Here is a 230,686-nt window from a genome sequence, read left to right on the forward strand (position 1 = left end):
CGGATCCACGCTCGTGTGCATCAGCTCGAACGGCGCCGTCGCACCTGCGCACGCCCAGCCGCCACGTTTTTCCGCGATCGCAGCCTGTGCATCGTCATCAAGCACGACAGGTTGCAGCCAGCCCTTGCTCACCAGCAAATGCTCGAGCGAAACGTTGCGCGCATCGACAGATACGGTGATACCGGTGTCAGGACTGCTGCCAACCGGCTGACCAACGAGCGGTGCGGCCCACGATTCGAACGCTTTCAGTCCGCAGTAGAAAACGGGTTTGCCATCGAAGTTCGCGACCGAGCGCGCGCCGGCCTGCGTCAGCACGACGCTCGTCGGGCTGATGACATTCCCGATGGTCGCCGCGCGGCTGCCGGTCGAAAGCGCCGCCAGCGAGAGAATCAAAACAAGGCGCCTAGTCACCGCGGTACGGCTCCATGTAGATGTCGCGATTGACCTTGATCATGAAGCGGCGCTCGCCCGGACCCGTCGTGATCGTGGGCGGGATGTTCTTGTAGCGATCAAGAACCGACTGCGATGTCTGCGCGGCAACCTGTCCGGCCGTAGTTCCAACCTGCGTGACGCCGAGCGGGCCAGTGGTGGTCGACGAAGTGCCGCCCTTGTCGAATGCACCCAGAAGGATCGCCGTGAGGAACGACGTGCCGAAGATCTTCAGGAAGTGGCTGTTGACGTCGCCCGAGAAGCCGGCAGATCCATCGGCATCCGCGCCCTGCCCGCCATAGAGCGGCACATGCTTGCCGTTGGGCAGCCGCATTTCGGTTGCCGCAACGAGAATGGTCTGCTGGCCCGGCTGGATATCCGAACTGTAGGGCGCGGTGATCATCGTGCCCTTCGGAATCATCAGGCAATCGCCGCGGAGGCTGTCGTAGACATCTTTTTCCACCATCAACGCAGCGGTGCCGGGACGATCCGAATTGAGCCCTTCGATGGAGAGCACGGGAATATGATGCGGAGGAGACAGCACGCAACCATGCGCCTGTCCAACGAAACCGCCCCGAGAAAAATCCTCGCCGTTGCCTGATTGCCCTGCTGCGGTCTTGATGAACGCCGTATCGCGATCCTGCGTCGTTGGAGTGGTGCCATGCCCCGCCTGCGGGCCAATGCCCGCTGCCGCCAGTGCTGCCGCGACCTTTGCACCGGCTGAACCGGCGGCCGACTGCTGTGCGGATGCCTGTTGCGCGGCAATCTGCTGCGGCGTGAGGATGCCCGGTGGTAGGGTTGTCTGCACGGGCCCGTTATCCTTGACTTTGACACCGGGACGGAAAATCGCCGACGCGTAAATCGCATCGTTGTCCGCCTGTGTCTTGAGTTCCCGAGTGCGCTGGTCCGCGACGAAGTTGTCCGCCGTCAGACCTGGCGCGAGGCTCGGCGCCGCGGCCGATGCAGCACGCGGCAATGCGGCAGCTCGCGCCTCGGACGCCGCAATCCGTCGTGCGGCCGATTGCTGGTCCTCAATGATCTTGTCGACGTCCTGGGTGCTGGTCGACTTGTCGACCACTTCCGCCTGTTTGGCCTTCTTTGCAAGTTTCGCTTCGTCGTCGGCTTTCGCGCTCTCCTTGACCTGATAGTAAAAGCCTAGTGCCGCAATGACGACAGCCGCGACTGCACCCGCGCTGATCAGCGCGTTGCGCGGCGACTTCCCTTTCACGATCTGCGCCTGCGCGCCCGTCGGCTGTCCGTTTAGCCCTGTCATGTGCGCGTCCTTTCAGAAGCCGAAGACGCCGGGGCGACCCCGCCTGATCGTGACCTGGTCATCGGCAGCGCGCAGGACAATCTCGTCGGCCATTTCCTGCACGACGATGTATTGGCCCCGACGGATGAAGTTGGGGCTGACGCTATCGCCGTGGTCCTTGACGATCGGCACTGCGAAAGGCGCGTTCGCAGGCAGGCGCAACCACACCGACTTACCGTCATCGAACACGGTCTCCGGCCGGAACGGCGCGGAACCGGATACCTTGTAGTCGAAGTTCAGCTTGTCGGGCGACACACCGAGCGGGCCAGAGTCATTCGCATTAGCTCCGCCCTGCCCCGCGTCCGTCGTGTCGGCGTTGCCCTCCTCGCGTGCGCGGACCTTGGCCATCAGCGAACGGGGATAGTTAAACCGCACGGTCTGATAGAAAAGGCCGCCCATCGGTGACGAGACGAGTGTCATGTCGTACTCGCGCTGGTTCGTCGTGAGGTGCAGCGTATTGACGAGGCCCGGCTTGACCGGCTTGATAAAGACGTGGTTCGACCCGTCGGTATCCACGATCCACTGGACCGAATCGCCAAGCGCGGGCTCTGCCGCCAGCACCTCACCGCGCGCCAGCTCGATCGTTGTCGTCTTGAGTGGCGCAGTCATGATGCGGTAGATCTGGTCCCGGCTATAGGGGAACACCGCCATGCGGGCGTCGCCTGGCATGGTGATCGGATCGGTACCGGCGTTATAGGGATTCACCGGGCTCATCGGATCGCTCATCGCATTGGCGATATCGAAGGATGCGGACGACACAGGGCTGCCCTTCCTTGCAGCGAACACTGGCGAGCAAACCACCGTGACGCAGGCAAAGGCCGTGACCCACGAGGCGAGCGTGCGGGAGTCGATCATCATTGAGTCTTCTGGATGGAGAACAACGGATAGAAGATGCCGAAGGGATTGAGGCCCAACGCGTCTTCTGACGTGGGCGGAATGATCTGATAGCGGAACGTCAGGGCGTACTTCTGCACGGCCGGCTTGTCGGTCGGGGATTGCGTGGTGCTTGTCGTGAACTCCACCACCGCAGTCGAGTCTTCAAGCATCGCGACATTGGTCACGCGTATTTCACGCACCAGCTTAGGGTTGAGTGTGATCTGCCGGAACGGTGCATCGATCTTGAGCCAGTCGCCGAACTGGTTCCGTGCATTGCCGACCATCATGGCCTTCACGCCGTTGATGTTGCGGGCCATGCGCGAAGTCTGGATGTCATCGGTGAGCACCGGCTCGATCGTGAACCATCGCTCGACGGTCTCACGAAGTGAGGTGCGGATAGCCTGATCATCCGGCTTGTATGCCGTCAGTTGCGCGACGACAGCATGGCCGTTCGCGTCCCCTGACACACCATAGGCCTTGACGACGGACGGTGCCGGGTTACGCGTGTAGATCGCACCACCAGCAATGAACACGAGGATGAAGCAGAAGGTCTTCCAGTGGTTCGCTTCAACGCGCAGACGCGAGCCGTTGTCGAAGATGATCTTCTCGGGGTCGTCTTCGGAGTACCCGCCTGGGGCGGTAGACAGTGCGATCTGCTTTTTGCTGCGGAAAAGGGGCATAACGGTCGATCCATTTGGGCCGACTCCATTGAATCAGCCCGCATGGGAACCAGGTCATGCAAAAGAGATGCGATTTACGGAGGCTTTTGAGGAACGGTTGCGTGCCGAAACGCAGCCACCACAACCCGTCAGCCGGCTAACACCCTTATCCCGGAAAGGTGCGGAAAAACGATAGCTTTTGGGGAAGCGAATGCGAGTGGATAAGGATAGGATTTCGGCTTGTTACATGATTTACATGAAATCGGTAGGTCACGTCATTGATTTAAAAAGAAAAAGTAGACTTTTTGGCGTCAGCCGGCTGACGGCGTGCTCGGGAACATCGTGCCCAGTTCTTCAACTCACGAGATGTGATCGCCCCATTCATGTTTGAGCTTCCCTTGACATTCAAACGTACGAGTTAGCCTAGCTTCAACTCATTTTGAAAAAGCCTGTATGAAACCAGATTCACTTACGCCGCATCAGCAAGAGGCTTTTGCTCAATACAGCGAGTTGCGCCAGCGGAACACGTCGATCATCACGTTAGGGCGGCTATGCAGCTCTTTTTTGAATCGGCAAATCTGGCAATCTCAATCTGAAATGGCCGCGGCCTTGGGCATTTCAAAACCGCACGTTACTCGGTTGCTGCACGCAGCAAGAGTTCCAGACGAGGTTATCCATACTTTTGGCGACGCACATCGCATTTCGTTTGAAACCGTGCGGACACTCGCGAAGATAGAAAACCAGATCGGGCGGCTGCTTTTGATAGCTCGCGCAGGGGGCTTTGGCACCCGGCGGGACCTAAAGGTGCACGAGATACTCGCGGCCTTCGCTACGGGCTTTGTGGCGCCGACCCGCGAACAAGTCGTGAGACTCGCGCGCCATAAGGAGGAAGATTACATCAGGCTGTACTCGGCGCAATTGAGCCGCATGTCCTCGGATCTTCCGCGTCTTGAAAAGGCGATCAACGCTATTTTGGAGGGAGTCTTGCAACTGATCTGAGAGGCCGCCGGTCGAGAACCGCGCGTCTGTTAAGTCTCAGCGTTTTCGTAACCAAGTCGGAATGCGTCACCTTTCGGTGACGCTTGCTGATCTTGCTTACTTGCCGGCCGCGCTGCGATGCTCTTGGAAAAAGCCATGTGCCCAACTTTCCGCAAATTTCGACACAGGAAAGACGCCTGCTGAAATTCACAATGTTCGCTGCGCAACATACGGCAAGCCAGCATCAAACTCGAACTAGCGAGACTTGCCCGACCTCGACCTGTTGAATACGTAGCCCGCGAATCCGTCTTTCAGGTCGGGGTACTTCTGGATCGTGGCCTCGGCCAAGTCGGTCATAGGATCAATGCCCAACCGGCGTAGCGTGAGCTTGCCAGCCGGTGTCCCTTTGTAGGTCCGTCGCCAGTCCTCCCGCTGCTTGGATGTAGCGGCTTCATATGCTTCCCAGCCGCGCCGGATTTCGTCGACCATGCGGTCCTGCGCGTGCACGTTCTGGGCGGCTATCTGCAAGGCCATCCTACTCTGGACCTGCTCCTTCGCTTCCAATTCTCGTTGCTCTGTCAGGGCAAGGTCTTTCTGAATCTCGACCATCTGGCGCTCAGCGTCGGAGACGATCCACTGTTCCTTCAGTGCCTTCATAAAGAATCCGGCTGGGCTCTTCGACACCTTGCCCAGTTTCAAACTGAAACGCGTCCGCTCAATCGCCTGTTCCAATCGTTCATCGTTGTATGTGTCGCGCGATGCCGCAATCTGATTGAGTTGAGCGCTGGACAGCCCGAACTCCTGCTTCAACGTTTGATAGATCGCTTGCGCCTGCTCGTGGGTATGAAGGATGCGCTCAGCCATCTCTTTGCGCTCGATGCGAAACTTCAAGCGGCCGATTTTCCGGGACCCCTGCTCATTGCGCGTCTCATACGAGAGTCTCAGGTCAGAGACCTCGTTGATCTGGTCAATGGCAGGTACTAGCCAGTCTCGTTTGAAATACTTGAACTCGTTTGCCTTGGCACCCATTGCACCTTGCCACAAACGCAATTCATCGAGCGTAAGCCAATCCGTTTCTCCTTCATCCGCGTAGGGAAGCAAGTGGTCGTACATGACACGTGCGTAGCTCAGAGTAAAGAGAGACGTAATGCGCAGGCTAAGCCAATGCGACTTGCCCGGGCCACGTATGATGCCTACGAGATCGGTGGGTACTCGAAACTGGAAGCGGCCGCCTGAGTACGAGATACGTCCGATCAGTTGCACTGAGCCAAAGGGCTTTTCGCCGTCGGCGTCAGGCGCGGTGGTCGCTTGAATCAATGCCCGTTGGGCTTCGGTGATGACCTGCTCGAGATGTGTGTTGTTGCGACTCGAGTAACGCATGAGCCACTTGAAGTAGTCCAGCTCAACGTCATACAGATCTCGTACCTGTTCGTCCTGAGCGACGATGAAATACGCCGCATCGATCAGACGTCGAGCTGCAACCCCCAGATCGATAATTCGGATGAGAACGTTCTTTCTCGCGAAGCCAATGTCGGACCGCGCTGTGTCGACCGGTAAGTCCTGACCAGTTGCATCGTCAAACAGAGCTAAGGCCAGTTGCCGCGATGTGGCTACCTGCCCTGCTGTTGTCATACAGCCCCCAAGCTCGTGGTCAAAGATATCTGGAGCGGTACGGTACCGGTGGGAAGGTGCCACGTCAACACAGATCACCTCACCTTGCGCAGTGATCTTCACAGAACACCTCACCTTTGCAGAGGCGCTCTGCACAATTTGCCTCACCATCAGCGCCAAAACCCCTCACCTTGCGGATCAATTTGCTTCACCTTCCAGTGGTAAACGCCTCACCTTCGCGCTCAATTAACAGCACCTTTGGCACAATTCTCCTCACTTTGCGAGCCTAACTAATTGTTTTTTATAGGGTTGTGCGCTTATGTTAGTTGTCTGTAGGTTTTGTTTTTTGATAAACACTAACCACCGGAGCCTCAGCCGACAGAACGGTCAAGCTCCAACCGATTCGTCCGCGGCCAACGGCGTGGAAGTCTTTCTCTGCGCGGCAGCGCGGACGTGTTCGGCGGCACGACGGTTTTTTGCCAAAAGATCATCAGATGGAGACCGATCGGAGGTGAGGCAAATTGTGTGTCGCCCATAAACCGGGGCCAATACCGCCGCTTTGCGCGCGCTAAGGTGAGGTGTTCTGTGTTAGCGATGGTGCCTGCGCAGCAGCGTGCGCCCGCGTTCTGGTTGGTCGTCTCGATTATTAGCGGGTGGCTTTCCTTTCATTATGTGAGGCAAGTCATTGAATCTAAAGGGAATGGTTTCATTCTTCGGTTGAGCTAGCTTTCGCCCTCAGATTTCAATGGCAATTCTCCGCCGGGATGAGTATTCTACGGTTCGACGCGTTAGCCACCAGAAACCGTATAAACAGATGGTGAGCGTGAAGAAATCATCTCACCGTCGATAAAACATAGGAACTGCAAAATGAATCTGAGCGAATTGCCCGGAATTGACCGGCGCGTAAAGCTCTCCAACTTGGGGGAGTTTGCCGAGCGTCTGTCGGTGATGGCGAATGAGCTGCGCGACCAAATTCTGGCGCCCAGGCCTCGTAAGAATCCTCCGGTCTTCACGATCGGGGAATTGTCGGAGCTATGTGGTATCGACCGTCAGAAGATAAATTACCTGGCGACCAAGGAAGGTGGCGAACTTCCGGCGGGTATGGCTCATGGTACCGGAAGGGCGCGCATTTTCTCTCTGAAAGACGTACGCACGTGGGTACAGCAGGTATCCGACATTTATCAGACTCCGCTCGTCACTGGCACTCGAGAGCATCGCGGGCGCGTATTGATCACTGCGAACTTTAAGGGCGGCTCTTGTAAGACCACAACAACAATGTGCATCGCGCAAGGTTTGAGCTTGCGTGGTCGCAAAGTACTAGTCATTGACCTCGATCCGCAAGCATCTCTGTCGGAGTTGTGCGGTCTGTATGCCGAAAAAGATGTGACATGGGAGGACACAGTCCTCCCGTTCATCTATGACGCGAACATGGAGGGCGGACTTGCGTCGAAGGTTCAAAGCACATATTGGGATGGCTTAGATGTCATCCCTGCGCACAACTACCTGCACGACGCGGAATTTCATCTTCCGACAGCACAACAGACTAACCCTGGCTTCGAGTTCTGGTCTGTGCTTCGCAAGGGAGTCGAACCACTTCGAGCCCAGTACGACTATATCATTCTGGATACGGCACCGTCCCTGTCCTACATGACCCTTAATGGTCTCATGGCAGCTGATTCGATGGTTATGCCGTTAGTCCCAGAAAGCTTGGACTTCATCTCCTCGGTATCTTTCTGGTCACTGTTCGCCGAGGTCGCGCACGGGTTTGTAGAGCACGAGGTCGACAAAACGTACGACTTCATCTCCGTCCTGCTGTCACGTGTGGACTATGGGACGACGTCGTCGGCGCCGGTTGTTCGCTCCTGGTCGCAGCGTGCATACGGCGATTGGCTTCATACAACCGAGGTTCCGGCCAGTTCTGTCATGAGCAACGGTGCGTTGGCCTTTTCGACAGTCTTTGACCTTTCGCGTTCCGATGCTGTCGCGAAGACTCTAGCTCGGGTCAAGCAACCGTTGCTCGATTACTGCAAATGGATCGATGATCAATATGTCGCGCAATGGAGGGCTGGACAATGAGCAACCTGCGTGAACGCATGATGAGCAAGACTGCTGAAGTTCGAGCCGCGAAGGACATCCAGCTGGACCAGCATCAAGAGAAGCCCACTAGCCCTCGAACCGCGCCGGGGATGGCCGGCGCATTGGCCCAGGCACAACAGCGAATCGTCGAACTTGAGAAAGCAGGTACTGCGTCGGACGTGAACGTTTCGGAGATCGTTCCAAACCCGTGGCAGCCGCGGAAAGTCTTCAACGAAGCGAAGTTGACACAACTTGCGGAATCAATTCGCGAAGCGGGGTTGGTCCAACCGATCATCGTTCGCCGCGCTGCGCACGGTCACCAGATCGTTGCGGGCGAAAGACGTTGGCGAGCTCACAAGATGATCGATAAGGAGACGATCAAGGCCGTGATCATCGACCTTTCTGATGAGGAGATGGCGATGTTGGCCTTGGTGGAAAACATCGTGCGCGACGACTTGTCGGATTACGAGATCGCTCGCTCTATCCGCAGCACCGAGAAAGAATTTCCCAACAGAAAGCGTATGGCAGAGGCATTGGGTTTCTCTCGTTCAGAGCTGTATCGTTTTCTGGCGTTTGCTGACCTTCCGGACTTTGTGATCAAAGATCTGGATATACAGCCTAGGCTATTGGGCGCGACCGCAGCGGAGGGCTTGGTGTCAATTCTGCGCGACAAGAACCCGAGGGCGGTCGATGTCGCTAGAGAGATGTGGGCAAGGGTGGTCGCAGGGGACCTCGATCAATTGAAGCTCGCTAGGGTGATCAAGCAGGCTATCCAGAGCGGCGACGACGGAGCGCGCAGCGTCAGTGATCGTAGTATCGAGAAGATCTTTGCCGGGAAAAGTCAGGCAGGGTCAATAACGAAAGATGCTGTAGGCCTCACGGTGAAAATCAGAGCAGGCATGCTCACGTCAGAGAAAGAGAAGCAGATACGTAGGCTCATATCAGAACTATTTTCCGCTAGCAGCGGTAGCGCCGATTGAGGCGAACGGTAAAGGTGCCCACGAGGCACCTTTTTTATTTTGATCGCCATGCTATTGCGGACTCGGTCGTGTCCCAAGTTGGGACACGATTCCCGTGGGGCGCGAAGCCGGCACGGTTATGTCATCATGTGAGGACGTAAATTCGTACGGGTTGATCGAAACCTGTTGCAGATCGATAGACTTGCGTCTCAGTGCAAGAGCAGAATCCACGGGCCAAATGAGGACGCGCTTTCCGATGGTGTCACGCTTTAATCCTTGAGTCCGTGTCCCAAGTTGGGACACTCCAAGCGGACGCGTCTGCCTGATTTTCAACCACCAGAGGCGGACGCTCCTCGAGTCCCGGCTTACAACCAGCCCTGCGCTGCGAACGTGCTGAAGGGGAGAGATGCAAATCGTGATAGTTCGAACCAAACGATCATCGGTTGGGCGATTGGTATCTCGAACAGTTGCAGAGGCGCTCTCTCGCCACGGGAGATGACGAAAACCATCGTGGTCGCCAACGATAAGGCGCCTTGAACTCAAGCTCCCGAAACCAGATCCGGACGCTCGCATCCGCTGAACACGGATACGTCGACCACAGCATCAATTAGTGCTGGACTGCGCGAACGCACTGGTTCACTGATCGCGTCAAGCGTGGGTGACTGTCGTTCTAAGGCGCGATCTACATACTTTGACTGACCCGTCACCGAGTGCAGGCAACCGTGATGCTCAACGCAGGGAGCACCGCACCGCGCAAAAAAGAAGGCACTGCCCTCCTTGGAGATGCAACGCGAGTCAGTCGACGAGCCGATGCTGGAAATGGATCCGCGGCACAGCGTTCCTCGTATTTCCGGATACTGCTCGACTGCAAGCAGGGGCTGACAGTTTGTCTGGCATCAAGCGCGCAATCGTCCTTCTTGGATATTTGCGAGCTCTTCGGTCGGAGAAACTTTGGACTTTGCCTGTACACAACTTGACCCGTAGGCGGTGATTGTGCGCCGTCACCACAAGAAATCGTGGGCAACGCGATAGGGCGAAACGTTTCTCAGAGAGACCTAAATCACGGACGTCTCCTCCGACACACTACGCGTCCCAGGCGCGACGCGCATCGAGGCCCTGACCTCGAGGGAGCGGACGCGTCGACCCATCGGCCTCGAACCATTTTGGATCCCCCCTGTGAAATCCGACGCGCTGCACAACTCGAAGCGGCGAGCCAAAAAACCTTTTCACCCGGTTGCTTGTGCTAGGGGAGACGGACAGCCCACATCAGGCAGCTGAGTCGAAGAGCAAAAGGGCGCCTTAGGTTGGTTGCCGCCCTATCAATTCTCCTAAACCGCCAAGGACCACGACGCAGATACGAACCGCCAACTTAAGCGCGGGAAGGTCTGTCTCCTTGCAAGATGTGCTTCTCAGATGTCTCACGAGCCGACACTGGCTTGGTGGCGGAGCGGCCGTGACTGAAATGCGAACCGGAATCACGTGGGGAAAACACGCCGCTTTCATGCGGGGCCACGAGTGGTGCGCTGCCTCCACGATCTCTGATTGAATGCGTAACGTTCGGTCTGTGTCGACACGTCGCGCGAGCCGGAGTGCCTCGACATCGCACGACGGCGTCCAACACCGCGAAACCACGGCCGCTTTGAGAACGCCGTTCCAGGCACACATATTCGGCGCTCAGCTGGGCAGCCGTTGGCTCTGGCGCCCCGGAACTCGACCGACGCGCCCCCGATGCGGAGACGCGTTTCCGGTATATATAAAGCCTGGAGCTCAGGGTTTGGTCCGTGACTAATCGATAGCCGGTATGGAGCTAGTTGCAGGATATTTCTTCGTACACCTAAGTTATCGTCCCCCTTCCAACCTGAGCCGTAGCTGGATATTCGAAACCTTAGCGTCGAAATTATTACTTGCAGTCTCCGTGAAACATAGTCGAACAATATTCACTTGCGTGAAAGCCCCGTCCGTCGGCGCTTCGCTGCAGTTCCCGGAAATTGTTTCACGGCGCACCATACGAGAGCCAGAAAAAATGGCGAGTGGGCGAGGGTTGGACAGGAAGTCATGTGTGACTGAGGTCTGTTTGTAGTGAATATTACGTAATCTGTAACGCTGCATGAGGCTCCTGGCCGACGGCTTTCCGGACGTTCCGCGGCGCGCCCCGACGCGGTAGACGTGGGATGCTTTCGGCGCTCGCGGCTGCGCAATACGATCTAAATTTGCGCAACTAACCGTCAAGCGCGCACGTTACCTTGAGAGTAGGCGGCACCGCGAGGCAGTCTGCAAAGGCGCAAGCCGCGGCGTCGAACGTGCCGAGCAGCCCGATTTCCGTCAGCATTCTGACGGGTAGCAAATTACATGAGGCAACGACCACGGTCGGGTAACAAATATCCTGAGTCAATGCGTCCAAATGAACTATACGACGGTCGGGGTGGATATCGCGAAGAACGTCTTCCAGCTTCACTGGGTGGACGCCGGCACGGCTGAGATCGTGAACAGACAGCTGAAACGGGCTGCATTCCTCGAGCATATTGCGAATCGCGAACCATGTCTGATCGGCATGGAAGCCTGCGGCGGCTCCCAGCACTGGGCGCGACGATTGATGGAGATGGGTCATCAGGTCAAGCTAATGCCGGCGAAGCTCGTCAAGGCATTCAATATCGGCAACAAGAACGATCCCGCTGACGCTCGCGCGATCTGGATGGCCACGCAGATGCCGACCAAACCCGTCGCCCTGAAGACCGAGACTCAGCAGGCCGTACTGGCGCTTCACCGGTTGCGGCAACAGAAGGTCAAGTTTCGCACCATGCAGATGAACACTCTGCGAGGATTGCTCGCGGAATGCGGCGAGGTGATGGCGAAGAGCCGCGCTGCGCTGGACAAGGCGATTCCGGGTGTGCTGGCGAGGTTGTCCGAGAGACTGCCGGCGATGCTGATCGACTCACTGCGCGAGCTATGAACGATCTCGACCGGCTCGACAGGCAGATCGCCGACATCGAACGGCGTCTGCAGACATGGATGAAAGAAGACAGGGCGTGCAAGGCAATCGCCGCGATCCCTGGCGTGGGGCTGCTGACGGCAACGGCGACTGTTGCCACGATGGGCGACGCGAAAGCGTTCAGGTCTGGGCGGGAATTCGCCGCCTGGCTTGGCCTGGTCCCCAAACAGATTGGCACCGGCGGCAAAATTCAGTTGCTGGGCATCAGTAGGCGTGGCGACACATACGTGCGCACGCTGCTGATCCACGGCGCACGCAGCGTGCTCTTCCATGGGAAGCATGGCGGAACGTGGGCCGAACAACTGCAGAAGCGGCGACCGCCAAACGTGGCCGCAGTAGCACCGACGAACAAGCATCTGACAACAAGGGCGGCTTGATCGGTTTGACAGAAAAAGTAAAGCTTGCAGGAACGATGTCGAAAGGTTGCGTTGGCAATCGAGCGTGATGACAAGACAGGTCGGACCGTGACTCGCAGAACCTGAAAGATAATTCGAGCGTCCAGCTCGTGCGACAAATGAGGTGCGAGTCAGCGGATTTCATCGGGGCCCGCAGCGTATGAGGCTGTAAGAGGCCGCATATAAAGCTGCAACCTATCCTGTCGAATCAACACGCAAGAAAATCTGGCGCATCGGGGGCGACCATAGATTCATATAATTCATCTTGGCCGGTAGTGAGGAGTCGGAGGCGGCGTAGCCGCCGGAGCAGGCGTGAAGGGGAATGCCGGCTGCACAGACCTGGCGGAAAAAATGAAGCGCTAGAAAGTTGGGGCGTCCATTCCCTTCAGTTGCGGACAACGGCACACAAACGCCAAGGCCTCACATGTAACGGGGCGCCCTACACGCAAACGTAAGCGAATTTTGAACCGGGCGTCGAAGAGGCCGAGGGTGCAGGTGACGTCGACCGGGACGCTGTGTGCCGGAGATTGCCAGCGTCCGCCAAGATGGGGTAGGGTGCCGGGTTTCACGCATTGGACGGGAGCGGGCATGAACCAACATGGACAGGATAAGGCGGCTGCGGCTGGTACCGGCTGTACCAGGACCGCCGCGTTTGGCCGGGTGAACGCGGTGCAGCGGATCCCCATTGGGCTGCGCTCCGACGGCGGATCTCGACAGTTGGGCGGATTCGACGCTTTGTGGGCAGGGCGCCGCGCTGCCAGTGCAGGCGGCTGTCTGTCAAGCGAACAGGAGCTCTACATCTCCGCAAATGCATCATGACGAAATCCGTGATCGCAGCCGGCGACTACGCCGGGCTACATGATGGTGTGGTCGGCGTGGTCGAGTCCGCGCGGAAGGCGGCCGCCCGCAATGTCAATGCGGTGATGACTGCGGCCTATTGGGAAATTGGGCGGCGCATCGTAGGCAGTGAGCAGGGCGGGCAGGCGCGCGCCGGCTATGGGCAGGCGCTGATCGCACACCTCGCCGAGGACCTGACGCGCCGCTTTGGTCGCGGGTTCGGTCGCGCCAATCTGGCGAGCATGCGCGCCTTCTATCTCGCCTGGCCTGAGGAAGAGATTTTCCAGACACTGTCTGGAAAATCGGCGGCTACAGGAACCGTCCAGACACCGTCTGTAAAATCCCCTTCGGCTCACGGAGCCCTCGCAACGGGCGCAACGACGCCCGACTACCTGTCTCTGGCCAGCCGCTTCACACTACCGTGGTCTGCCTATGTGCGGCTGCTCTCCGTGAAGACGGCGGGCGCCCGAACCTTTTACGAGACGGAAGCGTTACGACAAGGGTGGTCGGTGCGCCAGCTCGACCGTCAGATCGGTAGTCAGCTTTATGAACGACTGGCTCTCTCCCGCAACAAGGCGGTACTTCTCAGCAAGGCCGGCGATGCGCAGCCGGGTGATGCGGTGACACCCGAGCAGGCGATCCGCGATCCGTTTGTCCTCGAGTTCCTCGATCTGCGGGACGAGTACTCGGAGTCGGATCTTGAGGCTGCCCTGATTCAGCATCTCGCGGATTTTCTGCTGGAACTCGGCGACGACTTTGCGTTTCTCGGCCGTCAGCGTCGCTTGCGGATCGACGATACATGGTTCCGCGTCGATCTGCTGTTTTTCCACCGGCGGTTGAAGTGTCTCGTGATCATCGATCTGAAGGTCGGCCGCTTCAGCTACGCGGACGCCGGGCAGATGCACCTCTATCTGAACTATGCGCGCGAACACTCGATGAAGCCCGGCGAGAATCCACCGGTTGGCCTCATTCTGTGCGCAGAAAAGGGCTCCGCTGAGGCGCACTACGCGCTCGACAACCTGCCAAACAAGATCCTTGCGGCGGAGTATCAAACGGTCTTGCCCGATGAGGCGACGATTGCGAGAGAGCTTGAACGGACCAGGGAAGAGCTGGAACGACGGACCCCGGGTGCGTAAGTTCGGTTTTTGCAGTCGGAGTTAACGTCTTGACATGCGACGGGCGGACAGCGTATCGGCAGTTTGACGTGTCCCTTGGCTTCGCACCTCCACTTAGCGGCGCCAGATCCGTTGAGTGGAGATCAAACGATGCAACAACTAGATCCGATGAATTGATCCGATCACGTAGAACGTATTAAATCTGTCTCAGTTGCGTGAATAAATTTGTCAACTCGCGTCGGCGCTCGAAGTCGCAACTAACCGTCAGTCCGCGTAACCACTTCCACCGCTTCGCCGCAAACCGTCCTGCAAACAGGAGCGCAGTTTGCCACCCGGCGGACGTCAACGAACTGCGACGATCATCCGTTCGGCACGCCGCGGGTTTCGCTGCCTAGTCGTAGAAGCACTCGGCGAAATGTCGGCCTCGAGATGCCACGCCGCGCACAGACGAGACCTGCGTTGCAGGTCTCGCTATACATCAGCATCCAACGCAATCGAGTCGACGAAATCTCTCGGTCCATCGCTTCATTTTAGTTGAAACGATCTCTGTGAATCACACATCTAATCGATAGCCGGTAAGCGTGGCATCAGCACCGTCTTGCTTTAGGATGACGACTTTCAAGCCGAGAGCAGCGAGCGCTGCAAGGGTTAGATTTGAAATCCGACCGCTTTCGAGGCTGACACCCTTGATGCGTCGCAAATCGTCGCGGTGAGTTTGGGCAACGGGGGCGAGCTGGGGGGTGGTGCCGCGAGCCTTTCACCCAAATGCTTCGCAATCGCCTATACCTGCTTGTAGCCTTTCTGGTGCTGCTTAGTCGAGCAATAGCGATTGCCCGTGAAGAATGGCGGATCCTTGCCCCAGTCGAGGAGGTAGACACTGGCCGACTTACAACAGGACTGCCTGCTGCAAAAGTTCCAGAGCCTTCATTTCGTCCAGTCGACCCGTGCGTGCCTTGCCTGCCAGAGTCTTGATCAATGCTTCCGCGATTGGCGCGATACCGTAGAGATTGTCCAGGCTGGTGACGGAGGCGGGGAGCGACGCGAGCTTCTGTTGCGGTAGTGCGGTCAGCGGATGCGTCTCAACGGTTGCCGACGTGAACGCCAGCAGCTTGCCATCACTTCCTTCAGAAGAGCGACCGGGGCCCTCGGCGGGGGCACCGCTTAAGTGATCTTGTTGGTTGACGACGATCGCCTCTTTCTCTCGTGCGACATCCGCTGGAGCAGGTGAGGAGCTTTCCGGCTCGATCGGGACGCCCGCCCGCGTGCGCCGCGTGTGCGCCTTCGCAGTTGCGGACTTGCCAGATGCATCATCCTTCGTTGCGGCCGAGATCGGCTCGTGTTGTTCCACGGCACGACCGCGCGAAGCAGGGGTCAGCAAACGCGACACCGACTCGGGAATCTCAGCTTCAGAGCGCGGCGTGTCCAGCCAGCCAGTTGGCAAACCAAGTCGCTCCGTGAAACGGCTTGCTTCGACATCGTCCATGCGTTTCTTGCCATACAGTCGATGGGCCATGTTGGAACCGGTCATCTCCATGACTACACCGAGTCTTGCCTTGGACCCGTTACGACTCGTGAGGACGTGAAGGTTCTGCCGCCGAACGTTTTCGACCGTGGCGCTGTCGTCTAACGCCAGCGGTTGCTGCCGGGTCGTTTCGGAAGAGGTCCTGGATTTCGAAGGTGAAGCTTTTTTTCGTGGCGTATGAGCGTCAGTTTGTCTGGCCAACTGGCTTCGACTCTTTTTGGCGGCCCCCGACGACCCGCCCGTTGCTTTCTTTGGCATTTCCGTTTCCTCGGACAGGTTATCTTCAAGAAATGGTTGATGGCCGCCGTTCGCGGCGGAAGCCGGTATGAGCGTTTCAGACTCAACCTCTGGCTCGCTGTCTGTTTTGACAAAGTCGAGCGGTGACTTGAGGCGGGCGATGGTTTCGGGCGCGAGGACAGGATGGGGCTGGTCAAAAAAACCATGCGGCAGCCCAAGCGTAGTTTCCATATGAAAAGCGGTCTCGGGCGTGAATCCTTCGCCCTTCATCAGTTCAGCCACCCTCGTCATGTTCGATTCGAGTCCTAACGCGATATTCTCTGCACCCACCGCATCGACGAGAAACTGAAACGATCGTGTTTTGAAAATCGACGCAGTCTGGGCGGAGTCTCGAGGAGGTGCCTTCACGTACGGTTGTCCCTGCCGGTTGGGCGGAGATTTTTTCGCGTGGCGAGGTTGGCGTTGGCCGCTGTCCCGAGGTCCCGCATATCGTCCGCGGGGTTGACTCATAAAATAGGGCTCCGTGCGATCATTAAGGTTCCGACTCGGGAATTATAGACGAGGGGCAATGCCGGCATCCGATGCGTCAGCCTCTCCATGGAGCGGAAATAGACGCACGCGACGCACGATTGATCAAGAGTAGCTGCTGGCGTTGTCCGATTTTCCAAGTTCAACCCCAACGTTGCGAACGGCGGCATACGGTGAACGAGGTTTAACGCGTACAGTCGGCCACGAGTTGCCCTGCAGTGCTCCGAGGAACCCCCGTTGGATTTGGCTGCATTGTTCCAAAACCTGACGGACGAGCTACGCACACAATTCGGCCTTATGGAAAGCTTCGCATAAGGCCGATTATGCAAAGTCGTTGATTATGGAAAGTAGCCGAGCCGATTGCCGACGAGGCCCGGCAAACAAGGGGCCGGCAGCAGGCGGTTCAGCCGGGAACTCGACATAATTTCAGCGTTGATCTGGAGTAACGGTTCCACTTCAGGGGACCGTTATGAAGCCAACCAGTTTGCACGAAGCCAGGGCCCGGTCTTGTAGACCACTTCCGGCTCACATTACTGACGAATTGCGCCGCTACGATGCGTATCTGCACGATGCGCGGGGACTGGCAGCCACAACACGGAGTAATCAACTCTGCATAGTCGGTTTGTTCTTGCGACAGAATTTCGAGCGGCGCGCAGTCGATCCGAGAAAGCTGCGCCCTGACGATATTCGTCGGTTCCTTTCGTCACAGTCAGGGGCCGGAGGCTCAGCCTCCTATGCTTCTCAACTGGCTTGTACCTTACGCAGTTATTTGCGTTACCGGGCGACGTGCGGCGACCAGGTCTGCAAGCTCAGCGCCGTCATCCTGAATCCCGTCCATTGGAAGCTCGCATCGCTGCCACGCGCGCTCGCGCCAGAGGAAGTTGAGTACCTCCTGGGCGCGGTTGCAGGCGCTCGCCGCTGGCCGAAGCGTGGCTATGCGATTGTCCGTCTGGCGCTGGACATGGGGCTGCGTTCTGCCGAAATCGCGCAACTCATGATCAGCGACATCGACTGGCGCGCAGGCACAGCGACGTTGAGGGGCACAAAGTCGCTGCGGCAGGACGTACTACCGCTGCCGATGGAAACCGGGCAGGCACTCGCTGACTATCTGCAACATGAGCGTCCGATGAGCGGCCATCCGGCGATCTTCGTCCGGCAGGTGGCGCAGCGAGACCAGCCGATTACGCCCAGGGCGATCCAGAAGATGATCAAACGGGCCTGCTGTCGCATCGGCTTGCCACACCACAGTGCTCACGCGCTTCGACATACCCTGGCATGCCGCCTGGTTGAGAACGGCAGTTCGCTCAAGGAAGTAGCCGACCTGCTGCGCCACCGTTCGCTCAATACCACCCTGATCTACGCCAAGCTCGACACGCCGAAGCTGGCGGCTGTTGCCCTGCCGTGGCCCGGGAGCCAATCATGAGCGCACGGGTCAGCTTGCAGAAGAGGATCGACAACTACCTTGCCGAACGGCACCGTTTGGGTTTCGAGTTGCGCTCGCGGAGCACGCTATTAGCCAGCTTCGCCCGTTATGTCGCGAGCCTGAATCATCGTGGAGCGCTGACGACAGAGCTCATGGCGGATTGGGCGCGACAGGATAAATGGCACCATGACACCCCTGCTACCTGGGCTGCACGTTTAGCGATTGTTCGCCACTTCGCCCGCTACCTGAGGCAGTTCGAGCCTGACACTGAGATTCCGGAGGAACCGGTCTTCGGCCCTGAGCGGGCACGCGTCGCCCCGCACATCTTCCATGAAGAGGAAGTCATTGCATTGCTGGCTGCGGCCCGTCGGCTCGGGCCAAAGGGGAGTCTGCGCCCAGCGACGTATGAGACCCTGTTTGGCCTGATGGCCTCAACAGGGTTGCGAATCTCGGAGGCCATCCACCTACGCGATGCCGATGTCGATCTGAAGCGCGGGATGCTGACTGTGCGGCAGACCAAGTTCGCCAAGTCACGACAGTTGCCCATTCATACGAGCACGGTTGCCGCGTTAGCGCGGTACCGGCGGCAGCGCGAACGGCAGGTTGCCACGAACCCCAGCATGTCGTTCCTGGTCAGCAGCCGTGGTCAGCGGTTGGGACAACCTCTTGGTGAACGACAGGCTCAACGTGTCTTCAACGCGCTGCGTGACAGCCTCGGCTGGGTGAATCGTGGTGCCCACGCAGCGCCCCGGCTTCATGATCTGCGACATACCTTTGCGGTGCGTCGCATGATGCTCTGGCATGCCGAGGGCACCGACATCGAGCAGATGATGCTGGCGCTATCAACCTATCTGGGCCATGCGGAAATCTTCTACACGTACTGGTATCTGACGGCAGTTCCGGAACTGATGGCCGTCGCCGGCGCCAGGTTCGAGCGTTTCGCCGATGTCGCGGGAGACGGCAATGAATAGGCGATCCAAGGCACCGCCTTCGTTTGCAGCGCTCGTGCAAGCGTGGTTCGCCGAATACCTCACCCAGCAGCGAGCGCTTAGTGCACATACCATAGCCGCCTATCGCGACAGCTTCGTCCTCTTCCTTGAGTTCGCCGAGGCGCGCCTGGTCAAGTCGCCAGCCACGATGACACTGGCGGATATGACGCCGGAACTGATCATGGGCTTCCTCGATCATCTGGAACGCCAGCGGCACAATTGCGTGCGCAGTCGCAATGCGCGACTTGCGGCGCTTCGCTCGTTCCTGAAGTTCGCAGCGCATCGCGATGTAGCGTCATTGCACGTGATCGAATGCGCCTTGGGCGTTCCAGTCAAGCGCTTCGAGCGCCCAACGCTTAGCTATCTGTCGCGCGAAGAGATGCTGGCTGTGATCGGTAAGCCGGATGATTCCTGGCTAAGCCAACGCGATCATGCGCTGTTCCTGCTGATGTACAACACCGGAGCGCGTGTCTCGGAGATCATCGGGGTAAAAGTTGGCGACGTGGTCCTGGACGAGGGTTCTGCCTGCGTCCATTTGCGTGGCAAAGGACGAAAGCAGCGCAGCGTCCCGTTGTGGCGGTCAACTGCGAAGACGATACGGGCATGGCTGAAGGTAAATCCTGAATTCCAACCCACATCGCCGCTGTTTCCGAACCGGAATGGCCATGCAATGACGAGAGCCAATGTTGCATTGAGGCTAACACTGGCTACCGGGAACGCAGCCGGAACCTGCCCCAGCCTTGCAAAGCGACATGTATCGCCTCATACCGTCCGTCACGCCACCGCCATGCATTTACTTCAGGCAGGTGTCGACATCAGCGTCATTGCACTATGGCTCGGACATGAGAGCCCCATCACGACGCACCACTATGTCGAAGCCGATCTCAACATGAAGGAACGTGCTCTGGCCAGGCTTCACGAACCGCAGACCGGAATTCAGCGCTATCGGGCACCGGACTCGCTGATCAACTTCCTGAAGGCACTGTAATTATGAAGGCTGGAATTCGAACTGGCCGCTGCCCATCGGCTCTCTGGGGGGCGCCGGCCAGCTACTTTCCATAATCAACGACTTGGCATAATCGGCCAAAGCCGACATTGGGACGGGCCGCGTTGTGCGTCAGCAATGTGGCGGATTGCTGACGGTGGCGGCATCGAACAACCCGACGGCAGCTTCCTGCATCAGCGAACTCACACTCCCGACCCATTGCTGACGGTCGGTTCGTCCCGGTTCCAACGACAGGTATCAGATTGGAAGGGACATACCGGGCCTTCGTCTATGGACTCGTCATCGGCCTCTACTGACGTTCAGGTATCGCCGTTCATGAGACGGCTTCAAGCACCTCGCGGCCGTTGACGGTGTTGTTGTTCACCTTGCCCTCCTGATCACCGCGCGAACACTGACGCCCGCAGGGCGTTGGATTCCGTTCAGTATAGGTGGCGCCAATGCGGGTACGAAGAGAGGTAACAACGTTTGTCGGACGTGGTTCATAGCTAAGCGACGCCCGAAAGCACTCGATTTCCGGACTGCTGACGTGTCGAGAGATGCACCGGCATAGCACTCGGTACCATGGTAAAGGCAGTGACCTCCTTTATCGTGTCTGGATCGACAGCCATCCGGACGGAGAAGTTTGCAATCAGCATTGACAGCACCAGTCGCATTTCCACGGAGGCCAGGTGCCGCCCCGGACACACTCGTGGGCCAGCTCCGAATTGCAGGTAGGCGCGGGGCTCATGCGTCTCACGCCGGTGACCCGGTTCGTGCAGCCAGCGATCGGGGTCGAACTGCTCAGGATGCGAAAAATTACGTTCGTCGAGCGTGGCGGGTCGATTCAAGAAAAACATCTTGGTGCCTGCCGGCAGCATGATATCGGAGAGGCAGACGTCCTCCAGCGGCTCAAACGAGTTCACAGCAGCGACAGGACGTAGCCTGCCGGTTTCAGTGCAAACCGCCTCAAACAAATCCAGCTCCTTCAACGAGCTGTATTCCGGGCAAACGCGTGCCGAGCCAAGTACGCCGCGCGCGGTTTCGAAGAGGCGCTGCTGCAAATCGGGATCGGCCGCAATGTATAGAAGCGTCCATGCGACAGAGTTGGCGGTCGTGTCTTCGCCTGCAAGCAGCAGCGTGAGAACATTTGCCGCGACCTGATCGTCGGTTACGCCAGAACCGGGCGCATCGCGCAAGGCCAGCATCGCTTCGAGCAAATGGCGTGGCGAGTCTGAAGGATCATCCCGCATTCGTTCGCGTGCGCGCCGCATCATATCGCGGACGTACCGGTGTACTTCGAGCAGTGCGCTATCGAGTCTGCGGTCTCGAGGCAGCCTCACATATCGCCAATATGGGAATGGCGCGTTGATGCGGTTCATCAACATTGGGAATATCAGAGCGAGGTGCTCTTGAATTACGCCGCGATTCATTTCAAGCGTCCTGGGGTCCTCACCGAAAGCAAGGGAGCTCGTGACATCCACGGTGTAGCGCTTAAGATCTTCCGTCATCTCGACGATAGTCCCTTGCGCCGCTGCGCGTTGCCACCGGAGGTAAAGCCGCTCAGTGATGGCTTTCAGGCTCGGATAAAAAGCCTTGACATGCGGGATCGACAGCGCCTGCATGATGAGTCTGCGTTGAGGTTCCCACGCGGCACCCTCAGCGGAAAAAAGCCCATTACAGCCAATTTCCGCCAGCACCGACTCCATTGACGCATACCGGCGATATCGGTGAGGACGTTCGCGCATGATGGTCTGGCACAACTCCGGGTCTGTCCAGACCGTCACAGGCATTCGGCAGATCTGGAATCTGAAAGGCGACCCGAGCTCTTCCGCCCAATGTTCCAGGACGAGGTGGAGCTTCGTGGGTGACAACTGATGCAGGTTGCCGAGAAAGGGTAGGCCCTTCGGGCACGGAAGATCTGCAACCTGCCTGTAGTGTGTGCGACAGCTGGACGTTGCGCTCATGAGCCAGCCCCTTGTTTCGTGCGTCACTTGCCGAGGGAATCGGAACTCGACGCTGACCATCACTCAAAAAGCATAGTTCATTGCGCGCGTGCAATTCGGCACGAATCTCGAGCGTAAAAATACATGCAGCGTCACAACGTAGTATTCGCTTCAGTCGCGCGGGGAAGAGCAATGGATCCACGTTCACGGATTTCGGGATATGTACGCGGGAATAGCAGCAACACCCTGATGAACCATTCGACGCTCTCGTCGCGTCGGATCGAATACGGGTGCAGAATTTCACCGTCTTCGCGCAAACGGTCGAAGCGAAGCACACCACGGTTCGGATAGCGGGGCTCTTCTTCGGTGCGCTCCTCACTCATTCGAAAGAAGTCTTCGCTGCTGAAGTTGAGATGTGCGGACTATTCCGCTTTTGACAGCCGGTCTTTCAGGAAATCCAACTCCGTCAGATGAGACCAAAACCACTGAGATACGAGGAGACGCAGCCTCGACTTTCGTTGAATTTCAAGAGGCATTTTGCGAACTCATCCCCGCGGACGGTCAAATTCCGCCGGGTATGGTCACTTCAAATTCCCCCACCTGACGACCGTCGATTGAGCTGACGGGAGAAGTGTTGCAGGACGTCTATCTTCGTCTCCTTCGAACAAGAAGGAGTTCAGGGAGTGAACGTCTTGAAGCCGCACCTGCAAAGCACCGTATTCACATTACTCGAGCGTAACAAGAGCCAGCGCCAGATCCAGCGGCTCACGGGCATCGACCGCAAGACGATCCGTCGCTATCAGGCGATCTTCGAGTCCGAGAAGTCCGCTTCGGCAAACTCCTCCATGGTGACCATCGGCTCCGAAACGGTCGTCACGCAAACTCCTCCACCGCCGCGACCACCGGCTAGCGACGATTCCGGCAAGACCACAGCGTTCAATTTCTCGCGCTCGGCAAGCGAACTGCATCGCGAATGGATCGAGCAGCAGGTCCGCCTGAGGCGCAACGCGCAGGCGATCTATCAGGACGTGGCCGATCAGTTCCACTCACAACGACGTCCACACCTTCATCCGGCACTGACGTCACAGGGAGCGCCGCCGGCGGCATGATGTGAACTGAGGCAGTCTGAGCAGAGGTCGTTTAAGACACTATGACTTTCCGTGAGGTAGAGGCTGGCCCGCCGTGAGGAATCAAACGCGGGTTAGCATCGCTGCCAGAGCCGCACGGTGTGGACGGTGCCACACCCGGCGATTTCCCGCACGGAGGCCAGCATGGAACACGATAGCAGGCTGTACGTAGGACTCGACGTTCACAAGGATTCGATCACTGTCGCCTATGCGTTCGGCACGGGCGAGGTCGAACTGCTCGGCAAGACCGGTACGACGAAGACGGATATCGATCGCCTGTGCAAGCGTCTTCAATCGAAAGCGCGACACGTACGCGTTGTTTACGAGGCAGGACCATGTGGCTACGGCCTTTACCGGAAACTGGTCCAGAAAGGATTCGACTGCATGGTGTGCGCGCCGTCATTGATTCCCAGAAAGCCCGGCGAGCGCGTCAAGACGGATCGGCGCGATGCGGTCAAGCTTGTGCGGTCCCTACGGGCCGGTGACCTGTCAGCTGTGTACGTGCCGACCGTCGAGGACGAGGCATTTCGCGACCTCGCCCGCGCATGGATGACGGCCAAAGACGATTTGAGGCAGGCGCGGCAGCGGCTCAAGTCGTTCCTGCTCGCGCACGATGTACGCTATGCCGGTCATGCCGACTGGGGACCAGCTCACCGACGCTGGGTGAGCCAGTATGCGTTCGGTAGCGAATGGCAACAATTCGCGTTCGAGGAACTTCGGCGTACGATCGAAGATCGGCTCGCGCAATGCCAGCGTGTTGAAGCCGCCTTGCGTGAGGCAGTGACAAACTGGCGGTTCTATCCGGCCGTCCTGGGTCTGCAGGCCATGCGCGGTGTGCAGTTCACCACGGCCGTTGGAATGCTTGCCGAACTCGGCGATCTGTCACGCTTTGAGCATCCGCGTCAATTGATGGCATGGCTCGGCGTCGTCCCGTCAGAACACTCATCGGGTGACAAGCGACGGCAGGCAAGCATCACCAAGACCGGCAATAGCTACGCCAGAAAGTTGCTCGTGGAGGCGGCCTGGAGCTATCGGCATCCGGCACGTGTAAGCGCCGACATTCAGTGTCGGCATGAAGGCATTCCCAAGGCCATCATCGATCGCGCCTGGGACGCGCAGGTTCGACTATGTCGCCGATACCGGAGGCTGGCCGCGCGTGGCAAGAATGCCAATACGACGGTCGTGGCCGTCGCCCGTGAACTGTCAGGTTTCATCTGGGACATCGGGCGCCTGGCGATGTCGCTCGCGTTGCCTTATCGCAGAGAGGCAACCTGATTACGAAGCACCACGTCGCTCACCCCATAGATCCACGAGTTTCCTGAAGGCGGCGTAGCCCGGCTACTCGAGTAACCCGCGGCACAACCCCGCAACGGATATCACCCGACTTGCGGCTTAAGAATGCGGCAGGCTCATGAGACGGTCCATGTAATGCGGTAACCAACCCGCGGATATCAGGATGATCCACCGTCGAGATTTACTGCTACGCCGCCCTCAGGGAATTCATTTGCGCATGAGAACACTACAAACCACACATTCCGATTGACACGGAAAGTCATATCGGTTGTTCGATGCCTGCCATCGTTCGCAGGAATGTGAGTGCGCCACCGCGCATTGCTGGCAGGCATCGAACAACCCTAAACGCCTGATGCCCGACAAGTGCGGGCCGCGAATGAAGCAGAGAACTTACCGTTTGCCGGCCCTTATCCACATTGCCGGCGAGAGGCCCTCATTTTTCAATTGCGTTCCAGCTCGAATGGCTTGCTTCGAATCCAGTCGTCGGCTATCCATAGATTTGTCACTCATCGTTTGAACGTTAATCGGTTTGGGGAGGTGTCTTATGAAGACGCTGTTCACTGCCATTGTCCTTGTCCTGTGTGCCGTGTTTGTGCCCGCTGAGGCACAGCAACAGGCACCAAAGCTGCCGCGAGTGGGCTTTCTCTCGCCCCTGGGCCCCTCCTCGATCGCCCTTGGCGAATTCCGACAAGGCCTTGCCGACCTGGGGTACATCGATGGCAAGAACATCATCATCGAGCCGCGCTTCGCGGAAGGCCAGTATGACCGACTGCCGGCACTCGCTGCCGACCTGGTCAGCCTCAAGGTGAACGTCATCGCCTCTGCTGGGCGCCGTGACGGCTCGCGCTGCCCGCAAAGCGACCACCACGATCCCGACCGTGTTCGCGATAGTGGTCGATCCGGTAGGTGACGATGTGGTCAAAAGTATGCAGCGGCCAGGCGAAAACATCACTGGCGTGACGAGCTTTGATCCACAGCAACCCAGGAAGCAGCTCGAGCTCCTCAAGGAAGTTGTCCCGAGTCTCAGGCGTGTCGCTATCCTGGCCGACCACGGTCTTTCTGAGCCGTGGTTAACGGCACACGAGGAGCAGGCCCGAGCACTGGGCCTCCAGCCTCAACGACTCCTCATTGCAGAACCGAATCCCGATCTCGAGGGAGTCTTCGCCGCTATCCGGCAGGCGCATGCCGACGCCGTGCTGATGTTGCAGGAGCCGGTGGTGGTGGCGCATTCGAAGGAGATCGCCGAGTTGGCGGCGAAGGACCGGCTTCCCACCATGTTTCCGCAGAGTCTAGGCGGCTCGGGAGCGCTCATCGCCTATGGCACAAGTGTTGGCGATGCACTTCGGCGAGAGGCGATGTACGTGGACAAGATCCTGAAGGGGGCGAAGCCTGGCGAGCTGCCCGTGGAGACGGTCACGCGCTACGAACTGATTCTGAACCTGAAGACAGCTCGGGATATCGGCGCCACAATCCCAGCAGAGTTGATCAAACGGGCGGACAAGATGATCCAGTAGGTTGGCATCTGTTGCGAAGCCATCGGACGCGTGAGCGGCAACGCGGCGGCAAGCAGCAAGCACTTTCGTGACGCATCGTCAACGGTGCAGACTGTAAGCATTTCGTCATTGACGTCCGCGACCCTGTGAGCGTCTGCAATGGGTGGCGCTTTACGCCGGTCGCATATCGGCATCGAGCGGCGGTAGATCGAGAGGTCCGCATCGGGCTGGGTTCGGCCAGATGCTGCCGGTCGCCCGACCACGAGCCTGTCATTGGATTGCTGGGCTTACTCTGGAACCTGCCGGATGCCAGTGGAGCGATCGCGAAATGCATGGCGGCCCTAGCACGTAGATTGGCCGCCGCAATGTTTCAGGGTTAACTACCTTTGTGCGAGTCGGCCTGCTCCCTAGCCGAAGGAACGCTTCACGTACCAGCGCAGGTTGTCCCAGCCCTGCGGATCATTGGGAGTGTGATACGTGACGGCAGAAAGGCGTATGGTCGCGCATTCTGTGAGCATCCCCATGGCTACTGTATACGAGCCCTTCAAACTGTCCGATTTCGAGGTGCAGCGCGCGCAGATCAAGCCGCTCATCAGCTCGCTTCGGTTCGCCAATACGCTCATTGATATGGTCTTCTATGACGTCACTGCTTTTCATCGCGCGATGAAACTCGACGGTTTGGACGTGACCATCCACGGCCCCTGTGACTTCTGCGCGCAGTTTGCTCGAGCGCTTCAAGAGGTCGACCTGAGCGCGTTAGCAAACCCAGAGGGTGCCATTGTTATCGTTGACGCCAGCACGACTCCTCACATCCAGTGCTTCTTCGATGTCTCCGAGTTCCTCCGCGCCAAAGACGGCGTGAGCCGTATTGACTCAATCTCGGTAAGTGGCGTGGGAAGCTCCGCCCTCGGATCGGCGGCCTTGGCGTGGAATGTTTCCCGCGCAATGGGAAAGCCCGTGGCAGGCATTGTTCCCGGCTACGGATTAGCTGACGTCGTCCAGCAGGCACTGGGTGGTTTCCTCGCGTTCGGAATTTTTACGTACTGGATGAAGCAGCCTCTTCAGAACACACTGGCGGTGTTGTTGCCGGGAGCCGCATCTGTAGGAAGGAGTCTGGTCGCGACCGTGCCGGGAGCGAAAACGGCCCCAACCGAGGCTCCAGTGTTCCAGCATGGCAGCGGCTCTTCTGACGTACTTCACTCCGTTCTGAAACACACCGACCACATCAGGACGCTGGTTGGACACAGTAAAGGAGCGCTCGTCATCGAGAACGCTATCGCGGACCTGGAGGAGGAAAAGCTGAGCCGTCTCAGGGTTCTGACCTTTGCATGCAGCATCGCTGAGCAGCCAGCTGTCGGCGAATATGAGCAATTTCTTGGCACCATCGACGCGCTGGGGCTGCTGGGCTCCGTCGGCAACCGCCCGGAGCACGCGGTCCCGACGTGACATAGTACGAATACCGAAATGCCCTTTACGATGCACGTCGCAACGCTGGCGCAGCCTTAAGGACTCCCTTTTTGCTGCCGTCCGTTGTCGCACACTTTGTGGGCGGCCTAGGAATTCCACGGTTTGAAAAGCCCGCGTGGGAGTCAGGTAGCGAGTGCAATAGCGGCAAGCCGTGTCGAGCCCTAGCGCTCGCCGCGGGCTCACCCTGATGGTTGGCTGTCAGCATGAGCTCCATGCGATCTTCTAAGGATTCTCCACAGACACCATGGGCCAGGCCCGGTGTGCGGGCCCACAGCGGTTGGCGGTAAGTTAGCATCCGGTGCAGCGAGCGGCTGTTGTACCCCTGTGAGCAGCCGTAGACCTAGTGTTCTGAGTTAAAAATTCATTGAATGATGCCAATCACGTACTAAAGTGTTTTGTGTAGCACTTGATACGCGGAGGCAACGATGAGTGGACGGCCCAAAGGGGAGCTCGTGCTGAGCGATTCGGAGCGCGAAGACCTGCAAGCGCTGACGATGCGACGCAAGACCGCGCAGGCCCTGGCATTGCGGGCGCGCATCGTGTTGGCCTGTGCCGATGGCATGGACAACAAGACAGTTGCGGCGAAACAGCGGGTCACTCAGCAAACGGTTTCGAAGTGGCGGGCGCGGTTCGTGATTCATCGTGTAGACGGCCTGCTCGATGCGGCACGGCCTGGGGCACCGAGGACGATTGATGACGCGCGCGTCGATGCAGTCATCGCGAAGACGCTCGAGTCCGTGCCTGTCGGAGCGACTCACTGGAGCACGCGCACGATGGCTCGCGAAGTGAAATTGTCGCAGACGGCGGTCACACGAATCTGGCGTGCTTTTGGCTTGCAACCGCATCGGCATGAAACGTTCAAGCTCTCCAGCGATCCGATGTTCGTCGACAAGGTGCGAGATATCGTCGGACTTTACCTGGACCCGCCGCTCAAGGCCATGGTGCTGTGCGTGGACGAGAAGAGCCAGATTCAGGCGCTCGATCGCACGCAACCCATGTTGCCGTTGGCACCCGGCATCTCTGAGCGACGTACCCACGATTACATGCGGCACGGTACGACCACCCTGTTCGCGGCGCTGGATATCGCTACTGGTGAAGTAATCGGCGATGTACATCGGCGCCATCGCAGCAGCGAATTTGTGCGCTTTCTGCGCACCATCGAAGCCAGCGTGCCGTCTTACCTGGACGTGCATCTGGTAATGGACAACTATGGCACGCACAAAACGCCCTCGATCAAAGCCTGGTTCGTTCGTCATCCTCGCTTCCACGTTCACTTCACACCCACCTCGGCGTCGTGGCTTAACCAGGTCGAACGATGGTTTGCCGCGCTCACTGAAAAATACCTTCGACGCGGTACGCATCGGTCGACACGTCAACTCGAAGACGCGATCCGTCATTACCTGGATGTCCATAACGCGAACCCCAAACCGTTTGTCTGGAGCAAGTCGGCCGATGAAATCCTGGCCAGTCTCGAACGGTTTTGTGTGCGTGTCCGCAAGGCTGCGGCAGGAGCATCATGAATATCGATACCGACGCAATTGACGAAGTTTCCCTGGCGCTTCTCTACCTGACCCTGCATGACCGATACCGTGCATGGAAGGGCTTCGACTGGGACGTGCTGAACCGACTCCATGAACGAGGCTTCATCGAAGACCCTGTCAACAAGACGAAGTCAGTGATCTTTACGGAAGAAGGACTGCGCGAGTCCGAGCGACTTTTTAATCAGCACTTTGTCATTCCGGAAAGAACAGGGAATTGATTCAACGAACTTCTAACTCACGACACTAGCGCCTAGCTAGTCGACAGAGCCGGGGTGGCCCTATGCCCTTGCGCTAGAGGCCGCGCCCGCGGCGATCGCCGCGCTCGGTCATGGGGCGCTAGCCGGCCAGGAACGGCCATTCGAACTGGTAGCCGAAAGCGGTCAGTCGCCGTTACACTCGGAAAGGAAACAGCCGACCGAGGTGCTATCCCCTAGTTCGAGCGCCACCTGCGCTATCGACCCTGCGAGATCTTCAGCCCGGACCTCTACAATTGCCGGGCGCATACGATCGTTGCGCTGCGGGCGACTGTCACGCCACGGAGGGAGCAATGCTCAAAGGTCGCTGTTTTTGCGGAGAAGTCCGTTATGAAGTGTTGGATACACCCTTCAACTCAACAGTTTGTCACTGCGCAGACTGTCGCCGCGCATCTGCGGCCCCGTTCGTCGCCTGGTTTAGCATCAAGCGATCCGAGTTTCGGTTCGTCCATGGCGAACCAAGGAGCTTCGCAAGCAGTAAAGCGGTTTTGCGAACTTTCTGCCCGGACTGTGGCACGCAATTGACCTATCAACACGACGATTTCCCCGACGAGATTGACATTACGACATGCAGTCTCGACGTGCCGGACCTGGTTCCTCCCGAGCATCACACTTGGACATCGAGCAAGTTACCGTGGGTTCATGTATCTGACGCCCTGCCGAAACACGAGGGCAGCTACTCCAAGGGCTGAATTCAAATGGCAGGGCTGCACCTTTGTGATGGTTACCGAAACGAGTTGCGCGCGGCCTGGGCCGCCACCTAGTGGTTGGCTCATGCTCAGACACACAAGGCTCGCAGGAAGACGGTTCTTCGTGGCTCTTATCCTCGAACGTTGACCGGCCGCTTTCGGCAATGGGTAACGTCAGCTCTGGGTCGCTATGCAAAGCTTTACATAGCGACCCCTATGTATAGATCTCAACTATGTATAGTTTGCTGGCTTCGAATTCGCGTAATGTAGGCGCAGCGCGGCTGGTGGCAGGCCGGTCAGCGATCTTCTAGACATAGTTTTGGTATCGGAGTCCAGTGGTGGTTCCACTTCAGGAGACCGTCATGGGAAACGTCCGACTGCCTCAACACAGCTTCACCAACTGGCTCGACGTGGGGCCCTTGGCGCCTCATGTCGATGCGTTCGTGCAATATCGGGCGGACCGTGGTTACGCCAAGAACAGTTTTGCCACTTACGTGCGCAGCATCGATCATTTTGCGCAATGGATTCATCGCCGTCGTGTGGATGTTTGTCGCATCGACGAATCAGTGCTCGCCGAGTTTCTGAACGAGCACCTTCCGTCCTGCCGTTGCGACGGTGTCGTTCAACGCCATCGACCCAGTCTGAGCGCTGCACTAGGGCATCTGCTGGTAGTGCTACGCGCTCGAGGAGTGATCACCCCACCGGTCGTGAGCAAAGCGCCGGTAAGCGAAGAACTACGCCAGTACGACGAGTACATGGATCATGTTCGTGGCCTCGCTCCGAAGACCCGGGAGTCGGCACTACGCATCGTAGGTCGGTTCCTGACCTCGCGGTTCGGCGACTACGTCATCGACATCCCGATGGTCAGGCCTGAGCACGTGCGCCGCTTCTTCGCCCAAGAGGCAAAGCTCTACAGCAAGCCGGCGAGTGCCGGCGCAGTGGTGGCCGCGCTGCGCGGCTACTTCCGCTACCGCGCGTCACTCGGCGATCTTGTACATGGGCTCATCGGCGCGCTCTCGTATCCTGCCAACTGGCAATTGGCTTCGCTGCCCAGGACCCTGACGACCGAAGAAGTCGAGCGGCTGATCGGGTCTCTCGGCCAAGCCGGCCGCTGCCCGATGCGGCGTACCGCCATCGTACGATGTGCCCTTGATCTTGGGCTTCGCAGCGGTGAAGTTGCGCGGCTCGGCCTTGATGACATCGACTGGCGCGCCGGTACGATCACACTCCGGCACACCAAGGGGCGTCGGGAAGACGTACTGCCGCTGCCATCGACCACCGGCGCAGCGATTGCCGCGTACCTGAAGGATGAACGTCCCAAGACCCGCAATCGCGCTGTCTTCGTACGTCACGTCGCCCCACGCGGCGAGCCCGCAGGCCCCGATCTCGTGCGCAAGACGATTCGCCAGGCCTACGCTCGCGCTGGGCTGCCATACACAGGCTCACACCTGCTTCGCCACACCATGGCAAACCGACTGCTGGCAAGCGGCTCCTCCCTCAAGGAGGTGGCCGACGTGCTGCGCCATCGGTCCCTGAACACGACACTCATCTACGCCAAGCTCGACAGCCGTAAATTGGTCGAGGTGGCGCTGCCGTGGCCGGGGAGCCCATCATGAGCGCCGTCCTCTCTCTGCACGCGTACGTTGAGCGCTACCTTACTGAGCGCCGCGGCCTCGGGTTTGGTCTACGCAGCCCGGCTTATGCCTTACGCAGCTTCGCACGGCACGTTCAGTCCATCGGTCACCGCGGACCGTTGACTGTGGAGGTCATGGCCGATTGGGCGCGACGCGACAGCCACGGCAGCAGCGACCCGCACACGTGGGCGAGACGACTCAAACAGTTGCGCTCGTTCATGCGCTGGCTGCAACAGTTCGAGCCGCGTACCGAGGTTCCCGACGATGCGATCTTCGGTCGCCTGCCGGAGCGACAGGCACCGCATATCTATAGCGAGAGCGAGATCGTTGATCTGCTGGCTGCCGCTCGACAGCTTGGGCCGGCCCCGGGCTTGCGCGGAATCATCTTCGAGACACTGTTCGGACTGGTCGCCAGCACGGGGCTGCGAATCTCAGAAGCGCTGGCGCTGCGCATCGAGGATGTCGACCTCACGCGCGGCATGCTCACCATCCACCAGACCAAGTTCGGCAAGTCGCGTCAGGTACCTATGCACCCCACCACGATCGAAACCCTGCGTCGCTATCGGTTGACGCGTGAGCTGTCTGGCGAGTCCGTGCAGGAGGACGCACCGTTCTTCGTCGGCACGCGCGGTCAACGCCGGGGACTGCCGCTGGGCGAGCGCCAGGTACATCGCGTCTTCAAAGGGCTACGCGAGAACCTGAACTGGCGCAACCGCGGGACCCATCACGCCCCGCGTATCCACGATCTGCGGCACAGCTTCGTCGTGCACCGCATCATGCGATGGCACACGCAGGGTGTTGATATCGATCAGGCGATGCTGTCGCTGTCGACCTACGTCGGGCACGCCATGGTGACCAACACGTATTGGTACCTCTCGGCGGTTCCGGAGTTGATGGGTTTGGCTGCAGAGCGATTCGAGTCGTTCATGCCCCAGGTGGAGGTGCCCGATGCGTAATGCCGTCGCACCCAAGCCGCCTTCATTCGCTTCGCTCGTGCAGCAGTTCTTTACCGAATACCTGGTCACACAGCGCGCGCTCAGCTCGCGCCCGGTAGCGTGTTACCGCGACGCCCTGGTGCTGTTTCTGGACTTCGCCGGGCGCAAGCTGGGCAAGGAGCCGACCGCGATGCAACTCGTGGACATCCAGCCCGATCTGATCCTGGCATTCCTGGATCATCTGGAGCGCGAGCGGAACAACTCGGTTCGCAGCCGCAATCTGCGGCTGACCGGGCTGCGCGCATTCCTGAAGTTTGCCGGCCGACGCGATGTCGCCTCGCTACATGTTGTAGAGCGAGCCTTGGCGGTGCCGATGAAGCGCTTCGAACGCCCGATGCTGGGTTTCCTCACTCGCGAAGAGATGGTGGCAGTCCTGGGGCAACCCGGACCGACCTGGTCCTCGCAGCGCGACCATCTACTCATGGCGATGCTCTACAACACCGGCGCTCGTGTGTCCGAGATTATCGGCGTGCGCGTGAGCGATGTCGTACTCGACGGAGCGGCTTGCGTGCACCTGCAGGGCAAGGGTCGCAAACAACGATCGGTACCGCTGTGGAAGACGACTGTGCAGGAAATCCGCGCATGGCTGCGCCTCAACCCACAACTGCGAACTGAAGCAGCCTTGCTTCCTAATCGCGACGGGCGCGCGATGACTCGCTGTAATGTTGGGCAACGCTTGGATCTTGCCGTCGCCCGCGCCGCGACCAGCCTGCTGAGCCTTGCCAACAAGCAGGTTTCACCGCATACGTTGCGTCACACCACGGCGATGCACCTGCTGCAATCGGGCGTGCCCTTCAACGTGATCGCACTCTGGCTCGGACATGAGAGCACCAATACCACTCACCGCTACGTTGAGGCAGACCTCGCCATCAAGGAGAAGGCACTCGCTCGGCTGGAAGCTCCCGCGACCAAGATGCGGCGATTTCGTGCGCCGGATTCGCTCATCCGCTTCTTACAGACGCTATAACTATGTAAAGATCCGTCGGCCCCTCAAGCCCTGCGGAACAGGGGCCGATGCCCGCCTTCGAGCCAACCTATACATAGTTGAGATCTATACATAGGGGTCGCTATGCAAAGCTTTACATAGCGACCCTTTATAGATAGTCCGTCCCGCTTTCATCGATACTGGTGGGACTGGCAGCGAGCTGCCAGTGCAGGCGGAACATGCACCCGTGGACTACGAATAAGTCGACCCAAACGCTGGACGATTGCCGAGTTAGCTTCGAGTCCACGGGTGCGCTTGCGCTCGATAACGAATACTCAGGGTTCGCCGTCGCACCGGCTCACTATATTGCCTTCGCTGAACGCAAGCATGCATGTCCCTACCGGGTAATCTATCACTTGCTGAGGTTCACATGGCACCGCTATCGAACCAGCAATTCAAGGCTTTCGTCGGCATCGACTGGGCCGATACCAAACATGACATCTGCCTGCAGCAGGCTGGCGACGACAGGCGCGAGTTCGACTGCATCCCTCACCAGGTTACACGCATTGATGAATGGGCAAAGGCGTTATATCAGCGCTTTGGTGGTCCCGTCGCGATCGCGCTTGAGCTGGCCAGAGGGCCGATCGTCTCTGTGTTGCAGAAACATGCGTTCGTCACACTGTTCCCGATCAACCCCGCAATGCTCGCGAAGTACCGCGAGGCGTTCAAGCCGAGCCGGGCCAAGGACGATCCTACTGATGCCGAACTGGCACTCGACCTGCTGCTGCGCCATCCGGAGCGGTTTGCCCCGCTCCGGCCGCAGAGCGCCGGCATGCGTTCCTTGCTGAGCCTGATCGAGCAGCGTCGTGAACTGGTTGGCGACAAGACCCGATTCACTAACCGGCTAACCAGCGCACTCAAGCAGTATTACCCTCAAGCCCTGGAATGGTTCGAGGACATCGACACGGTGCTGTTTTGTGATTTCCTGACCCGCTGGCCAATTCTGCCAGCAGTCAGGCGCGCGAACAGAAAGACCCTTGAAACGTTCTTCCATGCGCACAACTGTCGCCGGGCCAGACTGATCGAGGGACGTCTGGAATCGATCCGTTGCGCTGTGTCGCTGACTGACGATCCCGGTATCGTTGCACCTCACCGGTTGCTCGCGCTGACGTTGGTGGCGCAACTGCGCACAGCGCTCGCTGCGATCGACGTGTTCGATAAGGAAATCGCGGCAGTCGCACGAACGCTGCCCGACTTCGACCTGTTTGACAGCTTGCCCGGCGCAGGTCCGCATCTGACGCCTCGTCTGCTGGCTGCATTCGGCGAGCAACGTGACCGCTTCAGGGGCGCTGATGAACTGCAGAAGTACTCCGGCATCGCGCCGGTCACCGAACGCAGCGGCAAGAAGTGCTGGGTGCACTGGCGCTGGCAGTGCCCGACATTCCTGCGCCAGACCTTCGTTGAATGGGCGGGCCAGACCATCAACAAATCGTTCTGGGCGGGCGCCTATTATCGGCAACAGCGTGCGAAGGGCAGTTCGTATCAGGCCGCCGTCAGGGCGTTGGCGTTCAAGTGGATACGGATCCTCTATCGCTGCTGGCAGACCGGAACACGGTACGACGAGAGCGTCTACCTCAACGCCCTCAGGAAGCGTGGTTCGTCACTCCTCCAGCACCTCGGGCTTCCGGGGTAACCCTTTCCGGTCGACGGTTACGCAGCTCGTTCCGGGTCCCGGTGGCTTCGATTTGACGTGATGTCGCGAGTTGTCCACGGCCGGCCAGCGGGTCGCGTGCTACGACCATGACGCTGGCCGGCGGTGGGCAACTCGCCCGGCCAGCAACGTGCAGGTCAAACCGGGAGGGCTTCGGAAGAACAGGCTCCCGTTCAAAAACACTTGACGGACCACCTCAGGGCGTGACTCGGCCATTCAACGTCACGCGGACTCGACGTCCGATTACGAGCCAGATCTGCCGCTCGAACGGCACCGCAACCGCGCTGGCGAATGTCGGCTCGAGCCGCGTCCGGACGTATCACCCATTCTGCCGCAATCACCGTGGCTCTCGAATATCGATCAAGCCTATTCATCTATTGTGACCGCACTGAAGCGTCTTTTACCGTTTGCTCGAAGCAAGCTGCTGGTTCCGCTCAGTGAGAAACTGGATCAGACCGTCCACGCCGCTTTGCTTGATCTTGTCGCTGAACTGCTGCCGATAGGTTTGGATCAGCCAAACGCCGAGGACGTTCAGATCATATAGACGCCACCCTTCCGGGGTCTTGTACAAACGGTAGTCAATCTCCCCCGGCTGTCCGTTCCTGTCCGCAACTGTGCGCACCACCACATCCTCATCGGTCGGCGCGAAGTGGGAAGGCGGATAGTCGATCCGTTGATCCGCACGGAGCTGACCCACGGCACCTGAATACGTGTAAATCAGAAGCATCTTGAACTGCTTGACCACCTCTTGCTGCTGCGCAGGCGTCGCCGTTCTCCAGTAACGCCCCATCGCGAGCGAGGTCGTGCGTCGAAAATCGGTGTAAGGAAGAATGTCCCGGTTCACGATATCCATGATGCGGGGGATATCGTTCGGCTGGATCGCCCGGTCCCGTACCTCGTCGAGTATCTGCTGCGTCGCAGTCTTGATCAGCGCTCGCGGGTCTGACTGGTCGACTTCCGCATACGCCACGCCGAGCAAGAAAAACGCCGCGCAAAGAGGCAACAGAAAAAGATTCTTCATATGCGCAAACCTTGTCTGATCCTTCACTGCACGCAATACATGGGTGCTCTGCCTACGTCCAGTCATGTCGCGCCGGGTCAATTTCGTGCCGCGAGCCGATCGAACGCCGCGCAGAATTATCTCCGTGCTCCCGCCCGACAGATGCGGTAGAAAGATCAGGTAACCGCTGCGGAACTCATGAGTGCTGCAATCCGCCGATTGTTCACGACCTTCGTCAGACACCCTCGACGAGTACTGCGCGATAGCGCGCCGCCTTGAAACGGTGCTGTGCAACCTCCTGATAGGCCGGGCTGTCATACCATGCACGCGCGGCCGCCGTGGTCGGAAACTCCACGATTACGACACCCTCCGGCGAGTCACCTTCAAGCACCTGCTGAGGTCCGTAGGCAGCCAGAATCTTGATTGGGTGACCTTTAAGGGTCTCGCCGACCGCACTTAGGTAAGTGCCGAGCTCGCTCTGATCCTGCGTGCTTTCTCGCGTGAAGACAATATAGGTTGCCATGGCATGTGCTCCTGCAGTGGGAATGGTGCAAGAGATGATGACACGAGAGTTCCGAAGCGGCCCCATTTTTTTTGGGGACAACCATAACGATCGGCCAGTCCGTGCCCCGGTGCCACGTCTTTCGATGGAGCCGCGCTGTTGGTCGAATGCGGTTAGACGGTTGATCAGCGTCGCCGGCAGACCCAGAAAGCGGGCGGTCGCGAACTCTGGCTGAGCGGCCGTCCCTAGCCGAGGCCGATCTTATGATGAACAGATTCGCGCTGCATGCGCGAGTGATTGGCCGCCCAGGCCACTGATGCCTACATCCGGCATGACGCAGCCAGCGTTCGATTCTGGATGACCGAAGAGCAGGCGTACGCGCTCGCCGGTCAGGCCGGGCTCGCTTTCATTAAAGATGCGTTCGCAAGTTGGCGCAATTCAAGGCTATTCCCGAGATGACAAGACGATGCCGGACCGTCTTGCCAGACGATGCCTGCAACGGACTCGCGAACCACGCCGGGCGGGCACGAAACTTCCTGACAGAACGATGGCCCCAAAGAAACGACGTGCAAAATGGCAGCCTGCTGCTCTCTATCTCGCACGAGTGCCCGGCCGAGGTCAGGAAGACGTGGAAGGAGGTCGATATGCGATTCATTGCGGTTGCGACAGACTACGACAACACTTTGGCGGAAGGCGGGCGCGTTGCGCGCGAGACGTGGGATGCGATAGAGCGCCTGCATGCTTCGGGTCGCCACGTCATTCTCGTGACCGGCCGGCACCTTGACGACCTGCGCAGAGTTTGCGACCGGCTCGATCAGTTTTCGCGCGTCGTCGCGGAAAACGGCGGCGTGCTGTTCGATCCAGCCACCGAGGAGCAACGTCTGCTTGGCCCGCCGCCGGTGCCGGCCTTTGTAGATGCGATGCGCCGGCGCGGCGTGAACCATCTTGGCGTCGGCGCCGTCATAGTCGATACGGTAAAGCCGCATGAAGTAGAGGCGCTGGAGGCAATCCGCGAGCTCGGCCTTGACCTTCACATCGTGTTCAATGGCGATGCGGTAATGATCTTGCCACCAGGTATGACGAAGGCATCGGGGCTTGCCGCGGCACTCGACGAGCTGGGGTTCTCCCCGCGTAACGTCGTCGCTATCGGCGATGCCGAGAACGATCACCCGCTCCTCGAATATGGCGAGGTCGCGGTGGCCGTCGCGAACGCACTGCCGGCGCTAAAGGCAAAAGCCGATTTCGTCACGCTGGGTGAGCACGGGCGGGGCGTCATAGAACTGGTGGGCCACATCCTGGCCGACGACCTGGCTGGACTGCCGCGGCTGGGCGCCAAGCGCGCCATCCTGCTCGGACGCGAGGCGGGGCGCGAGCCGGAAGTCGAAGTGAGGCTCGCCCCTTATGGCACCGTGTGTCTGCTCGCCGGCACCTCGGGCGGCGGAAAGTCGACGGTCGCGACCAGCTTGCTCGAGCGCATCGCGGAAGCAGGCTATCAGTTCTGCGTCATCGATCCCGAAGGCGACTATGGAAGTTTCGACAACGTACAGGTGCGCGGCGACGCTGATCATCTGCCCTCGACCGACGAGGTGCTTCAGGTGTTGCGCCGTCCTGACCAGAGCGTGATCGTCAATCTCATGCGTGTCGCGCTCGATGAGCGCGCGCGGTTTTGCGCGTCCTTGCTCGCGCGTCTTCAGGAGATGCGCGTCGAAACCGGCCGTCCGCACTGGCTGATGTTCGACGAGGCTCATCATCTGTTTCCAGCCTCCGCCGATGTCGCCGACTTGGCCCTGCCCAGGCGACTCGAAACGGCGCTAGCGATCACGGTTCATCCACACCACGTATCTCCGGCCCTCCTCTCGCAGGTCGATACGCTGCTCGTGGTGGGTGCGGCGCCGCAGGAGACTGTCCAGAGCTTCGCACAGGCCGCGGGCCGTCCCGCGCCGGATGCGCACGACGTCTCCCTTCGTGGTGGAGAAGCGCTGTTTTGCCGGTTCGATTCCGACGCTGGCACGCCGCGGGTCGTTACGATCGAGCCGGGGCATCTTGAACACCGACGTCACGTCCGGAGGTACGCGGAGGGTCTACTGATCCCCGAGCGGAGCTTTTACTTCCGCGGCCCGGAGAACCGTCTGAACCTGCGCGCGCACAATCTGGTGCTGTTCCTCGAAATTGGCGATGGCGTGGATGCGGAAACGTGGCTCTTTCATCTGCGCCGCGGCGACTATTCGCGCTGGTTCGAGGACGTCATCGGCGACCGAGGCCTCGCCGACGAAACCCGCGCCATCGAGTCGAATTGCGCTGACGACACTGACGCCGGTACGGCGCGTGCAAAAGTCCGCGCAGCGGTAGAGCGCCGGTACACACAGCCGGACAACCCTTGCCTCCCAGTTTCGGCTGCGTAGCGGCGCTTCCAGAACTGCGGGTCCATGGCAGCGTTTCGGCAACACGACGGGCGCTGGCGTGACCCGGGCATCGACGTAGGCATTCACACTGTGCGAACAACTTCATGCGATGAGAATTCCGGCGCATCTCCTTTTCTCGCCATAGGATGTCTGCTCGTTTGACAACATGAGCCTCCGGGCGAATCGGCACTTCAATTACATGTCCTTCGTCGCGACGGCTCGACCGGCCGCCCCCAGAATCGGCCGTTCCAATGACGGTCCGCGCCTTGGTATGAATAGCCGCTCCTGGCCGGAAGTACGCATTGACCCAACCTGCAGGAAAATTGCCGATGACGACTCCAATGCCCCCTCTGGAGAGAGTTCGCTGAACTGGCGCAATCGGCCAACTCCTGCCGTTCGCCGGTGCGCTCAAACGGTCATTCGAATGTCGGCTCGACTCACATAGCAGACCATTGGCCGCCAATTACCTCGTCGCTTCATCGACGCAGGGTGCTTCGGCCTGCGAGCGAAATAACCACTCAAGCATGTTCGTGGTTGCGAACGGGCCCTCTTGCCAGGTTCGCATGGTTGACGTTTTCTTCGCTCCATAAGAAGCCGCACGCAAGGCACCGCGGTATACATGAGCCTTGTTCCCACCGTCACCAAGGTGTTGCTTAAATGCCGCTTCCACCCCTGACCAATAGATCGTGCTCGCAGGTTCTTCCGGATACGCAGGCTGGTGCGGGGACGTCGGCCGATTCGGGCCCATCGACCAGCCGCCCCCGGGTAGTCGCGACGTATGGTGCAATCCGGGGAGTGTTGTCGAATCTGCCATCTGTCGGTTCGTCCCCCCCGACCGGGGAGGCGTCCACACGCAGGGCCATGCCGACTGCCTTGCCAGGCCGGCCTTTGGGGCTGACTGACTTACCCCCCGAACTGCTTGGCAAAATCGCCAAAGAGGGCGGTCCCGAGGTACGCAAACTGCTCGGGCAAACAAGTCCTCTGTTGAACGCCCTGGCGAACGCTGAGGTTACGTCACTCCGCGGCAAAAACATCGGGGTCTTGCAAACGATTGAAGAAGGGAAATATCCCCTGCTGAAAACACTTGATCTGTCGCCGAGGTCGCTGAAGATTGGCGACAAGGGCGCGCTGAAGCTAGCCGACGCGCTGCGCCATCCGAACTGCAAGCAGCTCACCTCGCTTGACCTGGGAAATAACCTGATTCGCGACGAGGGCGCGCGGAAGCTGGCCGCCGCGCTGCGCCATCCGAACTGCAAGCAGCTCACCTCGCTTAACCTTGGATTGAACAAGATTGGCGACGCGGGCGCGGGGGCGCTGGCCGACGCGCTGTGCCATCCGAACTGCAAGCTCACCTCGCTTGACCTGAGTTTGAACAGGATTGGCCACGAGGGCGCGCAGGAGCTGGCCGCCGCGCTGCGCCTTCCGAACTGCAAGCTCACCTCGCTTGACCTGGGATTGAACAAGATTGGCGACGAGGGCGCGCAGGAGCTGGCCGCCGCGCTGCGCCATCCGGACTGCACGCTCACCTCGCTAGACCTGAGAGGGAACGGGATTGGCGTCGAGGGCGCGCGGGCGCTGGCCGACGCGCTGCGCCATCCGGACTGCAAGCTCACCTCGCTAGACCTGAGCGCGAACAACATTGGCGCCGAGGCCGCGCAGGAGCTGGCCGCCGCGCTGCGCGATCCAAACTGCAAGCTCACCTCGCTTGACCTGAGTGGGAACAAGTTTGGCGCCGCGGGCGTGCAGGCGCTGGCCGACGCGCTGCGCGATCCAAACTGCAAGCTCACCTCGCTTGACCTGAGTGGGAACAAGTTTGGCGCCGCGGGCGTGCAGGCGCTGGCCGACGCGCTGCGTCATCCGGACTGCAAGCTCACCTCGCTTCACCTGAGTTCGAACGGGATTGACGACGAGGACGCGCAGGCGCTGGCCGCCGCGCTGCGCGATCCGGACTGCAAGCTCACCTCGCTTGACGTCGGCGACAACGATATTCGCGAAGCGGGCGCGCGGGCGCTGGCCGCCGCGTTGAGCGATCCGGACTGCAAGCTCACCTCGCTTGACCTGAGATGGAACGGGATTGGCGAGGCCGAAGCGGAGTTGCGTACGTTGGCGCATACGTTGGGCCGAGCCTTTCTTGTCGATTGATGAGGAGCGACGCTATGCGGCTTGCGACCCGGATAGCCGCCTGATTGCGGCGCAACCCGAGAAGAGTCGGGGAGAAGCAGCATTGCTCCGCCTGCAGGCCTGTCAGGCGCGTCTGGATAAGCTACAGGCACCCATCGTCAGGCCACTGCCGCCCCTCACTTTGCCCAGCTCAGCGAGGGCCTTGATGCTGCATGGAATGCGCCGGGCGTTACCATGCGCACGCGCCAGCAACTCGTGAGGGCCCTGGTTGTCAGCTGAGCAAACCATACCGGCAGTTGACTTGTTGATGGACTAACGACCGCAAAGGCCGTGCAATTGCCGACCGACAACGAAGGCACGAATGACCGTTGCACCTGGAAGCCGCCATTTGCCTCTCGCGAGCACCAACGGCCGGAGAGGGGCGACTTGCGACGATCATCCGCTGCGGGCCGGCAAGCGATTCTCAATTCAGCTATCGGACCGGGTCCGGCCAACTCCTGCCGTTCGCCGGTGCGCTCAAACGGTCATTCGAATGTCGGCTCGACTCACATAGCAGACCATTGGCCGCCAATTACCTCGTCGCTTCATCGACGCAGGGTGCTTCGGCCTGCGAGCGAAATAACCACTCAAGCATGTTCGTGGTTGCGAACGGGCCCTCTTGCCAGGTTCGCATGGTTGACGTTTTCTTCGCTCCATAAGAAGCCGCACGCAAGGCACTGCGGTATACATGAGCCTTGTTCCCACCGTCACCAAGGTGTTGCTTAAATGCCGCTTCCACCCCTGACCAATAGATCGTGCTCGCAGGTTCTTCCGGATACGCAGGCTGGTGCGGGGACGTCGGCCGATTCGGGCCCATCGACCAGCCGCCCCCGGGTAGTCGCGACGTATGGTGCAATCCGGGGAGTGTTGTCGAATCTGCCATCTGTCGGTTCGTCCCCCCCGACCGGGGAGGCGTCCACACGCAGGGCCATGCCGACTGCCTTGCCAGGACGCAAACAGAGCGCGCTAACAAGTCGTGTGGAGGAATTGCCTCAAAATCAAGAGATCGATCCACCAGCAGGAAAAACGCGCACTTCGGCAGATTCGCTACTGAGAATGCAAACTTTATCTAAGCTCACTGGAACACGCAGCACTTCTCGCAGGCCTCCGTTGCCCACGATCACTTCGGACGGAATCCATTGCACAAACGCATCAGGGCAAAATACTGCGTTGGACCCGGAGGAGCTGCGACGCTGTGAAAGCGCCATAGCCGATCTGAAAAATCACAAGAAGAATGTCGAGGATGCGACGGCGAATGGATACCAGCCTGACGAATCGGATGGTGATATGAAATGCCTTCCACTGCTCGTGGAAGCGCAGAACGCCCTCAACCCTGGTCTAAAATTACTTTATTTCGATTCGCCAGATCATTTGGCCGAACATGTCGACGGCCGCACAGAGGACGTTTTTCATCAGCGCGCAGTAATACGCGCTCATTTTCCCCGGGAAACTGTCCACCATTTCGTGGTCGACATCTACAAAGAAAATGGGAAGGTATCCCTAATCGCCGTCGATACCGTTGAACTTGCTTTGTTTACTCTCGTGCATTGTCGTTTCATATCCAAATCGAATCACACGAACAAGAGTTCGCTTTTTGTAACGGAATCGCAAAACAGCCCTTCAGACTGCACGATTTTTAGTCTGTCTCACGGAAAAAAAATGGCTGATCACGCGAATCGCTTCGTCGATTGGCACCGCCTCCAGCTATCCGGACGACCCATCGCGGAAGGCGCGACGAAAAAGGACAAGTTGGGATTGGACGTATTTGAGCATGGATGCGAGATATTGCCTCTGTCATTCAGCAAGCACATGCAATCCCGCAAGAGGCTGAAGGAAATCACCGCAAAGCGAAGCGACGCAAATCGGCCGGTCAACAAGCTCGGGAAGACGCTAAAGGAGCGATTCGAATCGAATGTCGTTACTCGCAAGGACCGCTCCTTCAAAGAACGCACCTACAGCGGATCCATAGAAGCCAAGCGACTACTTTTCATTAAACAAGCTATCGACTATTTCGAATCCCGAATAGCGGCGGGGGTATTGCGGACTTCGCGGAAGATCGGCGACAACAGCGCGCGGGAGCTGGCCGCTGCGCTGCGCAATCCGAACTGCGAGTTCACCTTGCTTGACGCGTCTAAACGTCCGTCTGAGCGATGACGCCACGAAGCTGCCGCTGGCGCAGGACGAATGTTTTCGAACGGCGACTTCCGGTGATGGGTGCTGGACGCGTACAGTTGGCCATGAAAAGCCGTTCGGCCCAAACTGCCCAACGGCTGTTAATGGCAGCAGTACGGCCTTATGGAAAGCTTCGCATAAGGCCGAATACCTGTACGGGAGTGGCCGTACCGAGCGACCGTTTGAATCCGCCCCGTGTACCGGACGCTCGCGCGGCACGCCGTCACCTGATCGGTCAAAGCGCTCTGTCTCAAACGTCCCCGGGGAGACAGGGAAAGGTGCGCCTCACCCGTTACGGCCCTCGCACGATGCTCGACCTTGTCAGTCGGGGACTCTGCGGAATACGATCGACAACTGCTCTGCAATAGAATTGTAATCAAGCCCGCTGATCCGGTCGGCTTCGTAATCGAAAAAGGCATCATCCTGGATTGGCGTGAGCCGCGTCGCGAAGAGCGCCCCAGTCTTGTCGACGAAGGGCCCCCTCAACACCCTGCAACCGGGACACGAATGTCCTTGCCCGTTGCTGTTGTTCTTCGGTACCTACGGTTTGGCCGAGGCTTTGCCACATGGCAGGCAAATCGTCGAGTCCTCGCTGTAGCCCTCGACGGTGCAGGTTTGCGGTGCGGGCGATCTCTTCTGGCGTCCGTGTATCCGTCTGAGATATCCGCCTCGCCACGGCCGGCGCGCGAGGGCCGCCGCTTGCTGCGGCCCGCACGGCTGCGGCGCCGCTGAGTGCGTAATCCGGGATCTCGTCGCGGCTCACGCCTGCTCCGAGGAGCATCGGACCATGGGTGAGCACCGCCCGCAGCGCCTCGTCGCCGCCGCGCGCCATATAGGCGACTGCACCGTGAGTGAAGCCTGACTGAATGAGCGCCGCCCGCAGCACGGGCTCGGCACCGCCGCTTGCGTAATTCGTGATGTCGTCGCGGCTCACGCCTGGGTCGAGGAGCGCCGGGGCATGGGCGATCTCCGGGATGGCCTCCAAGCGGCATCTGCTGCGCGCTTCACTGTATCGCAAACAGCTTGTAGCGCGGTTTGTTGCCTGGCGCGGATTCACCGGGCTCGCCCAAAATCCGTCTATCAGTTTCTGATCAGTGAGCAGTTATGCTAACGAGTTTCCCGATTTCGATAACTTGACAATGCCATCCTGACTGCTTTAACGGATACAACCGGCCGCGAGAGACAACAAGTGCTCGAAACGCCAGAACCACGACCTGTGATCGTCGCCGGCCGATGTACTCATGCTGACCGATAGGCGACCGCCTGCTGTCACAAGACCAACAACAGGAACCGCTTCTACGTTCAGCAAGAGGTAGGCCGCGCTGACACGGAAACCAGACGCTGAAGTGGCGAAAGGGAGGCGTCCCAGATTCGAAAGTACAGCCTGGTAGCCGAGCTCACGGGGAAGCGAGGCCCATAACTCCCTCGCATCATTGTCGTTCTTGATGTTCGACACTATCGAACGCATCGCCGTGACAGCGTTGTGCAAGTGTTCCACCGTGCGCGACCGATCTAACTGCAGTCGGACGGCTCGCGCAATCTCCCAGAAACTGTTGGGCTCGGCTGCGACGACCGAAGTGACACCCGACGTGATGTATAAGCCCAAGTCGTCTTCAATTGAAGGCAAATGGTCACGTGCATTGATGGGTGAGAGACAGCTTCGCAATGGGCCCTCCATTGCAATGAGCGCGGCGGCCATCACGGCGCTGTGAAGAGTGGTTTGTTCGTGGTGGCAGCGCAAAACCAGTTCATCGACGGCGTCGGGCGGGAATGAAAACATTGTGATCGCGGGCAGTTGCGAAGACATGTGAGCCGATGTCGTCGATACATCATGAAGCCGCGGAGCATCGAACGGTTGACCGATCAATCGATCGAGACTCGCGCGGACCGGCAGCGCTGGGCGAAAGGCGTGCTCCACCGATTCCAGAATATCCCTCGCAAGATAGGCAGCGGACAGTCCGTCGCCAATGGCGTGGTGAACCGCCAGCATCATATGCGACACCGATTCGTTTTGAAGGAGGCGTACCCGTAGCAATGGTCCGCGCTCCGCGTTGAAAGGAGTGGCGAGCTCGAGTGCCGCTGTATCGAGCCATGCTCCCTCCCCGATCTGGTGATCCACCTGAAACGGGATAGGCTCGTCGGTTGAGACGAATCGGGGCGGCATTCCCGAGTCACTGATGATACTGACTCGCAATAATGGATGTCTCTGCTGAGCCGCGGTCAGGGCGGCGCGGAGAGAGGCCTCGCTTAAAGGCAGACCGTCGACCTGCAGCACCAGAAGAAAATGTTTCGGAAAGGTGCGATCGGTAGCCCACAGGAACCGTTCGAAGGCGCCCAGTTCACGCATCAGGAAATGGGGCGATGCACCCTGTTCCATGGAGTTTTGTTCGGAGTTTGACATATCGGATAGATGGAAGGTAGCGAATTCCGTAATTGCTGAACCTCAACCTGCATTGAGACTGTGTGTCGAGCGTGAATCAACCTTTCGCCGCAAGAGGTAGTGCAAGCGTGGTCAATACGCTGCGGCCATAGAAAGCAACCAGTAGCGCCTAAGTTCGATTCCGTCGTCGCTGGGCGTGAAGTCCAGCTTGTCCGGTGCAACGATGGTGACCGCGCGCAAAATCGCATCGTTGGCCGCTGCAGACCCGATGGTTTCGCGCTCAGGACGCCGCCCTATGCGCGGATAAAGACGTCGAAGCCACCAGATCACGATACCTCCCCTGTGAGCGGGGCCTCGTCGAGGGGAACCTTCAGATAGCGCCGACCGTTGGATTCGCGCTCCGGGAGACGGCCCCCTCGAAGATTCACTTGCATTGCTGGGAATAGCAAGGCAGGCAATTTCAGCGTCCGGTCTCTTGCCGTGCGCATCGTGACGAAGTCGCACTCGCTGATGCCATCGCGCACGTGAATGTTGTGCAGCCGCTGTTCGCCAATGGTTGTACAAACGCGCACGTCCCGCCCTGCAGGCGGATAGTCATGACAGACGAATACGCGGGTCGTCTCAGGAAGTGCGAGCAACCGCCGGATCGACGCATACAGCGAACGTGCGTCGCCGCCCGGAAAATCGCAACGTGCCGTGCCCAGGTCGGGCATGAACAGCGTATCGCCAACAAAGAGCGCATCACCTATCAGATACGCGGAATCGACGGGCGTGTGCCCCGGCGTCGGTATGGCCCGCGCTCGCAGTGCGCCAATTGCGAACACTTCATTGGGTACGAACAGATGGTCGAAGCCGTGGCTGCCGCTGAGATCAAATGTCGTCGAGAACATCGAACGGACGTCGGCGATATTGCCACCGATCGCGATCTCGCCACCTGCCTGGCGCTTGAGTTCCGCAGCGCCCGACAGGTGGTCTGCATGCGCATGCGTTTCGAGAATCCAGGCGACGCTCAATTGCTGCTCGCCGATAAACGCGACAATGCGATCGAGCGAAGCCGTCGATGTGCGTCCCGATGCGGCATCGTAGTCGAGCACGGGGTCGATCACCGCGCAAGACGAACCCGCGCCCGCGTAAACGATATGACTGACGGTGCCCGTCACCGCGTCATGAAAGGATTGAACCTGGGGAAACATTGAACACTCCTGAAACGTAATGCACTAGATGCACGTGGCGCGCACGAGAAAGAATGCGCGTTGCGCAGTGGGCGTTGCCGCCGATGGCGTGTGATCGACATAGCGTCCGATCTGCACGTGGTCGAAAACCGGCTTCGAAGCAGGCTTCGCGAAAAGTGGTGGGCTCGTAGACGCGAAAGTGGTGCTGGTTGAACGGCATCGTTAGCGACGTTTCGGGCGTCATCGCGGCGATGACCAACTGGCCGTCGTCACGCCGCATGCGGCGGAGTTCGCGCGGGTTCACCTGCAAATCCGGCCAGAAATAGACGCTGTTGATCGTGATGGCCTCGTCGAACGACGCGTTTGCGTAGGGAATGCTGGCGACGTCTGCCGTCGTAAGCGCGACGCGTCCGCGCGCAAGAGGCGCGGGCGTTGCGTTCGCGGGCTGCGGCTGTCATCGTCGGCGAAATGTCGATGCCAACGAGGGTGAGCCGCGGCGCACGCGCCAGCACCGATTCAATGTCACGTTGTCCGGCGCCATGGAGTGGACAGACGGCAACCGCTTGCCGTCGAACGCGAGCGCGGCATAGGGGTCGTCTTCGATTACGATCAGCCCCATGCTGTGCGCATTCTTCGCGACGTTCTTGCACCGCTGGAACGACAGATGCGCGTCTGTGGGGTTCTGGAAGTTGGGCTGCAAATACAGCAGTGCCACGCGTTCGGGTTCGATGCATTCGAGCGCCTTCGACACGATGCCGTATTCGTCCGTCTGCACGTTTACGAATTCGGGTTCGTAAAGCGACAGCGACTGCAATGCGCCGAGATAGGTCGGACATTCGACCAGCACCGCAGCTTGCGGATCGACGAGAACCTTGCCGACCAGATCGAGCGCCTGCTGGGAACCGTTCGCGATCAGCACATTGGATGGCGAGACCATATGCTGGGCAGTGGAGTGCTCGCGCGCGATCCATCCGCGCAACCGTGCGTAGCCGTCTATGGTGCTGCACTGGAATAGATCGGCGTCGGGCGCGTGCACCGCGCGTGTCGTCGCATCGCGCAGCGCGGCGAGTGGAAAAGCAGTGTGTGACGGAATGCCGCCCGCAAACGAAATCATTTGCGGCCGTTCGGTTAGCTTGAGAATTTCTCGAGTCGCCGAACCGTTCAGCACGCGCGCGCGTTGCGAAGTGCGGCGCTCGACATGGGATAACGAATTTGCCACCTGATCGCTCCTTGGACGAGCGTCATCGTACGCATCGGTGGCAAGACGAAAAAGACGGCTCAGGGCGTAAAACTGTTTCCGCACGGAAACGATGTGAAAGCCGCAGTGTCGCTCTGCGCGTTGTATGGAGCGCGCGGGGCACCACATGGTACCCAGTCGTCGAGATATGCCGGCAGTCCTTCGGCGAGGAAGTCGACGGTTGCGCCCATCGCCTGGGTCATGCCGCGATGCGACGGGAACACGAGCCTGAGCGTGCCGCGTGGGATGTGCCAGTCGGGCAGTACGCGCACAAGTAGCGCGTAGGAGTTCGGTCTTGCACATCGGCGACGGCAGCGCGGACGACGCCGAGGCCTGCCATCGCCGCGAGCCTTGCAAGCGGCGCGTCATTGCAGCGTAGACGCGCATGATACGACACGGTCGCGGTGCGGCCATCTGACGCGTGGAGCAGCCAGGTGCTGCCGCTATCGCGGCGCGCCAATTGCATCACGGCCACGCCGTCCAGTTCATACGTTCGGCGGGAGGTCCATGCGCGAAGAAAGTGAGACTCGCAACCAGCACGACGCGCGTCTGCGCGACAGGCCGCGCGATCAGCGGCGAGCTTTGCAGCGGCTCCGTGTGACTGCGCAATGCTATGTCGTAGCCTTCTTCGACGAGATCGACATACCGGTTGGAGGTCAAGAGATCGATGTCGATGTTGGGATGCTGGGCGAGAAACGACGGCAACAGAGCATCAAGCGCCATGCGGACAATGCCCGTTGCACATGTCAAGCGCACGCGGGCGACAGGTTCCGTCAAGCGCGCCTGTCAGCCTGTTCAGCTGGCGGCAGTCCGCTGGATGCCAACGTCTTTCATCAGCCCCTTCCTGATCACATGCATCACTTCGATGCCCGACAGAATGACGCGGTCGCAACGAAAATCCTTGAAGCCCATCATCGGTTTGACGATCCGCTTGCTGGCGCGATGGTTTTGGTCGACCATGTTGTTCAGGTATTTGACCCGGCGGACTTTGATGGGTGTTTCCCGTTCGGCGTTGATGGCTTGCGGGGCGACCAGATTGGCTCCGCTCTTATCCACAGTGATGGTCTCCGGCTCGCCGTTCTGACTGATGACCTTCTCGAAATAGCGACGCGAAGTTGCCTTGTCACGATGGGCCCGACGCTCAATTTTGGTCCGCCGAATTTTGCCTCAGCCTTTATTACGACAGAGCCCCGTAAACGCCGTCTTCGACTATTGATCAGTCAATGCCTGGAGCACGTGATATCGCCCTCCGGGCAATTGAGCTGCTTCGCGAGATGTTTCGTCTGTGCCTCGGTAAGTGCAGTGAGACACATCGAATAAGCCATGAAACCAGCGCTGCCGCCTTGGGCGTTCTTCGTGTCGAACGCGCACTGCGCATCGCGCCAGGCAAGCCAGGCGCGTTGCGCGCGTAACAGGTTAGCCATCGCTGGTTCGCTCATATGGCCCATCAAGGCTTGATACACCTTGTTCAGTTCACGGTCGGCTTCCTTGAAACTGCGGTCAGCACAGGCATTCATGTTCGCCTGGTCGCCTGCCTGCGCACAGTTGCCGGCGCCTGCGTGCGCGTATCGAGACGTGCCGAGCAGCGCAAACGTGAGAATTGCAATCGCGTAACGCACAAGCATTCCTTTCTGATCAGTTTGGGTTTGTTGCATGAGCCGACCATGCTCATCATCGCCGCAATCGCAGACATTGACGGATGCGGCCGACGAAGCCGTCGATCAATTCCCGACGTTACCGACGCGAATTCGCATGGCTCTGTCCACAAGCGTACGGGTGTGTTCACTATGCGGCGCGCAAGATTTCGCTTTATCACGCATGAATTCGCAGTCGGTCTCTGACGCGCAATTTTTTCCTGGAAACATTGTTGCAAATCCAGTTGGGCGGTTACAACAGCAACCATTCATTTACTTGGGAAAAGGCTAGATGCAACTTTTCAGGAAGCGCATACGGGCGCATAGCCGGCGGTAGAACGCACCGAGCGCCGAGTCGCCGCGCGACAGGCTCATCGCTGCCATTTTCGGTGCCTGCCTTGCATGGTTGGCGAAGGGTCGGGTGCTTGACGCTGGCAAAGCGGCTCAGGTCCGGGCCGATCCCGGCGGGGATGGTCATCACAGTTGCCACGGACAGGCCGTTGATGCGCGTGAGGTCCACGCCCGCCCAGCGCGCGAGCGCGGCACGCGCGTCGAACCGCGGGGTCTTCTTTTGGCGCTTCTTGTCCGGACCAGCCAGTTCGACGTCGTGACGCTCGAGCGGGACCAGCAGCGCCTCTGTCTTCGCGTCGCACTCGAGGATGCGCTGGGCGACGCTGTCGAACATCGCCAGCGCCAGCGCCTGCGCGAGGACGAGCAGGTGTTCCTCGCGCAGTTGCCGGTCAGCGCCCGGATGACTTCTTCGGTACTGGCTTTGACGAGACTGTGGGCGAAACCTGTCGTCGAACGATGGGGATTGTGCTGCAACCCGTCCATGCACTCAGCGCACCCAGCCCTCGGTCTTCATGATGGCGGCACCACGGTCGCTGTTCAGGAAGTCAAGGAATTGTTTTGCCTCGGGGTCCGCGTCAGACGCAAGGACAACATTGACGTCGCGCCAGATCGTACGTTCCTTGGCCAACACGACGTAGTCAGCCTTTTCTGAATGCGTGATCGGCCAGTCTGGCCAGGTGATCCATGCATCCGCGTCCTTGTCGACGAACATCCTGAAGCTCGGACCGCTTCCTTTTCCGAAGCCGACAATGTTCTTGCGGAACCGCTTCACATCGTCGAGGCGTCCTGTGCGACCGGCAACATCCTCCCAAACTCCTGTGCCGGACGTATTGGCAACGCCTGCACCCTCGGTGACCACAATCCGCATGCCATCTTTAAGCAGGTCCTCGAACCTGTGAATCCCCTTGGGATTACCTTTCTTGACTGCGACGATCGCCGGGCGGATGTAAATCGGCGTCACGTCGTCCCAGGAAAAATTGTTGTAGGTCTCCAACAGCGCGGTCATATCCTCCTCCGCAGTGCCCCACAAGATGTCGGCGTCCGCTTGAGCCTTCTTCGACCAGGTTGGCTCGGGGCCACCCGTCACTTCAACCTTGATGCCCGTTTCAGTGGTGAACGCCGCCGCAACCTTCCTGAATGCAGTGTCCGGCCCGCCAGCACCGTAAAGCCGGACAACACCGTCATGGGCATTGTGCTTTATCGACGGATCGAGATCCTCGTGTGCAGAGAGAGGAATCGCGAGGACGGCCGGAATTAGCGCGGCCAGCAGGAATCTCGTGAGTTTCCTAAGCATGATGTCTCCATTTCGAAAGGTGTCAGCGACGGTTGGTCCACGTTCTATGCCGACACCACTGCAAACACCAACACGCGGCGTTATATTTCAAATTGTTTTGGGAACGGCAACTCTCAAAACCATAGAAACAAGGCACGAACGGACGTCGGCGTGCGCCGTACCCGCCGCGCACAGACACGCCAGCGCGGCCGCAACGCATTCTCTCAATAGACAAAAAGGGTCGGTTTCAAGGTGCCGGAGCGAAGCACGGGACTGGCGACTGGCCTATGCGTGAATAGAAGCGTCGGCCGGCAAAGCCAACCCGAGCGATGCATCGCAATTCTCGAGCCGCGCGAAAAGGTTTCGAACCGCGCCAAACGTTTCCCCTCGGAAACGGTGTTGCGCCAATGAACGTTTGTTGCACATAGGTGAAACTTCACGAAAGAAATGAAGGAGGCGTGGATGAACACCGCAGGGCATTCGGCTCCGTACACTGGTTGAGAAATGGCTTCTGCTGTGTTCCGGAACGCAGCTTCGGGTGGTTCGGTTTGGTCGCACGCGAGGCTCGCGATATGTCCGGATTGAGGCGCTACGTGCGGAACGGCTCCTCGTATTCTTTTTCTTCCAGCACGACGACGGCGCGTGGCGAGTGTTTCTGCCTGACCATCGCCTGTCACGCTGACGGAGACGACAACGCATGAAATTGCATGACAACGCGCCGGGCAACGCCCGCGCGATCCTTGACCGGTGTCCCGAAGGACGTCGAACCACCGGTGCGCGGACGCAAGCGAGCGTCCCGCCGCTTGCAGCGGCGAATCGTCGCCGGGCGTGACAACCTCCGGCGTCATGACATGAACGGGAACCGCTGGCGGGCACGAAGACGCGCCATGAGGGAGTGGTCCGCATGACCCATCAACGCCCTCATCCCTAACTGTCAGCCTCCCGGAACCGGTGGCAGGACGCGCATGACACCGGGACGAAGCAAAAGACATCCTTTGCGAGGCGTTCATTGCCGTCGCCTTGATCATCCGGGCGCAACCCTGGCTCGGCGAAGCACGCGCGCAGCAAAGGTTGAGCAGATGGTGTGCGCGCTCGTGACCGAGCATCTGCCAGCTGGAACCACGATGGCGGAGTGCTGGACGTGATCGGAAATCGCGCGTACTTTGCTGGGTCCCGCATAAGGGTTCGAACTTTGCCTTGGCCCGAAAGTGCACAGACTTCCGCGAAGTGTGGCTGTCCCAGGCCAATATCTTCGGTTCGATGTAGAGAAGCTTGGAAGAGACTGTCTTGCTGCAGTTCAGCACGCTCGTCTCAGCAATGAGATGCTACGACATCAGCGAAGGCTTGCGCTGGATGGCAAGACCGATATTTTGACGTTTGATACTTTAGCCGTGCCTGAGCCGTGTGCGATATAAATTGCTTTACGGTTCTTCGGGAAGGGAGCAGCGGTAACGCAGCTCTCTTACCCGCTCACACCTGCCACAACTGAACTCCCGTCCGATAATCGCGTTTACTCTCCGGCGCCTCGCGCCGTGGTTGCGTTCGTTCACAGCATTCAGACGCATTTCAGAAGCGAGGCACATCTTGGCTAGTCGCCAATTAGCCTTTCCAGCAGGCTCTCCCAACCTCGATGCGGTCGATCACCATCGAAACCCGCAATCAGCTGAGCGAAAGTGCGAACCCGTGCACGGAAAAACGCTCGGACTGGCCGAAACTGCATTTTTCGCAATGCAGTTCACCATTGGTTACAGCCGTGGGAAGCGTCGCTTTGCTACCTTGACCGCTCCACCGTTCGTGAACGTGCTGGGCAACCGAAATCCGCGTTGCTCAGTCCCATGTCCGGCATTGATGGCACTAAGCGGTCTGTACGAGGAAAGGGAATTGGAAAATACGACGAACGAATACCAGGCGGCGCATATTGGGGAAATCGGTATGGTAATCGATGAACAAGGTCAGCATCCTGCAAACGCGATGGCAGCTGGCTCTGTGCGCAGCATGGAAAGACGCCATCGGGATGCGAAGACTTTCGTGCTGGTCCACGGTGCCTGGCATGGAGCGTGGTGTTGGAGTCGGGTCGCTTCAAGACTGCGTGCGCGCGGTCATACGGTGCTCGTGCCGACATTGACCGGGCTCGGAGAGCATGTTCATCATTTGAGTGGCTCTATTAATTTAAGCACTCATATTCAGGACGTCGTGAGCTTGATCGACGTCGAGAGTCTCGACAACGTTGTTCTTTGCGGTCATTCCTATGGCGGCATGGTCATTACCGGGGTTGCCGACCAGCGACCCGCCGCGGTGGGCGCGCTCGTTTATTTGGATGCTTTCGTCCCCGAGAACGGGCAATCTGTCTTTGATCATACTCGCGCCGATTTTGTCGCGACGCAACTCGGTCGGGCTGCGGATAACGATGGTTTTTCCATTCCGCCGCCGCCTGCCGCCATCTTTGGCGTCAAACAGGAGGATCAGCCCTGGGTCAATGCGAAATGCTCGCCCCAGCCTCTCGCGACGTTTTGCGAAAGGATCAGGCTGACAGGCATGTCGTCGAAGATCGCCAGGAAGACCTATATTCTGGCAACCGGTTGGCACGATTCTCCTTTTACCGGATTCTATGAAGCGCTCGCGGTAGATCCGTCGTGGAACACGATAGATGTAGACGCGGGGCACGATGTGATGATCGACGTACCGGACAGACTGGCGGAGCTTCTCGAGTACAAGTGTTGACGCAGTCCTGCTCCGCAAGCTGAGCGGGGTTCGTGCGCGCATGGACAATAGGGCGCTTGGGGATACCCCGCTTTCGCGGACAGTTCTGCAATTGAATCTAGGCCGGTGGCAGATCTCCATTTGAGATGATGCTGCGGGTTGTCCACGGCGGGGCGGCGGGTCGCCTGTCCCGACCGTGACGCTGCCCGACGGTGGCCAACCCGCAGGTGGACAACGTCGCTGTTTTTGCAGCGTGCAGCTATTCGTAGGCGAGGGGCGAGCGATACTTCAGGCTGCTATGGAGGCGGGCGGTGTTGTATCAGCCCTCGACGAATGAGCAGATCTCATGCCGCGCCTACTCATGCGTATCGAAATGAGTGCGTGCCAGCAGCCCACACTCCAGGGTTGCGAAGAATCACTCGCGCATGGCGTTGGAGTTCGCAGACAACTGCGGCAAGGCTCAACGATGAGCCTGGACGGTGTCTACGACTGCCGGGCCAATCGCAAGTGCATCTTCAACCGGAACATGCATCCCGATATTCCAGAGAACCCGCGTGGATGTAAAACGGTCAAGCGCGGTCGCTGCGCATCGCGCTGTGGTTGCGCTCGTTTGCTGCGTTCCGACACAGTCGCTAAACGAAACGCATCTTCGTATCGCACGTCTGGTCACCACCATTCATCGTTTCTCGCAGGCTCTCCTACCTCGATGCGGTCGATCACCATCGAAGATCAGTCGCATCAGAACCCTTAGTTTGGCCCGTTCGTCGTCCGGTATTGAATCCCGGATATGGCTAACTACGCGATCGTTCTCGGCAAACTCGGCCCCGAACAGATTTGCTCTGGACAACTCCTCCACCAAGGCGTTCATCTGCGCCTCGCTGAGTCCCATTGCAGTCCGCGTCACCTCAGAATCGAAGCGGGGGCCTCGCAGCGCAACGATGCGCACAAGGGTCAATGCATCGGGAGAAAGCTGGCCGAGTTTTTGGTCGAGTCTCCTGCGTTGCGCATGAGCAATCTTCTGAGCAGCCATTATGCCGGCACCCGTAAGCATGATGACGTTTCGCAACCATTGCATGGAGCCGGGCCGGCCTGCACCCGTCGTATCCAACCCCTGAATCACCGTAAAGTCGTGTACGCCCTGTGCGTGGAGATGATCGACAAACTGATTCAATTGCTCGGCGGTTGGCTGATAATGTCCGCTCATCCGATTGACCAGTTTCACCTCGCCATGCTCAACCTGAATCTCTCCTGCCGCTGCAACCGGCTTGCCTGCCAGGAAGCTCGAATGGTGAAATTGGCCAGGCTTATGGTTGCAGGACACGTAGACCTCTCCGTCGTAGCTCATGACGAAGATGGCGCGCCCGGCATTGCCGTGTGCGGTGCGCGCACGCTGCGTATCGACCTGCTGGCCGGCAACGTTATACAACCGGCCGTCCTTGATCGTAACTCTCAGAGACGCGCGTTCTTCCGCGTTCAAGTAAGCAACCGGGGAGCCGAAAACGGCACCTGTCTCCTCACCCTGGTAATAGGCCATCAGCGGCGCTATATCCCGATACCTGGCATCCGTTGGGGCAGGGTCGGACGGAACCCGTCCCGGCAACAGAATCCGCGTCACGTCCGCAATGGAGGCGAACATCGCGCTGGCCGTGTCGCCATCAGGTGGGAGCTTGCCGACTGGATTCGCGACGGCCTGCGGCAAACACTGGGGAAACAGCGTTTGCTCAAGGTGAACATGTCGCGGCGTGGTAAATACTGTTCCTTCTGGCGGCGAGTCCGCGCTGATCTCGCCGTTCGCTACAAACGGCTGCGCCAACCCTCGAGTTGCCAAAGCGGATAGCGCGGTGAAGGCGAGCACCGTTTTGGAATTGGGTAAAGCTTCTCCGTTGCGCGGTTGCCGAGACACCGATGAAGACGGACGGCCAGGTCGCGCCAAAAGGAGTCCGGACGGGGGCGACGGCTGAGCCTTGGATTTCGAGTCGGGCGTCCCCTTCTTCAGATCGGCCGCGTCCGGCTCAGGTTCAACGATCCAATCCTTTGCGGTCCCGATCCACTCCGTCACAAACCGCATAGCCGGTACCTCATAAATGGTTGTTAGCGCGAACTCGCTTCTCAAAGACATGAGCGTAGCTGTGCGTTTGCCGCTCAGGTGTAGCCGGTGGTATTTGCGGTGACAAAGCGAGCAGGACCGGGATGCTCGCTTCGCGCCACCTATCGCTTAGCGTCCAGCCTTTGTTCGGCGGAGCCGCAACTTTTCGCAGCAACGAATGGGTCGACAGAGCGACTTAAGAAGCACCGAACCAGTGGGTGCGATCCTCACGCCAACTTGACATCCGTCAGCTATTTCGGTTGGTGCGCGCCGGACAGCGTATGGCACTGGTCACACCGGCATTCTCACGTTGTTGGCGTGTTGACGGAAATGCGGCGACAATCCGGGGCATGACACGAGCCACCCTGCAACACAACCCACCTGCCACCGACGCCATTTCTTATGCCGGCTACCGGTTCGCGCCCGACGTGATCAGCTATGCGGCGTGGTCGTACTACCGTTTTCCGTAGAGCCTTCGCGTGGTCGAGGAGTTGCTGGCTGCGCGCGGCATTGAACTCACGTACGCCCCGTAACGGGCAATCCCATGCTGGATCGCTTCTCCGCATAACATAGCGATCCTAATGTTAAACATTTTCGCTTGCGCGCACTCCAGCAGCGTGACACTACCATTTTGGTCAATTGGCGCACGGGATTGCTGTGCCGTCACGCGGTGTGAGCAACGGGCACGACTGCTCGCCTGCTGCGGACGCGTCGAGCTGATGGATCAGCTGGCGCAGGCGCGGATACAGCTCGGAGCGCCAGACGCCTCCGGAAAAAAGCCCATAGTGACCGCAGCCGCGGATCGTCAACTGATGCCTGCGCGGGCCATCGAGCCCCGTGCAAAGATCATGCGCGGCATGGGTCTGGCCCGGCCCGCAAATATCGTCCCGTTCCCCTTCCACGGTGATCAGGGCGGTATCGCGGATGGCCTGGGGACGTACGGGCTCACCGTCCACCTGCCAGGTGCCGCGCGCGAGACGGAACTCCTGAAAGACTACCCGAACCGTCTCAAGATAATAGTGGGCCGCCATATCGAGCACCGCGTTGTATTCGTCGTAAAAGCGGCGATGTGCTTCCGCTGCCTCGGCGTCACCGGAAGACACGTCGAAGTAGTAGTTCAGGTGCGAAGCCATGTGACGCTCCGGATTCATCGCCACGAACGCCGCGTGTTGCAGAAAGCCCGGATACACCTTGCGGCCGGCACCAGGGTAACGGCCCGGCACCGTGTCTATCAGCTCTCGCTCAAACCACCCGAGCGACTTGCTGACCGCCAGGTGGTTGACGGCCGTAGGGCTGCGGCGGGCATCGACTGGACCGCCCATCAAGGTCATGCTATGAGGCGTCGCCTCGCCACTCGCCGCCATCAGCGACACGGCAGCCAGCACCGGCACGGTCGACTGACAGATCGACACAATGTGAATGTCCGGTCCCAGGAGGGAAAGGAACTCGCGCAGGTACGCGACATAGTCGTCGAGACCGAACGGTCCCTCGGTGAGCGGTACAGCGCGGGCGTCGCACCAGTCTGTGACATAGACGTCGAAGTCCGGCAGCATCGTGCGCACCGTTTCGCGCAGTAGCGTCGCGTGGTGGCCGGACAGCGGCGCGACGACCAGCACGACCGGGTGCATGGGGTGGACGGCGCGCTCGAAGTGCAGCAGCCGGCAGAAGGGCTTGTCCAGCACGACCGTTTCGCTCACCGCGACCGACTGGCCACCGATCGTGGTCTGTGTCAGGCCGAATACCGGCTTCGTATAAGGTTGGCAGAGCCGCACCAGTAGGTCGCAGCCTGCCGCGAATTGGCGAGCAGGTAGCGCGGACGGAAAATCCGACGGCGCAAAGAGGCTTGCGGTGGCACGAAGCCATGGAAGGAAGGGTGCCCAGGCCGCGCCGTGCAGCTCACGTAGTTGGTAAGGCATCAACATTTCACAGCTCCTCGGCCAGTCATACGTTCATCGGATAACTGCACATTAGGCGTGCGACCGATATAGTGAAAATACATGTTTAGCATCGATACAATGCTTATTTGATATGGCAAGGGGGCAATGAATTTCACTCATTTGGCCGCTTTTTCTCTCGGGGTAAGCCCGGGAGCCGAACCCTGGCAGGCCACCCGCCGCCTGGTAATTTCACGGGGCGGCGCGCGGTTCGAAGCCGTACGCAAGAAGCGCCCTGCGAGTTTCTGGTCTACGTGGAAGACATGGCGGCGCCAGGCACGAGACCCTCCGCGCCTGGCGCCGCTTTACATGCGTATCCGCGCTAGCGGTACGCACGCATTCAGATGCGCCCGTGGAACACGGCGGCGGTAGCGGCTTGCGCGTTAAAGAGGAAAAAATTTACGATTGCGAGGGACGCGGCGAAAACAAACGACTTCTTCATTAGAAACTCCTTAGGTTTAAAAGTCGGTGTGAAGGATAAGGCCGACTGAGACGTATTAAACCCGGATCGATATACATCTTGCCAGTCAAAGGTTGTAACCCGGGTTGCCCGTTTGTAACCCAAGTCGTGGCGCGGTAAATGACTGTGATCGCTTCGTTTTCCTGCATCATGATGCGCGCTTCAATCTTGCGTCAATCGGCGATCGTGAGTGCGACGTAAGCCAGACGCGCAAGATCCAAACAGGTGAGACGATAGCGGTCGGATTGATGATAAGGCGCGGCTTTGTTCGGAAGGTAGAAATCCGATTGCTGCGGACGCAACTATCCATTTTTGACGCAAGCCGTCCTGCCGAACAAATTCCACAAGTTCACGAGATTGGCGATGATCACGCGTTCGTGTTCCTGTGATTCAATCTTGCGCGTCGGTAGACGCGCGCCGAGGCTCTGGTGCAAATAGACAATCTGAACGATATTTTTGCTATAGAAAGGAGACCTCATCAAGAAGACAGGACGGCCTCCCAGACTGCGGGCGCAGCGGTATCTTTGAGGCCGAGCTTCGCGAGGCTGAACTGGCCCTTGCGAATACCATGGACCAACTCAATACCTGAGAGAGTGATCGCTGCGTTCCTGAAACGTTTGAAGCCGAGCATGACTTTCGTCCGGGACTTGATGTTGCGGTGATCCTGCTGGACCAGATTGTTGAGATATTTCGAGGATCGGACCGTCGTGTCCTCAGGCAGCAAGCCATCGACCTTCATCTCGCGCACGGCGCGGTGCGAGGCGGCATAGCCATCAAGCGTGATGGTTTTCGGTGGCTGGCCCTGATGTTTGAGTGCCTTCCTGAAAAAGGCTTTTGCCGCCTTCACGTCGCGCCTGGCGCTGAGCATGAAGTCTACTGGCTGACCCGCCCGATCCACCGCTCGATAAAGATAGACCCACTTGCCGCGCAGCTTGAGGTAAGTCTCGTCGACACGCCACGACTGGCCGGTGAGCCTGCCAAAGCGGTTCCACCGTTTGACGAACTCCGGCGTAAATATTTGCACCAGAGCCCTCGAACGGAGGGAGGCCGGCTATATGATTATTAGAGCCTTTCTTCATGCCCCATTATATTCGTCGACCCCGGCGCCAACTTATCAATGCCGACGTGACATGTGGCTTCGTTTTGCGACCTGTGATTTCGCACTCCGCCTCGCAAGCGTAATTTTGTATCGAGAAGATATCGTTGCACTTCTAGCCGAATGGTTACACCTGTAACCATCCACCTGTTGCGGGACGAGTGAAATGCAATCCCTCCGGAGTCGCGCTTGCCACGCGCGACATGCGCCTGTTCTACAAAAATCGTCATTTTCGAATCCTAATTCTCTGGGGGAGATGATACCGGACGCATTGCGTGTCATGGCGGCAGCGCTGCTTCTCGCCTTCGCAAACAGCGCCGTTGCGCAGTCGAACGTGACACTGTTCGGCTATCTCGACGAGGCTGTTCAAATGCTGACGCGTGCGGACGGCCATCATGCCAGTGTGAGCCTGACCAACTATGGCCAGGTGATGTCACAGTTCGGCATCCGTGGGGCGGAGGATCTTGGAAACGGCTACCAGGCCCTATTCCTGATCAATCCGTTTCTCCTCAACGGCGGCCAGATCGCGCAGACGTTCGTGGGAATTTCGAGCCCGTACGGTACCGTCACGCTCGGTGAGCAAAAGAGCATTCTGTTCGAACAGGCACTCTGGTTCGACCCGCTTCTCGCCGGTGCCTATAGCGCGCAATCGGCCGACGTCGTGCCGCGATACGGTTTCCTGATTTCGAATTCGATCAAGTACAAGTCCGTGCCATGGAATGGGTTGACTGTCAACGCATTGCTCGGCCTCGGGGACCGTCCGGATGGCTTCAGTGCAGGCCGCACGGTCGAAGCCGCCGCTGAATATGACTTCAGACAATTCGGGATAACGTTGGCCTATCAGAAGGTCAACGCCGACCCGCAGCAGGAGGGGCCGACGATGGCAGGCAGAACGGGGACGAAACTGCTAGGCGCCGGCCGATATGCCTTCTCTCGCGTGACCGCATACGGAGGCCTTGAACACAGTTCGGGCGACATGGAGCCTCGCCGCACTATGGTGTGGACCGGCGTGCGGGTCGACGTGACGCCGGCGCTCAATCTTCAGGCAGCAGTCTATCGCGCCAACATTGCCGATGACGGTGGGCACCCGACCCTTTGGGTGGTGGGCACATCGTACTCGCTGTCGCGCCGCACGAGCCTGTACGCCACGCTAGGACATGTCGTCAATGCCGCGAACGCCGCGCAGACGGTCTATGCGTTCGATCCCGAAGACGTCTGCGGCAAAACGCAGACCGGCTTGATGCTGGGCATGCTTCACGCGTTCTGACACTTGCTTCAGAGGGCTCTGGTGCAAATAGCGCGGGGGCGAATCGGTTAAGGTGTCGGGCTGAACGAAGTTGAGAGTCGACGATGAGCAAGCTGAAGAGCCTGGATGAACTGTTCGCAGGCCGTCACTTTGACCGCGATGTGATCATTCTGTGTGTTCGCTGGTACCTGCGCTACAAGCTTAGCCTGCGCGATCTGGTCGAAATGATGGCGCAACGGGGTCTGTCGCTGGCGCACACGACGATCCTGCGCTGGGTGCGGCGCTTTACGCCGGAGTTCGTCAAACGGTGGAACCGCTTTGGCAGGCTCACCGGCCAGTCGTGGCGTGTCGACGAGACTTACCTCAAGCTGCGCGGCAAGTGGGTCTATCTTTATTGAGCGGTGGATCGGGCGGGTCAGCCAGTAGACTTCATGCTCAGCGCCAGGCGCGACGTGAAGGCGGCAAAAGCCTTTTTCAGGAAGGCACTCAAACATCAGGGCCAGCCACCGAAAACCATCACGCTTGATGGCTATGCCGCCTCGCACCGCGCCGTGCGCGAGATGAAGGTCGATGGCTTGCTGCCTGAGGACACGACGGTCCGATCCTCGAAATATCTCAACAATCTGGTCGAGCAGGATCACCGCAACATCAAGTCCCGGACGAAAGTCATGCTCGGCTTCAAACGTTTCAGGAACGCAGCGATCACTCTCTCAGGTATTGAGTTGGTCCATGGTATTCGCAAGGGCCAGTTCAGCCTCGCGAAGCTCGGCCTCAAAGATACCGCTGCGCCCGCAGTCTGGGAGGCCGTCCTGTCTTCTTGATGAGGTCTCCTTTCTATAGCAAAAATGTCGTTCAGATTGTCTATTTGCACCAGAGCCCTGGTGACCAGGATACTCGGTGGTGCGGACGCGGTGATGGCTGGCGCCGCGACGCAGCACCAGCCATCACCGCAAAACAATCAATAGCGACAATGACGCGGGAGTAACATCATCCCGTGAGGCAACACGTCCGGTCGAAATCATTGTCGCCCCCCAAACGTCACAGACAGGGCGCTCGACCGGACACGATTCACTCTGGAAAGTGCGTATATGCCGTTGGTGGTCGGAGGTATTCCTCTTTGGGCAAGTCGGGCAGGTTTATATCCTCGTGAAATGCAGTATTGAACGGATCGGCCGTGGTCTTCGCGACATAAATGACCCGCGGTCGCGCAATGCCAATAGCCCCAACCATCACTTTCTTCGTCTTGCGCCTCTCTTTTGCTGCGACGGCCGCTTTAGTTACAGATTCCGGCGTCGAACTTGGCGCCTTCGGCACCTGCTCTGCGGGACGCACTCGTGACGGGGGCGGCGACAAGGTGGCCAGTGGTGTGTCTGCCTGCGATGGTCTGCGCCGGTTGTGAGCGGTGCTCGCCGGCTTTTCTTCGGGAACTTGTTCGTAGCGATGAGAAGAAAACTTCGTTACAGAATTTAGTGGGTTCATGGTGATTCCTTCGAGGACTCAGTTTCTTGGAATGCAGGAGTGTAAGCGCAGGAGAAGTGATCGACCTGTAACGGGCTGTTTCGTTAGTGAGAAAAGAACTCGCGGCCGCGTCCACCTTCGCGCAATGACGCATTGGTTCGGGGGCTTGCCCCATATGTGGGGCGCTGTCAACTTGGCGGTGGTGAGACGGCGCAGTGCCAAAGAGGTAGATTGCTCAGAAAGCGGTCGACGGATTTTGGCTGAGCTCGGTGGATGCATGCCACGCAGCGAATCGGGCGGCGAGTTGTTTGCGATAAAGAGAGGCGCGCAGCAGATGTCGTTTGAGAGCAAAGTGCTGCCGAATCAGACCGAAGCTCGACAGAAAAGCTTGCGTTCGCTTCGGGTCGCGGAACCCGCGCATGCGTCGTTCACCTTCACGGGTAGGTGGATGACTATTCTCAGCCCGGTTATTCACCCGCGCAGCAGCCTTGACGAACACGTGTTTGACGCCGGCCAACTCGGGGATCTCAGCCTTCGCGGCCGGATAGCTTCGTAATTGATCTGTGACGATCTTGCGCGGCACAGGGCATGACCGAAGCACGTGCTTGAAGAAGCGTTTCGCAGCGGTTTTGTCCCGCCGCTTCTGCAACAGAATGCGAGTTGGGAGTGTCAGATTTTTTGTGTGCAAGGCGGATAAAGGCCTGCGCATGACAAGCCGATCGGATCATTCTACAAGTGACTTCTGGTGAAGCGATCCTCGTAGAGGATCGCGAACTGGTTCATCGCCGCTTTCCAGTCGTGCGCGGCGCGGCTCCACTCTGCGGTGATATTGTTTAATGCCAGCCACAGGAGTTTGGTGGCGGCATCGTCGCTTGGGAAGTGACCTCGCGTCTTTATGATCTTGCGTAGCTGGGCATTCACGCCTTCAATGGCATTTGTAACCGGCATGATATGAACCGGTGCCCCGCGTCCCCGCCGCGAAGTTTCAGGCGTATGGTACGACCATCCGGGACAGGGGCACCGGGGAGCACTTCGGGTGGGCAGGCCGTTGGTACACGATGAGCCGCGAGCTCGTGTTTGTAGTTGGCCGCCCCTGCGACCCGCCCGGTTGCGCTGTGAGCGCGAATCCGTAGTTGTCGTGCTGTCCCACCGGCTCCCTATGTTTTCCATGGGAGAACGGCTATGCGCATTGTTGGTCTGGATGTGTCGCGATCGGTTGCCGAGATCGCGTATCTGGAAGATGGCGTACTTGTCAATTTCATCCGTCGTGTAGATCACCTTGCATACTGCCGGCGGAAACGCGAAGAACGGAGGTGGCAGGTGCGTTGTGTTGCAGGGCGGCTCGTGTCATGCCCGAGTCCGGCAACATGCCAACAACGTGACAATGCCCCTAGCACCATATGATTACCAATTCCAGCCAAACTGCTGGCATTCAGATTCCTTTGTCTGGACTCGGGCAGCGTTTGAACCCATATCGTTCGAACACCGCGAATGCTTCGGGCGAACGGATAAAGTCCAGCCATCGGCGCGCAGCCTCCTCGTGAGGCGCGTGCTTCGCTATCGCACCTGCATAGGTCTCGCGCGAGTTGTCCTCCGCCGGAATGTCCACGTGCTCGATAGGATGCCCGATCTGCTCCTGGAACCGGGCCTCGGATTGCCAGGTAACACCGCCCTGCGCCTTGCCCCGCATCATCCAGAGCGGAGTCTGGCGGTGATGGATGTGCGTCAGCAAGGTCGTGCCGTCGGCCACCTTCTCGCCGTATACCCTGTTTGCCAGCGCTTCGCCGCCCGCATGTTCGAGCGACATCTTGATCTGTCGCGCTATGCCTTCGAACTTGGGATTCGGCATTGCCAGCCGGATGCCGGGCTTGCCGAGGTCCGCGAGTCCCGTGATTTGTGCGGGATTGCCTTTGGGTACCATGATCGTCAGCGTGTTCTCCACATAAGGCACTGCCGGAGCCTGCAGAAGTCCGGCATCGATCTGTTTTTGCACGGCATTCATGCTCGCGAGATAGACGTCGGCCGGCACAGCCCAGGTCATGTTGCCAACCGTGACTGTGCCGCCGTTTTCCATCTGCTCTACGAGCAGGCCCGGAGGTATCGTTTCCCAGTACACGTGACCCTTGTACTCCGGGTAGCGCTCCTCGAACGCATGGACCAGCGGCGCCATCGCAAAGAAGTAATTGCCGCCGACGTAGAGGGAGAGCAGGGGGGCGATCGGGCTGCCATGAAAGTCTGCAAGATTGTCGGCATCGGGCTCGGTGAACTGTAGGCCGCGCGCTTGAATGTCACTGTTTGCACCGCGCTGCCACGGTGGAGACACGCTCGTGTCGGTGAGCGGATCGGCGGCAACGTCGGTTTGTGAATGCGCAGGCGGGACGGCGAGACACTGCGCGATACATACAAGCGAGGCAAAGGCGACCTGTCGGAGTCTACGGCTCATTGTTTCAGTTTCCAGCGAACGTTTGCGAGAGAAAGCGCGGACCCCGAGCGGCCCGGCAGCCATCGTTACAGCGGCAGCAGCGCGTAGCCCTGTTGTTGCAGTACCGTTGCGGTCGTCAATCCGGACAAGGCCAACGTCAAATGTTGGTCGATCCAATTTTCGTCGAAGTCGTGCTCGGCCACGGCCTGGGCGCAGACAGCCACGTCGATGCCCGCCTGCCTGAGTTTGACAATCAGTGGGAGATTCGGATTGGGGACGCCGAATTTCTCACGGTAGTGCGCGTCGTCGAGCGCCAGCGGCGTGGCAGCGCCGGACACGATGGCGATGAACTGCAGGTTTTGAAGCGACACGCCACTTGCGACGTAAAGGTTCACGGTTCGCGCCACGCGGTCGAGGCTGTCATTCACTTCGGTCGGTTTCGACGGCGCGCGCGTCACCGCGAAGACGACCTTGTGGCTCCGCGATGCATCCGGCTTGTAAGCAGCGCGCGTGGCAAAGTGCATCTTGCCGTATCCGGCGATCGCGGGCGTTGTCCAGAAGTCGGGCATTTGTGACGGTGTTTGCGCAAAAGTCGCACTGCAGATGATGGCGAGGGCGCTTGCAGAAATGAGTATATTGAGTCTAGGCATTTCTTATTACCTTTTCACAGTGAGGTAAGGTAGACGAGCGGCCGAACGTGTTGAGTCTTTCGACCCGCCGCGGCGTCACGTCTCCAGACAGCCGCTTCACAAGTCAGAAACAATTGTTACTGCTTGTGACCGAGTGAGGATACGGCAATCAAAAAGTCCGGTGATGACGCTTGAACCCGTTTCTTCGCACCTTGTGCTATTGCTTCGCACTGTTATCCTGTATCGGGGTATTGACGCGGTAACACTAAAATGCCGGGCCGAGGAAAACGCGTTGCCTCACGATGAAGAAGACGGCGTTGTTCAGAATCGGCTGAATTTGGGTGACACGGATGAGCGACATCGCTCCGTCTGATTTCGTCTGGATTAGTTGGCAATGCGATATAAATGGAGGTCGTTGCCCTCTATGCGTCAGGTCCGCTGCGGCTAAAGAGGGACGGGTCCACGCAGCGTGAGCCAGTGCGGATGGTCCTGGGCGGGCACTGTCACGTTTAACAACGTGACAGTGCCACAGCGCGACTGATATGCACGAGCGACACCTCGCTCATTCGGCTGTCTTCGCCCCTCACCGCCAGGATCAGTTCGACTTCGAAGGTCGTCTCCGTTGTTCATCACGGAGCGACTATCGGTCAACTCACGCCTCCGCCTGGTGCTGCAGAGTCCAGGCCCACCAGATCGAACGCTCTCAAAGCCGATCGGGCAGCACTTCAACGGGCAAGTCACGAATGCGCATTTGTGTAATGAGGCGCGAAGCGGAAACAGCGGGTTACAGGCAGCCCAATGCCTTTACAAAGAGCCCGCTTGACTTACAAACATCCGCTCGAAATGTGGTGGATGCTCGGGTTTAATAGCATCGGCAGACAGATGAATAACCCGTTTGGAGAGCAAAGATGTTGAAAAAATCGTTGGTCGCATCTGCGGTACTTGCATTTTGCAGCGCATCCGCTTTTGCGGGTCACATGGGTGGTGGTATGGCTCATATGAGCGGCGGCATGGGTCACATGGGCAGCGACATGAGCCATATGACCGAGTCGAACTCAACTCAGCACGCCATGACGGCGAATCCGGGCGCGATGCATGGTATTCGCGGTCTGGTGACGACCGCACCCGTGGCCGCGCAACCGGGCACAGTTGCGGCTAATCCGGCTGCGATGCACGGTTTGCGCGGCGGCACGGTCGTAAATCTGCCGAACGGGGGCATCACGGTGCAGCAGACGCCGACGATGACGGCGCCGAGCCCGACCACGCCTGCAGTGGCGCAAACCGGGCTGACGCCGCCGAACCCGAACGCGACGCATGGTCTGCGCGGCGGCACAGTGGTGAATCTGCCGGGCGGGGGCATCACGGTTCAGCAAATGCCGACGCAGGCGCCGACTACGCAGCCTTCGATGACAACGCCGGCAATGATGGTGCCGCCGACTACACAGCCGCCGGTCCAGGCGCAACGCTCGCCGGTGCATCTTTCGTAAGGGTGATGCCGGATCCGATCGGGCAGGACCGTACCGGTCCGGCGCATGGGCGGTGATCGACTCTTGCGGTCACCGCCGGCTTCGAGAGTGAACCGGTCCTAGGGACCGTTGCTACTGTTGTGCGCTCCGCACTCGACCATGCGCAGTCCGGCCGAAAAGGCCTTATCGCGATCAGAACCTTCTTGGTTACGGACTGACGCGTGCTAGAAATGTGACTTTTATGAGATCGTGGAGTACCTATGTCAGGCGCTGGTTCGGGTGGGGTGCAGGGTTCGCGCGAACGCACCCTCACAAGATTCACGGATGATCAACAGGGCGGGCGCACACAGTCTGCCGGCTCTGCTGCCTCCTCGCACCGATCATCCTCCCCCAAACCCACAGGACCACTGCGGGAGCTGCAAGGAGGTCCTCCGCTTCCGCCCAAGCCCACGGAGTACCTGCAATCACGCGCTCAATCGAAGAGAAAAGAAGTGCTCCGCGATTTGGGACGGCTCTTCGATCAATTCGTGGCTGGCGAAATCACCGGAGAGCAGTTCGTCAAGCGCGCATGGGAGGTGGCCCCCCAGCGAATTCCGCTGGCGAGCGTCGTTCCAGCAGCGCTGGAAGTCGGTCACGATGGGAACCCTATGCCTCGTGTCGGCAACAGGACCATCGGCGTACGCGTATCGCGCGATCCGTCGCCCTCACATGATGGGGGGGGATCTGCAATCACGCAGTCGCACTCAGCCGAACGGGCCAGCGACGAGCGCTCTGGCCCACTGCATAATCAGATACAGGAGACTTTGAGGGCGTTGTCCGCCACACCAGGCAGGCCACTGAGAGTGATGACAGTTTCCTCCATGATCGGAGAACAGCAGTCTTTGCAGCAACGGCTAAACAAGATCCATAGGGGCGCTCACGCTCCGCTTTCAACGCCTGCCGCAAGTGACGCCCATATAGCATCACATGAACGTCCGCTGGCTGGGTATCTGGCGGGCCGTGCCCGCCTGAATCGTATACCTGACCCGGAAGCGCTTGCCCCGCTGAGGGAGGCACAAAGAACATTGACGAAAGCGCGGACCGCGTTTCCGATGGGTCGGGGAAACGTCATTCCCGACCTGTTGGCCAGTCAGCTCGAATCTTACGTCACGCTGACCGCCGGTCGACGGCTCGCCGTGCAAATTGCCGCAGCACTCTCGCGACCGGACGACGAGTCACTGGCGATCTATCGGTTAGGTATCCGTGACCACCTCATGGAAGACATCATTGCGGGCGTTGAGCAGAAAACAGGCCATCCTCTTGACGCAGCTCGCAGATACGAGCTGACAGGGAAAACAGCAGTCATCGCAATGGCAAAGTACGGAGGGGCGGGTAATTGCGGAGAAATGGCACTGATTGCCGCCAGCATGCATGCAAATACCACTGACGATGGCAGCCGGGTTTATGAAGTTAATGGTTCTCCAACGGTCGATCACGGATGGGCGGAAGAGCGAAAAGCCGATGGGAGCGAAAGACCCGACGACATCATTATTGATCCGTGGCTCGAGGGTCCCGTTACCTACCGTGAAGATGCCAGTATTGCGGCAAGCGCGAATTGGCTTGGTGCGACACCCTATCACTCGGAGAGCATCCCGAGTGGTGCCGACGAGCTTGCGACAGCGCTTCAGAATAATCCCGAGTTCAGGCGCATTTTTGACTTGCAGCTGAAAAAGGCGCGCGAGGACGTGGTTGGGTTCAGCACACTAGATTTCGGCGCATTTGCATATTCGCCGACATCGTCGGTGAGTGAAAGGATGGCGCGCGACGTACGTGCAGCAAAGGAAAACGATGCCGGCCATCAAGCCTTCACGAGAGGAGTACGCAACGGAAAGGCAAACGACGCTAACCAGGCTGCCTTGCTGATGGAAATCGCGACCGCGGGCGTCAATAGGGCCTTCGGGCTTAATGTGAGAGATGCGACGGACGAGGTAAACAATACGAACGTTCTCGCGGAAATGAACAAATTGAACATGTAAGGGCACAACACGAGAGCGTTCGATTTGGTGGGGTCCGGGCTCTGCAGGCGCCAGGCGGGGGCGTGAGTTGACCGATAATCGCTCCGTGGTGAACGACGGAGACGTCCGTGGAATTCGAATTGATCCTGGTGGTGAGAGGCGAAGACGGCGCAACGAGCGAGGTGTTGCTCGCCCATATCAGTCGCGTTGGAGACGCGGAAGTGGCGATGCTTGGACTGAGGCTGTCCGAAGGACATCAGGTCGTCGCACGGCTTCAGCACGAGATCGTCACGCGCTCGAGGGAGGCCGGCTTAATGAATTCCAGAACCCAATTTCTTACCCCATGGAGAAGCCGTGAAATCTACAATTTCCCCCTCGAACCGTGTCGACACGGCTCTGGTGCAAATAGGCGGTTTGGACGAGATTTTTGCTATAGAAAGGATACCTCATCAAGCAGACAGGACGGCCTCCCAGACTGCGGGCGCAGCGGTATCTTTGAGGCCGGGCTTCGCGAGGCTGAACTGGCCCTTGCGGATACGATGGACCAACTCAACACCTGAGAGAGTAATCGCTGCGTTCCTGAAACGTTTGAAGCCGAGCATGACTTTCGTCCGGGACTTGATGTTGCGGTGGTCCTGCTCGACCAGATTGTTGAGATATTTCGAGGATCGGACCTTCGTGTCCTCAGGCAGCAAGCCATCGGCCTTCATCTCGCGCACGGCGCGGTGCGAGGCTGGCTAAGCTTGTAGCGCAGGTACCAGCGAACACACAGTATGATCACTTCGCGGTCAAAGTGACGGCCTGCGAACAGTTCGTCCAGGCCATTCAGCTTGCTCATCGGCGACTCTCAATTTCGTTCAGCCCGACACCTTAGCCGATTTACCCCCGCGCTATTTGCACCAGAGCCCGCGCGTACAGACGTACAGAAAAGGTTGCTCCCGTCATATTTTGCCCGGTCCATCCGCGCTGCCCACTCATCGTCCGTCATTTTCGCGGGATTGAATATTTCGAATTTTTCCATGAGCGCACGGGCAGCGCGGGGATGGTTGCATTGGATTGCCAGATCAAGGGCATCGCGTTGATACCGGTTCTGCTTTGTCAAAACGGCCGGAGAACAGGTTTTGAGTTTGGGCACGTCGTTCTCCCTTGCCGCGATGTGGCCCACGTCCTCCTGCCCGTCCTCTTCAAGCATCTTCCTTTGGGAAGGCGGGTATGCGCGAGTCAGATCTCCCAGCCGCTCTGCTTCAAGTCTGATCGACTGGCTTCCTTCGTACATTGCCTGCGCCACGTGGCCCAGTATGGCGTACCGTGGATCGGACATGTTCGACACATTAATTTCGTTGAAAGGCCGTGTCCCTCCCTTTTCGTTTGCGCCTGACTTGGCGCCTCGTTCCAGCAGCACCTTCACGACATGGACCATGAAGCCATAGTTGCTGCGGGCGCAGGCGGCGCGAAGCGCGGTGCGGCCGCGGGCGTCTTTAGCCATGACATCGACCCCTTCTCAATCAGAAATTCGGCGACTTTGGCGGCGTTAAAGCGTTCTTCGCCGAGAAGATAAGATTTTTCGAAGAGGCTGTGAAGCGGCGTGCAGCCTTTATCGTCCTTCGCACTGACGAGATCCGAATTCATTTCGCACAGCCACTTGACCACGTCCGGATGGAAATTTCGATGCATCGCGGTCCTGCGGTTCTTTGACTGCTCATCCCCGGAAAGAGCGAACAAATCTTTCAGTACCTGGGCGACTTTCAGATTCCCATCCCGGCAGGCAGAACGGAATTCAGAAGCCGCCTTGGCTCTGTCATCGATGACAAGTGCGAGCCGCTTCGCGTCTTCGACGTCCGCGCCGTTTGCGACAAGTTCGGCAAGAACGTGCACATGTCCGGACTTGGCGGCCCACTCGATCGGGGATATTCCGTCGATGACGCAGTCTACCTTTGCGTTGCCCACCCGGAGCAAGATTCGCAGGTTGTGTAGATCACCAAGTTTGACTGCGTCAACAAGTTGATTGTTATGCCCGAAGTAGCAGTGAACGCTGACGGCTTTTTCCCTTTCGCCGGCGCCGGTGCTGTCGGCAGGTTGTTGATCGCTTCGCATTGGCGCGCGTCGGCCGGGTCTTTGCGGCGATCATGCGAACACACGAATTGCGTGACAAGGCGTGGCATCGAGCGGCCACGCTCCAGTTGCGCATCTATCTCATGCGACGTATCGGGAGACGTATGCCTATCCCTGTCGGGACGATGAGTTCGCAATCGGCTCCGGCGACAACCGAAGCGGATCGAGCGAACACCGCTTCATCGGAGTCGCCGTCGCGGCCTGTGCTGCCAATCGAGACCCGCACGCCGAAATTGCCCCTGTGGGCGCAAGCGTTGCGACCCGTTGAGAAGGTGCTTCGCCAAGGTCAAAAGCTTATCGGATCCCCGAAGGGCGAGCGGGTTATGCTCTCCTCTTTGGTTGCTGAAACGACGACCTATGGCCGCCCATTCGACCTGAAGGTCTATACGCCTCACCAGCCATCGGCACACCTGGGTTCTGTCCCCCCGCAAACTCCGCCTGTATCAGCCGATTCGATTGCTCCGCCACAACCGCTACCTGCGAAGGTGGTGAAGGAATTTTTCGACCATCGGCTTCCCGCCGAAGCTCACCCGGCGATCAAGGCGATGAGGGACGAAGCAAGCTTCGGCGCCTGGTTGTCCGGTCATTTCGCAGTTGGCCGGGCGACCAGCCTTGGCGGGGAGAACCCTGCGGCCATTGAGTTGGAGACCCTTGCGCAAAACCTGAAGAAGTTGAGGGCCCGGAGTCCGTGCGAAGCGCCGTTTGAAAAGCCGATGCTGATGGGGCATTTGCTTGCGACGGTGAGCGGTCGCGATGTCGCACTCGCCAACAAAATATTCAAGCGCCTGGAGCGGGGATTGAACCTTCCCGCGATGATTGATCGCCACCCTTACGCGTTGAGCGATCCGCTCGACCAGAGCGTGTGGCATCTGGCCCAATTGCTTGCGGAAACCGGCGTCGGCTTCCAGTTACTGCGCAAGGTTGGCGGATGCACTGGCGAGAACGTCTGGAACACGAAAGCCAAATCTCGAGCCGCACGTACGCTGCTGCAAGCGGTCAGGCATTTGCATCGGGCCGCGGCGGGCGACATCACGCCGCATAGCTTTTTCAGGAACTGCGTGACCGCGAAGGACGGCCCGGACGATGACCTTGCGACGAAAGCAGTGCGCGCGGCCCATTTGGTCCTGACATCGAGCAGGTCTGAACTGCCCCCGGCCGATCGCGGTGCGCTATACGCATGGCGGCAGGGCTTCCGCACAGAAGAAGGCAACTTCGCCCGCTTCAAGCAGGGTTTGAGCAAGCTGGTCTGTGAGCATATCCCGCGAGCGGAACAGCCGCGCACCTACGCCGAGATGCTGACGGGCAGGAACAAGTCTCCGCTTCGCCCGCTCAAGCACGGTGTGCAGGGCGTGAACCGGCCGCAGTGGTCGAAGGTGATACCAGAGGTCAACAAGCGGCTGGATACGGTGCTGGAATGCATTGGCAGCCGCCTTGTGCAACCGGAGCTAATCCTCGAAGCCGACGACCCGATCGACATGGCACTTCGCGTAGCGACGCTTGTGTACTGGAAGACCGTGCCGCAAGAGGGGCGCGAAGGCCATGTGATTGACATGGACGCGTTGGTTAAGATCGCGCACCAGGCGCGCCGGCTCATCGCTGCGATTCCGGAACCACGAATGCCCGCCGCGAGGAAAAATTACTACGACCTCAAGCAGCAGATCAATGCGCTGCCAAACGATTTCGCTTCGCTCAGAAAAGTCGCACCGTTCAACATGCTGTATCGCCAACGACTGTCGATAACGGCGTTTGCAGGATGGGACGAGCATCACGAGTTGCAAGACGACCTCGCGTTCAGGACAGCGGTCGCGGAGTCGATCAAACTGCTCGATTCCCACGACATCCGGCCGCGCGACATGAGTCCGGAGTCATTGCGGCGCATGCTGCTTGAGCTGACCGATCATGCTCAGCCGGGCGGAAAGCTGGCGGTTGGCGAGGGCATTCGCGGCGGCGCCAATACCGGCGCGGTTAGGCCAAACGTCAGCCGGTTGCTGGGTCTCGCCTTTCCGCTTGTGCCACGGGTCATCTTCCGGCGCCAATGGGGAAAGCAGGTGCTCATGCAGATCAACCGCTCGGGGCACGGCGGCGATATATATTTCGGCACGGAAAGGATGAAACGCAAGGGCCTTGGCGGCGGAGTTTTTGCCGGCTTGGATTTCGCAATTTTTCGCGTGGGCGGGACGCTCACGATCATGCCTCTCGACAAGACGGATATGTTCCAAAAGTTCATCGCATTCCGCATCCCGCGGCGTCACAAGGAGGGCTCGTTCGCGTGGGACGACGATCAACGCAAGGCCAGCCAGAAGAAAGTCATCAACTTTCTGTTCGATGAGGCGGCACGCGTGAAGGAAGAAGGCATAAATGCGGAGGAAACATGGAATAAGTGGGTCAAGGCTTTCGATGAGGACGACAATGTTGTTGTCGATTTTGTCGATATCGAACACGGCAACCATGCGAGAGCCGCCGCCTTCGAAGTCGGCGCTACTGCAAAGGTGCCAACGGGCGAAGGGGTTACACCACGAATCGGTCTCGCTGTTGGAATCGGGGGTACCCAGGGCGACGTGTGGCGTCACGACAGGCGCAATGAACGAGGCCCATTCAGTGTCGATATGCATCGAGCAGGCGAATACACGCGGGTAACCGCACGCGCGGGCATCACAAGCAGCGTGAGCGTACCGATCGACAACGGCGAAGTGAACCTCGCCATCAGCCCGGGCGACATCGTCGGATACAGCAAGGATCTCAATGAATCGGGCTCTCTTGTCCGTGTGCGGCTTGTTCACGAGGACGGGCGGCTCAGGCATCGTACATGTTTCGCAGACACCGAATTTCGCCAAGCTTCTGACTTCATCAAGGCCCTCGAAGTCCACGCGAATGAATGGGTACAAGTATTCGAGCGGCGCTTTGCCGACGAGCCGGACGAGCTCAGGCGAAAGGGCATGGCTCGCCGTGAGCTGAACCGGATTTTTGGTGAAATTCGCGGAAACGAGCGAAAGAACCAAGGTTTCTTCTTTCGGAGACGACTGCGAAGGCATGCGGCGCAGGCCATCGACGCCAACACGACGCTTGCGTCCGTACTGCGGGCAGCAGGCGCGTCGCAGGACGAATTGGATCGGATCGAAGCACGGTCCGCCGAGATCGTTGCGAATTCGCGCTCCTGGATGGTGATGGAACTCAAGGTGTTCGAGCAGGTGTCGCGTCTGCGTGGCTCCGGCTGGGTTTCCGGACTGGTTCATGGAACAGCGCACACCACTGCGGAGGGTGAACATGAGCTGCTTGCGCAGACAGTCTCGGCCGAGGCGCTGGAAGACCTGGATGACCGGTTGCCGAAGTAGTCTAGATGAAACGTATTGTTGTCCGGCGCTCCGGAGTTGGCTTCGGAAGCACGTTGAATCAGGCGGGGAGCTTGCTTTACCGTCATCCGGCCCGGCGGCCAACGTTCGGATTACGCATTGTTGGTTGAGGTGAACCGGCAGTGCGCTTCGCCTCGCTTCGCGGAGCCGTTTCAGCGTCTGGCCAGCGCCGTGATCCGAGCGGGCGACGAAGCAACAGCCCACCCTTTGCCACCCATGCAACACGTAATAGAGGTCTAGCTAACGTACTCGCCGACATACGGCAGGAGCGTGTCGCTCAATTCATCAGCATCGAAAGTCCGGCTCAAACCGAAGCGTAACATCGCGCTTGAGTGGTTTTCGGGCGCCGAACTACTGTGAACGCTCCAGCCTTGCCGCAAAAGCGCGTGGCCCGTTTTTCGCACCCGTCGGTGTCGGATTGCAAGACGCTCGAAGTCGCTCGCGATGCGGACGCTGCAAACCGCTATGTTCTCGTAGTGGGCCGCGACAACTTCAGGCTGCCCAAAGACATCTGCTGAAAGCAGTTGAACGCGGGGGTCGAAAACACTCCTGCCAATCCTCTTCGCATGCGTCACCGATGCCTCCAGCGAGCTGCAGCACCCAAGGGAAATTAACCCTGCACTTCCTGCCTGGTTACGCACCGGATCTGAATCCCGACGAGCTGGTCTGGAGCCATGCCAAGCGTACCGGCGTTGCCAGACGTCCTTTGATGAAGGGCGAAAAACTCGCCCAACGCATTCGCAAACAGCTCGCCGATATCGGCAATAGGCCCTCTCTGGTGCGATCGTTCTTTCAACATCCATCTGTCCGCTATGTTACTGACTTATGAGTAAACCGGCCCACCGCTTGCGCGTTGCGCGCCCCTTTTCTGACGTGGCGGTGGCGGACGCGCACCGTTATTGCCATGCAGAAGGGGCCGCACAGTGGCGGGCCCTTCGTTAGAGACAGGGGAGAGCCGATGCAGCGGGGTATCGTCCGGACCCGCGCTGTCATTCAACCATCACCAGCTGCTTCCGCTCGTCGGGCCATTCCGGTGACGCAGACGTGATTCCCCACGCCGCAAGCAGAGCGTCGAATGACGGCGCGCTGGCGACCGATTTGCTGAGGTGCAGTGGCTGGCCGGTCAATCGATACTGCGGACGCTCGCCAGGGCCTGCTCCTGGATGTGCGACGCGCTCGAATACGCCTCGCCTGACGCCGTAGTGGATGGCATTCGACGCGTCGGGTGCATTCAAGACGCCGTCAAGGACCATACGCGCAACCGTCGCGGGCTGGTGTTCGCGCAGATATTCGATCAGTCGTTGAGCATTGCGGTTGACTTTCATATGATAAGAATTCCTCCGCATTGCCGCGGGAAGTTTCAAGCGCGGTGCCTCAATGCACGCATACCGCTTTCCTGATGTGCGACCGAATCGGCTTACCCGAGTCGGTGTCGCCGGACGGGGCGTGTGCCATTTTCAGCCAGCAAACGCGGGGACTTCCCGGCGGCGTTCATCGGCTAGTCCTTGAACCGCGTTCGTGTCGATTCGACCATCCCATACGGCACTCGTCGAGCCCACCGTTTCGGCCGCACGGAGTCTGGGCAATTTGCGTGATCAACATCGGGCACCTTCAGACGATTCAGGGCGGTGCAAGCCCTGCCAATCAAAGACGGACGGCGTACGTCGGGGGCATCGGGTTGCGCGCGAATATGTTTGGCGGCAACAGACGCAGGCATGCCAACAGACTGCGACTGAGGGGGGCACGGCGGGGATAGGTGAAAAGGTGGCCCGTTGCAATGCCAGATTCTAGAGCGCGCGTGATTGCAGTGGAAGGTGCCGACTGGCGCAACACCGTTTCCCCCCAGAAACTGTGGCGCCCGTTCTGAAAGAGCTCCCGCCGCGCCGCCAAAGCCTTGCGGGCACGCTCACTGGCTCAGATATCCTGGCAGCTCGTCAGCAAGGAAATCGACGGTGGTTCGCAGTGCCTGTGTCATACCGCGTTGCGAAGGAAAGACCAGGCTGAGCGTCTCGCGCGGGATATGCCAGTCAGGCAGCACGCGTATCAATCGTCCCTGCGCGATGTCGTCACAGCAGAGCGGCTGTGGCAACAGGGCGACCCCCTGGCCCGCGATTGCTGACTTGCGGGCGAGCCTCGCACTGTTACTGTACAACTTCGGATGGAACGTTACCGCCGCGGTGCGTCCGTCCGATGCGTGCACGCGCCACACGCTGGCTAAATCAGCGCGCTTGAGTTGCAAGCCGGCCACGCCGTCCAGTTCCTGCGGCGTGCTCGGTTCGCCGTCGGCGAAGAACGCCGGACTCGCCACGAGGATGCAGTGAGTCTGTGCGACCTGACGCGCGATCAGCGAACAATTTTGCAACGGCGCGGTATGGCTGCGAAGCGCCAGGTCGAACCCTTCGTCGACAAGATCAACATAGCGGCTCGCTGTCAGCAGAACGATGTCGATCTTCGGATACCGGGCAAGAAAGCGAGGCATCAGTTCCTCGAGTGCCATGCTCACCATTTCACCCGAGCACGTTATTCGCACGCGTCCAACCGGTTCGCTGAGACGCGCCTGCGCCGCCATCTGTGCGCCGCGTACCTCGTTCATCACGCGCAGGCAGTGCTGATGGATGTCCTCGCCAGCTTCGGTCAGCGAGAATGTCCGGGTGGTCCGGTTGGCAAGCCGCAAGCCGAGCGTTTGCTCCAGCGCCCTCATGCGCTTGCTCAATGTGCCCTTCGGCACGCCGGTCACTTCAGCCGCCGCGGAAAAGCTGCGCTTTTCGACTACGACCGAAAAGTAATAAAGGTCATTAAGGTCGAGCATGACGATTGCTTCCGATCAGAATGAATGTGTGCACGAGAACGGGACCTTTGTCCTGATCGTGATTCCGGTCAGCGATTGCGGGCTGGCCTGTTGTCGCTACTGCATGGCGTCTGAGGTTGTCGCCGGGGCCTGTCCGGCCCGGTCGGTCCAACCGTATTGCCCGAAAATCGCCCGACCTTGCGGTCCTTCGAGGAATTGCACGAACTGCCGGACCGTGTCGCGGGCCTCTCCGCGCTGAGTCAGCACCACGCCGCAATCGCGATACAACCGGTACTGCGGCTCGATCTGCACGATGTCCGCTACACCCGGATGCGCAATGGCCCATATGTTGTAGACGATCCACGCGTCGATGGCCGGATCGCTGTTCCACCGTTTCAGCGCTTCCGCGGTATTCGGTGTGAACGCGGCGATGTTCCGGCGTAACGCCTTCACTTGCCGGATATCGCCGTCGCGGCCAACAAGGTCTTCCCACAGTCCGTTTTGACCGGAGCCATCGACCACCATCACGCGCGCTTCACTACTGAGCAAATCGGTGATGCCTCGGATATGGCGCGGATTGCCCGGCCGCACAAGGATCACGGCGGGACGCAGGTAGAGCGGCTCGGCGCTCTTTGCAACGAGCTGGTCGCCGAACTTCGCGATGAAGCCCGACATCATGTCCTCTGAGCCGGAATACAACAGGTCAGCATCGCCGTGCGCCGCCTCGGCCCATTGCGGTGTTGGGCCCGCAGTCACGTCGACTTCCACGCCGGTTTGCTTCGCGAACGCTGCAGCGGCCGCCTTCATCGCTGGTGCGGGGCCGCCGGGGCCGTATACATGGAGCGGTTCTGCTGCATGAGACGGCTGGCTGACGAGCGTGAGGCCCCTTGATCGGGTCAGCGATTCGGGCTTGTCGGCCGTTTGTGTCACCGAATGGTGACTCGGGACGGTGACGGTCCCGTCGTCAGTTGCCTGGGCGTACATGATTCTTCCGAACAGAGTGAGTGCAAGTCCGAGCATCAGAAAAAGGCGTTTCATGGCGTTGTCTCCTTCATATGGTTTGTACGGGGGTCCTGAATGCGTTACTGTCCCGCCGCGAACAGGCTGCCGACAGCGTGGGCTTCTTCCATCAGCTCCTGCGCGGAAAGGTCGATGCGCTCGCGGGCGAAGTCGTCAATCGCAAGACCGGTCACGCGTTCGAACGTGCCGTTGCGGCAGATCACAGGAACACCGAACATCAAGCCATCGGGAATGCCGTACGAACCATCCGATGGGATGCTCATCGACACCCACCTGCCGTCGCTTCCGCTCACCCAGTCGCGCATCTGGTCAATCGCTGCGTTGGCGGCAGAGGCCGCCGATGACGCGCCGCGTGCTTCGATGATCGTCGTGCCGCGTCGCGCGACTTCGGGGATGAACACGTCGCGGTTCCAGCGTTCGTCGGCAAGCAGCGCGCGAGCGGACTCCTGACCGATGCGCGCGAAGCGGTAGTCCGGATACATCGTCGGCGAATGGTTGCCCCACACGACCATGCGGCTGACCGAATCGACTGGCACGCCGCATCGCGCGGCCAGCTTCGAGACAGCACGATTGTGGTCGAGCCGGATCATGGCGGTGATCGCATCGGCGGCCAGATCGGGTGCAAAGCGACGCGTAATCCACGCATTGGTGTTCGCCGGATTGCCGACCACCAGCACCTTGACGTCGCGGCTCGCGACTTCGTTCAGCGCGTGTCCTTGCGAGCGAAAGATCGCTGCGTTGGTTGCGAGCAGGTCGCTCCGTTCCATACCCTTGCTGCGTGGTCGCGAACCGACGAGCAGCGCATAGTCAGCGTCGCGGAATGCAACGTGTGGGTCGTCGCTGATTTGAATCGATTGCAGCAGTGGGAACGCGCAGTCTTCAAGTTCCATCACGACCCCACGCAGCGCGTCGAGTGCCTGCGGAAGTTCGAGCAACTGCAGGATCACCGGCTGGTCGTTGCCGAGCAGGTCGCCACGCGCGATCCGGAACAGCAGCGAGTAGGCGATCTGCCCGGCAGCGCCTGTCACTGCAACACGCTTGGCTGGGTTAGACATGATCTTCTCCTGATGGGTGAGGCATGCGAGTTGAGCGATGTGCACGCGCATCGCGTGCGGTACGTAACCGTCGGTCAGGTGAAATGCATCGGCCGGTCGAGAATTGATAGTCAGTGGCTGGCTGCCAGGCAGGGTGCGTGAAACATATGACCTCGCACGAGTCCCCGCAGAGTCTTCGACAGCACGAGGGTCCACAGTCCGATGAGCAGCGCGGCGAGCATCGTACCGGTCGCGGCGAACACACCGAACCCGGTTACGCGATACAGACTCAGCGTCGCAACCGCATAGACGCCGAGCGGAAACGTGAAGGCCCACCAGCCGAGATTGAACGGCAGGCCTTCGCGGCGATAGCGCAACGTGAAGAGAATCGCCGCGGCGAGCCACCAGAGGCCCACGCCCCAGAGCAGCAACGAGCCGATGACGCCCAGGTCCCGCGCAAGCAGCGCAACGCTGGCAAGCGAGGTACCCGCGAAGGCGCCCGGAGCTGCCTGACCGAGCGTGAGGAGACCCAGTGCGCCGGTGCCGATTGGGCCCAGGGTCAGCCAGCTGGAGGGGCCGAGGTCGCGATGCGGCAGCTTGTGAATGACAAGGCGGAAGAACACGATCGTGAGCACCGAGAAGGCGAGCGGCACCGAGATGGCCCACAACACGTAGCCCGCGCCGATCACGACACGCGCGGTTTCGGCGGCGAGGTGGGGGGCAAGCGTCGCAGCACTCGAAGCCGCGACTTCGGGAGCAACGATCGGCAACAACAGCACCGCTGTCAGGCGCTCGAACGCATGGATTTGTTCAGTGAATATCAGATACGGCACACCGATTGCGACGACCACCGCCAGCACCGCGTCGAAGCACCACAAGACGTAGGCGAGCGTGTATGCGCCCGCGCCGAAACGCTGACCGGCGAACAGCACAATGCCGTTGATGATCGGGGCGAGGCCCATGGGCAACGCGCCGAGAAACATCGACTGAAGCGGATGATGCAGTAGCGGCTTGATGGTCTCTGGGAAGCAAATCCAGCGGGCCGCGAACATCGCCGCGAATATGGCGTAGAGAACGATGTCCACGCCCCACAGCGATGCGCTGATCGCCCGTTGACCACTGAAATGCACCGGCAGCGCGGCGAGCACGAGGAACACGATCCCGTTGCCCATTGTCATCGCGAACCAGTTCGGCGTGAACTGGCGAATCTTGTCGGAAAAGCTTTGCGTGAGGGCAGATGGTGCGCGCACGTGGGTTGTCGCGGTCATGATCGTCTCCACAGGAGCCATTGCATGACTGGACTTTAGGCGTGCGACTGATATATTAGAAATACATATTTCGCATCGATGCGATGCTAATCCGATATGGAAGGCCCGCAATGAATTTCACCCATCTGGCGGCTTTTTTCTCGGTGGTGGAAACCGGCAGCGTCACCGCTGCGTCGGAACGCCTGCATGTCAGCCAGCCTGCGCTTACGCGAGAGATCCGCGAACTGGAGGAGCGTTTCGGGGTGCCGCTCTTCGACCGCCTGCCGCGCGGGATGCAGCCGACCGAAGCGGGTCGCCTGCTGGCGGACTTCGCTGCCCAGATCTTCTCGCTGGCGGAGGCCGCCGAGACGGCGATCGGCGAGTTTGCCGGGCTGACTCGCGGACACCTTGGGATCGCCGCGAGCCGCACGATCGCGGTGTATCTGCTGCCACCGGTACTGGATGAATTTCGACGTCTTTACCCCGGTATCAGCATTGACCTCGCGGTATCGAACACTGAGCATGTGGAAGAGGCCGTGCTGGCCCATGAACGTCAGATCGGACTCGTCGAAGGTCCATACGATGCCGCCGTGTTCGATGCCGTCGTGATCGGACACGACGAACTAATTGCCGTGGCAAGTCCGGTTCACCCGCTTAATCGCAAGCGCAAACTCCGTGCCGACGCGCTTGGCAGGGCGGAACTGGTCATGCGCGAACCTGGCTCCGGCACGCGCAGCGTGGTCGAGCAGGCCTATGCGCAGCATGGGTTCGAGTTGTCGCCGAAGCTTTCAGTTGGCAGTCCGGAGGCCATCAAGCGCCTGCTGCGCCATGGCAGGGCGGTGGCTTGGGTCTCGCGTCACGCTGTCGCCGAAGAGTTGGCGTCCGGCACGCTGGTGCAGTTGCCGGTTGTCGATCTGAAAATCGGGCGCGAGCTGAGCATGATCTGGCGTAAGGCACGCGGCTTGAGTCCAAGTGCGCGCGCGTTTCATACGCTCATTGGCCAGATGCTCGAATCGACGCCGGCGTAACTCGCGTAGTTCAACCGTTTAAACGCATCGGGGGCGGTTTTGCCATCGATAGTCGGGCGCTACGCGGGTTTCTCGAGGAAGCGCGGGAACCTGATGTGTCACACGTCGCCTTCAATTCGCGCGTGACGCCGCGAAACTATCGGCAAATTCTCGATGAGTTAAATCGGGATGTGTTGTCGTGCTTTTCCCGCCATGTAGCCCACGACTCGCAAGACGCTCCTGTCCTTGCGATCGGATCAAAATTCGCACTTATGAGGGAGTTCGACAGATTCAAGGTCATCCGGGACGTCGCCGACCGCAAGCTCAAGCCGTGGCATGCAGCGGAACAACTCTGACTGACGAGGCGCCAGATCCGCCGCCTGGTCGGTCGGTTGCGCGACCATGGGTCGGAAGGTCTTCGGTCGCGTTGGCGCTCGAAGCCCAACAACAACCGGTTGGACGCGGCGAGGGCCGATCGGGCGCTTTCGACCATCCGCGAGCGCTACGCCGGTTTCGGACCGACGCTGCTTTCGGCAAATGGCCGGTCTGTAGCATTGCGCGGGCGAATCGACGTCTTTGGACGAGCGTCGGGAAAGGGCGAAGGCGTCGGCGACTTTCGTTTCACGGATGGACTTCATTTGGGCAAAGCCGCATGCAAAAAAGAATCCCGTACCTTAACGCTGCGGTGCCGGCTGACAGGGTGCTCCAGAGGCATTTCATCGTGACTGACAGACTGGGACATTTTGCGCCGTCTTGCGTACTCACAGAGATATCCCTCGTCGGCGCGATGCTCGTGGTTCTTGACCGCGATCTCATGTTCCAGCGCGTTAGGCCCGCAGTGACGGGTGTCTCGCCGTTGTAATTAGCGCCGTCCGCCCCTTGACGTGCCAACCTGCGGATTCTGGCCGCCAAGGCGCGGAAACGCCGGTTCATCGCTCGGCATGCGCAGCTTCTTACGTACATCGGGACCCAATGCCGCGGCGCCATTGAGCGCTTTGCGGGTCTTTCGCAACGGGGGTTGCGCAGCCACCTGCACGACCAGGCCAAGCAACGATGTTGCCGTTTCATTCGCAATTGCGCGCGCCTTCCTCGCCTGGTACCTGGCCTTGCGGCTAGGGGATGCCTGCTGGTATTCGTAGTCGTAATAGGCCTTGGTGCCCTTCAAATTCACCGACACCTGCGTACTGCGCGCCCCCGGCGCGCCGCCGGGCGGCAGGAACGTTATCGCGATCTTGTCCGGGACGCCCTTGGTCTGCGCAAGTTGCTGCACCAGTCGTTCCAGTGCATGAGCGACCCACGGGTTCTGCTCATCCAGAACAGCCGCGGCTGCGGGCAGCGCGATCGGCAGCTCGATCGGATCGCCCTCGCGCTCGAGCACCTCCAGGATCCATTGCATCCACGTTTTCTGGAGTGTCGTGCGATTGGCGGCCGTATAGTGAGCCGTGAACGGCGCGCTGGTCTGCGAAAGGGGGATGAAATCCTTCTCGTCCGCGAACTCTGTCTTGAAGTGGATGCCTTGTGCGGCTAGCGCCGCTTTCTCGCTGTTGATTATCATGCCCGCAGTTGTTGCGACAAGGTTGGCGAGGATGCCCACGGCAGCCGAGCCGCCGTTCGTGTAGGTGTAGCGCTGCTGCTCGCCGATGGTCAATATCTTGGCCCTCTTCGTCGCATCCACCTGTTGCCGGCTGTCGCCGCAGAACAGATCACGAACGTACGTGTTCTGCACGGCGCCTAGCGCCTGACTTGCCAGGCCCATCGTCGCGTCCGGATCGCCGCTCTTGCCATCGATCACCTGCTGCATGCGGTTCAGCGCCAGCTCAAGGTTGAACAGTTCCAGCAGCTGCGCCTTGAGCTTCGTCTCCTGGTCCATGCCTTGAGGGCCCTGCAGATTCACTTCCTCCCGTCCGGCCCGTCGCAGGGATCGTCTCAGCGCTGCAGTCTTTTTGTGATGCCGCATCATCTCACCGTGCGCCTCGGCGACCTTGCCTGCCAGCAGACGCCGCGCGCTGTCGAAGCGCATTCGCAACGGCGTCTTCCATGCTTCGGCGACCGCCTTAGGGTTGAAATGCGCCTTATGGTCGGACTCGAACTTCGCCTTCAGTACCTCCAGCGACTGTTTCACTTCATCGCGTCGGGACGGATCGGCAGCGGCGACCTCCTGAGCGCGCTTTTCGGCCGCTACATAGTCCCTATAGTCCTCCCAGTTCTTGCGAGGCTCAAACTCCGACACGTCCCTCAACACCTCGGCGTCCTTCTGTGCGATCTTCTGCAACTCCGCCAGCAACTCCCTCCTGGCTTTCGCCTCGGCCCCAACCCGGTCCTGGCCGCAGTACCACCGGGCCTTCTTTTTTTGTTCGCGATAGCTCTTGTAGGCTTGCGCGCGTTCCTTCTGGATGGCTCTCCGATGGCCGTCCAGCACGTCGTCGGACCTGATGAGCGCCACGATGGCCCGTTTCGCCTTCGCTTCGCCATCCTTGCTGGGACCGTTGCTCAACTGATAGCCGAAGTACAGTGCGAGGCTCAGGGCAGCGGCTCCCGCGCTTACGCCAGCCGTGACGGGCGCCGCCACCAGGCCAGGCGTCAGGATCGCCAGCACGGTGGCCGGCAGGCTGACTGCGTTGCCGACATAGCCGCCAATCAGGGAGCGCTGGTTACCGTACCATTCGACCTTGGCGCTTTCAGAGGCGGTCTTGTAGCGCGACTTCAGTTCCGCCAGGTAGCAGAACTTCGCGTGCGCGATATCCAGCCGCTCGTGGGCCTTCTGCACCTCTGCCTGGTCATGCCGGCTGTAGGCCGCTTCCAGGTCGGCTAGCGCCGCCTCGATTTGCCTGAGGTTCTTCTCCGCGCCCCGCAGATCGCGGACGAGCCGGAACGAGGCCTGCAGCAGGCTGTCCCCCTCCTTGGCGCTCTTCGGCGCGTCCGCACGGCCGTCCACCATCACCTCTTCGGATCCGGAGTTTCGAAAGCGCCGCTTGGCCGAGTCGAGGATGGTTCTGGTGGCGAACAGTTGCAACACCCACCGCACGCCGGAGAGGACTGTCTTGGTGGTGGGGTCCGGGGCCATGGTCTGGGCTATGCCGATGGCGCTGGTGGTCGAGGATGCGAGCACGGCATGCTGGCGATGGAGGCCCCCCAGGCCCGCCTTCTTGAAGCTTTCCAGCACTTTGTCCGGATCCTCACCCACTGCAGTCAGGAAGGTCCGGACTTGGGCCTCGAGGTAATCCTCGTCCCGGGCGCCTGATGGCAACAGCCGCTGGTGCGCAGGAATATCCCCGGGGTGCTTGCGCTCGTATTCCAGCGCTGCAATATGCGCCAGGTCGGGGATCGAAACGTTGGTGGGGGCCTTCGCAGTCTGGCTTGCGACCCATTCATTGCAGATTTGTGCCGCAACTCCGCTTGCCCATTCGCCCTTGAACTGCTTCGCGGGTACGCCGGGCACTTTCCCCGTGTTGCCCAGCTGTCCGAAGCGGCTATAGAGCTCCTCCCACTCGTCCTCACGACCTTCCGGATTGGCTGTGACCCGTCTCTGGGAGGTGTGCGGAGGTGGAGGTGGAACGTCGCCCGAATCGCGTGGCGCATTGTCTGCGGCCGATACCGAAGCGTCTGCGGCCGATACCGAAGAGGGGGCTGAACCTCGAGGTGGAGCATCGTCCGGAAGGCTTGAGGTATTGGCTGTGGCCGGTGTTTCGGAGGGGAGAGGAGCGCGTAGGATCCTTCTGAGCGGGTTCTTGGGCGGTGTCTGCCACTGTGTTTCGCATTTCGATTCACTCCCGGCAGCTTTCGGCGGCGTTAGCGCACGGCGGGTTGCCGCGTCTCCTGCCGGCACGACGACGCTTGGGCGCTTATTACGCGCTTCCTTCTCAGGTAGATGCGACGTGGAGGGTCTTCGCGAGCTTTTTTTAGGCTTCGGCGGCGCCGTAAGCCCTGGCGATCCGGCGTGCGGCAGGGTGGGGGCGTGACTAGTATTGCTAGTTTGCCGCGTGTGGTTTCCCGACGCCGCAGGTCGAGCTCCGGTCATGGCATGTTCCTGTGGCCATAAAAAGCCAGGGTAGGGGCAGGGCCATGATATCGACCCGAACCGGACAAGGCCGCGCCAGATGCGAAGCCGCGTGCGCCGGCACGACGTGGCGCACCGCTTGCGGCCCTAGGTCATCGCAAACTCGATGCGCGGCCTCGCGCCGGCCGGCCGCCGTGATGCGTCGCCGGGTGCGACGTCGAAATCGACCTCGTAAAGACGCACCACCGATGTGGTGGTCCGATATTCGGCGAACACGGCCGACAGCGGATCGTCCTCATGCAGCGCCGCCAGCGCATACAGCCAGCGTCCGCCGCACAACGCGTTGTAGACCTGGCGCAGCAGCGCGCGGCCCAGCGCTGGCGCGCCGTCCTCGACCGCGATGAAGGCGAGGTACACATACGGTAGCGCCTGTCCCGGCGCCGGCAGTCGCGGCAGCCGCCGCAGGCGGGCGAACAGGTTGTAGCCGGGGCGGATCCAGGCGGTCGAGGGCGCATAGCGCTCGACATGCGCCTGGCGCAGGCTCGACTGGTCCCACGCTGCCATGGTCGCGCACACGCGCCCCTGCCGCAGCGCTACGAAGAAGTCTTGCGCTTGCAGACTGTCGCAGCGGCCGCCAGGCGAAAAGTCGTCGACGCTGAGAACGGGCGCCCACAGGTAGCCGGCACGTTGCTGGTTCAGGAAGCGGACGAGCTCGGGCAGTTCGTCGGCTCGGGCACGGCGCAGTTCAACCCCAGACACCGTCAACTGCGGCCGGCGTTTCGTCAGGTGCAGGGCCGGCGCGACGAGGCGTCCGCGAGGCAGATGAACCGGCAAGCCTGCCCGGCCACTCACGAGGCTATTCAGGGCAGCGGCGTTGTCGTCGTAGATCAGTACGTAGCACGACAGCGGATCGGCCTCGTGCAGCGTGCGCAGGAACCGGTAGGTCCGTGACAGCAGGGTTCCGTTCCGATAGGCCGGATGGATGCGCAGATCAGCGAGGTAGGCGGTGCGCTCGGGCCGCCCGTTGACGAAGCTGGTCGAGACGCAGCGGCTTCCCATCACCACGATGCGCCCGTCGGCCCTATCGCGGCCGACGATCACTTGCACCGGATCCCCTTGCAGCCGGCAAGCGCCGAAGTAAGACGGCTCGCGCCGCAGGCTGATGGCGGCGGCGCCTTCGATCCAGTCGCCGGCGAGACGCTCGCGCAATTGCGCATCGTCGCCGGGGCCGGCTAGCGAGAACTCGAAACGACTCATGAGGGCACTGTCAGTGAGAGGGTGCGGCGAAGCGCAGTCAGGTGGCCCGGCTGGAAACACGGGCCGGCATGACGATGTCCCACCAGCGCAGCGCCATGCGCGCCAGCGACGGCAGACCGCCGATGGCGAAGCTGCAGGCGTCGGCCAGCAGCTTCCAGCGGCTCGCACCCGCGGCGACGTCGCAGCGGCAAAGGGCTCGCGTGCATTGCAGCACGTCGAAGGCAAGGTAGCCGGTGGCCAGCACCAGCGCGAGGACTAGCCGCGCGCGGCCGATGCCGTACTGCGCGGCGGCCTCCATTGCGATGTGGCTGTGATCCAGTTCTTCTCGCGCATGCCAGCGCCATGTCAGGCTTTGCAACGAGGCGTCGTCGACCATCAGATAGGGCCGCTCGAGGATCTCGCGCGACAGCACGGTGGTCAGGTGCTCGAACGCGGCGACCAGCGCCATCTTCGACGGCAGGCTCCAGCCTGCCAGTTGGTCGGCAGCGCGGGCGGCCCGCAGCGCCGCGGCGCTCGCCGCCGGCGTCCGGGCGATCAACGCCGCGTTGTAACGGTCATGGGCTCGCTGGTGCGCGCGTTCCTCGCGGATGAAACGACCGAGTTCCGCCCGCAAGCGGGCGTCGGGCACATCGCCTGGCTGGGCAAGCCACTGTTCGAGCGTCGCGACAAAGAACGTCTCGCCGGCCGGCAGCAGCAGCGACAGGGCGTCGAAAAGCCGGCTGCGCAGAAGGGTCCGGTTCCAGGGCGTGGGGCCGCGGTGAGTCGTCGAAGCGTGGAGGGTCATGGACGAGCCGTGGTGCGGGAGTGCGTGTCAGCGTGTTCGGTCCGTGGCGACGCCGCATCGCCAGGACACCATAGGCGAGGCCCGGCGGCCAGCCAGTCGCGGACGAACGTCCCATAGGAAATGGGCGACGCAGTGGGATCGTCGCGCAGGCGGGCCGGTGCTTCGAACCACCGCAAGCTGGGATACCGGTGGTGCACTCGGTGCAGCGAGCGGTGCAGATTCAGCCAGCCCAGTCCGAATGGCAACACGACGTCGTGCGTCACGGCGCCAGGATCTCGCCTGCACGACGACGGCAGTACCGCGACGCCGTGGTGCTCGGCCTGGGTCAGCAGGAAGTCGAACCACGAATGCAGTGCAAGCGGTATTGCGTATGCCCACAGCACGGCCTGCGGCGCACGCCACGCGCATAGGCCGAGCAGCGACGCGATCGCGAGCATGCCGCCCAGCGCTGCGCGGCGTGCAGGGCGCCGGACCGCCGGCACCAACGACCATGCCGTCCGGTTGATATGGAAGGCGACCCAGGGCACCTCCACCGGCGCCAGCAGCCAAACCCAGCGTGTGCGCCAGCTCAGCGCGTAGAGCCTGCCTTCCGGATCGGCCTCGGTGCAGGTGAACCGATGGTGCTGAAAATGAAAATACCGGTAGGCCACGAAGTTCACCCCGAACAGCGCGGCGCAGACGGTGCCCACCAGGTCGTTCGCGCGTCGCCTGGTCAGGAAGCTTCCGTGCACGCACAGGTGCTTGGCTTCCTGGCAGCCGGCCAGTAGCAGCGCTTGCGGCAAAGCCAGCAGCGCGCGCAGCCACTCATGTGCGGTGCACGCGATCAGCGCCGTGTTGGCTGCCACGCCCAGCAGGAAGAGGCCGCTCGGCAAGTCGACAAGCAGGCTGGCGCGCCAGGGCGTGCGGCCGTTGATCTGTGGCGCTGGATTCATAGCAGCTGGGTCAGTGGCTGGGTGATGCGTCGTACCGACGTGAGCGAGAGTGCTTGCCATACCGGCGACAGAGCCGACAGCGGGATCGCGCCGCGCAGCACCACACCATGATCGAGCGATCGCTCATGAGGGAAGTAGCCTGGCTTGACGCAAACGATTTCCTTGAAGCCACGCGAATGGTAATACCTCAGTTGCGGATCGGCGGGCAGGCGCGCGCGCCGGCGGGACACGTAGTCTTCGACGCGGCCTTGCGGATGGTGCCGCCGCCAGTCTCGCAGCCCCGGCACCGGCGAGCCGAGGTAGATGTGGCGCCAGCCGCCCTTGAGCGCATGCGGCCAGAAAAATTTCAGCAGGGCATCGACGCCGAGCGGATCGCGGCTGCTCAGGCTGATGCCGAACAAAGAGGAACTGTTGCGCGGGCTCGGCAGCAAGGTGCAGTCTTTCCAGGTGAGGACGCGTTGGCAGAAGTCATCGGGCACCGGTTTGAGGAACAGCGACGCGAGCATGCGGCCGGTGCGTGTGCAGAATGCGCCGACCGCCAGTTCGGGATGGGCGTCGATGCGCGCGCGCAGGTCGGCTTGCGAGGCGGCCTGGTCGTCGTACCATTTCTCGCGTTCGAGATCCAGCAGGGCGGGCATGTCGCGCAACGTGAGGAAGCGAGCCTGCGCGCGCGCCTCGGTTGCCGGGTGCAGGGTGAGGGCTGTCAGGAAATGAAGGCTGGGGTCCATGGCGTCGCGGTCGCGATCAGGCTGAAGGCCAGGATCGCCGGCCGTTGCCCAAAGGTGACGTATTTCGCCAAAAACATATGTCACGACCGTGACAGGCGTTGCGGTGTGGCGCGCCGGGCCCTTTCGCCACAAAGCAGTGCGATCGTGGTTGGCCAGGAGGGAGGATTGCGGTGACCCTGAACCGGCTGAGGCCGTTCGGGGAAGCGGTCGACAACGTTGACGGAATGCTTGGCGCCGGCCTGCGAGAGCGTTACGCCCAAACGACAATTCATCTGCGCAGAGGACCATTGTGCTGCGACAGAGCAGCGCCAGCGCGAGCATCACCTGGTCCGGTCACATCTTGATTGCCGGCAAACAAAGGCGCTGTCATTCAACCTGCACCACCTGCTTGCGCTCGTCGGGCCATTGGGGCGACACACTCGTGATCTCCCGCACCGCAAGCAGTGCGTCGAATGACGGCGCCCTGGTGACCGATCTGTTGATGCGCAGCGGCTGCCCGATCAGCTGATATTGCGGTCTCTCGCCTCGGCTTGCGCCGGGGTGCGTGACGCTTCGAACACGCCGCGCCCGACGCCATCGTGGACGGCATTCGATGCGTCGCGCGAATTCATCCCGCCGTCGAGGACCATGCGCGCAACGGTCGTGGGCTGGTGTTCGTGCAGATACTCGATGGTTCGTTGAGCATTGCGACTGACTTTCATAGGTACAGGTCCTTCGCGTCGGTGCGGGAGATTCAATTCGGTAAAGATCCAACAGCCGTGGATCTGCCGGATGGCACAACGTCCCGTCGAATCGCTTCGATGCTATTGGCCCCAGCGCATGGCCGAATCACGTGGCATTCGCGGCGCTGCCGCGAGTCCAGAGCGACCGACCTCACGCCGACCGCCCGAGCCCGCGAATCGCACGTTAAGATCCGCGGCGCTGCACGCTGCGCCGATCAGGAACGGTCGGACCCTTCCCGGCGCAAAGCGTTCAATCGTGCTGGCATCCTTGCCGGTCGTGACGAACACGACCCGGCGCGCCTGCATGTCGGCGACCAGCGTCAGATACTCATGACCGCGCCGGTAGTCGACGCGCTCCAAATTCGATGTGCTCGGAAATGCGAAGAAGTTCGGCTTGACGCGAAGTCGAAAAGCACGAGAATCGGATTCAACCAGGTCATGTGCCCCGTTCAGTTACATCTGCAGCCTTTCGGCAGGAATCCGTTGCGCTGCATTGAGGGCGATCGAATGAAATGCCGTCACTTACGATCCGGCGAGCACGATCGACAGAATGACGACAATGAATGCCACTCCGTTCATGCGCCGTTGCTTGCTAAGCGCCATACTCGTGAGCGCGAAGATCTCCACTAGCAGAACGCGAATAACAGAATCCGTCGCAGCGCATCGGCTGAATGCAGACGGAGCGACTCCGCGGTTGCCAGATACTGGGGGAAATGCAGCGCCAGTGCTACAAGTAGGCTTAAAAAGCGCAGTTTGAGCGCGACGACAGTCGCAATCGAAAGTTTTCCAGCAATACGGCGAGCACCGCCGACAGGAATCCGAGCCAACTTTTGTACCGTCGGATTGGACGCGCGAATCGGCGCTAGCGGTCGAACGTGTTTTCTGGAGAGCGCCGCAGATCCGTGAGGGGTATACATAGCCGTTAAGAGAGCGAAATAACAAAGACGGTTGATAGGAAAACCGGCTTCCCGGTCATGTTCGCCCGGCAAGCGTGTGAAGTCATCACGCGGCGGCTTGCATTACGAGCGTGGCGGCACCCCGAGAAGCTCGCAGATTCGAATGCAACCAATGGCTGTGCATCATTGCGATGATCTGCGCGGCGCTTCTTTGGTTCCGACGCGTTTGTGGCTCGTTTCAGGACGCTGTGAAAGCAAAATGGACAAATGGATTGTCGGTGATAAGGCATCTATTCAGGGGGATGGCGTCAACTCTGTCCCTCCTCAGAAGCGACGATCCCGGTACGGTCCTGCGCACCCCATGCCCTTGCTCCGCTCAGGAAGTAGATCCAACCAAGTGTCGCGCCGACGTGCCGCAGCAATTGGAACGTGAAAGGCTCAACCACCGCCGTGGCCACCGCCATCCACAAACTGGACGTCGCCCGATCGCCCGTCCAGCGCCGATAGAGATGCAGCGACCAGAGATGGAACGCAAAGTCGATGACGATCTTCGCCCCGATCACGCTGAAAATCGGCACCACGATGCTGCCGTGCCGATCGGCGATGAAGGCGAGCAGCAGCGCGAACGCCGTCAGTCCGTAGATCGGCTGCACCGTATCGAAGGCTTTGACGGGCAGCATCAGCAGGCCGAGCGTGCCGAAGCGGCGATTGCCGATCATGTCGCGATTCCAGTATTGCGTCTGCAGGAAACCGGCGAACCAGCGCCGTCGCTGACGCATGAAGCTGCCGAGCGTACCCGGTGCATCGGTCAGCGCATGCGCATTGCCTAACACCTGCACTTGCCAATCGATGCCGTTATCGGCGGCATAGCGATGCAGCCGGTGAATCAATTCGTAGTCCTCGGTCAGACATTGCGGGTCGAAACCGCCCACCATAAGCAGCGCATTGCGTCGAAAGCAGGCGAATGCGCCCGACACCAGCAGCAGGCTATTGACGCGCATCCACGCAAAACGCGCGATGAAATTGCGGATGTACTCGTAGGTCTGGAACCATTGCAGCAGACGCCCGCTCAGCGTTTTCGCGCACATCGGCACGAGGATGCCGGCGGCGGCGACCAGCTTCGGGTTATCGGCGAAGGCACTGCGCATCGCGAGACTGGCGTCCTTCGCGAGCCGGGTGTCGGCATCGACAGTCATGACGATGTCGGTTGTCATCCTGACGATGGCGGCGTTCAATGCACGCGCTTTGCCGCCGTGCGGAACGCGTAGCCAGTACAGGTTCGGATGCAGTGAACTCGCCGCACTCAACTCGCCCCCGCTCGGCAAAACCAGGCCGAAGCGTTCGGCAAGGAGTGCGGCGGTGCCGTCTGTCGAACCGTCGTCGGCGATCACGATTTGCGCCGGACCATCGATTTGCGCAAGCAAGCCGGCGAGCGTGATTGGCAGGACTGACGCCTCGTTATGCGACGCCACGATCACGCCCAGACTCGGCATCTTGCTTCTGCCTCGCACCCGCTCAGGCTTCCTGGCGGGAGTCAGGAGAGGCAGCGATTTGACGGTCACGAAGGCGAGCAGCAAGGTGTCGTAGACGATATACGCAATGCCCGTGGACCACGCCACCACGCCGTCCAGGAAGAACGCACGAGCGAACAGCACCAACCATAGAGCGATGATGCCGCAATGAACCAGCATAGCAGGCAGCTGCGTCGCTCGTGGCGCGGAGCGCGGCGAGGCGAGGGAGAACGCCTGTTCGAGTGAAGTCTTCAAGGGATGTCTCGATGGGTTTGTGGTTGAGTGGCGGGAGGCGCCTCAGGGCGACGTAAGCTGAAGCACTGGCCTGAGATTGGTCCATTCATGCTTCAGCGCGCAGAAGACAAGCGCTGCGAGCAACGAGTTGAGCGCGCTGCATGCCAGCGCATCTCGCGAGCCCAGCTGTTCGTGCAGGAAGGCCTTGAATGGCGAATCGAGCTTCATCACGAAGCCGATGCGTGGCCACGCACCGGGCGAAAAAGCGTCAACCGCTGGGAGCGCCGGCAAGCCGTTGGCGTTGATCAGCCACCGCGATCGGCGTGTGCGGGAAGATCACGGTGCAGGCGTCAATCGAAGGTATGTCGGTAGTGGACAGCGTTGATAGGCCGCCGCGTGCGGAACTGTTCATGCCTGTGGTTCTGAAAAAGCAAATGACAGGTGCGAAATCCGAAATAGCGTGTCAGGCAGTATGCCCTTGGTCAATCGCGCGCTTGCACGCTGAAGCCATCGAATCGCCACCCGGGTAGTAAGCGCGAGCCTGTTTGCCAGCGTATCTGTTCAATGAACCGTTTTCCTGTGCCGATACGAAGCAGCGATGAGGCAGGCGAAGCATCGTTTCCGCGGCCGGGACACACTTTCGGCGATGACCATGCGATCTTGCTACAGATACGATGCAATCAAACCTCAACAAAGTTCACTCCACGCCTCATTTCATTGCGGCGCATCCGACGCGTTGCTAAAGTGGTCCACGTTTCCTCCATGTCGCTCGTTGTGGATTTAGCCCGCCATCCGGACGGGCTTTTTTTGTCTGTTGTTTCGAGACACAACAAGCCGGGACGGCCCGTGCCGCTCGTGGTTCGCCGGGGGCGCTCTAGCTAACGTAGTCGCCGACGTATGGCAGGAGCACATCGCTCAATTCATCCGCATCGAACTCCCGGCTCAAGCCGATGCACGACATCTCGCTTGCGCGGTCGTCGGATACCGGATTGCTGCGACGGCTCCAGCCGCGCTGCAGTGGGGCGCGACCCGTTGCTCGCACCTGCCGATTGCCGATGGCGAGCCGCTCGAAGTTGCTCGCGATGCGGACACTGCAAACTGTCCTGTTCTCGTAGTGGGCCGCGAGAGCTTGCTGCCGCCCGCCGACCTCTGCCGCGAACAGTTGCACGCGCGGATCGAAAACGCTTCGACCGAGCCTCTTCGCGTGCGTCACTGACGCTTCGAGCGAGTTGGCGGCGCGGACTTGCAGCACGCCATGGCGGTTCGTGCGAATGGCGAGAAACGCGAGTTCGATTTCGAAGGATCGTGAGACCAGACTCCAGTCGAGAAAAAGCTTGCTTCGACCATGATGCTCGGCGGTCCGTATGATTTCGAGGACGAACTCTTCGATCAACCGGTCTTGTTTCTCTGTCTGAAAGAGACGGTCTGGAGCACATGCCCGGAGCATGGCATATAGCTGCGCGAGGCCAATCAGTTCGAGCGGCCGAGCGTGGGCCGTGTCCGGAAGCATGCGGCCTGAGCGGGCTGGAACGTCGCAACACCCGATCATGCGATCCTGTTTTCCGCGCGTGAGCAGGTTTGCAATAGGGTGCCTCAGATACGGAGTGCGGTCGGACAGATAGCGCAATAGTGAAGACATGGCGTTGCTCTCGGCTAGTGGTCTGGATCACGGATTTGAGAAGCCGATGTTAGAAGTGCCTCGCCTGCTTGCGTGTAACGCAATAGTTGGGACGGTGACAAAGTGATACCGTCTGCTTGCTGCCTTCCCGTCGCTTCGGGTGGTCGTACAAGAGTTCGCATCTGCCAACAGACGTTCCGCGAAGGTGCTGTCGGAAATGACGCCAGCGCGCTGTGTCGACCGCGTTGGAAGTTCACACCGCGGGACGGCGAAGCAGATGAGGTGCGTTCGTCCAGGCGATCGGTCAGGAGGCGTCGAATCAGTGTTCTTCGACAGGAATGTCCACGCCTGCCATGCCGCTTGGCCCCTTGGCCAACTCCCTCGAAGACGATACCCAATCGGTGACGACCGATCCGCCATCGTCATACTCCTCGAGAAGCAAATTCTCTTTCGCGTCTTCGAAGCACTCACGAGCCTCAAGGGGCTTTCCCATCACCGCATAGGCGCATGCCCGGGTGAAAATGACAACGCCAATCGCACTGAACATGCCCGAGCTCCGACAGAGATGTTCTGGCTGGTCGAGCAGTTCCAATCCGCGCCATGGATCGCCTTCACAGACCGCGGCGCTCCCGAGATTGAAGAGTGCGGCGGCCTCGTCGTCATCGCTCTGGACATCCCGGGCCAATTGCAGCGCAAGCTCGTAGCGCGCCACCGCGGAGTTCAACTTGCCTTGCGCTTCATCGAGCATGCCGAGGCGAAGCAGGGCTTGTCCCAAACCTTGCTTGTCATCCATAGCTTCACACATGTCTCGTGCCTGTTCCAGCAACTGACGCGCGCGCTCAGGCTGATCGTTATCCGAATACAAGACCGCCAGGTTATGCAGCGTAACCGCGAGTCCTTCCAGATCTCCGGCTTGCCAACGCAGTTCAAGCGGGCGCCGATTCAGCAGCAGTAGGGTAGGCGTAAGGATTCGTGCGGAAATGCGTATGATCGCCCGGTGAGCCTTTGCAGGAGCGGGTTCAGAACCTGATCCCGTAATCTACCGGGGCGGGTTCACGGTCCCTCAACTCGAACAGCCCAAAACGATTGAGGTGGTGAGTCCGGTAGGGGCTGAATGCCGCGAGCAGTTCCGGCGTTAGCTGTATCCCCTCGCTTTCCAGTTCCTTCAATGCAAGCGTGATCGTGTGGCAATTATGGAAGATCACGAGGTTCGCGATCAGATGGTTGTACTTGATGATCTTCAGTTGATCGTCGCGTACGTTCTCCGCGATGATGTCGGAGCCGAAATATGCCCACTGCGCAAACTTGTTGAAGCCTTCGCATTTGTTCTGGGCCGCCTGAGTGACACGACGCAGGTCTTCTTCGCTGATGTACTCGAGCAGAAATATCGTACGGACCACCCGGCCCAGTTCCCGGAATGCAAAGTAGAGCTTGTTTTTCCGGCTCGCCGTACCGAGCTTGCGCAGGATGGTCGACGGCGAAATTCGCCCGGCGCGAATCGACTGCGCGACCTGCAGCATATCCGGCAGGTGGCAGGCGATCAGATCCCAATCGACCGTCTCTTTCGTGAACAGACTGTCGATGTGCTGATACGCTTCACCGGGCAAGGGGCGAAACCACTTCAGATCTTTCCAGTTGCGGATGCGTGGCATCAGTTTGATGCCGAGCAGAAAGGCCAGCCCATAAACTGTCGCGCTCTGCGCCTGCGTGTCGCCATGCAGGATATCAGGCTGGATGTCGGAGTCGTTTCTTGTCAGGCCGTCGAGAATATGGATTGCCTCCCACACTCCGCAGGGCCGACCGGCTCGCACCGAAAGTTCTCACGCTCGTTGCTGCCGGTCACTCGTATCGCGAGATTGGACGACAGCTTGCCATCAGCAAGAATACCGTGCTCGACATCGTCAAACGTGCACGCACCGGCGAATGTATTTCCAGTGGAACGCGGCGATAGCGCTCCCGGATGGGACGAACTGAAGCAAGGAGCGCCACATGTTTGGAGTCGCGTTGTTCAAAACCTTGTCCTCTTCATTCGATACGTGGTAGCAATGCTGCTGCGAAAACGCGCAGTGCTTATACGACATGTCCATCTGGAGACCATGCCAATTCATGGAAACCAAGTCAAGCGACTCAGTTTATTTCGCGACTACTGCGAACACGCTCAATTCGCCTTTACAGTCTGCACCTCGCAGTGGTCTTGTATCCACTCGGCCACAGGAAATGCGGCCTCCTCGGTAACTTTTTGTTCCCACATTGACGGTTGGCAAAGCACCTCCAAGTCAAGACCCTCAATGGTGGGTCTCGCCAACAAGGCGCCAATGAATTTGTCATTACCGCGTTCGACAATACCCCACACCAATACGGTACCGGCCGCACATTGCATCTGAAGTAAGAAGGCCTCCCGGTGCGCGCCATCGCGAGATTTGTCCGCCATCCAGCTCACATACTCAGCGAGACGCGCGTCCTGCAGCAATTCCTCAACAAGTTGACGAGCTTGCCCGGGGTTCAGCGGCAGAATCCTGAAGCGCTCCGTTTCGAATGCAGGAACCTTTGATTGAAGGTGTTCTGGTAGCACGGTGCCATCTTCGGAAATTGGATGTGATTGCATGGATGGGCCTCTATATTCCGACTGGTTACAAGGTTCCGGGGAGATTCCAGCAGGTTTTGGTACGGCAAATCGATGATGATGCATGAAACGCGGGACATTCCAAAATGCGCGGCGCGAATCGATGCATCTCAAATGCGAATTTTCCATGTGGCATTCGGCCAACACGGGCACGGCGCGTTGCAACAGCGAACAGAAAGCATGCGTTATGAGTACCGTAGTCAGCGGCGGCGGCTTTCACGACCATCATTCTCACATGCGCCTACATGGCTTTCGTTACACGACCGGTTTGCAGCAGAGGAAACCAAACACGCTTCGTGTCCTTATCGTATATCCCGATGCCATGCACGATATCGCGATCTTCGGAACCGCAAGACATCACCGAAGTACCAAGACTGATAGATGCGTGTGAGAAACGATCTCCCACACTAGGCAACGCTCCCAACGCGCCCACACGCATCATTACGCCTTTATCGTCCAATTCCTTAGCGTACTTTGTCGGGCTCTGATGTGATGGATGACTCCCGCCGACCCCAAGTCGCCGCGCAAGATGAATCTTCTGAACAAAGCCCAAGAACATGAGGATACCGTGCGCACAATCATCGAGCATTTCGCCCCTTTGTGGACATGGCATTCGAAAGTTTGCCAAAATTGAGCTTTCTTTGGGAGAAGCAAAAAAATGAGCGGCGTGTGCAAAACATCAGTCAGACCAGCGAATACCGTTAGCAATTGCGGTGGCATTTATGTGGCGCCGTACGAGGTCGAAATGCGGCCTCTGAGGGGTCAAGCAAGGCGCCTGCCAATTCGAACCGCCGACGTCGGCCCTCGCATACTGAGCTGGCAGCACTGAATACCTTGGCCGACCAGGAGCTCGGATTCAAGCCCGTCACAGTGACAATCCCGAGTGACGTCCCCTTAAATGCCCCTCGGCGACGTATCGAACTGAAGCAGCAGAGCACCAGCCGTTATGTCGATCGGGATGGCCGGAGTTACATGACCGCGCAGACTTCGCAAGGTAAAATCATCACCCCACTTCCCCGGATGCTCGGCGGGGGGGGGGGGGGACGGCGGCGATGTCCTATGTCAAGCTCAAGAGAGCGCTGGATCTCATGCCTGACTATGATAACGATCGCAAGGCTGTGGCCGCCGAGGTTTGCGTCGCGTACAACACACTTGCGCTTTTCATTGACGCTTACGGACAACTGACCGCCGCCGGAGAACATATGTTTGATAAGGAACAAGCCCGGCGGGAAGGCGCACCTGGCCCGTCGATCACGCGAAACCAGTTGGACTTCTTTCAGTCGTTCGGCATCTGATGACGGCTAGAAGGAGTCTGAATAAAGAGCTGTGAACGGCTGTGAGAAACCGACCCTAAACGGCGGCGTCGATCAGAGATGCGGAATGGTCATGCTCTGCTGAGCGGTTTGGGAATGGTTTGCGCGAAGAGCGGGAGGCGCTACTGGGTGCGTCGGAAGAAGCCCGTAGGGCGAGTGCAGACGCACCCGACGCGGCTCGTTTCAGGAAGTGGTGACGCTCAAGTCGAGATGCGGTAGAAGAAGGCTTACCGCCGAAGAAACAGGCCCGAGAAGGTCATGCGCCGCTTCAAGTCGGCGCGACATCTGCAACGATTCGCTTCGGTCCACGATCAGGTGGCCAACCTGTTCATGCATTGCCGTTACAACATGAACGCGCAGGCGAGACGGCAGGCACGTAATCGGGCGTTTGAGGCGTGGGAAACCATGATGGCAAATCCAATGCTGGATCGTCATGCTGCATAATTTGGGAATACCTATGTTTGTGATTTCGCTCGCAGAACCTTCGACAACGTGACAGTACCCTCTTGCCTTTATAGGGTTTGTTCCGGATCGGTGCAGAAGCTTTGCGCTGAATTCTCGTCCGTGTCGATGATTGGCATATTGTTCAAATGGGCCTGACGGCGCGTTCCTGGATGCTTTCCCCGGCGATCGCGGCAGCACAGCCGCATCACGTGATGCAGTAGCACTGTCGGCCGCACCTGGTTAGGCCATCTGGTGCGTGAGATACCACACACCTTTGAGCCCGGTACGGTAGCGGACGTGCTGAATTTTCGCCGTCAAACAGGCGAAATCCTCTCCTGAAAAGCGAATGGGGCGTCGAGTGCGCCTCCCGCCGGATTCAGCACCTGGTCACGCGACAACCCGTGACGTGAATCGCCTGCCTGTCGATTGGCGCCGGACAGCTGATTGCGTGTACTGGCGGACGCGCATCAGGCAACTGCATTACTGATCAACGGTTTCGTTTTCAAGCATGTAAGTTCGTTCTTGGTAGCGACTGTGCTGGTAGAGAAAACTATTATCAAAAGTTTGCCGACGAGGTGGATCATGGACGGGGTGGTGCGTAGAACGGGAGACTTGTCTTTGCCTGAACCTGATGATCAGGTTCAAACCCCACCTGAGACGTCGGGTAACGGTCCTTCCAACGCCCGGGACGCGGGCAATGTCCACATCGACGGACTGAAGTCGATTGGGTCTTTGCCCAAAACCAGGCAGCAGGCCGTTGATACCGATATGCCAGCTTCAAGCAAATCGGAGTCTGACGCACAGGTCGGCGGACCTGTTCACGGGGAGAACGCGGCAGCAGTTGGGCACGTGGCCGTGCCGATTGAACTAAGTCCGAGCTCGAGCGGACTCCCCGCTGATCTCAAACAGGAAATTCGAGGCGTAGCACAACAATTGGCAGTTGAGGCAGTAGTCGTTATGGAGCCCGGCGACCCGCAGGCACCGGTGCCAGGCGTCTGGCGAAATTTGCAGGCGATCGCATCGATGCGTTCAAGCGTCAGCAGCATGCAACTCGCGGAGATCGAAGGTGATCTGCGTGCGGCAATCAGCGCGTCTGCGCATCCGCCTGCGGATACCACCTTGCTGCGTGATGTTGTGTCCGAGATTACCCACCCTGACGGGCTCAGCCTGAGTGGCTTCATGGCCGACAGGGTGTACGCCGGGCTGTGCCTGCCCAATCTCCAGATGGTGGAAAGCGGCGAGGAGGAACCCAACTCCCGCACGTTTAACAGCATTCTGCCGAACCTCGCGGAGAGTGCGTACGACTACAATCCTTTGGGCCGCACCTTGGTGTGGGAAGGAGCCTGCGCCCTCGTTGCCGGTCCACGGCAGGCGGACCGGCGAGAGAGGCTCCGCAAAGTGGTGTTTGAATTGCCGAATATACCGAACGAGGGAGAACCGAAACTGGAAAACCCTTGGGACTTCATCATGGCGATAGACGAGCTAAGGGTGGATGAGGACGTTGATCTGGACGCGCTGAGGGGGAAGTCCCAGTAACGACACGCCACATCCGTGGCGATGACGTTCAAGATGAGATGCGTCCCGATGCGCGTATGCGCGGCCGGTGAGTTGTATTCGCTGGTCTCGCGCTACGTGTTCTCGTTCGTCCCACGTCACCAGGCTGCCATGCCCATGCTTGCACTCGCGGCGTCCCTCGGCAGCGCCAACCTGCGACAGGCGGAACGCGCGATCGTACGCATTTCCGCACGAATCCTTACGCCTACCCCAGTAGGGACGGCCCGCAACAACCCTGGCGATCCCCACAAGTCTGCTCTTCCACCGCCGCGTTCTGGCCGCTGAAGTCGATCAAACGGCGGCGTCGGAGGCGTCGAAGCGGTCAGTTCCGACTCCAGCGGCGGTAGCGGCCCAGACGACGATACGGGAACGGCGGCGAGCACGTCCGCTGCGCGCCGCCGTTAGGCGCGAACCATACGGCGCTTAAAGAAGCGCTGGTTCAACGCACTGCGCGGCCGGAGACTGCTTGCGGCGCGCGCGTTCGCGCTTGGATCAGCAGCTTGACCAGACGCTTTGCATCGGCGATATAAGTGACGTCGTGCTTCGCGTGAAGCTTCGCCAGCACGCCTTCGTAAACGAGATCGATGTCGCGCGCGAGCAGGTCGGGGCGATTCACCTGAAGCTGCTTGACCAGAGCGCGTGTGAAATCGAGCGACGCGAGCTTGTACTCGATCGCCGCCTGGTGAATCGGATGGTTTTCCTCGCCGAATTCGCCGCACGATTGCAAAAAGATGCAGCGGTGAAACAGGCCCACCTCGACCGCCTGTTTCAATTGATCGAAGCGCGCGAGCAATTTTTGTTCGGGGGTGCGGCGCTCCTCGTTCAGCATAGCGTCCCACATCGCGCGTGCCTGCGTGGTGACCTGCCGCAGCGTGTAGACGATCAGTTCGTCCTTCGAGCGGAAATGCTTGTACAGAACTGTCTTCGATATATCGGCCTCGGCGAGTACCGTATCCACGCCAGTCGCGTGAAAGCCATCGCGGTTGAACAGGCGAAGGGCGGTCTCGACCAGATGGTTCTTCTTGCGAGATTCGCGTTCCATAGCTGCTCTCGGTATAAAACAGCGGTCGATTTTATCACTCGTCGAGTGACGCTTCGCCGTCCACGCGAATCGTTCGCATGACATCGCTCGTGAGCGGCGCGACTGGTGAGACAGGCGAAGCAGCGTGTGGCTGGAGCATGGGGCTTCAGTGGCGGGGTACGAGAGAGGTGATCATGAGCGTTAATGTGGGCGCATCGCTGCCCGGTAGCCATGTCAACAAGACGGGTAGTGGCGGCGAAACACCGAATCCGACCGGTACAGGCCCAGAGCGGCCGCAATCGACGATACGTGCACGTGTTGACGGGTTGCCCCAAATCGGTGTCGGTCCGCAAAGAAAGCCAATCGGTGAAAGTCCCGGCAGAGTCGAAGACGATCCGCGGTTCTTCCAGTGATGTTCCCCGATCGCAGGCCAACGGGTTACCGGAGAACGTGCGCGGGCGTTCTCGCAGCATCCCCTCAAGCCAGGCCGCGTTTGTCGGTCCCGATAATGGTGCTCGGTGCAAACGACACGTCATTCTCGCGCACGGTCACTGCGTTGGTCGTCGACGTGATGGACAGGCCAGGCAACGGAAGGGTGACTGTCCGGCCGTCCGTCGTAGCCTCGTAGCTGAAGATGCAGAACGGTATCCACGATTGCGGATCGGCGAAAAGTTTCTCGCGTTGCGCGTCGATTTCGCGCAACTCGTTCATGGCGGCCGAGGCGCTCCTGGCGCCGCGTTTCTGTTTGGCGGCGATCCTGGCGCGGAGAAACGCCGCGCGAGCCGCATAGGTATCGAGACGCTTGGCCGCTGCGGGATGCATTGTCCAGCGCTCGCCAAAGTTCTGGTTCGGACGCAGGCTCGACTTCACTTCCTTCAGATGGGCGTTGACCGATTGGGCTGAACCACGCGCGTGCACCCAGGCGTCCCAGTTATCGTGGACCATCTGTTCGTGGGTTTCGAAGCTGCTGTGGATCATGTCGCGATATGTCTTGTCCGGCATGACGCGCCCGTTTTCTCCGATCGTCTCGCGCACACTTACCATTTGCTCGTTGCGATACACCTCTGTAGAGCGCGACCAGATCGGTATGCTCCCCGGGCTGAGGCTCACTTTGTCGTTGAGCTGGATCGAGCTTGGCGACACGCCGAACGCCTCTCCGAGCCCCACGCTGATCGATGTGCCGTCGGTCGCGCTATTGACCTGGCGCGTGCCGCCCGTGTTTCGGACACGTGCGCGGTCGTGCGGCTTCCATGTGACGGTTGTCGACACGCCCGGGCCGGCGGACCATTTGTTCACCCGGAGTTTCGCGCCGGCTGCTAGCGTCGCGCTCACTTGGGGCGACACGTTGCGCTCGTCGACCCAGCCGATCGACAAGCCTGGCTCGTCGAAGAATGTCTGCGCGAGGCCAGCCCATAGACGTTCCGGCTTGACCGCGCGGTCAACGCGGCTTTGCTCGGCGTGATTCAGAATGAAATCGTTGACTCTTCGCAACTGATCACGCCATTTTCCGTCGTCTTTGCCGTCGGGACCGACTTGCTTGAGCGCGCGAACACGCACACCCGTGAAGAGTGTCGTGTCGACGCTGGCTTGCGCGCTCCCTTCCGCGCCGGCATAGACGCTAAGCGCGGGGGTCAGGGGCAAGCTAGCCGATCCGAACACGCCCACGCCCGCTGCCAGCTTCACCTTTTGCGCGGAACCGAACTTCAGCACGCCGCCGGTGCTCGGATCGCCCTCGATCGAGAAGGTGGCGATTCTGCCTCCCATCAAGGTGACTATCGGGCGAACCGAGCCCCACAGGAAATTCAGGTACAGATTCGAAGTGTCGATACCGGACATCCCGCCGTCGTTGAAGGCGACCTCGCTGCCGAGTATCAGGTCGTCGATCACCTCGTGGATGCCCGCCTTCAACCCGTCGAATGTGCGGGCTGCGGTGATCGGGCGGCCCGCGCGTATGTGTTTCGCGGTGTTGAGGTTCGTCTGGTATGCGGCGTGTTGGGCATCTTGCGCATCGACAGCCGGGCCAAACAGCTTCAAGTCAGTGTCCAGCTTCTCCAGCATTTCAAGGTCGAACGGATCACGATTGGCTACGGCGTCATGTGTGAGCTTCAAACGCGCGGCGACGCTCAAAGCAGGGGGATTCGGCGCCGCGAGGCGCTCGTCGACGATATGAAGGGCACGATCGCGCACTTCAGCAACCGCGTTGTCGTCGCATTCAAGTGCGCGGGGGCGATTGCCGTGCGACGCGGCTTGCCAGCACTCGAGCCGCGCGAGGGGCACGGCCAGGCGCGTCAGATGTGAAGCGTCCGCGGTGTGCCGGATGTCGTTGCGCAGCCGCTCGATCGCGATGTTCATCGCCGCGCCTACGGCCTCGTCGAAGTGGTTCCGTTCCAGCGGGCCCCACTGCAGGTGCGCGCCACCCATGCCGAAGCGGAAGACCGCGTCGTACGGCGTCTTGTTCTTGCCGATGACGGTCGGCGCCGCCATGTACCGGGCGGATTCCCGCCGCTGCGCCCGTTCCAGCCACCTGCCGATCTTGTGAAGCCGTGCCTGTACTTTCGCAAGTTCGCTGCCCGGCGCGCTCGACTGATAGCCCTGGAACCACGAGAAATACGCGGTCTGCTCGTCGACCGTCAGTGCCGCGGCATGCCGCGAGGGCTGATGAAACAGCGTCTGCGCCGCGTGCAACGCATCCACTGCGAGTGTGCATTCCGGGTCGAGGCGAAGCTCGTCGAGTTTTTTCTTCAACACGGAAGGCGTGACGGTGAAGTCGACCTGCGCGGTCTCGACCAGATAATCGCGCGCCTCGATGTAAATCCGCAGCGCGTCACAGCGGCGCTGCGTGGCGCGCTCAAGTTGCGCTGCGTCAGCGGAAACTGGAGCGAGACGAATCGGCGCGCGCCGTGCAGCGAGCGACTTCAGCACGTCGCGGCCAATGCCCGAGCGGCTCAATAGCTGCACGGCATGCCATGCAGCGATATTGCCAGGCTGCGCCGCTGGCCTCGCGTGTCCCGCGCGAGGAGGCGCGCAATCGGGGAGCGTGGCCACCGCCTCGCGAGCCGCATTGGCATCGGCGTGACAGGCCGCATGCAGCGCTTGCGCCAGCACGACGACCTGCTCTAAAGGCTGCGACCCGGATTGCCTGCCGACAATCCGCTTGAGCCCATTGAGCATGTCCTGGGCCACCACACGACGCTGCGCGGGCGAGGTGGCCGCGTCGCCGAACAGATCGGCGAGCCACGCGCTGCATCCTTCCTCATCGATCTGCGCGCGTTCCAGAGCGTGGAGCGTACTTTCCGCTCCGCCCTTCTGGGGGCGACGGAGCGGCCCGTGCGACGGCACGCTGTGACATTCACGCTGGGCGGCGAGCGCGTGCGCCGCAGATTCGAGATGACGTACATGCTGCGGACCTTTCGTGCGCTGCTCTGTTTCGCCTGGGTCCGGCCGCACCTTGAACGGTTTCTCGGGGTCATCGACATCGACGTACGGCATGCCTTTCGGCCCGACCCTGAACTTCGACCAGCCGAGCACCGTGATAGTCCTTGCGGCGTAAGGCAGCTTGCGGCGCGCTGTCTTGGCCGCGTGCTTCACCGCCGTGCCCGTACGCCCGACCTTCTCCACAAGTTCCTGCAAGGCGGCTGGCACGTGCACCTCGTGCACCTGCGGTGTCTGCAGGTCTGATTGGCCCGCGCCCGGATCTTCTGGAGTCGGACGGTTGAAAAACCGCCCGAGCCCGGTTGCTTTAAATGTCATGATCGCTGGCCGGTGGAGTCCCGGGACTTCCGGGTCGGAAAGGGAGATGAAACATTCTCGGCCAGCATGACGTTTTTCACGTGCGAAACGCGAAGCCCGCAGCGCGAAAGCGAATGCGCAAGGGAAGTCAGCTGCAAATCCACATGTATTGCCCGGTCGCGATGCCATCGAACATCCCGTCGGTCGATTCGAGGATGTTCTTTTGCCAGTAGCGGCCATGTTCAGCGTAGTGAGCGAGCAGATCGGCGAGCCACTCGCCATTGACATCGTCATCAAACGGAATGCGCACGATCAGGACGATGCCGCCGTTATCCGCGTCGAATCCAAGCTGCGCCGGGTCTTGCGCGTATCCGCCTCTTCGAAGCAGTGGTGCCGGAATTTCAGCTGAACGCGTGACATTCGACAGGGGAGCGAGATTTCGTTCGCATCGCAATGTGACACTTCGCATCCGTTCATATGGCGGCGGGGCAACCAGATTACAGTCTGACCATCACGATGCCGATCACTCTTGCCGGGGCGTCTTACTAACCTTTACCTTGCGAGTAGCGACAGATGCAGATTCAACTTCCCTCCGCGACTTACGATTCCAAAGCATCGAATGCGACGGCTGACGTATCGGATACACCGATAAAACCGGGTAGCACCGGAAATACCGTTTGGGGCTTTCTTAGTACCTTGCCGAACAGACTCACAACGAAGCACAGGGCTAGCAAAGTCCTGCGTAGGGCGGTCAAACGTTCGAATGCCAACGGTTTGGATGTCACCGAGGAGCTTAGAGCCACACTTATGCTAGGCCCCGCAGACGTCAATGAGATATCTGCCGGAGGGCACACAGCGCTCGACCATGCGAATGCCATCCAAAATAAAGTCATGCGGGAAAGGACGGTTAATACTCTCAAAGATTTTGGGGCGCTGACAGCCGAGCAGCTTGAACGCAATAGGCGTCTAAGGGACGCGGTCCGGGCGGGAAACGTAGAAGAGGCGCGCGCACTGGTGGGTCAAGGCGCCGACCCCTGTTCAACGGTCAAAGCTCAGTCCTCTCTGTCGATCGCCATCGCCAGTGGCCGACTGGATCTGGTCGAGGCGCTGCTCCCTAGCGATCGACCGGACGGAATTAAGCACATTAAATCCGCGCGCGCCAGAATGTCGGAGCAAGAGAAGGCGGCATTCGGACATGATTTCCGCGCGCTGTGCCGAGCCGGAAAGCTGACTGAAGCGCGAGAACTGCACGAACTCGGGTTGGTCGACGTGCATGCGAAATCGAAAAACGGGCGAACGGCATTGCACGACACTACCAATACCGAGGTTATCCGTTGGTTGTTGGGCAATGGCGCGGACGTAAACGCGTGTGACAATGATGACCGGACACCGATTCAATCGGCCATTTATTCGACAATACATTTTCCTTATAAAGAATCGAAAGACGTGCTGGAAGCGGTCAAGCTCCTTATTAGTGGAGACAATTTGAGAAAGCACGACAAAAATGGCTATCTACCGATTCACTACGCGGCGCAGGGCTACGACGCTCACGCGGGTGAGCTGATGCAGCTTCTACTCGATCATGATCCGAATCTGTGGAAGGTCCAGGCAAACAACAATAAACACCAGGCACCGCTGCAAAAGATCAAACGTGATCGCATGAACAGTGGCAGGTTTGACGTAATGGCCCGTCTCTTGCAGGCGCGAGCCCGCGATCAGTCTGTTAAGCGGTGGCTCCGGCTGCGGACACCGGCTTTTCTCGTGAAAGAGGGCAATATCAAACACATGTTGCCATCCGATAGAGCAAGAATCGAAAAAGAGGGAGGCGGTCGCATCCATCTCTGCGCATATGCCAATGATGTTAACGGTCTCGAAAGAGAGAGGCGACTCAATTGTGATTTTAAGGTTCGCACCTTGCCAGGCAAAGAAGGCAAAGAAGGCAAAGACGTGCTCGACTATGCCATTGAGAGTGATTCGGCCGAAGCGTTCGGATGGTTGATGTCCCACGTCTATACAAACATGTCTGATCAGGAGTGGGCGCGACGCATGCAAGCTGCGACAAAGGTGAAGAACATCGACGACCAGAGAAAGATCTTAGATGTCTTCAGCCTTATGCAATGGTGGCACGTCCGCCACAAAAAGAGCATTTGGTCGGGCATCGTCGCGCCAGCCGAAAACGAGCGACGACCAGGCCGGCGGTCGAGCGCCGCTTGAGCGCCAGGTTAGCTTGGGTTCGAGGTTCAACTACTTCGGAAAGTCGTCATCGAAGCAATATCAGTTTGCCAAGCAATTGTCCGCGCAAGACCGGACGCACCTTTGCTCCGGCCACGAGCAGATCGTCAAGGAGGGGGGCGCAGAACTGGGCATCAGCGCGAACGACGCCGGCCGTGGGCAAACGCGTCGCTCCGTGGAACTGCGGCCGCCCTTTCTGTTTCAAGCGCCCCGACACTCCCCAAGTGCAGGGGCGCTCCCGGGTCCAGGGGGCGGCACTGCAGCGCTTGCGCGCAACGTCTGCCGCGTAATTCGCTCCTGTTCCACGTGTGCTGCAAGCCACGCCTGCCCTGCCACTTCCGCCCTGCGAACTTCAACCATCACGCCAGACAGTGTCGATAAAAGTCCTCGCCGGCTTCGGTGCGAGAAATGCCGGGTCGCTCGCGAACGGCCGCCCTTTCTGTTTCAAAGCGCCCCGACACTCCCCAAGTGCAGGGGCGCTCCCGGGTCCACCCGGCATTTCTCGCTCACCGAAGCCGGCGGCCGCCCTTTCTGTTTCAAAGCGCCCCGACACTCCCCAAGTGCAGGGGCGCTCCCGGGTCCAGGGGGCGGCACTGTCAGCGCTTGCGCGCAACGTCTGCAGGGCGCGTAATTCGCTCCTGTTCCACGTGTGCTGCAAGCCACGCCTGCCCTGCCACTTCCGCCCTGCGAACTTCAACCATCACGCGCAGACAGTGTCGATAAAAGTCCTCGCCGGCTTCGGTGAGCGAGAAATGCCGGGTCGTCCGGTTCGCGAACTGCAAGCCGAACTTCTGCTCCAGCGCGCGCACGCGCTTGCTCAAAGTGCCTTTGGAAACGCCGATCACCGCAGCCGCCGCGGAAAAGCTGCGCTGTTCGACCAGGACCGAGAAGTAGTACAGATCGTTGAGATTGGTCATGACGATTGCTATTCATTAGAACAGGAACGTGTCTACATGGGTACTACTCTACAGTTTGATTTTTTATTTGATGGCTCCTCGTAGAACGCCATAATAGAGAGCACCGCGAATGAGAAAAAGCTAGTCGAATGCGCAATTCTGTTTCCGGGCAGAAACGACAGCGAAAAACCGCGAGGGTATGGCGCACACGCTGCGCTGTCTGGTGCAGGGCTGCGCTCGATTTGTGCGGCCCACACTCCACGGCAAGGGACGTGGTTCAAACGCCGGTTCACGCGATGTTGACTTATACCGTTACGAGGTGCGTCGTATCGTTTGCGTGAACATGCCGCGGTGCTTTCCGACCTTTTTGGAAGGCGGGCATGTCACCGGATCCGGCGTCTATAACCGTGGAATCCCTTGATTACTTGACGCACCCTCTCCTCAGTAACTCCAACCCTCCCGGCGATGCTTTTCATCGGTTCCCTTTGCCCGTGCAGCGCAAGGATTTCCTTGCGTTCTCTATCGTCGGGTGGCCCGATCTCTCTATTCACCTTCTTCACAGTAAATCCAAGCTTCCGGGCGATGTCTTTCCTCGTTTCCCCTTGCCTGTGCAGCTTGCGGATTTCCGTCCTTTCTTCCAGGAGGACTGGCTTGATCACTCTAGACACCATAGCAGGGGACACTCCAAGCTTTTGGCAGATGGGTTGCCTCTCGTACCCTTGCTTGTGCAGACTGATGATTTCGTCGCGTCCCCATGTGGTCAACCGACCCTGCGGGTTCAACATGCCGTCTTTCGGAGCCGGTATCCTGGATCGCCGAATCACGGACCTGACATTCGCCGGCGCGGTCGAGACCGTGCCGGCGATCTCCGTGTTTGGGATCCCATTTCTGTGCAGCTGGATAATTTCGTCGACTGGGGTGGGTGAGGTGTGTGGAGTGCGGCGTGGTAAGCCTCCTTCCCGCCCGGGCGCTACTGGCGTGGACACCGAAGCATGCGATGCGTGCGCACCGGACGCGTTATCCACCGATTTGCGAGTCGAAATCGTAGGGGCGAACGCAAGCGTATTGAGAGGATCCACCGCAGCAGAATCGGGGCGTGAACGACCAGCATTCCACGGCGTCGATCCACATAGTGGAGAGGGCAGTTCGGGAGGTACTTGCCCGAGTTCTCCGGATGTTGATGGTGCGCCAGAGGAAGACTCAGTGGTGGAGGGTACCTCTGTGGTGCCGGGGAATTGAGCCGGAGACGCGCTCCCGTTGATAGGCTTGAACATGGAAACGGGCACTCCCGTAGATGGAAAGCGGCATTTAACCTGACCGATTTTCGCCCCCCCGATCGAAAAGCGAATGCATGCATTACGGCCCGAACTGACAGAACTCGCGGGCGTTGGGGCCATCGGTCCGCGAAAGCTCATCGACACGTTTCGCTTATGCGCTGCTGACTGCCAGGTTGACGGGTTCGAACGGGTCGCGTCCCGAACAGAAGCACTGCGTTAAAACTCCATGAGGCCCGCCTCTGGCATTCGTTCTTGTTTCTGTCGATTTCTTCGCTTCGCGCCATGGCGGCGCGAAGCCTGTTGAGTATGATCAAGCGATTCCTGGCATGCGCCGGCGCGAATGCGGTGCTGACCATGTCGACGGACCACTGATCCATTGAATGTTTCCGCGTCGATGCGGCGAGGGCGGCACCCTGGGTGCCTTGTAGGAGGGCAAGGCTGATTGGCAAGCGTTCGAGATCTTCACAGGCTCTGGCCGAGCAGCGTGCGTTCCGTCCGGCTGGCAACCGGGCTTGTTCTGTTCGTCTATGTCGGGACACACCTGCTCAACCATGCACTCGGCAATATCTCGCTCGCGGGTCTGGAGCGCGGCCTGCTGATTCAAAAATTCATCTGGCAAGGGTGGCCCGGAACGGGCGCATTGTATGTCGCCTTGACTGCGCATTTTCTGCTGGGTCTCTGGTCGCTCTACGAACGACGGACGTCACACTGGACTCCGGGTGAGGTCGCACAACTCATGCTGGGCCTATGCATACCGCCGCTACTGGCGAATCACGTGGTCGACACGCGTATCGCCTTTGTCGAGCTCGGCCAGAACAAGGGTTATGCCCAGGTGCTGTATTCGCTCGGCGTCACGTCGCCGTTCTTTGGCTGGATGCAAGTGTTGCTGCTGGTCGTGGCATGGTCGCACGGATGTTGTGGCATCGGCTTCTGGGTAAGGATAAAACGCTGGTTTGGCCGATGGCGCAGCGCATTGCTTTGCGTGGCGGTTCTGTTGCCGGTGCTCGCGTTGCTCGGTTATATGCAGGGGCGCCGCGAAGTCATTGCGCTGGCGCAGGATGCTGGCTGGCGTGCGGTCGCGCTTCGAGCCGCAGTGGCCGACACGTCGATGCAAAACCATTGGTTCGCTGATCTGCGCAACGACTTTCTCCTGTTCGATGGCGGCGCGTTACTGCTGGTCCTCACGGCGAAGTTGAGCCGGGCGTTGCGAGAGCGCAGCGCTGGGCGCTTCCGCATTGCGTATCCGGACGGGCGCAAAGCATACGCGCCGGCGGGTTTCTCGGTGCTGGAGGCTAGCCGCCTCGTGCGGATCCCTTATGCAAGCATGTGCGGCGGCCGTGCACGTTGCACGCTGTGCCGCGTGCGGGTGGTCAGCGACGTTCCGCTGCCTCCGCCGGACCGGTCCGAGCAACGTGTTCTGGAGCGTCTGGGCGCTGACTCGCGTTCGGTGCGCCTCGCCTGCCAATTGCGTCCCACTCACGACCTTGCCGTCTGGCCGCTGGTGCAGCCAAAGGCGGCAAGCGCTTTTATCGGGCGCAGGCAGTTGAGCTTAATGCCTTACGAGCGGTTTGGCGCCTTCATGTTCATCGACATGCGCGAGTCCACGCGGCTGGCGGCGATACGATTGCCGTTCGACAGTATTTTCATCGTCAGCCGCTTCATCGCGGCCGTTTGCTCCGCAGTCGTGCAGGCAGGGGGGCAGCCTAACCAGTTTCTCGGCGATGCGGTGCTGGCGTATTTTGGTCTGGATACCGATCCGCTCGACGCTTGCAGGCAAGCGCTTGCGGCGCTGCCGCTCGTCGCCCGCAACATCGACGCGCTTAACACCGTGCTCGAGCAGCAATTGGACAAACCGATTCGCTTCGGCATCGGATTGCATTGCGGCCGCGCCGTATTCGGCGAAATCAGTTTTCGCGAGCATGGGACGTTCACCGCGCTCGGTGACCCGCTGAACGTCGCCTCCAGACTCCAGCAACTGACACGGGAGCACGATTGCGAGGCGCTCGTCTCGGACGAGGTATTCCGCCGCGCGGGCATCTCCACCGACGGCATCCCCAGCCTCGAGGCCCGTCTGGGGGGGCGCGATGCACCGGTGCCGGTTCGGGTGCTGCGCAATGCACGACAAGACTCATGCACACTTTGAAACATGACGGACGGGTGGCGGGCAATGCCGCTTCCCCGCCGAGAACCGCGACAGACAGTGTCCGGTTGCGCACGACGCTTTCCGGATATCTCGGTCCGCTGGACGACAGCACGTTCGACGATATTGCGGCACATTGCGAATGGATCGCTTATGACGGCGGGACGGTGCTGTTTTCGCAAGGCAGTCCGGGCGATGCCGCCTATCTGCTTATGTCAGGGCGGCTGCGTATGCTCAGAATCGAAGCCGACGGCGAACAAAGACGGATCGGCGATATCACGACGGGCGAGATCGTCGGTGAAATGGCCGTGCTGTCCGGCGAATTGCGTAGCGCAACCGTCGTCGCCGCGCGCGACAGCATTGTCGTGCGTATCGGCGCCTCCAGTCTGCGCCAGCTCTTCACCGCGTACCCACAGTTGCTGCTTCAGCTTGCAAAGCTGACGGTCAGACGAGCAAGCCGCCCCAGCGCGAACCATCGCCGCGACGACTACATCGTCAATATTACGGTCGTGCCTCTTAGCGGTCAGGTCGAGCATCGCGAGTTTTGCCGTAGCCTCGCGCGGGCGTTGCGTCCGTACGGCAGCGCGCTGGTGCTGGACCAGGATGAAACGGACCGTCTGGTCGGTGAACCGGGTATCGCCTGTAGTCCAAAGCACGGTGGTGCGCGTCACCGGAGATTGACCGGTTGGCTGAACCACCAGGAAAGTCAGCATGCGTTCGTGATCTACGTGGCGAATCCCGGCGCGGATCCCTGGACCGAGCGATGCCTGCGGCAGGGCGATCGCATCGTGCTGCTGGCCGACCCGCGTGCCGATCCGGCGCCGGCGCGCTTCGAGAAGTCGCTGGTCGCGCAGACCTCGAGCCGGTTCCTCGCGGATACGGTGCTCGCGCTGTGGCACGAGGAGGGAACATCGCATCCGGCCGGAACGGCCAGGTGGCTCGATGCGCGTCCGTGGGTGCGCGAATCGTTCAACCTGAAGCGAGGCACGCCCGCGCATCTGGAGCGCCTCGCGCGCATTCTCACCGGGAACGCGATAGGGCTCGTGCTCGGTAGCGGCGGGGCGCGCGGACTCGCGCACGTCGGCGTGTACCGGGCGCTGGTGGAAGCGGGCATACCGATCGACCGTGTGGGGGGCACGAGCATCGGCGCGCTGGTGGCAGCGTGCATCGCGTTCGACCGGAGCGCCGACGAAGTCACTTCAATCACGCGTGCTTCCATTGGCCGTAAGCCCACGGCGTTCAGCGATCTGAGCCCGTGGCCGATGTCATCGCTCTATCGCGGCAAGCGGCTTGAACGATTGCTCGAAGAGCACATCGGCAATGCCGGAATCGAAGACCTCTGGACCAGCTTCTTTTGCGTGTCGAGCGACATTTGGGCTGAACGCGAAATCGTGCATACGCGAGGTCTATTGAAAAATGCGGTGCGTGCCAGCGCATCGCTTCCCGGCGTGTTTCCGCCGGTGCGGATCGGCGACGGACTACATGTGGACGGAGCGTTCATGAACGCGTTGCCCATCGATGTCATGGCGAACTTCGGTATGAAACACGTCCTTGCCGTCAATCTCGACTCGCCTGGTCTCGGCAAACCGGAAGAGGATCGGGCACCAGACAGGAGGCGGCTTACGCTCGACCGGTTGTTCCGGCGCAAGAAGTCCCGTTACCGCGTTCCGGGCTTGATCACCAGCATCATTCACAGCTCGCTGCTCGCCAGTACGGCCAAGGCCGAACTGAGCCGGCGCGACGCAGACCTGATTTTCAACCCGGATGTGCGAAAGTTCAATCTGATGGCCTGGTCGCAGTTCGACAAGCTCGTGGCGCTCGGCTATGAGCATGCGCGGCGAGTGCTGGCCGACGGTGCGTGGCCGCAATTCCTGGTTGCCAGGATGGGCGAGTGCGCCGAGCAGGTGGAATCACCGGTTCTGTCTGAATAGCGCACCTGGCAAGGTATGGGACACTGCTTCGAGCGAAGCAAAGAGTCTCGTGTGAAGCGCGCTGCCCCGCCAAACCGGTCGAACATAAGCCTTTCCAGAAAGTGCTGCGAGCACCGCCGGCAAGCAGTGTCCTCGCGGATTGCCGGTGAGAAAGAGTTCATTTTTCGCGTTGTTTCGCGCCTTGGCATGCGGGTTCGGGGTGGCTTGTATGAGAAATCTGGCCGAGCCTCATGATCTGGCCGGATCGCTTATCCAGAGCTTCGCGTGTAACCCGTCTAACAACGATTTCCCTTTGCTCAAGGTTCGCCCACATCCTCGTGCCGGGCTGTCAGGTACTGGTCGATAACACAAACACCAACACGATAGCTTGTGCCTGGAACGTCGAGAGCCGACAAAACCCGTTCATCGAGAAGCGACGTTTCGTCGGACGTGACACTCGTTCGCCTGGGAATACCTGCACGCTCCATTCAGTAGATACAGTGAAAGACTTGGTCAGGCTTGTTACCTGCACAGCAAGCATAGAGCGCTCCTCTATCCGGCCACCCGAATTTTCAAGCATATAACCTTAAATAACGCGAGAAACGTAATGGTTTTAAGAACCGGCACAAGCACTTCAACATATCCCAACGCGAGCGCCTCCCCTGAGGTTCCCGTTGAACGTGAGCACATCGCGCCTACAAAAACCGATCACCCAAGTTTAGGATTGCCTGCGTTGACCCAACGATGGAGCAAATCCACGTCCCGGCGGCAAAAAACAAGCACCGTCCCGCCGGGCAACTCAATCGCATTGAACAACCTGCCGGCGAACGTTGCTCCAGCTGTGGAGACCAATGCTCCCAGCGTGACGGGTACTGATACGACGGAGAAACAGCCTGCCATCACAATACCGAAAGGCTACAAAGGCGAGGTGACCCGGAGCAACGACGGGCTGGTCTCGTCGAGTCCCGTCATCCGGAAGCTTCTCGCCTTCGCCGCCAAATCTGGGTGCGACCTCAAGGCAATCGATTTAAATACCGGTCGGAGCCTCGGCCTGGAGCCCCCATCGCAAATCATCGAGGGCCACAAGGCATTCCGCGAGGCCTGCACGGTCAAGACCCTCCATTACAAGAACGGTCAGTCTACGGAAGCCGACGTCAATCTTTCGCTCACTGTCCTGATGCGGGTTCTGAAAGAGGGAAAAAGCGCGTTCGCGGATGGCGCAACAATACCGGGACGCGACGGGCAACTGCAGCATCCCTACGACTTTCTGCGAGACCTCGGTACATCGGTCGTCTCGGACAATGAGCCTCTTAAAGACGCTATTGAAAACGCACTGAAGACGGACCCGGACGCGTCCGCGAAACTGGCGGCGACCTGGCTCTACAAGATCGAGACAAAGAAGGAATTCAACAAGGACGGCGTCTACGCGTGGTTCGCCAGCCTGGGCGCTGGCGCCGGGTTCGGCACCGCTCTCGAGAAAGTTGTTCTTGACTTGCCCAAACAGAAAATATTCGGCAAAGACTTTGATCCAATGGCGTTACCGTCTGCCACGCGCGCAGGACTCGCATTCTGGGATGCGCTTCCCGCTGTCTTCGTCGAAACGCTCGATGCCACGATCGTCAAGAAATTCCTCGATAAGATCGATGGAGGGTCGTGGAAGCCGACAATGGAGGATCTTAAGGAGGGCCTCCAGTCGGGCGTCATCGCCGGGTTTGCTGCCATGCCGTTTAACACAGTTGAATATTTCAAAACGGGGAGTCCAGTCGCTGACCAGTTCATCAAGCTGTTCGCCAACCAGCTTGCCATATTCGGCGCCGGTTCGATCATTCCTATGAACCTGAAGAAGAACGGAGACCAGATGGACGCGGCGATCGTCGAAAGTATTGGCTCCGAGTTCATGGCCCGCGTTCCGGCAGGGCAGGATCCGAGGAAATTCATCCAGGATATGAGAACGGAAACGATGAAGGTCTCACCTGGTTCCTCGGTCTCGCAGAAGGCTCTGGCGGTCACCTGCCTGCTTGGTCTCATTCCCTTTCTGGCGGAGAATCTCGCACATGCGCCGAAGGAGGTGCTGGACATCCTGCAGAGGACGATTTTCAATCCCGTAGAGGCCACCGCCATCAACTCCTCCATCCTGCTGGCACAGTACTTCGGACTTGGTGACCTGATTACCACGGACGGGAAAAAGAACGAGCAACTTTTTGAACTGGTCCTGGACAAGCAGAAGCAGGACGGCGAAAAAGCGAAGATCACCACACACGATCTTCGCGCCATTAGCGAGCCACCAGGGGAGCTTCTCGCGCGAGTGGGAAGACTGTTCCAATCGGGCTTCGCCGCGGCTGCTGCGTTTCCGGAGCTGTTTTACGAGAAGGGCAGGAAGACTGACTACGCTTCCGCGACTCGCGGTGATCAGATGGTCTGACGGACGCCGGCAGGCATCGGCATATTCGACGGAAGGCAACCCGCGACGAAGCGGCCTCCCGGCCTTGGGTCTGCTCATTTCGCCGCGTGCGCCGACGGCGTGCAGCGATAGTTCCGCTGCACGCCAGTTTCCCCCGCAACTTCTCCTCGAATCTGGCGAGGCCGAAGACGATCGTCTACGCCGGCGCGGGATGGCGGCTGCGCCTGGCGGAAGCCCTATCGCGTTGCTCGCGCTTTTCATTTTCCTCCAGCGCCGCGTCTTCCAGATCGAGTATCTGTGGGTTGCTCAGGTAAGCGAACACGTCTCGCTCGCTGGTTGCCGCCTGTGCCGACGAGCGCGGCAGCGCGTTGAGCAAAAACCCCCAGTTGCTGTTTATCTCGACCAGTTCAGCGACCTTGACGTCGGCCGCCATCCATGATTTCGGGTTGCGCAGCACGCGCGCTTTGTACGCTTCAAGCGACTTCAACTCGCCTTGCGGGTCGCCCGTCGCAAGCAGGAATGCCCGCTGTTGCGCGATGCCGTCGAGACGGCGCGCCGCCGACTGCCGCAGCCGATAGCGCAAGAGGAAATAGTGTTGCTCACGCTCGAATTTTTGAATGCTGCGCAGGTCGCGCTCCAACTTCGCGCGCGCGAGCCGGGTCCGCTCAGCGGGATCCGGCTCGTCCATGAACTGTCGCTCCCACGCGGCGATCCACGCGTCCAGTTCCTGTTCGACGCCTTTGATCAAATCCTTGGCGCTACCGAATTCGTGGTCGCGTGCGGACGCACGAAAATTAATGCCGTCCTCGTCATACACTTCGCGCACGCGCCACCCGCCGCGAGCCTCGGTTTCGAGCGTAAAGGAAACGAGATTCTGGGCCTGCGACGACAGACCCAGGGTGTGGTTGACCTGGCCACCGCCTGTTGCTGCGAGCGAGCCGTGGAGGGAGAAGCCATTCGAGCGGAGGTCGCGTTCGGTCGCCACCGTCCGCGCCGCGAACCCGGTTGGATTGTCGCGCCGTCGATACGTGCGATGCCTGTATTCGCCCGCGACATTCGGACCTATACGGATCGGACCCAGTGACGCGCTCACCGTTGCACCGGCATGCACGCTCGGTCCATACTGGGCGATCTTCGTGCGCGTGTAGCCGACGGTGACATCGCGCTGATTGCTGAATGTCCGGGCAAAGCGGTTCCACAGGTCGTTTGCCACCTCTTCACGGCTTGGGAGTGGCGCCGGTCGCTTGGCCAGCGACTCTGCCTCGTCGAACAGGAAGTCGATGACGTTATGCATCGACTCGACATACTGCTTGTCGTCGAATTTCGGCGGGCCGTCGTTCGGCAGATAGTTGCGTGCGACACGGTATCGAACATTTCTATCGACAGGCGCGCGTTGCGCAATCGGTCCAACTCCGGATGCTTCACTGACTGGTTGCCTGTTCCCGGCAAGCTACTGGCGAACCGCTCCAAGTTATGCAGCGTCACTTCGACGTCGACAGGGTCGGCCTTGTAGGCCTCGGACCGAGAACAGTCGCGTCGTGCGCCGTCGAGGATGCCGCTGGCGTGTTTGCAGATCTTGCGAATATCGGCATCGAGAAGCTTGTATTTTTCGCGCCGGTCCTTGGGGATCCCGCGCCAGAAATTCAGAATCGCGTAGGACATCAGTGCAACTTGCGGGTCGCCCGCATCGAGGATTCGGTAATGATTGTCCAACTCGGGTCCGATGCATTTTTTCAGGATGTCGTCGAGATGCCCGTTGACGCCGTCGTAGATGGCGTTGACGGGGCGGTGGTGGGTGCCGAACGAACGCAGTGTCCGCAGGTTCATCGGCTGCCTGTTCTGGTTCTTGACGGCGTCGCCGAGCGAGCGAGGGCACTCCGCGCGCCGCACGTACTCGCTCACGAACTTGTAGATTCGCTCCTTCGTCAGCGCCAGATCGCTGCCGGGGCCGTCCTCGCGATAACCCTGGCGCCACGCGTAGATATCGCCGACCTGATCGCCGGCCGGGGCGGGGCGATCCGGTGCAAGCATCGCGAGCGTCGCGTGCAGGACTCTGGCAGCGAGCGAAGCCGAAGCGGGATCAGGGCGAACTTGCGATCCGGAGGATTGCGGCGCGAAGGCTAACTCATTCCGTTCGAGATGAGAGATGGCCTGGAGGGCGAAGCGCAACGTTTCAATCTGCTCGCTATGGCGGTCCATTCCGATCAGCAGCGCGAACGCTTCGAACTGCTTTGGCGTTTGCGCGGCAAGCTTCGCCATGTTCCATGCCTGATGATTCAACTGGTCGCGCAGCGTCCCGGCCGTATGGGTTCGCTCCGCGGATCTCGCCTTCGCGGTCAGCATCGAGCCCAGATCGAACTTGCTGGTACGCATATGTTCGACGAGCGCGGCCACATTGGAAATATCAGAACCCGCCACCTCCTGCAGTTGTTGCGCCCACCCCATCCGGAAAGAACGCGCGTGCGAAAAGCACCGACCACAGCATGACGCCGCCGCAATGGACCAGCACGCCAGGCAAGCGCGTGGCCCGCGGCATGATGCGCGGCGATGCCAGCGCGAATGCCTGTTCGAGCGAAGTTCTCAAGGGATGCTCCGATGGGTTCGTGGTTGAGCGGTGGCGTCTTTCCATGCGGGGTCGTGCAGCCAGCCGCAGAGCGGCAGTACGACAGTCGCGATGATCAGCAACGCGATCAGCCAGTGCCGAACGATCGCGGTGCGCGTGTATCTCGAAGGCGTAGTGTCGACGGGTAGCGCGGATAGGCCGACGGCTGTGGAGGTTGTCACGGATGCAACGCCTCGTGGGAAGGCTAGCGAACGTACTTGCTGACGTACGTCAGGAGGGCCTCACTCAGTTCATCCGGATCAAACTCCCGGGCCAGACCGAAACGTGAGCTCTCGCTTGCGACGCTGTCGGGTTCCGGGTGGTTGTGCACACGCCAGCCGTGCTGCATCAGCGCGCGGCCGGTTTGTCGCACTCGTCGGTTTCCGAGGGCAAGCCGCTCGAAGTCGCTGGCGATGCGGACGCTGCAAACCGCCCTGTTCTCGTAGTGGACCGCGACAACTTGCGGCTGCCCGAAGACGTTCGCTGAAAACAGATGGACTCGGGGGTCGAAAACGCTGCGGCCAATCCTCTTGGCGTGCGTCACGGACGCCTCCAGCGAGTTGGCGGAGCGGACCTGCAGCACGCCATGATGGGTTGCGCGAATGGCGACGTGCGCGGTTTCATCTTTGAAGCGTTGCGAAACCAGGCTCCAGTCGGGAAACAGCTTGCTCTTGCCAAGATGCTCGCCGGTCCGCAGGATTTCGCGCACGAAGTCTTCGATCAATTTATCTTGTTTGTCGGTCTGAGAGTCGCGGCCACGAGCCCATGCCCGCGGTATTGCATCTAGCTGATCGAGCCCGATCAGTTCGATCTGCCGACCGTGGCCGTCGTCAGGATGCGTGCGGACTCCGCCGCCCGTACTGTTGCGAAATCCGATCCTCCGGTCTCGATTCCCGCGCATCTGCGGGTCCTCAATGGCGGCCGTCAAAAACGGGGTACGGCTGAACAGGAAAAGCATTATCGAATACATGGCGTCACTCCCGGCTGGCGGTCTCGATCGAAATCTATCGAGTGGATGTTAAAAGTGCTTTGCCTGCGCTCGTGTAACGGAACAGTAGGGACGGTGACAAGGTGAAACCATCGGCTTGCTAACTTGCCGTTGGTTCGGATCGGCGTGCATGACTTCGCGTGATGAAGTCGGAGTTTGTCGATGGATGAGACGGATATTCCGAGTGGGCGTCTGGTGACTTCTCGAAACGAGTCTAAGATTTGGCTGCGCCGCTCGACGGGGGCTTTCATTCACTAACGTTTGCATAACGCACTGTCCATCGGCAAGCGCTTCGTGAAATTCATGGAGCGTGATATTGTCCGACAGCGAAACGCAGGCTCCCACTTTCCAGCCCATTTTGCTCGTGTCGTAGCTGAGGCGCGCAGAGCAGGCGTCAGCTTCCGCCGACGTCCCTTCGTGGGTTGAGACTTTCTTTCGCAACCGCCGGTGCACAGTTAATCCCCCTCGGTAACATACTGAATCGTGTCTTTCAGTGAGAGGAATCCATGGGTGCCTGCATATCAAAAGTAAAATCCACTGTCCCATCCGCTGGCACTGGTGCGCCCGGACCAACCGTTTCCGTGCCGTCGTCAACCAGGTCAACCAGGTCGAGCGGGGAGCCAAGGAGTATTCCTGGACTGTCAACTCGAAATGAGTCCGCCGCACGCCGGTCGCAAGACGGGAGGCCGGAGTCCTACCACTTCCCGGCGTTCGAGAACACGCTCATTCAGATCCAAAAGCTTCCAGTGCCCGATCAGCTTGGCCAGCTGAAGACACTAACAGATCAAATCAAAGAGTTGCCTGCCGAAGAACGGCTGGTGGCGTTCAACGCCATTGTCGATCGCGTTCGTAATAACATTGTCGATGGACTTCAAGAAATGACCGATGTGTCCACGATCATAGATCACGGCGAATTGCTGGAAAAAATGGCCGGCACAATAGTCCCCAAACTACCGGTTCGTGCGCGGCTGCCAGCATACAATCTCCTCATGACTTTCCAGAAGGAAATTCGAGAGTGCTTGAATGCTGAACCTGGACTGCCAACTCAAAATGAGTCCGCCGCACGCCGGTCGCGAGACGGGAGGCCGGAGTCCTACCACTTCCCGGCGTTCAAGGCCACGCTCAATCAGATCCAAGAGCTTCCACTGCCCGATCAGCTTGGCCAGCTGAAGACACTAATAAATGGAATCGAAACATTGCCTGCCAAAGAACGACTGGTGGCGTTCAACGCCATTGTCGATCGCGTTCGTAATAACATTGTGGATGGACTTCAAGTAATGACCGATGTGTCCACGATCAGAGGTCACGCCGAATTGCTGAACAAAATGGCCGGAATGATAGACACCAAACTACCGATTCTTGCGCAGAGGCCAGCATGCAATCTCCTCATGACTTCCCAGGCGAAAATTATAGAGCGCTTGAAAAGCCGAATCGGCACACCGTGAAGCTCGCAATCCAGGCGAGGTTCATATAGCTTAAAAAAACGTCGAATGCGGTATAACGCCTTGATCTCGGCGTGCGCGAAAGGCGGACGAGGCGATCAAGGTCTTCGACGCCATGCGCGCCAACCATGCCACTCCCCCGGCATTTGCCGGCGAGGTATCAGCGGTGGGAATGTGCCGGCACGTTGATCGCCCGGGTTTTGCATCGTGACGGGAACCATTCGCCGGGACTGGTGCCCTCAAGCACTGGGCGTTTCAGGCTTCGCGCAAAGCCTTGCGTGCCATCCACAGGTTGCCCAGAGCAAACAGTGTCGTGATCCGGGCCGTGTTTTTCATCAAACCCCGATACCGCGTCTTCGTGTGGCCAAACTGCCGCTTGAGGATCCGGAATGGATGTTCGACCTTGGCACGGATGCCGGCCTTCAGGCGTTCGATCTGATCGTACATCGCGTCCAGACGATCGCTCAGGTCCAGTTGTCTGCGCCTGCCTGGTCTCATCGCGACATGCCAGCGCACTGCGTCAGCCTCGCAACGTTTTTCGATACCCTGATATCCGGCTTCAGGGCACACATCCGTTTCCTGCCCGTGCAACAACGCTTCGGCTGCGTTGATGTCGTGAACGTTGGCCGCTGTACCGATGACGGCGTGAACCAGGCCGGACTCAGCGTCGACCGCCGATCCTGCCTTGAGCAACAAGCCTTTCGTGCGCGGGCTCTCATTGACCAGCGCCAGCATTTGCGCCCCGTCCAGCCCCGCAAAGTCGCGATACAGCGGCACGTCATAAAGCGCCTCTTGCATCGCCGGCTGAAGTTATCGAAGCGTTGCGAGCATACGTTCGAACACCTCGAATGGCGAATGAAATGCATGGCTGGCACGCGCTCGCGTGCTGCGAGCCGAATGCGTGTTGCATTCAGATTGGTGCTTCGCATACCGCTTCATCAGTGCGCGTGCATGAACACGCTGACAGCGTATCTCCATCAGAATGTCTGCCCGTTGACACATACGTAAGCGGGTATTGCTGCCGTGTATGGCAGTCCATCAAGCACGTCTGTCTCAACGCCAGACATGGCCGGCGAGTTCCATCATCGATACCGATTGTCGCGAACGGTGGGCAAGGCTCACAACGGGCTACTCCGCAGGCTCTTGCTTTGAGCGGGCGGTCGGAGCACCGGCACTAACCAAATAGCGAGATATCATGCCATCCATAAAAGGTATAACCCGCGAGGCAACACGATACGACGTAAAGGCACAAACGCTGGATAAACACACGCGTCCCACGGTCACGATTACGACTCGCCCTGGTTCGGACCAGTGGAGTGGGCTGCCGCCCCTGAATCAGGGCGAGCGAAAGATCCTTTTTCCACATAGGCTCGTGCGGACCGATCCGGACGAACAGAAGTACGGACCTCAAACTTGGGCCGTCTTCATCCCCGCAGTACAAGAAGCGCAGCTAAGGGGCGCACGCAATCAGGCGTACGCTCAAGGACCAGGCCGGGGCGAGCCGCAGTCGACGCTTTCGCTGGACATGGTCGACATGATCGACCTGTATGCGAAGGGCATGAAGAACTTCGTCAATACGCTCGCCACGGCCGGTTACTTCAACAATGCGCCGGACCACATCCAGAAACCGGTGCTGTCGGCGGATCAGCTCAAACAGATCGACGAGGCCATCGCCCGTCGGGCGAAGAACACTGCGGAAGGCGATGCGGTCGTTGCGCACGAAACGGCAACCGATCGCGAGGACACGCGCACGCATCTGATTGAACTTGCCCACTTGAAGAATGTACGTCAACACGTATACGAGCAGTGGGGCGAGGCGGTGCGCCAGTTGTCAAACCATCTCGAGACCGGTCATCTCGACTTCGCAGGGTCCGCTGCACAGCGGACTGCATTTTTCGAGAAACATTTCGGCTTGACGCCTGACATGGCGCCGGAAATGTGCGCTCGCCTGCAGGAGATCGCAGGCCACTACCGCGACGCGTTGACGCCCGCCAAGCAGAATTGCAGCGGCCACATCGTGCTTGCCGACGGCACAAGGTGCCGCTCGCTGGACAACGGTTCATATTGCATCGAAAGAACCAAAGGCGCTGAACAATATCGCCTGTTGCTGAATGCCCGAGACGATGAAGGCGCGGCGGATGGCTATCAGCTTCACCTGTCGAGACGCGAAGGCGGCGAGACGGAAGTGTCCGTTCCGCTAGGCGATGATCCGTGGGAAACGCTCAAGACCACGGGTTTTCACGAGGAAGCGCTACGGACGCTCTTCCAGGAGTCCGACCGGCTGACCTCGACGCCCTTCAAGGAGATCTCGGCGCGCAAAAGCGCTGAGGACATGTTGAGCGACAAGGTTCTTGACACCATGAACCAGACCGTACGCGACGAAGTCGAGGAAGCGTTTGCCGACACGATCGCGTTCCATGGCACCGGCTACTCGTTTAACAAGGGGCTGGCCAACCCCAATTACGTCAGCGACTGGCGCAACACCGTGATGCGCGAGGTCCTGACGCTGGCAATGGATGACATGCGCTTCGCGGTTCAGGGCTCATGCGGCTTCGCACAGGACCTGTTGTGGGTGGCCGACGGCACGATCGTTCAATACGAGTCGCTGTCGGGCCTCGATTACGCGAGCAGTCCGCACGGCGGCGAGATTTATGACGTGCTGGACAAGGTCACGCTGCAGGCTGTCAATCCGTTCACGATGACGGCCGGTATGTTCGAGCAGCCGACCGGACTCGCTGAGATGAAGGGCAAGCCGGTCTATGACACGCGCCTGAGCGAAGCGGAGGCTGACACCAGGATCTACGAGTTGCAGCCGCGGCAGCAGTTGACCAGCTGGCGCCCGCGTGACTACCAGCCGCTGACAGTGCCGATCCGCGGCCGGTTGTGGCGTCCGGGCGGCGAGGGTTCGACGGCCGATGCTGCGTCGCTGATGCTGCGTGACGACGATGACGCTCCGATCATCGCGTCGAAGGACCTTCAGGTCACCCGGATGCTCGGCGTCAACGGAACGGAGATCTCGCTGGAGAACGGTGCCGCACTGACGGAGGTGAGCGAAATCACCTTGCAAAGGCGGCTGCCGCCAGGCGAGTCGCTGATCGACGACGAAGGACACGTGGTTATCCCGGGTAACGACAAGGAAGGCATCCTGCTCGAAACCATTACGCTGCGGCGCAGGGATCCGTTGCCATCGGATGAGAGCAAGGCCTTTGAAATCGCGTCGATCAACCGTCAGATGCGGGTGCCCGTCATCCGCGACGGGCGCCCCGTGCTCGACGACAACAATATCGCCTTGTGCACGTACGAGAACGTTGTGTCGAACGACCATCCATCGGCGAGCTCGCTGGTCGACCGAATTTACACGCGGATCAATTGTGTGCATTCGCAACACGGCCTGATGACCGCCGAGACCGGTGCGCGTCTGGGCCGCAATGTGGAGGTGGCCGCCACGTCGTATCCTCACGACGGCGTCAGCCGGGAGTTTCCTGGCGGGGAGATCCCGGCGGTCACCCGCTCCGCGCAGGACGCGGTGCGCGTGAATGTTCCGGAAGGGGAGATTGAAAGGAACGTCATCGAGTCGCTGGAAATCCGGGGCAACCCGCTTGTACACGCGCAACAACCCCATAACGACGGTCTTTCCGCAAAGGAGCTTCCGGACACGCACCTGAGCCCGATCATCCACGTGCCGGCGGGGAGTTCGCGGACGGGGGTGAACCGTCAGGGCCATCAGCACGTGATCGGAGCAGGTATCACGAGCGAACAGCGTCGCAGGATGCTTGAGCAGCTGAAATCGCTTGTCAACCCGAATCGCCAGTGGCTGAAACCGCAAGCCAACAGCGACGCGAACGACAGGAGCGACGCCAGCAACGGTGCCAATACCTGAGCGTGAAGCCGGCTTCGGCTGACCTGGCCAGCCGAACTGGAGCCGGAAACGAGCGCTCCATATGGGCGCGTGTCTCGCACGGTCAAGCCCGGAACGTCCCTCGAGATACGACGGCTAAAGGCGATAACCGACGTTATGCAACCGCAACTACGCCAGAAGGTTGGGACCAGATTGCTGGGATTCTGGAGGGCACTGCTGGTGTACCGCAGCGGCCACGGCGAGATCGGCGCTGAAACCCAGATGCTGTCGATGGACTCCCGGCGCCGCACGCCTTCTTCTCTAACCTCACTTCGCTCAACCGTCGTTCACCTCGGATCGGGCGAGGCTTGACGACGGGTCTCACGCTACGATCGCCACACGTCCTTCGCGTGTACCCGAGCCAGTGATGTCCGCTGTCCGGCTTCGCATGCGGCGTAGCGTAGCTGTTCAACATGCCGGGTCATCATCCACCGTCGACCGAACCGTCGGCGCGTTCGGATGCGCTCAACACGGAAACTGCGGACTTAAGCACCATGACAGTGCTTCATGCAATGTCGGCAGGTCAGAAATGCCTGGCCATTCTATGCGGCGCGTTGGTCAGCTTTTGCCTTGGGCTTGCCGGCAGCGGAGGTTCAATTCTGGCTGTGCCGCTGACGCTGTACGTCGTCGGCATAGCCGATCCGCATGTCGCGATCGGCACGAGCGCGTGCGCGGTGTTGGCGAATGCTTTTCTGAACATCATCTCGCACGCGCGCGCCGGTCATGTCCGCTGGGGGATGGCAACGGTGTTCACCGCGGGCGGCGTGCTTGGAGCTCTCGTCGGGTCCACGCTCGGCAAGCATCTTGCCGGGCAGCATCTGCTGGCACTATTCGCTTTGCTCGTGGCATTTGTCGCGGTGCGCATGCTGGTGGTCACGCCACCCGGGGAGCGGACGGGCACGGCCTCGTCGTCGCGCTATCCGCGCTTGCTGGGTGCAGGCCTTGGGACCGGCAGCCTCGCCGGATTCTTCGGGATCGGCGGTGGCTTTCTGATCGTGCCCAGTCTGCTTTTCTTCGGGCATCTTACGATGGTCGAGGCCATTGGCACCTCGCTCTTTGCGGTCGGCTCTTTCGCGCTGACCACAGCGATCAACTACGCCTCGTCGGACTGCATCAACTGGTTTGTCGCCGCGGCGTTCGTATTGGGCGGACTTGCAGGAGGCAGGCTCGGCGCGTCGCTGGCGAAGCGCCTGGCGATGAAATGCGGCGCGCTCAACCGGCTCTTCGCCGGGATGCTCGTGGTGGTTGCGCTATACATATTGATCAGGTCGTGGCAAACCGTCTGACCCACCAGGCTGCGGTGCAATCCAACGTGATGCGCGAAGCGTCATGGTCCGTCAACCCCACCAGATGGTCCGGTCATACCAGCCCTCTTTCTTGAGAATGCCAGATGACTGGTTGACGGAGCGGTCTTGTGTGGAACGACAATCTTTAGCGGCCGCCGATGCAGTCGCTGAAGGACTCGAGTGCCAGCCGCTGGCCTGCATGCCGAATGCAAGGACGGCGCCGGACATGGTCAGGATCGCAAGACCCGCCACAAGCAAAGAGAGTGTACGCATCATTATGTTCCGCAAAAATTGAGTTCACAGACGGCAGTGTAATGAGCCGCCCCTTTTACAGGTGCAAGAAATCGACTAACCACGTAACGGGTGGTAAGCGCAACGGGCAGGATCCCCTGTGCGCCCTCTGCACGGCAGGCAAAAGCGAATCCTCAATGTGGACTCCCCAATCTCGAATCGCGCAAGCCTGAAGCGCGTATCCCGAAGCAGGATAGCGAAGCGTTTACAGTCATTTACCATGCGACGACGGGCGTTACAAACGTCCGGCCAGGGTTACAACCTGTGACTGGAAACAGGCATGGCGACCCGGGTTTAATACGTCTCAGCCGGTTCTATCCACCACCCGGGCTTTTAAACCTAACGGAGAGTTTTATGAAGCGTTCCTTTGTTTTCGCCGCGTGTGTCGCAATCGCCAATTTTTTTTCTCTTTAACGCGCAGATTGCTTGCGCAGCAGGGCACTACTTTAGCCGTTGAGTGAATGCTTGCGCGGGTACGCGTACAGCGGTTCTTGGCACGGACAGTCTCGTTCCTGGCGTCATCCTCTCTTTCACGTAGACAGTAACCAGAATGGTTAAGACGATTACTCGATTTATCGGTTTGGCCGCAACTGTTGCGGCCATCGGCGTTCCCACTTTTGCACACGCTGCGTTCCCGGGCGACCATCCGGCCTACCTGCACGCGACGTCCGACCTGCAGGCTGCCCGCTGGCTCATCCAGCATCGCTACAGGGAAGGCGGCGTCAGCGGCCATGACGTGCAGGCGGTTCGTCAGATCGACGCGGCAATTTACGACATCCAGCAGGCCGCATTCAATGACGGCAAGAACCCCGACCGTCATGTGCCGGTTGACAGGCGGCCGGATGGAGGGGGGAAGTTGCATGCTGCGAGAGACATGTTGTATCGCGCGCGGCACGATGTCACACGTGACGAAGACAATCCAGACGCACAGAATGCGAAACACTGGGGCCTCGCGCACATCGACGCGGCTATCCGCGAAGTCGATGCAGCCCTGGATGAGGGATCGGGCCAGTAGCATTGACTGGTAGTCCCCGTACTTGAACGCGGCGGCCAAGAAAGCACGCTCGCGAGAAGATGGTGGGGGAGAAGCAAACATCGTTCGATATTCGTGACCTGACGCGCTGCACACGATCGTGAGCTTTGGCGATGCGCCGGCAGGTAGTGGCTGCGCATAACGATCGACGACTGCGTGAATGCGAGGCGCGTGCTTGTGGCAAGGGATAAGATCTTGATCTGACAGCGGGACAGGGTGGCAACATCGCGTCTCGTGCAACCACATACGAGTATCGTCCCTCTTGAGAGACGACTAGATGAAGGGAGTAGATTGATGCGGAATTCTGCGTCGTTTTCCAGGGTGCCTCTGCGCACCAATCTCGATTCTCATTTAACGGACGAACGTGACCAGGAGACGAAACCTGCCCAAAAAGTCCCGAAGAAAGACAACACGTTGTTTGATGGACTCGTGAGTGTTGTGAAAAGGCCCAAAGTAATTACTAGCGCGCTTTGGATGCTTCAGAAAAAGGGTGCACTCACGCCACAAGCCGTGAACCAGGGTCATCAGCTATGCGTTTAACGGCGAACTGAGAAATCCGGAGACTTCTCCGAAATTGCCGGTCGAACCTGCAGCAGTACGGACGGCGCGCGATCAAGGCGGCGAGGCATCGAGGTCCGCTTCGTCACCGGAAAGTTCGTCGCCGCCTTCGCCGCCGCCTCGGTCGCCAATGCGACCACCCGCGCAATCTTCAGGGACTGGAGCATCACCGACGCAAACGTTCGAGGGGCCAAAAAGAAGTCCGCTTCAGAACCCGAGTTAGTCCAATCCACAGGGGTTGCCAGTAGGTCTTGTTCAATGCATCGGACGCTCGTTGACTCCCTGCATCGCGCACGTATTCGCTTCGATCAGGAGCTTCATGATGCGCTTTGCGTCGGCGATACAGGTGACGTCGTGCTTCGCGTGAGGTTTTGCCAGCACGCCCTCGCAAACGAGATCGATGTCGTGCGCGAGCTGGTCGTGGCGGCTCACCTGAAGCTGCATGACCATCGCGCGTGTGGAAGCGATCGACGCAACTTTGCACTCGAGCGCCGCCAGGTGAATCGGATGACTTTCGTCGCCGAACTCGCCGCAAGACTGCAAAAAAATCCAACGGTGAAACGTGCCGCCCGCGACAGCCCGTTTCAATTGTTCGAATCGCGCGAGCAGTTTTTGTTCGGGCGTGCGGCGACCTTCGTGCAGCGCAGCGTCCCACGCGGCACGTGCCTGCGCGGTCACCTGCCGCAGCGTGTAGACGATCAGATCGTCTTTTCGAGCGGAAATGCTTGTACAGCACTGTCTTCGAAATATTGGCTTCGGCCAGGACGGTATCCACGCCAGTCGCGTGAAAGCCGTCGCGGTTGAACAGGCGAAGCGCAGCTTCCACCAGATGCTGCTTCTTGCGGGATTCGCGTTCCATGGGCGGTCCTCCGCATGACGCAGCGGCCGATTTTCTCATCCCGTCTGAAGAAACGGTTTCGGACGGGACGGGGCGCCGTGCATGCGAAGCGGTACGCGCACGCGCGAATCGTGTGGTCGAAAGTGCATATTTGGACACACAATGTACGGGCACTTACATGTCTACGGTGCTCGCCTTTGCTACCATTGGTTGAACTAACGTTTTTCTAACTGACTCGACCGGATATGACAAATACCATCTCATCAAAACCCTTAACGCGAGAATCCTCTCTGTTGCGTGGACCGTCGCCCACGGTGGAGGACGCTCCGCGTGGTCGGTCACGCACGCGGAGTAACAGTCACCTCCCTAGCGATCGGCGTCTCTCGTTGTTGCGACCCCGAGGCGGAGCTGAGGGAGCACAGCCGCGCTCGCTGAGCGAGCCGGGGCGGGGGCGGTTGAAGGTCCGTCTTTCTCCTGGCAGTGCAGGGGGCGAACAGCTTACTCGTTCCGCTAGCGCGCCACCTCGGCAGACGCTGCCTCGATCGTCGTCCAAGGCTGAAGATAGGGAACCGCGAGGCCCCGGACGTAGAGGGCCTGCCACCGACCCGACGTCGCTCCAGGAGCCGCAACCTAGGGCGGTAATGCCTCCCGGGTACGAAATGCATGAACTTCCCAAGTACACACGAGAAGCACCTTATCTGCCCGGAGGAGAAGAGCCTCCTCCGTACGAAATCGAAAAAACCGCGGCTGACGTGGACCGCTTGAACTTTGCTGGGGGCTTGGCTCATCTAGAGGTCGCGCGGAGCAATATGGCACTAATGCTAATCCAAGCGTTTGCGAAACAGATGGAGAAGATTGGCGAAGGGTTCAAAGCTCTGACAAGTTGAACGCCTCAAGGCCACCCATTGAGCTGTACCCCAAAAGTTGGACACCAATCCAACCTTTTGGGGCTTTTTTATGATGAAGTACAACGAGCCGTTCAAGCTGAAAGTCGTATCGCAGTAGTTGTCTGGTCAGTTCGCTGTGCAAAGCAGAAAATGTCAAACTGAGTGCGCCGGGAGACCGGCAAGGAGTAGGAGGTGCAAAGACGATGCCGATCCGGCTGATGGTCGGTCTGCTGTATCTCAAGCACGCGTTCAACGAAAGTGACGACTCGGTGTGTGAGCGCTGGGCGCAAGACGTTTGCTTCCAGTTTTTCTGCGGCGAGGAGTACTTTCAGCCGCGTCTGCCATGCGATCCAATCAACCTGGTGCGGTTTCGGCAGGCGCTGGGAGAAGCCGGCGTCGAAGAACTGCTGGCGACGACGATTGCCGCCGCTGTGCAAATGAAGGCGGTTAAGCCGGCCGAATTTGAGCGCGTGATTGTCGACACGACAGTGCAGCAAAAGGCGATCGCGTACCCGACCGATAGCCGACTGCTCGAGGTGGCGCGCGCCAGGCTTGTACAATTGGCTCAACGCGCCGGCCTGGCACTGAAGCAGACGTACGAACGCGAGGGCAAAAGCCTGCGTCGTCGCGGCCGTACGCCGCGCCTTTGTTGTCGTTGGTCAAGGAAACTGAATTTTGCAGGCCCGACTAGCTACGCGAATGTTGTTTGACGAAGATTCCCAATGAAAATCAAATCTGATGATCCCTACTCGGCGACGCACCTCGCCGCCGTGCACAGTTCTACAGGGAGCGGCGAGGTAGCATCGCCGTCAAATTCAGCGAAGAATGCTCAACGCCCGCCAGACGATAGGTGGAACGGCGCGCTAAGGAGCTTTACCGGGGCGAACCGCAATAGCTCTGCCGCTTCCAGACATTTGCGTCCGAGCCCACCGGCAACGCTTGGGCCGAAAGCCGATCTTCCGCCGGAAGCGAGCTTCAGCCTGGATAAGCGGCACCTTCCCGCGTTGCCTGAGTTGCGAGGCGCGCCTGCGTCGGTGATCGATCTCGATCTTTCGGGGCACCCTCTGAAAGAATTTCCAGTGGAACAGTTGCTGGCCATGACAAAATTGCAGAATTTGAAGCTGTCTATGAATGCCGAAACGGGAACGCCCACCAGAAAATCGCTGAAAGCCCTGACCGAGGAGGGCCTGAGTCCCGTTTGGGTGCGCCAAGGCAATAGCTCGGCGCAAGTCGTGAATGTGCATGCCTCCGCCAAGACCGTGCTCTATACGACCGACCTTGATCCGTGTCTGGCCGTGATGATCGTGCAGGGTGATAAAGCGATGCTCATGCATGTCGATAGTTTTAGCGGCCGTGGATCAGGTCGCACATCTGTCAGAGATGTCCTGTTGAGGCATATCACACCCAACGGGACCGACACTAGCATCATGCTGGTCGGCGCCAACGCCCAAGGGGCTGCTGCCAATGTCCGCGGTGTTTTGTCGACATTGAAAAGCATGGGTTTGGAAAAGAACATTACTATGGCAAGTTTGGGAAACGGGCATAGTTCTGCGTCCCTTCATGTCGGAGGAGCGCGCGGATACGTAGCCTTTGGCTAATGGCTGTCGCCACTTGCGACAAACTTGGGCGGCGGCAATTATCTTGTCCGGCTGGGCATCACAGTTGACACGCTACAATAGCTCCTGCAAAGCCTGCAAAAGCCCATCCGTGTCGCTCGGATGCTCTAGAGGACGGTCGCCGACACTCGATCATCATCGGCAAACGCGAACGGCGGGTACGGCCGATAAAGGAGCGTTCGTCGTTACCAATCGAATGGCCGGTTGCAGAGGCGGTCTCGGTCCGATTGGCATTCAAGATTTTTGGCGCCTACTTCACAGATTTCTCGTCCTGGCTGAAGGAGTTGGTCGTCTGGGTGGCGCTGATGAAAGGAAACGGCAGGTCGGCCCTTAAGACCCATGGGCCGCGGACCCTGAGCAGGCGCTTCCTCTCGCTCGCCGCAGGAGAATTGGCCGTCATGCACGGTTCTGGCATGACGAGCCTCGATAACTGTCGGGTGTACTTGCGCAGCAGCGGCTTGAGCAGGATGGCGTGGTGGTACTTCGCGTTGTCCAGCACGACGACGATGCGCTTGCCACGACGTCGATGGCGTAGCAGCTGGCGCAGAAAGGACACAAACGTTTCTGCGTTGAAGACAGGGCGTGCCCGCCAGACGAATCGGCCGGTGCTCAAACTGACCGCGCCTAAGCACGCCACCGACTTGCGCGTCGGCGCGTGCATCAACACCGGATCGCGAACCTCCGGGGCCACCCACATTCGGCAGCGCGATCCATGCTGCTGGAAATTTAGATCCGACGTCGTGGGCGTGGCGGGACTGCTTCGCTTCGTATCCGGTTGACCGCGCGTCGAATCGTTGAGTCTCGCCGGTCCCACGGAAACGCTATCTGCCATCGTCAATAGCCGGCCGATTTGAGCGAGTTCCGGATCCGAAAAGAAAAAGTTTGATTGGCTAGGGAAGCTATCTATATCAAATCGAATCGGATTGACATCCAGTCCACCCATCAGGAGAGGACGCATAACGCGTGTCCTAGCTTCGGATCCAGACGAATTGTCCGGTCCCGATGCCTTCGAACATTTCATCGGTCGACTCGAGGATATTCTTGCGCCAGTAGCGTCCATGTTCAGCGTAATGGGACAGAAGATCACCAAGCCATTCTCCTGTGACGTCGTCCCCGAACGGAATGCGCACGATCAGCACGATGCCGCCGGTATCCGAGTCGAGTCCGAGTTGCGCCTGATCCTGCGCATAGACGAGCAAATTCGCTTCGAGCAACAGCCGAAATATCACAAGCGTGCGCCCGGCCGTCACAGTGCCGTAGTGAAAGTTCATGTACATCGCGTCGACGTCGTTCTCGACATGGTCGAGCATCACGTCGAAGCCCTCCACTTCGATCATCCGTCGATCGATTACGGCGTTCGGATCGGGCAGCCCCACGACTTCGCAAAGCTCGGTCACGAGGCCGGTAAAGCGTTCCCAGGTCACTTGAGTTGTCAGTCCCGATATTTGAATACTGGTGGCGACCACGAGCGGCAAGAGGCCGCTCGCAAGGCGCTGCGCGAAACATGCCTGCGACTCAGGCGGGGTTCGCGATGTCCTTCACTACTTTTCCAGCGTTCTTCATTGATTCCGCCACGGCTTGCTGGAACTGCATCAACATCTCCGATTGGCCGATCTTCTCCGATGCCGCGCCGGCCAGAGAGTTCAGAGCGAGGGTCTCAGCGGTTGTCCCTCCTATCTGAGCGGTTGCCCCACCAAAATTAGCCGCGCTGCCCAATGTGGAAAGACCACTCATACTTGCCATCACGTTCTCCCAAACAGATTTACAAAGGAATGCACCATTACAGGTGCGGAAAGTACTGTACACCGAAGAAATGGCGCAGCAATGCGATGCCTTTCGTTACGCCTATGCAACAGGAACGTCTTCCGAAAAGCGAAGAACGATCCGTGCGGCGGCGGAGAGACCTTCATCAAGTTTCGCGAGCTGAGCACGCGCCATCTCGTCAGTTGACCGCAACCTCGTTTCGCCGCAGCTGCTCGCGGCGGCACGCAGCGCATTGCAGATGCGGCTCACGCGTGGTGCGGAGTCAGAGGCCTCAATCCAATTGGAGAGACCCTTAAGCTCCTCCAACAAAGTGTCATTCATCGATTCATACATGGAAAACTCCTTCAGGTTGGCCGCCGAGCATCACGGGTTTTGATCAGCGGTATCTTCGACATTGAAATGCTTGACGCCATCTGGCGTTTGCAGGTACTTGAAAGTGCCGTCCGCCATCATGGTGGTGAAGGGGACGCTTGTTTCGCCTGGCGGCTTTTCGGTCGCTTGGACGTTGATTCCCTTCACGTTAGGATCCAGGTCGGCGCGCACGCGGGCAATCGCGTCGTTCAGCCCGCTCAGGCTTTGTACTTCGCCATATACGGTGAACGCGCCATGTCCCGAATAGCGGACCTGGGCGCCAGGTACCGCCAGCGTTTCCTCAATGTTGCTGGCAATCGAAGACGCGACGTCGTAGTGGCCCTGAACGACGCGGGCGTCGAACTTGTTCAGCACCGCGCGCACGCCTGTGTCTTCGGCCGGCGACGCGACCATGCCGACCACCATGACGGTCGACCCACGCGGCTCCGCCGTCAGGCCCTTGACGCCTGCGGTCTCTAGCGAGCCATCGACACGCCGCGTCACGGCCGCGATATCCGATGCTTCAGAGGCTTGCGTGTTTCTCACCATCGAAAGGCCGCTCATCGCGGCGAACAGAAGCGCAAGGACAACGCCGGTCAGCGTAAATGCGGTGACCTTCCGGCGGCCAATGCTAATCTCCACATTGCTCAGCGCCACGACTCGTTTCATGTTGACGATGCTCTCGTCCTGTTTCACGAGGAGCTTGTTCATCAGATCGAGATCGCTCGGCCAGGTGCCGCTTTCCGGTCCTAAGCACAGGACGACGTCCTCGAAGCGCTGCGGGGCGAAATCGACGAGCGGCACGAATGCCGCTTCAGCATCGCCGCTTGTTGGTCGTTGTGCAGACGCGCTGCCGTCGACGGCAATCGTGATGGTCAGCGCAGGATATTGCCAGTCGCTGATCTGCACGTCGGCATCGTCGTCGGAGCCGACGCGGTGGTCGCCCGCGCCAAGCGGGATCGTTGCACCGGCATGAATGCCTGTGAGGATGCGAAGGAGTTTCATGTGTCCCGATTCTCTTTGCTGTCTTACGTCGGATCGATAAAATCAATTCGGTTGGCTCACTTGCGTCAGGCCGCAGGAGCAGCGGCCGATTCGACGGTCGATGCGGCCACCTTCGCGACGGCCGCTGCTCGCAGCCGGTACCAATCCGGTGCGGGGCGCGTCGCGTTATGCACGATCAACGCCATCAACAGGTTCAACTCGCGGTCCGCTTGCGTCGGCACAGCGTCAGGCTGCTTTGCGCGCTTCGAATCGGCTTCGAGCAACACGCGCTTCACTTCGTCGAATTCCAGTTCTTCGAAAAACATCCGGTGCGTCGCCCGCATATAGCCACTCACGAGCCCGGCAACGACGGGCCGCACAGGCGCCTGCGACTTGCCGGTCGCCAGGTCGCGCGCGGCCAGCAGACCCTGCGCCAGTTGCGCGAGCTCCGTGCCGTGAGGGCGGGGAACATCCGGGCAGCTCGCCGCGGGCACAGCACCTGCCACGATCTCGGGGATTCCTGCATCCGCCAAAGCGCGATCGGGTGTGGGACCGCGCTTGCGATGGGACAAGCGAGCGTCGGGCACGCGCGGGGGCGGTGTCTCGCCGGGGTACTGGTCGTCGCGCTGTTCCTCGCCGCCCTGATGACCGCCTCCTCCTCCTCCTCCTCCTCCTCCCTGGTCGGTAATCGCCACGCCGCCGCGGGCGATTATCTCGGCCTGCGTGGCGAACGCGCGCTTGCGCTTGGCATCCGCCTCATGCTCTTTGCGGGCCTTGGTGATCTCTCCGTGCGACTTCACGTCCTTCAGTTCGGGGCGCTTGGTCCGCTTGCGATGGCCGCCATTCGTATGTTGAGCCGCGAGCCGGTTTTGTCGCTGCTTGCTCTCGCGCAGGTGATTCGCCCGAAGATGCTTCAACTTCTGTTGCTGCGCACGCAGGTGGTCTTCGAGCTGCTGCTCGGCCGCAATGCTCACCGATTTATCGTTCGAGGTCCGGACGCTCATCGTGCAAACGCCGCAGTCATGACGGCCTCCGCGAAGTTTTCGACTTGCGCGCCGCCCCAGCGCGCGAGGACGACGACAGTGATCGTCACGGCCACGAGCTTCACGCCATAGGTGATGCTCGAATCCTGCATCGACGTGATTGCCTGCACGAACGATACGAGCAGACCGACGCCCGCCGCGACCAGTACGATCGGCAGCGACACGTACAGGCAGGTCAGCAGACCCTGTGACGTCAGACGAATGATGGTGTCGAGATCCATGCCGGGCTCACTTGTAGGTCAATACGAGGCCATGGATCAGATGCGACCAGCCATCCATCACGACGAACAGCATCAGCTTGAACGGTATCGACACGTTGGTCGGCGAGACCTGGTTCAGGCCCATCGCCATCAGCACGTTCGCGATGATCAGATCCACCGCGACGAACGCGATGTACAGAAGAAAGCCGATCTTGAAAGCATCCGTCAGCTCGGTCAGCGTGAAGGCGGGAGCGAGGACCATCAGGTCATCCTGCTTGAGTTCTTGCGCCTGTTGTTTCGGCCATATCGAGGAAGCGGAACGCAGGAAAAATTGAACCTCGCTCGGCCCCGTATGCTTCTTCAGGAATTGGCGGAACGGCTCGCGTGCGGCATCGAAACCGGAGACCACATTTTGCGTAGGCGACGAGCCCAGCGCCGGCTTGAAGTTGCCCATTGCCGCGATGCCGATGGGCGCCATGACATAGGCCGAGATGATGATCGCGATGCCGTTGAGCACCATGTTCGGCGGCACTTGCTGTACGCCGAGCGCGTTACGCACGAGGCCTAGCACGACCACGACCTTGGTGTACGACGTGACGACCATCGCGAAGAAGGGAATGACGGAGATCGCCAGGACGACCAGCAACAATCCGTTGAGCTCAGGAATCTGCAGCATGGTCTTGCGCCAGTTCAGTGATGCGAACGCCGAGGTGTTCGCCGATTGCGACGAGCTGACCGAAACCGAGAGTCTGGCCATAAGCGGTCAGGCGAATGCGGGCGTCAGCGACAGGGACCGGCAGGTCAAGCACGTAGCCGGTGCGCAGCGCGTTCAATTGCGCGATGGACAGGGGCAGCGTGTCGATCTCGAATTGCACGGGTATTTCGAGACGGTCGGCCGCAACTTGCGCATCGCGCTCGGCGGTAGGGTGGGCGGCGAGGCCGCCGTATGTGTCATCGGTCATCTGCAAAGCTTCCTTGAATTCAAACTTGTCGCGCGAGAGCTTTCCCCGCGCGATCAGGAGTCCCACGTCAGGGGAGCCCCATTGGTGCACGGCGTCCACCTGGCCATCGGTGGCGAGCAGTGCGTATGCGCCAGACGGCGTCGCGCCGAGCACGGCATCGCCCGGACGCAGCGAACGCAACTGCTCGACGGACAGCCGTTTCGTTCCGAGCACGAGATGGCCTGGCAACTTCAGGCTCGCGAGCTCCCGATATGGAACGCCGCGTTGGGCGTCGATCCGCTGAGCGAGCGTTTGCACGAGCGGCGCGTCGAGTTGTGCCACAGCAAAGCGAAAGCGAAGACCATCGCCGTTTATGGCGACGTGCACCGCGCGTTCGCTCCCAGCCGGCAGAAGGCCGATCGAGCGCACGGTGAAGTCCGGCAGGCCAAGCACGCGCAGCGCGGCAAGGCAAGGCGCGAAGAGATGCGTCGCCACTTGCGCGGCGAACATGTTGCTGCCTGAGATCACCGGGGCGAGTGCCGGATGCTCGTCCAGGTCGATCTCGATGCGCGCGCTGCCGGCCACGCTGCCGAGCACGACGAAGGCGGGTGTGCCGAACGATTCCGCCTCGGCGAGTGCATCGACCCGCACCGCCTGAGCGGCCGCGTCGAGCCAGCGCTCGAGCCGCGCGTCGGCGAGCACGCGCCACAACGTGGCGCAGAGCGGCGCGACTGCGGGCAACGAGGCCGCAAGCGACGTGACGGTGGATGGTGCGTACTTCATCGTGGTTTAGACCCGGCTGGCATCTCGACTGGCGCGGCGATGCAAAAATGATGCGATTCAGGCAATTTCGATTTCCCGTTCGGGGCCGAGCAGCGCTGCGAGTCGTTCTCGCAATGCATTGCTATGCAGGGAGATTAATTGCATCGAATGCCGGTTTGACGTATCGAAGCGAAGCCATAGCCGATAGGGCGAAAGTGACAAATGTAAGACTGTGTCAGGAACTGTATCTGGCGCGAGCGGTATGCTCGCTTCCCACACGCCGGCCGACTGTACGGAGGGTTCACCGCAGAATTTGGCAATGCGCCACGCGAGCTTTCCGGCGAAGCCGTGCTCGCCGTCCCACTGTGTTCCATCGATGCGTAGCGTGTCGGCAAGCCGGGGCAGATGGGCGAGCAGCGCTCGCTGCTCGGCCGGGAACTCGCTCCCCGCCTCCTGGTTCATGCCGTCGTCGGCATCGTCGCCGCCGGACTGGTGCCTGGCGCCGGAGTCGATGCCGAGAAGTGCGGACCGGTATGCGGCAAGCGCTACCGACTCTTCGTCGATTAGTCCGTTGTCCGTGCTCGAGGATGTGCGTTCCCGAGTGGGGCGGCCCCGTTTCATCAGAGCCGCATAGGCGCCTGTCGCCGATCGCGATGGCGACCTGGGCGAGGATGGATGCTCGTGTGCCGGCCCCGGCACCACACGCACGCTGCGATGGCTGTAACTGCCCATCTGGAATCCTTATAGAACGAGCTTGCCAACGGGCTTCAACTGCACATGGTTGCCCAGTTCCTGAAACGAATAGACCTGCAGCCATCCGAGACGCGCTTCGATCATCCGCCGGAAGTAGCGCCTGATGTCCATCGACGTGACAACGGCGATGTCGGGACGCACGCCGCCGCAAATCGCCTCGAGCCGCGTGACGAATGCATTGATTTGCTCGGGCGGCAAGGCGAGGAAGTTGCCGGTCGGGGTCTGCTTGATGGATTGCCGGATCAGTTGCTCAACCTGCAGATCGAGCATGATCGCGGACAGTTGCGGCACGCCGCCGGTTGCCCGATGAGCGATCAGGCGGCCCAGGTCGCCGCGCACGTACTCGGTCAGCAAAAGCAAGTCCTTCTCCTTTGGCCCCCAGATCACGAGGCTTTCGAAGATGTTGCGGATGTTGCGGATCGAGATCTGTTCTTCGAGAAGCCGTCTCAGCACGTCGGCGATTTTCTGCGTCGGCAGTGCCTTCTTCACTTCGTCGACGAGACCGGGGTAGTCGATCGCGCATTGATCGAGCACGTAGGTGGTTTCCTGAATGCCGACGAACACGTGCGCATTTTGTCTGAGCGTGTTCGCCACGTGGCGCGACAGCACCTGCTCGGCGTTGAGCGCGACGACCCCGGAGGCGGGCAGCATCGCGTTGTCGATCCACCGGCTCGACGCCATCCCGCCGACGTCAACGAGCGTATCGCACTGCGCCTGCAGCGCGTCGCCGGCTTCGAGCACGACGCTCCTCTGTGTGGGCAACTCGCTGCCGGCGGTCGGCACGTCGTGCAACAGGATCTCGTATGAGGAGCCATCCAGTGCGTCATGACGCCATAGCGTGATGCCGGGAAACGGTAGCCCGAGCTCTTCCTGAATGCGGCGGCGCTCGGGGCCGAATGCCCGATCGAGGTTTTCGGCACACAGGTACGCCGCGAGTTCTTGCGATACGCGCACGCCGAGCGGACATGCGAACTGCGGCGCTTTCGGCAGAATTGCCGGAGTGTCCACCTTCGCACCCGCTCGCTGCAGTGACGTGGCACCGCCTTGCAGTTCGCGCTCGGCGGCCTGCTTGCGCTTCTGAAGGCGGTAGCCGATGAAGCCGAGAATGCCCGAGAGCAGCAGGAACAGCGGCGCTGGAAATCCCGGTACCGCGGCAAAGCCGAGCAGCAGCAACGCCGCCACGAAGAGCGCGCGAGAGTTGCCGCCGAGCTGGTTGCCGATTTCCTCGCCGAGCGACTTGCCACCATTGTCGTGCTCGTCGGACACGCGCGTGATCATCACGCCCGCTGCGACGGAGATCAGCAGCGAAGCGATCTGGGAAACCATTGCATCGCCGATTGACAGAATGGAAAAGCGGTTGGCGGCCTCGCCCGCGCTCATGCCGTGATACGCCACACCGACCGCGATGCCCGCAACGATGTTGACCATCGTGATGACGAGGCCTGCAATCGCGTCGCCTTTGACAAATTTCATTGCGCCGTCCATACCGCCGTGCAGCTGGCTTTCGAGCGCAAGCAGAGCGCGCTTTTTGCGCGCCTCTTCACCGGACAGGAGGTTCGCACGCAGGTCCGCGTCGATACTCATCTGCTTGCCGGGCATCGCATCGAGTGTGAAGCGCGCGCCTACTTCGGCTACCCGTTCGGAACCCTTGGCAATCACAATGAACTGCACGGTTGTGATGATCAGGAAGACGACAAGACCGACCACGAGATTGCCGCCCACCACCAGCTCGCCGAAGCTCTCGATGATGTGCCCTGCATCGGCGTGCAGCAGGATCGATTTTGTCGAGGCTATGTTCAGCGATAGGCGAAAAAGCGTCGTGAATAGCAGCATCGACGGAAATGCGGACAGCTGCAATATGCTCGCCACGTACATCGTCACCATCAGCAGCGTGACGCTGAGCGCGATGTTGATCGCGAGCAGCCCGTCGATCAGTAGCGTGGGCAGTGGAAGAATCATCAGCGAAATGATCGCCACTACGAGCGCCGCGATCGCAGCTTCGCCGCCGACCGGCAGCTTGAGAGACTTGAACATGCGAGTCCTTGATTGGCCTGTAATCACCGGATTAGGCACTAGAGCAGAACGCCTGGCGCCCCGCCCGCCGGTGGCGCACCGTCCGGATCGGAAAGACTTGCGACCCAGCGCAGGATCGCAGCAACCGTCTCAAACAGCTCTTCGGGAATGCCGTTATTGAGCTGGACTTTGTAGAGCGCACGCGCAACAGGCGGGTTGCCGACGATCGGGACATTGGCGTCGCGCGCGAACGCGCGAATTTCCGCGGCGCGCTGGTCGACGCCTTTGGCGACCACGCGCGGAATGCCGAATTCCGCGGGGTCGTAGCGCAAGGCCACCGCATAATGCGTCGGATTGACGACGACGACGTTGGCCGAGTCGACGGCCTGGCGGGTCGGGGCCGAGTTCGCCAGTTCGCGCGCAAGCGCCTTGCGCTTGCTCTTGATTTCCGGGTCGCCTTCGGACTCCTTGTTCTCGCGCTTGATGTCTTCCTTCGACATCCGGTTTCTCCGGATGAGCAGCCACTGCTGCAGTTTCAGATCGGCCGCGCCGATCAGCAGATAGACGAGAGCCGCGACGCCGACCACTCGCAGCACGGATTGCCAGCTAAGCACGATGAGCGTGTTCACAGACTGAAAGGCTGCACCGGCGATCAACGGCATCAGCATCAGCACCGCCTCGTAAAGCACCGCGCCAAGCAGCACTGCCTTGACCAGCATCTTGACAAGTTCGAGCAGCGACTTCAGCGAGAAAATGCGTCGAATGCCCGAGGCCGGGCTGACTGCTGAGAGCTTCGGCGCGACCGGCTTCATGCTGATCATCAAGCCGACCTGGGGGGCGAGCGCCAAAACTGCGCCAAGCAAAGCGACCAGCGCGAACGGGAAAAGCAGAAAGACGGCGCTGGCTGCGAGATCGAGCCATACGCGCGTGATGCCGGCTAGCGAATGGTCGCCGGAGACGGCATCGAGTGAAATCTGAACGAGCTGCTTGAGCTTGCCGGACAGGAAGTCAGCGCCGGTCACTGCGAGCAGCAACACCAGCATCAGACTTACTGCGCCGGTGAGGTCCTTGCTCTGCGCAGTTTGCCCTTCTTCGCGGGCTTCGCGCAGTTTTTTCTCTGTGGGCTGTTCGGTTTTTTCGGTCGACATCTGTCAGGCGCGAAGCGTGCATGGGAAGCAGGTCAGAAGCGGCGAGCGGGGGCTTGGGCCCCCGCCGACTCGAATGCCGCACCTGCGACGTGCAGGTCCGACGCATGTCGATCACATAAACATGAGCATCATGGGGAGCGCCTGCATCAGGCCGTTGAGCGCTTGATTCGCGGCGTCTGAACTGCCTGAGCCGTCCTGCTGATTGTTGGCCCCAGACGCGGGATCGGTGTTGCCGACAACATTCGGGTTGTTGGTCGGCGAAGAGGAGGAGGAGTAGGGATTCACGAAACTCATAGCTGTTCCTTAAATGAAGTGACGACGATATGCCGTCGTTAAACAACAAGACTGACCGGAGCTCCAACGTTACGCGAGACACGAACGGAACGGAGGCTGGTGTGCGAACACGCGTCGAGAAGCGCGAAGCGGATGAGAAATCTTGAGGATTGGGAATGACGTGCGGCTGCGCAGGCGATGAATGTAAGCGAAAAGTTACAGATGGGCAAAAAGTTACAGGCCGACGCTTCGCGCGGCTCGCCTTCCCTTCGCGCGATTCGGGGAATGGCCTTGCGTCGTCGGCTATCGTTTTGTGGCGGTCGTGAGAGTGTTTTCTTTCTTGGAGGATAGGACAGTGTCTAGTTTGGCATTGAATAACAGCGCGCCGATGTTGCTACAGACCGGCATGGTGGGAACAAGGCTTCCCCCGATGAGTGGCGATCAGACAGGTGACTCCGGTTTTAGTGGGATGAACGATCTGGGAGTCAATTCACAGAATATTTTGGCTGGAGTCGCGCACAGTGTCAGCGGTCTCACGCAGGATCCATGCGGCGTCGACCGCTCGATGGCGGCGGTCTCGCATTACCGCGGCGGCGACATGGGTGCAGGCGGTGCGGGCGGTGCGGGCGGTGCGGGCGGTGCGAGTGGTGCGAGTGGTGCGAGTGGTGCGAGTGGTGCGAGTGACGGGTCGGGAGCGGCTGGTGCAGGCGGCACGTATGGAGCCTTCGGCGATTGCGGCATGAACGATTGGGCGTCATTCGGTGACGACACCTTCAAAGCGCAATTAGCGGACCTTGAAAACTCGTTCGCACAGACCGAACAGGAAACGAACGCCGCGATGGAAGACTTCGGTGGAATGAGCCAGGCGGATCAAAATGGCCAGCCCGGAGCCTCGGGAGTGACGTCCTCTCAGGATGGCAATGGGAACTCGACTAACGCGAAGGGCAGTGATGGCCCGAGCAGTTCGTCTAGCTCCAACTCGACGACCGACTCGCAAGACTCCGTAGATAAACTCCAGGCGGAAGACCCGGACAATCCGGACCTTCAGAAATTGTCTGATGACACCAAGACGCTCCAGGATGCGCAGCGTTACCTCAAGAATCCATATAACGGCGTGGGCTCCAACGATTATCAAAGCGTCCAGAACGCAAAGGACGCCATTACGAAGGACAGGCAACAGATTGCGGAGGACGGCCAGGATGAGAACGCAGCGTTGAACGGCAATCCCGACAGTATCAATGCTGAGAAAGACCCGGACAACGCATCGCCGAAGCAGCGATTCGATGACTGGATGAATGCGCATCCCGACGACGACCAGCAAAAGGTTGCGCAGATGGTGGGTTATGACATTCCGAAGGACGACGATCCAGTGGAAACCCCGATGATCTTTTGATGTATTCCAAGGCGTGATAGACGTCCTGCCACGCGTGACTATTTTGGAAATTGAATGAACTATCTCGACTATCCCAAGGCCCTTATCCCCGCGCTGATTGAAGTAGTCAGCATCGGCTGTCAGCGCAACTACGACCAGGACGCGGAAGCGGTGCTCAACGCGCTGCGGGTACTGCGCCCCGATTTTCCCGAGCTCGAAACATTCGAAGCCTGGCTGCAGATCCGCCGCGGCCGCTGGGCGGAAGCGATTCACGTGCTGCGCAGCCTCGACATGGCTTCGGCAAAGTGGAGTTATGGCAAGGCGCTGCTCGCGTATTGCTTGTACATGACGGGCGACTCGGGCTGGCGCGTGGCCGCACATGAAGTGCTCGAACTGAACAACAATGCCGAGGCCGTAGGCCTCGCGCGCGCGATGTTGGGTCTCGCCGGGTCGAATGCGGCAGCCGAGCCTGCCGACTCCGCGGCATCGACTGCCGGCATCGAGCAGACGAGTGCTCAATACTTGCGCGCTTGACCCTCTTTACTCAACTCATTCGGGAAATACGCAATGGATCCGACCATCGCGATGGCGCAGGTATTCGGCGCGTCACAATTGAGCGGCGCGGACCCTGCAACGAGCGGCATACACAACATCGTGGGGCCGAGCGCCGAGCAGATCGACAAGTTCCAGGGCCTGATGGGTTCGCAACAGGACGGTAGCCACGCCATCGTCGAATCGCACGGCGCCGGCGCATCGAACGCAGGAAACATCTTAAGCAGCGCAATCGAATCGCAGGATGCTTCGATGCAGCAGATGATGTCCGACATGAACCAGTTCGAGCAGGCAGCGCCTACGATGTCGGTGCAGAGCATGATGGCCGAATCGGGTCATATGTCGATGGAGATCGCTCTCACCGAGGCGAACATGCAAGCAAAGCAAGGCGTCGTCGAATCGAGCAAAAGTTCGCTCCAAACCTTGATGAAGAACCAATGATGAATCGTGCTGCCTTTCGCCTTGGGCGCGTCGCCGTGCTGGTCGCTTCGGTGCTCTTTCTCGCCGCGTGCCACAAGGAGCTCTATAACGGCCTGACTCAGCAGGACGCCAACGAAATGGTGGCGGCCTTGCTCGAACAAGGCATCGATGCCGAGAAGACGTCGCCTGATGGCGGCAAGACCTGGACGCTGGATGTCGACGACGGCAAGCTTGTACAGGCCATGGACGTGTTGCGTGCGCATGGCCTGCCTTCGGCGAAGTTCACCAATCTCGGCGAGATGTTCAAGAAGGATGGCCTTGTGTCGACGCCGACGGAGGAGCGTGTGCGCTTTATCTACGGGATCGAGCAGGAGCTGTCGAACACGCTCTCGCAGATTGACGGCGTGGTCGAGGCGCAGGTGCACATCGTGCTGCCGAATAACGATCCTCTTGCGACGACGGTCAAGCCATCGAGCGCGTCGGTGTTCGTGAAATACCGGCGCGATACAAACGTCGATACGCTGACGCCGGCGATCAAGAACCTCGTCGTGCATAGCGTGGAAGGACTCACGTATGACCAGGTCAGCGTGACGTCGGTGGCGGCCAACCCCACGCGGGTTGTCAACGTCCGACGCTCGGACTCCCCGCTCTGGCGGCTCATCTGCTTTGGTGGCATGTCTGTGGTGCTGCTGGGGGGCATCTGGGTTCTGCTCTTCGTCAGGCGCGCGTCGTTTGGTGACCCGAAGGCCGGCTTGGCAAGCCGGCTCCTCCATCGCGCCGTTGAGCAATTGAACCGTCGCAAGCGCGCACGAAAGTCAGGGCCGACAGGCTCAACTGGTTGATCGCAGGCGGCAATGATGTGGCAACGGCCCGATGCGACACGGCTCGCTGAACTCCTCACGCGCTATCAACAAAGCGTCGATACGCTCATCGAGTGGGCGCATCCGTCGTGGACCGAGGAGTTCACGCGGATGTGTCCGGTGCGCGACGGCTATCCGCCGCAGTTCGTGCGTGCGGTATCGAGGCAGCTTTGGGGCGGGGCTGCATGTGCGCCGCTGCTCGAAGCATTCAACACGGCTGCGCATGGCATCGCCGTATTGCCCGCCGCGGATCTGACACGCGTGATGCGCGCACGCGCGCTGATGTTCTATCGGACCGCGGTGCGACGCTGCGTGGACAAGCCGCGCCGGCAGATGCTGCGTCAATGGACGAGTGCGGCGGCGCTGGCACAGCTGTCGGCGATCAAGGGCGATACGCCGTTCGACGTTCGCGACGATCCGATCGCGCGCAGCGAGCTTGCTGTGGGGTGGGACGGCTTCTGTCTCATGCGTGCGACGGGCATGTGGGACGACCCCGCGCTGATCCGGCTGATGCGCTTCGCGTTTCCGCGCGATGGGATCGAGCCTGTCTGGCTTGCCGGTGTGGCGAACGCGGTCAATGAGCGCGAGCACAGCGCGCTTATCGCCACTCGACTTACCGATTTCTTTCCGGATCTTTCATGGTTATTTGGTTAGGCAATACAGACGGACCCGCAAGCAGAATCGGCGTAGACGGCGACATAGTGCGCCTTGAAGAGTTCGGCCACGCGGTCGAACTGCACGAGGCCTACGCCCAGCTCGAAAGGGATCGGCATCAGGTGCTGCAGCTTGCAGAGGAACAGGCGGCGGCTATCGTCGACGAGGCCGAGCACGAGGCCGGGAGAGTTCGCGATGAGGCACAACGACTCTATGACGATGCCGTGCAACGCGGCTTTGCCGACGGCCAGCAGGGCGCGGTCGAGGAGTGGCACAAGCGCAACCTCGATGCGATGTCGGAAGCGCGCGCCGTGCAGGCGCGCATGCGCGAGCGCCTCGCGGAGCTGGTCACGTCGGCGGTTGAGCAGATCGTGCTCGCCGAGCGGCCGCAAGCGCTGTTCGAACGCGCGTTGACGACGCTCGACAAAATCTCGGAAGGCGCATCGTATCTGCGCATCTCGGTCAGCACCGACGACTATGAAGACGCGGTGCGCACTTTCGCTTCACTGGCGGACGCGGGGCCCCGCCGGCTTGCGATCGAGGTGACGCCGGACAAGCGGCTTGGGCCCGGTGCGTGCATCTGCGAGTCGGACTACGGCGTGGTCGATGCGAGTCTCGAGACGCAATTGCAAGCGATCCGCTCGGCGGTCGGGCGCGCGCTCAAGCACTCGCTCGCGAACGAGGGGGCCGGCGCCCGGCCTGCATTCGATGAGCATGCAATGGGCGAGCTCGCCGATGACGATGACACGGTGGGTACAGACAATGAAGACTACGATCGATCGGGTATCCGAAACGTCGGAGAAGACGACACTGCCGGTGTCGATAAATATGACGACGATGGCGCGGACGAATTTGACGCCGGGGATTACGAGGACGACGACGCAGAGGCCGATTACGACAGTATGGACTATGACGCCCACGAGGAAGAGGTGCGCAGATGAGCGTCGAAGACCGATCGGAATGGATGTCCGAGCTCAATCCATTCTCCGCGCTCACGGATCAGATCGAGCGCGAGTTGCAAGCGCGCCCGCGATACCTGCAGACCGGCAAGGTGATGGAGGTGGTGGGCACGTTGCTGAAGGTGTCGGGTCTCGACGCGAATCTCGGCGACTTATGTGAACTGCAGGATCGATACGGCACGCTGCTGCAGCGCGCCGAGGTGGTCGGTTTCTCGCGAAATGTGGCCATCCTGTCGCCGTTCGGTAGCTTGACGGGCGTCTCGCGGTCGACCCGTGTCGTTGGACTGGGGCGTCCATTGTCCGTCAAGGTGGGGGCGGGGTTGCTGGGGCGCGTGATCGACAGCCTTGGCGAGCCGATCGACGGGCGCGGGCCGCTCGACTACGACGACCTTCGGCCCATCATCGCAGCGCCGCCGGACCCGATGACGCGCCGCGTGATCGATGAACCTTTGTCGACGGGCGTGCGCATCGTCGACGGCCTCATGACGCTCGGCGAAGGGCAGCGCATGGGCATCTTCGCGCCGGCGGGCGTCGGCAAATCGACCCTGATGGGGATGTTTGCCCGCGGCGCGCAATGCGACGTGAACGTAATCGCGCTGATCGGAGAACGAGGTCGCGAGGTTCGCGAATTCGTCGAGATCATTCTCGGCGAGGCCGGAATGGCGAAGTCGGTCGTGGTGTGTGCGACGTCGGACCGCTCGTCGATTGAGCGCGCGAAAGCCGCCTATGCCGCCACCGCGATTGCCGAGTATTTTCGCGACCGGGGATTGCGCGTGCTGCTGATGATGGATTCGCTGACGCGCTTTGCGCGCGCCCAGCGCGAGATCGGCTTGGCTGCCGGCGAACCGCCGACGCGGCGAGGATTTCCGCCGTCGATCTTTGCCGAGCTGCCGCGTCTGCTCGAACGAGCGGGCACATCGGCGAGCGGCTCCATTACGGCTCTCTACACGGTGCTCGCCGAAGATGAATCGGGCGGCGACCCGATCGCCGAGGAAGTGCGTGGGATTCTAGACGGCCACATGATTCTCTCGCGCGCTATTGCCGCGAAGAACCAGTATCCGGCAATCGACGTGCTCGGCAGTCTCTCGCGCGTGATGACGCAGATCGTCGGGCGCGAGCATCAGGATGCAGCGGGGCGCGTGCGCGAGTTGCTCGCCAAGTACCGGGATGTCGAGACCTTGCTGCAAGTCGGCGACTATCAGCAGGGCCAGGACGCCATTGCCGACAAAGCGATCGAGAAGATCGACTCGATCCGTGCGTTTCTTGGCCAGCGTACCGACGACTTGAGGCCTTTCGACGAAATCGTCGATGGTCTGTTCGATCTGGCCGCATGACGAACGATCCGCGCTACAAGACGTTTTTGCTGTTACAGCAGCGGCGCCGGCGCCTCGCACAGAGGCTCGAAAAAGCGCTTGTCGCGGCGCGTGCCGAACTGCGGCGTGCGCAAGACGAGCTGTGCCAGAGGCAGGCCGCACGGATTGAACACGAGCGAAAAGTCGACGCACATGATCGCCGGCTTGTTGAGACGCTCGATGCGCCGGGCGGATTTTCGCCGACTGAGCTGATGTCGCTGCGGGATTTCCGGAATGTGCTCATGACGCAAGCACAGGCGTTGGAGGTGGACGTATCGGCAGCCGAACGTGCGGTGGGAGAACGCGAGCAAGCGCTTGCTGAATCTCAACGGAACATCGCGAGAAACAACGCGCAGCTCGATGCTCTCGACACCAGCCTGAAGGATCTCGCGACCGCGCACGAGCTGGCCGTCGAAGACCAGCAGGACGAGGAAGCCGAAGAGGCTCATGGCGCGCGGTTGCGTGGACGATAGCCGCTAGAGGGCGACATCAAAGGAACTGGAAAATGAACGCATCAATGCAACTGCTGCCCTTCGACTTGTTGCAGTTGGGGCACACATGGGAACAATTCGTCACCACGTTGCTGATTTGCAGCTTGCGCATGCTGATCGCCTTCATGGTGCTGCCCGCCATGAGCGATGAAGTGCTGACGGGGGCAAATCGGGCGGCAGTGGCGTCAATATTCGGCGCGTTTGTCGCGTGGGGACAGCCTCCTGACCTTGCCGAGCACTTGCGCGCGGGCGGGCTCGCGCTTTATGCAATTAAGGAAGGCATGCTCGGGCTCGTGCTTGGCTTCGCCGCTTCGCCGGTGTTCTGGATCGCGCAGAGTGTCGGCGCGTATGTCGACGATCTCGCTGGTTATAACAACGTGCAGGTATCGAATCCGCTGCGAGGGGAGCAGAGCACGCCGGTGTCGAACCTGCTGGGGCAATTGGTGGTTGCGGTGTTCTGGACACTTGGCGGCATGACGTTTCTACTAGGCGCCATCTTCGAGTCGTACAAGATCTGGCCTATCGCCGACACGCTGCCGTCGATGTCGAACTTCGCCGAGAGTTTCGTAATCCAGCAAACCGACACGCTCATGCAGATGACGACCAAGCTCGCCATGCCGATGCTGCTCGTCCTCGTGCTGATCGATTTGAGCCTGGGCTTGATTGCGAAGGCGGCGGACAAGCTCGAACCGTCGACGCTGAGTCAGCCGATCAAGGGCGCGGTCACGCTGCTGCTGCTGGCGCTCTTCGTGTCGATTTTCATCGATCAGGTGAAGGAACAGGTTTCGTTGCGTGCATTGTCGATGGAGTTGCACGCGATATGGGCTGTGCATTAGAGGAGCTATGCCCGAATTTTAACTATTTGGGAAATCAAATGAAGTTGCGCATCACATGAAACGTCGAAATCTTCTTCTTGGAGCAGGTGTTCTGGTCGCCGGAACGGCCGCATTGCAGTCAGCCGGAGCGCGGTTGCGTCGTTGCTGCGTCAAACGGGACGGCATTGGGAAACGCTCGAAGAGGTGCTGATTCACAATGCTGCGCCCGGCGGGCAGCGCGACTTCGCGGATTCGAAGGAGGGAAAGGAGATATCACTGGTGAAGCATTAAAGGAAAGGTCGTCGGCGGCGTGATGACATCGTTCGACGACTGCTGTCAAGGTGCCGTAACAGGCGAGGACGGCCCAAGCAGCCTTGTCGTTCACTTTGCAACAGCGCCGGGTTCGGTTCGACCCAGCGCGGTTGCTCTCAGCGCTTACGCGCGCGGGAGATTCGACGATGCGAATTCCCAATTCAGCAATTTGTCCATGACCGCAGCGACGTAGGCCGGGCGGCGGTTTTGATATTGCAGGTAGTAGGCGTGTTCCCAAACGTCGACCGTCAATAGCGGCTGCATGCCGTGCACGAACGGCAAATCGGCGTTGCCGGTCTTGACTACCTTCAGGTGGCCGCGATAGACCACAAGCCAGCCCCAGCCGCTGCCAAACTGCGAGACCGCCGTGGTCGCCAGTTCGTTCTTCAGATTGTTGAGAGAGCCGAAATCACGCTCGATCATGGCCTTCAGCTCACCCTGAGGCGCTGTCGACGCCGGCGTCATGCTGTTCCAGTAGAAAGTGTGATTCCACGCTTGGGCTGCATTGTTGAAAAGCGGCTCCCGATCGGACCGGCCAGCGCTCGCCACGACGAGCTCCTCGAGCGACATATCCGCGAAGGGCGTGTTCGCAACCAGCTTTGCGATGTTGTCGAAATACGCCTTGTGATGCTTGCCGTAGTGAAGGCCGATCGTTTTCGCGGAGAGAATCGGCTCGAGCGCGCTTTCTGCGTATGGCAAGGGCGGTAGTGTGAGCGGAGACCTCGGAAGGAAATCGGGAACACGCGTGGTAGCTTGCGTTGCGGCAAATGCGCTGCTGGCCGGAAGGGCGGCGGCCGCTAGACCAGCTGCGCCGAGAGCCCCGAGTTGCATGAAGCCGCGGCGGCTGCTTCGAATATCGTCGAGTTCGTTAAACATCGTTGCTTAGAAGATAAAAGGAGAAGGATTAGGGGGAGCTTGCGAGGCCGATAAGCAGACGCTGCTCACGAGAGACATTCGAAATGTCATTCTGCCAGCGACGATTCTCGTCTTTACGAATGTGGTGAGGATTATTGAGTAATTGGATTAGCACTTCGCGTTCAAACGCACATGTGCGAGGGCAACACAAGTCGTGAACACGCATTCCGGCAAGCGAATGCGAAGCGGCTACAGCTCGTTACAGGCGGGGGAACTGCTTTACAAAGAGCCTCGTTGATTTACAAACATCTACTCGAAAGATCTGTTGCGCTCTAGTTTAATACGTTCATCCATCGATACCCAGATGGCTAACCCCTCGGAGAACGTAGATGTTCAAATTCAAACAAAGCTTGATCGTTTCGGCAGTTCTTGCATTTACCAGCATGTCGGCTTTTGCAGGTCACATGGGCGGCGGCATGCAGCATATGAGTGGCATGCAGCACATGAGCGGTATGAGCAGCGTGGGCCATTCGGAGTCCATGTCCGGCAAGTCCGCCTCGACTGAAATGAGCGTCACCCGTATGGAGCAGACTCGCGTTGAGTCGAACTCGATGTCGGATCGCGCGCACATGAAAACGACTTCCAACCGGCAGGCACAGCCCTCGTCCACCATGAGCCAGACGGGCTCCACTCAAGCTGGTCTGACGCCGCCGAACCCCAATGCAACGCATGGTTTGCGTCCTGGCTCGGTGGTGCCGATCCTGAACGGCGGCACGACGACGCAGCCGGCGACGACGGGTATGACCGGCGGCATGGCTACGCAAACGGCGACGACGGGTCTGACTCCGCCGAACCCGAATGCTACGCATGGTCTTCGCCCGGGTTCGGTGGTGCCGATCCTGAACGGTGGCAAGACGACGACGCCGACAACTACGACGACACCTCCGAAGACGCAGCCCGCATCGCCGCAACCTGTGCAGGCGCAGCGCTCGCCGGTGCATCTTTCGTAAGAAGGGTGTCATCCTGGATTAGGTCGATGCCGAATGACTAAGACGCGTGAGCGGTGACCGGTTGCAGCGGTCACCGCTCATTGCCAGGGTGAGCGGCGGACACTCGCTGTGTCGAGGGATAAGATGAAGAAGAGAGTCATAATTGACGCAGCGGTTGCACTGCTAGGCGGATCGGCCTTCGCCGCTTCCGAACAGAATCATGCCGCAGCGTTGGCGTTGCAGGACGGTCGGGCGGTGAGTCTGCGCGAGGCTGTGATGTCGGCACACCATTTTGCGACCGAGAGTCATGCGTATGCGCATGGGGCGCCGGGACCTTCGACTGCGGAGGTCGCCACGCTTTCAGGTGCGTCAACGCGGCAGAGCGAGGCCGCCTCGATCGGTCAATGAGCGCGGGCCCGACTTGATTGTCAGTTGTTCGGGGCATAAAACTCCCGTGGGTTAAGGCCCGTAAACGAGACGCTTCGGCGAGCCGCGAGCGAATGACGGCCCCGCGCCGGTCTTGACAACACCCTCCTTTGGTTCAGGATTCGTAGAGTGCCTGCAGTGCTCCATGCCTGAACGTTCATGGGTTCATCGAACGCTTGAGCGTATTCTCTTCGCCCCCATTTTCCGTTATTGCACCACGGTAGTTGTCCTGGCGCGCGAACTCACTGAAGACGCACCCATACACGATGGCGAAGCACTGGATCGCGAAGCGAATCCGCCAGTCTGGCCGAATCATCACAGGATGTATTTCTTTCGTCAGTGATGCGAAGTTGTGATTGAAAAAACGAAGTTCGTATAGGAACTCGGGAACTTCAATGGCTACCCATGTGGCATGTCATGAAGCCTGACTGCGGCGATCATAATTGTTATCCACTGGACTGGGCCATGTCGAATGGCCCGCTTTGCAAGTACAGCCGGTTACGAATGTCTCACTTGGTGACTTCGCAAGTTGAGCCACCGGTTCGTCCGCCCCGTTTGCCCGGACCTGTCTTTCGATAATGTTGATGTCACGTGCTGTCCGACGACAGACGGCACGGAATGTTAACTATTTTTTGGGAGTAAGAGATGAGCGTTCCATCGATCAAGTCGGGTGCTGCTGCGGACTTCACTACCATGCAGAAATCGCATGAAGAGGCTTCGGGTAAGAAAGAAAAGCCGTTCGATAATGAACTCGACGAGATGTTGGCCAAGATGAACCTGTCGAACGCGACGTCCGGCGGACAGGGCGGCGGTGGCGCGGCGAGCACTTCGGGGATGCCCGGCGGAGGGGGCACTTCGGAAATGCCCGACGGAGGGGGCATTCCGTCGCTCACAAGCGGCGACGATGACAATGACGATCCGCTTCCGGACTCGTCTTCGGGCCAGTCGGGAACGCAGCAGCAGCCCGACGCCGCCGGCGGGATGCCCCATGGGCATGGACACCACCACGCGCACGGTAGCGAGCCCGCTAAGGAAGGGGCACGCGCCTGACCTGCCGATGTGAAGCTCGATCCCGCATTTAAGGCTAAGCTCAACGATCTGACGCACGAGTACCGTTTCGGCAAAGCCTCGCGCTGACGGCGCGTCACTTGAACCCGATGCCGTCACGATGCGCGGCAGGGCGGTCGCGCACCGTGTCAACCTCAGCAATCGGGTTGAATAGGCGCGTGACCGTCTTGCCCGCCCATCTCGAAGTAGGTCCGGCCGGGAGGGTGTAGCTCGACAATGCGAAATGCTCCGGCGGGGCTGAAGATGATGGCGTGGGCGAGCAGCGTGATTCGAGCAGACCCGTCGGCATGTCGAACCGTCGACGCATCGGATAGCTCCGGCACAGTCCAGTCGTCCAGACCGGCTCTTGCCATTGCCTTGATGATCTCTTCCCGCGCCTCTTGCGGATCCGACGGTGTGGGGCGGATTTTCGCCAGCTCTCTGCGCAAGCGGCCCAATCGCTTCGTGGTTTCGGGTCTTCTCGTCAGCCTTCGGACTGCGGTGTCGGTGTGCCGGCGTGCCGCCGAAGCCGGCTTCAGTCCCGCCGGAGGCGGCGCGCAACGGTTCGTATCGGAACCCGTAGCTGTCGTTTCGTCGGGTTTTGCCGTGGCGACATGGCAGCTTCGATTAACGGGGAATTGCAATGTGACCATGTCTGAATTGAGATTCAAGTGTCCACATCAAAAAAATATTCCCACACGCGAAAGGCGCGAACCTGCGCAACGGGCGAACTTACGTGCCCCGAACCTGCTTCAGCCAGTCGGCAAGATCGTGAAGCTCCTTTGTGAAACTGCGGAATAAACGAACCGGTTCCGGATCGCGTTCGGGTCCCACTGCGACCACGTGAAACGGTGCGCCGATGTCAATCGGCGCGGCATGCGGGTGGACGACGGAATTTTTTGCGCCGGATGTTCCATAAGAGCTAGAAAGCCCTTCCGAACGGTAACCAGGTACGGCAGCAGCTACCCGGTTTGTCCGCAGGTTTATTTGCCGTGTGTGCGCGGAGGTCGTTGGGGTTGTTTGACACGGATAGACTCGGGATCGACTAAAGACTTGTGCGCGACCGCCACAAAGTGGCCACCTTTATCCCAGATGACTACTTCCCTTCCGCCTGGAACGCCGAGCTGGTCTATGTGGGTGTTTCCCTTCACTCTCGATATGACATAAAAGCGAAGCTTCGGCTTGACGCCCGGCCGGCTGTTGATTAACTCGACAACCCTCTTGGCCGCGCCGCTCATCGACGTGAATTGTTCGTTCGGCTTGGTTAGCTTTTCGTCTACCAGAATCTTTCTGATTTCGTTGACTTGCTGATTCAATTTATTTGATTCTCCATAGTTCTCGAATGCAAGCATTGCAGCTGATATGACGAAGCAATTGTTCTTCTGATCGCCGCTTTCCCCGCTGTTTGGAACCTCGATCATTGCATGCTTACACAAGAGGTTCTTTATCTCCTCGTTATACTTTCCGGTAAGCAGCTGCGTCACTTGTCTCTCATGCGATAACCAGTCGCCATTGTTGGCCTGCTGGGAGGATGGATGACGCGTTTTCGGTCGCGGCTTGTCGTCGGATTTCTGTGACGAAGGGTTTTGAGACTCCGTTAGCAGCCGATGCGTTGTCTCCCTTTCAAAGGAAACCAAGGAATTTGCAACGGCTGTCTCGAGCGCATCATCGTCAGCCTCACGGATGGCCTGATCGGGCACGGCGTCATTTCTCATCATACGTTCGTAGTAAGAAAACTGCGTTGGCGTCGTGAAATCCTTCATGCGCTTGTAGTCACCTGCCGGCAATGGCGTCATGGAACCCGCAGGGAGGTGACCCCGCACACGTGGTTCCCGACCCGTCACCGGCGGTTGCGGGGGTGGAGGGTCACGATATATTACGTTCGGAACTGGCCTTTTTCCCTTGGAGCCTGGCAAAGGCCGTGTCGGAAGTGCAGGCGGCGCGCAATCCCCTTCAGAGCCGGATCCCGTACGAGCCTTTTTTTCGGGCTGCTTTTTGTTTTGGGGCGGCTCTTTGATTGGAGAGTGGCTTGAGTAGCTCAAATCAAAGAGCCCTTCAAGGTACTTAGGAAATATCATGATGCCCTTATGATCCGTTAGCCTAGCCCTCTTGGCTGTTTTGAAAATGCAGCGGGTACGGAATCTGTCGGCGCGATCAAATGTGAAGTGCAACACCTTGCTCGTGTAAGGTGCCAATGAAAAAAGCACTTGCCAACCACTGCAGCCAGCTTATCGGCCGTCTGCGCCACGGCCACAGCAAGCGTATGTCGCGCAAGCGGGGCACTGACCGGCGCGGCCGGATCCCGTGGCAACGCGGCACCTGTGAGAACACCAGCGGGCTGCTGCGTCAGTACTTGCCAAAAGGCACCGACCTCTCTGTCTACGCGCAGGACAACCTCGATGCCATCGCCGACAGCCTCAAAAGCCGGCCTCGTGCCACGCATGCATTTCATTCGCCATTCGAGTTGTTCGAACGTATGCTCGCAACCGCTTCGATAACTTCAGTTTCCGTTCATTAACCCGCGGTTACGCTTCACCTTTGAAACCGCCTTCTTTAAACATGCCGTGTATTTCCTGCATGGACTCGAAGTCGAGCATACGCTAAGCATCGCTCCGGTCGACATAAAACCGCGAAGCAACAATCAAACATGCGAATTGTGCGCTCTGCCTGCCTGAACAAGCAACGTAGCCGGTGGTCGGGTTGACACGCTCATCCGGCTGCCTCGCCGGTCTGCGGTTGAAGCTTGTGTCAAGGGCCACGCTCGCGACGGTAATGGCAGGAATGGCCAGCAGGTATCTCTTGTTCATGATCATCGCTATGCGCATTACAAAGACGCGTCGAATATGACAGTGACTTGAGACTTAAGCATGGGATCAGTCCGCAGCCGAAGATGGCAACTGTAGGGCGAACGTGTAGTGCCGTTCTGATCGGTCTGATGCCATTCCGGTAAACCTGCGTTACCAATCTCGCAAAGCAGTTGCACCTCCATGTCTGACGAGCCTCTACACTTCGCGCAGTATTCACTGTCATGCACTAAACGTGCGAGGAGAAGCGAATTGAACAAGAGAATCATTGGTGTGGCACTAGGTCTGGCGGTCCTCGCTGCTTCGGCTGCGGCATCGGCGCATGTCGATGTCACCGTCGGGGTTGGCATCCCCGCTTATGTGGCGCCGGCCCCTGTCGCCTATGCCCCACCGCCCGTAACCGTGGCCTACGGAGGCTACGACGGCCGACGCGCACGCGAATGGCGTGAACACGAATGGCGTCGCCACGAATGGCGCGAGCATGCGTGGCATGAGCACGAGTGGCGCGAGCATCACGGCTGGGGCGGCTAATCGATCTCCGTCTCGGGGGCTGCGCAGTGTCAAGCCGCGCACATGCAGTAGAGGCCACGGCGACGGTCCTCGGTACTTCGCGGCCGCCGCCAACATGCTTTCACCGTCGCTCCATTTGTCCTCAAATTGTGCCGAAAGCCGCTCAGCTCAACATCGTCCGCTGGAATGCGGCTCGATCCGCTTCGTTACTAATCGACTGCGCAAGATGCTCGTAATACGTCCTCAAATCAGTCGCAGCGACGGCCTTGCGTTTGGCGACGACATGCGCGATCGGTCCGAGATAGTGGGCCAATTGCATTGCCGCTGCCTGAACTTGTTCCTGTAAGACGGCGGTGCCCCCAGACCCTGTATTGTGTTCCACATCCCTCGTCGCGTCGCGCATTCCCAGTTCATTGGGATCGAGACAGTATGCAGTCTCTCTGAGCGCTTTCGCGAGCGCGGTTCTGAACTGTTCGCGGCCCGCACTGGACGGAATGCTGGAAACCAACAGTGCCTCAAGCTCGAGTAAATCCGTCACCTGTGCCGAGTGCCGTGCAACCAGCAGCCGCGCTACCGGCCCCACCTGAACAGCAAGTAGCGCTTCGACGACCGCAAGCACAGTCGGAGGCAGAGTGACAGGCTCGGACTCTATGGGCGCAGAGATGTCACTGACGCCGTCGAATGAGCTCTCATCGTGAGCATCCACCGATGCGGGCTCAGGTACATCCTCGTCGTCGTTCGAATGGCGCACCTCGATGCCATGCGCCCCAACTTCCCCCTCTACTTCTAACTCGCACGGATGTGGTAACGCATCGCTCGCCGGTTGCGCGTCTTCGCCCAGCCTCGCACCAGTATCTGAGACGCGCTCGTCAACGACCACCGAGCCAAGCGTTGGCGCACCGTCCTTGCCATCGGATGAGTTCATTGGCCCCTCATCTGCCACGCCAGCCTCGTTCTGCCGTCCACCGTCAATCGCATCGGTGCGAATGCATGGTTGCGAGCCGGTGAATCGCGGGGCATCTCCAACGACCTCGAAAGAGGAGAGCCGCAAGCCGCCGGCGTCCGTGGATAGCGCATCCGTCACGGTCCCGACGTCGTCGTTCGTGGTACCAATCAAAATCAAACCTTCCGAGTCATCTTCACCACTTGTGTCGTGGCCAAATCCGATCGCATCCGTCGACCAGATCTTCACGCCGCGACTTTGATACCTGAGCGCCATGGCGCTATTCGCAGGCAATGCTGAATCCGTGGATGCAGGCGGGACAGCCTCAAGCGTCCAGATTCTTACACCACGTGATCGATGCCTCATCAGTCGCTCGTTCATGTTTGTCTCCTCGATTCCCACGCCGATTCAATGGGAATCGATCATCTTGAACGCTTCAACGAGGCTCGTTTTCATCCGGCCGAACGACACGGCGAGCGAAGCAATCTCGTCGCTGCCACGGACGACGATATCCGGTCCGTCGAGCTTGCCCAGACTGATCTCGTCTGCAGCTCGCGACAGCGCGCGCACGCGGCGCGTGACGAGCAGATGAATCATGAGGTTCAGCGCCAGCAGCGAGCATCCGAATACCGCGGCAAGCGACAGCATCAACGCTCGCAGCAACTCGTGCGCACGTGCCAGAGGCACCGCCATCGGCACCGACACGAAGTCCGCGCCGATCACTTCGTGCAAATGCCAGTTAAACCCGTTGTTCGGGCCATACTTGTCGATCAGCGTCTTGGGTGCCCTGGATGGTGTGCTATGACATTCCATGCAGGCAACATCGTCGATTCGGTTCGGGTGCGCAATATAGAGGTTAGGACCATTTGGAGCGTCTCGCACTCCGACCAATTCGCTCAGCTCCGGCTTATCGTGCAGCCGATGAATCACCTCAGCCTCCCAGCCTGTTGGGCGATCACGCGGATTGGTCGGGTCCAGCATGGTCGAGCGGTATGAGTAGTACGGGAAATCCTTTTGCAGAGTCATCAACATCTCGACGGCAGAGTACGCGGGCACGGACTGCGGCACGAAGCTGTAAATCAGTTGCGTTTGCAATAAAGGTGTCGTCTGCGTCGCGGCGTAGTTCTGCGCAGCACTTGCTGAGGCCATTAATACGCGCGCATTTTGCGAAGTTTCCTCAAGGGCCGTATGTTGCAACATGTCACGCGCGAGCCAACCGGTAGCCAATGAACCGACCGTGAAGATCGCGATAAACGCGAGATTTAACCTGGCGCGCAACGACAGTTTCACGAGTTCTCCCATGAGGTTCGCCTCGAAGTCGATCGAGGCATTGATTTGCGCGGCGGGTAAAGCACAGGCCACCACTCAGGCAAGGTGAGCAAATTTCGTCCGATCGACGAGTGAAAAGGCTCTCTCTGCGCGAGCCCGCGAAAGCGGAACACAAAGGTGCGCCGTATCGGCAAACTGCTGGTTAGCCAATCCGCCAGATCCGCATAAGTGACCTGCTGCGCTTGAGACTGCACCGGTGTCAGCGCTGACGCGCGTAGCGGGAGCGGCGCCAGCGGATCGCGGAATGGCGTTGGCAACTGGTCGACGAATCCAGAAGCGGGGCGAGCCTGTTGTTCAGGCTGCTGGCCGACGATGCGTTGCAGGTAGAGATCCCCGCCCAATGCCATCGGCGCGGCAGGGGCTTCCGGAACGGACACGACGACGTTCCCGGTCTCAACGAACAACTCGGTCTCCGTGCTCGTTGCATGGATCACCGTTGACCCCCGCTGGATCGTGGTGTGCAAGGCCGGAGTATCGATCCCCAGAGCTTCCGCAGTGTCGGCGCCCTTGTAGGCGACCTTGAGCCATCCGGACAACAACGATAGCGATTCGTGCGCAGGCTGGTTGGCGGTGCGCGGCCGGGGAGTGATGGCAATATGCGTTTGCGGCCCCAGTGCCGCGAGCATCCCGCTATCGTCTGCGAGCCGAGCGGCGCCTGGATGTGCATCCGTAGCAAGCAAGTCACCGGGCAGCAAGACAACGGGTGCGTCGACTACGAACATCGATGTGCCGCGAATCAGCGTCACTGGTGCTTCAGGCGCAAGCGTCAAATGGCCGGCCTCGGTGCAGGCTGCCGCTGTCGCGCACACGCATAGGGTCATAGCCGCCAGCAGGAACTGGGCAGCACCCGGCTGCGCGCATTGCGACTGGTTCATTGCTACGGCCTCCCAATGCGAACGAAATCAAATGTGCAACGGTAGCAGTTAACCAGCCCTTTCCACTCCCGAACCTTCGGAATTCGATACGCTTATTCGCGCACCAGTTTGAAAAGCTGGTCATTTGGCGCAAAGCGAAACCGTGCCGATTTCTGCGAATGGCGACGTGCTTAGATCGGTTGGCTGTTCCATTGCTCACCGAACCCCTGTATCTCGAACTGGAGTCGCTACTGATCGGCTGGACGGTCCGGGAATGCTTCGCGCGACGCCCTGGATGCCATCGAACGCAAGTCTTGCGTGTGTCGGCGCAGTACCAATTGGCGTGGTGGACGCGATGCCTTCGGCTTTCCGCTTATTTAATCGCCGTGCCGATCACGATCGAGATGAATGAGGATCAGAATCGTCGAATTCATCTATCGTTCTGTAACTGAACGCATTTCACGCAAATCCGAATGTTTGAAAAACTGTTATCGCGGTACTTTTCGGGGTATTCCGGATCTTCTGATCGGCCCGAGTTCGCGGCTGTTCGGTCTCCCCAGGGCGGATCGAAGGATCGGTTCACCAACTCAGATCAATCTGGACGCCTACCCGTGTACTTGCACGGGACACTTGGTGAGTTGGACAGGATGCTCCCTCGAATCCCACCCAAGTCCCTGTCGCGCCGACGCCCCTTGCCTGCGTCCAATCCTTTTGACGGCCAGCGTTCTTCCAAACCAAACGGTTGGGCATCCTGGGAGTCAAGCAACGTTCAGGGCAGTCGCGCGGGCGAGACCCCTATGACGGCTGGTATGCATGGCCGCCTCAAAGGCAGTATCAGGTGTCTTTTTAGCAAGCAAGTGTTGGGCGATGTCGATGGCTTCATCGAATTCCTTGGCAAGGCTTCAACTGCGGATTTGGAAAGGAGCCTTGTTGACGGAGAAGGTCGCATGCGCAAGTTCAATTTAGGTATGAAGGGCCTGAGTCCACACGCGTTCGATGAGTTTGAGGGGACCTTGCCGGACGCCGTGCGCTGTGCTTCGGAGAAGATCGAAAAGAAAAAAAAACTGCTTACAGAGAAGCTCAACGTGCTCGCGTGTCGGCAATTGCGCCCGCCGCCGGGAGTGCCGTTCTTCAATGATGCGGAACTCAAAGCTATCAATGGCGAACTGTACGAGATCAGAAAAAATGCGGGGCTTATCAAGCAATGGTTCGACTCCGTCAAGAAGCGCTAGGGTCGGGCCATCGTCCGGACGTGTTATCCCGACGGCGATCGCTTCACTCGTAGCGGGGCGAAGGAGATCCGGTCTACCCTCCCGTCAGGGCAGCCGGACGTAAACGCTCCAGATCGCCCGTGCCGCTCGCCCGCCAATTTCCCGTGCGCGGCAATTTTCAAAGCGCCTCTGAATCATCTGCTAACAAGCTCGGGCCTGCTTCGTGCGCGATTGTTGAGAATGTCCAACGCCTGTTCCCCTAACATCAATTCGACTAACCGATTGATGAAGCGGCTGAACGTCGCGAGAGGAGTTGGGCATCATGTACTCACTGATCTACTTTACCGTTGTCTCAACATTGGCCGAGTGCGACGTGCCCGCTTCGTATTCGGAAAAAATCTTCAACGGCAAGCTTGCCGAGGCGTCGTTGTGCGCAGGGCGCGCAGCCGATGTCGGTGATTCGGCGCATGCGCCGACTTATGAGGACTTTCAGCGATATGCGGATCTTCAGTCGGTGCTGGGTTGTTACGAGGACGCTGAAGAGTTCTATCGAAAGGCGCACAAGACGATCCGCCAGGAGAAGTCCCGACTGCGAGTCATGTCGACTCGCAACGCGGCGTGGCAGGCCTTCTTTCAGACGCGCTTGAGCACCGCGCAGGTGTGCTTCCGGCGCGTACGCGAGGAGCCCGATGCAAGCCCGGCCACGAGGATCGAAGCGACGCTGGGTGAGACCTTTGTCATGCACGAACTCGGCTACCCGTCGCTGGCCAACGAATTGCTCGCGGAACTTGCCGATGCCGCCATGGCACACCCTGATGCACGCTGGATCACCGTGATTCATGCGGTTGCCAGGGATATAGCCGCGCAGAGCCAGTTGCGTTCGTCCGAGGCGCTGAGCGACCACGTCTATTGGCAGTCAGCCCTGCACGATCATGCCTTGCGCGACGGACGCGACGTTTTGGCCGAACTCGCGGCAGCGGCGGCGAGCCGGCAAGCGCCGTCGATCCCCGTCATCGCGATGCGCTCGGCCTATCTTGAGCATCTACGCTCGCTCGCGGGGGGGCGTGTCAGCGCCATGAGCGACATAAAGACGCATATCGGTTGGAGCCAGGCCAACGGCCTGCATGAATATCAGCGCGCGGTGCGATTGGAGGTCTCACTGTCGGCGGTGGTCGCGCAAGCCGCGCATGCCGCAGAAGCCACCCTCGAACCGTTGCGTGAGGCGCTGCGTGGCGCTGGCTCACGGCGCTGGCAACTCGAATACCTGTATTGCATGGCGAAGGCGTGCCGGCTGCAAGGCCGCAACGACGAGTCGCTCGACTACTTCGGACGCTATGCGTTGCGCGCGATGCAGACGCTGCGCGCGGAAACTCCGGGCATCGCACCTGTCGGCATGCCGCAAGGCAACCCCCACGCGCCGAGCGACGATGTGAGCGCGCGCTTGCCCGCTCGCTATCGGAGGGCCTATCGCTATCTGATGGATCACCTCGACCAGCGCGATCTGTCGGTGCGTGAGGTCGCCGCCGTGATCGGTGTGACCGAGCGCGCGTTGCAGGCCGCGTTCAAGACTCACCTGGGCGTATCACCGACGGAGGTGATACGCAAGCGCCGCATGGAGCGCATTCGCGGCGAATTACTGGCTGACCATGGCGGCCATACCAGCGTGATCGAAGCCGCCTCCAAGTGGGGTGTGACAAACCGCTCGACGCTGGTCAACGGCTATCGGCGGCAGTTTCATGAAGCACCGTCGGACACGCTTTTGCGCTGATACAACTCGGCACCGACACCGTTGTTTTCACTCAACCAACCTTTGACGGACAAGGGAAGCAATCCATGCATCAATCCAGCGTAATACACCGCCAATCGAACAAAAAGCGCCTTGCGACGAAGGCGACTCTGGTTTCGGCACTCGTGCTGAGCGCTTTCCTCGCGGCTTGCGGCGGCGGCAGCGGCAACAAGACGACCACCACGCAAACCACGCCGCCGCCTCCAGCGATCAACAAGGCGCTGTGGGTGGCCAACGGCACGAACGTGCTCGAATATATTCCGTCGCAGCTGACACCGGGCACGAGCGCGGCCGTTCCGCACCTGATCAACAACAGCGGTGTGTTCGGCGCGCCGCAGGGTGTCGCGTTCGATGCGGCCGGCGATCTGTGGGTGATCGACGGCGGCACCGTGGCAGCGGGCGGCACGGTCGCCCCGGGGCTGCACAAGTTCACGCCAACGCAACTTGCCGCGCTGGGCCAGACGAAGAACCCGGTGCCGAACGTGTCGATCGCGTCGTCCGCGTTCAAATTCCCGCAACAAGCCGTGTTCGATGCAGCCGGCAACCTGTGGGTGTCGGACAATGGTGCGAATGCGGTCTACATGTTCACGGCTGCGCAACTGAGCGCCACGTCGGGCAACGTGATGCCGTCGATCACGATCACCTCGACACCGGCCTTCAATGGCCCGTTGGGCATCGCATTCGACGCGGCAGGCAACCTGTGGGTGGCGAACAATGCAAGCACGACGATTTTCGAATTCAGCGCCGACAAGCTGCCGAAGTCCGCCGGTACGGTTGCGCTGACGCCAGACGTCACGCTTTCCGACGACGGCAAGGGATCGATCCAGGCTCCGTGGGCATTGACGTTCGACGCAGCGGGCAACCTCTGGTCCAGCAATGCAAATCCACCCAACACGGTGGTCGAATTCGCGAAGGCGAATCTGACGGCCTCCGGTATGCCGGCGCCGGCCGTCACGCTGAGCCCGACGCAAGTCAACGGCAACTCGACGCTGGTTGCGCCGAATGGCATCTGCTTCGACAATCTGGGCGATCTGGCAGCGGTCAGTTCGGCGGCGCCGTTCGGCATCCCGTTTTTCTCGAAAGGTCAACTGGGCGCGAGCGGAGCGACGGTGCCGAGCACCTTCATCGTCGGTCCCGCGACTACGCTGAATGCGCCCGCAGGCTGCAACTTCGGACCGGTTGTGAACTGATCTTCACGGGTTGACGCAGGTGCAAGACGAAACGTGGCGGTGTGATTCACACCGCCACGTTTTTGTTTGGCAACGTAGCATGATTTCGGCGGGATAGTGTCCGGGGCAGGGTAATGCCCTCGTGGGGTGGCGTTTCAGGCAGGGTAGTGCCTTGAGCGCGGTGATGCTTGCGGCGGGGGGGCGCCTTTTGCGCTGTAGTTTTTTTCCGGCAGGGTGAGGCCTGCAACCCGGTGGTGCGTTCAGGGGCCGAGTGTTTTCAGCCTGTCACTGCTTCTTCGCGGTGCGGGCTTGCGCTCAGGCGCACGCGCTGTGCATCGAACGCGAGCACGTTGCTCAGTGTCGGTGCCGGTGTCGGCGCAGGCTGCAAGTCCGGATTGATGACGGGCGAATCGGCGCAGGCGCGAACCGATGTGTTGGAGGCGGCGCGTACATCGTGTATTTCCAGCTTGTATCCGAGCGAATAGACCGTACGCAGTTGCACTGACGAGCCATCCGCCAAACTGAGCTTCTTGCGCATCTTGTAGATGTGCTGTTCGAGCGTCCGATTGGCAATCTCGGCGCTGCTGCCCCAGATGGCCGCGGCCAATTGCTTGCGGCTGAAGAATTCCCCCGGTTTGGAGAAGAACAACCAGGCGATCGCGAATTCGCGCGACGTGAGTCTGATCGATTCGCTGCCGCGCGTCACTTCGCCCGCGCGCTTGTCGAGGGCATAGCCGGCGAGTTCGAGACGTTCTGAACTGGTATCCAGACGGCTCGAACGGCGGATCGCAATGCGCGCCCGGACGGCAAGCTCGTGATGCTGGATCGGCAGCGACACCACGTCGTCCGCACCGATTTCAAACGCGCTGGAAATGCCGCGACGATCGGCAAAGCTGGCGGTCACAATCACCGGCACGCGATGGTGGGAATGGCAATCGCGCCAGAAGAACACCGGGTGGCCCGACAGGTCGGTTCCGTCGCCATCCAGGATCAATAGGTCAAAGCCATCACGCCGCAGCTCCCGGACCAGCTGCAAGTCATCGGTGAAGCGGTGGCAAACGAGACCATCGTGAACCAGGCTCTGTTCGACCGCGTGATATGTCCGCGCATTTCGCGTCAGTACTGCAATCTTCACAACACACTCCTTAGACTGTCTCTCCACGTTTGTCGGCGCCCGCAGTGCAGCGAAGAATTGCCTTGCGATCGACCGGACTAAATGTATCCAGTTGACAAAGCGGGGCGGGTAACAAAGTGTTTCTTCGCTCTACGCTGCATGGCCTCGCATCGAGTCCGCCGGTGCCGCCTGCATCAAGGCTTCATAGGACAAAAAAAGACTTACCTGTCATTTTTTTCGTTACGAGTTTGTCGGCCACGTGGCAGTCTGCCAGTGACCAGTCGTTGTTCAACAACGAAGCTGGGACAAGACGCCGCATAGTCTAAAAACTCACAGGATTGCGAAGATGATAATGAGGAATACGGATCGACGACTGCCTTGAGTTTTCGCTTGAGGATTGTTGAGGCAGTCCGGCGGAGTTGTTGATTGTTGCCTGCGCGGCGCTACGTACCATGTGTGAATCCCGCCGACATCGACCACGGCGAACTTTAAGGATTCTCACATGCAACCGATCAGGATTAAGAGGCTCGCGGCCGCGCTGTCCGCCGCTGTCATGATGTTCGCTGGCGCGAGCGCACACGCCGCGGAGGTTCACTGGAAGACTGCACGCTTTCAGTATGCGGCGGAAGGCAAGAACCTGAAGGACGTGCTGCGCGACTTTGCCGCAAGCCAGGGGATCGCGGCGGCGATTTCGCCCGAAGTGGACGGCACCGTCAGCGGCAAGTTCGACACTACGCCCCAGCGGTTCGCCAACGTGCTCGCGTCTTCGTTCGGCTTTGTCTGGTACTTCGACGGAGCCGTGCTGGAAGTCACGTCGGCCAATGAAGTCCGCAGTGTCGTCGTCAAGCTCCAGTACGCCAGCACGCAAGCGCTGCGTGACGCATTGAAACGCACCGGTATTGCGGACGATCGCTTCCCGATCACGTACGACGACCAGGAAGGCACCGCGCTCGTCGCCGGGCCGCCGCGTTACGTCGAGCTGGTCAACGAGATGGCGAAACGCATCGACCAGAACCAGAGCCGCCGCGCCGTCACCGAAGTTCGCGTGTTCCCGCTGCATGCAGCATGGGCCGCTGACCATGACACGTCGATCGACGGCAGGGACGTGACGATTCCGGGCGTCGCAACCGTGATGGCGAGCCTTTACGGCCATACCGCAAGCGGCGGCTCGTCGACGCATCCGGTACCGCGGATTGCGCGCGTGCGGGGTCTCGCGGACGTCGGCAGTCAGGTGATGCCTGCCGCACCGATGTACGTCGGCGGCGCGGGACTGATGCCGCCGCTGCCAGCCGGCTATGCCGGCGGCAACGTGACGCTCGGCAGCTTCTTCGGCGCGGGCGCAGGCGCAACCGGACTGCCGGGCAGTGCCGCTGGCCAGGTGCAGACCGCGCAGGCGGCGCAGCCGCAAACGACGCCGGTTGGCATGAGCGCGCCCGGTAGCTCGCCCGACATGAACGCGGACTACGACAACTTGCCGGTCATTGAGGCCGACCCGCGCACGAATTCGATTCTGGTCCGCGACCTGCCTGAGCGCATGGAATCGCATCAGGAGCTGATCTCGCATCTGGACATCAAACCGAAGCTGATCGAGATCGAAGCGCACATCATCGACATCAATGACAGCGCCCTCGCGCAACTCGGCATCGACTGGCGCGCGCATAACAGCCACGCCGACCTGCAGATCGGCAATGGGCAGTTTGGCCAGGCGAACTACGACGGCAATCTGCAGCCGACTTTCGGCCAGACTACCGCCGGTCCGAACAGCATTGCTGGTTTGCCGGCCACGCCGCTTGGCGGTTCGATCACAGCCGTGCTGGGCGACGCCGGCCGCTTCGTGCTCGCGCGCGTCAATGCGCTGCAGACCACCGACCAGGCGAGGATCGAGGCGAGCCCGAAGGTGACGACGCTCGACAATATCGAAGCGCTGATGAACCAGAAGCAGAGCTTCTTTGTCCGGGTACCTGGCACCTATCAGTCGGACCTGTACAACGTCTCCGCGGGCGTGACGCTGCGCGTGCTGCCGATGGTGGTCGAGAACGATAGTCAGATCAAGCTCGACGTGCATATCGAAGACGGGCAGATCAACCAGCAGATCACGGTCGACAACATCCCGACGATCACCAACAGCGAGATCAATACGCAGGCGTTCATCGGCGAGGGGCAGAGTCTGCTGATCGCGGGCTACAAGATCGATCAGAACGGCAATTCGCAATCGGGCGTGCCGGTCCTGTCGAAGATCCCGGTGCTCGGCAACCTGTTCAAGTATCACAGCACACAGGATTCGCATATGGAACGTCTGTTCCTGCTTACGCCGCGCGTTATTGAACCGGCGTAAGGATAAGCGACGGCGGCGCGCCGATTGATACCTCCTGGGCGACACATTGTTTCCGTGTCGCCCTATATCTTGCTCCTGCGCTCCGCTAAGCTCACGCAGGTGTCCGTACCGCGCAAGCACTTATCAGTGTGCGCAGACGTCCGAAATCAGCCCCATTTTCACGACACGCTTGTGCGTCTGTCCGCCATGAGCGGGCGGCGCTCTCAATCTCCGTGCCGCTTGAGGTGCGCCCGCTCCGTAGTCTGACCGTGTACGAAGGTCGCGTTGTCATGAAACGTCGAAATTTTCTTCTCAGCTCCAGCGCTCTGGTCGCCGGATCAGCCGTGCTGCAATCAGCAGGCTTCGCAGCCTCCAATCCACAGGCCCTGTCGCTTTCGCGACTGGAGCCGGACAAGCCGCTGGATGCGGCAACGCTCCATGCGCTGGTCGGCAAGACGCCGATTGCGCAGCCGCCGCTGCCTTATGGCGAAGCCGCGCTGGCTCCCACGCTATCGGAGCAGACGATGAAGTTCCACTACGAGCGCCATCACAGGCTTTACTGCGAGACGGTTGCGCTATTGCTGCGTCAAACGGGTCAGCAGTGGGAGACACTCGAAGAAGTTCTGCTTCACAACGCCGCGCCGGGTGGCCATTCCGACCTCGCTTTTTCCGCAATGCAGGCGTGGGCGCACAACTTTTATTGGCAGTCGATGCATCCCGGCGGCGATACGCTATCCGGGGAAATTCGCGATTTGATCAAGAAGCAATACGGGGGCGCGGACAGATTCGCCGTCAATATGGCCGCGAAATTCTCTGTGCCGGAGGGGGGCGGCTGGGGCTGGGTCACGGTCAAGGGCGGCAAGCTGGATATCGTCCGCTCGTCGAATACTGACTTCCCGTTCCTGCACGGTGCGGTGCCCTTGTTCTGTCTTGATCTTTGGGAGCACGCATACTATCTCGACTACGTCGAGAATCAACGTGCATACATTGATGCGGTCGTCCAGACGCGCTTGAACTGGTCCCATGCAAACCGGATTCTTGCCGCGCTGCATACGATCGACGCGTGATTTATTGCAGCAGGAGTAGGGTTCGTTATGAATATCGTGTTTTGGCTCGTGACCGCGAGCGCTTCCGGCGCGCTCGGCGCACTATGCGGCCTGCGGCTTCGTCCGGCCTCCAGAATCTGGGTATTGCTCGATTGGTGGTGGCTGCTGCCGGCAATCGCACTGATCGGCGCCCTCGCCGGCGGCCTGCAGCATATCCGCCGGCTTGAAGAGCAAACGTTTGCGATGTCGCAGATCGCCGAGGTGCAGCACACGTTGCATGCTGACGTGATGCGTATTCAGGAGGGCCAGTGCGGCGAAGCCGCCGTCCAGCGCAATGCTCCGGTTCTGCAGTTGTGCCGGGCGATCGAAACCGTAGCCCGTGAGGCATTGGTGCCCGGGATGCAAAGTGTCGAGGCGATTTCGCTCGCGGGTGAACTCGATGACTCGTGCCCGGACCGCTGCGACGCCGACACAGTCACACTGCGCGAAGATCTCAAGGGCTATGCGGCGACTGTCACTCGCGTAGCGCCGTTAGTACTGACCATCGGTCCCGACGACTTGGCCGAGGAGCGGGTGTTCGCAAACTGCCTGCTCGGTGCGGTATGTCTCTCCCTCGGGTTGCTGTGCGCCCGGCTTGCGGCGGTTTCGCGCCGCGTCTTCTCGCGACGATGCGACGAGAGCCAGGAAGCACCGGTGGACTCACGCAGCGCAGAGTCCACGGCAGACTCGAGTATCTTCTCGGCGAGAGCAGTCAAGCCGTAGCAGGCATGGCTGCCATACATGTGGCGGCTCACGTTCGCAAAGGCGCCGGGTTTGTTCGACCCGGCGCCATTCGCGAGTCGGCACTTAGGCGCGTGCCAGATTCGACGCAGCGAATTCCCAGTTTATAAGCTTGTCGAGCACCGCCGCCACATAGTCGGGGCGGCGATTCTGATATTGCAGGTAGTAAGCGTGCTCCCACACGTCGACCGTCAACAGAGGCTGCATGCCGTGCACGAACGGCACGTCCGCGTTGCTGGTCTTGACGACCTTCAGCGTTGCGCGGTCGACGACGAGCCACCCCCAGCCGCTGCCGAACTGCGAGGCCGAGGTGGTCACCAATGCCTTCTTCAGGTTGTCGAACGAACCGAAATCACGCTCGATCATGGCTTTGAACTGGCCTTGCGGAGCCTGAGGCGCGGGGGTCATGCTGCTCCAGTAGAAATTGTGATTCCACGCTTGCGCGGCATTGTTGAATAGCGCCTCTCGATCCGCGCGGCCAGCGCTCGCCAACACGAGTTCTTCCAGCGACATGTCGGCGAATGGCGTGTTGACGACTAACTTGGCGATGTTATCGAAGTACGCCTTGTGATGCTTGCCGTAGTGGAAGCCGATCGTTTTCGCGGAAATTATCGGCTCGAGCGCGCTTTCAGGATAGGGCAATGCCGGCAATGCCAGCGGCGAGCGCTGCAGAAATGCGGGCATTCGTGCGGCAGCTTGCGTGGCGGCCAAGACGCTGCTGGCGGGAAGCGCGGCGGCGGCAAGCCCGGCTGCGCCGAGCGCCGTGCGTTGCATGAAGCCGCGGCGGCCGGTTTGAATATCGGTGAGATCGTTGGACATAGCAGGTATAGATCACTTGGGATGGTTTATGCGGGCGCGATCCGATAAATGGACTTCGTCCGCCTAGGATGTCGAATGGATATTCTGACAGCGGATTTCTCGCGACTGCAGGCGATGCTGAGGATTGTTGAGCAAGCGTTGCAGTGTTTTCGCGTGGTTAGCCGTGCCTGCGCGGCGCGGCGTGTAGACACGACGCGCGTGTCTTTGTCGGGCTCGGCGGTGTTGTCGTTGCTGCGTCAGGGCGTGAGCGATGAAGGAGATCAACGTACGAGAATCTGAAGCGCGGAAAGCGTTCGTCTTGCGAGTTATCTGTTCGGTGTTAGGCTTTTAAAGCGATTGCGCGCAGGTAAGCCTGGTCGCTTTCTCCCCGGTCTTTCCTTATGACAACCCGCTCCATACAGCCCTTGCTGTTTCCGCAGCCCGTCACGCCAGAGATTCGAAACCGAACGATTTACCATCGTGTCGCTGGCTGGAGTAGCGAGAATGCACGCTCGATCGCTTCCATCGGATGTTGGTCTTCGTTCTCAGAGCGTGGTGGCTTTGAATCCCCAATGGTATGGCTATCTTCTGACTCGGTGAAACGCGGATTCTCCTTGAAGAACTGTTTCAGTGCGTGGAGAGCGCGTCACGTGCAGGTGAAGAAAACCGCGCGGTGTCGTACGTGTTCACCAGCGTCGCCAATCTGCCTAGTTCTCTAACAAAGGAGTGCAAGGGTTGTCCCCTCTCCGACGCGGCTTGCAGACCAGGGACGTCATTTGCCTCGATCATCATTTCGATGTGTTCCAGGTGTCCTGGCTTCATGGCGTGCATGCTGCGGATGGCGTCTCGGATCGAGCGCGCGTCCGGGGCTGGACCGCTCCAATACGGAGACGATTTCTTGCAGATTTGTTGCCGCTGTATCGAGGATTTTATTGAACTTTTTGAACTCTGCGACAGAGTATTTCTTTTCTTCATGCCGCCCGATTGCCGTCGACGGATTGCCGAGCTGGATCAGACGCTTGTACAACTCCGCGTCTTCATCCGTCTTGTTATCCGTCCGGGACTTGTCGTGCATCTGTTTAAGCTTGTCTAGCGGTCCTGCAAGTTCTGGATGCAAGTCGACAATGCCGCAATACCCACTGGAACCGAGAATCTTCGTTCCGATCGACAATGCCGTCGTCACACTTCTGAACGGCCATCTGGGCGCGCGCGTGCCTTGCTCCAACAAGCGCAGAAAGGTGCCGTCATTCTTGTTCTCGGAACTCGCCAACGCGTTAAATAATTCATCTTTGCTTGGGAGATCTTTTAGAAAACCTAGTGCGGCGGCATTCATAAACATCTTCGCCGTCGAATGGTGGCTCTGGTTCGTCCCGGTTGGCGGTGCTTTCAGTTTGGGCGGACGTAGCGGCGACGGGTTCTCCGTCGCCAGGTTTTTCTTGAGCGTTGGTGGGGAGGGCGGCCTCTTCACCTCCGGCTTCGCTGCGGGTGGTCTGTACTCGTATGTAGACAGGCGGAACTTGCTGCGATCCGGACTCGGCTTGAACTCGCTGCTATCCGGACCCGGCTTGAACACGCTCCTATCCGGACTCGGCTTCTTGCCAGTGCGCCGCTCTCGCGCGGCCCAGCCTGCCTTTGCCCACTCGGGCTCAGGACGCGGAGGCTTTTTTCCCCACGACGCATAGCGGCACGCGAATGACAGTTTCTAGTGTTGACCTCCGTTTATCGCTCCTCGGCGGCGGGCAATCGACCGGGAGTGGCTTGGCGCGAGTTGAAGCGCCGGGCGTTCGTTTCTGCGAAGGTTCTCTGAACTCCTGCGCGTCCGCTCGGTTCTGAATTTTGTTGCCAATTGTGTTGCCCACGTCTGCTGCCTTTGATTCCGTTAGCTTGGATACGTATTTCCAACAATACGTATCCTTTGCCGGACTGGGGTGTAACGGCGTGTATCTTGCGTGAGGGTTTCCCACGAAACAGCCAGCTGCTTCGCGCAACCAACCGGATTTTCGTATCGATACGCGACGGTGCCAGCTCGTTGTCATGTCACCGCAACGTCGCTTTCGTTGTTTCCGCGCTTCCTGAGAGCCGCTCGCGAACGGCGCTAGCCGGCTGTGCGTCGCTGCCGCTAATTACCCCTTGCCGGGCAACGCTCGAAGCCTCGCCTTATTCCCTGCGAAACCGCGCCACGTGGCGGCGAGCAAACTCGGCGAATCGGGTAGGCGTGACGTCGAAGGCGCGGTGCGCATCCAGCAATATGCGCGACTCCACACCGCGGCGTCGCTCCGCGGAGACCTCGTTAGCACGATATGTCCCTCCAATCGATATGGGGCATGCCACGAGGGGGGCTCTGTTTCGATGCTAGCACGTGGCCGGCTGAGAACGATGTGGTGCGGCCCAAGCGAGACTCGATTTCCGCAGCGGCGCCGAATGAACTCAGAGGGATGCCGAATACGTGAGCAATGAAGAACCGCTTTTATTGTTGTTTGTCGCGCGTCCTGCAGCGCCAGTGGCCACGATAACAAGGCTTAAAGCACGTCGGCGGTTTGCATATCCGGATCGCTCTTTTTTAGATCGCGCAGGTAGTGCGCAGTGGGCTCTATCAGCGCGGACACATCTAATCGAAGCTCAAAAAGAACAAGTCTTTAACACGCACACACGTAAGCAGATACGAAGCGGATACAGCGCGTTACAGGCAGCGAGAGAGCTTTACAAACAGGCCGGTTGACTTACAAACATCCGCTCGAAATATGCCTGACGCTCGGGTTTAATACGTCATCCCATCAGTGTACAGATGGTTAACTTTCGGAGAGCAAAGATGTTTAAGAAGACGTTGATTGTTTCGGCAGTTCTCGCATTTTCCAGCATGTCGGCTTTTGCGGGCCACATGGGTGGCGGCATGAGTCATATGGGGAGCAGCATGGGCCATATGGAGTCCACGGGCGGCATGAGCGGCATGGGCAGCAGCGAACACATGGGCGGCATGGGCAGCAGCGAGCACATGGGCAGCATGAGCAGCGGCGAGCACATCAGTAATAACAACGGTTATTCGGCCGGCATGCGCGCACCGGCATCGCTCAATCACGATTTCACGACGCACCTGAGCGGGACGGGCCGGGGAACTGGAATGACGCACGAACACCAGGCGATGCACGATAACGATCGTCACGGCGCTCATGACTCGATGACGAAGGCCTCGTATGACCACTCGAATTCGTCGTCGAAGAATACGCGTGTCAACCAGGATCGCGACGACATAAAGCACACTTCGTACCGCGACTCGTCGGGCACCCGCTCCACCACGATGTCAGGCTCGACGCAGGCCGGCCTGACGCCGCCGAACCCGAACGCGACGCACGGCATCCGGGGCCCGGTGACGACGGCGCCGGCGATGGCACAGAGCGGCCTGACGCCGCCGAACCCGCAGGCAATGCACGGCATCCGCGGCCCGGTGACGACGGCGCCGGCGATGGCACAGAGCGGTCTGACGCCGCCGAACCCGCAGGCAATGCACGGCATCCGCGGTCCGGTGACGACGGGGCCGCTGGTGACGCCGCCGGCCACGCCGGCAACGACCCAGCCGATCCAGGCGCAACGCTCGCCGGTGCATCTTTCGTAAGGGCAACGCCGGCTCAAATAACAACGATGCCGGGTCTGTCCGGCACATGGGCGGTGGTCGCGGGATGCGATCGCCGCTCGTTTGAAGGCGAATCGTGAGACGTTCGTCGTGTCGAGGATAAGATGAAGCAAAGGATCATGATGGCCGTGGCGCTCGCGCTTTGCAGCGTGTCGGCCTTCGCGGCTCATGAGCGAGACCATACGTCCGGCTTGGCGTTGCAGGGCGGTCGCGCAATGAGTGTGCGCGAGGCAGTGACGGCGGCGCACAACTTCGCCACGGAAGGCCACGCCGGCGTGCGCGCCGCGCCGGGCGACGGGGCTGCACGGGACGGCCTGTCACTTGGTACGCCGGCGCGCCAGAGCGTCAGCATCGGCGGCCTGGTCCGACTGTTCAACTGAGGCCTACCGCTTGTCACCGCTCAAAAGCAATCCGGGCATGGAGTCTTCCATGCCCGGACATTCAGGCTGATATCTATTCGGGTCACTTCCTTCCCGGGCCCACTTTCCTGTTAAGCACCTGAGGCCGCGCTGTCAACTTATGCATCCACCCCGCTGGTCGTCCCACAAACACCTCCTCGATCAAAGGTGTTGCGACGACCGGTTGAATCCGCCCAAGGTCCAACGGTCATCCGCGCCTTCGCGACGGCCGGCAAGTCCTCGGCGAGGCCGCGTGAAAACGCGCGCCACTATCGCTTAGCAGGAAGGTCCGCCTATCAGAATGCGCTGTATTGGTTTCGTGATGCGTCGGGTGGGGTAAAGCGACACCCCAAAGAGCTGAAATATCTCGAGTTCTCCCACGGCCTCCGGCCCGAGCGGACGGTGGCAAATTGCCGCTAAGAGTTATCCGACAGCGCGCCCCGAGCGGCCGCACTTGAGAATCTCGATCGATCTTAACCCTGGGCGTACTGTCGGACGATAGAAGAGTCGACTATCGCGGTCCTCGCCGGAATGCCTGAGATCGCATTGACAAGTCCGTAAGCGAAATGAAAGTTTAAGCATATAGCTGGTTGCGAATGAAAGCTTCCACTTCGCTCTATTCTAGAGTCGGGTGGACGGCTTGTGTGCGCGTCTCATCTCACATGGATCATCTGAATCAGTTTGTTTCAACGGCATAAGTATGGCTTTTACAGTGAACTCTCACCCTTCTCCAGCCAATAATGCCGTTCCTTACCCTACCAGTGCACGCACAGAACACTGATCTCACGATCAAAATGCCGACCATCGAATAACCTTTCCATACCTTTCCGCTTGCTCATCATCGACTACCTGTTTGTCAGTGCGTACTCGAACGAGGCGACATGGTTGCATCCAAGTTTGCGGAATTTTTCAAGATCACCCTAACAGAGCATTGGCGCGCAGGGGACCTTACGTACGAAGAACTATCGACGAATGCGAATACATCACCGGCTTCGAACCAGATTCCCATCTCGAGAATTCGTCGTTGCAAGATTGGTTGGGAACAGCGGAAAAGCTTGACATACCAGTTCAAGCTCCCTAACCCGCTGTTTTTACAGACTTTCCAACATTATCGAGCTTTGGGCTTGGAACCCCTACTGTATTGAAAGCGATCATGAGCCGCAGTGCCCGTCGATTGATGGAAGGTCACCTTTCGTGCCGTCGTCCCTCGATCCTTCCCGCAACTGAGGCGCTCCCTTGGCAGCGCCTCATTCAGGCGCTGCAGCTTCGGCGTAGAAGCACTAACGATGAATCGGCAGCCGAAATGTAGGAGTCGGCTATTCCGTAGCTGCCCCTTTGAAGAGCGGCAGAGGACCGAGTCGCAATTTCATGAAGTCCTTCAATTGCGTATCCGACAGCCCAAATTCAGTATTAGAACGTGCGACAAGATATTCCTTTACCGTGGAATTGATTTTCCCCGCGGGTGTGTCCGGATAGGCTCCCGTTAGATAGACTGCCAACTGGGTCGCGTTCATCACATGCAGATTCAGTCCGGTCACCTTCATCTCACCTGTCGTCGGGTCTTGCGTTATCGGCATGTGATCGGTAAGAGCAGTTACCGAGGCCACAACGCCTCCAACCGTGATTCCGATCTTGCCGCTTCTAGGTAACGTCTCGCTCGCCAAACGCCCCGGATTCAAGCCGCGATCATCGTCTTGATAGGATGCTGCTGCGGCCCCGATGATTTGCAGATCACCCGAATCTGTGCTGAAGCCCAACATCGTATCCGGCACTCCTGATACCTGATTACGATCCGGAATTGGCCGGAGGTCGCGTTTGATTTCAGCAGACAAGATGTCGTGAAGTCCGCCGGCCCCATACGCGTCCTGACCCGTACTATTCACGAGGTAGTCGACGTCCAACGGCTTCACTCCCTTCGTGCCATCGGGCTTGATGTGCGAGACGTTGACGCGAAGTTTCTGCTCCTCACCAGCTTCGTTGGAATCCAGATACTCGATGGACTCAATCTCGCCTGTGATCTGGGAGTCACGACTCCCTTCAATGATCGCGCCGACACGAGGGCCAGCCTCTTCTGCAACACCGAATCCCTTTCTTGCGACCCACGCGGAGGACTTGGCGTTGAGCTTGCCGACCTCCATCGCCCAGGCTGCGGTCGGCCCACCACCGTAGACCATGACGTCCTTGCCTTTGATGCGCTTGGCCGTGGTGCTCGTAAGGATATCGTCGTAGCTCAGGATTTGGGGCAGCTTTTCTCCCGAGTTCTCACCACGATCCGCCGCCGAACTTTTCGGCAGTAGCCGACTCGCCAAAGTTCGTCCAGGCGCGGGCCCCGTAGCAACCACTACCTTGTGTCCCACGATGGATTGACCCGACTTGCCCGTCGCAATCTTGTACCCCGATTCTTCGTGTTTCGTTATCTTCTCGACGGAGACTGCACCCGCGACGAATACTTTCATGCCTTGGTTTTGCAACAGATTGACGGTGTATTCGCCGAGCTTCGCGAGCCTGTCTTGATAGTCGTTGGAATGCACGTAGGCCGAACGATTGTCATGCGGGAGTATGTTACCTAGCGCATCGTGTTTGCTCGGATCGACGAACTCTGCACTTTGTTCATGCGGCAAGGCTAAGATGTGATGTGGCTGCGCCAAGCGATGTCCGACCTTGCTCCAGTAGCCTTGGTCTCCGACGACCGCCACGTGGGTAAATTTCTCGTCGAAATCTATCGTGGAAAGATAGGTCAGTGCTGCCGTTCCGCCCCCCACAACGACCAATGCTTTGTCGTCCGCATTCATACCCGCGAAAAACTCGCTCAACGCGCCCTCAGCCGCGCCTTTTTGCTTTGTTGCGGACGGCTCACGCGAACCCTCAGGGGCACGCGTGAGGCGCGTCAGGGCGGATGCAATGACATCGCCGCTCGGGCGCCGTGATCGCTCCCCTAAAATGCTGGGAGACCGGGTTCTCGGCTTGAGACTCTCTGAGAGCGAGGTTTCTCCACGTGAGCGCTTGGATACCTCCGGCGTGTTTATCTCCTGATTCGGAACATGGTATGAAGTGGTTTGCGTCTGCGGATTGAAAGCGCTGTTGGCGGGGCGAATAGTCATCGCGTTAGATTCGGCTCTTTTGAATTTGGAGTGGGGTAATGCGGTTCACGAGGCATGCGGTTGAAGGCTGAGAAGTGCTTTAGTTCGCTCGATGTTTCATCATCCGTCCGTCCGCTATGCGGCGTGATGTCATGATCGGTTACTTTGTTTCGGCTTAGTAACTACGTGATGTTGTACTAGATAGCGGGCGCGGTCCTCGGCCTCCTTCAACGCCTTCTGCAAGACCTCGACGCCGCTCCCGTTCGGACTGCAAAGCATTTTATGAACGAGGGTATCTGGAGGAAAGCCAGCCCGGCTGAGCTCAAGGTGATGTTGGCTCAGCGTTTTCATAGTCTCGGCGCCGCCACCGAAACGCGCAAAGTAGACGATGTCGCCTCGTCTGTATCCGGCCCTTATGAGCGCCGGGCTATGCTCCACGACCGCCTGTACGGCTGCTTCGCCGCCGCGGCCAAGGCTGGTCATGTGGCCCGGACTGTAGCCGCTATCCGCGAGCCCCTTAGCATGAGAGTGCAGCACCTTTAGATCCTTAGCGCCGCCTTCGCGCGTGATGGCGAGGATGTTTTCTGGCGTCAAACCCATTTTCCTGAGCTCCGGGTCACAGTCGAGCACCGCTTCCAGCGCCAAGTTGCCGCGGAGGCATTTGACCACGTCGATGCCGAAGGAGGAGTAGCCTTGCGCGGTGAGCGCATCGTGGAGGCTCGTCTCTTCGGAGCTCGGCGAAGCCGCTCTACTCGAACTCGTGCTTTGACTGGATGGCCGATTCGACAGATCGCTCAGCGCGGGTGAGGCGCTTCGGTTTCGGCTCGTGGCCCCCTGTTGGCTCCCATGGCTATTCGGGTACGGGTCATTCACAGAATATGGGGGGGGGAAGAACCCTCTATTCAGGGTCGATCTCATAAGGGCGCTCCATTCTTTTTACAAGGTTCTATATTTAGCACAAGCCCCCAGCTACCACAGGCCAAAGGCCGAAGCCATCACTGATCAACCGAATCAAGACTTCACCGGTCGATTTCCGGCCCTTCGTCCCGGTCGGCTTTGTTCGGATGGGGGGTATTGCAACGGGCTATGTTCGGACGGGACTCTTACCCATCCGAACATAGCCCCACCCCGCCCGCCCGAAAAAAAGGCCGCGTCGAGCGTCCCCTACCAGGCGGTCGAGACCTAACTACCGCAGAGTTGGCATGGCCGAAGCCTGATGAAATGCGTACATAACTGGTTGAAAGCTGCCATATCGGCACGATGTTCGACCTGCGTCACCCGCAGTTCCTGCATCGCGAACAGACGCGCGGCGGCAAATCCAACGAGACCCGCGCCTACGTCCGCTCGCTCTGGTGATGAAACGTTTGTGCATCGCGCTCCAGCTGAACGCCGATCAAGGCTGCTGCCGTTGCGAAACCCCTGTTGCGATGACATTTTCAATTGCAACAGGGTTGTGCCTTCCCGGCGCCGTCTTAAGTCGGTTGGCTGTTCCGTTGATCCCCAGACCCCAACAACACGATTGGAGTGAACATGCCCGTGATCACACTGGGTTGCTGAAGCAACCGAATATTTTCAGATGGGGCATGTTCCCGGAAAAGATTCCGGCGTAACGCGCATGCAGGATAAGGCTGGCGACACGCCGGCGGATAGATGCTATGAAAGGGACGCGATAACGCGGAGCCCTACAATTCCCACATCGCATCGGTTCGCGTTAAAGGAGGGCATCATGCGAAATTCCGCTTACGCAGCTGGCAGAGAGGAACTCGTACTGGCGGTATCACTTGAGCTTGCCACGGCGAGCTGGAAGATAGCGTGCCACGACGGTCGCCGTGACAAACCCGCGGTGCACACCCTCACCGATCCGCAGGCCGGGGCGCGCCTGCAGGCCGCACTGGATCTGATCGAGCGCCAGAAGCAGCAATGGTCGCTGCGCGCCGGCGTGCGCACCGTTGTCTGCTACGAAGCCGGACAGGACGCATTCTGGATCTGTCGTGCACTGCAGGCGCATGGCATTGAATGTTACGTCATCGATGCCGCCAGCATTCCGGTCGTACGCCACAGGCGGCGCGCGAAAACGGACCGGCTGGATGCCATCAAGCTCGTGCTCAACCTGCGCGCGTGGCTGCACGGCGAGCGCGACCGCCTGCACGTCGTTCACGTACCCTCAGTACAGGACGAGGCGCTGCGTCACCTGACCCGCGATCGCGCAGAGCTCCAGAAGGAGGTCCTGCAGCACCGCAACCGGATCGGAAAGCTGTTGCGCACGCTCGGCTGCTGGGACGACCTCAAACATGGGTTCGCCAGCCGGCTTGCCCGGGGGGAGGTCAGGTGCTACGACGGTTCCCCACTGTCCCCCGAAATGCACGACCGGCTCCTGCGCGAATGCGAACGGGTCGCCCTCGCCAGGCAGCAGCTCGCTGCCCTGGAGAAGGCGCGTCACCAAGCCCTTCCCGCCACGGTGCGCGAAAGAATCGATCACCTCACACGCCTGAAGGGAGTGGGCCAGATTGGAGCGTCCCGGCTGGTGCTTGAACTCTTCTGGCGGCAGTTCGACAACCGCCGTCAGGTCGGTTCTTGTACCGGTCTCGTTCCGCAGCCGTACGACAGTGGCGACAGTCACACCGATCAGGGCATCAGCAAACAAGGCAACCGCCGCGTACGGTCACTGCTGGTCGAGATGGCCTGGTACTGGCTGCGCTACCAGCCTGGCAGTCCGCTTGCGCAGTGGTTCCGCCATCGCACTGAGGGCACCGGCGCCAACCGCCGCGCGCGACGCATCGCGATCGTCGCGGTGGCACGGCGGCTGGTGATCCTCCTGTGGCGCTACCTCGAGCACGGTGTGATCCCCCAGGGAGTACAGATGAAGCCGTCCACATAGCCAGACACACGTCGATAGCCGCAACCCTCACTAACGGTCATACTGGCTGACCATCAGGGTCATGAAGCGGAAGTACCCGTTCACCACCGTGGTTGTTCATGCAACCGATGCTGATAGATGGGGTACCTCCCCGGAACGCTTTCCGGCGCACTGCGCTTACTGCATCAGGCTGGCTCCACGCCAGCGGATAGAAGAAGGTCGGGACGCCATGTCCCACGCGCGCGACAACCGGCTTCACGTTTGCCCAGGCAGTGCCAGGGAGGTGCGCAGAATCGGACGTGTCATGGCAAGCACGGCTACACGAATGCCGCCTGCATGGTGGCAGGCGCAATAACCCACGCGCCCGCCACCCCGTACCAGCGTATCGCGCTTCGCAGCGTCAAGGGGGGCCGCTGACGCCAGGCTTCGCCTGCCCTTGACGCTTGCTACGCGCTTTCCTGACAAGGGACCTCGTAAACTTGATGACGTCTCAGGAGGGATCTGTGCAAACCGGGCCTTGACAATTACTTACCCTTCATAGAAGAAGGTGGTGAGATGCTGGTTCTTCTCACGAGCGCAACAGCGACTTCAGACCAATCAAACGGAGACAGGTTATGAAAATTCTGGCATAGGCGATCTTGACAGAGCTTCGCTCATAGAAGTGTGATCCACCGTCGAGACTTACTGCTGCGCCGCCCTCAGGAAATTCATGCGTCGATGCAACAACCTGAAAACCAATGTCGTGATTGACATGCAAAGTCATATCAATACCAGCGCACCGCGCAACTGATGACTGCAGCCGGAAAGCGGTGACCGTGATAGAGGGATTTCGATTTCATCATCGTGCCATCTTACGCGAGCACCTCGGCAATGTGACAGCGCCCTGCAGAGCCCGGACCCCCCCAAATCGAACGCTCTCGTCGTCTAGCGTCGCATTTGCACCGTCGTTCACACCGAGAGCGGAAAGCATGTTAACGCGACGACACGCGCTGTTGCGCGAAGCGAGGCATTCTCCTCAGTTGCTTTGCTTACAAGGAAAGCAGTCTGTTACACGCACATCGACACAGCGACGCCTATAGTGCGGCCATGCCTTAACCACACGGGACCAGAAGGACATGACAAGCGTTGGCAAGATTCTTACGAGGTTTTTTACTCGCCCGGCATCCCGAAGTAAAGCCCCCCCAAGGGAACAACGCCCGAAACACGCCGAAGCCAGCCTGGCACGCCAGCGCTGGGTGGTCTGGTCTCCTATGCCGACGGCCGAAACAAACGCGAAGGGCCGCCGAAACGTCCAGGCGTGTCGGTGCCGACGGCTCGTGAGAAGGATGCTGGACTGCGTCGTGCCAAACGTGAGAATCCCCCGCCGTTCGCCAGCGTTTTTCACGTGCCAGCGGGATCTAAAGCCCTGGTCATTTATGAGGAACCGAGCAATCCTGACCAGCCGAAACAGACTAATATGCGATCTACAAGAAATCCTTCTGCGTCGAAGCGCCCGACTGCGCTTCACCCGACATCCGAAGGTAGAGCCCCTTCTCCCGAGCCAGCGGGACGCAATGCCGAAGGCATTGATGAGGACACACTACCAGTACTACTGGTCCGACAACCCCGACATGCAATCGGCCTTCCTCACGACGCGTCCTGTACGACGTGGGACGGTTATCGTGCCATTCAGACGAGGCCTGATAGTCCAGCCGTCGACAGTGCACAACCGGAATGTACAACCGCAGAACGGAAACCCGGTACGCAAGCAGCCGTCGGGGCCGGTACCTTCGGGTGTGCCAAACGGCGATGAATGATTTCATACCTAGCTGCTATCTAGCTGTCACCTATGGCGTATTCACACTAATCGTATTTGATCGGATACTTCGGTGATGGAAATCACCGAAACCCAATATCAGCGGATCGAGCATTGCCTGCCGCGACAGCGCGGCAATGTAAGCCGGACAAACCTGCAGGTGCTGAATGCGATTCTTTATGTGGCCGAGCACGGTTGCAAATGGCGTGGACTGCCCAAGCGTTTTGGTCGATGGCACACGATCTACACACGAATGAACCGCTGGTCCAGGAATGGCGTGCTGGATCGTGTGTTCACTGAATTGCAGCGTGAGCAGGTCATTCGCATCAGGATCGAAGCGGTCTCGCTGGATAGCACGATGATAAAGGTTCATCCTCATGGCACCGGTGCATTAAAAAAACGGACCTCAAGCAATCGGAAAGTCCCGAGGTGGATGGACCACCAAGATTCATATGGTTGCCGCGGATGCTCGAACAGCCATAACGTTCTCCCTGTCTCCCGGCCAGGCAGGCGATGCGCCAGAGGGGCGCGCCCTGTTGCAAAGACTCGGCTCGCCCAATCGGCCACTGCATCTGCTGATGGACAGGGCGTATGAAGGCGACGAAACACGACAACTTGCGCTCGACCTGGGATTCATTCCGGTTGTTCCACCCAAAAGCACCCGGCTTGAACCGTGGGAATATGATCGCCAAATGTACACGCGCAGAAACGAAGTGGAACGGCTGTTTCGCCGCCTCAAAGGCTTTCGCCGCATCTTCTCCCGATTCGACAAACTGGACGTGATGTTCCTCGCCTTCATCAATTTCGCCCTCATTGTCGATGGGCTCAAATAGTGTAAAAGCGCCCTCGTGTCCCGAGTTGGAAATTCGTAGACAAAATCGCTTGACGCTGGCGAGGATGTCGTCGGCCGATTTGGTCCAGTTGAAAGGTCTCGGATCAGTGTTGTTGATCTGGATGTATTGGCGAATCGCCTGTTCGAGTTGCCGGGTGGAGCGATGAGTGCCACGGCGGATGTATGTCTCGCTGAGCGTCGCAAACCATCGTTCGACCTGGTTAATCCACGAAGCAGAGGTGGGGGTGAAATGCGCATGGAAACGCGGATAGCGAGCCAGGTATTCATCGAGGAGGTCTTGTGCGTGCCGTAGTTGTCCATCACCAGATGGACGTCCAGTTGGGGTGGCACGTTGGCCTGGATGGTGCGCAGGAACTGCAGGAATTCACTGCTGCGATGACGCCGATGCAGTTCTCCAATGACTTCGCCCGTGGAGATGTCCAGCGCCGCGAACAGTGTGGTCGTGCCGTGGCGCATATAGTCGTGCGTGTGTCGCTCAGGGATGCCCGGGGCCAGCGACAGCGTAGGCTGGGTGCGGTCCAGCGCCTGGATCTGGCTCTTCTCGTCCATGCACAACACCATGGCCTTGAGCGGCGGGTCCAGATACAGCCCGACGATATCGCGCACCTTGTCGACGAAAAATGGATCAGTGGAGAACTTGAAGGTCTCCTGCCGATGCGGCTGCAATCCGAAGGCACGCCAGATCCGCGACACGGCTGTCTGCGACATCCCCGTCTCGCGGGCCATTGTGCGCGTGCTCCAGTGAGTCGCGCCCGTAGGTACGGATTCGAGCGTGCGTGCGACGACCGCCTCCACCTGCGCGTCCTCGATCGTCCTCGGTGCGCCCGGGCGCGGTGCATCGAGCAACCCGTCCACGCGGTGACTGATGAATCGCGAACGCCACTTCGAAACCGTATGCGAGGTGACACGTTGTCTCGTCGCGACCGTCTTGTTGCCGATGCGCCTTCGGTCTTCCTCTCATCGTTGCCTCGCTTATTTGCGAACCCTGCAACCCAGGTTAGTACACAACGCAAACAAGGCAATGAATTTCTAACTCGGGACACTAGTGGCAGCATAGTCCACGACCGGTAACCGCTTTTTTAAAGCCTCTCCTTCCGATCCCAAGGCGGTTCATCGCCGAACGCTTCAGCGAGGTAATCGACGAACAGTCGCACTTTAAGCGGTATGCGCCGCGCGCTCGGATAAACCGCCTGGACTGCTAGCTCAGTGGCACGGTAGGCCGGCAGCAGCGCCACCAGTTCGCCGCGCCGGAGGGGCTCGCCGAACACGAAGGTTGGACCATACACGATGCCGGCCCCGGCAAGCGCAGCGGCAAGCAGCATCTGCGTATTGTTCGCCGCCATCCGGCAAGGTCCGTCGATGACGTGCGCGCGGTTTTTCGCATCCAGCAGGGTCCAGTCGCCGGCCGAAACGGCCTCGCTAAAGGCAAGCCGCTGCGCGCGCAGTAAGTCGCCGGGCTTGCGCGGCGTCCCGTGCCGCTCGAGGTACGCGGGCGACGCGCACACGACCATTCGACACGGCGCAAGCCGGCGTGTGACGAGTGCCGGGTCCTGCAGTCGCCCGATCCGGATCGCAAGGTCAACGCCCACATTGAGGAGGTCGACGTAGCGGTCCCCGAGAAGCACTTCCACGTTCACGTTCGGATGGTCCTCCAGATAGTGCGCAACAACCTCGCCCAAATGCATCGCACCGAACGTGACCGGCGCCGCGACGCGTAGCACACCGCGCGCTGTGCCTTGCAAAGCGCTCGCTTCGCGATTTGCTTCGTCGAACGCTTCGAGAATCTGCTTGCAGCGCTCATAGTAAGTCTGGCCGGTATCGGTCAAACTCAGCCGCCGCGTGGTGCGCTGGAACAGCCGCGCATTCAGTTCGGCCTCGATCGCGCTCACATGCTTGCCGGCCATCGCTGCCGATAGCCCGAAGCGCCGCGCCGCCGCGGCAAAGCTGCCCCCCTCGACCGCGGCGACGAATACGCCGAGGCTCGTCAATCGGTCCATTGCGTTGCTCCTATTCGATAGCGCCATTATCGACTGTCGACACTGCTCCGGCAATTATCAAACCGGGGACCCGGATCTACGATTCACACACACCTAACGGAGAAGGGGCACCGAAATGGAAATCGAAACGAACGGCACGCGGATTCAAGTAACGCAGCGGGGCAGCGCGGAATTAGCGCTGGTGTTCCTGCATTATTACGGCGGCTCGTCGCGTACCTGGGACGGGGTAGCAAGTGAGTTGTCCGACCGGTATCGCATCGTTGCCACCGACCATCGCGGCTGGGGCGAGTCCGCCGCGCCCGCCGACGGCTATCGCATCGCTGATCTTGCTGCCGACGTCGAGGGTGTCATCGAGACGCTGGGTCTGCAGCGCTACGTTCTCGTCGGTCATTCGATGGGCGGCAAGGTTGCGCAACTCATCGCATCACGTCGGCCACGCGGGCTCGAAGGCCTTGTGCTTGTCGCGCCGTCGCCACCATCGCCGATGCTCCTTTCCGACGAGCAACGTGCGACGTTGACTGGCGCGTATCAATCGCGCGAATCGGTCGAATTCGTCATCGACCATGTCTTGACCGCAAAAACGCTTGACGCCGCCTGCCGCGAGCAAGTCATCGAGGACAGCCTGAAGGCCGCGCCGCAAGCAAAGGCGGCGTGGCCAAAAGTGGCCATGCGCGAAGACATCACCGCGGCGGTGGCGTCAATTGACGCGCCGACCATCGTCATCTCCGGTGAGCTAGACCAGGTGGATCGCGCCGCAACGCTGCAGGCCGAACTGCTGCCCCGCATTCCGCACGCGGCGATGCACATTCTGCCCGGAACCGGCCACCTGTCGCCGCTAGAGGCGCCGGCCGACGTTGCGCGGCTCATTGCGCGATTCGTCGCAGCGATCGAGGACAAGTCCGCCGTGTGCAGCACGCCCGAGCAGGTCCCCGTCGCTTTCGACGCGGCGCTGAACGCGGGCGATCTCGATGGACTGCTCGGTTTGTTCAGCAACCAGGCCACCATGCGCATGACTGATGGCGAGGTGGTGCGGGAAAGCCCGGCCGAATTGCGTAGCGGCCTGGCACAGCTGCTGAGAATGCGCCCGCGCATTCGCAACGCCGTGCGTCGTGTGCTGCCGAGCGGCGACATCGCGCTCGTCCTGCTCGACTGGACCCTGAACGTGACGCTACCAGACGGCCAGCAACACGAGGAGTGCGGTACTGCCACGCAGGTTATGGAAAAGTGCCGCGACGGTGGGTGGAGGCTGCGGATCTCCAATCCGCTCGGGCTGAGCTGAAACGTACTGGCAGGTGTGGCGCCATGAACGACAGACAAGGAAATACATCATGAATAAGCCGTCGATCATTACGATTCCGATCCAGCCGTTCGGCATGGTCCACTGCCACCTGGTCATCGGTGCAACGGGCCGCGTGCTCGTTGGCACGGGCACGCCGGGCTCAGAGGACAAGATTGAGCGTGCCTTGAAAAAGCACGGTCGCGGGTTCCGCGATGTCACCTTGATTGTTATCACGCATGCGCATACAAACCACGCCGGATCGCAGTGGCGTTTGACGAAACCTCGTATCGGCGCGGTCATGAGTATCTGACGCTGGTCGCCGATATGCAGGCGCGGCGGGTCGTGTTCGTCACGACAGGCAAGGATGCCAGCACGATTGAACGCTTTGCGGCCTATCTGGGCAAACACGATGGCACGCCCGAACAAATCTGCTCAGTCAGCATCGACATGTCGCCGGCTTTCGTCAAAGGCGTCAATGAACATCTGCCCGACGCGCGAGTGACCTTCGACAAGTTTCACGTCGTTGCCCACGCGTCCAAGGCACTCGACACGGTGCGCCGGCAGCAACAGAAGATCGACCCGCAACTCAAAGGCATGCGCTGGGACGCTGCTCAAAGACGCGGACAAACTCAATCTCGCCCAACTGACCGACCTCGAGGCGCTCGTCAGCCAGTACACCACCAGGCGTACTGCCCGTGCCTCGCTTACCGCGAGCAGCTGCGCGACATTCTCGAACGCAGGCAAATCAATGTCGTGTCGGCGATGTTGCAGCGGTGGTGCACCAACGTCATGCGCTCGAAGGTCGAACCGATGAAGGACGTCGTGCGATTGATTCGCCGACACTTCGACGGCATCATTGTCTGGACTCAGACTCGTCAGACCACGGGTTCATCGAGGCTATCAACGGCCTGTTTCAAGCCGCCAAGCGCAAAGCACGCGGCTACGCTCGCTTCGAAACAATGCGCACAGTCCTATTTCTCATCGCTGGAAAACTCGACTTCTCACGATTTAATGAGCATGCCCGATGAGCCCGTCACCCACTCCGTTTTCAAAAAAGCCGAAAACGTTGATCTCCACTTTTCAAGCCTACCTCAACGGCAAGACGGTACGAGGTTCACGCCCTCGCGGCGAGCGTCCAAATCCATCTGGACATTTTTCGCTGTCGGGTCGTATTTCCCTACATAGGTTCGCGTTTTGGGTTCGGCGCCAAGCGCATTGCAAGGACAATAGGGGTCCACGCATAGCTAAATTGCCCAGCCGCCGCTAGGCCTCGTGCCAGATACAACGCGAGAGCCTTCGCGCGACTGGCGAATATTCAGATGGACAATCGAATCCGAAGTAGTTCCCTTTCCCACACCTTCTTCTTGGCTGACAGCGACAGGAACAGCGACAGCGACAGCGACACGGAATCGTCAACGACGACCAATCATGCCCAGCCGAGTTCGGGGACGGGGATGCTCGGGAGGCTGCAGAGGAGGCCCGAAAATTTACCGTCTGATGGTGAGGCATCCCAACCATTTCAGCCGCCGCGGCGCAATTATGCGACGGAAAACCTGCGAGTTCTTCAAAGTCCCCGCGAGCCATTGCCGGGTTACGACGATGACGTAAAACCACCGGCCTACGAGGACCGGCCACTCATGCCACCGCCTTACGTTAGTCAGGAAAGTTCGTCGGTTTTTTCTCCGGAGGAGATATCGAGAATGGACGAATTCTTGAACAATCTGCAGGGCTTGGACCACGCCGGAGGCGTTGCCGAGCTGGAGCGCCCTCGCTAGACTCGATTGCGGCGGGGCTGATTTTGCGCTTCGATCTCATCCCGCCAGTTGCAAATAATGCTAGCACGCGGTGTTCGAATACAGGTCCGCGCCGCTGAATGCAGGCTCATTTCGTCTGTAGGGGGCGGAGTGCCCAGCATCTGGCAGGCCTCGCCGGAAGCGGCCACCGGCCAGCTGGCCGCGCTGCGTGCAGAGGCGCGGCAGCATCTCGCGACCACGGACAAACTGCGACAGACCCGGTCACTGCTGCAGGACGCACTGAGGCCGAGGCCGAGACTCAGGTTACGCGCCGATTCGTCGCCGACAAGCAAAAGACGCCGGCGGGACGCGCTGCCCCGAAACACAAACCGGGCTGACGGCGCCCGGGTACCGTTTCGCCGATCTCCTGAACTTCGACGTTGGGTCGGCACCTTCTATGGCGAGAGAAATGACAATAAGAACTTGTGGATCTTCATCCTATGAGAATCATACTGAACAGTCGCATGCAGACGGCGAGGAAATCGGGCGTTCAGGAGGCCGGGCTTCTCAAGAAAATTTTCCGAAGACATCTTGTGCTGCGCCTGTCACGCGCAGACACAGCATTGCAACCGAAAAGATTGATCCGATACTAAGCGGCTTGACCGCACGAAGACGCAATTCCGCGCCCCCGCAATTTTCGGGCGCCCACACATCATCGTCAGGTCAGGCGGCCTTGTCATCCCTGAGGGTTTCACCGGCCCAACTCGCGGGAAACGGAGCGATTCAGATTCCGGAGTCTCATGTTATTGAACCTCATTCCAAAAATTCCACCATCGAGAAGGCTACGGCGATATTGCTGGAAACGTTGGTGCATGGCGTCGTCGGTGGTGTCGCATGGGGCAATGTATCGAACGCTGTCAACTACAGCTATGGGCCGGTCGATTCGACTTCGTTTTCGGATGTCTGGAAGTCCCAGGCGTACAACGTCGCGGTGATGAGCATCGTTTCCTATGTCATTGTCAACACACTATTTTCTGTCGTGCGCGGAAGTTTGGGTTACAAAATAGAGAAGGCCATTCCCGACGCGTCTGCATCGCCCACGGGTAATTCCGGGTTGGCAAGCACGCAGCGCGAAGCCGAATTCCCTTCGTATGCTTCGATTTCGACAGACGCGCTGTGCGGCACCATTTATGGTGGTGTTCTTGCAGGCGCTTCGAACATACCCTTTCCAGATGAGATTGCCGGGGCGATGCCGGTCGCACTTGCGGCTGCGTCGGTCGCCTTCGCACGCACATGCCTCAAATTATCCAGGCACACCGAGGGCAAACCAGCTTACCAGGTTACGTGGACAGCCCACCATAATCCATTCACAAAGCTTGCTGATGAGTTCAGGAAAATTTCTGAGCGCAGGAGGGCTGACGAGCCTCCCGGAATTTCAAATGCGTATCGAGGTATTCGAAATCATTTGTTGAAAATAATGGAGGATGCGTCGGTTTGGGGTTTGATGACAGTGTCCGGGGTCCCTGCCGGCGTTCTCTCGGCCATGGCCGGTAAGCAGGCTGACAACACCGCAGTTCAATTCGTTTCGGGTTACCTGAACGTTGCACTGGGATATTTCTTTGACCAAAGCTTAAATCGCGATCGTTCCAATGAAGAATTTGCGCCATGGGAATTCAAGGGGTCTTTGCAAGCCACACGGGATCTGGCCGCACCAGTTGAAACCCTGTCTCGTCTGGTGCGGGATATACGGTCGGGACGGGTGAGCGAATCCGATCGCTCAGCTTTGGCCACGACCAGGAAATTTCTTGAAGATGCGCTTCCTGAATTGTGGAGGGCGACGAAAGAATTTCATGGCGCCAAAGGCGTATTGACGACCTATCCGGCCAGATGGATTCTGGACTTGCTGACGTCAGTGGAACACAGTCAATTGCACGCAAACGGCGAAACACTGAACGAGATGGTCTGACATCCACGCGGCCGTGTTCTCGCCCAAATCCGGTGCGACGATTCCACCGCGCTGCCCAATCCGAACTGCAAGCTCACCTCGCTTGGCAGAAGCGGAGTTGCTGGACAGCGTCAAGCAGCATGTCCGATCGTGCCGTTCCCATTGACGGCTGTGCGCCTGCTTCGCGGCAGCGTCGTCCAAAGGCAATGGACGTGTATAGGGCGCAACGGTCATTCGTGCCTTCGTTGTCGGTCGACAATTGCACGGCCTTGGCGGTCGTTAGTCCATCAACAAATCAACGGCCGGTATGGTTTGCTCAGCTGACAACCAGGGCCCGCACGAGTTGCTGGCGCGTGCGCATGGTAACGCCCGGCGCATTCCATGCAGCGTCAAGGCCCTCGGTGAGCTGGGCAAAGTCAGGGGCGGCAGTGGCCTGACGATGGGTGCCTGTAGCTTATCCAGACGCGCCTGACAGGCCTGCAGGCGGCGCAATGCTGGTTCTTCCCAACTCTTCTTGGGTTGCGCCGCAATCAGGCGGTTATCCGGATCGCAAGCCGCATAGCGTCGCTCCTCATCGATCGACAACGACCGCTCGGCCCGACGTATGCGCCAACGTACGCAACTCCGCTTTTGCTGCGTCGCCAATCCCGTTCCAACTCAGGTCAAGCGAGGAGAGCTTGCAGTTCGGATCGCGCAGTGCGGCGGCCAGCTCCCGCGCGCCCGCGTCGCCAATCTTGTTCCAGCTCAGGTCAAGCGAGGTGAGCGTGCAGTTCGGATCGCGCAGCGCGGCGGCCAGCGCCTGCGCGCCCGCGTCGCCAATCTCGTTCAATTTCAGGTCAAGCGACGTGAGCGTGCAGTTCGGATCGCGCAGTGCGGCGGCCAGGTCCCGCGCGCCCGCGCCGCCAATCTTGTTCAATCCCAGGCCAAGCGAGGAGAGCTTGCAGTTCCGATCGTGCAGCGCGGCGGCCAGCGCCTGTGCGCCCGCGTCGCCAATCCCGTTCCGTCCCAGGTTAAGCGAGGTGAGTTTGCAGTTCGGATCGCACAGCGCGGCGGCCAGCTCCCGCGCGCCCGATTCGCCAATCTTGTTGAATCCCAGGTCAAGCGAGGTGAGCGTGCAGTTCGGATCGCGCAGCGCGGCGGCCAGCGCCTGCGCGCCCGCCTCGCCAATCTCGTTCGAGCCCAGGTCAAGCGAGGTGAGCGTGCAGTTCGGATCGCGCAGCGCGGCGGCCAGCTCCCGCGCGCCCGCGTCGTCAATCATGTTCATACTCAGGTCAAGCGAGGTGAGCTTGCAGTTCGGATCGCGCAGCGCGGCAGCCAGCTCCCGCGCGCCCGGCTCGCCAATCTCGTTCCATCTAAGGTTAAGCGAGGTGAGCTCGCAGTTCGGATCGCGCAGCGCGGCGGCCAGCGCCTGCGCGCCCGCGTCGCGAATCGCGTTCAATCCCAGGTCAAGCGAGGTGAGCGTGCAGCTCGGATCGCGCAGCGCGGCGGCCAGGTCCCGCGCGCCCGCGCTGCCAATCCTGTTCCATCCCAGGTCAAGCGAGGTGAGCGTGCAGTTCGGATCGCGCAGCGCGGCGGCCAGCGCCTGCGCGCCCGCGACGCCAATCTCGCTGTGGCCGACGGCAAGCGAGGTGAGCGTGCAGTTCGGATCGCGCAGCGCCTCGGCCAGCGCCTGCGCGCCCGCGTCGCCAATCTCGTTGTGGCTGACGTCAAGCGAGGTAAGCTTGCAGTTCGGATCGTGCAGCGCGGCGGCCAGCGCCTGCGCGCCCGCGTCGCCAATCTCGCCCTTTCTCAGGTCAAGCGAGGTGAGCTTGCAGTTCGGATGGCGCAGCGCGGCGGCCAGCTCCAGCGCGCCCTTGTCGCCGAACTTCGGCGACATGCACGACAGATCAAGTGCTTTCAGCCGGGGATATTTCCCTTCTGTAATCGTTTGCAAGACCCGGATGTCTTTGCCGCGGAGTGACGTGGCCTCAGCGTTCGCCACGGTGTTCAACAGACGACTTGTTTGCCCGAGCTGTTTGCGTCCCTCGGGGCCGACTTGTTCGGCGATCATGTGAAGCAGTTCGGGGGGTAAGTTACTTAGGCCAAGACGTTCTGGCCGACCTGGCAAGGCAGTCGGCATGGACGCCAGCATTGCGACGGGAGGCGCGTTTTTGGTCGTGGAGGAACCGACAGGTGGCAGATTCGACAACACCCCCGAATTGCACCGTACGTCGCGACTACCCGAGGGGCCGCTGGTCGATCGGTCGCCCGGTTTGGGCGCCGGACCGGCCGACGGGCTCGATCCGGGCGTGCCTGAGGGAACAACTGGAAGCTGCATTCAAGCAATCCTTTGGTGACGGTGGGGCAAGGCTCACTTATATCGCAGTGTCTTGCGTGCGGCTTCTTACGGGGCGAAAAAAACGTCAACCATGCGAACCTGGCAAGAAGGGGTCGTTCGCAACCACGAACATGTTTGAGTTGTTATTTCGCTCGCAGACCGAAGCACCCTGCGTCGATGAAGCGACGAGCGTAATTGGCGGCCAATGGTCTGCTATGTGAGTCGAGCCGACATTCGAATGACCGTTTGAGCGCACCGGCGAACGGCAGGAGTGGGCCGGTCACGGCCGGTCCCAACCTTTGGCAGAACTTCGGTCAATGCTGTGGGCGCACGAAAAAAAGCCCGCACGCGGCGGGCTTGAATCCATATCAGAGGAGACATGGAGGAGACGAGGTCAGTATAGACCCTGTACCGCTCATTTGCGCGCTGGCAAACGCAAGCTGCTGCAAAAGCTTCTCGGACATCGCGAAACGGCTGCGATGGGGCGTGCCGTCTCGCATCGCCTGCCGGTTCACGAACCCGCCCGTCACAGGTCATGCAGAAGCACAGACATCGAACGCCGCTTCCTGCGCGGCGGATGCCCAGTCGCGCGCACGGTGGTCGAAGTCCGATCGCGCCTCCATTCTTCAGATCGCCACAGCGTTGCTTGACCAGCGCCTGCGCGGCCATACCGTCGCCAGCGCAAGCGTGGCCCAGCTCGCAATCGCGACGCAGAGAAATCCCACTGCGGAGTTACGCCAGACACGCTGTCCGGTTTTCTTCAGATCGTCCTGTGCCTGCAAGAGGTTCGACTGCGCAACACCTAGCCTTTGCTGCAGGCTCTCAGCGGACACCATGCCGTGCCGGGCTAACAGCGTCGACGCTGTATCAGGCGGGAGGCTTCGGACATCGCCTAGAAATCGGACAGCCGCCGGACTTCATTTGCATTGCTCGAAAACGTCACCATAGCCACGGAGTTGCCGACATACGCGGCAACCATGTTCACGACTGTCAGTGGCATTGCCGTAGACACCGCGATTGCGGCCCATCCGAACAACGTGCGGAGCTTCATGTCTGTCCTTTTCAGCTTAGGTATCCGGCACGGGCTAGGCCTTGGCGCGAGCGAGTTCCGTCACGTTCGATTCCTGCCGCTCTGGTCCTGCCTGTGCAGTGGTGTCTTGTTTCGCCTTCAACTTGCACCTCTGACTCTTCTTAATAATGAAATTCAGAGGCGACAACTACTATGCCGCCGGGGGGTAATGAGGGTGGAGCGAAGGGGCAGCGTTATCCGGCTGACGAAGGTCACCAACCCGCTTGTCGGGGAGGAGTGACATGACATCAACGAAACCTTATGACATTGCTAAGCGAACGATCTGGGAGGCGTACCAGCGAGTGAAGGCCAACCGAGGTGCTGCCGGCATCGATGATGAAACCATCGCGATGTTCGAACAGGACCTGTCGAAGAATCTGTACAAGCTATGGAACCGAATGTCGTCGGGGTCGTACTTCCCGCCGGCGGTCAAGCAAGTGGAGATTCCAAAGGCATCGGGCGGTATTCGTAAGTTGGGCGTGCCCACCGTGAGTGACCGTGTGGGACAGACCGCCGTCAAGCTCCTCATTGAACCGATTCTCGACCCTCTATTCCATGCAGATTCGTATGGATACCGGCCTGGGAAATCGGCCAAACAGGCGGTCGCCATGACCCGACAACGGTGCTGGAAGTACGACTGGCTGGTGGAGTTTGATATCAAGGCGGCTTTCGATCAAATCGATCATGGCCTCTTGCTAAAGGCGGTACGCAAGCACATCAAAGAGGATTGGATCCTGATGTACATCGAGCGGTGGCTGACTGCACCATTCGAAACTGCACAGGGTACCCGCTTGCAGCGGGATCGCGGTACCCCCGCAAGGGGGGAGTGGTCAGTCCGATCCGGATGAATCTGTTCATGCACTATGCGTTTGACGCCTGGATGCAGCGTCACTTCCCGAAATGTCCCTTTGCACGCTATGCCGATGATGCGGCAGTCCATTGCCGCAGCCAGGAGCAGGCGCAAGAGGTCATGCACGCCATTGCCTCGCGGCTGGCGGAGTGTGGGTTGACGATGCATCCTGAAAAGTCAAAGATCGTGTATTGCAAGGACAGAAGTCGCACCCAAACCTACCCGAATGTGACCTTCACATTTCTGGGCTTTCAGTTTCGTCCGAGAAGGGTGTTGACCAGGCACGGGCGGGTCTCGACCAGCTTTGTACCTGGCGTCAGTCCTGACGCCCTGAAACGGATGAGACAGGTGGCGCGGGGGTGGCGGTTGCAGCGCCAAAGGTCGAAGTCACTGTTCGAACTCGCCCAGCAATATAATCCCACGATATGTGGCTGGTGGAACTACTACGGGGCTTTCTATCGGACAGCCATGCATGAGTTGAGTCGGTATCTCGACCGAAAGCTCGTGCGCTGGGTTCGGCGCAAGTACAAAACACTGCGACGGCACAAACGGTGCAGTGAAGAGTGGTTGCGCAAGATGAAGAAGGCGTACCCGCGAGAGTTCGCGCACTGGCAGTATCAGGGGGGACAGGTTGGATAACGGGAGCCGTGTAAATCGAGAGGTTTACGCACGGTTCTGCGAGAGACTCGGGGCGCAATTCCCTGGGTCTCCTCACCCCTACGCCAAGGTCAACGGTGAATCGAAGTACTTGTACCGGGCCGTTGATAAAGCGGGCGATACGGTTGACTTTCTGTTGCGAGCCAAGCGGGACAAGGTGGCCGCCGGGCGTTACGTCGAGAAGACCATCGATCAAAACGGTGTCCCGGAGACGGTGACGATCGATAAGAGCGGCGCCAATCTCGTCCCGGACGGCCGCCGCGACGTCGTTACCGATCGCCAAGCCCAAGCCGGGCGAGCGCGCCAAATTGCGGGTTCCCGCCCAACGACAGTGAAATGTCCGAGGCGGCCGTGATCAACAGCTCGGCGCATTCCCGGACGTTCAACTTGCGGATCCGCTCAGCCGGTCCGGAAATTCCCACCGCCGCGATCGCCGCACCGCGCCCGTCCATGATCGGCACTGCGATGCCCCACACACCCTCGCGCCATTCGCCCCGGTTAGCGGCATACCCCAAGGTGCGAATTTTTTTCATCTCCTTCAGGAACTGCGCTGAGTCGGTGACCGTGTGCGGCGTGAACGCCTCGAGGTGGCGGCCCATTTCCACCAGCACGGATTCGCCCCGATACGCGAGCTGCGCCTTCCCAGTCGCGACGCAGTAGGCCGGTGCGCGGCCGCCGATCTGCGTGTAGGCGCGCACGGGCTGCAGACTTTCGACTTTATGGACGTACACCACTTCGCCACGGTCAAGGACGGACAGGTGCACGCTTTCGCCGGTCTGCTCGAGCATCGTATCCATCTGCCGTTCGGCACAGCGCCGCAGATCGAGCTTCGAGAGTACGGCCGAGCCGAGTTCCCAGAGCTTGATCGACGCCACATACCTGCCCGTGTCCTCATGGCGGATCACGTAGCGAGTTTCGGTGAGCGCCTGCAACAGCCGGTGGGCGTTGCTTTTCACGATGCCGAGTTGTGCAGCGATCTCCGTCAGATTGAGCGGATGGTCGGAGCGGGACAGTAGTTCGAGGACCGCGAGGCCTTTCAGGAGGGTGTTGTTCATGTTCTCAAGTATAGAACATTTGTACCGCATTTGAGAATGGCCTTACAGTACTTCCGAACACAACCCGGAGCAAGGCATGGACGTTCGACAACCTCATCAACCTGCGGGCCCGTCCCCGTCGGAGAAGGCCGCACGCAAGCCCCTTCGTGGCATCCGGGTCGCGGAGTTCTGTTCCACCGCGGCCGGTCCATTCTGCGCGATGCTGCTCGCCGACATGGGTGCCGAGGTCGTCAAGATCGAGCCGCCAGGCGGCGATGCGCTACGCCAGTGGCCGCCTATTACTGACGGCTATAGCGAGAACTTCGCTTCGCTGAACCGCAACAAGAAGTCAGTCGTGCTTGACCTAAAAGACCCTGCAGCCGCAGAGACCGCGCGTCGGCTGGCGCTCGATTGCGACGTGGTCGTCGAGAACAACCGGCCCGGCGTGATGGATCGGCTGGGCCTGTGCTACGCAGCCCTGTCGCAGCTCAAGCCTTCGTTGGTCTATTGCTCGATCTCCGCCTATGGTCAGACCGGACCGCGCGCCAAAGAAGGCGGTTTTGACCTGACAATTCAGGCAGCGGCCGGCGTAATGAGCGTCACCGGCGAGGAAGGAGGGGCTCCGGTGAAATGCGGTGTGCCGATCTCCGACTTTGCCTCGGGTCTGTACGCGGCCTATTCGATCGCTGCCGCGCTCACCGCCGTGCGTGCCGGTGATCCTGGCGTGCACATCGACGTGCCGATGTTCGGCTGCACGCTTGCGATCGCGGCGCTGCAGACGAGCGAACTCTTCGGCACCGGTCGCAATCCACGCAAGCTCGGCTCGGCCCACCCGCGCAACGCCCCGTACCAGGCGTTCCGGGCCGCGGACGGCTACTTTGCGATCGCCGCTGGCAACCAGCAGCTCTGGCTGAAGGTGCTGGCCGTTGTCGACATGCGCGAGCTGGCCGACGACCCGCGCTTCAGCGACACGCGCAACCGGGCGGTGAACCAGGCCGCCTTGAAGGAGATCCTCGAGGCCCACTTCCGGCAGGCGGACGTTGCGCACTGGCTTGCGGTATTCGCCGAGGCCGGAGTGCCGTATGCGCCGATCAATGACTATGAGTCGGCTCTAGCCGATCCTCAAGTGGCACACATGGAATGGATTCATCCGTTGCAGTTGCCCAACGGCGCCATAACGAGGACCTTTGGATCGCCACTCCGGCTGAACGGCCATGGGCAATCCATCGACGCTCCGCCTCCGGCGCTTGGCCAGCACACCGGCGAGATTCTCGAGCGTTACGCACAATGGGATACCGCAGATGAATGAGACCGGCAAGCTGAAGCGGTTTACCGACCAGATGACCGCATTGACGACCCGTGGGGGCGACGACCCGACGCTTATCGAGGGCGCGCGGGAGCTGATGAAGGCACTGGTAGGCGCCGACGACTGGTTAAGCGACGAGATGGCTCAGCCGCATCCGTCGCACTACCGGCAATACCTGTTGTACCGGGATCCCGATGAGCGCTTCGTGGTGGTCAGCTTCGTCTGGGGACCCGGCCAGCACGCGCCCGTGCACGACCACACCGTGTGGGGCGTCATTGGGATGCTGCGAGGCGCGGAGCGCACCCTCTCCTACGATTTTCAGAACGGACATCTGCTTCGCGGTACCGAGGCGCGCCTCGAACCCGGCGACGTCGAAGCGGTGGGACCCGGCATTGGTGACATCCACCAGGTGAGCAACGCCTACGAGGACCGGGTGTCGATCAGCATTCATTGCTACGGTGCGGACATCGGGCGCGTGCGCCGCCATGTGTACGACCCTGACAGCGCAGCCGTCAAGGAATTCGTGTCCGGCTACGCCAATACCGCCAGCCATACCTGAACCGCCGACTGGAGACGCTCCATGCTGAATCCCCGCCGATCTGCTCCCGCCATCTCCGGGCCGATAGGGAAACACAGCCGCTATGGCCTCCGGGCTGAAGCGCCTGAAACCTCCCCTCTGATTGCGCTTTACCGTTCCAGCATCGATATCGAATGAAAGCATTGACCATCGACCGTACGCCAGCCAGCTGGACAGTAGTGCTAGACCGGCCGCAAGCGGCAAATGCCCTGTCCGGCGCTCTGATCGAAGAACTGATCGAGGCTGTCGCAGAGGCTGAGGACGCGGGAACACGCGTACTGGCATTCCGCGGCGCGGGGCGCAACTTTAGCGCGGGCTTCGACTTAGGCGACCTTGAAGCGCAGAGCGACGGCGACCTGCTGCAGCGCCTCGTGCGCATCGAGACGCTGCTTCAGTCCATCGCCCACTCGACGTGCCTGACAGTCGCGTTTGGCCACGGGCACAACTTCGGCGCCGGCGTCGATCTCTTCGCGGCGTGCCGCTGGCGCGTGGCGGACGATACAGCGACGTTCCGCATGCCAGGACTCGTCTTCGGTCTGGCCCTTGGCACGCGACGCTTCGCGAGTATCGTCGGCACGGACAACGCGCGCGACATCCTCGAGGGGTTGCGCACTTTCTCCGCGGCGCAAGGCCGGGATCTCGGCTTTGTGCGCAGCGTCGTATCTCAGGACGATTGGGCCTGCGTGCTCGATGAAGCCAAAGCCACAGCGGGGAGCCTGCCGCAGGAGAGTCGCAAGCGGTTATATGAGGCACTCGATGGCGGATCGCGCGACGAGGATATGGCCCGTCTAGTCCGCTCGGCGGCCGTCCCGGGGCTCAAGCAACGCCTACGCTCTTACCTCGCAGCCCAGCAGGAGCAGCGCACGCCGAAAGGGACGCGTTAAAGCACCCCTTGACGTGGCGTCTCAATGATAGGTGTTCAACGTGCGTTTTGACACACGCTGGGCCAGTTGCGGTCGTTCGACGTCAACGCCAAGATCGCTGCCAATCGACTCAGATCCGCAGTTATACAGTTCGTCTTGTATCGAATGGGAGCGCTTGATGTTAAAACCTGTATGACTTGTCGTTGCTGCATTTGCGGTTGTGTTGTCTGGTTTTGCCGTGGCGGCGGAGCAGCCGGCGCCAACCTACCCGCCTGCGGCAGCTGCCGCGACGTTCGAGAATGCGCCGGCGATCGTCGAGGGTGCTTCGGGCAAAAACGTCAAATCGACGATCTAAGTCTTTATGGACCCGAACTGCATCTTCTGTCATTGGGCTTGCCCATCTACTTGATCCGTCTTTCACGACGGCTAAGGAAACGCTGATTAATGGAGCTCGGCGGTCATCGCTCACGTAGCCGAAGACGTTATAGAAGGCAGCTCACAGAACGGACTCACGAGGATGAAGAGGCAGATCGGCTTCGCGGAAGCGGAAATTGCAGGCAAGAAGCGCGTGACGAGGCGCCAACGCTTCCTGGCGGAGATGGAGCAGATTGTGCCGTGGCAGCGTTTGCTGTCTGCAATCGAACCGCATTACCCGAAGGGCACGCGAGGCCGTCCGCCGATTGGCTTGGAGCGAATGCTGCGGATCTATTTCCTGCAACAGTGGTACGGGCTGTCGGACGAAGGGCTGGAAGACGCGCTGTATGACAGCATTGCGCTGCGCGCCTTCGCCGGCATCGATCTGGCAGTCGAGAACGTTCCGGATGCGACCACGCTGCTGAAATTCCGGCGCCTGTTGATCGAGCACGAACTGACACGGAAGCTGTTCGACGAGATCGGTATCTCGCTGTGTGAGCGTGGACTGATGATGAAGGAAGGCACGCTGGTTGATGCGACGATCATCGAAGCGCCACCGTCGACCAGGAACGCCGGGAAGAGCCGTGACCCGGAGATGCATCAAACGAAGAAGGGAAACGAATGGCACTTTGGGATGAAAGCCCACGTTGGCGTGGACGCCGATTCGGGCTTGGTCCACAGTGTGGTTGGCACGGCGGCCAACGTGTCGGATGTGTCGCAAGCCCATTTGCTGCTGCACGGCCATGAAGAGGAAGCGTTCGCCGACGCAGGCTACATTGGTGTAGACAAGCGTGATGAAATGAAAGGCAAGGCAGTAAATTGGCACGTCGCTGCCAAGCGCGGAAAGATCAAGGCGATGCAGGACGGGCCGCTGAAGGACCTGGTGACTGCGCTTGAGCGAACCAAGGCGCAAATCCGTTCGCGCGTTGAGCATCCGTTCCATATCGTCAAGAACCTGTTTCACCATCGCAAAACCCGATACAAGGGCTTGGCCAAGAACACGGCGCAACTGTTCAGCTTGTTCGCTCTGGCGAATCTGGTGACTGCGCGAAATCTGTTGCGATCGGTTCATGGGAGCAATCCGTCATGCGTATGAAAAATGAGAGAAGAGGGGCTCGTTTGCGAGCCAAATTCACCGAAATGAGCGTCGATTCGATTCGTTATCCAGAAAATTTGACGCGTCTTGATCTGCAAGCCGATCCGACAGTTCATTAATCAGCGTTTCCCTAAGGTCAAGCGGAGGACACTCCAGGTATGTCTTCTGCGCTTCTATATTCTAAACGCCTATTACGGGCCATGTTTACGCGACGGAGATTGACTGTATGTATCACAAACAAGCTTCTGCACTCGTGCTTCTGAGTATCGCGCTATGTGTTTTCGGAACCGCGGAGGCCCAACCGGCCTCTACATCCAACCCCCTCGATGTCGTACCTGAAAAGATACCCTTCGATGTTCCGTATGGTGCTCCGATATCGGTTGAGCGCGCCAAAGGCGCGATCGCAGCTGCGGTGGCCGAAGCAGCGCGTCATGACTGGAAAATGAATGTCGCCGTCGTGGACTCCGGGGGCAACCTGGTGGCATTCCAACGTATGGACGGCGCGCAGTTGGCGTCTATTGAGATATCTCAACACAAAGCTCGTGCTTCTGCGACGTTCCGGCGCGAGACCAAATCCTTCGAAAGCGGGATCCAAAGTGATGGTTTCAACTATCTCTTGACCCTCGACGGGGTCATTGCTTCGCGGGGGGGCATCCCACTGATCGAAAAAGGCAAGGTGGTTGGGGCGATTGGTTGCTCCGGAGGTGCATCGTCACAGGACGAATTGACCTGTAAAGCGGGTGCTGCAACGTTAAAGTGATCGTCCGCCTGTTCGACTCCCTCGAAAGCGCACAGTCGAATTTCTTCAACTGGCAAGGCGCGTACGACCGGAATGGGCTTGCATGCGATCAACGCCGAACGCGATGCGTCAATCAAGATTCCTCAGGCCAAGTATCTGAACAACGTCGTCGAGCAGGACCATCGGGGCGCTGTCACATTGCCGAGGTGCCCGCGTAAGATGGCACGATGATGAAATCGAAATCCCTCTATCACGGTCACCGCTTTCCGGCTGCAGTCATCAGTTGCGCGGTGCGCTGGTATTGATATGACTTTGCATGTCAATCACGACATTGGTTTTCAGGTTGTTGCATCGACGCATGAATTTCCTGAGGGCGGCGCAGCAGTAAGTCTCGACGGCCCCCGGCGTCAGAATAGTTGTCGTGTTATCTGATTCTTATAGACATGGTCCGGGGGCGGTAAAATCGGAATGAATGAAGCCCTACTCAGCAGAAAGAAAAGAAGCGCTGGTGCGCCGCATGATGCCGCCCGAAAATGCGCTGGTTTCGGCGCTGGCCAGAGAAACGGGTATTACAGAACAGACGTTGTACACGTGGCGCCGGCAGGCCAAGGGACAAGGAGTTGCAGTGCCGGGCGATGGGAAGAATCCCGAAGGTTGGTCTTCGGAAGACAAGTTTGCGGTAGTGCTGGAAGCCGCGCCGCTCAATGCAGCGGAGCTGGCCGGGTATTGTCGCCGCAAAGGTCTTTATCCGGAACAGGTCGCGGCGTGGCGGGCTGCTTGCCAGGCCGCTTCGACCAGCAGCCTTCGGGCGTAGCTGTTGCCGGTTTTGGTAATGCTGCCCTGCCGGCGTTTGCCTCCCGATGAATGCTCGGATGGCGTTACGCCGAGCCAGGCCATCAGCTGACGCGGGTGTTCGAAGCGGGACAGGTCGCCCACTTCTGAAACTATCCCGACGGCGGTAACGAACTGGACGCCCCGCATGGCCTGCAGGGCCAGCACTACCGGATAGAAGCGCCAGGAGATCACCGCTTCGCGCAGGGCTGTTTCGAGACGGGCGCACTGCGCAAGCCGGTCCTCGATCGTGCGTCGGTGTTCGTCAAAGGCAAGATGCTGCCAGGCACTGGGAAACGAACAGCGGCCCAGCCAGCGACGGTGCGCCTCGCCCCAGTTTGCGCCGCCGGTATAGCGAACGCCATGCGCGAGCAGGAACGATTTCAGTCGATGCCGTGCATGCCGCAGATCCTCGCGGGCAGCCGCCCACGCGCGGGCGAGATCCCGGAATGCCTCGTCTTCAATGCCGGGCACGTACACGGCCGACAGGTCGTCGGCGCGCAGCGAGCGCGCCAGCTTGATGGCATCACGCCGGTCGGTCTTTACGCGCTCGCCCGGCTTACGCGGGATCAGTGAAGGTGCGCAGACCATGCAGTCGAGGCCCTTCTGGACGAGCTGACGGTACAGCCCGTAACCACATGGACCTGCCTCGTACACGACGCGTACGTGCGGCGCCTTGGACTGCAGGCGCGTGCACAGGCGATCGATGTCGGCCCCGGTCGTACCGGTCTTGCCCAGCATTTCGACCTCGCCCGCGTCGATCGCGTAGGCGACCGTGACCGACTCCTTGTGAAGATCCAGTCCAACGTATACCGTGCTATCGTTTCGCATGCTGGCCTCCGTGGAGGAAATCGCCGGGGCGCGGCCCAGTCCACGCCCGTGCGGCTCTGACAGCAATGCTAACCCGCGTTCAGTTTCCCCACGACGGGGCCAGCCCCTGCCTCGCGCAAAGTCATACTGCCTTCCGCTTTCAACTGAGCCTGCGCGATATTCAGGAGTTGTTGTTCGAACGCGGCGTGGTGGTGAGCCATGAAACCGTGCGACGCTGGTGCGATAAGTTTGGCGCTCGCTTCGCGCATCGCGTCAAGGCCGCGCGTCGCAAGCCCGGCAGCACCTGGCATCTCGATGAGATGTTCATGACGCTGCGCGGTGAGCCTCATCTGCTGTGGCGAGCGGTTGACGAGCATGGTGCCGAACTCGACATTCTGTTGCAGAAACGGCGGGACAAAACCGCTGCGAAACGCGTCTTCAAGCACGTGCTTCGGTCATGCCCTGTGCCGCGCAAGATCGTCACAGATCAATTACGAAGCTATCCGGCCGCGAAGGCCGAGATCCCCGAGCTGGCCGGCGTCAAACACGTGTTCGTCAAGGCTGCTGCGCGGGTGAATAACCGGGCTGAGAATAGTCATCAACCTACCCGTGAATGCGATCGACGCATGCGCGAGTTCCGCGACCCGAAGCGAACGCATGCTTTTCTGTCGAGCTTCGGTCTGATTCGGCAGCACTTTGCTCTCAAACGACATCTGCTGCGCGCCTCTCTTTATCGCAAACAACTCGCCGCCCGATTCGCTGCGTGGCATGCGTTCACCGAGCTCAGCCAAAATCCGTCGACCGCTTTCTGAGCAATCTACCTCTTTGGCACTGCGCCGTCTCACCACCGCCAAGTTGACAGCGCCCCTGAGGCGATTCGCGGCGGCATCCGGCGTTACTGCCGACGCTCGACTATCGTGCGGATCCTGCGCGCGTAGTCATCACGCTCGGAGGGTGTCTCCGAGTGATATGAGCCGACCGCTTCCCACGTGTTTCCGTATTTGAGCATCTTTTGCCGCAAATGCCACGCGGCGATATACACGCTTGCGCAAGGGTCCATTAGCTGCGTCGACGAGATTCCGTATTGCGCCAGCCGATGCAGGTGAATGGAATTGATCTGCATCATTCCGTAGTCGATCGATCCGTTGGCATTCCGGTGGGTCGCGTCAGGATGGAAGTGCGACTCCTGCCATGCGATCGCGCGCAGGATTTGCGGATTGACATGCTGATAGGCCGCGGCATCCGCGAAACATTCAGCGTGCGTAGTGCCTGCCGCGCCCATGCATGCGAGCGCGACGACGATGCATAGGCGCTTCATTGCTCTTGCATGATCGGAGTGGAGAGTCGTTACAGGATAGCGTGAAGCGGAGGGTGTTTCACGCAAGGAAGCGAAGCGTAGAAGAGTGGGGCGAACCGTTTTTTATCAAATATCAACAATGCTCAACAATGCCCGGTCATTCGCGCCATAAGCGCGCCGGGTGCAATAAGCTTCGTTTTCGTACATGATCGCATGAGCGGACACTGCTGCACCCCTGCGTTTTTTCTCACCCGTCTTGTTCGAGTGTATGTTATGCGCCATAACCTGTCTTCCACGTTTCAATTTGTTCTATCTCGGTCGCGCTTCTAGGCGCAAGCTGTCATGACGCGTTGGCTGCCACGATGGGGGATATGCCGGCAATGCCATCCATGCGCGCCATGCCGCGCACCGACTCAGTGGTCAATTCCGACTGGAAAATCGCGGTGGGGGCAACGGCTCTGTTGCAGCCGCGTTATCCGGGCGCCGATACGCGCCGTGTGCAGAGCCGTGGCCGGCGTTCGATATCGAGTACAGGAATCGCTTTTTTATCAAGGATGACGAACCGTTGGGCGTGTACGTCGTCAACGATTCTCATTGGAGTGCAGGCCTTGCTCTGCAGTATGACTTGAACGAACGCCCGCAACGGGACGATGCGCGACTGAAGGGCATGGGCGACGCGTGGATGACACCGCGCGCGAAGCTGTTTGCACAGTACACGCTGTCGGCATTTTCGGTGGCCGCGTTTGCGGCATAGGACATCGGAGACAGCACGAGGGTCTGGTCGGCAACCTGAACGCGACCGGCACGTTGCCGATCGGCGATCGCCTATATGTCAGCGCCGGCCCAGGCGTCGACTGGATGAGCGTGCAATATGCGCGAACATTTTTCGAAGTCCCAACTCCATGCAGAGCGAAGCTTCGGGCCTGCCGCAATACTCGGCTCACGCCGCTTGAGCAGCGCTTTGTTGCCGGGAGCGCAGTGGGATCAGCGGCGTATTGCGCATTCTGGCTCTGGCACGGGGAACAACTTCAAAGCACGCGTATCGTCTGCGGCCGCAGCAACTCGATGCGGCGACGCCTGTCGATCCGGCCGCGATGCACTGTCTGCGTCCGGTCTCGGAGTCGGCACCTGGTTATAGCGCGCGATGGAAATCGGCCACGGTGTAGAGGAGGCACGTGTCTTCCGCTTTTCAGCTCGCCCGGCTTTCCGTGCGGCCTGGCTGCGTTGTAACGGTCAACTGGTTGCTAGTTTCGAAGCTCATTTCGTACAGAGGGGTCGAACAAACCAACCCGATGCGCAAATCGATGTCGGGTACGGCATGCTGTAGATGCGACGATATGTTTCGGTATGCGAAGATGAAGGTATCAGGAGGTCGAGCACGATCGCGACGCTGGTCAAAGCGCCGACGATGTTACGCAAGGCCTGGGCGTGAGATCAGTTTCGGCAGTAGTGCCGCAGATTGATCATCGTATAGGCGAGCGTCTTTAACGCGTAGTGCACGTCACTGATGCGTTCGAAGCGCAGCAGCAGACGGCGGAACCTGTCTTCCCAGGCAAAGACGCGTTCGATGGTCCTGAAGCGCTCCTCGAAGATCGCCGGATCAAAGCGCTGCTTGCGACCGCGCTTCGGCGCTTGGCGCCCACGCGGGTTCTCCGGGATGTTCGGGGTCATGCCGCGATTGAAGATCGCCTTGCGGTTGACCCGGCAATCGTAGACGCCATCCAGACTGACGGTTGAACCCTGCAGGTCCGCGTCAATGGCGCGGGCCATGCCGGTGAGTCCGGGCAGCGCGTCGCGCAGCAGAGGCGATTCGTTGCGGTTGCCCGGCGCCGTCACGAACGGCGCGATGATGTTGCAGTCGCGATCGCAGAAGGCGACGACCTTGCAGCCCTTGAGATGCTTGTGCCCGCTGTAGCCCAGGTTGTCGCCGCCTTTCTTGGCCGCAGTCGTCGTGCCGTCGCCGTGGAGGACTGAAAGGTCGAGAAGCTGGTCCTGATGAAGCTGATGTACCGTGCCCGAAAAGATCCGATCGATGCTGCCATCGGCCTGCCAGCGCCGCATCCTCCGGTAGATCCGCGTGGGGTGGATTTCGGGGCGGCCTTTGTCATTGCTTTCGATCGGCAGCATCATCCACTGACACCCCATGTAGAGCGCCTTCAGGATGTCGTTGAAGATTTTGTGCAACGACAGCGTCGGTGGCGGTCCGCGTCGGCCACGACTCAGGTTGGGCAAGACAAATTGCTCAAACTGCGCCTCGCTCAATTTCGTCGGAATCGCTTGCCAGCATGGGTTACCCGTCACTCGCTGAGTCCAGAAATATGGACTCTAACCGATCTGCCTTCGCCGATTACCAATCCAGTACCGGCGCGGCTCACAGACAAATTCGATGACCGAGAAAAACTAGCAACCAGTTGAAAGACATCTGGCTTTCTCGTACGTGGAACAGATGGCAGCGTCCGGCGCGAGACCACTCGCCGGGGCGCTTACACTCTTGCATGCGGGCCTCGCACAAGCAGCCCGCACTCGCTCAACGGGCGAAATGATGCCCTGCCGCAATAGCGGTCTGCGTGTTAAAGATCAGGAAATTTGCGACCGCCAGAGCGACGAAAACAAAGGTCTTTTTCATAAATGACTCCATTAGATTAAGAGACCGGCGTGGGGGATAAGGCCGGCTCAGACGTATTAAACCCGGATCGACATGGAGGTGACCAGTCAAAGCTTGTAACCCGGACAGGACGTTTGTAACCCTTGTCGTTGTGTCGTAAATGACTGTGAAAGCTTCGTTTTCTTGCATCAGGATGCGCGCCTGTGCGTTGCGATGAACGTGGCTGCGTAGTCTCTGATCCTGTTTAGGATGAGGTAGTGGATAAGCCATGAATCCAGATTGGCCTGTGGCGTATGTCGGCCGTCGGCCGACCATTCGCACACTGAAGCATGGCGTACAAACTTCATAACGAGTCGACGCTTCGCCTGCGACGTCATGATCTCGCTCTCAGGACAGCAGCATCGCGCGGGTGATCTATTATCCGTATCGTCTGCAACATTGGATGATCCTTTTTTCATGTACCCGATACCCAACCGAATGATCTGCAATGCGCCTGATGACTACACCGCCACTGGCCACCCACAGCCATCGCAAACAAATGGCCCGACTATCAGGGGGTTTTTTCAAGCTATCAACGATCAACTGGCCCAAATGGAGCAGTTGACACAACAGGTCATCCAACAGTTCGACAGGAATGTGAATAGTGGCGGCTATACGCCTCGCGCCTCCTCCAACGCCCATACCAACGGGTCGGAAATGTCGCCCAATACGGGTTCGGCAGTTCCGCTTAGCACGGCACCGCAAACAGCGGCGCTGACGTCAGAACAGAGCAAGCAGACCGCGCACGCTTACGTATCCAATCTCATGCACGACTTCCACCTGACCAAAGACCAGGCCTCCGGCATCGTAGCCAACCTGTGGCACGAGAGCGGCGGCATGAACTCGGGTATCAATCAGGGTGGAGCGATTGGCGAGCCGAGCGCGAACAATGCCGACAACGATGCGAACGGCTATGGCATTGCGCAATGGGGCGGTGCTCGCAAGCAACGCGAGGAGGACTACGCAAGAACAACTGGCCTCGACCCATCGAGCCAGGCAGCCAACTACGGGTACCTCAAGCAGGAGTTGCAGACGACGCAATCGGGTGCGATCGAAGCCGTCAAAAGCACCAATAGCGCGCAAGCTGCAACTCAGGCGTTCTGCAATGTTTTCGAGAAGCCGCAAGACCCGGAAATGAACTCACGGCTCAACGATCTGCAACAAATCCTGAATGCCTGATCGACAGCGCAAAGCACAGCATGCCCCCACCGGGTGACGTACTCAGGCAGGGCCCCTCCAGCCGCTTCGGCTCGGCGCGCGTCGCGACTGCACGGGGCGCCGGCTAGCCCAGCGCGCACGGCTCATGGCGGGTCGGGCAGCAAGCCCCCTCCGACGACCCCGAAGGTTGTTGACTGCGGATGATTTTCGCTTTTCCATCCACAGCTTCGCGGCTTCAGGTGACCAAAAGAGCCTTCCCTGCGATGATTCGTCTAACAAACAGGGGGAAAGCCCAGAGCGAACCATCCGGGATGCGGCAACCCGGACTACATGTTCTTCGCCTGTGCGAGACACACGCGCCTGGAGACTGGCACGCTACCGGCAACGATCGCTGTCGAATCCCGCAGCCAGTCGTCGGAGAGCGCCCTCTGCGTGACATCCCTCGTCGATCCGCGATTCTTCCATGGCGTCCTTACGGACCTGCATTGCCTGGGATGACGATCGATCGGATCACAAGCTGCAGACTATTTGTCGGTATGGCGAACAACGCCACGCTATACGTTAACGTGTAAAAATCGACTCCCGATCATATCGGTGGCCCGGTCGATACCGGCGATCAACTGCCGCCATGAACGACGGCGCCAATCCTGCCCGGCGACTCCGCCATCTGGTTTTCGGTCTACGGGTTCGGTTGGGGCTACTGCACATTCGCGATCACGTTGCACGTGATGTGCGAACAGTTCAGCGCCGCCAACACGACCGTCAAGCAGTTATTGCTCGCCTTCGATCTCGGGAAAAGCCGCCTTTTGCGGGCGGTGGACCACAAAACCCTGCCTGGAAACGGCGCGCGTAACGCTCTCGGCCGCGGACCTGGAACCGCCAGCACAATAGGCTTCGCATTTACCGCCGGCGGATGACCCAAAATATGGCCCCTGCAAATGCTTCATCAATAGCCAAGGTCCTCAAGACAAGAGCAAGCCATAGCGTGCAACGTGACTCGCGCCGTGATACAGCGACCTCGTAGCCTACGCGCCTGTCACGGGAGAAGCGGATGCGAAATGGGAACCGATTGCCTTGTCGAGTTCCTCGACCAACGAGAGTGCCTTCTCGAACCTCTCCATGATTAGGCGGATTGGATTATCGTCGCGGCGGAGTTTGGGATCATCCGAAAAGGCGCTCGCGTCGCCTACCGGGACTCTGTCATTTTGTGCGCGCCGGTAAACGCGGCGTTGGGTATTGTCACGTTGCTGGCATGTTGCCGGAAATGCAGCGACAATTCGGGGGATGAAACGAACTGATCGCCAACACAACGCGCCTGCCAACGACGCTATCTCCTACGCTGGCTACCGGTTCCCGCCCGACGTGATCAACTACGCGGTGTGGTTGTATTACCGTTTTCCGCTGAGCCTGCGCATGGTCGAGGAGATGCTGGCCCCGCGCGGCGTCGATCTGACCTACGAAACGGTGCGACGTTGGTCGGTGAAGTTCGGCCTAGGTAATCGCCCGGCGTATCCGCTCTACCGCGCTGGCCCGGGGTGACAAGTGGCACCTCGACGAGGTGGTGGTCACCATCAACGGAAAGAAGCACTGGATGTGGCGCGCGGTGGACCAGTACGGTGCGGTGCTCGACGTACTGGTGCAAGGCCCGGCGCGATAGGCATGCGGCCAGGCGCCTGATGCGTAAGCTACTCAAACAACACGGGCGCCCGCCGCGTGCGCTGGTTACCGACAAGTTCAAGAGCTACGCGGCGGCAAACAAGGACTTGGGGCTGAACGTGGAACACCGGCAGCACAAAGGACGTCACCCTCGGCCACGCGTTGGCGGAAGCGTGTTTGTTGGGCTGTCCCTCTTGAGAAGGCACGGGGGACTAACCCAGATACAGGAGGAAAGGCCCGAGCCATGTTTAGCTACCAAAGTACGGCGTACAGAAGCCCATGGGACCGACGCAAGCAGGCTGCGTGCCGCCCGCGTTGCCGGCGACGCCTGTGCCCATTGCACTCGTGCCCGACATGCTTGAGCCCGTGCCGCTCTCGTGTCGCTGCTGCAGTTGGGCCGCCTGTTGCGCAAAAATCGGCGACACCTCGGGATACGAAGCGTCGGTGACCAGGCGCGAGCCGTTGTTTTCGGCCTCAATCAATTCCTGGCGGACTTCCGCGCGGGTCTTCTCCTGCGCCGATGCGTTTGTCACAACGCCAGCCGAAGCCAGCACGATCAGCGAAACACCCATTGCAAATTTCATCTTCATATCGCACTCCTAAAGTTAAACGATTCCTTCCACCCACACGACAGCAAACAACTGCATCCTGCCTTTATTCCGCACCCAGCAACCTTTTTTGATCCGCTTGCTAGCGAGACGAGGTGTGCGTGGCGTCCACCTCCCTGCTCTCCGGCTTCCCGTTGGTCGGGCGCCTCACCGACGGCGAGCATGATGAGCTGCTTGTGAATGGGTATACACAACCAACCCGAATCTTATTCCCGGGGAAATTGCTATTCTTTTTTCCGAAAAGGGGCGTTGACCAACGCCAGGCATCCTTTCAATATGGCGACCGGCGACTCGCGCGGCTCACGAGCCTTCGTTCGTCGTAGTGACGCCGTTTTATGAACTCGATCCACAGCGTGGAACAATACTCAGGGGTTGCGGCAGCGTTAGCACCCTACGCAACAGCAGCCTGCTCTCGCGAAGCGTTCGATATGCCGCCAATGTCTGCCGCCTTGCGTATTCCGAGGCATGCTAGTCCAGATCGAACAAAGGAATATGCGAATCCATCCAGTCATAGTGACTGTTGACCTGAGCCCATGCCCAATTTGGGGGCGGCGACGCCGGCGCGTTCTCGCAACGCTCTCGTCGCGCTGGGTTATTGCCCGTACCAGGGCGGAGTTTTGCAGTATTGGTGTCTTCTGTTGCACGCATCCTGTTTGTCCTGGCCATCATCATCTCCATCGGAGCATCGGATGCCTGAACTTTAGGCGCGCGGTCGGTATCCTACAAATACATGTTTAGCATCTATTCAATGCCTATTTGATATAGGACGAAAATAGGGATCATTTTCGGCCGCTTTGGTTCTGTCGCGTTAAGGAATGCCGGTAGAATCGGGGATGAAAAATTTGCTCGAAGTGCCGGTGAAGAGGGAACACATTTCGCGGAAGGCGGTGCCGCCTGGCGTGGCGAAAGTTCTGAAGCGGCTGCATTTCCCGGTGGACTTGATTTTGTTGTGCGTACGGTGGTACGTGGCCTATTCGCTGAGCCTTCGCAATCTCGAAGAGATGATGGAGGAACACGGCATCGAGGTTGATCATTCGACGGTGCACCGCTGGGTCATCAAGCTGGTGCCGCTGTTCGAGAAGGCGTTCCGCAAGCACAAGCGCCCGGTGGGAAAAAGCTGGCGCATGGACGAAAGTGTGTCACGAACACAAGCGAAAGCTAGTGGTGCTGTACCGAAGATGGGAGTAGGCCTCCCGAAGCCGGCTTGCAGGAGCAGGCTTCAAACCGCCCGGTGCTGCTGCGTTCAAAAGGCGTGGTGGTGAGCGACCGTGGAAAAGTCATCCATACGGATGGCAGGTATGTGTTGAGAAGATGAGCGAAAGCAAACCGTTCGATGATGCGTCGTTAATTCGTTAAGGTGCTGTCAAAACTGGGGTCATTTCGTCGCTCCAGGATCAGTCAGGATCGCGCACGACCAGGGTCCAAACACCACGTCCTCGTAGACGCGAACGGCGTTCCTATCAGCGTGATCGTGACCGGCGCGAACCGCAACGATGTCACGCAACTGCTGCCGCTGGTCGACGCTATCCCGCCGATTCGCGGCACTCGCGGCCGACCGCTTCGCAAGCCCAAGGTCATCTACGCCGACCGTGGCTACGACTCCGACCCGCATCGCCGCAGACTTCGCGAGCGCGGCATCAGACCGGTCATCGCCAGGCGCCGCACCGAACACGGCAGCGGCCTCGGCAAGTTCCGTTGGGTCGTCGAACGGACTCATTCGTGGCTCCATGGTTTCCGTCGTCTTCGCATTCGGTTCGAACGCCGATCTGACATTCACGAAGCATTCCTCAAACTGGCCTGCTCACTCGTCTGCTGGAAGGCGTTGGTGCACTTCGGCGTTGAGGAGGTCGGATGGTAGGATGGGCGCCCCTTCGCTGTCCGCTTCTTTTGCCGATGCCGCACAAGCACAACGCCGATCGCCGTCACCACATTCCGAAGATGTCGCTCAAAGTTCAGAACTGGGCGGAGTATGAGGCGGGGCTGCGCCGGCGCGGCAGCCTGACCTTGTGGATCGAAGACGAGGCGCTGGCGAGTTGGCAACGCTGCGGGCCGAACGGGCAGTGCCGCTATTCGGCTGCGGCGATCCAGACCTGCCTGATGCTGCGCATCGCGTTCAAACTGGCGTTGCGGCAGACCGAAGGCCTGATGGATTCGGTCATCACGTTGATGGGCGCGAACCTCTCGGCGCCGGATCACACCACGGTCAGTCGCCGCGCCGTGAACTTGCCGCCGCTGCCGGCCGAACTGCTGTCGGGCGCGCTGCATGTGCTGATCGACAGCACCGGGCTGGAAGTGTTTGGCGCGGGCCAATGGCTGGTGGAGAAACATGGGGTGAAGTCGCGCCGGACCTGGCGCAAGCTGCATCTGGCGGTCGATGCCAACAGCGGCATGATCGTCGCGCACACGCTGACAGACCAGCATGCAGACGACCCGTCGCAGGTGGCGCCGCTGCTCGATCAGATTGACGGCGAGATCGCCCGGGTGATGGCCGACGGCGCGTACGACGGTGCCCCCACGTACCAGACGATCGCGCAGCGCAGCGACGGCATCGAGGTCGTGATTCCGCCGCGCTCGACGGCGGTGGCCAGTTGCGAACTGGGTCCGCCCACCCAGCGCGATCGTCATCGGGCGGCGATCAGCGAGCATGGACGACTGCGCTGGCAGAGCGCCACCGGGTACGGTCAGCGCGCCCTGGTCGAGACAGCGATGGGCCGGTACAAGGCATTGATCGGGCCGCGCCTGCGCGCCCGTGGCTTTGCGGCCCAGCAGACCGAGGCCGCCATGGGTGTGGCGGTGCTCAACCGCATGCTGGCCGCCGGACGCCCGAAATCCGTCCGCCGTGAGCGGCCCGCCGCATAGCGGTCCCAGGGTAGGGGTCATCCCGTCCTCTAACCGTCAAGTGCACCAACGCCCTGGCAATCCGTAACCTGGCGCGAAGGCAGCAACGCAGCACTTTCCTCGCGCTTTGCCGCCGTGCGGGTTCGTCCCGCACATCGCGACTATTGGCGAAGTACCGTTCGCGACGAAGAATGGCTGCTCATTGAATGGCCTGACGGCGATACGGAGCCGCTCAAATACTTTCTCACTACCGCGCCCGAGGCGGCGACACTTGAGCAGCTTGTTTTCGTGACCAAAATGCGCTGGCGCATCGAGCGCGACTATCAGGACCTGAAACAGGAGTTCGGGCTCGGTCATTATGAAGGGCGAGGCTGGCGTGGCTTTCACCACCACGCCACACTGAGTATCGCTGCGTATGGGTTTCTGATGGCTCAGCGACTCCGGATGCAATCAGATGGACGCGATAAAAAAAACTTCCTTGAACGCGCGCTGCCTACCCTTCCCCCGGATTACATCCCCCGGGGCAGGGCAGCGCGCTCAACGCCACGTTCCTGATTCCATTACTACGTTGCGCATCCTGCTTGGACTAAGGCTCATGCAACGATGGCTCTCTTCCTGTACGGCAATAGAGCGCGCAACTAATTATGTGACACAGTAAGACTTCTATGGGGCATTAAAAGTCAAGCCCTTTCGCGATCCATCTTTGCGTCAGTTATCTCCCATTCGAGAGCGTGACAGGTTATCCACGGCCGGCCGGCGGGTCGCCTGTTATGACCACGACGCTGGCCGGCGGTGGATAACCTGTCCGCTGAGATGTTTTGCAATCCTCCATATCAAGCGAGAACAGCAGTGAGGTCGGGGTGCCTGAAGTCCGGACAGTTGACCGGACCAACTTCTATCCGTGCCGGCCACCAGACCGGTCACCACATACCGCATGCGCAAGGCGCAGGAACCACCCCATTACGGACGCGCCCCATCTAGAACTACGGTTACCTCCCAAGGTAACCCTCTTACTGTCCGGGCGCGCCAAACCTTCAAACACTGTTGCCGCTCGACGTTGGCTGTTCAGGTCGCCGTCACCTTCTTCGCAGGTGGCTTGAGGGTTACCCCGAGGGGAATCTCGCCGAATTCCAGATAGCGCCATAGCGCGACCGCCAGACGTCTGGCAAGTGCCACAATGCCGATGCGTCGCATACGCTTGCCACCGCCTGCAAAGCGCTCGTTGAACCAGTCGCTTAGCTGGCTGCTGCGCTGGAAGCGCAACCAGCTCCACGCCAGTTCCACCATCAGCCATCGGGCTCGCTTGTTGCCGATCTTGCTGATGCCCTGCTCAACTTCACTGGTACCGCTGGCATAGGGCGTCGGGGCCAGGCCCAGGCAGCCGGCCACTTCACGGCGGTTGTGAAACTGTCGCCAGCCGAACAGTTCCCTGACCAGGACCCAGGCACTGCCCGTTCCGATACCCGCGAGGTGCGCGAGCCGCGCAATCGCGGGTTGCGCACCGCTGCGCACCTCATGCTGCTGCTGTGACTCGAGCGTCCTGATCTGCCTGGCAGCGAGCGACAGCCGTTCGAATTCGCGTTCGATCTCGGCGCGCAGGGCTGGCAACAGCTGCGTGGTGTGCTGCGCCCACCAGTGCGCCCACGCGCGGCCACCGATTCGCTCGGGCCGCAGGTTGTGGAGTACCAGCAGCGAGCGGATGCGGTTGCTATGGGCAGTGCGCTCCTGGCGCAGGCGATCGAGTTCACGGTGTACCCGCCGCTCATCTTCCTGTTCGGGAGTCGGGATGCGCGCGACCGCCCACACCCGGTGTTCACCGGCGTAGTAACGCATTAGCATCGACAGCAGCTTGTCGCTGTCAAGCCGGTCAGTCTTGGCGCGACGTCTGCGCCGGTTCACTTCGATACTGGCTGAATCCACCACCAGGTTCGTGATCTGATGTGCTTCCAGGCAGCGATGCAGCCAGAAGCCGTCACGTCCGGCTTCATAACAGCTGCGCACCGGAGCATCGGTGGCCAGATGACAGCGCGCCTTGGCCTTTGAAATCGGCGTGAAGACTGCGGCCGTATCGCCGGCGGCCACCGTGCAGCGGCTCGGCGCGCGCACCCCATCGCCCAGCGAGAGTTTCCAGCTCCTGTCACCCAGTTCGAAGGCGACATACAGCGAACCGGTGATGGTTGTATCCTGCCCGTGAAGGGCCGTGCGAGGCGCATTCATTTGCGTACTCCTCTTGGAAAACAGGGTTTGTGGCTCCCGTTTTACACCTGAGGCTTCATTCGTGCTGCCCGCATAGTATCTAGGGCCGTTCTGTCACGGAAAAAACAGTCTGTTACACCCGACCGATAAACGCTTGGCTATGATCTCTCCGTTAAGAGAAGAGTTCGCGCTAACCATTCGAAAGGTGTCTGCTATGCTCCGGGCGAGAAATGACAGTAAGGTGCCGACCCAGGCTCCGGTTGAAAATTTATCGAACGAAGAATCTCATAGACAAGGTAGGAAAAGACAACTATCGAACCCGTCCTCGGTCCGAATCCCCCCTGAATTGACCGATCTGCCGAAGCGAGCATCGCCGTCCGGCGCTGGCTCGCGGGCGAGTGTCGTGGCCGAGATTGAGAGAATTGAAAACGCTGCAGAGCGAGGGGCCGGTCGTTATTCCGGCCGATCGGCATACGAAAACGAAGGAATGCAGCCTGCAATCGAAGCGGGCGGCGCCTCGGTCGAAGAGAGTCCTGAGGAAGCACCACCACGTCGTGCTACGAAGGTTGTCATGCCTAGCGGTGCAACAGTCGAGGACCGATCACACGTCGTGACGCATCTAGTCAAAACCGTCGTGGCGCGCATTCAAGAGATCTGGCCATCCAAACGACCCCATCCGGCCGAAGCAGCCGGGGCTATTCCCAAACAGACCCGGTCAACATTGAATGAAATGGTAGTAAAACTGGCCGGGCGCTCGCGCACCTCTAAAAGCGTCTTAATTCTGGCTCTTCACTACCTCGAAAAAATTGAACCGTACGCGAAAGCGGCACGAGATCGTGCGGTGGCCCGCGAGCCTCTGCCGACCGATCCGGCAACACTAGACGGAAGGAGGATGTTCCTTGCGTCCTTGATGTTGGCTCACAAATACCTTAACGAACCAACTTACACCAATGAAGCGTGGTCAAGGATATCTGGCCTTGATCTCGGACAGCTGGGCCCTTTAGAAATACACACCTTGAAAATGTTGGAATATGAGTTGGGCATGACCCAGCAAGAATTTTCAGACTTCGAAAGAAAAATTATGGCATTGCACGAATAGCGAACGCGAATCAATTTAATGGGCTGGCTGATTGGAATAGAAGCCAACCATGAGCAAGAACTGGTTGCGGGTTTCGATGAGGAATCATCGGTTGTGTGCGCAACGAGGCGTTGATGCATGAAGTGCATGGCATGACAAGACGCATACTGCGAAGTCGTGAGCTGAGGGGCGAAACGATCGGTCTGATGGGTATTGTCACGTTGCTGGCATGTTGCCGGAAATGCAGCGACAATTCGGGGTATGAAACGATCTGCTCTCCAACACAACGCACCTGCCAATGACGCTATCTCCTACAGCGGCTACCGATTCCCGCCCGACGTAATCAGCTACGCGGTGTGGTTGTATTACCGTTTTCCGTTGAGTCTGCGCATGGTTGAGGAGCTGCTGGCGGCTCGCGGCATTGACCTTACCTACGAGACGGTGCGACGCTGGTCGGTGAAGTTCGGCCTGGGTATCGCCCGGCGTATCCGCTCTACCGCGCTGGCCCGGGGTGACAAGTGGCACCTCGACGAAGTGGTGGTGACCATCACCGGCAGGAAGCACTGGCTGTGGCGAGCGGTGGATCAGCACGGTGCGGTGCTCGATGTACTGGTGCAAAGCCGGCGAGACAGGCACGCAGCCAAACGCCTCATGCGTAAATTACTCAAGAAGCACGGACGCGCGCCGCGTGTGCTAATCACTGACAAGCTCAGGAGCTACGCCGCAGCAAACAGGGACCTGGGGTTGAACGTGGAACACCGTCAGCACAGGGGACTGAACAACCGGGCGGAGAACTCGCACCAGCCGACGCGGGTGTGCGAGAAGGTGATGCGCCGCTTCAAATCAGCGCGCCACCTGCAGCGATTCACGTCGGTCCACGATCAGGTAGCAAACCTGTTCATGCACTGCCGTTACAACACGAACGCGCAGGAAAAGCGACAGGCGCGCGCAAACAGGCCTTTGAGGCGTGGGAAACCGTGACCGGCAATCCGATGCTGGATCGCCTTGCCGCATAACTCAGGAATACTCACGTTCTACGCCTTTGCTCGCCCCACGTTTAACAACGTGACAGTACCGGTGCGAGGTACACCGCGTGTGAAGACGGTGCTGACCGATCTCGGATATCGCGGCAAGAGCAAGACGCTTTCGAACAAGCAGCGGCGCTGGCTCAAACGCCGACAGGCCATCGAGCCGATCATCGGGCACGTGAAGCACGATCACGGCATGCGCCGCTGCTGGCTCAAGGGCGAAACGGGCGACGCTGTACATGCCGTGCTGTGCGCGGCCGGCTATAACCTGCGCTGGTTGCTGCGGGCCATTGCACGTTTGGGCCTGAAGGCCTTTTACGCGCTCGCCGCTTTGCTTCGCGCCGACAAATTCACGAAAGACCAATCACGCAGCCCTCGCAGATCCTTCACGCTGTGGACCGAGCGCTGGCGCCGAACAACTTTTCGCTGCGCACATTGAATTTTGCAGGTCCGACTAGGCTACTTGCGTGACCGGGGAGTATGTCCGGCCGCGCCAGCACACGCTACTGCCGCTGACGAGGCTGTCGAGGAATTCGTGCAGTCCTTACGGCGCGATCAGGGGTTAGCCTGTCCGCCCCGCTGTTTTCGAGCATCCTGGTCAAGGTCGGCCTTCGCCAGTTGGCGTTCGGCGGTGGGCAACGATGCATTGTCCCTGCCGCTCCAGCGCAGCTTGACATGGTTGTCGAGCCCCCGGCGAGCGGCAAGGATGCTATCGGGAATGCTCGGCGCGGTGAGGAATGGAAGCGCGTCGGCGAGTGTCGCATCAGGTCCGATCTTCAGGCCGGCTCGGCGGTATAGCGATACCGATCACTTTGACGTGAGCCCGCTTGGGTCGAGCCGTCCAAACGAAGATTTCGCGCGACTCGGAAGACCGCGCAACGTAGCGCCGACGCCCGTCGAACTGTTTCGCTCGGCCGTTCGCGCTCGACGTGCGGGCGGTGTCTCGGTTGCGGAATCTCTCACGGGTACATTGGGAGAGGTCACGAGCGAAACTTTGGAACGTGGCATGTGATTGCAACCTACAAGTGGCGGTCCGAACGAGATTCATTTATATCCGATTGCTGAGCAGTAGGTATGCGACTTTGCGAGGTGATCCGCGATTCAGCGAAGCGCCAATCGACTGGTTGCGGGTTTTCTGACGGGTCCGAATTTGTCTGCGAGCTGCATGGGGACGGGCAGACGCCGAGACGCCTCCGCGGCGTACGGAAGCCTTTGTGCCTGCTAAGCTTGGGGGCAAACTCATGTCAGCCAAAGGCCCCAGCGCCCCCGATGTACCGGGGAAGGCGAGCGGCCAATTTGCGCGGCTAACTCCGCTTTATCGACGTCTTCAACCCGCTGAGTCGAGATGGGCAAGAATACCCTGAAAGAAGTGGTGTTAGTCGTCGTCATTGTTTTTGAACCTTTCTCTTAAACGTGCTTTTGCAACTGACCACGATGCCGTGGGAATCGTGAATCCGGTACAAGGCCAGCCGCCTGCCGTCGAGGCATGGGAATAGGATCAGGCAGCGGTCTCCTGCGCCAGAAGACGCTTGACCTTGTTCATGCCGCCTTGAAGCCGCCCCGCCAGCGCCTCGCGTTCCTCGCGCGAACCTCCGGTGTAGCCTCCCAGTTCGATGGACGCCTTTTTGAAGCCCTGATGGATTGACATCAATTCCGTGACGCTTAACCGGTGATCGCGGGAAGGCGCTTGCTCGATTCGTTCGAGATCGTCGACCAGCGACGTGTGGCCTGCGGAAAAACACTCGAACATAGGTTCCGCGGGACGAAATGAATTCATGTGCGCATTGCGCAAGAAGGTTTTTTCCGACGCTGCTTCCGTGTTGGCGCTCGACAGCGCGATAAATGCGGATTCGAGTTCGTCCCGGCTGCGGGCGCGATCGTCGGGTTCGGCCAACTCGTTCGGAAGTCGCTGGCGCCGCTCGGCAATCTTCTCCGCGTTAAGGCCCGGAACCGGCTGCCCCTCGGGCAGATTGTCGAGCACCGTGGCAATATCGCTCTGGCTCAGGATCTCTCTGCCCAACACCTCCTGACCGATTCGGTGCAGACTCTGAAGCACGGTACCCGCGCTTTGCCTGTTCAGCGCGCTTCCGAATTCCAGATGGTAGTGAAGCATCATGCGCCCGTTTTCCGCGAAGTTCACGCCCAGCGTGTGGTAGTAATCGTAATCGCGCTCGTTGGAGATGCGAGGAATTTTCCGGTCTTGATAAACCTTCCCATCCCCCTTCAAATGATTCTCGTGAATGCTGACGGGAGTTGCGCCGGATTCCGCCGCCAATTCGTTATAGGCCGCCACAACAGATGCCACCGCGCGTTGCAGGTCGCGCTTTTGCGTTGGGCTCAGGGTGCCAGTGGCAAAGCCGCCGGCAGCGGTGAGGTTCAGCAAGCCTTTGGACCGGCGTATCTCGACGTTTTGCAGCATCGAGCCCGGTGTGCAAGGGATCCGTTTCCATTCACGCACGTTGTTCCTGGCGACCATGAGGGTGCCGGGATTGCGGGGATTCAGGTTGTGTAGCGGGTGCTGCAGGGAGTCGAACCGGCGAACTTCCGGCGCGAGTTTCGGTGTCGAATTCGGCAACGGCGACTCCGAGCTTGCTTGGTTCCAATGCCTGCCGGCAGAGGATTTGTTCGGGAGCTTCATAAATTTTCCATACTAAACGCCTAAGGCACTGTTTTATCCGATGCAGCGTCACTGGGCAATCGGGACATCGGAAGAAAGGACGCGATACGCGAAGGATGCAAACAGCTAGTTGCGGGTTTTTCGGCTGGTGCAGCCAACGGAAACCTGACGGCCGGGGGAATTCAAGACCGATGTGCACGTCCGAGTGTTTGATGACTGGCCGGTCGATGAAGGCTCGTATGGTGTATGCATTTCACCGCGGACACCGTCAGGTTCGCCGGTATCTGCTACGCGAAGTGACTTTGGGAGGCGCTGGAGAAACTGCCGAAGAGGCCTGCGCGAGCTCCGTCGAAGCGCAGTAGATCGACTGAGCGTGACTCGGAACCGGTTGATCTGAGGCAGCAGCGGAGAGCATCGGCTGCAAGGGACAAGATCTCAACGTCCCCGATGCGAGAGGTCCTGCATCCATCGAAGAATGCCGGCGACAGTCCGAAATGACTCGCGATAACGCAGCGGCGGAAGGGGCAGTCCGGATTTTGTCGAGCGAATTTCGGAGGAGCTGAGGGACGGATGCGATGACGATGTACGCTGCCGACTTAAGCGCAGCATCGGAATCAAAAAGTCCAGCGGCGGTTCGTGGACAGTTACCGCAGTCCTGCGGGTGCGGCAGGAACAAAATTGGGGAAACCAACGGCAACTGGGCTTCCTACGGCTCTGGTTTTATATTTGACATAAAAGGAATGATCGATATTTAGTAGGAATCCTATATATCGTTCGGCCATGAACGTTCAATCAATGACGCTAGTGTCGGCCTTCACGTCTGAGCATGAGGCGCTCGGCTTGGGCCCACACACCCACAAACTTTTGCTGCATCGCAAAAGTTACCCCTCGGCGACGATAGGCGAGCGTGCGGTTCCTGCGAGAAAATCCTCGAGTCGCGCTTCGACGTGAAGTACCGCATGCAGAGGTGCGGGCAAGTTGCGCGTCATATAGCGCGCGCGGACCGAACCGGCCGCGAGCACCGCCCATTTGGTTCTTTCTACAACGCCGAGTGTTACGATTCAACGGACCATACAACCGCAAACAGAGTCGTAGCAAACACGGACGAGGCATTAGCGGGCGAGGCTTGGGGTTGGTATGTCGACCGCTTTGAACGGCGTAATGGCGAATGGCGGGCCGCCCATCGTACTGTCGTACCTGAGGCGCTGTCGAGCTACGTTGCACAGGGCGGCAGGCGCATTGAAGGGCGGCGCTGGGGGCAACGCAACCGTTTGGACAGACTGTATGAAGTTGAATTGGAAATCTTCGGGTCCGCTAAGCTCCGTGGCAAGCAATTGTTATGTCGATGCGGCAGCGAGTGAATGCGTTTGTTTACACAGAACTCGACTTCATGCATGCCGATGTATTGACGTGAGCAGCGTCGATCCGTGGCGCAGTCGTCAGATCGACCGCCTCATCAGACCAAGCCAGGTAGAGACAGACCTTCGCGATTATCTGGACGGCGTCGTTTGCGTGGCCGCTTTGCACACAACATAGGTTGTTGGCCGCTTTTCTCGAATCGACCCGTGGTAGCGCCCTCGGCGCCGGTCATCGCGCGAATTACGCGGTCTGATTGTGCGTGAGGCGATGGGTCATCAGCAGGACTTGTCCGTCCTGCCCGTATCGATGCACCTGGAATGCCATCACGTTCGTGGCGGCTCACGACCGGTCAGCGACGGGATCCGTGGTCGATCGTCGCCCCGAAACGGGGCGAACTTTCGCGCACCGGGCCCCGCCACCTCGATGCGCTTGATGCATCATGGCACGAGGGGGCCTGCCACGCTACCACCTACTCACAACAGGACAGCTTGCTGCAAAAGCTCGAGCGCTTTCAATTCGTCCAATTGCCCCGTGCGTGCTTTACCTGCAAGCGTCTTGATCAATGCTTCCGCTATCGGTTCAATACCATGAAGATTGTCCAGGCTGGTCATGCAAGCGAAGGGGACCAGTACCGGGTTTGGCTGCGGTATGGCGGAGGCGGGGAGCGACTCAAGGGTTGCCGGTGTGGTTGCCGCGGCTTCCCCATTACTTTCTTCAAGTGAGTGACTGGCAAGGTCGTCGGGGAAATCACTTGCATGATCTTGCGGGCTGACGACGATCGTCTCATTCTCTGCTGCAACATCCGCCGAAACAGGTGAGGGCCTTTCCAGATCGCCCAGGGCGCCCGCCCGCGCGCGCCTCGTGCGCGCCTTCGCATTGGCGAGCTTTCCTGGTACGCCATCATTTGCAGCGGCCGCAGCCGGCTCGTGTTGTGGAACCGATACGCGACCGCGCGAAGCAGGCGTAAGCATACGCGACACCGACTCTGGGATCTCGGCCTCGGAGCGCGGCGTGTCCAACCAGCCAACTGGCAATCCCAACTGCTCCGTGAACCGGTTTGCTTCGACACTGTCCATGCGCTTCTTGCCATGTAGTCGATCGGCTATGTTGAATGCACTCATCTCCATGACCACGCCAAGTCTTACTTTCGATCCGTTGCGACTCGTGAGAACGTGGAGGTTAGCGCGTCGGATGTTCTCCACCTCAGCGCTGTCGCTCAAAGCCAGAGGTTGCAGTTGGGGTGTCTTAGGAGACGTCTTGTATTTCGAAGGCGAAGCTTTGAGCGGCGCGTGAGGTTTAGTCTCTCCGGCCATTTCGCTTCGACTATTCTTGACGGCTCTGGGTGACACGCCAGTTGCTTTCTTTGGCATTTGCGCTTCCTCGGACAAACTATCTTTAAGAAATGATTGCTGATCGACGTTCAGGGCAGAAGCCCGCGTGGTTGCTTCAGGCACGTTTGATTCGTCGTCCGTTTGAATGAAGTCGAGCGGTGACTTCAGACGAGTGATTGTCTCTGCCGCGAGTACGGGATTGGGCTGGTCAAAAAAGCCGTGCGGCAATCCAAGCGTGGTTTCCATGTGAAAGGCGGTCTCGGGCGTGAACCGCTCGCCCTTCATCAGTTCGGCCACGCGCGTCATGTTCGATTCAAGTGCTATCGCGATATTCTCCGCGCCCACCGCATCGACCAGAAACTGAAACGATCTTGTTTTGAAAATTGAGGCAGTCTGGGCGGGGTCTCGAGGAGGCGCCTTCACATACGGTTGTCCCTGCCGGCTGGGCGGGGATTTTTTTTCGTGGCGAGGTTGGCGTTGGCCGCTGTCCCGGGATCCCGCATACCGCCCGCGGGCTTGACTCATAACGTAGGGCTCCATGCGATGTTGATACTCTGAATATCTTGATTATAGAGGCGACGTTGTCATCTAATGCGTCAATTGCTACATATGCGTCCTCCGCCACCGGCCTCCAGCGCCCAAAAGACCGCCCTCATGCTGTCACATTTCGACGTTAAGCTTTTTCGCCCTCGGTAGTAAGCCCACTGTTGTGTCGGTCACCGAACGCCCGTCACCGCAACACCTGACGACGATCGTTTCGCTCTTTGCATCAGGAGCATCCCGTGCTGAGCGCCCACGAATTTGCAACATTGATGCTGGTCAAGGACTCCGCCGATCACATTGCCGATCGGGAAGAACTTGGAACATTGCTTGAACGCCAGCTTGTCGCACTGGAGCGACTTGCGGGCGGGGCAGTACGCCCTCGCATCACGGAGGACGGGGAGTCTCTTCTCCGTAACCTTGCTTTTATCAATTGATGAGAGAAAACCGTCGGGTGCCTCTCAGGATTTTCCACCCGCCCGACTCGCAGGCGGTACTGCCTCAACGCAGCGCTTCCAGGCGACGTTGGCAACGTTTGTCGTCTCCACCGCGTCGATAGCTCTGCATGGCCTTTGTGCGGTCCGGGGCAACGCTCCTGTCTTCTGCGCCCCACACGCCTTCCCAGAAAAGACCGAGATTGTGTGCCGAGGCTTTATGCCCCAGTTCAATGGCCTGCTCGTAAAGCGAGCGCGCGCGGCTCACGTCCACCTGCATGCCTCTTCCGAGGCGCGCGCTATCGGCCAGCGCGGCGGCGGCCATGCCGCGCAGACGACCTTCGGCGGTTTCATCCTTCATCACATCCTCGAGAATCGCGTTACCTCTTCCCAGGTCCGGCTCCGCTCCAGTCGGGGTGACCAGAGAAATGGCCATTGCCAGTCGCCAGGCTGGATGACGGTTCGCGCCAAGGCGCTCGAGTAACCAGCGTCCCAGATCGGGTGCGCGGTTTAACGTGCTGGTGAGCAGCGCATTTGCGATGGCAGCGAGCGACTCCGGTGACAGGAATCCAGTTTTGTTTGCCGCAATGACGTGACGGGAGAACTTTTCGACATCCAGTGTAGGGTCGGCGCGGCGCAACTGATGCCATTCACGCTCGATCGTCCCAACCCAGCTTTCCATTTGCACGGTGAGCAATCCGTTGGTGAAGAATGCACCTGATTCTAGCTCACCTTTTGTCGATTGCAACCTGCGGATCAGATAGAGACTGCACGAAGACCCTGGCGGTGCGATTTTTCTACATAAGTGATACCGCGATGAAGATCGATGGCTGCAGCGCGGTGCCCGTCATCGGAAGAGCGCGTTGAAAATACCTGGGGCAGTCAACGGGTGGTTGACTACAACGTGAAGGTCCGCGTGAAGTCGGACAAGACGGGTGTCGACATTGCGAGTGTGAAGGTGTCGATGAACCCGTTCGACGAAATCGCCGTTGAAGAGGCGGTACATCTGAAGGAAGCCGGCGTGGCGACGGAAGTGGCCGCCGTGTCGGCGGGCGGTCGCCCAATGTCAGGAAGGGCTGCGCACGGCGCTGGCGATCGGCGCGTACCGCGCGATTCTGATCGAATCGAATGAAGGCCTGCAGTCGCGAAGCTGCTGAAGGCGCTGGTCGACGAGGAGCAACCGCAACTGGTGAACCTCGGCAAGCAGGCCATCGACGACGATTCGAACCAGACGGGCCAGATGCCGGTTGCGCTGGCGAATCTGCCGCAGGCGACCTTCGCGTCGAAGGTTGTGGTGGCTGACGGCAAGGCGACGACGGTGTCGCGTGAAGTCGATGGCGACGCGGAAACGTTGTCGCTGAAGTTGCCCGTTATGTCGCAGTCCGGACGATAATATTGACTTCATCGCAACGGTGGCTGTTTTATCCCATCCATAAATTGGACGGTCTCGTAGTCACGCACAAGTATTTCGAAACCGCGGACGACGTCGGCTTCCATCGCGTGAAGACCTTTTTCGCCTTGAAAGTTGGATCTGAAGGCTTGATTGAACCGGTTGTTCAAGTAGGAACTGACTTCCTCAATCTTTTCGGGACTCCCTGAGTTCGTGAAGAGAACTGACCTGGGTGAAGCAGCGTCATAGAAAAGGTTGTGCGGCCACTTGGGTACAAAGTTCGCGGGCCTCTCGTCGGTAATCCACATGGAACCGATAAGCTTAAGCTTCCCCTTCATCCCCTTAGGCGTTATGAACGTCCACACCTTGCGCGGCAGCCGCTCCTGAAGTTCAGCCAGCTTGTGAGTATCGGCGCCAAGTGTACCTATCCGCCCTTCGTTTACATCCGATACGAAGTCTTTCCAGTAGTAGAAGATGTCCAAAATCTACTCCGTTCTCAAATTGACTATTTCGGGTCAAACCTCGGGACGGTCGACTGGAGGCCGACGCTTGGCAATTCAGTTCCCAAAGGCGCCTCTAATCTTCGAATGACCGGCGCAGCGGACCTGCAGACGGTGGAAGCGGCTCGCGACACCTGGTACCTCTACCGCTTGAACCGTATCCGGTCGAAGCCATCCGGGCGTACCTGAAGGAACATGAGATTGCACAACCGGCGCCCTACGCATCTTCCCGAAGTCAGTGACTTCGCGCGCCGACGGCTGAAGCCGATGCAGCGTCGCCCGAGTGCGCGGCGACACCCGTTAGAGCGAGCCGGTGTCACGCAAACAGGCGAAGTCAGGCTTGCAGCATCAGGGTGGGGTGATAGCGCCACACCTTCGGGTCGGCGCTCAGCAGGGGCATCCCCTCGTGCAGCGCTTGGGCGATCATGAGGCGGTCGAACGGATCCGCGTGATCCGCATGGAAAGGAAGCATCGAGACTGCCTCCGTATGTTCACCCGTGATCGGCAGTTCGACGAAACCGGACAGGCGGAACGCCGAGCGGGCATCGCGCGGATGCACGCGCAGGTTGCCTTTCGCATGCTTGATGGCAATCTCCCAGATCGCGGCTGCGCTGACCAGCAACGTATTGGCCGGATCCTCGATCAGGCTGGCGGCCTGCGGTGACAGCTGTGGCGCACCTTCGGCGGCCCACAGCGCGATATGCGTATCGAGCAGCACTTTCACGGAGTGAGTCCCTGCTGCGCGCTTGCCTCGAAGTCGGCGGCGATCGCGTCATCAGCGGCGTTGAACGCCTCGACGGTGGCGGGCACGGCCAGGCCGGCCAGCAGGTGCCGCGCGGCGCCGATGCGCCGCGGCGCCGCGAACGGCAGCAGCCGCGCGACGGGCGTGCCGTTGCGGGCGATGATGACCTCGTTTTCCTGGCCGACCTCCAGCCGCTCGACCAGGCTTGATAGTTTCGACTTGGCGTCGTGCATGTTGATCGTGAGCATGGCACCACCTACGTATTAGCTAATCAATGTTAGCTAGTATGCAGGCATGGGCCGCCAAAGGCAAGCACCAGCATTACGGATGGGCGACGTAAGCAAAGACAGCCGCTAAAACCCAGGCCTATCTATCTGATTTAATTTGATATTTATCTATATTTGGCCATCTCGTGTCCTCTGTTTTCCGGAAGCAAAAATGGCCGCCGCGTGACCAGCGGAACCAATCTCGGCCATTTTTCATCCCTCAGAAGCAACTGTGACCATCAATTAGCCTGACGTCATACAGACCTCACATCCAAAATGAGGTGTCCCTATTTGAAACATGGCTCGCATGCACCTCGATATCTTGGCCTTGTCAACACTGGTCGACTTTCGGGGCCTGCCGAACCGGCGGCTCAATTCCTTTTTTTTTTTGATACTTTCGAAAACATCCGTGTCAAAGCCCCTGCATTGATCTCGACTGGAGCCCATGGCGATGCGATAAGTTGATAGCTGACGTCGTCCGTCCTGTCAGCCATCGTTACATGGACAGGCAAGCCACGTCGAACAAACTCCTCGACTGCGAAGTGGAAGGCAAGCTCGTGATCTACCCTCAACACAAGCGTTGAGTATCGACGAATCAGATAGCTCGAAATCGACCTCCATGCATGTTCTGCGAGCGGGTACTGAGCCAAAGCTTCATTCCATCTATCCGATACGAACGTCTTGAAAGTTAGTGCATACATACTTAAGTCGCCCTGCGCTAGGGCAAGCCGCAACCAAAAAACGGAGGCGTTAATAGAAGGCCACGGATCCTTTAGCGCGTACATCGGCAATATCAGCGCGTCCGCAAAATCGACCGAAGCGGTAAGGGAGAACGCCGGGGTATCGGGAACCCAAATGCCCATGCTCTCGATGTTTGCATGGTGGGACTGAACTTCGAATGTTGTCAGCGTTCCTGCGGACAGTAGCTCCCAGAGCGGCATAGCGACGAAGGCATTGGCGCGATTGCTGTGCTTTGCAAGTCTAGCTATGGTTATCACGCAATTCTTTTCCAGCACCTCGCACTTTACGAGTGCCCACTCCATGGGCGCCCACTAATCTGGCGGTGCCACACATGTAATAGCAAGTTAGAACCGACATGGTCATCAACGGCGCAACATCCGTTCGCCTGTGTTCAATGTGGCCGTTTGCTTCTAAGTGCGGTGTATAACGCAAGCCGGGATAACGACGTACGGTTAGTAGATGCAATGCTACGAGAGCGACGCCAAATACTTGGCAGAGTGATTGTTTCTTCGAGTAGCTTTTCGAAGCCTGACGTTTTTGATTGGCACAACAACCTTCCTAACTATGCATCCAACCGCCGTAATATTATTCGTCACGTTGCTTGGCCTTCCAGTAGTGGCTTTTTGGAGTGGCCAGACTTTAAAGAGGTAGAACTACCGTTCAACGACATCGAACAAAGTGAGAATCTGGGCTATCTCATACGACAGAGGTTGACTAATTTAGCAATTAGGATGGCGATTTCAAGATTGATCGAGCTTTGTGCAGCATATGAGGGCGAATGTCGCCAACTGGCCCAGAGGATGGAAACGCAGGACCATGGGCTACGACTTCATATGCCTATCGCAGCAGTGGCGGCCGCCTTCTGTAAAACAGCGTACCTTTACGGAATTTTGCAGCAATGTTGTATGGGGGAGATATATAAGGAGGCTCCACTAGCAGAGCTTGAGGATACCGGTCGACCACTTGTCCAGCGTGGGACGGTCTGCTCGTTCTCTGCGGATGCAAATCAGGTACTAATAGAATACGAAGTCGCTGGAATGTTCTGTGTAATTCTCAGGCAAATCTCCCGTATGAACCGCCCCGGGAATCGTGGAGGCTGGTTGGTTTAAGGTAATGCGGGTTCGGCGACCGGTGTTTCCAGTTGCCGATAGTAGTTTGTCTCGGCTTCAGCAGGCGGGATGTAGCCGAGGGGTTCCATCAATCGGTGATGATTGAACCAGGCCACCCATTCCAGCGTTGCCAACTCGACGGACTCCCGTGTTTTCCAGGTGCGGCGATGAATCAGTTCGGCCTTGTACAAACCGTTGATTGTCTCGGCCAGTGCGTTGTCGTAACTGTCGCCACGGCTACCAACCGAGGGCTCGATGCCCGCTTCGGCCAGTCGCTCACTATAGCGAATGCTAACGTATTGCGAGCCTCTGTCGGAGTGATGTATCAACGTTCCGTCGCCGAGTGGGCGCCGCGCATAAAGTGCCTGTTCAAGTGCATCCAGAACAAAGTCCGTAGTCATCGACGAACTGACGCGCCAGCCGACGATACGGCGGGCGAACACGTCGATCACAAAGGCCACATACAGCCAGCCCTGCCACGTCGAAACGTACGTGAAATCAGAAACCCAGAGCTGGTTCGGCCGGTCTGCCTTGAACTGACGGTTGACCCGATCCAGCGGGCGCGCGGCCGCCGCATCGGCAATCGTCGTGCGAACACGTTTGCCTCGCATCACGCCGCGCAAGCCCAGTTGCTTCATCAGCCGTTCGACCGTGCAGCGAGCCACAGCGATACGCTCCCGGTTCATCTGCTTCCAGACTTTGTCCGCGCCGTAGACCCGCATGTTGTCCTGCCAGACACGCTTGATCTGCGGCCGCAAAAGCTCATCACGTTTCGCGCGGGCACAGCGCCGCGACGGATCGCGAAGCTGTGCGGCATGGCGCCGGTAGCCCGACGGGGCAATCCGCAAGACCTTGCAGATCGGCTCGACCCCGAAGGTGTCGCGATGCTGATCGATGAAGGCCTTCAGGACTTCAGGCGGCGGTCGAGCTCCGCCTGGGCGAAAAACGCACTCGCCAGTTTCAGAATCTCGTTGGCGCGGCGCAGTTCCTTGACTTCGCGCTCCAGTGCCTTAAGACGTTCGCGTTCCGACGTGCTCACACCCTCGCGCTCACCGCTATCGACTTCATCTCGTTTGACCCACCCCAGCAATGTCTGGCTCGTGCAGCCGATCTTGGGGGCAATGGATTCGATCGCTGCCCATTGTGACGGATACTCGCCCCGATGCTCCTGCACCATGCGCACTGCACGTTCCCGGACTTCAGCAGAAAATTTGTTCGACTTGTTCATGGCTCCATTTTCTCAAGAGTTGGAGCCTCCACCAAATCCGGGGCGGTTCAGTATGAAAATACTAACGATGGTAGATTGGAGACAATCTCCGCTAGCGGAACATTTTTGTCCGGCTTGGTGCTACGACCCACGTTTAGAGAGTCCTGTTCTTCGCATTCGTCCTCGCGCGGACTGGGCGCTAGCCAGAAGGTTAATTCGGCGTTATTCGAACACGGCGCTAATCTAAAGCACGCTAAAGTTTACGCCGCTTGGGGCGCACCGGGTATACACGTTCTGCCGGGACGATTTCATGCGTGAAGGCGACGGCTACAAAAACAACGCGGAGGATTCAGGTGCCCACATCTCACCCTTGGAAGCGCAAGGTGTTTATTGACACAGAGTTTACGAGTATCGATTCACCCGTGCTCGTGAGCCTTGCCTTGGTGGCAGAAGATGGTGAAGAGTTTTATGCGGAGGTCGCAGACATCGCTGCTGCCGACTGCAGTGAATTTGTTCAAGCGTTCGTTCTTCCACAGCTCGGTCAATATCCGGATCGAGTCATGCGAACATCGGAGGCCGCAAGCGAGGTTGAACGCTGGATGAGCGCACTCAAACGGCTCCCGGAAAAGCCGGTTATTTGCTACGACCACCCGTTCGACATCGACCTACTGATCCGGCTGATTGGAAGAAAACCAGCGGGTTGGCAGTTGCAAAACATCTCGATGCGGATCGATCCACGCAAGCGCGATCAGTATTTTGAACTACATGGCGGTCGACATCACGCGCTTTTCGATGCACGGGCGAATCGCTCGTCCTTCCGGTGAGTCTCAGCGAATCCATGCAAAAGAAAGGGAATCTCTGATCACCCATCTATCACTGGATGTACCCGGCGCACGATATCGTTGTTCGCAAGAAGTCACGCGTTGCGGGCAATCCGCTTGTCTTGAGATCCTATCTCAAGAAAGCCAGCGAAAGAGATCGGTTTTCAGCGAGTGGGCGGGTTTGGCTGGAGCTGGAATCCGAGGGCGGGGTAGCACGGCGCTTGCGGGCAGCGCTCGAAGCGCAATTCTGGTTGCCCGGAGACGCAGATCAGGTCCGCATGCTCAACGCGTTTGCTGACGGACGGCGTCGCATTATCGCGGTCGCCGAACGAAAAATCCGCCTGCATCCGGGGGTGCCGGTCAGGCTCACCGCTGACCATTTCGAGATCAGGCGTTAGGCTTCTGGCTGCGGCCTCTCACCAGTCAATACGGTGTTTCTCATCGGTCTCGCGGTGCCGGCGATCATCGTCCACATGCAGATATTGACTGGTTGTCGTCAGTGAGGCATGCCCAAGGTTATCGCGCACGAGTCGCAGATCCAGCTGCTGGTCTGCCATATGTGACCCTGCACTGTGACGTAGCCAGTGTGCGGATGCCTGCTCGAGGCGGTCTGCGCGCTGCGCATGGTCGCAGCCACGCGCACGCAACGATTCTGCCGCGCGGCTGAAGACGTTCTTCACAATCCGATGCAATGCGGCGCGCGTGAGTGGCCTGAGTGACTGGCCGACCGGCAGCACGAGCGGGGTATCCTCGCCGGGCGAGGGGAGTGATGGCAACCCGCGTGTTCGTCGGTACGTGCCGAGCTCCATCATCATTTCCGCGGTGGCGGGCACCAGCCGCTCCTTGTTACCTTTGCCTATCACTTCGAGCCACCATCGATCCTTGCCGTTTTCGTCGCCCCGACGGAAAAACCGGCCCATCGTATTCGTGCCGACCTCCGTGATACGCAAGCCGCCCAGATAGAGCAGTGTGAAAAGCCAGCGCACGCGTGCGTGATGTTCACGCTCGCGACTGGTCTGCGTGGGCATGGCCTGAATGTACGTTTTGACCTCGAGCCACAGTTCGGGCGACAGATAGCGGACGATGCGCGGCCTGGCCCTGCGTGCGCGCTGGCGCGAGAGCGACAGTGGATTGCCGGCCAGATACCCCGCCTGCACGAGCCACGCAAACATGACGTTGAGGATCACCATGGCCTGCCGCTGGCTCGATTCCGACAGGGCGCCATAGAACGGTCGCCAGCGCGGATCGCTGCGTGGATGCTTGCGTCCGCCATCAGCGGTCCACCGTGCCACGGGTTGCGGATCGGCGAGAAAGTGCTGATAGACAAGCAGGTCCTCGTGCGTGAGCGAGGAGAGCGGTTTCGCCATCTGCCGGGTGGACCACAGCAGCAGCCGCTCGGCTTCCTTGCGGTAGTTGTCGAACGTTGTCTTCGTCTCGACGAAGCGGGCGAGCCACGCGCGGACCGCGTCGAGATCGGTCGCCGCGGCGACCTGCATGCGGCCGGTTGCGCGGTTCGCGCCGTGGCGCCCGTCGAGACTGGCGGGCAGTTCGAGCGCATCGTTCGGGCGCGGGGCGGGCAGGGCAGTTTTCATGAGCGAAGATGCGGCGGATGCGGAATTCACGGTGTGACGTAATTATGCACGGATCCATCCAAGCAAATTCAACACTACAGTCATAATGTCAAAATAACGGGAGGAGAGCATTAGATATAATGCGGTTTACGTAGTAATATGAACGGAAGTCAAATCCGTCAAACCCTCATGAGTGACGTCCTGTCCGCCGATGCGGCGCTGGCCGCCGAGATCGAGCACCTCAAGGCCCGGTTCCCGAAGACCCGCGAGCTGTACCGCGAGGTCTGTGCGCTGCTGTTTTTCCGCTTCGGTATCACGCCGACGGCGAACCGCCTGTATCAGCTGGTGAAGCGGGGCAGCATGGGCACGCCGACCCAGGTCCTGGGCGAGTTCTGGTCGGAACTGCGCGAGAAAAGCCGGGTGCGCATCGACCATCCCGATCTGCCGCCCG

Annotated in this window: 177 protein-coding genes, 32 pseudogenes and 1 other annotated feature (2 of these 210 running past the window's edge); of the genes and pseudogenes, 103 read left to right on the top strand and 106 right to left on the bottom strand. The window is 59.7% G+C overall.

What is annotated here, in order from left to right:
* The 4 genes in view from OKW29_RS00295 to OKW29_RS00310 are tightly spaced (at most 12 nt apart) and all read right to left on the bottom strand, a layout consistent with a single transcriptional unit that may run on beyond the window.
* Positions 1 to 411: the 5' portion of a transglycosylase SLT domain-containing protein gene (locus OKW29_RS00295; RefSeq protein ID WP_429289511.1), read on the bottom strand. Its footprint begins 396 nt before the window's first position; only the first 411 of its 807 coding nucleotides appear in the window; its start codon is at positions 409 to 411; its stop codon lies off the left edge, out of view.
* On the bottom strand, positions 404 to 1,702 hold the full coding sequence (locus OKW29_RS00300; RefSeq protein ID WP_429289512.1) for a TrbI/VirB10 family protein: 1,299 nt from the start codon (positions 1,700 to 1,702) through the stop codon (positions 404 to 406). The genes OKW29_RS00295 and OKW29_RS00300 overlap by 8 nt, the downstream gene beginning before the upstream one ends.
* 12 nt (positions 1,703 to 1,714) lie before the next feature.
* A complete protein-coding gene (locus OKW29_RS00305; RefSeq protein ID WP_429289513.1) occupies positions 1,715 to 2,599 on the bottom strand; it encodes a TrbG/VirB9 family P-type conjugative transfer protein in 885 nt (294 codons plus the stop codon).
* Positions 2,596 to 3,297, bottom strand: coding sequence for a type IV secretion system protein (locus OKW29_RS00310; RefSeq protein ID WP_429289514.1), 702 nt, complete (start codon positions 3,295 to 3,297; stop codon positions 2,596 to 2,598). The genes OKW29_RS00305 and OKW29_RS00310 overlap by 4 nt, the downstream gene beginning before the upstream one ends.
* Positions 3,298 to 3,729: 432 nt before the next feature.
* Here OKW29_RS00310 and OKW29_RS00315 point away from each other — a divergent pair, with 432 nt between their 5' ends.
* Complete coding sequence (locus tag OKW29_RS00315; protein ID WP_429289515.1) at positions 3,730 to 4,275, top strand: hypothetical protein; 546 nt, start codon at positions 3,730 to 3,732, stop codon at positions 4,273 to 4,275.
* A 234-nt stretch (positions 4,276 to 4,509) separates the two neighbouring features.
* Here the strand turns inward: OKW29_RS00315 and OKW29_RS00320 are convergent, their stop codons facing one another.
* On the bottom strand, positions 4,510 to 5,886 hold the full coding sequence (locus OKW29_RS00320; RefSeq protein ID WP_429289896.1) for a replication initiation protein: 1,377 nt from the start codon (positions 5,884 to 5,886) through the stop codon (positions 4,510 to 4,512).
* Between the two features lie 846 nt (positions 5,887 to 6,732).
* On the opposite strand from OKW29_RS00320, the gene OKW29_RS00325 reads away from it, so the two are divergent.
* From OKW29_RS00325 to OKW29_RS00340, 4 genes and pseudogenes are all read left to right on the top strand, one after another.
* Entirely contained in the window at positions 6,733 to 7,941 is a 1,209-nt protein-coding gene (locus OKW29_RS00325; RefSeq protein ID WP_429289516.1) for a ParA family protein, read from the top strand.
* Positions 7,938 to 8,921, top strand: coding sequence for a ParB/RepB/Spo0J family partition protein (locus OKW29_RS00330; RefSeq protein WP_429289517.1), 984 nt, complete (start codon positions 7,938 to 7,940; stop codon positions 8,919 to 8,921). Before OKW29_RS00325 ends, OKW29_RS00330 begins: the two co-directional genes overlap by 4 nt.
* 2,380 nt (positions 8,922 to 11,301) lie before the next feature.
* Positions 11,302 to 12,266: pseudogene (locus OKW29_RS00335) on the top strand (IS110 family transposase).
* A gap of 833 nt (positions 12,267 to 13,099) precedes the next feature.
* Positions 13,100 to 14,257 (top strand): PDDEXK nuclease domain-containing protein, encoded by a 1,158-nt coding sequence (locus OKW29_RS00340; protein ID WP_429289518.1) that lies wholly within the window; start codon positions 13,100 to 13,102, stop codon positions 14,255 to 14,257.
* A gap of 865 nt (positions 14,258 to 15,122) precedes the next feature.
* Here the strand turns inward: OKW29_RS00340 and OKW29_RS00345 are convergent.
* The gene (locus tag OKW29_RS00345; protein WP_429289519.1) at positions 15,123 to 16,505 is read right to left on the bottom strand and encodes a hypothetical protein; all 1,383 of its coding nucleotides are present in this window, start codon (positions 16,503 to 16,505) and stop codon (positions 15,123 to 15,125) included.
* Between the two features lie 487 nt (positions 16,506 to 16,992).
* Here OKW29_RS00345 and OKW29_RS00350 point away from each other — a divergent pair, with 487 nt between their 5' ends.
* Genes OKW29_RS00350 through OKW29_RS00360 form a run of 3 tightly spaced genes read left to right on the top strand, consistent with a single transcriptional unit; the run spans position 16,993 to position 19,923 of the window.
* Positions 16,993 to 17,946 carry a tyrosine-type recombinase/integrase gene (locus OKW29_RS00350; protein ID WP_429289520.1) on the top strand — a complete coding sequence of 318 codons (954 nt, stop codon included), beginning with the start codon at positions 16,993 to 16,995 and terminating at the stop codon, positions 17,944 to 17,946.
* Complete coding sequence (locus tag OKW29_RS00355) at positions 17,943 to 18,917, top strand: tyrosine-type recombinase/integrase (protein ID WP_429289521.1); 975 nt, start codon at positions 17,943 to 17,945, stop codon at positions 18,915 to 18,917. Before OKW29_RS00350 ends, OKW29_RS00355 begins: the two co-directional genes overlap by 4 nt.
* Entirely contained in the window at positions 18,910 to 19,923 is a 1,014-nt protein-coding gene (locus OKW29_RS00360) for a tyrosine-type recombinase/integrase (protein ID WP_429289522.1), read from the top strand. The genes OKW29_RS00355 and OKW29_RS00360 overlap by 8 nt, the downstream gene beginning before the upstream one ends.
* A 503-nt stretch (positions 19,924 to 20,426) precedes the next feature.
* Here OKW29_RS00360 and OKW29_RS00365 read toward each other — a convergent pair.
* The gene (locus tag OKW29_RS00365; RefSeq protein ID WP_429289523.1) at positions 20,427 to 21,944 is read right to left on the bottom strand and encodes a cytochrome P450; all 1,518 of its coding nucleotides are present in this window, start codon (positions 21,942 to 21,944) and stop codon (positions 20,427 to 20,429) included.
* Positions 21,945 to 22,015: 71 nt separating this feature from the next.
* The gene (locus OKW29_RS00370; protein ID WP_429289524.1) at positions 22,016 to 22,246 is read right to left on the bottom strand and encodes a hypothetical protein; all 231 of its coding nucleotides are present in this window, start codon (positions 22,244 to 22,246) and stop codon (positions 22,016 to 22,018) included.
* 264 nt (positions 22,247 to 22,510) lie between these two features.
* Here OKW29_RS00370 and OKW29_RS00375 point away from each other — a divergent pair.
* From OKW29_RS00375 to OKW29_RS00430, 12 genes and pseudogenes are all read left to right on the top strand, one after another.
* A pseudogene (locus tag OKW29_RS00375) lies at positions 22,511 to 22,906 on the top strand (IS21 family transposase); the annotation flags it as partial.
* Positions 22,907 to 23,134: 228 nt separating this feature from the next.
* On the top strand, positions 23,135 to 24,265 hold the full coding sequence (locus OKW29_RS00380; RefSeq protein ID WP_429289525.1) for an IS110 family transposase: 1,131 nt from the start codon (positions 23,135 to 23,137) through the stop codon (positions 24,263 to 24,265).
* A gap of 562 nt (positions 24,266 to 24,827) precedes the next feature.
* A complete protein-coding gene (locus OKW29_RS00385) occupies positions 24,828 to 25,193 on the top strand; it encodes a hypothetical protein (RefSeq protein WP_429289526.1) in 366 nt (121 codons plus the stop codon).
* Complete coding sequence (locus tag OKW29_RS00390) at positions 25,162 to 25,797, top strand: ABC transporter substrate-binding protein (protein WP_429289527.1); 636 nt, start codon at positions 25,162 to 25,164, stop codon at positions 25,795 to 25,797. Before OKW29_RS00385 ends, OKW29_RS00390 begins: the two co-directional genes overlap by 32 nt.
* A gap of 501 nt (positions 25,798 to 26,298) precedes the next feature.
* Complete coding sequence (locus tag OKW29_RS00395) at positions 26,299 to 27,222, top strand: hypothetical protein (RefSeq protein ID WP_429289528.1); 924 nt, start codon at positions 26,299 to 26,301, stop codon at positions 27,220 to 27,222.
* Positions 27,223 to 27,668: 446 nt separating this feature from the next.
* Positions 27,669 to 28,763 (top strand): IS630 family transposase, encoded by a 1,095-nt coding sequence (locus tag OKW29_RS00400; RefSeq protein WP_429289529.1) that lies wholly within the window; start codon positions 27,669 to 27,671, stop codon positions 28,761 to 28,763.
* Complete coding sequence (locus tag OKW29_RS00405; RefSeq protein WP_429289530.1) at positions 28,760 to 29,002, top strand: DUF6429 family protein; 243 nt, start codon at positions 28,760 to 28,762, stop codon at positions 29,000 to 29,002. Before OKW29_RS00400 ends, OKW29_RS00405 begins: the two co-directional genes overlap by 4 nt.
* A 329-nt stretch (positions 29,003 to 29,331) precedes the next feature.
* Positions 29,332 to 29,730 (top strand): GFA family protein, encoded by a 399-nt coding sequence (locus OKW29_RS00410; protein ID WP_429289531.1) that lies wholly within the window; start codon positions 29,332 to 29,334, stop codon positions 29,728 to 29,730.
* A gap of 359 nt (positions 29,731 to 30,089) precedes the next feature.
* Complete coding sequence (locus OKW29_RS00415) at positions 30,090 to 31,343, top strand: site-specific integrase (protein WP_429289532.1); 1,254 nt, start codon at positions 30,090 to 30,092, stop codon at positions 31,341 to 31,343.
* Positions 31,340 to 32,317 (top strand): tyrosine-type recombinase/integrase, encoded by a 978-nt coding sequence (locus tag OKW29_RS00420; protein WP_429289462.1) that lies wholly within the window; start codon positions 31,340 to 31,342, stop codon positions 32,315 to 32,317. Before OKW29_RS00415 ends, OKW29_RS00420 begins: the two co-directional genes overlap by 4 nt.
* Positions 32,310 to 33,323 (top strand): tyrosine-type recombinase/integrase, encoded by a 1,014-nt coding sequence (locus tag OKW29_RS00425; protein ID WP_429289461.1) that lies wholly within the window; start codon positions 32,310 to 32,312, stop codon positions 33,321 to 33,323. Before OKW29_RS00420 ends, OKW29_RS00425 begins: the two co-directional genes overlap by 8 nt.
* 388 nt (positions 33,324 to 33,711) lie before the next feature.
* On the top strand, positions 33,712 to 34,974 hold the full coding sequence (locus OKW29_RS00430; RefSeq protein WP_429289533.1) for an IS110 family transposase: 1,263 nt from the start codon (positions 33,712 to 33,714) through the stop codon (positions 34,972 to 34,974).
* 418 nt (positions 34,975 to 35,392) lie between these two features.
* Here the strand turns inward: OKW29_RS00430 and OKW29_RS00435 are convergent, their stop codons facing one another.
* Together OKW29_RS00435 and OKW29_RS00440 are read right to left on the bottom strand one after the other, a co-directional pair.
* Positions 35,393 to 36,013: an MlaC/ttg2D family ABC transporter substrate-binding protein gene (locus tag OKW29_RS00435; protein WP_429289534.1), complete on the bottom strand. Its 621-nt coding sequence runs from the start codon at positions 36,011 to 36,013 to the stop codon at positions 35,393 to 35,395.
* 214 nt (positions 36,014 to 36,227) lie between these two features.
* Positions 36,228 to 36,515, bottom strand: a complete 288-nt coding sequence (locus tag OKW29_RS00440) for a DUF1330 domain-containing protein (RefSeq protein WP_429289535.1) — start codon at positions 36,513 to 36,515, stop codon at positions 36,228 to 36,230.
* A gap of 545 nt (positions 36,516 to 37,060) precedes the next feature.
* Here OKW29_RS00440 and OKW29_RS00445 point away from each other — a divergent pair.
* From OKW29_RS00445 to OKW29_RS00455, 3 genes are all read left to right on the top strand, one after another.
* Positions 37,061 to 38,896, top strand: a complete 1,836-nt coding sequence (locus OKW29_RS00445; RefSeq protein WP_429289536.1) for an HAD hydrolase family protein — start codon at positions 37,061 to 37,063, stop codon at positions 38,894 to 38,896.
* Positions 38,897 to 39,757: 861 nt separating this feature from the next.
* Positions 39,758 to 41,038, top strand: coding sequence for a hypothetical protein (locus OKW29_RS00450; RefSeq protein ID WP_429289537.1), 1,281 nt, complete (start codon positions 39,758 to 39,760; stop codon positions 41,036 to 41,038).
* 948 nt (positions 41,039 to 41,986) lie between these two features.
* Positions 41,987 to 43,210 carry a YopJ family acetyltransferase gene (locus OKW29_RS00455; protein ID WP_429289538.1) on the top strand — a complete coding sequence of 408 codons (1,224 nt, stop codon included), beginning with the start codon at positions 41,987 to 41,989 and terminating at the stop codon, positions 43,208 to 43,210.
* Between the two features lie 436 nt (positions 43,211 to 43,646).
* Here OKW29_RS00455 and OKW29_RS00460 read toward each other — a convergent pair whose 3' ends face one another.
* Complete coding sequence (locus OKW29_RS00460) at positions 43,647 to 44,213, bottom strand: hypothetical protein (RefSeq protein ID WP_429289539.1); 567 nt, start codon at positions 44,211 to 44,213, stop codon at positions 43,647 to 43,649.
* On the opposite strand from OKW29_RS00460, the pseudogene OKW29_RS00465 reads away from it, so the two are divergent.
* Positions 44,206 to 44,319, top strand: a pseudogene (locus OKW29_RS00465) (IS6 family transposase); the annotation flags it as partial. The gene OKW29_RS00460 and the pseudogene OKW29_RS00465 overlap by 8 nt on opposite strands.
* Positions 44,320 to 44,384: 65 nt before the next feature.
* Here OKW29_RS00465 and OKW29_RS00470 read toward each other — a convergent pair.
* From OKW29_RS00470 to OKW29_RS00515, 10 genes and pseudogenes are all read right to left on the bottom strand, one after another.
* Positions 44,385 to 45,605 (bottom strand): condensation domain-containing protein, encoded by a 1,221-nt coding sequence (locus OKW29_RS00470; RefSeq protein WP_429289540.1) that lies wholly within the window; start codon positions 45,603 to 45,605, stop codon positions 44,385 to 44,387.
* 135 nt (positions 45,606 to 45,740) lie between these two features.
* Positions 45,741 to 45,938, bottom strand: a complete 198-nt coding sequence (locus tag OKW29_RS00475) for a hypothetical protein (protein ID WP_429289541.1) — start codon at positions 45,936 to 45,938, stop codon at positions 45,741 to 45,743.
* Entirely contained in the window at positions 45,935 to 46,801 is an 867-nt protein-coding gene (locus OKW29_RS00480; RefSeq protein ID WP_429289542.1) for an MBL fold metallo-hydrolase, read from the bottom strand. The genes OKW29_RS00475 and OKW29_RS00480 overlap by 4 nt, the downstream gene beginning before the upstream one ends.
* Positions 46,773 to 47,174: pseudogene (locus OKW29_RS00485) on the bottom strand (hypothetical protein); the annotation flags it as partial. The pseudogene OKW29_RS00485 and the gene OKW29_RS00480, both read right to left, overlap by 29 nt.
* A 60-nt stretch (positions 47,175 to 47,234) precedes the next feature.
* Entirely contained in the window at positions 47,235 to 47,999 is a 765-nt protein-coding gene (locus OKW29_RS00490) for an aminotransferase class I/II-fold pyridoxal phosphate-dependent enzyme (RefSeq protein WP_429289543.1), read from the bottom strand.
* 483 nt (positions 48,000 to 48,482) lie between these two features.
* On the bottom strand, positions 48,483 to 48,773 hold the full coding sequence (locus tag OKW29_RS00495; RefSeq protein ID WP_429289544.1) for a LysR substrate-binding domain-containing protein: 291 nt from the start codon (positions 48,771 to 48,773) through the stop codon (positions 48,483 to 48,485).
* Between the two features lie 39 nt (positions 48,774 to 48,812).
* A pseudogene (locus OKW29_RS00500) lies at positions 48,813 to 49,154 on the bottom strand (DDE-type integrase/transposase/recombinase); the annotation flags it as partial.
* Positions 49,155 to 49,237: 83 nt separating this feature from the next.
* Positions 49,238 to 49,636: a lysozyme inhibitor LprI family protein gene (locus OKW29_RS00505; protein WP_429289545.1), complete on the bottom strand. Its 399-nt coding sequence runs from the start codon at positions 49,634 to 49,636 to the stop codon at positions 49,238 to 49,240.
* Positions 49,637 to 49,963: 327 nt separating this feature from the next.
* Positions 49,964 to 50,437 (bottom strand): annotated as a pseudogene (locus tag OKW29_RS00510) (IS110 family transposase); the annotation flags it as partial.
* Between the two features lie 52 nt (positions 50,438 to 50,489).
* On the bottom strand, positions 50,490 to 51,296 hold the full coding sequence (locus tag OKW29_RS00515; RefSeq protein ID WP_429289546.1) for an extracellular solute-binding protein: 807 nt from the start codon (positions 51,294 to 51,296) through the stop codon (positions 50,490 to 50,492).
* A gap of 1,563 nt (positions 51,297 to 52,859) precedes the next feature.
* On the opposite strand from OKW29_RS00515, the gene OKW29_RS00520 reads away from it, so the two are divergent.
* Entirely contained in the window at positions 52,860 to 53,996 is a 1,137-nt protein-coding gene (locus OKW29_RS00520; RefSeq protein ID WP_429289547.1) for an alpha/beta fold hydrolase, read from the top strand.
* A 655-nt stretch (positions 53,997 to 54,651) separates the two neighbouring features.
* Here OKW29_RS00520 and OKW29_RS00525 read toward each other — a convergent pair.
* From OKW29_RS00525 to OKW29_RS00535, 3 genes and pseudogenes are all read right to left on the bottom strand, one after another.
* Positions 54,652 to 56,043, bottom strand: a complete 1,392-nt coding sequence (locus tag OKW29_RS00525; protein ID WP_429289548.1) for a hypothetical protein — start codon at positions 56,041 to 56,043, stop codon at positions 54,652 to 54,654.
* Positions 56,044 to 56,696: 653 nt separating this feature from the next.
* Positions 56,697 to 57,977, bottom strand: a complete 1,281-nt coding sequence (locus tag OKW29_RS00530; RefSeq protein ID WP_429289897.1) for a polyhydroxyalkanoate depolymerase — start codon at positions 57,975 to 57,977, stop codon at positions 56,697 to 56,699.
* Between the two features lie 956 nt (positions 57,978 to 58,933).
* A pseudogene (locus OKW29_RS00535) lies at positions 58,934 to 59,479 on the bottom strand (IS6 family transposase); the annotation flags it as partial.
* Positions 59,480 to 59,831: 352 nt separating this feature from the next.
* On the opposite strand from OKW29_RS00535, the gene OKW29_RS00540 reads away from it, so the two are divergent.
* Positions 59,832 to 60,818 (top strand): porin, encoded by a 987-nt coding sequence (locus OKW29_RS00540; RefSeq protein WP_429289549.1) that lies wholly within the window; start codon positions 59,832 to 59,834, stop codon positions 60,816 to 60,818.
* 92 nt (positions 60,819 to 60,910) lie between these two features.
* Positions 60,911 to 61,618 (top strand): annotated as a pseudogene (locus OKW29_RS00545) (IS6 family transposase).
* A 247-nt stretch (positions 61,619 to 61,865) separates the two neighbouring features.
* Here the strand turns inward: OKW29_RS00545 and OKW29_RS00550 are convergent.
* The 5 genes and pseudogenes from OKW29_RS00550 to OKW29_RS00570 form a co-directional block, all read right to left on the bottom strand.
* Entirely contained in the window at positions 61,866 to 62,276 is a 411-nt protein-coding gene (locus OKW29_RS00550; RefSeq protein ID WP_429289550.1) for a hypothetical protein, read from the bottom strand.
* Positions 62,277 to 62,490: 214 nt separating this feature from the next.
* A pseudogene (locus OKW29_RS00555) lies at positions 62,491 to 62,910 on the bottom strand (DDE-type integrase/transposase/recombinase); the annotation flags it as partial.
* Between the two features lie 74 nt (positions 62,911 to 62,984).
* Positions 62,985 to 63,206, bottom strand: a pseudogene (locus OKW29_RS00560) (transposase); the annotation flags it as partial.
* 481 nt (positions 63,207 to 63,687) lie between these two features.
* Positions 63,688 to 64,578, bottom strand: a complete 891-nt coding sequence (locus OKW29_RS00565; RefSeq protein WP_429289551.1) for a substrate-binding domain-containing protein — start codon at positions 64,576 to 64,578, stop codon at positions 63,688 to 63,690.
* Positions 64,579 to 64,763: 185 nt separating this feature from the next.
* On the bottom strand, positions 64,764 to 65,246 hold the full coding sequence (locus OKW29_RS00570; protein WP_429289552.1) for a DsrE family protein: 483 nt from the start codon (positions 65,244 to 65,246) through the stop codon (positions 64,764 to 64,766).
* A gap of 1,049 nt (positions 65,247 to 66,295) precedes the next feature.
* Between OKW29_RS00570 and OKW29_RS00575 the strand changes: the two genes are divergently transcribed.
* Entirely contained in the window at positions 66,296 to 66,793 is a 498-nt protein-coding gene (locus OKW29_RS00575; RefSeq protein WP_429289553.1) for a hypothetical protein, read from the top strand.
* Between the two features lie 443 nt (positions 66,794 to 67,236).
* Here the strand turns inward: OKW29_RS00575 and OKW29_RS00580 are convergent, their stop codons facing one another.
* On the bottom strand, positions 67,237 to 67,407 hold the full coding sequence (locus OKW29_RS00580) for a hypothetical protein (protein ID WP_429289554.1): 171 nt from the start codon (positions 67,405 to 67,407) through the stop codon (positions 67,237 to 67,239).
* 210 nt (positions 67,408 to 67,617) lie between these two features.
* Here OKW29_RS00580 and OKW29_RS00585 point away from each other — a divergent pair, with 210 nt between their 5' ends.
* On the top strand, positions 67,618 to 68,787 hold the full coding sequence (locus OKW29_RS00585) for a hypothetical protein (RefSeq protein WP_429289555.1): 1,170 nt from the start codon (positions 67,618 to 67,620) through the stop codon (positions 68,785 to 68,787).
* A 428-nt stretch (positions 68,788 to 69,215) separates the two neighbouring features.
* On the opposite strand, the pseudogene OKW29_RS00590 reads toward OKW29_RS00585, so the two are convergent.
* From OKW29_RS00590 to OKW29_RS00600, 3 genes and pseudogenes are all read right to left on the bottom strand, one after another.
* Positions 69,216 to 69,452: pseudogene (locus tag OKW29_RS00590) on the bottom strand (DDE-type integrase/transposase/recombinase); the annotation flags it as partial.
* Between the two features lie 161 nt (positions 69,453 to 69,613).
* Positions 69,614 to 70,252 (bottom strand): hypothetical protein, encoded by a 639-nt coding sequence (locus tag OKW29_RS00595; RefSeq protein WP_429289556.1) that lies wholly within the window; start codon positions 70,250 to 70,252, stop codon positions 69,614 to 69,616.
* A complete protein-coding gene (locus OKW29_RS00600; RefSeq protein ID WP_429289557.1) occupies positions 70,171 to 70,860 on the bottom strand; it encodes a hypothetical protein in 690 nt (229 codons plus the stop codon). The genes OKW29_RS00595 and OKW29_RS00600 overlap by 82 nt, the downstream gene beginning before the upstream one ends.
* Before the next feature lie 122 nt (positions 70,861 to 70,982).
* Here OKW29_RS00600 and OKW29_RS00605 point away from each other — a divergent pair, with 122 nt between their 5' ends.
* From OKW29_RS00605 to OKW29_RS00615, 3 genes and pseudogenes are all read left to right on the top strand, one after another.
* Entirely contained in the window at positions 70,983 to 74,210 is a 3,228-nt protein-coding gene (locus OKW29_RS00605) for a hypothetical protein (protein WP_429289558.1), read from the top strand.
* Between the two features lie 374 nt (positions 74,211 to 74,584).
* Positions 74,585 to 74,746, top strand: coding sequence for a hypothetical protein (locus tag OKW29_RS00610; RefSeq protein ID WP_429289559.1), 162 nt, complete (start codon positions 74,585 to 74,587; stop codon positions 74,744 to 74,746).
* Positions 74,747 to 74,823: 77 nt separating this feature from the next.
* A pseudogene (locus tag OKW29_RS00615) lies at positions 74,824 to 75,057 on the top strand (transposase); the annotation flags it as partial.
* A gap of 160 nt (positions 75,058 to 75,217) precedes the next feature.
* Here the strand turns inward: OKW29_RS00615 and OKW29_RS00620 are convergent.
* The 5 genes from OKW29_RS00620 to OKW29_RS00640 all read right to left on the bottom strand — a co-directional run bounded on the left by OKW29_RS00620 (position 75,218) and on the right by OKW29_RS00640 (position 80,338).
* Positions 75,218 to 75,553: a hypothetical protein gene (locus OKW29_RS00620; protein WP_429289560.1), complete on the bottom strand. Its 336-nt coding sequence runs from the start codon at positions 75,551 to 75,553 to the stop codon at positions 75,218 to 75,220.
* Positions 75,554 to 76,134: 581 nt separating this feature from the next.
* Entirely contained in the window at positions 76,135 to 77,037 is a 903-nt protein-coding gene (locus tag OKW29_RS00625; protein WP_429289561.1) for a LysR substrate-binding domain-containing protein, read from the bottom strand.
* Positions 77,038 to 77,133: 96 nt separating this feature from the next.
* Positions 77,134 to 78,054 carry a substrate-binding domain-containing protein gene (locus OKW29_RS00630; protein WP_429289562.1) on the bottom strand — a complete coding sequence of 307 codons (921 nt, stop codon included), beginning with the start codon at positions 78,052 to 78,054 and terminating at the stop codon, positions 77,134 to 77,136.
* Positions 78,055 to 78,098: 44 nt separating this feature from the next.
* Complete coding sequence (locus tag OKW29_RS00635; RefSeq protein WP_429289563.1) at positions 78,099 to 79,091, bottom strand: malate dehydrogenase; 993 nt, start codon at positions 79,089 to 79,091, stop codon at positions 78,099 to 78,101.
* 110 nt (positions 79,092 to 79,201) lie between these two features.
* Complete coding sequence (locus tag OKW29_RS00640) at positions 79,202 to 80,338, bottom strand: TDT family transporter (protein WP_429289564.1); 1,137 nt, start codon at positions 80,336 to 80,338, stop codon at positions 79,202 to 79,204.
* Positions 80,339 to 80,448: 110 nt separating this feature from the next.
* Here OKW29_RS00640 and OKW29_RS00645 point away from each other — a divergent pair, with 110 nt between their 5' ends.
* A complete protein-coding gene (locus tag OKW29_RS00645) occupies positions 80,449 to 81,345 on the top strand; it encodes a LysR family transcriptional regulator (protein ID WP_429289565.1) in 897 nt (298 codons plus the stop codon).
* Positions 81,346 to 82,186: 841 nt separating this feature from the next.
* Here the strand turns inward: OKW29_RS00645 and OKW29_RS00650 are convergent.
* The 11 genes and pseudogenes from OKW29_RS00650 to OKW29_RS00700 all read right to left on the bottom strand — a co-directional run.
* A complete protein-coding gene (locus OKW29_RS00650) occupies positions 82,187 to 84,763 on the bottom strand; it encodes a hypothetical protein (RefSeq protein WP_429289566.1) in 2,577 nt (858 codons plus the stop codon).
* 705 nt (positions 84,764 to 85,468) lie between these two features.
* Positions 85,469 to 86,578: a hypothetical protein gene (locus OKW29_RS00655; protein ID WP_429289567.1), complete on the bottom strand. Its 1,110-nt coding sequence runs from the start codon at positions 86,576 to 86,578 to the stop codon at positions 85,469 to 85,471.
* 37 nt (positions 86,579 to 86,615) lie between these two features.
* A complete protein-coding gene (locus OKW29_RS00660) occupies positions 86,616 to 87,362 on the bottom strand; it encodes a metal-dependent hydrolase (RefSeq protein WP_429289568.1) in 747 nt (248 codons plus the stop codon).
* On the bottom strand, positions 87,359 to 88,294 hold the full coding sequence (locus tag OKW29_RS00665; RefSeq protein ID WP_429289569.1) for a fatty acid desaturase family protein: 936 nt from the start codon (positions 88,292 to 88,294) through the stop codon (positions 87,359 to 87,361). Before OKW29_RS00665 ends, OKW29_RS00660 begins: the two co-directional genes overlap by 4 nt.
* Entirely contained in the window at positions 88,291 to 89,343 is a 1,053-nt protein-coding gene (locus OKW29_RS00670) for a hypothetical protein (protein WP_429289570.1), read from the bottom strand. The genes OKW29_RS00665 and OKW29_RS00670 overlap by 4 nt, the downstream gene beginning before the upstream one ends.
* Positions 89,344 to 89,522: 179 nt before the next feature.
* Entirely contained in the window at positions 89,523 to 89,723 is a 201-nt protein-coding gene (locus OKW29_RS00675) for a hypothetical protein (protein WP_429289571.1), read from the bottom strand.
* 1,225 nt (positions 89,724 to 90,948) lie between these two features.
* On the bottom strand, positions 90,949 to 92,406 hold the full coding sequence (locus OKW29_RS00680; protein WP_429289572.1) for a glycosyltransferase family 2 protein: 1,458 nt from the start codon (positions 92,404 to 92,406) through the stop codon (positions 90,949 to 90,951).
* A 42-nt stretch (positions 92,407 to 92,448) separates the two neighbouring features.
* Positions 92,449 to 92,616 (bottom strand): hypothetical protein, encoded by a 168-nt coding sequence (locus OKW29_RS00685; protein ID WP_429289573.1) that lies wholly within the window; start codon positions 92,614 to 92,616, stop codon positions 92,449 to 92,451.
* A 643-nt stretch (positions 92,617 to 93,259) separates the two neighbouring features.
* Complete coding sequence (locus OKW29_RS00690; RefSeq protein ID WP_429289574.1) at positions 93,260 to 93,778, bottom strand: hypothetical protein; 519 nt, start codon at positions 93,776 to 93,778, stop codon at positions 93,260 to 93,262.
* 544 nt (positions 93,779 to 94,322) lie between these two features.
* Positions 94,323 to 94,550 (bottom strand): hypothetical protein, encoded by a 228-nt coding sequence (locus tag OKW29_RS00695; protein ID WP_429289912.1) that lies wholly within the window; start codon positions 94,548 to 94,550, stop codon positions 94,323 to 94,325.
* 472 nt (positions 94,551 to 95,022) lie between these two features.
* A pseudogene (locus OKW29_RS00700) lies at positions 95,023 to 95,799 on the bottom strand (Tn3 family transposase); the annotation flags it as partial.
* Here OKW29_RS00700 and OKW29_RS00705 point away from each other — a divergent pair.
* Entirely contained in the window at positions 95,778 to 95,954 is a 177-nt protein-coding gene (locus OKW29_RS00705; protein WP_429289575.1) for a helix-turn-helix domain-containing protein, read from the top strand. The pseudogene OKW29_RS00700 and the gene OKW29_RS00705 sit on opposite strands and share 22 nt — an antisense overlap.
* A 207-nt stretch (positions 95,955 to 96,161) precedes the next feature.
* On the opposite strand, the gene OKW29_RS00710 is transcribed toward OKW29_RS00705, so the two are convergent.
* The gene (locus OKW29_RS00710; RefSeq protein WP_429289576.1) at positions 96,162 to 96,608 is read right to left on the bottom strand and encodes a GNAT family N-acetyltransferase; all 447 of its coding nucleotides are present in this window, start codon (positions 96,606 to 96,608) and stop codon (positions 96,162 to 96,164) included.
* A gap of 1,070 nt (positions 96,609 to 97,678) precedes the next feature.
* Here OKW29_RS00710 and OKW29_RS00715 point away from each other — a divergent pair.
* The 3 genes from OKW29_RS00715 (at position 97,679) to OKW29_RS00725 (ending at position 99,919) form a co-directional block, all read left to right on the top strand.
* Positions 97,679 to 97,921, top strand: a complete 243-nt coding sequence (locus OKW29_RS00715) for a hypothetical protein (RefSeq protein ID WP_429289577.1) — start codon at positions 97,679 to 97,681, stop codon at positions 97,919 to 97,921.
* Positions 97,922 to 98,197: 276 nt separating this feature from the next.
* Positions 98,198 to 98,383: a hypothetical protein gene (locus tag OKW29_RS00720; RefSeq protein ID WP_429289578.1), complete on the top strand. Its 186-nt coding sequence runs from the start codon at positions 98,198 to 98,200 to the stop codon at positions 98,381 to 98,383.
* 444 nt (positions 98,384 to 98,827) lie between these two features.
* The gene (locus tag OKW29_RS00725; protein WP_429289579.1) at positions 98,828 to 99,919 is read left to right on the top strand and encodes a type III effector protein; all 1,092 of its coding nucleotides are present in this window, start codon (positions 98,828 to 98,830) and stop codon (positions 99,917 to 99,919) included.
* 457 nt (positions 99,920 to 100,376) lie between these two features.
* Here OKW29_RS00725 and OKW29_RS00730 read toward each other — a convergent pair whose 3' ends face one another.
* From OKW29_RS00730 to OKW29_RS00740, 3 genes and pseudogenes are all read right to left on the bottom strand, one after another.
* A complete protein-coding gene (locus OKW29_RS00730; RefSeq protein ID WP_429289580.1) occupies positions 100,377 to 100,979 on the bottom strand; it encodes a TetR family transcriptional regulator in 603 nt (200 codons plus the stop codon).
* A gap of 456 nt (positions 100,980 to 101,435) precedes the next feature.
* A complete protein-coding gene (locus OKW29_RS00735; RefSeq protein WP_429289581.1) occupies positions 101,436 to 104,708 on the bottom strand; it encodes a hypothetical protein in 3,273 nt (1,090 codons plus the stop codon).
* Between the two features lie 127 nt (positions 104,709 to 104,835).
* Positions 104,836 to 105,057: pseudogene (locus OKW29_RS00740) on the bottom strand (molecular chaperone Tir); the annotation flags it as partial.
* A gap of 203 nt (positions 105,058 to 105,260) precedes the next feature.
* Between OKW29_RS00740 and OKW29_RS00745 the strand changes: the two are divergent.
* Positions 105,261 to 106,901 carry an ankyrin repeat domain-containing protein gene (locus OKW29_RS00745; RefSeq protein ID WP_429289582.1) on the top strand — a complete coding sequence of 547 codons (1,641 nt, stop codon included), beginning with the start codon at positions 105,261 to 105,263 and terminating at the stop codon, positions 106,899 to 106,901.
* 614 nt (positions 106,902 to 107,515) lie between these two features.
* Here OKW29_RS00745 and OKW29_RS00750 read toward each other — a convergent pair.
* A complete protein-coding gene (locus OKW29_RS00750) occupies positions 107,516 to 107,836 on the bottom strand; it encodes a LysR family transcriptional regulator (RefSeq protein ID WP_429289583.1) in 321 nt (106 codons plus the stop codon).
* Positions 107,837 to 108,198: 362 nt separating this feature from the next.
* A complete protein-coding gene (locus OKW29_RS00755; protein WP_429289584.1) occupies positions 108,199 to 108,474 on the bottom strand; it encodes a hypothetical protein in 276 nt (91 codons plus the stop codon).
* Between the two features lie 1,102 nt (positions 108,475 to 109,576).
* Between OKW29_RS00755 and OKW29_RS00760 the strand changes: the two genes are divergently transcribed.
* From OKW29_RS00760 to OKW29_RS00770, 3 genes are all read left to right on the top strand, one after another.
* Positions 109,577 to 111,235 carry a 2Fe-2S iron-sulfur cluster-binding protein gene (locus OKW29_RS00760; RefSeq protein ID WP_429289585.1) on the top strand — a complete coding sequence of 553 codons (1,659 nt, stop codon included), beginning with the start codon at positions 109,577 to 109,579 and terminating at the stop codon, positions 111,233 to 111,235.
* Entirely contained in the window at positions 111,223 to 113,163 is a 1,941-nt protein-coding gene (locus OKW29_RS00765; RefSeq protein WP_429289586.1) for a patatin-like phospholipase family protein, read from the top strand. The genes OKW29_RS00760 and OKW29_RS00765 overlap by 13 nt, the downstream gene beginning before the upstream one ends.
* A gap of 586 nt (positions 113,164 to 113,749) precedes the next feature.
* On the top strand, positions 113,750 to 115,564 hold the full coding sequence (locus OKW29_RS00770; protein WP_429289587.1) for a hypothetical protein: 1,815 nt from the start codon (positions 113,750 to 113,752) through the stop codon (positions 115,562 to 115,564).
* 175 nt (positions 115,565 to 115,739) lie between these two features.
* On the opposite strand, the gene OKW29_RS00775 is transcribed toward OKW29_RS00770, so the two are convergent.
* From OKW29_RS00775 to OKW29_RS00790, 4 genes are all read right to left on the bottom strand, one after another.
* Positions 115,740 to 116,528, bottom strand: coding sequence for a hypothetical protein (locus tag OKW29_RS00775; RefSeq protein ID WP_429289588.1), 789 nt, complete (start codon positions 116,526 to 116,528; stop codon positions 115,740 to 115,742).
* Between the two features lie 104 nt (positions 116,529 to 116,632).
* The gene (locus OKW29_RS00780; RefSeq protein WP_429289589.1) at positions 116,633 to 117,961 is read right to left on the bottom strand and encodes a hypothetical protein; all 1,329 of its coding nucleotides are present in this window, start codon (positions 117,959 to 117,961) and stop codon (positions 116,633 to 116,635) included.
* Positions 117,948 to 118,127 (bottom strand): hypothetical protein, encoded by a 180-nt coding sequence (locus tag OKW29_RS00785; RefSeq protein ID WP_429289590.1) that lies wholly within the window; start codon positions 118,125 to 118,127, stop codon positions 117,948 to 117,950. The genes OKW29_RS00780 and OKW29_RS00785 overlap by 14 nt, the downstream gene beginning before the upstream one ends.
* 223 nt (positions 118,128 to 118,350) lie before the next feature.
* The gene (locus OKW29_RS00790; protein ID WP_429289591.1) at positions 118,351 to 119,115 is read right to left on the bottom strand and encodes a hypothetical protein; all 765 of its coding nucleotides are present in this window, start codon (positions 119,113 to 119,115) and stop codon (positions 118,351 to 118,353) included.
* Between the two features lie 764 nt (positions 119,116 to 119,879).
* On the opposite strand from OKW29_RS00790, the gene OKW29_RS00795 reads away from it, so the two are divergent.
* A complete protein-coding gene (locus OKW29_RS00795; RefSeq protein WP_429289592.1) occupies positions 119,880 to 120,578 on the top strand; it encodes a hypothetical protein in 699 nt (232 codons plus the stop codon).
* Positions 120,579 to 120,830: 252 nt separating this feature from the next.
* Here OKW29_RS00795 and OKW29_RS00800 read toward each other — a convergent pair.
* Positions 120,831 to 121,379 (bottom strand): annotated as a pseudogene (locus OKW29_RS00800) (transposase); the annotation flags it as partial.
* A gap of 826 nt (positions 121,380 to 122,205) precedes the next feature.
* Here OKW29_RS00800 and OKW29_RS00805 point away from each other — a divergent pair.
* A complete protein-coding gene (locus tag OKW29_RS00805; protein ID WP_429289593.1) occupies positions 122,206 to 124,455 on the top strand; it encodes a hypothetical protein in 2,250 nt (749 codons plus the stop codon).
* Positions 124,456 to 124,967: 512 nt separating this feature from the next.
* On the top strand, positions 124,968 to 125,759 hold the full coding sequence (locus OKW29_RS00810) for a sulfite exporter TauE/SafE family protein (protein WP_429289594.1): 792 nt from the start codon (positions 124,968 to 124,970) through the stop codon (positions 125,757 to 125,759).
* Positions 125,760 to 125,810: 51 nt separating this feature from the next.
* On the opposite strand, the gene OKW29_RS00815 is transcribed toward OKW29_RS00810, so the two are convergent.
* Positions 125,811 to 126,035, bottom strand: coding sequence for a hypothetical protein (locus tag OKW29_RS00815; RefSeq protein WP_429289595.1), 225 nt, complete (start codon positions 126,033 to 126,035; stop codon positions 125,811 to 125,813).
* A 565-nt stretch (positions 126,036 to 126,600) separates the two neighbouring features.
* Between OKW29_RS00815 and OKW29_RS00820 the strand changes: the two genes are divergently transcribed.
* Positions 126,601 to 127,065 carry a hypothetical protein gene (locus OKW29_RS00820; protein ID WP_429289596.1) on the top strand — a complete coding sequence of 155 codons (465 nt, stop codon included), beginning with the start codon at positions 126,601 to 126,603 and terminating at the stop codon, positions 127,063 to 127,065.
* A gap of 831 nt (positions 127,066 to 127,896) precedes the next feature.
* On the opposite strand, the gene OKW29_RS00825 is transcribed toward OKW29_RS00820, so the two are convergent.
* Positions 127,897 to 128,085, bottom strand: a complete 189-nt coding sequence (locus OKW29_RS00825) for a hypothetical protein (RefSeq protein WP_429289913.1) — start codon at positions 128,083 to 128,085, stop codon at positions 127,897 to 127,899.
* 63 nt (positions 128,086 to 128,148) lie between these two features.
* Between OKW29_RS00825 and OKW29_RS00830 the strand changes: the two genes are divergently transcribed.
* Positions 128,149 to 128,445: a hypothetical protein gene (locus OKW29_RS00830; protein WP_429289914.1), complete on the top strand. Its 297-nt coding sequence runs from the start codon at positions 128,149 to 128,151 to the stop codon at positions 128,443 to 128,445.
* Here the strand turns inward: OKW29_RS00830 and OKW29_RS00835 are convergent.
* Positions 128,405 to 128,539, bottom strand: a pseudogene (locus OKW29_RS00835) (hypothetical protein); the annotation flags it as partial. The gene OKW29_RS00830 and the pseudogene OKW29_RS00835 overlap by 41 nt on opposite strands.
* Positions 128,540 to 129,554: 1,015 nt before the next feature.
* Between OKW29_RS00835 and OKW29_RS00840 the strand changes: the two are divergent.
* Both OKW29_RS00840 and OKW29_RS00845 read left to right on the top strand, forming a co-directional pair.
* Positions 129,555 to 129,995 (top strand): annotated as a pseudogene (locus tag OKW29_RS00840) (transposase); the annotation flags it as partial.
* A gap of 93 nt (positions 129,996 to 130,088) precedes the next feature.
* The gene (locus OKW29_RS00845) at positions 130,089 to 130,964 is read left to right on the top strand and encodes a hypothetical protein (protein WP_429289597.1); all 876 of its coding nucleotides are present in this window, start codon (positions 130,089 to 130,091) and stop codon (positions 130,962 to 130,964) included.
* Positions 130,965 to 131,232: 268 nt separating this feature from the next.
* Here OKW29_RS00845 and OKW29_RS00850 read toward each other — a convergent pair whose 3' ends face one another.
* From OKW29_RS00850 to OKW29_RS00910, 13 genes are all read right to left on the bottom strand, one after another.
* Positions 131,233 to 131,940: a transposase gene (locus tag OKW29_RS00850; protein ID WP_429289598.1), complete on the bottom strand. Its 708-nt coding sequence runs from the start codon at positions 131,938 to 131,940 to the stop codon at positions 131,233 to 131,235.
* 10 nt (positions 131,941 to 131,950) lie between these two features.
* The gene (locus OKW29_RS00855; protein WP_429289898.1) at positions 131,951 to 132,406 is read right to left on the bottom strand and encodes a CesT family type III secretion system chaperone; all 456 of its coding nucleotides are present in this window, start codon (positions 132,404 to 132,406) and stop codon (positions 131,951 to 131,953) included.
* A gap of 91 nt (positions 132,407 to 132,497) precedes the next feature.
* Positions 132,498 to 132,725, bottom strand: coding sequence for a hypothetical protein (locus OKW29_RS00860; RefSeq protein ID WP_429289599.1), 228 nt, complete (start codon positions 132,723 to 132,725; stop codon positions 132,498 to 132,500).
* 102 nt (positions 132,726 to 132,827) lie between these two features.
* Positions 132,828 to 133,079, bottom strand: a complete 252-nt coding sequence (locus tag OKW29_RS00865; protein WP_429289600.1) for a hypothetical protein — start codon at positions 133,077 to 133,079, stop codon at positions 132,828 to 132,830.
* Positions 133,080 to 133,109: 30 nt separating this feature from the next.
* The gene (locus OKW29_RS00870; RefSeq protein WP_429289601.1) at positions 133,110 to 134,102 is read right to left on the bottom strand and encodes a hypothetical protein; all 993 of its coding nucleotides are present in this window, start codon (positions 134,100 to 134,102) and stop codon (positions 133,110 to 133,112) included.
* Positions 134,103 to 134,167: 65 nt separating this feature from the next.
* Positions 134,168 to 135,085, bottom strand: a complete 918-nt coding sequence (locus OKW29_RS00875; protein ID WP_429289602.1) for a hypothetical protein — start codon at positions 135,083 to 135,085, stop codon at positions 134,168 to 134,170.
* Positions 135,082 to 135,345: a type III secretion system export apparatus subunit SctS gene (gene sctS / locus OKW29_RS00880; RefSeq protein WP_429289603.1), complete on the bottom strand. Its 264-nt coding sequence runs from the start codon at positions 135,343 to 135,345 to the stop codon at positions 135,082 to 135,084. The genes OKW29_RS00875 and sctS overlap by 4 nt, the downstream gene beginning before the upstream one ends.
* 7 nt (positions 135,346 to 135,352) lie before the next feature.
* On the bottom strand, positions 135,353 to 136,000 hold the full coding sequence (gene sctR, locus OKW29_RS00885) for a type III secretion system export apparatus subunit SctR (protein ID WP_429289604.1): 648 nt from the start codon (positions 135,998 to 136,000) through the stop codon (positions 135,353 to 135,355).
* The gene (gene sctQ, locus OKW29_RS00890) at positions 135,984 to 137,048 is read right to left on the bottom strand and encodes a type III secretion system cytoplasmic ring protein SctQ (protein WP_429289605.1); all 1,065 of its coding nucleotides are present in this window, start codon (positions 137,046 to 137,048) and stop codon (positions 135,984 to 135,986) included. Before sctQ ends, sctR begins: the two co-directional genes overlap by 17 nt.
* Positions 137,049 to 137,105: 57 nt before the next feature.
* Positions 137,106 to 137,759 (bottom strand): type III secretion system protein SctP, encoded by a 654-nt coding sequence (gene sctP, locus OKW29_RS00895; RefSeq protein WP_429289606.1) that lies wholly within the window; start codon positions 137,757 to 137,759, stop codon positions 137,106 to 137,108.
* Positions 137,760 to 137,768: 9 nt separating this feature from the next.
* Positions 137,769 to 139,814 (bottom strand): type III secretion system export apparatus subunit SctV, encoded by a 2,046-nt coding sequence (gene sctV, locus OKW29_RS00900; protein ID WP_429289607.1) that lies wholly within the window; start codon positions 139,812 to 139,814, stop codon positions 137,769 to 137,771.
* Positions 139,815 to 139,852: 38 nt separating this feature from the next.
* Positions 139,853 to 140,941: a type III secretion system export apparatus subunit SctU gene (gene sctU / locus OKW29_RS00905; protein ID WP_429289608.1), complete on the bottom strand. Its 1,089-nt coding sequence runs from the start codon at positions 140,939 to 140,941 to the stop codon at positions 139,853 to 139,855.
* 111 nt (positions 140,942 to 141,052) lie between these two features.
* A complete protein-coding gene (locus tag OKW29_RS00910) occupies positions 141,053 to 141,235 on the bottom strand; it encodes a hypothetical protein (protein WP_429289609.1) in 183 nt (60 codons plus the stop codon).
* A 409-nt stretch (positions 141,236 to 141,644) separates the two neighbouring features.
* Between OKW29_RS00910 and OKW29_RS00915 the strand changes: the two genes are divergently transcribed.
* The 9 genes from OKW29_RS00915 to sctT are packed head-to-tail and all read left to right on the top strand — an operon-like array spanning position 141,645 to position 148,710.
* Positions 141,645 to 142,607 (top strand): hypothetical protein, encoded by a 963-nt coding sequence (locus OKW29_RS00915; RefSeq protein ID WP_429289610.1) that lies wholly within the window; start codon positions 141,645 to 141,647, stop codon positions 142,605 to 142,607.
* A 54-nt stretch (positions 142,608 to 142,661) separates the two neighbouring features.
* A complete protein-coding gene (locus OKW29_RS00920; RefSeq protein ID WP_429289611.1) occupies positions 142,662 to 143,120 on the top strand; it encodes an HrpB1 family type III secretion system apparatus protein in 459 nt (152 codons plus the stop codon).
* A 33-nt stretch (positions 143,121 to 143,153) separates the two neighbouring features.
* The gene (locus tag OKW29_RS00925) at positions 143,154 to 143,579 is read left to right on the top strand and encodes a hypothetical protein (protein ID WP_429289612.1); all 426 of its coding nucleotides are present in this window, start codon (positions 143,154 to 143,156) and stop codon (positions 143,577 to 143,579) included.
* Entirely contained in the window at positions 143,576 to 144,400 is an 825-nt protein-coding gene (gene sctJ, locus OKW29_RS00930; RefSeq protein WP_429289613.1) for a type III secretion system inner membrane ring lipoprotein SctJ, read from the top strand. The genes OKW29_RS00925 and sctJ overlap by 4 nt, the downstream gene beginning before the upstream one ends.
* Positions 144,401 to 144,412: 12 nt before the next feature.
* The gene (locus OKW29_RS00935; protein WP_429289614.1) at positions 144,413 to 145,072 is read left to right on the top strand and encodes a type III secretion protein HrpB4; all 660 of its coding nucleotides are present in this window, start codon (positions 144,413 to 144,415) and stop codon (positions 145,070 to 145,072) included.
* A 47-nt stretch (positions 145,073 to 145,119) separates the two neighbouring features.
* Positions 145,120 to 146,013 (top strand): type III secretion system stator protein SctL, encoded by an 894-nt coding sequence (sctL, locus tag OKW29_RS00940; protein WP_429289615.1) that lies wholly within the window; start codon positions 145,120 to 145,122, stop codon positions 146,011 to 146,013.
* A complete protein-coding gene (sctN, locus tag OKW29_RS00945; protein ID WP_429289616.1) occupies positions 146,010 to 147,365 on the top strand; it encodes a type III secretion system ATPase SctN in 1,356 nt (451 codons plus the stop codon). Before sctL ends, sctN begins: the two co-directional genes overlap by 4 nt.
* Positions 147,362 to 147,856: a hypothetical protein gene (locus tag OKW29_RS00950; RefSeq protein ID WP_429289617.1), complete on the top strand. Its 495-nt coding sequence runs from the start codon at positions 147,362 to 147,364 to the stop codon at positions 147,854 to 147,856. Before sctN ends, OKW29_RS00950 begins: the two co-directional genes overlap by 4 nt.
* A gap of 44 nt (positions 147,857 to 147,900) precedes the next feature.
* Entirely contained in the window at positions 147,901 to 148,710 is an 810-nt protein-coding gene (sctT, locus tag OKW29_RS00955; RefSeq protein ID WP_429289899.1) for a type III secretion system export apparatus subunit SctT, read from the top strand.
* Between the two features lie 414 nt (positions 148,711 to 149,124).
* On the opposite strand, the gene OKW29_RS00960 is transcribed toward sctT, so the two are convergent.
* The gene (locus OKW29_RS00960; RefSeq protein ID WP_429289618.1) at positions 149,125 to 149,877 is read right to left on the bottom strand and encodes a superoxide dismutase; all 753 of its coding nucleotides are present in this window, start codon (positions 149,875 to 149,877) and stop codon (positions 149,125 to 149,127) included.
* Between the two features lie 368 nt (positions 149,878 to 150,245).
* On the opposite strand from OKW29_RS00960, the gene OKW29_RS00965 reads away from it, so the two are divergent.
* The gene (locus OKW29_RS00965) at positions 150,246 to 150,866 is read left to right on the top strand and encodes a hypothetical protein (protein ID WP_429289619.1); all 621 of its coding nucleotides are present in this window, start codon (positions 150,246 to 150,248) and stop codon (positions 150,864 to 150,866) included.
* Positions 150,867 to 151,916: 1,050 nt separating this feature from the next.
* Positions 151,917 to 152,321 carry a hypothetical protein gene (locus OKW29_RS00970; RefSeq protein ID WP_429289620.1) on the top strand — a complete coding sequence of 135 codons (405 nt, stop codon included), beginning with the start codon at positions 151,917 to 151,919 and terminating at the stop codon, positions 152,319 to 152,321.
* 152 nt (positions 152,322 to 152,473) lie between these two features.
* On the opposite strand, the gene OKW29_RS00975 is transcribed toward OKW29_RS00970, so the two are convergent.
* Positions 152,474 to 152,989 (bottom strand): hypothetical protein, encoded by a 516-nt coding sequence (locus tag OKW29_RS00975; protein WP_429289621.1) that lies wholly within the window; start codon positions 152,987 to 152,989, stop codon positions 152,474 to 152,476.
* A gap of 312 nt (positions 152,990 to 153,301) precedes the next feature.
* Positions 153,302 to 154,114 carry a hypothetical protein gene (locus tag OKW29_RS00980; RefSeq protein WP_429289622.1) on the bottom strand — a complete coding sequence of 271 codons (813 nt, stop codon included), beginning with the start codon at positions 154,112 to 154,114 and terminating at the stop codon, positions 153,302 to 153,304.
* 506 nt (positions 154,115 to 154,620) lie between these two features.
* On the opposite strand from OKW29_RS00980, the pseudogene OKW29_RS00985 reads away from it, so the two are divergent.
* Together OKW29_RS00985 and OKW29_RS00990 are read left to right on the top strand one after the other, a co-directional pair.
* Positions 154,621 to 154,836 (top strand): annotated as a pseudogene (locus OKW29_RS00985) (transposase); the annotation flags it as partial.
* Between the two features lie 538 nt (positions 154,837 to 155,374).
* Positions 155,375 to 155,653 (top strand): hypothetical protein, encoded by a 279-nt coding sequence (locus tag OKW29_RS00990; protein ID WP_429289623.1) that lies wholly within the window; start codon positions 155,375 to 155,377, stop codon positions 155,651 to 155,653.
* A 142-nt stretch (positions 155,654 to 155,795) separates the two neighbouring features.
* Here OKW29_RS00990 and OKW29_RS00995 read toward each other — a convergent pair whose 3' ends face one another.
* From OKW29_RS00995 to OKW29_RS01005, 3 genes are read right to left on the bottom strand one after another with little or no spacing between them, the layout of a single operon-like run.
* A complete protein-coding gene (locus OKW29_RS00995; protein ID WP_429289624.1) occupies positions 155,796 to 156,956 on the bottom strand; it encodes a hypothetical protein in 1,161 nt (386 codons plus the stop codon).
* Positions 156,957 to 156,983: 27 nt separating this feature from the next.
* Complete coding sequence (locus OKW29_RS01000) at positions 156,984 to 157,877, bottom strand: c-type heme family protein (protein WP_429289625.1); 894 nt, start codon at positions 157,875 to 157,877, stop codon at positions 156,984 to 156,986.
* On the bottom strand, positions 157,862 to 158,779 hold the full coding sequence (locus OKW29_RS01005; RefSeq protein ID WP_429289626.1) for a hypothetical protein: 918 nt from the start codon (positions 158,777 to 158,779) through the stop codon (positions 157,862 to 157,864). The genes OKW29_RS01000 and OKW29_RS01005 overlap by 16 nt, the downstream gene beginning before the upstream one ends.
* A 776-nt stretch (positions 158,780 to 159,555) precedes the next feature.
* Between OKW29_RS01005 and OKW29_RS01010 the strand changes: the two genes are divergently transcribed.
* From OKW29_RS01010 to OKW29_RS01020, 3 genes are all read left to right on the top strand, one after another.
* A complete protein-coding gene (locus tag OKW29_RS01010) occupies positions 159,556 to 159,990 on the top strand; it encodes a hypothetical protein (RefSeq protein ID WP_429289627.1) in 435 nt (144 codons plus the stop codon).
* 301 nt (positions 159,991 to 160,291) lie between these two features.
* On the top strand, positions 160,292 to 161,737 hold the full coding sequence (locus OKW29_RS01015; protein WP_429289628.1) for a helix-turn-helix transcriptional regulator: 1,446 nt from the start codon (positions 160,292 to 160,294) through the stop codon (positions 161,735 to 161,737).
* A gap of 65 nt (positions 161,738 to 161,802) precedes the next feature.
* Entirely contained in the window at positions 161,803 to 162,945 is a 1,143-nt protein-coding gene (locus tag OKW29_RS01020) for a hypothetical protein (RefSeq protein ID WP_429289629.1), read from the top strand.
* A 256-nt stretch (positions 162,946 to 163,201) separates the two neighbouring features.
* On the opposite strand, the gene OKW29_RS01025 is transcribed toward OKW29_RS01020, so the two are convergent.
* Positions 163,202 to 164,059 (bottom strand): winged helix-turn-helix domain-containing protein, encoded by an 858-nt coding sequence (locus OKW29_RS01025; protein WP_429289630.1) that lies wholly within the window; start codon positions 164,057 to 164,059, stop codon positions 163,202 to 163,204.
* Between the two features lie 481 nt (positions 164,060 to 164,540).
* Here OKW29_RS01025 and sctC point away from each other — a divergent pair, with 481 nt between their 5' ends.
* The 3 genes from sctC to OKW29_RS01040 all read left to right on the top strand — a co-directional run bounded on the left by sctC (position 164,541) and on the right by OKW29_RS01040 (position 168,160).
* On the top strand, positions 164,541 to 166,373 hold the full coding sequence (gene sctC / locus OKW29_RS01030; RefSeq protein ID WP_429289631.1) for a type III secretion system outer membrane ring subunit SctC: 1,833 nt from the start codon (positions 164,541 to 164,543) through the stop codon (positions 166,371 to 166,373).
* Positions 166,374 to 166,642: 269 nt separating this feature from the next.
* Entirely contained in the window at positions 166,643 to 167,419 is a 777-nt protein-coding gene (locus tag OKW29_RS01035; RefSeq protein ID WP_429289632.1) for a superoxide dismutase, read from the top strand.
* 27 nt (positions 167,420 to 167,446) lie between these two features.
* Entirely contained in the window at positions 167,447 to 168,160 is a 714-nt protein-coding gene (locus OKW29_RS01040) for a hypothetical protein (RefSeq protein WP_429289633.1), read from the top strand.
* 84 nt (positions 168,161 to 168,244) lie between these two features.
* On the opposite strand, the gene OKW29_RS01045 is transcribed toward OKW29_RS01040, so the two are convergent.
* Positions 168,245 to 168,862, bottom strand: a complete 618-nt coding sequence (locus tag OKW29_RS01045) for a superoxide dismutase (RefSeq protein WP_429289900.1) — start codon at positions 168,860 to 168,862, stop codon at positions 168,245 to 168,247.
* An 886-nt stretch (positions 168,863 to 169,748) separates the two neighbouring features.
* Entirely contained in the window at positions 169,749 to 170,549 is an 801-nt protein-coding gene (locus tag OKW29_RS01050) for a hypothetical protein (RefSeq protein ID WP_429289634.1), read from the bottom strand.
* A 1,236-nt stretch (positions 170,550 to 171,785) separates the two neighbouring features.
* Between OKW29_RS01050 and OKW29_RS01055 the strand changes: the two genes are divergently transcribed.
* Positions 171,786 to 172,586, top strand: a complete 801-nt coding sequence (locus OKW29_RS01055; RefSeq protein WP_429289635.1) for a hypothetical protein — start codon at positions 171,786 to 171,788, stop codon at positions 172,584 to 172,586.
* 122 nt (positions 172,587 to 172,708) lie between these two features.
* On the top strand, positions 172,709 to 172,984 hold the full coding sequence (locus OKW29_RS01060; RefSeq protein WP_429289636.1) for a hypothetical protein: 276 nt from the start codon (positions 172,709 to 172,711) through the stop codon (positions 172,982 to 172,984).
* 1,334 nt (positions 172,985 to 174,318) lie between these two features.
* On the opposite strand, the gene OKW29_RS01065 is transcribed toward OKW29_RS01060, so the two are convergent.
* Entirely contained in the window at positions 174,319 to 176,103 is a 1,785-nt protein-coding gene (locus tag OKW29_RS01065) for a hypothetical protein (protein ID WP_429289637.1), read from the bottom strand.
* Positions 176,104 to 176,232: 129 nt separating this feature from the next.
* The gene (locus OKW29_RS01070; protein WP_429289638.1) at positions 176,233 to 176,727 is read right to left on the bottom strand and encodes a hypothetical protein; all 495 of its coding nucleotides are present in this window, start codon (positions 176,725 to 176,727) and stop codon (positions 176,233 to 176,235) included.
* Positions 176,728 to 177,808: 1,081 nt separating this feature from the next.
* On the opposite strand from OKW29_RS01070, the gene OKW29_RS01075 reads away from it, so the two are divergent.
* Positions 177,809 to 178,960: an IS110 family transposase gene (locus tag OKW29_RS01075; protein ID WP_429289639.1), complete on the top strand. Its 1,152-nt coding sequence runs from the start codon at positions 177,809 to 177,811 to the stop codon at positions 178,958 to 178,960.
* Between the two features lie 746 nt (positions 178,961 to 179,706).
* Here OKW29_RS01075 and OKW29_RS01080 read toward each other — a convergent pair.
* Positions 179,707 to 179,781: pseudogene (locus OKW29_RS01080) on the bottom strand (IS6 family transposase); the annotation flags it as partial.
* Positions 179,782 to 180,810: 1,029 nt separating this feature from the next.
* Between OKW29_RS01080 and OKW29_RS01085 the strand changes: the two are divergent.
* Positions 180,811 to 181,567, top strand: a protein-coding gene (locus OKW29_RS01085; protein WP_429289640.1) for an IS5 family transposase whose coding sequence is annotated in 2 segments (ribosomal slippage) — positions 180,811 to 181,130 and positions 181,129 to 181,567 — 759 coding nt in all. Because the reading frame shifts where the segments join, the coding sequence is not laid out codon by codon here.
* A gap of 39 nt (positions 181,568 to 181,606) precedes the next feature.
* Here OKW29_RS01085 and OKW29_RS01090 read toward each other — a convergent pair.
* Positions 181,607 to 182,520 (bottom strand): annotated as a pseudogene (locus tag OKW29_RS01090) (IS630 family transposase); the annotation flags it as partial.
* 146 nt (positions 182,521 to 182,666) lie between these two features.
* Positions 182,667 to 183,584: a LysR substrate-binding domain-containing protein gene (locus OKW29_RS01095; protein WP_429289641.1), complete on the bottom strand. Its 918-nt coding sequence runs from the start codon at positions 183,582 to 183,584 to the stop codon at positions 182,667 to 182,669.
* Positions 183,585 to 183,699: 115 nt separating this feature from the next.
* Between OKW29_RS01095 and OKW29_RS01100 the strand changes: the two genes are divergently transcribed.
* From OKW29_RS01100 to OKW29_RS01115, 4 genes are all read left to right on the top strand, one after another.
* Complete coding sequence (locus OKW29_RS01100; RefSeq protein ID WP_429289642.1) at positions 183,700 to 184,863, top strand: alpha/beta fold hydrolase; 1,164 nt, start codon at positions 183,700 to 183,702, stop codon at positions 184,861 to 184,863.
* 49 nt (positions 184,864 to 184,912) lie between these two features.
* Positions 184,913 to 185,173, top strand: coding sequence for an MBL fold metallo-hydrolase (locus OKW29_RS01105; protein ID WP_429289643.1), 261 nt, complete (start codon positions 184,913 to 184,915; stop codon positions 185,171 to 185,173).
* On the top strand, positions 185,128 to 186,048 hold the full coding sequence (locus OKW29_RS01110) for a transposase (RefSeq protein ID WP_429289644.1): 921 nt from the start codon (positions 185,128 to 185,130) through the stop codon (positions 186,046 to 186,048). The genes OKW29_RS01105 and OKW29_RS01110 overlap by 46 nt, the downstream gene beginning before the upstream one ends.
* Before the next feature lie 1,017 nt (positions 186,049 to 187,065).
* On the top strand, positions 187,066 to 188,562 hold the full coding sequence (locus tag OKW29_RS01115) for a hypothetical protein (protein WP_429289645.1): 1,497 nt from the start codon (positions 187,066 to 187,068) through the stop codon (positions 188,560 to 188,562).
* 550 nt (positions 188,563 to 189,112) lie between these two features.
* On the opposite strand, the gene OKW29_RS01120 is transcribed toward OKW29_RS01115, so the two are convergent.
* On the bottom strand, positions 189,113 to 190,591 hold the full coding sequence (locus tag OKW29_RS01120) for a GALA protein (RefSeq protein ID WP_429289646.1): 1,479 nt from the start codon (positions 190,589 to 190,591) through the stop codon (positions 189,113 to 189,115).
* A 1,578-nt stretch (positions 190,592 to 192,169) separates the two neighbouring features.
* On the opposite strand from OKW29_RS01120, the gene OKW29_RS01125 reads away from it, so the two are divergent.
* The 3 genes and pseudogenes from OKW29_RS01125 to OKW29_RS01135 form a co-directional block, all read left to right on the top strand.
* Positions 192,170 to 192,775: a reverse transcriptase domain-containing protein gene (locus tag OKW29_RS01125; protein WP_429289647.1), complete on the top strand. Its 606-nt coding sequence runs from the start codon at positions 192,170 to 192,172 to the stop codon at positions 192,773 to 192,775.
* On the top strand, positions 192,772 to 193,416 hold the full coding sequence (locus OKW29_RS01130) for a group II intron maturase-specific domain-containing protein (protein ID WP_429289648.1): 645 nt from the start codon (positions 192,772 to 192,774) through the stop codon (positions 193,414 to 193,416). The genes OKW29_RS01125 and OKW29_RS01130 overlap by 4 nt, the downstream gene beginning before the upstream one ends.
* Positions 193,417 to 193,495: 79 nt before the next feature.
* A pseudogene (locus OKW29_RS01135) lies at positions 193,496 to 193,678 on the top strand (DDE-type integrase/transposase/recombinase); the annotation flags it as partial.
* 25 nt (positions 193,679 to 193,703) lie between these two features.
* Here OKW29_RS01135 and OKW29_RS01140 read toward each other — a convergent pair.
* Complete coding sequence (locus tag OKW29_RS01140) at positions 193,704 to 194,519, bottom strand: IclR family transcriptional regulator (protein ID WP_429289649.1); 816 nt, start codon at positions 194,517 to 194,519, stop codon at positions 193,704 to 193,706.
* A gap of 46 nt (positions 194,520 to 194,565) precedes the next feature.
* Between OKW29_RS01140 and OKW29_RS01145 the strand changes: the two genes are divergently transcribed.
* The 8 genes and pseudogenes from OKW29_RS01145 to OKW29_RS01180 all read left to right on the top strand — a co-directional run.
* Positions 194,566 to 195,777: a CaiB/BaiF CoA transferase family protein gene (locus OKW29_RS01145; protein ID WP_429289650.1), complete on the top strand. Its 1,212-nt coding sequence runs from the start codon at positions 194,566 to 194,568 to the stop codon at positions 195,775 to 195,777.
* On the top strand, positions 195,770 to 196,333 hold the full coding sequence (locus OKW29_RS01150) for a cysteine dioxygenase (protein WP_429289651.1): 564 nt from the start codon (positions 195,770 to 195,772) through the stop codon (positions 196,331 to 196,333). Before OKW29_RS01145 ends, OKW29_RS01150 begins: the two co-directional genes overlap by 8 nt.
* Positions 196,334 to 196,485: 152 nt before the next feature.
* Complete coding sequence (locus OKW29_RS01155; protein WP_429289652.1) at positions 196,486 to 197,235, top strand: enoyl-CoA hydratase/isomerase family protein; 750 nt, start codon at positions 196,486 to 196,488, stop codon at positions 197,233 to 197,235.
* Between the two features lie 496 nt (positions 197,236 to 197,731).
* The gene (locus OKW29_RS01160) at positions 197,732 to 198,724 is read left to right on the top strand and encodes an IS5 family transposase (RefSeq protein ID WP_429289653.1); all 993 of its coding nucleotides are present in this window, start codon (positions 197,732 to 197,734) and stop codon (positions 198,722 to 198,724) included.
* A 226-nt stretch (positions 198,725 to 198,950) separates the two neighbouring features.
* Complete coding sequence (locus OKW29_RS01165; protein ID WP_429289654.1) at positions 198,951 to 199,484, top strand: GlcG/HbpS family heme-binding protein; 534 nt, start codon at positions 198,951 to 198,953, stop codon at positions 199,482 to 199,484.
* Positions 199,485 to 199,562: 78 nt separating this feature from the next.
* A pseudogene (locus OKW29_RS01170) lies at positions 199,563 to 199,649 on the top strand (IS6 family transposase); the annotation flags it as partial.
* Positions 199,650 to 199,690: 41 nt separating this feature from the next.
* A pseudogene (locus OKW29_RS01175) lies at positions 199,691 to 199,765 on the top strand (IS6 family transposase); the annotation flags it as partial.
* Between the two features lie 170 nt (positions 199,766 to 199,935).
* A pseudogene (locus tag OKW29_RS01180) lies at positions 199,936 to 200,265 on the top strand (transposase); the annotation flags it as partial.
* Here OKW29_RS01180 and OKW29_RS01185 read toward each other — a convergent pair.
* Positions 200,214 to 201,125: pseudogene (locus tag OKW29_RS01185) on the bottom strand (IS110 family transposase); the annotation flags it as partial. The pseudogenes OKW29_RS01180 and OKW29_RS01185 overlap by 52 nt on opposite strands.
* A gap of 65 nt (positions 201,126 to 201,190) precedes the next feature.
* Here OKW29_RS01185 and OKW29_RS01190 point away from each other — a divergent pair.
* Positions 201,191 to 201,916 (top strand): IS6 family transposase, encoded by a 726-nt coding sequence (locus tag OKW29_RS01190; protein WP_429289655.1) that lies wholly within the window; start codon positions 201,191 to 201,193, stop codon positions 201,914 to 201,916.
* 83 nt (positions 201,917 to 201,999) lie between these two features.
* Here the strand turns inward: OKW29_RS01190 and OKW29_RS01195 are convergent, their stop codons facing one another.
* Complete coding sequence (locus OKW29_RS01195) at positions 202,000 to 202,422, bottom strand: lytic transglycosylase domain-containing protein (protein ID WP_429289656.1); 423 nt, start codon at positions 202,420 to 202,422, stop codon at positions 202,000 to 202,002.
* Between the two features lie 409 nt (positions 202,423 to 202,831).
* Here OKW29_RS01195 and OKW29_RS01200 point away from each other — a divergent pair, with 409 nt between their 5' ends.
* A complete protein-coding gene (locus OKW29_RS01200; RefSeq protein WP_429289901.1) occupies positions 202,832 to 203,155 on the top strand; it encodes a MipA/OmpV family protein in 324 nt (107 codons plus the stop codon).
* A 680-nt stretch (positions 203,156 to 203,835) separates the two neighbouring features.
* Here OKW29_RS01200 and OKW29_RS01205 read toward each other — a convergent pair.
* The gene (locus OKW29_RS01205; protein ID WP_429289657.1) at positions 203,836 to 204,663 is read right to left on the bottom strand and encodes a transposase; all 828 of its coding nucleotides are present in this window, start codon (positions 204,661 to 204,663) and stop codon (positions 203,836 to 203,838) included.
* A gap of 718 nt (positions 204,664 to 205,381) precedes the next feature.
* Between OKW29_RS01205 and OKW29_RS01210 the strand changes: the two genes are divergently transcribed.
* Together OKW29_RS01210 and OKW29_RS01215 are read left to right on the top strand one after the other, a co-directional pair.
* Positions 205,382 to 206,224: a phage tail tip lysozyme gene (locus OKW29_RS01210; protein WP_429289658.1), complete on the top strand. Its 843-nt coding sequence runs from the start codon at positions 205,382 to 205,384 to the stop codon at positions 206,222 to 206,224.
* A 1,263-nt stretch (positions 206,225 to 207,487) separates the two neighbouring features.
* Positions 207,488 to 208,014: pseudogene (locus OKW29_RS01215) on the top strand (IS6 family transposase); the annotation flags it as partial.
* 93 nt (positions 208,015 to 208,107) lie between these two features.
* Here the strand turns inward: OKW29_RS01215 and OKW29_RS01220 are convergent.
* A complete protein-coding gene (locus OKW29_RS01220; RefSeq protein WP_429289659.1) occupies positions 208,108 to 208,449 on the bottom strand; it encodes a DUF4148 domain-containing protein in 342 nt (113 codons plus the stop codon).
* 851 nt (positions 208,450 to 209,300) lie between these two features.
* Between OKW29_RS01220 and OKW29_RS01225 the strand changes: the two are divergent.
* From OKW29_RS01225 to OKW29_RS01240, 4 genes and pseudogenes are all read left to right on the top strand, one after another.
* Positions 209,301 to 209,603 (top strand): annotated as a pseudogene (locus OKW29_RS01225) (IS6 family transposase); the annotation flags it as partial.
* A gap of 266 nt (positions 209,604 to 209,869) precedes the next feature.
* Positions 209,870 to 210,325: pseudogene (locus OKW29_RS01230) on the top strand (IS5 family transposase); the annotation flags it as partial.
* 35 nt (positions 210,326 to 210,360) lie between these two features.
* Entirely contained in the window at positions 210,361 to 211,326 is a 966-nt protein-coding gene (locus tag OKW29_RS01235) for an IS5 family transposase (protein ID WP_429289660.1), read from the top strand.
* Positions 211,327 to 211,371: 45 nt separating this feature from the next.
* Positions 211,372 to 211,860, top strand: a pseudogene (locus OKW29_RS01240) (transposase); the annotation flags it as partial.
* Positions 211,861 to 212,370: 510 nt separating this feature from the next.
* Here OKW29_RS01240 and OKW29_RS01245 read toward each other — a convergent pair.
* Positions 212,371 to 213,522, bottom strand: coding sequence for an IS110 family transposase (locus OKW29_RS01245; protein ID WP_429289661.1), 1,152 nt, complete (start codon positions 213,520 to 213,522; stop codon positions 212,371 to 212,373).
* Between the two features lie 382 nt (positions 213,523 to 213,904).
* On the opposite strand from OKW29_RS01245, the gene OKW29_RS01250 reads away from it, so the two are divergent.
* From OKW29_RS01250 to OKW29_RS01260, 3 genes and pseudogenes are all read left to right on the top strand, one after another.
* Positions 213,905 to 214,600, top strand: a complete 696-nt coding sequence (locus OKW29_RS01250; RefSeq protein WP_429289662.1) for a cyclin family protein — start codon at positions 213,905 to 213,907, stop codon at positions 214,598 to 214,600.
* Between the two features lie 240 nt (positions 214,601 to 214,840).
* Positions 214,841 to 215,595: pseudogene (locus OKW29_RS01255) on the top strand (IS6 family transposase).
* Between the two features lie 106 nt (positions 215,596 to 215,701).
* Positions 215,702 to 216,046 (top strand): annotated as a pseudogene (locus OKW29_RS01260) (transposase); the annotation flags it as partial.
* A 1,059-nt stretch (positions 216,047 to 217,105) separates the two neighbouring features.
* Here the strand turns inward: OKW29_RS01260 and OKW29_RS01265 are convergent.
* A complete protein-coding gene (locus OKW29_RS01265; protein WP_429289663.1) occupies positions 217,106 to 218,245 on the bottom strand; it encodes a hypothetical protein in 1,140 nt (379 codons plus the stop codon).
* Between the two features lie 392 nt (positions 218,246 to 218,637).
* Between OKW29_RS01265 and OKW29_RS01270 the strand changes: the two genes are divergently transcribed.
* Positions 218,638 to 218,787 (top strand): antitoxin MazE-like protein, encoded by a 150-nt coding sequence (locus OKW29_RS01270; RefSeq protein ID WP_429289902.1) that lies wholly within the window; start codon positions 218,638 to 218,640, stop codon positions 218,785 to 218,787.
* Between the two features lie 1,269 nt (positions 218,788 to 220,056).
* Here OKW29_RS01270 and OKW29_RS01275 read toward each other — a convergent pair.
* Positions 220,057 to 221,439, bottom strand: a complete 1,383-nt coding sequence (locus tag OKW29_RS01275) for a hypothetical protein (RefSeq protein WP_429289664.1) — start codon at positions 221,437 to 221,439, stop codon at positions 220,057 to 220,059.
* Between the two features lie 257 nt (positions 221,440 to 221,696).
* Between OKW29_RS01275 and OKW29_RS01280 the strand changes: the two genes are divergently transcribed.
* Positions 221,697 to 221,891: a hypothetical protein gene (locus tag OKW29_RS01280; RefSeq protein WP_429289665.1), complete on the top strand. Its 195-nt coding sequence runs from the start codon at positions 221,697 to 221,699 to the stop codon at positions 221,889 to 221,891.
* A gap of 64 nt (positions 221,892 to 221,955) precedes the next feature.
* On the opposite strand, the gene OKW29_RS01285 is transcribed toward OKW29_RS01280, so the two are convergent.
* Entirely contained in the window at positions 221,956 to 222,636 is a 681-nt protein-coding gene (locus OKW29_RS01285; RefSeq protein WP_244145042.1) for a sel1 repeat family protein, read from the bottom strand.
* Positions 222,637 to 222,714: 78 nt separating this feature from the next.
* Here OKW29_RS01285 and OKW29_RS01290 point away from each other — a divergent pair.
* A pseudogene (locus tag OKW29_RS01290) lies at positions 222,715 to 223,263 on the top strand (hypothetical protein); the annotation flags it as partial.
* Positions 223,264 to 223,289: 26 nt separating this feature from the next.
* On the opposite strand, the gene OKW29_RS01295 reads toward OKW29_RS01290, so the two are convergent.
* The 5 genes from OKW29_RS01295 to OKW29_RS01315 all read right to left on the bottom strand — a co-directional run bounded on the left by OKW29_RS01295 (position 223,290) and on the right by OKW29_RS01315 (position 227,864).
* On the bottom strand, positions 223,290 to 223,760 hold the full coding sequence (locus OKW29_RS01295) for a hypothetical protein (protein ID WP_429289666.1): 471 nt from the start codon (positions 223,758 to 223,760) through the stop codon (positions 223,290 to 223,292).
* A 352-nt stretch (positions 223,761 to 224,112) separates the two neighbouring features.
* On the bottom strand, positions 224,113 to 224,502 hold the full coding sequence (locus OKW29_RS01300) for a type II toxin-antitoxin system VapC family toxin (RefSeq protein WP_132460036.1): 390 nt from the start codon (positions 224,500 to 224,502) through the stop codon (positions 224,113 to 224,115).
* Positions 224,499 to 224,768: a type II toxin-antitoxin system Phd/YefM family antitoxin gene (locus OKW29_RS01305; RefSeq protein ID WP_090812518.1), complete on the bottom strand. Its 270-nt coding sequence runs from the start codon at positions 224,766 to 224,768 to the stop codon at positions 224,499 to 224,501. The genes OKW29_RS01300 and OKW29_RS01305 overlap by 4 nt, the downstream gene beginning before the upstream one ends.
* 389 nt (positions 224,769 to 225,157) lie before the next feature.
* On the bottom strand, positions 225,158 to 225,829 hold the full coding sequence (locus OKW29_RS01310; protein WP_429289667.1) for a hypothetical protein: 672 nt from the start codon (positions 225,827 to 225,829) through the stop codon (positions 225,158 to 225,160).
* A gap of 803 nt (positions 225,830 to 226,632) precedes the next feature.
* Positions 226,633 to 227,864, bottom strand: a protein-coding gene (locus OKW29_RS01315; RefSeq protein ID WP_429289668.1) for an IS3 family transposase whose coding sequence is annotated in 2 segments (ribosomal slippage) — positions 226,633 to 227,576 and positions 227,576 to 227,864 — 1,233 coding nt in all. Because the reading frame shifts where the segments join, the coding sequence is not laid out codon by codon here.
* Positions 227,470 to 227,586, bottom strand: a sequence feature (AL1L pseudoknot). Its footprint overlaps the gene before it by 117 nt.
* A 332-nt stretch (positions 227,865 to 228,196) precedes the next feature.
* On the opposite strand from OKW29_RS01315, the gene OKW29_RS01320 reads away from it, so the two are divergent.
* Both OKW29_RS01320 and OKW29_RS01325 read left to right on the top strand, forming a co-directional pair.
* Positions 228,197 to 228,667, top strand: a complete 471-nt coding sequence (locus tag OKW29_RS01320) for a hypothetical protein (RefSeq protein ID WP_429289669.1) — start codon at positions 228,197 to 228,199, stop codon at positions 228,665 to 228,667.
* 56 nt (positions 228,668 to 228,723) lie between these two features.
* The gene (locus tag OKW29_RS01325) at positions 228,724 to 229,062 is read left to right on the top strand and encodes a hypothetical protein (RefSeq protein WP_429289670.1); all 339 of its coding nucleotides are present in this window, start codon (positions 228,724 to 228,726) and stop codon (positions 229,060 to 229,062) included.
* An 18-nt stretch (positions 229,063 to 229,080) separates the two neighbouring features.
* On the opposite strand, the gene OKW29_RS01330 is transcribed toward OKW29_RS01325, so the two are convergent.
* On the bottom strand, positions 229,081 to 230,256 hold the full coding sequence (locus tag OKW29_RS01330) for a tyrosine-type recombinase/integrase (protein ID WP_429289671.1): 1,176 nt from the start codon (positions 230,254 to 230,256) through the stop codon (positions 229,081 to 229,083).
* A gap of 168 nt (positions 230,257 to 230,424) precedes the next feature.
* On the opposite strand from OKW29_RS01330, the gene OKW29_RS01335 reads away from it, so the two are divergent.
* Positions 230,425 to 230,686: the beginning of a DNA-binding protein gene (locus tag OKW29_RS01335; protein WP_429289672.1), read on the top strand. It continues 773 nt past the right edge of the window; 262 of the gene's 1,035 nt are visible here — the first part of the coding sequence; the start codon lies at positions 230,425 to 230,427; its stop codon lies beyond the right edge, outside the window.

It is taken from the genome of Paraburkholderia sp. CI3 (assembly GCF_050436505.1).
In the GTDB taxonomy this organism is placed as follows: domain Bacteria; phylum Pseudomonadota; class Gammaproteobacteria; order Burkholderiales; family Burkholderiaceae; genus Paraburkholderia; species Paraburkholderia tuberum.

Coding starts and splice junctions, on each gene's coding strand:
- OKW29_RS01125 (WP_429289647.1), top strand. CDS start 192,170: ATGACATCAACGAAACCTTATGACATTGCTAAGCGAACGATCTGGGAG.
- OKW29_RS00430 (WP_429289533.1), top strand. CDS start 33,712: ATGGCACCGCTATCGAACCAGCAATTCAAGGCTTTCGTCGGCATCGAC.
- OKW29_RS00625 (WP_429289561.1), bottom strand. CDS start 77,037: ATGCTCGACCTTAATGACCTTTATTACTTTTCGGTCGTAGTCGAAAAG.
- OKW29_RS00645 (WP_429289565.1), top strand. CDS start 80,449: ATGAATTTCACCCATCTGGCGGCTTTTTTCTCGGTGGTGGAAACCGGC.
- OKW29_RS00470 (WP_429289540.1), bottom strand. CDS start 45,605: ATGGAACAGGGTGCATCGCCCCATTTCCTGATGCGTGAACTGGGCGCC.
- OKW29_RS00310 (WP_429289514.1), bottom strand. CDS start 3,297: ATGCCCCTTTTCCGCAGCAAAAAGCAGATCGCACTGTCTACCGCCCCA.
- OKW29_RS00810 (WP_429289594.1), top strand. CDS start 124,968: ATGACAGTGCTTCATGCAATGTCGGCAGGTCAGAAATGCCTGGCCATT.
- OKW29_RS00815 (WP_429289595.1), bottom strand. CDS start 126,035: ATGATGCGTACACTCTCTTTGCTTGTGGCGGGTCTTGCGATCCTGACC.
- OKW29_RS00415 (WP_429289532.1), top strand. CDS start 30,090: ATGGGAAACGTCCGACTGCCTCAACACAGCTTCACCAACTGGCTCGAC.
- OKW29_RS00605 (WP_429289558.1), top strand. CDS start 70,983: ATGCCTATCCCTGTCGGGACGATGAGTTCGCAATCGGCTCCGGCGACA.
- OKW29_RS01195 (WP_429289656.1), bottom strand. CDS start 202,422: ATGAAGCGCCTATGCATCGTCGTCGCGCTCGCATGCATGGGCGCGGCA.
- OKW29_RS00765 (WP_429289586.1), top strand. CDS start 111,223: ATGCACACTTTGAAACATGACGGACGGGTGGCGGGCAATGCCGCTTCC.
- OKW29_RS00825 (WP_429289913.1), bottom strand. CDS start 128,085: ATGCAGCTTCAGGTGAGCCGCCACGACCAGCTCGCGCACGACATCGAT.
- OKW29_RS01055 (WP_429289635.1), top strand. CDS start 171,786: ATGTTTAAGAAGACGTTGATTGTTTCGGCAGTTCTCGCATTTTCCAGC.
- OKW29_RS01310 (WP_429289667.1), bottom strand. CDS start 225,829: ATGGAGTGGGCACTCGTAAAGTGCGAGGTGCTGGAAAAGAATTGCGTG.
- OKW29_RS00745 (WP_429289582.1), top strand. CDS start 105,261: ATGCAGATTCAACTTCCCTCCGCGACTTACGATTCCAAAGCATCGAAT.
- OKW29_RS01095 (WP_429289641.1), bottom strand. CDS start 183,584: ATGGACCGATTGACGAGCCTCGGCGTATTCGTCGCCGCGGTCGAGGGG.
- OKW29_RS01000 (WP_429289625.1), bottom strand. CDS start 157,877: ATGGGAGAACTCGTGAAACTGTCGTTGCGCGCCAGGTTAAATCTCGCG.
- OKW29_RS00655 (WP_429289567.1), bottom strand. CDS start 86,578: ATGAGTCGTTTCGAGTTCTCGCTAGCCGGCCCCGGCGACGATGCGCAA.
- OKW29_RS00935 (WP_429289614.1), top strand. CDS start 144,413: ATGATGTGGCAACGGCCCGATGCGACACGGCTCGCTGAACTCCTCACG.
- OKW29_RS00750 (WP_429289583.1), bottom strand. CDS start 107,836: ATGACCAATCTCAACGATCTGTACTACTTCTCGGTCCTGGTCGAACAG.
- sctU (WP_429289608.1), bottom strand. CDS start 140,941: ATGTCGACCGAAAAAACCGAACAGCCCACAGAGAAAAAACTGCGCGAA.
- OKW29_RS01325 (WP_429289670.1), top strand. CDS start 228,724: ATGTACCCGGCGCACGATATCGTTGTTCGCAAGAAGTCACGCGTTGCG.
- OKW29_RS00400 (WP_429289529.1), top strand. CDS start 27,669: ATGAGTGGACGGCCCAAAGGGGAGCTCGTGCTGAGCGATTCGGAGCGC.
- OKW29_RS00920 (WP_429289611.1), top strand. CDS start 142,662: ATGAACTATCTCGACTATCCCAAGGCCCTTATCCCCGCGCTGATTGAA.
- OKW29_RS01275 (WP_429289664.1), bottom strand. CDS start 221,439: ATGAGTCAAGCCCGCGGGCGGTATGCGGGATCCCGGGACAGCGGCCAA.
- OKW29_RS00380 (WP_429289525.1), top strand. CDS start 23,135: ATGGAACACGATAGCAGGCTGTACGTAGGACTCGACGTTCACAAGGAT.
- OKW29_RS01065 (WP_429289637.1), bottom strand. CDS start 176,103: ATGACTATTCGCCCCGCCAACAGCGCTTTCAATCCGCAGACGCAAACC.
- OKW29_RS00995 (WP_429289624.1), bottom strand. CDS start 156,956: ATGAACGAGCGACTGATGAGGCATCGATCACGTGGTGTAAGAATCTGG.
- OKW29_RS00670 (WP_429289570.1), bottom strand. CDS start 89,343: ATGCTCGCGCTGGCGCTGCTCTGTCGCAGCACAATGGTCCTCTGCGCA.
- OKW29_RS00405 (WP_429289530.1), top strand. CDS start 28,760: ATGAATATCGATACCGACGCAATTGACGAAGTTTCCCTGGCGCTTCTC.
- OKW29_RS00865 (WP_429289600.1), bottom strand. CDS start 133,079: ATGTATGAATCGATGAATGACACTTTGTTGGAGGAGCTTAAGGGTCTC.
- OKW29_RS01210 (WP_429289658.1), top strand. CDS start 205,382: ATGATCTCGCTCTCAGGACAGCAGCATCGCGCGGGTGATCTATTATCC.
- OKW29_RS01100 (WP_429289642.1), top strand. CDS start 183,700: ATGGAAATCGAAACGAACGGCACGCGGATTCAAGTAACGCAGCGGGGC.
- sctC (WP_429289631.1), top strand. CDS start 164,541: ATGCAACCGATCAGGATTAAGAGGCTCGCGGCCGCGCTGTCCGCCGCT.
- OKW29_RS00360 (WP_429289522.1), top strand. CDS start 18,910: ATGAATAGGCGATCCAAGGCACCGCCTTCGTTTGCAGCGCTCGTGCAA.
- OKW29_RS00830 (WP_429289914.1), top strand. CDS start 128,149: ATGACTTTCGTCGCCGAACTCGCCGCAAGACTGCAAAAAAATCCAACG.
- OKW29_RS00845 (WP_429289597.1), top strand. CDS start 130,089: ATGAAAATCAAATCTGATGATCCCTACTCGGCGACGCACCTCGCCGCC.
- OKW29_RS01235 (WP_429289660.1), top strand. CDS start 210,361: ATGCCGCACAAGCACAACGCCGATCGCCGTCACCACATTCCGAAGATG.
- OKW29_RS00330 (WP_429289517.1), top strand. CDS start 7,938: ATGAGCAACCTGCGTGAACGCATGATGAGCAAGACTGCTGAAGTTCGA.
- OKW29_RS00850 (WP_429289598.1), bottom strand. CDS start 131,940: ATGCGTCCTCTCCTGATGGGTGGACTGGATGTCAATCCGATTCGATTT.
- OKW29_RS00960 (WP_429289618.1), bottom strand. CDS start 149,877: ATGTTTAACGAACTCGACGATATTCGAAGCAGCCGCCGCGGCTTCATG.
- OKW29_RS00420 (WP_429289462.1), top strand. CDS start 31,340: ATGAGCGCCGTCCTCTCTCTGCACGCGTACGTTGAGCGCTACCTTACT.
- sctQ (WP_429289605.1), bottom strand. CDS start 137,048: ATGAAGTACGCACCATCCACCGTCACGTCGCTTGCGGCCTCGTTGCCC.
- OKW29_RS01010 (WP_429289627.1), top strand. CDS start 159,556: ATGACGGCTGGTATGCATGGCCGCCTCAAAGGCAGTATCAGGTGTCTT.
- OKW29_RS00395 (WP_429289528.1), top strand. CDS start 26,299: ATGGCTACTGTATACGAGCCCTTCAAACTGTCCGATTTCGAGGTGCAG.
- OKW29_RS00570 (WP_429289552.1), bottom strand. CDS start 65,246: ATGCCCGACTTCTGGACAACGCCCGCGATCGCCGGATACGGCAAGATG.
- OKW29_RS00435 (WP_429289534.1), bottom strand. CDS start 36,013: ATGAAGAATCTTTTTCTGTTGCCTCTTTGCGCGGCGTTTTTCTTGCTC.
- OKW29_RS00675 (WP_429289571.1), bottom strand. CDS start 89,723: ATGAAAGTCAGTCGCAATGCTCAACGAACCATCGAGTATCTGCACGAA.
- sctJ (WP_429289613.1), top strand. CDS start 143,576: ATGATGAATCGTGCTGCCTTTCGCCTTGGGCGCGTCGCCGTGCTGGTC.
- OKW29_RS01165 (WP_429289654.1), top strand. CDS start 198,951: ATGTATCACAAACAAGCTTCTGCACTCGTGCTTCTGAGTATCGCGCTA.
- OKW29_RS01160 (WP_429289653.1), top strand. CDS start 197,732: ATGAAGAGGCAGATCGGCTTCGCGGAAGCGGAAATTGCAGGCAAGAAG.
- OKW29_RS00735 (WP_429289581.1), bottom strand. CDS start 104,708: ATGACATTTAAAGCAACCGGGCTCGGGCGGTTTTTCAACCGTCCGACT.
- OKW29_RS00455 (WP_429289538.1), top strand. CDS start 41,987: ATGCCGACTGCCTTGCCAGGACGCAAACAGAGCGCGCTAACAAGTCGT.
- OKW29_RS00660 (WP_429289568.1), bottom strand. CDS start 87,362: ATGACCCTCCACGCTTCGACGACTCACCGCGGCCCCACGCCCTGGAAC.
- OKW29_RS01020 (WP_429289629.1), top strand. CDS start 161,803: ATGCATCAATCCAGCGTAATACACCGCCAATCGAACAAAAAGCGCCTT.
- sctV (WP_429289607.1), bottom strand. CDS start 139,814: ATGTTCAAGTCTCTCAAGCTGCCGGTCGGCGGCGAAGCTGCGATCGCG.
- OKW29_RS01040 (WP_429289633.1), top strand. CDS start 167,447: ATGAATATCGTGTTTTGGCTCGTGACCGCGAGCGCTTCCGGCGCGCTC.
- OKW29_RS00350 (WP_429289520.1), top strand. CDS start 16,993: ATGAAGCCAACCAGTTTGCACGAAGCCAGGGCCCGGTCTTGTAGACCA.
- OKW29_RS00965 (WP_429289619.1), top strand. CDS start 150,246: ATGTTCAAATTCAAACAAAGCTTGATCGTTTCGGCAGTTCTTGCATTT.
- OKW29_RS01060 (WP_429289636.1), top strand. CDS start 172,709: ATGAAGCAAAGGATCATGATGGCCGTGGCGCTCGCGCTTTGCAGCGTG.
- OKW29_RS00730 (WP_429289580.1), bottom strand. CDS start 100,979: ATGGAACGCGAATCTCGCAAGAAGAACCATCTGGTCGAGACCGCCCTT.
- OKW29_RS00525 (WP_429289548.1), bottom strand. CDS start 56,043: ATGCGGTTTGTGACGGAGTGGATCGGGACCGCAAAGGATTGGATCGTT.
- OKW29_RS00820 (WP_429289596.1), top strand. CDS start 126,601: ATGGTTAAGACGATTACTCGATTTATCGGTTTGGCCGCAACTGTTGCG.
- OKW29_RS01130 (WP_429289648.1), top strand. CDS start 192,772: ATGAATCTGTTCATGCACTATGCGTTTGACGCCTGGATGCAGCGTCAC.
- OKW29_RS00875 (WP_429289602.1), bottom strand. CDS start 135,085: ATGAGCGTCCGGACCTCGAACGATAAATCGGTGAGCATTGCGGCCGAG.
- OKW29_RS00480 (WP_429289542.1), bottom strand. CDS start 46,801: ATGTTTCCCCAGGTTCAATCCTTTCATGACGCGGTGACGGGCACCGTC.
- OKW29_RS01140 (WP_429289649.1), bottom strand. CDS start 194,519: ATGCGGTACAAATGTTCTATACTTGAGAACATGAACAACACCCTCCTG.
- OKW29_RS01330 (WP_429289671.1), bottom strand. CDS start 230,256: ATGAAAACTGCCCTGCCCGCCCCGCGCCCGAACGATGCGCTCGAACTG.
- OKW29_RS00450 (WP_429289537.1), top strand. CDS start 39,758: ATGCCGACTGCCTTGCCAGGCCGGCCTTTGGGGCTGACTGACTTACCC.
- OKW29_RS00925 (WP_429289612.1), top strand. CDS start 143,154: ATGGATCCGACCATCGCGATGGCGCAGGTATTCGGCGCGTCACAATTG.
- OKW29_RS00385 (WP_429289526.1), top strand. CDS start 24,828: ATGAAGACGCTGTTCACTGCCATTGTCCTTGTCCTGTGTGCCGTGTTT.
- OKW29_RS00665 (WP_429289569.1), bottom strand. CDS start 88,294: ATGAATCCAGCGCCACAGATCAACGGCCGCACGCCCTGGCGCGCCAGC.
- OKW29_RS00720 (WP_429289578.1), top strand. CDS start 98,198: ATGCGCCGCTTCAAGTCGGCGCGACATCTGCAACGATTCGCTTCGGTC.
- OKW29_RS00575 (WP_429289553.1), top strand. CDS start 66,296: ATGGCTCATATGAGCGGCGGCATGGGTCACATGGGCAGCGACATGAGC.
- OKW29_RS00325 (WP_429289516.1), top strand. CDS start 6,733: ATGAATCTGAGCGAATTGCCCGGAATTGACCGGCGCGTAAAGCTCTCC.
- sctN (WP_429289616.1), top strand. CDS start 146,010: ATGAGCGTCGAAGACCGATCGGAATGGATGTCCGAGCTCAATCCATTC.
- OKW29_RS01015 (WP_429289628.1), top strand. CDS start 160,292: ATGTACTCACTGATCTACTTTACCGTTGTCTCAACATTGGCCGAGTGC.
- OKW29_RS00530 (WP_429289897.1), bottom strand. CDS start 57,977: ATGCCTTACCAACTACGTGAGCTGCACGGCGCGGCCTGGGCACCCTTC.
- OKW29_RS01245 (WP_429289661.1), bottom strand. CDS start 213,522: ATGAATGCGCCTCGCACGGCCCTTCACGGGCAGGATACAACCATCACC.
- OKW29_RS01035 (WP_429289632.1), top strand. CDS start 166,643: ATGAAACGTCGAAATTTTCTTCTCAGCTCCAGCGCTCTGGTCGCCGGA.
- OKW29_RS00305 (WP_429289513.1), bottom strand. CDS start 2,599: ATGATGATCGACTCCCGCACGCTCGCCTCGTGGGTCACGGCCTTTGCC.
- OKW29_RS00300 (WP_429289512.1), bottom strand. CDS start 1,702: ATGACAGGGCTAAACGGACAGCCGACGGGCGCGCAGGCGCAGATCGTG.
- OKW29_RS01265 (WP_429289663.1), bottom strand. CDS start 218,245: ATGAAGCTCCCGAACAAATCCTCTGCCGGCAGGCATTGGAACCAAGCA.
- OKW29_RS00980 (WP_429289622.1), bottom strand. CDS start 154,114: ATGACGCCATTGCCGGCAGGTGACTACAAGCGCATGAAGGATTTCACG.
- OKW29_RS00515 (WP_429289546.1), bottom strand. CDS start 51,296: ATGCTTAGGAAACTCACGAGATTCCTGCTGGCCGCGCTAATTCCGGCC.
- OKW29_RS01045 (WP_429289900.1), bottom strand. CDS start 168,862: ATGCCCGCATTTCTGCAGCGCTCGCCGCTGGCATTGCCGGCATTGCCC.
- OKW29_RS01220 (WP_429289659.1), bottom strand. CDS start 208,449: ATGAAGATGAAATTTGCAATGGGTGTTTCGCTGATCGTGCTGGCTTCG.
- OKW29_RS00440 (WP_429289535.1), bottom strand. CDS start 36,515: ATGGCAACCTATATTGTCTTCACGCGAGAAAGCACGCAGGATCAGAGC.
- OKW29_RS00695 (WP_429289912.1), bottom strand. CDS start 94,550: ATGTTCAGTGCGATTGGCGTTGTCATTTTCACCCGGGCATGCGCCTAT.
- OKW29_RS01190 (WP_429289655.1), top strand. CDS start 201,191: ATGCTAACCCGCGTTCAGTTTCCCCACGACGGGGCCAGCCCCTGCCTC.
- OKW29_RS00600 (WP_429289557.1), bottom strand. CDS start 70,860: ATGCGAAGCGATCAACAACCTGCCGACAGCACCGGCGCCGGCGAAAGG.
- OKW29_RS00970 (WP_429289620.1), top strand. CDS start 151,917: ATGAGCGTTCCATCGATCAAGTCGGGTGCTGCTGCGGACTTCACTACC.
- OKW29_RS00910 (WP_429289609.1), bottom strand. CDS start 141,235: ATGAGTTTCGTGAATCCCTACTCCTCCTCCTCTTCGCCGACCAACAAC.
- OKW29_RS00425 (WP_429289461.1), top strand. CDS start 32,310: ATGCGTAATGCCGTCGCACCCAAGCCGCCTTCATTCGCTTCGCTCGTG.
- sctP (WP_429289606.1), bottom strand. CDS start 137,759: ATGGGCAGTTACAGCCATCGCAGCGTGCGTGTGGTGCCGGGGCCGGCA.
- OKW29_RS01075 (WP_429289639.1), top strand. CDS start 177,809: ATGCGAAATTCCGCTTACGCAGCTGGCAGAGAGGAACTCGTACTGGCG.
- OKW29_RS00410 (WP_429289531.1), top strand. CDS start 29,332: ATGCTCAAAGGTCGCTGTTTTTGCGGAGAAGTCCGTTATGAAGTGTTG.
- OKW29_RS00550 (WP_429289550.1), bottom strand. CDS start 62,276: ATGAACCCACTAAATTCTGTAACGAAGTTTTCTTCTCATCGCTACGAA.
- OKW29_RS01305 (WP_090812518.1), bottom strand. CDS start 224,768: ATGCTCACGATCAACATGCACGACGCCAAGTCGAAACTATCAAGCCTG.
- OKW29_RS01115 (WP_429289645.1), top strand. CDS start 187,066: ATGACAATAAGAACTTGTGGATCTTCATCCTATGAGAATCATACTGAA.
- OKW29_RS00715 (WP_429289577.1), top strand. CDS start 97,679: ATGTCCTATGTCAAGCTCAAGAGAGCGCTGGATCTCATGCCTGACTAT.
- sctR (WP_429289604.1), bottom strand. CDS start 136,000: ATGCTGCAGATTCCTGAGCTCAACGGATTGTTGCTGGTCGTCCTGGCG.
- OKW29_RS00355 (WP_429289521.1), top strand. CDS start 17,943: ATGAGCGCACGGGTCAGCTTGCAGAAGAGGATCGACAACTACCTTGCC.
- OKW29_RS00540 (WP_429289549.1), top strand. CDS start 59,832: ATGGCGGCAGCGCTGCTTCTCGCCTTCGCAAACAGCGCCGTTGCGCAG.
- OKW29_RS00365 (WP_429289523.1), bottom strand. CDS start 21,944: ATGGTCAGCGTCGAGTTCCGATTCCCTCGGCAAGTGACGCACGAAACA.
- sctS (WP_429289603.1), bottom strand. CDS start 135,345: ATGGATCTCGACACCATCATTCGTCTGACGTCACAGGGTCTGCTGACC.
- OKW29_RS01005 (WP_429289626.1), bottom strand. CDS start 158,779: ATGAACCAGTCGCAATGCGCGCAGCCGGGTGCTGCCCAGTTCCTGCTG.
- OKW29_RS01145 (WP_429289650.1), top strand. CDS start 194,566: ATGGACGTTCGACAACCTCATCAACCTGCGGGCCCGTCCCCGTCGGAG.
- OKW29_RS00585 (WP_429289555.1), top strand. CDS start 67,618: ATGACAGTTTCCTCCATGATCGGAGAACAGCAGTCTTTGCAGCAACGG.
- OKW29_RS01150 (WP_429289651.1), top strand. CDS start 195,770: ATGAATGAGACCGGCAAGCTGAAGCGGTTTACCGACCAGATGACCGCA.
- OKW29_RS00340 (WP_429289518.1), top strand. CDS start 13,100: ATGACGAAATCCGTGATCGCAGCCGGCGACTACGCCGGGCTACATGAT.
- OKW29_RS00790 (WP_429289591.1), bottom strand. CDS start 119,115: ATGTATTCGATAATGCTTTTCCTGTTCAGCCGTACCCCGTTTTTGACG.
- OKW29_RS00320 (WP_429289896.1), bottom strand. CDS start 5,886: ATGACAACAGCAGGGCAGGTAGCCACATCGCGGCAACTGGCCTTAGCT.
- OKW29_RS00595 (WP_429289556.1), bottom strand. CDS start 70,252: ATGGCTAAAGACGCCCGCGGCCGCACCGCGCTTCGCGCCGCCTGCGCC.
- OKW29_RS00315 (WP_429289515.1), top strand. CDS start 3,730: ATGAAACCAGATTCACTTACGCCGCATCAGCAAGAGGCTTTTGCTCAA.
- OKW29_RS00630 (WP_429289562.1), bottom strand. CDS start 78,054: ATGAAACGCCTTTTTCTGATGCTCGGACTTGCACTCACTCTGTTCGGA.
- OKW29_RS00950 (WP_429289617.1), top strand. CDS start 147,362: ATGACGAACGATCCGCGCTACAAGACGTTTTTGCTGTTACAGCAGCGG.
- OKW29_RS01105 (WP_429289643.1), top strand. CDS start 184,913: ATGAATAAGCCGTCGATCATTACGATTCCGATCCAGCCGTTCGGCATG.
- OKW29_RS00770 (WP_429289587.1), top strand. CDS start 113,750: ATGGTTTTAAGAACCGGCACAAGCACTTCAACATATCCCAACGCGAGC.
- OKW29_RS00635 (WP_429289563.1), bottom strand. CDS start 79,091: ATGTCTAACCCAGCCAAGCGTGTTGCAGTGACAGGCGCTGCCGGGCAG.
- OKW29_RS00870 (WP_429289601.1), bottom strand. CDS start 134,102: ATGAAACTCCTTCGCATCCTCACAGGCATTCATGCCGGTGCAACGATC.
- sctT (WP_429289899.1), top strand. CDS start 147,901: ATGCAACTGCTGCCCTTCGACTTGTTGCAGTTGGGGCACACATGGGAA.
- OKW29_RS01120 (WP_429289646.1), bottom strand. CDS start 190,591: ATGATCGCCGAACAAGTCGGCCCCGAGGGACGCAAACAGCTCGGGCAA.
- OKW29_RS00620 (WP_429289560.1), bottom strand. CDS start 75,553: ATGAAAGTCAACCGCAATGCTCAACGACTGATCGAATATCTGCGCGAA.
- OKW29_RS00640 (WP_429289564.1), bottom strand. CDS start 80,338: ATGACCGCGACAACCCACGTGCGCGCACCATCTGCCCTCACGCAAAGC.
- OKW29_RS00710 (WP_429289576.1), bottom strand. CDS start 96,608: ATGCAATCACATCCAATTTCCGAAGATGGCACCGTGCTACCAGAACAC.
- OKW29_RS00915 (WP_429289610.1), top strand. CDS start 141,645: ATGAGTGGCGATCAGACAGGTGACTCCGGTTTTAGTGGGATGAACGAT.
- OKW29_RS00345 (WP_429289519.1), bottom strand. CDS start 16,505: ATGAGTCAACCCCGCGGACGATATGCGGGACCTCGGGACAGCGGCCAA.
- OKW29_RS00370 (WP_429289524.1), bottom strand. CDS start 22,246: ATGAGTGAGGAGCGCACCGAAGAAGAGCCCCGCTATCCGAACCGTGGT.
- OKW29_RS00860 (WP_429289599.1), bottom strand. CDS start 132,725: ATGGCAAGTATGAGTGGTCTTTCCACATTGGGCAGCGCGGCTAATTTT.
- OKW29_RS01155 (WP_429289652.1), top strand. CDS start 196,486: ATGAAAGCATTGACCATCGACCGTACGCCAGCCAGCTGGACAGTAGTG.